Origin of the sequence: Streptomyces sp. NBC_01669, assembly GCF_026339735.1 — a bacterium.
GTDB lineage: Bacteria > Actinomycetota > Actinomycetes > Streptomycetales > Streptomycetaceae > Streptomyces > Streptomyces yanii.
This window is the reverse complement of record NZ_JAPEQG010000003.1, coordinates 229,690-436,663: the sequence shown is the minus strand read 5'-3', so window position 1 is coordinate 436,663 and position 206,974 is coordinate 229,690. Positions and strand designations below refer to the sequence as shown.

The 206,974-nt window shown below is 67.9% G+C and carries 167 protein-coding genes, 1 tRNA gene and 21 pseudogenes; 82 read left to right on the top strand and 107 right to left on the bottom strand.

The window, feature by feature from the left end:
• Positions 1-6,003 precede the first annotated feature (6,003 nt).
• Together OG972_RS48955 and OG972_RS48950 are read left to right on the top strand one after the other, a co-directional pair.
• Positions 6,004-6,696, top strand: coding sequence for a hypothetical protein (locus OG972_RS48955; RefSeq protein WP_266993672.1), 693 nt, complete (start codon positions 6,004-6,006; stop codon positions 6,694-6,696).
• A gap of 37 nt (positions 6,697-6,733) precedes the next feature.
• Positions 6,734-9,400: a DEAD/DEAH box helicase gene (locus OG972_RS48950; protein ID WP_266993670.1), complete on the top strand. Its 2,667-nt coding sequence runs from the start codon at positions 6,734-6,736 to the stop codon at positions 9,398-9,400.
• Between the two features lie 44 nt (positions 9,401-9,444).
• Here OG972_RS48950 and OG972_RS48945 read toward each other — a convergent pair whose 3' ends face one another.
• The 8 genes from OG972_RS48945 to OG972_RS48910 form a co-directional block, all read right to left on the bottom strand.
• Complete coding sequence (locus OG972_RS48945; protein ID WP_266993668.1) at positions 9,445-10,023, bottom strand: DUF6262 family protein; 579 nt, start codon at positions 10,021-10,023, stop codon at positions 9,445-9,447.
• Positions 10,020-12,614 (bottom strand): site-specific integrase, encoded by a 2,595-nt coding sequence (locus OG972_RS48940; RefSeq protein WP_266993666.1) that lies wholly within the window; start codon positions 12,612-12,614, stop codon positions 10,020-10,022. The genes OG972_RS48945 and OG972_RS48940 overlap by 4 nt, the downstream gene beginning before the upstream one ends.
• Entirely contained in the window at positions 12,611-13,786 is a 1,176-nt protein-coding gene (locus tag OG972_RS48935) for a tyrosine-type recombinase/integrase (RefSeq protein WP_266993664.1), read from the bottom strand. Before OG972_RS48935 ends, OG972_RS48940 begins: the two co-directional genes overlap by 4 nt.
• Before the next feature lie 184 nt (positions 13,787-13,970).
• Positions 13,971-14,648, bottom strand: coding sequence for a DUF6308 family protein (locus tag OG972_RS48930; RefSeq protein WP_266993662.1), 678 nt, complete (start codon positions 14,646-14,648; stop codon positions 13,971-13,973).
• A 111-nt stretch (positions 14,649-14,759) separates the two neighbouring features.
• On the bottom strand, positions 14,760-15,953 hold the full coding sequence (locus tag OG972_RS48925) for a HEPN-associated N-terminal domain-containing protein (RefSeq protein WP_266993660.1): 1,194 nt from the start codon (positions 15,951-15,953) through the stop codon (positions 14,760-14,762).
• 61 nt (positions 15,954-16,014) lie between these two features.
• Positions 16,015-16,599, bottom strand: a complete 585-nt coding sequence (locus tag OG972_RS48920; RefSeq protein WP_266993658.1) for a hypothetical protein — start codon at positions 16,597-16,599, stop codon at positions 16,015-16,017.
• Between the two features lie 263 nt (positions 16,600-16,862).
• Positions 16,863-18,359: an SsgA family sporulation/cell division regulator gene (locus OG972_RS48915; RefSeq protein ID WP_266993656.1), complete on the bottom strand. Its 1,497-nt coding sequence runs from the start codon at positions 18,357-18,359 to the stop codon at positions 16,863-16,865.
• A 20-nt stretch (positions 18,360-18,379) separates the two neighbouring features.
• A complete protein-coding gene (locus OG972_RS48910) occupies positions 18,380-19,141 on the bottom strand; it encodes a hypothetical protein (protein WP_266993654.1) in 762 nt (253 codons plus the stop codon).
• A 310-nt stretch (positions 19,142-19,451) separates the two neighbouring features.
• On the opposite strand from OG972_RS48910, the gene OG972_RS48905 reads away from it, so the two are divergent.
• From OG972_RS48905 to OG972_RS48890, 4 genes are all read left to right on the top strand, one after another.
• Positions 19,452-19,652, top strand: coding sequence for a hypothetical protein (locus tag OG972_RS48905; RefSeq protein WP_266993652.1), 201 nt, complete (start codon positions 19,452-19,454; stop codon positions 19,650-19,652).
• Positions 19,653-19,842: 190 nt separating this feature from the next.
• Entirely contained in the window at positions 19,843-21,891 is a 2,049-nt protein-coding gene (locus tag OG972_RS48900) for a GNAT family N-acetyltransferase (RefSeq protein ID WP_266993650.1), read from the top strand.
• On the top strand, positions 21,888-22,475 hold the full coding sequence (locus OG972_RS48895) for an ASCH domain-containing protein (RefSeq protein WP_266993648.1): 588 nt from the start codon (positions 21,888-21,890) through the stop codon (positions 22,473-22,475). Before OG972_RS48900 ends, OG972_RS48895 begins: the two co-directional genes overlap by 4 nt.
• Positions 22,476-22,579: 104 nt before the next feature.
• Entirely contained in the window at positions 22,580-24,766 is a 2,187-nt protein-coding gene (locus OG972_RS48890; RefSeq protein WP_266993646.1) for a helicase associated domain-containing protein, read from the top strand.
• A gap of 141 nt (positions 24,767-24,907) precedes the next feature.
• Here OG972_RS48890 and OG972_RS48885 read toward each other — a convergent pair whose 3' ends face one another.
• From OG972_RS48885 to OG972_RS48865, 5 genes are all read right to left on the bottom strand, one after another.
• A complete protein-coding gene (locus tag OG972_RS48885; RefSeq protein WP_266993644.1) occupies positions 24,908-26,029 on the bottom strand; it encodes a hypothetical protein in 1,122 nt (373 codons plus the stop codon).
• Between the two features lie 437 nt (positions 26,030-26,466).
• Positions 26,467-26,754 carry a helix-turn-helix transcriptional regulator gene (locus tag OG972_RS48880; protein WP_266993642.1) on the bottom strand — a complete coding sequence of 96 codons (288 nt, stop codon included), beginning with the start codon at positions 26,752-26,754 and terminating at the stop codon, positions 26,467-26,469.
• A gap of 90 nt (positions 26,755-26,844) precedes the next feature.
• Positions 26,845-27,903 carry a tyrosine-type recombinase/integrase gene (locus OG972_RS48875; protein ID WP_266993641.1) on the bottom strand — a complete coding sequence of 353 codons (1,059 nt, stop codon included), beginning with the start codon at positions 27,901-27,903 and terminating at the stop codon, positions 26,845-26,847.
• 119 nt (positions 27,904-28,022) lie between these two features.
• Complete coding sequence (locus tag OG972_RS48870) at positions 28,023-28,421, bottom strand: ATP-binding protein (RefSeq protein WP_266993640.1); 399 nt, start codon at positions 28,419-28,421, stop codon at positions 28,023-28,025.
• A complete protein-coding gene (locus tag OG972_RS48865) occupies positions 28,418-30,097 on the bottom strand; it encodes a Mu transposase C-terminal domain-containing protein (protein WP_266993639.1) in 1,680 nt (559 codons plus the stop codon). Before OG972_RS48865 ends, OG972_RS48870 begins: the two co-directional genes overlap by 4 nt.
• A gap of 398 nt (positions 30,098-30,495) precedes the next feature.
• Here OG972_RS48865 and OG972_RS48860 point away from each other — a divergent pair, with 398 nt between their 5' ends.
• Both OG972_RS48860 and OG972_RS48855 read left to right on the top strand, forming a co-directional pair.
• Positions 30,496-31,152 carry a GNAT family N-acetyltransferase gene (locus OG972_RS48860; protein WP_266993637.1) on the top strand — a complete coding sequence of 219 codons (657 nt, stop codon included), beginning with the start codon at positions 30,496-30,498 and terminating at the stop codon, positions 31,150-31,152.
• A gap of 313 nt (positions 31,153-31,465) precedes the next feature.
• Positions 31,466-31,615: a hypothetical protein gene (locus tag OG972_RS48855; RefSeq protein ID WP_266993635.1), complete on the top strand. Its 150-nt coding sequence runs from the start codon at positions 31,466-31,468 to the stop codon at positions 31,613-31,615.
• A 467-nt stretch (positions 31,616-32,082) separates the two neighbouring features.
• Here the strand turns inward: OG972_RS48855 and OG972_RS48850 are convergent, their stop codons facing one another.
• Entirely contained in the window at positions 32,083-32,484 is a 402-nt protein-coding gene (locus OG972_RS48850) for a hypothetical protein (RefSeq protein WP_266993633.1), read from the bottom strand.
• Positions 32,485-33,376: 892 nt separating this feature from the next.
• On the opposite strand from OG972_RS48850, the gene OG972_RS48845 reads away from it, so the two are divergent.
• The gene (locus OG972_RS48845; protein ID WP_323136008.1) at positions 33,377-42,460 is read left to right on the top strand and encodes a DNRLRE domain-containing protein; all 9,084 of its coding nucleotides are present in this window, start codon (positions 33,377-33,379) and stop codon (positions 42,458-42,460) included.
• Between the two features lie 108 nt (positions 42,461-42,568).
• A complete protein-coding gene (locus OG972_RS48840) occupies positions 42,569-43,240 on the top strand; it encodes a hypothetical protein (protein WP_266993631.1) in 672 nt (223 codons plus the stop codon).
• Between the two features lie 421 nt (positions 43,241-43,661).
• On the opposite strand, the gene OG972_RS48835 is transcribed toward OG972_RS48840, so the two are convergent.
• A complete protein-coding gene (locus tag OG972_RS48835) occupies positions 43,662-44,228 on the bottom strand; it encodes a hypothetical protein (protein ID WP_266993629.1) in 567 nt (188 codons plus the stop codon).
• A 458-nt stretch (positions 44,229-44,686) separates the two neighbouring features.
• On the opposite strand from OG972_RS48835, the gene OG972_RS48830 reads away from it, so the two are divergent.
• A complete protein-coding gene (locus OG972_RS48830) occupies positions 44,687-44,851 on the top strand; it encodes a helix-turn-helix domain-containing protein (protein WP_266993627.1) in 165 nt (54 codons plus the stop codon).
• Positions 44,852-44,886: 35 nt separating this feature from the next.
• On the opposite strand, the gene OG972_RS48825 is transcribed toward OG972_RS48830, so the two are convergent.
• Entirely contained in the window at positions 44,887-45,138 is a 252-nt protein-coding gene (locus OG972_RS48825) for a hypothetical protein (RefSeq protein ID WP_266993625.1), read from the bottom strand.
• A gap of 146 nt (positions 45,139-45,284) precedes the next feature.
• Positions 45,285-46,376, bottom strand: a complete 1,092-nt coding sequence (locus tag OG972_RS48820) for an integrase core domain-containing protein (RefSeq protein WP_266993623.1) — start codon at positions 46,374-46,376, stop codon at positions 45,285-45,287.
• Between the two features lie 133 nt (positions 46,377-46,509).
• Here OG972_RS48820 and OG972_RS48815 point away from each other — a divergent pair, with 133 nt between their 5' ends.
• Positions 46,510-47,220 (top strand): hypothetical protein, encoded by a 711-nt coding sequence (locus OG972_RS48815; RefSeq protein WP_266993620.1) that lies wholly within the window; start codon positions 46,510-46,512, stop codon positions 47,218-47,220.
• Here the strand turns inward: OG972_RS48815 and OG972_RS48810 are convergent.
• The 4 genes from OG972_RS48810 to OG972_RS48795 form a co-directional block, all read right to left on the bottom strand.
• Positions 47,204-47,368, bottom strand: a complete 165-nt coding sequence (locus OG972_RS48810) for a hypothetical protein (RefSeq protein ID WP_266993618.1) — start codon at positions 47,366-47,368, stop codon at positions 47,204-47,206. The genes OG972_RS48815 and OG972_RS48810 overlap by 17 nt on opposite strands.
• A gap of 140 nt (positions 47,369-47,508) precedes the next feature.
• Complete coding sequence (locus tag OG972_RS48805) at positions 47,509-48,660, bottom strand: alpha/beta fold hydrolase (protein ID WP_266993616.1); 1,152 nt, start codon at positions 48,658-48,660, stop codon at positions 47,509-47,511.
• Between the two features lie 96 nt (positions 48,661-48,756).
• Positions 48,757-49,923 (bottom strand): ISAs1 family transposase, encoded by a 1,167-nt coding sequence (locus tag OG972_RS48800; protein ID WP_266993614.1) that lies wholly within the window; start codon positions 49,921-49,923, stop codon positions 48,757-48,759.
• Between the two features lie 426 nt (positions 49,924-50,349).
• A complete protein-coding gene (locus OG972_RS48795) occupies positions 50,350-50,799 on the bottom strand; it encodes an SUKH-4 family immunity protein (RefSeq protein ID WP_323136013.1) in 450 nt (149 codons plus the stop codon).
• Between the two features lie 66 nt (positions 50,800-50,865).
• On the opposite strand from OG972_RS48795, the pseudogene OG972_RS48790 reads away from it, so the two are divergent.
• The 3 genes and pseudogenes from OG972_RS48790 to OG972_RS48780 all read left to right on the top strand — a co-directional run.
• Positions 50,866-50,955, top strand: a pseudogene (locus OG972_RS48790) (fic family toxin-antitoxin system, toxin component); the annotation flags it as partial.
• Between the two features lie 97 nt (positions 50,956-51,052).
• A complete protein-coding gene (locus OG972_RS48785; RefSeq protein ID WP_266993610.1) occupies positions 51,053-51,673 on the top strand; it encodes a hypothetical protein in 621 nt (206 codons plus the stop codon).
• A gap of 188 nt (positions 51,674-51,861) precedes the next feature.
• Positions 51,862-52,272 carry a hypothetical protein gene (locus OG972_RS48780; RefSeq protein ID WP_266993608.1) on the top strand — a complete coding sequence of 137 codons (411 nt, stop codon included), beginning with the start codon at positions 51,862-51,864 and terminating at the stop codon, positions 52,270-52,272.
• 73 nt (positions 52,273-52,345) lie between these two features.
• On the opposite strand, the gene OG972_RS48775 is transcribed toward OG972_RS48780, so the two are convergent.
• The 4 genes and pseudogenes from OG972_RS48775 to OG972_RS48760 form a co-directional block, all read right to left on the bottom strand.
• Complete coding sequence (locus OG972_RS48775) at positions 52,346-52,960, bottom strand: hypothetical protein (RefSeq protein WP_266993606.1); 615 nt, start codon at positions 52,958-52,960, stop codon at positions 52,346-52,348.
• Between the two features lie 542 nt (positions 52,961-53,502).
• Positions 53,503-53,778, bottom strand: coding sequence for a helix-turn-helix transcriptional regulator (locus tag OG972_RS48770; RefSeq protein WP_266993604.1), 276 nt, complete (start codon positions 53,776-53,778; stop codon positions 53,503-53,505).
• Between the two features lie 89 nt (positions 53,779-53,867).
• A pseudogene (locus OG972_RS48765) lies at positions 53,868-55,087 on the bottom strand (dihydrofolate reductase family protein).
• 200 nt (positions 55,088-55,287) lie between these two features.
• Complete coding sequence (locus OG972_RS48760; protein ID WP_266993602.1) at positions 55,288-56,037, bottom strand: HNH endonuclease family protein; 750 nt, start codon at positions 56,035-56,037, stop codon at positions 55,288-55,290.
• Positions 56,038-56,388: 351 nt separating this feature from the next.
• On the opposite strand from OG972_RS48760, the gene OG972_RS48755 reads away from it, so the two are divergent.
• Complete coding sequence (locus OG972_RS48755) at positions 56,389-56,787, top strand: peptidase inhibitor family I36 protein (RefSeq protein ID WP_266993600.1); 399 nt, start codon at positions 56,389-56,391, stop codon at positions 56,785-56,787.
• 116 nt (positions 56,788-56,903) lie between these two features.
• Here the strand turns inward: OG972_RS48755 and OG972_RS48750 are convergent, their stop codons facing one another.
• On the bottom strand, positions 56,904-57,224 hold the full coding sequence (locus tag OG972_RS48750) for a hypothetical protein (RefSeq protein ID WP_266993598.1): 321 nt from the start codon (positions 57,222-57,224) through the stop codon (positions 56,904-56,906).
• 433 nt (positions 57,225-57,657) lie between these two features.
• On the opposite strand from OG972_RS48750, the gene OG972_RS48745 reads away from it, so the two are divergent.
• Positions 57,658-59,385, top strand: coding sequence for a hypothetical protein (locus OG972_RS48745; protein WP_266993596.1), 1,728 nt, complete (start codon positions 57,658-57,660; stop codon positions 59,383-59,385).
• A gap of 185 nt (positions 59,386-59,570) precedes the next feature.
• Here OG972_RS48745 and OG972_RS48740 read toward each other — a convergent pair whose 3' ends face one another.
• From OG972_RS48740 to OG972_RS48715, 6 genes are all read right to left on the bottom strand, one after another.
• Positions 59,571-59,945 carry a toxin Doc gene (locus OG972_RS48740; protein ID WP_266993594.1) on the bottom strand — a complete coding sequence of 125 codons (375 nt, stop codon included), beginning with the start codon at positions 59,943-59,945 and terminating at the stop codon, positions 59,571-59,573.
• Positions 59,945-60,184, bottom strand: a complete 240-nt coding sequence (locus tag OG972_RS48735) for a hypothetical protein (protein WP_266993592.1) — start codon at positions 60,182-60,184, stop codon at positions 59,945-59,947. The genes OG972_RS48740 and OG972_RS48735 overlap by 1 nt, the downstream gene beginning before the upstream one ends.
• 13 nt (positions 60,185-60,197) lie before the next feature.
• Positions 60,198-60,923 (bottom strand): hypothetical protein, encoded by a 726-nt coding sequence (locus OG972_RS48730; RefSeq protein ID WP_266993590.1) that lies wholly within the window; start codon positions 60,921-60,923, stop codon positions 60,198-60,200.
• A gap of 90 nt (positions 60,924-61,013) precedes the next feature.
• Positions 61,014-61,451 carry a hypothetical protein gene (locus OG972_RS48725; RefSeq protein WP_266993588.1) on the bottom strand — a complete coding sequence of 146 codons (438 nt, stop codon included), beginning with the start codon at positions 61,449-61,451 and terminating at the stop codon, positions 61,014-61,016.
• Positions 61,452-61,503: 52 nt separating this feature from the next.
• Entirely contained in the window at positions 61,504-61,692 is a 189-nt protein-coding gene (locus OG972_RS48720) for a hypothetical protein (protein ID WP_266993586.1), read from the bottom strand.
• 95 nt (positions 61,693-61,787) lie between these two features.
• The gene (locus tag OG972_RS48715; RefSeq protein WP_266993584.1) at positions 61,788-63,062 is read right to left on the bottom strand and encodes a helix-turn-helix domain-containing protein; all 1,275 of its coding nucleotides are present in this window, start codon (positions 63,060-63,062) and stop codon (positions 61,788-61,790) included.
• Between the two features lie 589 nt (positions 63,063-63,651).
• Between OG972_RS48715 and OG972_RS48710 the strand changes: the two genes are divergently transcribed.
• Positions 63,652-64,620, top strand: coding sequence for a hypothetical protein (locus tag OG972_RS48710; RefSeq protein ID WP_266993582.1), 969 nt, complete (start codon positions 63,652-63,654; stop codon positions 64,618-64,620).
• A gap of 200 nt (positions 64,621-64,820) precedes the next feature.
• Here the strand turns inward: OG972_RS48710 and OG972_RS48705 are convergent, their stop codons facing one another.
• From OG972_RS48705 to OG972_RS48695, 3 genes are all read right to left on the bottom strand, one after another.
• Positions 64,821-66,467: a hypothetical protein gene (locus OG972_RS48705; RefSeq protein ID WP_266993580.1), complete on the bottom strand. Its 1,647-nt coding sequence runs from the start codon at positions 66,465-66,467 to the stop codon at positions 64,821-64,823.
• Positions 66,464-66,862, bottom strand: coding sequence for a hypothetical protein (locus OG972_RS48700; RefSeq protein ID WP_266993578.1), 399 nt, complete (start codon positions 66,860-66,862; stop codon positions 66,464-66,466). The genes OG972_RS48705 and OG972_RS48700 overlap by 4 nt, the downstream gene beginning before the upstream one ends.
• Positions 66,863-67,107: 245 nt before the next feature.
• Positions 67,108-67,776 carry a hypothetical protein gene (locus OG972_RS48695; RefSeq protein ID WP_266993576.1) on the bottom strand — a complete coding sequence of 223 codons (669 nt, stop codon included), beginning with the start codon at positions 67,774-67,776 and terminating at the stop codon, positions 67,108-67,110.
• 410 nt (positions 67,777-68,186) lie between these two features.
• On the opposite strand from OG972_RS48695, the gene OG972_RS48690 reads away from it, so the two are divergent.
• Positions 68,187-68,753, top strand: coding sequence for an SMI1/KNR4 family protein (locus tag OG972_RS48690; RefSeq protein WP_266993574.1), 567 nt, complete (start codon positions 68,187-68,189; stop codon positions 68,751-68,753).
• 33 nt (positions 68,754-68,786) lie between these two features.
• Here OG972_RS48690 and OG972_RS48685 read toward each other — a convergent pair whose 3' ends face one another.
• The 5 genes from OG972_RS48685 to OG972_RS48665 form a co-directional block, all read right to left on the bottom strand.
• Positions 68,787-69,005, bottom strand: a complete 219-nt coding sequence (locus tag OG972_RS48685) for a hypothetical protein (RefSeq protein WP_266993572.1) — start codon at positions 69,003-69,005, stop codon at positions 68,787-68,789.
• Positions 68,980-70,098, bottom strand: coding sequence for a hypothetical protein (locus OG972_RS48680; protein ID WP_266993570.1), 1,119 nt, complete (start codon positions 70,096-70,098; stop codon positions 68,980-68,982). The genes OG972_RS48685 and OG972_RS48680 overlap by 26 nt, the downstream gene beginning before the upstream one ends.
• A gap of 207 nt (positions 70,099-70,305) precedes the next feature.
• Positions 70,306-70,740, bottom strand: coding sequence for a hypothetical protein (locus OG972_RS48675; protein ID WP_266993568.1), 435 nt, complete (start codon positions 70,738-70,740; stop codon positions 70,306-70,308).
• 112 nt (positions 70,741-70,852) lie between these two features.
• Positions 70,853-71,209, bottom strand: coding sequence for a hypothetical protein (locus OG972_RS48670; RefSeq protein ID WP_266993566.1), 357 nt, complete (start codon positions 71,207-71,209; stop codon positions 70,853-70,855).
• Entirely contained in the window at positions 71,206-71,673 is a 468-nt protein-coding gene (locus tag OG972_RS48665; protein WP_266993564.1) for a hypothetical protein, read from the bottom strand. The genes OG972_RS48670 and OG972_RS48665 overlap by 4 nt, the downstream gene beginning before the upstream one ends.
• A 193-nt stretch (positions 71,674-71,866) precedes the next feature.
• On the opposite strand from OG972_RS48665, the gene OG972_RS48660 reads away from it, so the two are divergent.
• Positions 71,867-72,088, top strand: coding sequence for a hypothetical protein (locus OG972_RS48660; RefSeq protein ID WP_266993562.1), 222 nt, complete (start codon positions 71,867-71,869; stop codon positions 72,086-72,088).
• Positions 72,088-72,465 (top strand): fic family toxin-antitoxin system, toxin component, encoded by a 378-nt coding sequence (locus tag OG972_RS48655; protein WP_266993560.1) that lies wholly within the window; start codon positions 72,088-72,090, stop codon positions 72,463-72,465. Before OG972_RS48660 ends, OG972_RS48655 begins: the two co-directional genes overlap by 1 nt.
• Before the next feature lie 232 nt (positions 72,466-72,697).
• Here OG972_RS48655 and OG972_RS48650 read toward each other — a convergent pair whose 3' ends face one another.
• The 4 genes from OG972_RS48650 to OG972_RS48635 form a co-directional block, all read right to left on the bottom strand.
• The gene (locus OG972_RS48650) at positions 72,698-72,865 is read right to left on the bottom strand and encodes a hypothetical protein (RefSeq protein ID WP_266993558.1); all 168 of its coding nucleotides are present in this window, start codon (positions 72,863-72,865) and stop codon (positions 72,698-72,700) included.
• An 18-nt stretch (positions 72,866-72,883) separates the two neighbouring features.
• A complete protein-coding gene (locus tag OG972_RS48645) occupies positions 72,884-73,516 on the bottom strand; it encodes a hypothetical protein (RefSeq protein WP_266993556.1) in 633 nt (210 codons plus the stop codon).
• Positions 73,517-73,792: 276 nt separating this feature from the next.
• Positions 73,793-74,239 carry a hypothetical protein gene (locus tag OG972_RS48640; RefSeq protein ID WP_266993554.1) on the bottom strand — a complete coding sequence of 149 codons (447 nt, stop codon included), beginning with the start codon at positions 74,237-74,239 and terminating at the stop codon, positions 73,793-73,795.
• 253 nt (positions 74,240-74,492) lie between these two features.
• Entirely contained in the window at positions 74,493-74,900 is a 408-nt protein-coding gene (locus tag OG972_RS48635; protein WP_266993552.1) for a hypothetical protein, read from the bottom strand.
• 443 nt (positions 74,901-75,343) lie between these two features.
• Between OG972_RS48635 and OG972_RS48630 the strand changes: the two genes are divergently transcribed.
• Together OG972_RS48630 and OG972_RS48625 are read left to right on the top strand one after the other, a co-directional pair.
• Positions 75,344-75,766, top strand: coding sequence for a hypothetical protein (locus OG972_RS48630; RefSeq protein WP_266993550.1), 423 nt, complete (start codon positions 75,344-75,346; stop codon positions 75,764-75,766).
• Positions 75,756-76,109, top strand: a complete 354-nt coding sequence (locus OG972_RS48625; RefSeq protein ID WP_266993548.1) for a transcriptional regulator — start codon at positions 75,756-75,758, stop codon at positions 76,107-76,109. The genes OG972_RS48630 and OG972_RS48625 overlap by 11 nt, the downstream gene beginning before the upstream one ends.
• A 196-nt stretch (positions 76,110-76,305) precedes the next feature.
• Here OG972_RS48625 and OG972_RS48620 read toward each other — a convergent pair.
• A pseudogene (locus OG972_RS48620) lies at positions 76,306-76,644 on the bottom strand (IS110 family transposase); the annotation flags it as partial.
• Positions 76,645-77,122: 478 nt separating this feature from the next.
• Between OG972_RS48620 and OG972_RS48615 the strand changes: the two are divergent.
• The 3 genes and pseudogenes from OG972_RS48615 to OG972_RS48605 all read left to right on the top strand — a co-directional run.
• Positions 77,123-77,581 (top strand): annotated as a pseudogene (locus OG972_RS48615) (SGNH/GDSL hydrolase family protein); the annotation flags it as partial.
• A 131-nt stretch (positions 77,582-77,712) separates the two neighbouring features.
• Positions 77,713-78,756 (top strand): site-specific integrase, encoded by a 1,044-nt coding sequence (locus OG972_RS48610; protein ID WP_266993546.1) that lies wholly within the window; start codon positions 77,713-77,715, stop codon positions 78,754-78,756.
• The gene (locus OG972_RS48605) at positions 78,753-79,007 is read left to right on the top strand and encodes a hypothetical protein (RefSeq protein ID WP_266993544.1); all 255 of its coding nucleotides are present in this window, start codon (positions 78,753-78,755) and stop codon (positions 79,005-79,007) included. The genes OG972_RS48610 and OG972_RS48605 overlap by 4 nt, the downstream gene beginning before the upstream one ends.
• Here the strand turns inward: OG972_RS48605 and OG972_RS48600 are convergent.
• Together OG972_RS48600 and OG972_RS48595 are read right to left on the bottom strand one after the other, a co-directional pair.
• A pseudogene (locus OG972_RS48600) lies at positions 78,985-79,329 on the bottom strand (SGNH/GDSL hydrolase family protein); the annotation flags it as partial. The gene OG972_RS48605 and the pseudogene OG972_RS48600 overlap by 23 nt on opposite strands.
• The gene (locus OG972_RS48595) at positions 79,316-79,885 is read right to left on the bottom strand and encodes a PadR family transcriptional regulator (RefSeq protein ID WP_266993542.1); all 570 of its coding nucleotides are present in this window, start codon (positions 79,883-79,885) and stop codon (positions 79,316-79,318) included. The pseudogene OG972_RS48600 and the gene OG972_RS48595, both read right to left, overlap by 14 nt.
• Positions 79,886-79,971: 86 nt before the next feature.
• Here OG972_RS48595 and OG972_RS48590 point away from each other — a divergent pair.
• Positions 79,972-80,073: pseudogene (locus OG972_RS48590) on the top strand (nuclear transport factor 2 family protein); the annotation flags it as partial.
• A gap of 37 nt (positions 80,074-80,110) precedes the next feature.
• Here the strand turns inward: OG972_RS48590 and OG972_RS48585 are convergent.
• Positions 80,111-80,854: pseudogene (locus OG972_RS48585) on the bottom strand (IS256 family transposase); the annotation flags it as partial.
• A gap of 73 nt (positions 80,855-80,927) precedes the next feature.
• On the opposite strand from OG972_RS48585, the gene OG972_RS48580 reads away from it, so the two are divergent.
• The gene (locus OG972_RS48580) at positions 80,928-82,061 is read left to right on the top strand and encodes an IS30 family transposase (protein WP_266993540.1); all 1,134 of its coding nucleotides are present in this window, start codon (positions 80,928-80,930) and stop codon (positions 82,059-82,061) included.
• Here the strand turns inward: OG972_RS48580 and OG972_RS48575 are convergent.
• From OG972_RS48575 to OG972_RS49750, 3 genes and pseudogenes are all read right to left on the bottom strand, one after another.
• Positions 81,971-82,627, bottom strand: a complete 657-nt coding sequence (locus OG972_RS48575) for a transposase (protein ID WP_326793439.1) — start codon at positions 82,625-82,627, stop codon at positions 81,971-81,973. The two genes, OG972_RS48580 and OG972_RS48575, sit on opposite strands and share 91 nt — an antisense overlap.
• 327 nt (positions 82,628-82,954) lie before the next feature.
• Positions 82,955-83,067: transfer RNA gene (locus tag OG972_RS48570), tRNA-Lys, on the bottom strand.
• Between the two features lie 4 nt (positions 83,068-83,071).
• Positions 83,072-83,740: pseudogene (locus OG972_RS49750) on the bottom strand (PucR family transcriptional regulator); the annotation flags it as partial.
• 822 nt (positions 83,741-84,562) lie between these two features.
• Here OG972_RS49750 and OG972_RS48560 point away from each other — a divergent pair.
• Genes OG972_RS48560 through OG972_RS48530 form a run of 7 tightly spaced genes read left to right on the top strand, consistent with a single transcriptional unit; the run spans position 84,563 to position 92,698 of the window.
• Positions 84,563-85,636, top strand: a complete 1,074-nt coding sequence (locus tag OG972_RS48560) for a DUF917 domain-containing protein (protein WP_266993536.1) — start codon at positions 84,563-84,565, stop codon at positions 85,634-85,636.
• Positions 85,633-87,231: a hydantoinase/oxoprolinase family protein gene (locus OG972_RS48555; protein WP_266993534.1), complete on the top strand. Its 1,599-nt coding sequence runs from the start codon at positions 85,633-85,635 to the stop codon at positions 87,229-87,231. Before OG972_RS48560 ends, OG972_RS48555 begins: the two co-directional genes overlap by 4 nt.
• A gap of 54 nt (positions 87,232-87,285) precedes the next feature.
• Entirely contained in the window at positions 87,286-88,878 is a 1,593-nt protein-coding gene (locus tag OG972_RS48550) for an ABC transporter substrate-binding protein (RefSeq protein ID WP_266993532.1), read from the top strand.
• A complete protein-coding gene (locus OG972_RS48545) occupies positions 88,875-89,909 on the top strand; it encodes an ABC transporter permease (RefSeq protein ID WP_266993530.1) in 1,035 nt (344 codons plus the stop codon). Before OG972_RS48550 ends, OG972_RS48545 begins: the two co-directional genes overlap by 4 nt.
• Positions 89,906-90,847: an ABC transporter permease gene (locus OG972_RS48540; RefSeq protein ID WP_266993528.1), complete on the top strand. Its 942-nt coding sequence runs from the start codon at positions 89,906-89,908 to the stop codon at positions 90,845-90,847. Before OG972_RS48545 ends, OG972_RS48540 begins: the two co-directional genes overlap by 4 nt.
• Positions 90,844-91,695 (top strand): ABC transporter ATP-binding protein, encoded by an 852-nt coding sequence (locus OG972_RS48535; RefSeq protein WP_266993526.1) that lies wholly within the window; start codon positions 90,844-90,846, stop codon positions 91,693-91,695. The genes OG972_RS48540 and OG972_RS48535 overlap by 4 nt, the downstream gene beginning before the upstream one ends.
• Before the next feature lie 4 nt (positions 91,696-91,699).
• Complete coding sequence (locus OG972_RS48530; RefSeq protein WP_266993524.1) at positions 91,700-92,698, top strand: ABC transporter ATP-binding protein; 999 nt, start codon at positions 91,700-91,702, stop codon at positions 92,696-92,698.
• Positions 92,699-92,989: 291 nt separating this feature from the next.
• Here OG972_RS48530 and OG972_RS48525 read toward each other — a convergent pair whose 3' ends face one another.
• The 5 genes from OG972_RS48525 to hutH form a co-directional block, all read right to left on the bottom strand.
• A complete protein-coding gene (locus tag OG972_RS48525; RefSeq protein WP_266993710.1) occupies positions 92,990-94,270 on the bottom strand; it encodes an ISL3 family transposase in 1,281 nt (426 codons plus the stop codon).
• 407 nt (positions 94,271-94,677) lie between these two features.
• Positions 94,678-96,075, bottom strand: coding sequence for a formimidoylglutamate deiminase (locus tag OG972_RS48520; protein WP_266993522.1), 1,398 nt, complete (start codon positions 96,073-96,075; stop codon positions 94,678-94,680).
• Positions 96,076-96,177: 102 nt separating this feature from the next.
• On the bottom strand, positions 96,178-97,392 hold the full coding sequence (gene hutI, locus OG972_RS48515) for an imidazolonepropionase (RefSeq protein WP_266993520.1): 1,215 nt from the start codon (positions 97,390-97,392) through the stop codon (positions 96,178-96,180).
• Positions 97,385-99,100 carry a urocanate hydratase gene (locus OG972_RS48510; protein ID WP_266993518.1) on the bottom strand — a complete coding sequence of 572 codons (1,716 nt, stop codon included), beginning with the start codon at positions 99,098-99,100 and terminating at the stop codon, positions 97,385-97,387. The genes hutI and OG972_RS48510 overlap by 8 nt, the downstream gene beginning before the upstream one ends.
• 218 nt (positions 99,101-99,318) lie before the next feature.
• Positions 99,319-100,989 carry a histidine ammonia-lyase gene (gene hutH / locus OG972_RS48505; protein WP_266993516.1) on the bottom strand — a complete coding sequence of 557 codons (1,671 nt, stop codon included), beginning with the start codon at positions 100,987-100,989 and terminating at the stop codon, positions 99,319-99,321.
• Positions 100,990-101,070: 81 nt separating this feature from the next.
• Between hutH and OG972_RS48500 the strand changes: the two genes are divergently transcribed.
• Positions 101,071-101,838: an IclR family transcriptional regulator gene (locus tag OG972_RS48500; RefSeq protein ID WP_266993514.1), complete on the top strand. Its 768-nt coding sequence runs from the start codon at positions 101,071-101,073 to the stop codon at positions 101,836-101,838.
• Between the two features lie 150 nt (positions 101,839-101,988).
• Here the strand turns inward: OG972_RS48500 and OG972_RS48495 are convergent, their stop codons facing one another.
• The 3 genes from OG972_RS48495 to ltrA (OG972_RS48485) form a co-directional block, all read right to left on the bottom strand.
• Complete coding sequence (locus tag OG972_RS48495) at positions 101,989-102,585, bottom strand: hypothetical protein (protein WP_266993512.1); 597 nt, start codon at positions 102,583-102,585, stop codon at positions 101,989-101,991.
• 126 nt (positions 102,586-102,711) lie between these two features.
• Positions 102,712-103,965 (bottom strand): IS256 family transposase, encoded by a 1,254-nt coding sequence (locus tag OG972_RS48490; protein ID WP_266993708.1) that lies wholly within the window; start codon positions 103,963-103,965, stop codon positions 102,712-102,714.
• Between the two features lie 56 nt (positions 103,966-104,021).
• Positions 104,022-105,788 carry a group II intron reverse transcriptase/maturase gene (ltrA, locus tag OG972_RS48485; RefSeq protein ID WP_266993510.1) on the bottom strand — a complete coding sequence of 589 codons (1,767 nt, stop codon included), beginning with the start codon at positions 105,786-105,788 and terminating at the stop codon, positions 104,022-104,024.
• Positions 105,789-106,238: 450 nt separating this feature from the next.
• Between ltrA (OG972_RS48485) and OG972_RS48480 the strand changes: the two genes are divergently transcribed.
• Together OG972_RS48480 and OG972_RS48475 are read left to right on the top strand one after the other, a co-directional pair.
• Positions 106,239-107,333 carry an IS630 family transposase gene (locus OG972_RS48480; protein ID WP_266993508.1) on the top strand — a complete coding sequence of 365 codons (1,095 nt, stop codon included), beginning with the start codon at positions 106,239-106,241 and terminating at the stop codon, positions 107,331-107,333.
• Positions 107,334-108,009: 676 nt separating this feature from the next.
• Positions 108,010-108,369 (top strand): annotated as a pseudogene (locus OG972_RS48475) (NUDIX domain-containing protein); the annotation flags it as partial.
• Positions 108,370-109,240: 871 nt separating this feature from the next.
• Here the strand turns inward: OG972_RS48475 and OG972_RS48470 are convergent.
• Both OG972_RS48470 and OG972_RS48465 read right to left on the bottom strand, forming a co-directional pair.
• Positions 109,241-109,438 (bottom strand): hypothetical protein, encoded by a 198-nt coding sequence (locus OG972_RS48470; protein ID WP_266993506.1) that lies wholly within the window; start codon positions 109,436-109,438, stop codon positions 109,241-109,243.
• Between the two features lie 427 nt (positions 109,439-109,865).
• Positions 109,866-110,666 (bottom strand): SAM-dependent methyltransferase, encoded by an 801-nt coding sequence (locus OG972_RS48465; RefSeq protein ID WP_266993504.1) that lies wholly within the window; start codon positions 110,664-110,666, stop codon positions 109,866-109,868.
• Positions 110,667-111,194: 528 nt separating this feature from the next.
• Here OG972_RS48465 and OG972_RS48460 point away from each other — a divergent pair.
• From OG972_RS48460 to OG972_RS48445, 4 genes and pseudogenes are all read left to right on the top strand, one after another.
• Positions 111,195-111,461 (top strand): annotated as a pseudogene (locus tag OG972_RS48460) (DDE-type integrase/transposase/recombinase); the annotation flags it as partial.
• Positions 111,462-111,508: 47 nt separating this feature from the next.
• Positions 111,509-112,387: pseudogene (locus tag OG972_RS48455) on the top strand (transposase); the annotation flags it as partial.
• A 617-nt stretch (positions 112,388-113,004) separates the two neighbouring features.
• Complete coding sequence (gene ltrA / locus OG972_RS48450; protein WP_266993502.1) at positions 113,005-114,423, top strand: group II intron reverse transcriptase/maturase; 1,419 nt, start codon at positions 113,005-113,007, stop codon at positions 114,421-114,423.
• 418 nt (positions 114,424-114,841) lie between these two features.
• Positions 114,842-115,672: an IS5 family transposase gene (locus OG972_RS48445; protein ID WP_266992208.1), complete on the top strand. Its 831-nt coding sequence runs from the start codon at positions 114,842-114,844 to the stop codon at positions 115,670-115,672.
• On the opposite strand, the gene OG972_RS48440 is transcribed toward OG972_RS48445, so the two are convergent.
• Positions 115,590-116,156 (bottom strand): hypothetical protein, encoded by a 567-nt coding sequence (locus OG972_RS48440; protein ID WP_266992207.1) that lies wholly within the window; start codon positions 116,154-116,156, stop codon positions 115,590-115,592. The genes OG972_RS48445 and OG972_RS48440 overlap by 83 nt on opposite strands.
• A 764-nt stretch (positions 116,157-116,920) precedes the next feature.
• Here OG972_RS48440 and ltrA (OG972_RS48435) point away from each other — a divergent pair.
• The gene (gene ltrA, locus OG972_RS48435; protein WP_266993500.1) at positions 116,921-118,723 is read left to right on the top strand and encodes a group II intron reverse transcriptase/maturase; all 1,803 of its coding nucleotides are present in this window, start codon (positions 116,921-116,923) and stop codon (positions 118,721-118,723) included.
• Between the two features lie 88 nt (positions 118,724-118,811).
• Positions 118,812-119,312 (top strand): annotated as a pseudogene (locus OG972_RS48430) (IS30 family transposase); the annotation flags it as partial.
• Between the two features lie 122 nt (positions 119,313-119,434).
• Here OG972_RS48430 and OG972_RS48425 read toward each other — a convergent pair.
• The 6 genes from OG972_RS48425 to OG972_RS48400 all read right to left on the bottom strand — a co-directional run bounded on the left by OG972_RS48425 (position 119,435) and on the right by OG972_RS48400 (position 129,334).
• On the bottom strand, positions 119,435-120,040 hold the full coding sequence (locus OG972_RS48425; protein WP_266993498.1) for a hypothetical protein: 606 nt from the start codon (positions 120,038-120,040) through the stop codon (positions 119,435-119,437).
• A gap of 61 nt (positions 120,041-120,101) precedes the next feature.
• Positions 120,102-125,912 carry a family 78 glycoside hydrolase catalytic domain gene (locus OG972_RS48420; protein ID WP_266993496.1) on the bottom strand — a complete coding sequence of 1,937 codons (5,811 nt, stop codon included), beginning with the start codon at positions 125,910-125,912 and terminating at the stop codon, positions 120,102-120,104.
• Between the two features lie 1,026 nt (positions 125,913-126,938).
• Positions 126,939-127,448 (bottom strand): hypothetical protein, encoded by a 510-nt coding sequence (locus OG972_RS48415; protein WP_266993494.1) that lies wholly within the window; start codon positions 127,446-127,448, stop codon positions 126,939-126,941.
• Between the two features lie 94 nt (positions 127,449-127,542).
• Positions 127,543-128,295, bottom strand: a complete 753-nt coding sequence (locus OG972_RS48410; RefSeq protein WP_266977655.1) for an IS6 family transposase — start codon at positions 128,293-128,295, stop codon at positions 127,543-127,545.
• A complete protein-coding gene (locus OG972_RS48405) occupies positions 128,292-128,813 on the bottom strand; it encodes an AraC family transcriptional regulator (RefSeq protein ID WP_266993492.1) in 522 nt (173 codons plus the stop codon). The genes OG972_RS48410 and OG972_RS48405 overlap by 4 nt, the downstream gene beginning before the upstream one ends.
• Positions 128,814-129,166: 353 nt before the next feature.
• Positions 129,167-129,334 (bottom strand): hypothetical protein, encoded by a 168-nt coding sequence (locus tag OG972_RS48400; RefSeq protein ID WP_266993490.1) that lies wholly within the window; start codon positions 129,332-129,334, stop codon positions 129,167-129,169.
• Positions 129,335-129,924: 590 nt separating this feature from the next.
• Between OG972_RS48400 and OG972_RS48395 the strand changes: the two genes are divergently transcribed.
• The 4 genes and pseudogenes from OG972_RS48395 to OG972_RS48380 all read left to right on the top strand — a co-directional run bounded on the left by OG972_RS48395 (position 129,925) and on the right by OG972_RS48380 (position 132,806).
• On the top strand, positions 129,925-130,131 hold the full coding sequence (locus tag OG972_RS48395; protein WP_266993706.1) for a winged helix-turn-helix domain-containing protein: 207 nt from the start codon (positions 129,925-129,927) through the stop codon (positions 130,129-130,131).
• Positions 130,032-130,421: pseudogene (locus tag OG972_RS48390) on the top strand (M18 family aminopeptidase); the annotation flags it as partial. The gene OG972_RS48395 and the pseudogene OG972_RS48390, both read left to right, overlap by 100 nt.
• A gap of 128 nt (positions 130,422-130,549) precedes the next feature.
• On the top strand, positions 130,550-132,190 hold the full coding sequence (locus OG972_RS48385) for a hypothetical protein (protein WP_266993488.1): 1,641 nt from the start codon (positions 130,550-130,552) through the stop codon (positions 132,188-132,190).
• Between the two features lie 94 nt (positions 132,191-132,284).
• A complete protein-coding gene (locus tag OG972_RS48380; protein ID WP_266993486.1) occupies positions 132,285-132,806 on the top strand; it encodes an NUDIX domain-containing protein in 522 nt (173 codons plus the stop codon).
• Positions 132,807-132,854: 48 nt separating this feature from the next.
• Here OG972_RS48380 and OG972_RS48375 read toward each other — a convergent pair whose 3' ends face one another.
• The gene (locus tag OG972_RS48375) at positions 132,855-133,451 is read right to left on the bottom strand and encodes a nucleotidyltransferase domain-containing protein (protein WP_323136007.1); all 597 of its coding nucleotides are present in this window, start codon (positions 133,449-133,451) and stop codon (positions 132,855-132,857) included.
• 273 nt (positions 133,452-133,724) lie between these two features.
• Here OG972_RS48375 and OG972_RS48370 point away from each other — a divergent pair, with 273 nt between their 5' ends.
• Together OG972_RS48370 and OG972_RS48365 are read left to right on the top strand one after the other, a co-directional pair.
• Positions 133,725-133,919 (top strand): hypothetical protein, encoded by a 195-nt coding sequence (locus OG972_RS48370; protein ID WP_266993484.1) that lies wholly within the window; start codon positions 133,725-133,727, stop codon positions 133,917-133,919.
• Between the two features lie 14 nt (positions 133,920-133,933).
• Positions 133,934-134,566, top strand: coding sequence for a DUF2461 family protein (locus OG972_RS48365; RefSeq protein WP_266993482.1), 633 nt, complete (start codon positions 133,934-133,936; stop codon positions 134,564-134,566).
• Positions 134,567-134,716: 150 nt separating this feature from the next.
• Here the strand turns inward: OG972_RS48365 and OG972_RS48360 are convergent.
• From OG972_RS48360 to OG972_RS48350, 3 genes and pseudogenes are all read right to left on the bottom strand, one after another.
• A pseudogene (locus tag OG972_RS48360) lies at positions 134,717-135,765 on the bottom strand (integrase).
• Between the two features lie 81 nt (positions 135,766-135,846).
• Positions 135,847-136,557: a hypothetical protein gene (locus tag OG972_RS48355; RefSeq protein WP_266993480.1), complete on the bottom strand. Its 711-nt coding sequence runs from the start codon at positions 136,555-136,557 to the stop codon at positions 135,847-135,849.
• A gap of 167 nt (positions 136,558-136,724) precedes the next feature.
• Positions 136,725-138,533: a polymorphic toxin-type HINT domain-containing protein gene (locus OG972_RS48350; RefSeq protein WP_323136006.1), complete on the bottom strand. Its 1,809-nt coding sequence runs from the start codon at positions 138,531-138,533 to the stop codon at positions 136,725-136,727.
• A 125-nt stretch (positions 138,534-138,658) separates the two neighbouring features.
• On the opposite strand from OG972_RS48350, the gene OG972_RS48345 reads away from it, so the two are divergent.
• From OG972_RS48345 to OG972_RS48330, 4 genes and pseudogenes are all read left to right on the top strand, one after another.
• Positions 138,659-139,744 (top strand): integrase core domain-containing protein, encoded by a 1,086-nt coding sequence (locus OG972_RS48345; protein ID WP_266993478.1) that lies wholly within the window; start codon positions 138,659-138,661, stop codon positions 139,742-139,744.
• A gap of 239 nt (positions 139,745-139,983) precedes the next feature.
• Positions 139,984-141,210, top strand: a complete 1,227-nt coding sequence (locus tag OG972_RS48340) for an IS110 family transposase (RefSeq protein ID WP_266992992.1) — start codon at positions 139,984-139,986, stop codon at positions 141,208-141,210.
• Between the two features lie 466 nt (positions 141,211-141,676).
• Complete coding sequence (locus tag OG972_RS48335) at positions 141,677-142,279, top strand: GNAT family N-acetyltransferase (RefSeq protein ID WP_266694094.1); 603 nt, start codon at positions 141,677-141,679, stop codon at positions 142,277-142,279.
• Between the two features lie 586 nt (positions 142,280-142,865).
• Positions 142,866-143,219, top strand: a pseudogene (locus tag OG972_RS48330) (transposase family protein); the annotation flags it as partial.
• 189 nt (positions 143,220-143,408) lie between these two features.
• Here OG972_RS48330 and OG972_RS48325 read toward each other — a convergent pair.
• The 4 genes from OG972_RS48325 to OG972_RS48310 all read right to left on the bottom strand — a co-directional run bounded on the left by OG972_RS48325 (position 143,409) and on the right by OG972_RS48310 (position 147,842).
• Positions 143,409-144,386: a group II intron reverse transcriptase/maturase gene (locus OG972_RS48325; RefSeq protein WP_266993476.1), complete on the bottom strand. Its 978-nt coding sequence runs from the start codon at positions 144,384-144,386 to the stop codon at positions 143,409-143,411.
• A 122-nt stretch (positions 144,387-144,508) separates the two neighbouring features.
• Positions 144,509-145,261 carry an IS6 family transposase gene (locus tag OG972_RS48320; protein WP_266993452.1) on the bottom strand — a complete coding sequence of 251 codons (753 nt, stop codon included), beginning with the start codon at positions 145,259-145,261 and terminating at the stop codon, positions 144,509-144,511.
• Between the two features lie 56 nt (positions 145,262-145,317).
• The gene (locus OG972_RS48315; RefSeq protein WP_266993474.1) at positions 145,318-147,096 is read right to left on the bottom strand and encodes a S8 family serine peptidase; all 1,779 of its coding nucleotides are present in this window, start codon (positions 147,094-147,096) and stop codon (positions 145,318-145,320) included.
• A 194-nt stretch (positions 147,097-147,290) separates the two neighbouring features.
• Complete coding sequence (locus OG972_RS48310) at positions 147,291-147,842, bottom strand: hypothetical protein (RefSeq protein WP_266993472.1); 552 nt, start codon at positions 147,840-147,842, stop codon at positions 147,291-147,293.
• A gap of 227 nt (positions 147,843-148,069) precedes the next feature.
• Here OG972_RS48310 and OG972_RS48305 point away from each other — a divergent pair.
• The 3 genes and pseudogenes from OG972_RS48305 to OG972_RS48295 all read left to right on the top strand — a co-directional run.
• Positions 148,070-148,351 (top strand): annotated as a pseudogene (locus OG972_RS48305) (ATP-binding protein); the annotation flags it as partial.
• 22 nt (positions 148,352-148,373) lie between these two features.
• Positions 148,374-148,670, top strand: coding sequence for an ATP-binding protein (locus tag OG972_RS48300; protein WP_266993470.1), 297 nt, complete (start codon positions 148,374-148,376; stop codon positions 148,668-148,670).
• Between the two features lie 103 nt (positions 148,671-148,773).
• Positions 148,774-149,265, top strand: coding sequence for an NUDIX hydrolase (locus OG972_RS48295; protein WP_266993704.1), 492 nt, complete (start codon positions 148,774-148,776; stop codon positions 149,263-149,265).
• 759 nt (positions 149,266-150,024) lie between these two features.
• On the opposite strand, the gene OG972_RS48290 is transcribed toward OG972_RS48295, so the two are convergent.
• On the bottom strand, positions 150,025-150,651 hold the full coding sequence (locus OG972_RS48290) for a transposase (RefSeq protein ID WP_266993468.1): 627 nt from the start codon (positions 150,649-150,651) through the stop codon (positions 150,025-150,027).
• Between the two features lie 229 nt (positions 150,652-150,880).
• Here OG972_RS48290 and OG972_RS48285 point away from each other — a divergent pair.
• Both OG972_RS48285 and OG972_RS48280 read left to right on the top strand, forming a co-directional pair.
• Positions 150,881-151,144, top strand: a pseudogene (locus tag OG972_RS48285) (helix-turn-helix domain-containing protein); the annotation flags it as partial.
• On the top strand, positions 151,121-151,810 hold the full coding sequence (locus OG972_RS48280) for a Tn3 family transposase (protein ID WP_266993702.1): 690 nt from the start codon (positions 151,121-151,123) through the stop codon (positions 151,808-151,810). The pseudogene OG972_RS48285 and the gene OG972_RS48280, both read left to right, overlap by 24 nt.
• Positions 151,811-152,001: 191 nt before the next feature.
• Here OG972_RS48280 and OG972_RS48275 read toward each other — a convergent pair whose 3' ends face one another.
• Entirely contained in the window at positions 152,002-152,823 is an 822-nt protein-coding gene (locus tag OG972_RS48275; protein WP_266993466.1) for a helix-turn-helix domain-containing protein, read from the bottom strand.
• Positions 152,824-152,950: 127 nt separating this feature from the next.
• Here OG972_RS48275 and OG972_RS48270 point away from each other — a divergent pair, with 127 nt between their 5' ends.
• Complete coding sequence (locus OG972_RS48270) at positions 152,951-153,313, top strand: VOC family protein (RefSeq protein ID WP_266993464.1); 363 nt, start codon at positions 152,951-152,953, stop codon at positions 153,311-153,313.
• Positions 153,314-153,339: 26 nt separating this feature from the next.
• The gene (locus OG972_RS48265) at positions 153,340-153,759 is read left to right on the top strand and encodes an SRPBCC family protein (RefSeq protein WP_266993462.1); all 420 of its coding nucleotides are present in this window, start codon (positions 153,340-153,342) and stop codon (positions 153,757-153,759) included.
• Between the two features lie 87 nt (positions 153,760-153,846).
• Here the strand turns inward: OG972_RS48265 and OG972_RS48260 are convergent, their stop codons facing one another.
• The 3 genes from OG972_RS48260 to OG972_RS48250 form a co-directional block, all read right to left on the bottom strand.
• Positions 153,847-153,969: a hypothetical protein gene (locus OG972_RS48260; RefSeq protein ID WP_266993460.1), complete on the bottom strand. Its 123-nt coding sequence runs from the start codon at positions 153,967-153,969 to the stop codon at positions 153,847-153,849.
• A 90-nt stretch (positions 153,970-154,059) separates the two neighbouring features.
• Entirely contained in the window at positions 154,060-155,226 is a 1,167-nt protein-coding gene (locus tag OG972_RS48255) for a winged helix DNA-binding domain-containing protein (protein WP_266993458.1), read from the bottom strand.
• Positions 155,227-155,308: 82 nt separating this feature from the next.
• Complete coding sequence (locus OG972_RS48250; RefSeq protein ID WP_266993700.1) at positions 155,309-156,457, bottom strand: epoxide hydrolase family protein; 1,149 nt, start codon at positions 156,455-156,457, stop codon at positions 155,309-155,311.
• Between the two features lie 72 nt (positions 156,458-156,529).
• On the opposite strand from OG972_RS48250, the gene OG972_RS48245 reads away from it, so the two are divergent.
• The gene (locus tag OG972_RS48245; protein WP_266993456.1) at positions 156,530-157,483 is read left to right on the top strand and encodes a YafY family protein; all 954 of its coding nucleotides are present in this window, start codon (positions 156,530-156,532) and stop codon (positions 157,481-157,483) included.
• 172 nt (positions 157,484-157,655) lie between these two features.
• On the opposite strand, the gene OG972_RS48240 is transcribed toward OG972_RS48245, so the two are convergent.
• A complete protein-coding gene (locus OG972_RS48240) occupies positions 157,656-158,921 on the bottom strand; it encodes an IS701 family transposase (RefSeq protein ID WP_266979962.1) in 1,266 nt (421 codons plus the stop codon).
• 137 nt (positions 158,922-159,058) lie between these two features.
• Here OG972_RS48240 and OG972_RS48235 point away from each other — a divergent pair, with 137 nt between their 5' ends.
• The gene (locus OG972_RS48235) at positions 159,059-160,639 is read left to right on the top strand and encodes an IS1182 family transposase (protein WP_266993454.1); all 1,581 of its coding nucleotides are present in this window, start codon (positions 159,059-159,061) and stop codon (positions 160,637-160,639) included.
• 232 nt (positions 160,640-160,871) lie between these two features.
• Here OG972_RS48235 and OG972_RS48230 read toward each other — a convergent pair whose 3' ends face one another.
• From OG972_RS48230 to OG972_RS48205, 6 genes are all read right to left on the bottom strand, one after another.
• Entirely contained in the window at positions 160,872-161,624 is a 753-nt protein-coding gene (locus tag OG972_RS48230) for an IS6 family transposase (protein ID WP_266993452.1), read from the bottom strand.
• Positions 161,625-161,683: 59 nt separating this feature from the next.
• Positions 161,684-162,628 carry a replication-relaxation family protein gene (locus tag OG972_RS48225; protein WP_266993450.1) on the bottom strand — a complete coding sequence of 315 codons (945 nt, stop codon included), beginning with the start codon at positions 162,626-162,628 and terminating at the stop codon, positions 161,684-161,686.
• A gap of 14 nt (positions 162,629-162,642) precedes the next feature.
• A complete protein-coding gene (locus OG972_RS48220; protein ID WP_266993448.1) occupies positions 162,643-164,820 on the bottom strand; it encodes an ATP/GTP-binding protein in 2,178 nt (725 codons plus the stop codon).
• Positions 164,817-165,278: a hypothetical protein gene (locus OG972_RS48215; RefSeq protein WP_266993446.1), complete on the bottom strand. Its 462-nt coding sequence runs from the start codon at positions 165,276-165,278 to the stop codon at positions 164,817-164,819. Before OG972_RS48215 ends, OG972_RS48220 begins: the two co-directional genes overlap by 4 nt.
• Positions 165,279-166,590: 1,312 nt before the next feature.
• A complete protein-coding gene (locus tag OG972_RS48210; protein ID WP_266993444.1) occupies positions 166,591-166,839 on the bottom strand; it encodes an integrase core domain-containing protein in 249 nt (82 codons plus the stop codon).
• A gap of 219 nt (positions 166,840-167,058) precedes the next feature.
• Entirely contained in the window at positions 167,059-168,255 is a 1,197-nt protein-coding gene (locus OG972_RS48205; RefSeq protein ID WP_266977707.1) for an RNA-guided endonuclease TnpB family protein, read from the bottom strand.
• 170 nt (positions 168,256-168,425) lie between these two features.
• On the opposite strand from OG972_RS48205, the gene OG972_RS48200 reads away from it, so the two are divergent.
• Complete coding sequence (locus OG972_RS48200; RefSeq protein WP_266993442.1) at positions 168,426-169,436, top strand: metallophosphoesterase; 1,011 nt, start codon at positions 168,426-168,428, stop codon at positions 169,434-169,436.
• Positions 169,437-170,534: 1,098 nt separating this feature from the next.
• Here OG972_RS48200 and OG972_RS48195 read toward each other — a convergent pair.
• The 10 genes from OG972_RS48195 to OG972_RS48150 form a co-directional block, all read right to left on the bottom strand.
• Complete coding sequence (locus OG972_RS48195) at positions 170,535-171,689, bottom strand: C40 family peptidase (RefSeq protein ID WP_266993440.1); 1,155 nt, start codon at positions 171,687-171,689, stop codon at positions 170,535-170,537.
• Positions 171,686-174,004, bottom strand: coding sequence for a hypothetical protein (locus OG972_RS48190; protein WP_266993438.1), 2,319 nt, complete (start codon positions 174,002-174,004; stop codon positions 171,686-171,688). Before OG972_RS48190 ends, OG972_RS48195 begins: the two co-directional genes overlap by 4 nt.
• Positions 174,001-176,544: an ATP-binding protein gene (locus OG972_RS48185; protein ID WP_266993436.1), complete on the bottom strand. Its 2,544-nt coding sequence runs from the start codon at positions 176,542-176,544 to the stop codon at positions 174,001-174,003. Before OG972_RS48185 ends, OG972_RS48190 begins: the two co-directional genes overlap by 4 nt.
• A gap of 1 nt (position 176,545) precedes the next feature.
• Positions 176,546-177,163 (bottom strand): hypothetical protein, encoded by a 618-nt coding sequence (locus OG972_RS48180; RefSeq protein ID WP_266993434.1) that lies wholly within the window; start codon positions 177,161-177,163, stop codon positions 176,546-176,548.
• Positions 177,160-177,447 (bottom strand): hypothetical protein, encoded by a 288-nt coding sequence (locus tag OG972_RS48175; protein ID WP_266993432.1) that lies wholly within the window; start codon positions 177,445-177,447, stop codon positions 177,160-177,162. The genes OG972_RS48180 and OG972_RS48175 overlap by 4 nt, the downstream gene beginning before the upstream one ends.
• 13 nt (positions 177,448-177,460) lie before the next feature.
• Positions 177,461-178,567 carry a conjugal transfer protein gene (locus OG972_RS48170; RefSeq protein WP_266993430.1) on the bottom strand — a complete coding sequence of 369 codons (1,107 nt, stop codon included), beginning with the start codon at positions 178,565-178,567 and terminating at the stop codon, positions 177,461-177,463.
• 38 nt (positions 178,568-178,605) lie between these two features.
• Complete coding sequence (locus OG972_RS48165) at positions 178,606-178,872, bottom strand: hypothetical protein (protein ID WP_266993428.1); 267 nt, start codon at positions 178,870-178,872, stop codon at positions 178,606-178,608.
• 53 nt (positions 178,873-178,925) lie between these two features.
• Positions 178,926-179,825 carry a hypothetical protein gene (locus OG972_RS48160; protein ID WP_266993426.1) on the bottom strand — a complete coding sequence of 300 codons (900 nt, stop codon included), beginning with the start codon at positions 179,823-179,825 and terminating at the stop codon, positions 178,926-178,928.
• A gap of 299 nt (positions 179,826-180,124) precedes the next feature.
• Positions 180,125-180,964: a transposase family protein gene (locus tag OG972_RS48155; protein WP_266993424.1), complete on the bottom strand. Its 840-nt coding sequence runs from the start codon at positions 180,962-180,964 to the stop codon at positions 180,125-180,127.
• 56 nt (positions 180,965-181,020) lie between these two features.
• Positions 181,021-181,476, bottom strand: a complete 456-nt coding sequence (locus OG972_RS48150) for a hypothetical protein (protein WP_266993422.1) — start codon at positions 181,474-181,476, stop codon at positions 181,021-181,023.
• A 255-nt stretch (positions 181,477-181,731) separates the two neighbouring features.
• Between OG972_RS48150 and OG972_RS48145 the strand changes: the two are divergent.
• Positions 181,732-182,145 (top strand): annotated as a pseudogene (locus tag OG972_RS48145) (VWA domain-containing protein); the annotation flags it as partial.
• Between the two features lie 33 nt (positions 182,146-182,178).
• Here OG972_RS48145 and OG972_RS48140 read toward each other — a convergent pair.
• Positions 182,179-183,377 (bottom strand): annotated as a pseudogene (locus tag OG972_RS48140) (RNA-guided endonuclease InsQ/TnpB family protein).
• 51 nt (positions 183,378-183,428) lie between these two features.
• Between OG972_RS48140 and tnpA the strand changes: the two are divergent.
• A complete protein-coding gene (gene tnpA / locus OG972_RS48135) occupies positions 183,429-183,857 on the top strand; it encodes an IS200/IS605 family transposase (RefSeq protein ID WP_266988239.1) in 429 nt (142 codons plus the stop codon).
• 89 nt (positions 183,858-183,946) lie between these two features.
• Here tnpA and OG972_RS48130 read toward each other — a convergent pair whose 3' ends face one another.
• Positions 183,947-185,602, bottom strand: a complete 1,656-nt coding sequence (locus OG972_RS48130; RefSeq protein WP_266993420.1) for an IS1182 family transposase — start codon at positions 185,600-185,602, stop codon at positions 183,947-183,949.
• A 133-nt stretch (positions 185,603-185,735) separates the two neighbouring features.
• Here OG972_RS48130 and OG972_RS48125 point away from each other — a divergent pair, with 133 nt between their 5' ends.
• Positions 185,736-186,947: an IS4 family transposase gene (locus OG972_RS48125; RefSeq protein ID WP_266993418.1), complete on the top strand. Its 1,212-nt coding sequence runs from the start codon at positions 185,736-185,738 to the stop codon at positions 186,945-186,947.
• Positions 186,948-187,953: 1,006 nt separating this feature from the next.
• Positions 187,954-188,709: a reverse transcriptase N-terminal domain-containing protein gene (locus OG972_RS48120; protein WP_323136005.1), complete on the top strand. Its 756-nt coding sequence runs from the start codon at positions 187,954-187,956 to the stop codon at positions 188,707-188,709.
• Positions 188,710-188,899: 190 nt separating this feature from the next.
• Here the strand turns inward: OG972_RS48120 and OG972_RS48115 are convergent, their stop codons facing one another.
• Positions 188,900-190,141 carry an IS4 family transposase gene (locus tag OG972_RS48115; protein ID WP_266992288.1) on the bottom strand — a complete coding sequence of 414 codons (1,242 nt, stop codon included), beginning with the start codon at positions 190,139-190,141 and terminating at the stop codon, positions 188,900-188,902.
• On the opposite strand from OG972_RS48115, the gene OG972_RS48110 reads away from it, so the two are divergent.
• The 3 genes from OG972_RS48110 to OG972_RS48100 all read left to right on the top strand — a co-directional run bounded on the left by OG972_RS48110 (position 190,140) and on the right by OG972_RS48100 (position 194,551).
• Positions 190,140-191,330 carry a group II intron maturase-specific domain-containing protein gene (locus OG972_RS48110; RefSeq protein ID WP_266993416.1) on the top strand — a complete coding sequence of 397 codons (1,191 nt, stop codon included), beginning with the start codon at positions 190,140-190,142 and terminating at the stop codon, positions 191,328-191,330. The two genes, OG972_RS48115 and OG972_RS48110, sit on opposite strands and share 2 nt — an antisense overlap.
• Before the next feature lie 32 nt (positions 191,331-191,362).
• A complete protein-coding gene (locus tag OG972_RS48105; protein ID WP_266993698.1) occupies positions 191,363-192,793 on the top strand; it encodes an IS1380 family transposase in 1,431 nt (476 codons plus the stop codon).
• A 555-nt stretch (positions 192,794-193,348) separates the two neighbouring features.
• Positions 193,349-194,551: an IS110 family transposase gene (locus OG972_RS48100; RefSeq protein ID WP_266993415.1), complete on the top strand. Its 1,203-nt coding sequence runs from the start codon at positions 193,349-193,351 to the stop codon at positions 194,549-194,551.
• Here the strand turns inward: OG972_RS48100 and OG972_RS48095 are convergent.
• The 3 genes from OG972_RS48095 to OG972_RS48085 all read right to left on the bottom strand — a co-directional run bounded on the left by OG972_RS48095 (position 194,543) and on the right by OG972_RS48085 (position 197,565).
• The gene (locus OG972_RS48095) at positions 194,543-195,037 is read right to left on the bottom strand and encodes a recombinase family protein (RefSeq protein ID WP_266993413.1); all 495 of its coding nucleotides are present in this window, start codon (positions 195,035-195,037) and stop codon (positions 194,543-194,545) included. The two genes, OG972_RS48100 and OG972_RS48095, sit on opposite strands and share 9 nt — an antisense overlap.
• 326 nt (positions 195,038-195,363) lie before the next feature.
• Complete coding sequence (locus OG972_RS48090) at positions 195,364-196,323, bottom strand: sigma-70 family RNA polymerase sigma factor (RefSeq protein WP_266993411.1); 960 nt, start codon at positions 196,321-196,323, stop codon at positions 195,364-195,366.
• Between the two features lie 21 nt (positions 196,324-196,344).
• Positions 196,345-197,565: an NAD(P)/FAD-dependent oxidoreductase gene (locus tag OG972_RS48085; RefSeq protein WP_266993409.1), complete on the bottom strand. Its 1,221-nt coding sequence runs from the start codon at positions 197,563-197,565 to the stop codon at positions 196,345-196,347.
• Positions 197,566-197,657: 92 nt separating this feature from the next.
• Here OG972_RS48085 and OG972_RS48080 point away from each other — a divergent pair, with 92 nt between their 5' ends.
• Together OG972_RS48080 and OG972_RS48075 are read left to right on the top strand one after the other, a co-directional pair.
• Positions 197,658-197,783, top strand: a complete 126-nt coding sequence (locus OG972_RS48080; protein WP_266993407.1) for an RICIN domain-containing protein — start codon at positions 197,658-197,660, stop codon at positions 197,781-197,783.
• An 86-nt stretch (positions 197,784-197,869) separates the two neighbouring features.
• Positions 197,870-198,241, top strand: coding sequence for a VOC family protein (locus OG972_RS48075; protein WP_266993405.1), 372 nt, complete (start codon positions 197,870-197,872; stop codon positions 198,239-198,241).
• A gap of 234 nt (positions 198,242-198,475) precedes the next feature.
• Here the strand turns inward: OG972_RS48075 and OG972_RS48070 are convergent, their stop codons facing one another.
• Positions 198,476-199,222 (bottom strand): hypothetical protein, encoded by a 747-nt coding sequence (locus OG972_RS48070; protein ID WP_266993719.1) that lies wholly within the window; start codon positions 199,220-199,222, stop codon positions 198,476-198,478.
• Here OG972_RS48070 and OG972_RS48065 point away from each other — a divergent pair.
• Positions 199,199-199,333 (top strand): annotated as a pseudogene (locus OG972_RS48065) (alpha/beta fold hydrolase); the annotation flags it as partial. The gene OG972_RS48070 and the pseudogene OG972_RS48065 sit on opposite strands and share 24 nt — an antisense overlap.
• A gap of 209 nt (positions 199,334-199,542) precedes the next feature.
• Positions 199,543-199,737: a hypothetical protein gene (locus OG972_RS48060; protein ID WP_266993403.1), complete on the top strand. Its 195-nt coding sequence runs from the start codon at positions 199,543-199,545 to the stop codon at positions 199,735-199,737.
• A 254-nt stretch (positions 199,738-199,991) separates the two neighbouring features.
• On the opposite strand, the gene OG972_RS48055 is transcribed toward OG972_RS48060, so the two are convergent.
• The gene (locus OG972_RS48055) at positions 199,992-200,207 is read right to left on the bottom strand and encodes a GNAT family N-acetyltransferase (protein ID WP_266993696.1); all 216 of its coding nucleotides are present in this window, start codon (positions 200,205-200,207) and stop codon (positions 199,992-199,994) included.
• 232 nt (positions 200,208-200,439) lie between these two features.
• Positions 200,440-200,835, bottom strand: a complete 396-nt coding sequence (locus tag OG972_RS48050; RefSeq protein WP_266993401.1) for a hypothetical protein — start codon at positions 200,833-200,835, stop codon at positions 200,440-200,442.
• A gap of 300 nt (positions 200,836-201,135) precedes the next feature.
• On the opposite strand from OG972_RS48050, the gene OG972_RS48045 reads away from it, so the two are divergent.
• The 7 genes and pseudogenes from OG972_RS48045 to OG972_RS48015 all read left to right on the top strand — a co-directional run bounded on the left by OG972_RS48045 (position 201,136) and on the right by OG972_RS48015 (position 206,877).
• Complete coding sequence (locus OG972_RS48045) at positions 201,136-202,209, top strand: site-specific integrase (protein WP_266993399.1); 1,074 nt, start codon at positions 201,136-201,138, stop codon at positions 202,207-202,209.
• The gene (locus tag OG972_RS48040; protein ID WP_266993397.1) at positions 202,209-202,538 is read left to right on the top strand and encodes a helix-turn-helix transcriptional regulator; all 330 of its coding nucleotides are present in this window, start codon (positions 202,209-202,211) and stop codon (positions 202,536-202,538) included. The genes OG972_RS48045 and OG972_RS48040 overlap by 1 nt, the downstream gene beginning before the upstream one ends.
• A gap of 16 nt (positions 202,539-202,554) precedes the next feature.
• The gene (locus OG972_RS48035; protein ID WP_266993395.1) at positions 202,555-204,141 is read left to right on the top strand and encodes a hypothetical protein; all 1,587 of its coding nucleotides are present in this window, start codon (positions 202,555-202,557) and stop codon (positions 204,139-204,141) included.
• Positions 204,142-204,162: 21 nt separating this feature from the next.
• Positions 204,163-204,567 (top strand): hypothetical protein, encoded by a 405-nt coding sequence (locus OG972_RS48030; protein ID WP_266993394.1) that lies wholly within the window; start codon positions 204,163-204,165, stop codon positions 204,565-204,567.
• A 307-nt stretch (positions 204,568-204,874) separates the two neighbouring features.
• Entirely contained in the window at positions 204,875-205,327 is a 453-nt protein-coding gene (locus tag OG972_RS48025; RefSeq protein WP_266993393.1) for a DUF4158 domain-containing protein, read from the top strand.
• A gap of 163 nt (positions 205,328-205,490) precedes the next feature.
• Positions 205,491-206,430, top strand: a pseudogene (locus OG972_RS48020) (tyrosine-type recombinase/integrase).
• Between the two features lie 258 nt (positions 206,431-206,688).
• On the top strand, positions 206,689-206,877 hold the full coding sequence (locus OG972_RS48015) for a hypothetical protein (protein WP_266993392.1): 189 nt from the start codon (positions 206,689-206,691) through the stop codon (positions 206,875-206,877).
• The last annotated feature ends 97 nt before the right edge of the window (positions 206,878-206,974 follow it).

Here is a 206,974-nt window from a genome sequence, read left to right as displayed (position 1 = left end):
TGCCGAGTAGCACGATGCGCGCACAGCCGGCTACTGCTGGGGTCACAGGAACCTCGTTCTTCCGCGAGGTTCTCGCCCTCAGGCTCCTTGGTGCCGCACACGCCGCCAGACGCTGGGTTTGGCGAGGGAGCAGGGCTGGTGCCCAGACATCGGGCGGTCAGCGCCTCAGGGTCGGCGTGGACACTACTTCGGGTGGCACCCGCGGGCTTGCTATCGCCGCCACGTTTCTTGGCTTCGCCGCTCCATGCCGAAGACCGCCCAGGGCCTACGTCAACGGTAGAAGGTCGGTCGGCTCCGTCGGCCTGACTACCCGACGTCACCGAGAGCGTCAGCAGCACGGCCTGGACATTTCGTCGGTGTATCCGCTTCCTTCCGCACCGTCTGAAACGGGGGTACTAGCGACCCGGGCCGCCACCGACCCTACGTAGGCCACCCACGATCATTCCGGCACCACGGCGTCTGCATTACACCCAGGGCCGGTAATGGCTTCGTTGGCCGACCATACCGAAGGGGGAAGACGATGACCGTCCGAAGGAACCTGGGCTGATGGACGATCACTTCGATGCCGACGCGTCCGCTGGCTCGTGCGGATAAGCGCTAAGCCCGCAGGTCTTTAGCGCCCACAGCATTAATCCAGAACGTCACTACGACCGGCGCAGCAGCGGGTTCGGCATCACAGCGAGGCTTCATCGGGACAGCGATGACGATCCTGAGGCCGCCATGACGGCCGTGACCGCCGCCTGTCAAAGCGCCACAGTTACCATCATCGATGAATCACGTTGCCAGGGCCGAGCAGGGATCGCCCATACGTAATACGCGGTCAGGGCCGCAGACTGCACATTCAGAGACAGGCCACGCTTCATCAGCACAACGCAGCATCTTCTTCACCAGAATGCCAGATGGTAGCCACCGATTGCTGGCTGGCCTGCTCACGGCAGACGACGAGACGATGCAGCGCAGCCAGACCGTGGAGACGACGTCTGGAGTGCGTACGAGCGCGCGATGAATACGAGTTCCACGCCCAGCACGCCGACTGACGTATCGCCTGCGGGTGACGACGATATCGACCGTTGAGAGTTCGGCGGAGGTGTTTAGTACATCGTTTGAGGAACCGCACGACCAAGTCAGTGATTGGTTTGTTGTTCAATCGAAGCGCGATTGTGCTTGCCGCGGCGGCATGAGCACGCCCAGCACCATCGACGCCTGGCACCATTCAGGGAGAATCATAGTGTCCTGCCGAATGACGCCGCATTACCTGAAGCCGACTCTACGGCGCGGTTGCTGCCGGTGTGCTGCTTAATGTTGAAATGGCCAGAGCCCAGGTATAGGCTCTACTGGTGAGACGGGAGGGCCCATATGGTGCCGGCCAATCATGCCCGCCGATGCAGGCGGCCGGCGCGAGGAGCGAGGCTGTGCTGGTGAATTATCGCCTTGCGGCGTACATAATCACGACGGCCAGTACGAATTGAGACCGGTGTTTGAGCGCCCGTCATGCCGGGAGCGTCGAGATTGCCCTGTAAAAGCCAGCATCTGAACGCTGGCATTGCCGGAGTTAACGCACAGTCGCGCAGACGCCGACCTGGATTACGCGCAGGAGCAGCGATCAGGCGACCAGGCCACGCCTGCACGTGCGCACCGGCCAGGGATGACTATTTTTCAGCGTTGAGCCGAGGACACCGCCGTATTTCGCGAACGGTCCAAATGGCCGCCGGCCTGACGAGGGTGCGTCAGTGGACACCGGAAAACGGTTTCGTAAGCCATGCGCGCCACTATCACCGGGGACGGTGATGGATGGGCCTGGCTTCGCTGGCTGGCTGCGGGAGGTCGCTACGGCGGTCGACGACCTGCTCGGTCTGTGCCAGAACTTTGTAGTGTACTGACCACGAAAGCCGTGCTACGCCCCCGAGGCATGATCAGGTCACCGCAGAGTCCGGCACATGTCGAAAGCCTGTCCAGCACATCGCGCAGTGAGGAGTCAAGACTGTTGCCTGTCGTCGACTTCACGATCGCCGCCTGTTGTGCCGTGCCATATTGATGTTCCTGTTGCACCGTACCGCAATATCTGCTGGAGTAGATCGATCATGTCCGCTGTTACCGAGCTGAAAATGGGTTTGCTGCGAGGACGTTGGGCCAGGGCTACCTGGCAATGACTCTGAACGCCGATAGGCGACTTTCACTACCGCATTTCAGTCGTCGCTGCGCTCCGGCGGTACCGGAGTCGGTTCGAAAGACGACCGGCTACAGATCTTTGTCGGTCGCCTGAGCCCCAGACACACGCCGACAGGCTCGCCAGTTTCGTACCAGCCCGCGGTGATCGCGGGACGAGTCCGCGGCCGGCCCAGCGACAGGTGCCGCGCGGCCGCCTGCGCCCGTACATGAGGGCCAGCCAGGTCGCGGGGCGAGGCGCGCACGTAACTGGAGAGCGTTGCCGACGTAGCCCATGCGAGGGTGATCACCACAACGGCCTGGAAATGCACCGAGGTACTGCCGGGGTGGTCGTGCGCACGGCGCGCCACGCGTCGGAGGCGACAACGCAGCGCCGGGTGGATCACCCAAAATTTGCCACGGAAAGCGTGATGGCCAGTTGTACGAGTACGCGTTCGGCCACCTGGAATTCGTCACCAGGCACAGTACACGCGGCGGCTTCGGGCATGTCCTGCATGTCGCGCGGCGACGTGGAATGGGGCGGTGCGCGCCTGAATACGCGGTTACCGACGATCAGGGCTGTTCACCACCACCGTGGGGTGCATGCGGACACTAAATGCGAGGCCAACCGGGCCCGGGCATTGCACCGGACAGGACGGCGTGCGGTGTCCGGCCTACCTCGAGTACATCACCGCCTGCGCGCCTGGTCATCGCACACCACGGCCGCATCAGCGAGGCCAGGCCTGCAGTTGCAACTCGTCTGGCTGGATACCAAGCGTGCGGGACAGCCCTGCGTCAGGTCTACCATGGATACCTCACCGCGGCAAAGGTAAGCCTGACCCTTCGGCCACTACCTGCATCGGGCCGACCAGCCTTCGCTCCCGATGACCCGCTCTCCATCTTCATTCGCCCGTCGTCATCACAACCTGCACGCATTACCTGGAGTACGCGGGATGGGTGAAGCGTACCGTGGACGTGTTGACTATCGGCGCCCACCGCCCGGCGATCACCACCCGGGCCAGATAGCCGGCCGCCGACATGATCCAGCACCGCCCTGGCCTGGCCTGCCGGCGCAGCCGTTCGCCCTACCTCCAACGCGTTATTCCACTTCATCGACAACCGCCCGGGGAGCTGGGTCGCGGTTCCGCACCGACGGCTCGGCATTCGGCTATCGCCACCTGCAGCCATCACGTGATCGAGGGCTCGCAGGTCGACGCCCAGCACCCATGACCAACGGCGGAACTGATGCTCGGCGAGGCGCATCACGTCCGCCGACGAAGGCGTCCGCAAGACAAGATCGTCACCGCGCTGCGCGCCGACGTCTTCGACGGATGCACCACCCGTCACCTTCGCCGATGCGTCGTCGTCGACCGCGTCTTCTCCACGACGAGCGAGGCGCCGGAAGATGTCGGCGAGCGTCAGCGATCATCAGGCCTAATAGACCGTCACTACCTGATGCTCAATTCGGCCTGTCGACACCGCTTCGACCACCACTGGCCAACAGTTCTACCTTCCCGCGACGTGATCGATCGCCGAAGAACTTCCTCGACTGAACGACCGTCACGCGAGGAATGCGTCTGCCAAATGACCAGACCAACGGCAATCCAACGAAGCTCGGTTCATCATCTAACACACTAGCCCGGCCTGCTCTAAGAAGCCGAGCTCAATCCCGCATGTCGCTGCACATACCACCGCCATCTCAGTTTGTTCCATGGCCGGGCACTACGTGAAGATCATCATGGCTGAGCGATGTCTCAGCTGGCCTGCTGAACTGGTTGCAGAATGGCACGTACCGGGCCTGTCGGTCTCGCGCAGATGCCGAATATAGCCTGCGAGTTCACACCGTCTGTTCCACGTCATCATCACTGACATCATACCGCCATGATTAAGGACACAGCGTTTTATCGCGTCACCACACCGACGACCACCGTACGCGGCGACAGGTCGTTGCTCGCAGTGCCTTATCAGGTTATCAGCAGCATCAATGGCGTCGCAGCCTTCGCCTGGTGTGACCAACGCGAAGACGCCCGCATCTGCGGCGATATCGTTCGGGTCACATGCACCAGCGGGACAGTATCGTCGATCTCGCTTGATCATCGTCGCGGGAGTCGATACGTCGGGGGTGAGTTGTTGCCTACCTGGCGTGCCGGTTGCGGCCCGAGTCATCGGCCTGCGCGACGCGATCGCCGTACGTGGTACCGGTTTCGCCCGGCGATAACGCCGTACTGGAATTGCCGCGCCTGCTCGCGCGCTTCACGGACATACGTCAAGGCTGTTCAGGTGCCGGCCGCCGTCGCTGAGCTGTCCCCAAGAGCGTCAGGTTGTCACCAGGTCATAGGTCGCGCAGTCCGCCTGTTGCGCGGCGACGTCTCGCTGTTCACCTGCCCCGTCTGGTCGTTCTTCACGCCGGAGGTTGTACTGATATCATCGCCCTTCAAATTTCAGACTGCGTGTCTTGGCGGCAGGAAAGGGCGGCTGCGCGCAATTCTTCAGGTCTTGTCCGGCGGCGGTCATCTGCGGCATCCTTCGTCAGGAACGGTCGCGGTCGGTGATCTTCGGTAACCGGCGGATCAGGGCCTGGTAGTTCTCCAGTTGACGGGCTGGATGGCGGCGATGTCGCATCGCGAAGCGCGAAGTCCACGACCGAGGCGGTCGACGCCTTTGTCACCTGTGCGGGTACCTTCAGCGGCAGAGCTGACCGATGCGTCAATGCGCGCACACCGCCCAACACATCGACGAAACCGGGCGTGGGACAGCATTTTCCTTTGAGACGGCGGCACAGGTGCAGATGACCCGGTCCACCCAAGGAATCACGTGCGGATATTGAAGGCCGGCGGCGCCTCCGAAAGGTTACAGGCAGGATGGAGCGACAGCCCGCCCGCCCAGCGGGCGTGCGCACGCACCGCTCCGCTCACGCCGCCTTCACCACCACGCCACAGGCACCGCACTTGCACCAGGGCGAACGCTGTTCGCCTTTCGAGCCTGGACCCGCCTGAACGTGAGGGAGTTTTCCAGATGGTGGGCTGCCAACAGTTGGCGACAAACGGATGCACCCACACTGAAATTTAATGAGCGACCCCACCTGCGGTCAGCTGGCCTTGCCGGAGGGCGTGCCGGAATTTCAGGGTGCGCAGCACTCCGTCAACTTCTTCTCTATTCAGTCCCACAGACACCAGCCAGACCAGGCTCCCGCGCCGGCCATCTCGAAGCGCAGCGCTATCAAGGTGAGCGCAGCGAACCGTTCAGGCGCAGCCTTCAGCAACCCGCGGGATACCCGCGCAGCGAAAGCGGTACACGCGCAGCGATGTGGGTACTGCCCGGCGACGTCCAAGGGGTACTAAGCTATCAGCGCGATGTGCAAGCGAACTGCCCCGCTGCGCGGGGCAGTTGCGCAACCCGCTCCGCGGGTTGCGAACCCCAGGGCTGCGCCCTGGGTTGAGGGGCGGTTCGCTGCGCTCACCGCGCCCCGGCAAGCCGGGGCCAACTCCCTCCGCTTCGCTTCGGGAGTTGAGGGGGCTTACCCGCGTTGCGGGCCGGTGGGCCCCGCTGCGCGGGGCCTGGTCTGGCTGAGTGTCAACTGCGGCTAATTGGGACTTGGCATAGAGAAGTTGACGGGTGCTTCGCACCCGTCTGAGGGCGTGTCCGCTGCGCTCCCCCACCCTGGTCCTTCCGGCTGCGCCTCCAGGGCCTGAAGCCCGCTACGCGGGCTCAGCTGACTACGAAGGGGTGGGGTCGCTCATTCGTGTCGGGCTTCAGTGTAGTGGGTGCATCTAGTTTGATGCACATGTACTGTTGGCGGAAACACGGGACACCCCACCATCTGGAAAACTCCCTCACGTTCGAGAGGAACGACCGCTGATGACCAGTCACGGCGAATCTACCGGAAAGGCTCAGGCGCTGAGCAGCGATTCCGTGCGGAAGGTGAAGCAGTACCAGACGGTGGGCAGCAACGCCCGGTTGAAGCTGTTCGCGCTCCTGGTCACCCAGGGCGCACCTGCGGCTGAGGCGGACGATCTGGTGGCGGCACTGGAGGCCTGGGCGGTCGCCGGGGCGCAGTGCGAGGTCGTGGAGCTGGACGGGATGGCGCCGGCCTCTCGGGGTGAAGCGTTCGAGGATGGCTGGGATGAGGGCGTGAGGGCCGTGAGCGAGGCCCTGGTGGGCATCGCGGACCGGGACTGGTCACGGCGTGGCGGCCGGTCGGCCGGGGCCGCTGAACTGGCCGTACATATCGCGGACGTGAGGCAGCGTGAGCGGGCGGACCTGGTGCGCCTGGAGACGTTCGTCCGGGAGACGGTGCTGCCGCGCATGTACCCGCACACCATGGCACGCCGCCGCGTCCTGGAGGCGCTGGGCGAGGCGGACCGGCTGTGCAACGCCCGCACCATCGAATACTCCACCGACGACGTCATCCTCTGCACCTGCGGGGTGGGCCACTACGACCCCGAGGGCTACGACCCGCTGGGCGAGAGGGGCTCGGAGGGCTGGCACAAATGCAACTCGCGTACCTGCATTGATGAACGGCCCTACAACTATCCGCACACGGCTGCCTGAAATTCCGCGAGAGCATCTGAAAAGGGGAGGTACTGGAATGTCTTTGATTCCGCTCAAGGAACACCAGGTGGACCAGAAGTCGAGTTTCCGTAAATGGGTCGGATTCCCTGCAAGATCATCTGTGCCGCCGGAGGGGGCGCGCGCCACGGGTGTGTCTGCGACCGGGTCCGGGAAAACGATCACGGCCGCCGCGAGCGCGCTGGAGTGCTTCCCGGACGGCCGGGTTCTGGTGATGGTGCCCACGCTGGACCTGATCGTGCAGAGTGCCCAGTCCTGGCGGCGGGTCGGGCACCGTGCGCCGATGGTCGCGGTCTGCTCGGTGGACAAGGACGAGGTCCTGGAGCAGCTCGGGGTCCGGGCCACCACCAACCCGATCCAGCTCGCCTTGTGGGCTGGATCCGGGCCCGTCGTGGTGTTCGCGACCTATGCCTCGCTGGTGGAGCGGGAGGACCCCGCCGATATCACCGGGCGGAGGAGGATCCCAGGGCCGCTGGAAGCCGCCCTGGCGGGCGGAGACCGGCTGTATGGGCAACGACTTGCCGGATTCGACCTGGCGGTCCTGGACGAGGGGCACATGACCGCCGGAGACATCGGACGGCCCTGGGCTGCGATCCATGACAACAGCCGGATCCCCATCGACTTCCGGCTCTACCTGACCGCCACCCCGCGGATCCTCGCCTCGCCCCGGCCGCAACGCGGGAGGGACGGCCAGGAACTGGTGATCGCTTCGATGGAGGAGGACTCGAACACCTACGGTCCCAGGATTTTCGATCTTGGGCTGGCGGAGGCGGTGGAGCGGTCGATCCTTGCGGGGTTCGAGATTGACGTGCTGGAGATCCGCGACCCGGACCCGATCCTGGGGCTGTCGGAGGACGCGCTGCGCGGCCGGCGCATGGCCCTGCTCCAGGCGGCGCTGCTGGAGCACACGGCGCAGATGAATCTGCACACCACCATGGTGTTCCACCAGCGGGTGGAGGAGGCGGCCGCGTTCGCCGAGCAGATGCCGCGCACGGCTGCCGAGCTGTACACCGCCGAGGCCTCCCGCGCGGCGCTGGCCGGTGCGGAGGAGCTGCCGGCGTCCTCGATCGACGCCGAGCTGTACGAGCTGGAAGAGGGCCGCCACGTACCCCCGGACCGGGTGTGGGCGGACTGGCTGTGCGGGGACCACCCCATCGCTCACCGGCGTGAGGTGATCCACCGGTTCGCCAACGGCGTCAACGCGCAGAGCCGGCGGGTGCACCGGGCGTTCCTGTCCTCGGTGCGGGCACTCGGGGTCGGGGTGGACATCACCGGACTGCGCGGGGTGGAGGCGGTGTGCATCGTCGGCTCGCGCAGCTCCCAGGTCGACGTCGTCCAGAACATCGGACGCGCCCTGCGCCCCAACCCCGACGGCACGACCAAGACCGCACGGATCATCATCCCCGTCTTCCTCCAGCCCGGCGAGGACCCCAAGGACATGGTCGCCTCCGCCAGCTACCAACCCCTGGTCGACATCCTCCAAGCCCTGCGCTCGCACTCCGAGCGCATGGTCGACCAGCTCGCCTCCCGCGCCCTGACCCGCGGCGAGGAACACCGCCGCATCCACGTCCACCCCGCCCCCGCGACTGGGTCGGAGAACGGGAACGACCAAGAGGCGAGCGACGAGGCGCAGCAGGAGGTCGACCGCGTCACCTCGGTCGTGGTCAACTTCGCCTCCCCCCGCGACGCCGCCGACATCGCCGCCCTAACCCGCTGCCGCGTCATCCGGCCCGAGTCCCTGGTCTGGCTGGAGGGCTACCAGGCCCTGATCCGCTGGCGCGCCGGACACGAGATCACCGGCCTGCACGCGGTGCCGTACGACACCGAGACCGCAGTTGGCGTGACGAAGGACTACCCCCTGGGCAGGTGGGTCCATCAGCAGCGCCGCGCCCACCGCGCAGGTGAGCTCGACCCCCACCGCACCACGCTGCTGAACGAGGCCGGAATGGTGTGGGAACCCGGGGACGAGGCCTGGGAGAACAAGCTCGCCGCGCTGCGCTCCTACCACCGCGCCACCGGACATCTCGCACCCCGCCAAGACGCAGTCTGGGGCGAGGGCGAGGCGATGGCGCCTATCGGGCAGCACCTGGCCAACCTCCGGCGGAAGGGGCAGAAGAACGGCCTGGGCAAGGACCCGGAGCGAGCAGCGGAGCGTGCCGCGCAGCTGACGGCGATCGACCCGGACTGGGACTGCCCCTGGCCGCTGGACTGGCAGCGGCACTACCGCGTCCTCGCCGACCTGGTCGACGCCGACGGCAGCCTGCCCGACATCCAGCCCGGCGTGCTCTTCGACGGGGACGACATCGGCAAGTGGCTCCAGCGGCAGAAGCAGCCCGGCACCTGGGCGCAGCTACTCCCCGAGCAGCAGGAGCGGCTAGCCAGGCTGGGCGTCAAGCCGCTTGAGGAGCCGTCTCCCGCTCCCGCGGCCAAGCGCGCGGCGAAGGGCCCGAGCAAGGCGCAGCAGGCATTCCAACGCGGCCTGGCGGCCCTCGCCCAGTGGGTCGAGAGGGAAGGCGCCAACCGACCGGTACCACGCAGCCACAGCGAAGAGATCGCGGTCGACGGCGAGACGGAGCCGGTGGTCGTGAAGCTCGGAGTCTGGGTCTCCAACACCAAGAGCCGGCGCGACAAACTCACCCCCGAGCAGCGGAACGCACTACGGGAACTGGGCATCGACTGGATCTGACGGCCGTTGGCGAAATCCCCCTTTGACGATGGTCCGAGGCTGGGTCAGGGGCGCGCAGGCGGGGTGGTGAGGTACGGGGCGAGTTGGGCTTCAAGGTCGGCAATGCGTTTGTCCATGAAGCGGTTGTTCTGGCGTGCGCTGGTCAGGCGCTCTTGAACCTGCTGGTTGTCCTGGGTGAGCTGTCGTATGTGGTGCTTCAGCGTGGTGTTCTCCGTGACGATGCGCTGAAGTGAGCCTTCGGGGAGATCGTGTTCGAGGTCGCGGATCTTGCCGAGGAGTTCTGCGATGCGGGTGCGCTGGGTGCGGATTTCGCGCTGGGCTTGGGCGAGTGCGTCTTCGGCGTTGAGTGCACGTTCCTTCCAGGCGGGCTGTACGCGGCTGCCGCTGTTGGAGACTCCGGGGTGGTGTCTGCTTGTGCCGGTGGCCTGCTCGATCAGGGCTCTGGCCTGCTGGTTTTGATAAAGGAAGGTACGTGAGACGCGGGCGGTACGGGCAACGGCTGCGACGGTGACAGGCCTATGGTCGCGCGCCATGGCCGCCAAGGCGGTCCGGAGGCGTTCGAGCATCTCCTGAGTGGTTTGGCGGCGGGCTCGGACGGCGGCGTCGGTGCGGGAAGTACTCATGGCTGCCCTGTGGCGTCGTCGGGGGTCTGTAGTGCTGTGAGGTCTCGGGCGCGGAAGGCGGTGCTCCAGGTGCGGTGGAAGTAGTCCTGGGGGCGCCGCAGGTCGAGGGTGAGGGCTTCGTCGAGGATGCCGAGAGCGGCCAGGGCCTGTTCGAGTCCTTTGATGGCCTTGGCGGTGGGTTCGAAGACGGTGTGGAGGTAGTCGGCGGTGGCGTCGTCGGGGGCGTTTTCCGCGATGGAGCGCCACTGTTCGGCTTTGCGTCGCCAGTAGAGGAGGTCTGCGCCGGAGAGGACGAAGTTGTCGCAGTTCTCGCAGTCGAGTTTCCAGGGGCAGGATCCGCCGTCGACGACGGGTTGGTAGGTGCAGAATCCCCCGTCGGCGGGGGTGCTGCGGCGGGAGAGGTCCAGGGCCAGTCCGAGGGCTGTCTCGCGGTCCATGGGCGTGGTGTCGCCGGAGAGGAGTTCGCCGGGGTTGGGGGCGCCGGGCCCGGCCACCCAGACGGTGTTCAGGACGTCTTCGAGGTCGCTGTTGGTGATCTTCACGTAGTGCTCGGCCATGCGTTCGGAGAGCTGGCCGAGGTAACGGCGGATGTGGGTGAGCGTGGCGCCGGCGCGCAGCAGGTTGGTGGCCAGGGTGTGGCGGGCCTGGTGGGCGACGTACGCGCCGCCGAGGTCGAGGCCGGCGATCCAGGTCCTGAAGCGCTGGTTGAAGTGTCCGTAGGAGATCGGCTGCCGGCCGTTGGGGTTGCGGATGCGGGAGGGGAACAGGGCCAGGCCAGGGCGTTCGGCGACTGATGGGGTGCGGCCGTAGCGCCTTTCGAAGAGCTGGAGTGTCATGGTGCGGCGGGCGTCGAGGCGGTGATAGATGGGCTCGGGGATGCGGATGCCCTCGTTGTAGTTGCCGACCTTGGTCTGGTCGTGCCACAGCATGGCCAGGCCGCGGTAGCGGCCGATGCAGTCCAGGCGCAGTCCCACGACCTCGCTGCAGCGGCGCCCGGTGGCGACGATGGTCTCCCAGATGTCCCGCAGTCCGCGGTCGTTGAGGTCGAGTTCCTCCAGGCGGCGCAGGTTGGTCTCGTCGGTCAGCGCGCGGGCGACGTCGTCGCTGAAGGGGTTGCGGGAGCGCTGTTTGAGGCCGGTCCCCCCGAAGGGGATGGCGGTCAGGAAGCCGGTGTCGATGCCGAGGCGCTCGGCGTGGCCGGCGGTGATGGCGCTGTAGAGCAGCTTGCGAGCCCCGTTGAAGACGAATTGGCAGCTCAGGTCGGTGACGGTGGGAGACCGTCCGTCGACCAGGACCATGCCCAGGGACGGCAGGCCATGGCGGGCGCGGTGGCGCTGGTCGGCGACGAACCGCTCGGCGTGTTCACGGCGCAGCACGGTGGGGTCGTGGCCTGCGTCAGGGGCGTCGGCTTGGAGGAAGACGCCCAGTTCGACGGCGGCGCGGCGCATCTGGTCGAAGGGTCCTCGGGTGCGGGGGCACTGTGGGGAACGGAGCCACTCGGCGAGGTGGTCCCAGAGCAGGTCGCGCAGCCACCGCTGGGGGACGGTGGTGATGTCGTAGTGGCTCTGGGCGTTCTTGAAACGTCGTCCGAAGTGATCGGTCTCCAGGAAGCCGGCGTCCTTGGTGTCGGAGGGGCTGTAGTAGACGCAGCGCAGACCGTTGACGATCTCCCAGATGATCTTGCGGACTTCGGAGTCCATCTGTTTGCGCGTCAGGTCTTTGTAGCCTTCGTCGTGCAGGTCCATCAGGGACGTGATGCCGCCTCGCCAGCAGTATCTGACGAGATTCCTGATGCCGTTGGTGGTCCACTCGGAGTGCTGTGCGGACTGGGCGTGGGCGTGCAGGCCCCACTGGATCTCGGCCCGCAGCAGCGGAGGAAGGCAGTGGAGGTTGACCAGTCCTGGCTGCGTGACCGGCTCCGCAGTGGCACACCAGGTGCGGAATGCCTTCTCGTCGCCATAGGTCACCGGGAGCGGCCGGCCGTCCCTGAGGGGGCCGCGGGAGTTGCGCGACCGGGCCGCTCCCGGGCGGTTGTCGATCTTGTACCGGTTCAGGTGCTGCAGACACAGCCCCAGGGAGGTGCAGGCCAGGAACGGGCACCGCGCCCGGCACAGGCCAAAGCCGGGAAGCGGGTGCTGTGTACGGGCCCAGGACTCGAACCAGTCTTGGTCCATGTCGGCGGCCTCGCCGTACTGCCACCTGGTCTGGTGCTGCTGGCACAGCCGGGTGGTGGGACTGATCGCCGGGCGGTCGGGACAGATCAGGCACCGGCCGTAGTCCACTCCCCGCGCGGCGGGCAGAGCGGTGGCCGCGTCCATGAAGGCGCGCTTGCTCTCGCCCGTCCGCTCGGCCTGCTCCCACTCCAGGTTGTGCGTGTTGCACAGGTTGTGACTGACCCGGCGGATGCGCAGGCAGCCGTCAACGGCACACTGCCAGGCGTAGACCGGATGCTGAGGCGGAATGAAGATCAGGGCGTCGCGGAAGAGCGGGTCGAATGCGGGAGCAGCGATGAGAGCTGTGAGCAGTTCGAGCCGGTCACGGCCGATGCGGGTGGTGTCCGTGCGGCCGGGCAGCAGAGTCAGAGGAATCACGGCCGTGTCCCCCACACCTGCTGAAGCGCCGCGGTGAAGACCGGGTCATGGACGTCCACGTGGCCGTAGACCTGCTCAACGGTCGACGCCGAGGCCCAGCCGCCGGCATCCCGCGCGATCACCGCGTTGCCCCGTGCGGCGTCCAGCACCGCAGTGGCGAAGCTGTGCCGGAAAGCGTGCGGGACCACCCGGCCGATCTCCAGACGGGCTGCGGCCCGGCGCAGCATGCCGCGGGCCGCGGCCGTGGTCCATGGTTGGCCCCGGATGGGGCCGTGCAGGCTGACCAGGAGCATGCCGTGAGCGGTCTGGGCGGGGTACTGGGTGGTGATGTACTCGAAGTAGGTGTGAATCATCGCCGGACTCACCCGGCGCACCGTCCCGCCGCACACAGTGCCGTCCTGCGACGTCCAGGGTGCCTTGGTCTTGACCCGGGCCCGGTTGGCGTTGTCCTCACGGTGACAGATGTGCACATGCGGCCCCCGGCACTGACCACACGCGGCCTGCTCCCGCAGGTGCAGGTCGACCAGACGCAGCCCGCACAACTCACCGATCCGGAAACCGCCGTCGGCCAGCCACGTGACCACCATCCGGTCCCGCGCGCACGACACCGCCCCCGACAACGCCTCCCGGGCGCCTTCCGGCAGCATCTTCGGATGCCGGCGCATCCGCTCCGCCGGAGCCAGGGGGTTCGCGGGCATGCTGTGCAGGACATGCCCGAGCATCGACCGCCGCCGGTCCGCCCGCGTGGGCAGCCGTGTTGCGCGAAGTGCCTCGGCCAGTGACGGGTTCACGCCGTGGGTTCCCAGGTGAAGGTAGAAGCCCTTCAGGCAGGCCGCCGCAGTCTTCAACGCGCTGTGCCCGTACGGGCGTTTCCCCTCCCGCCACGGCAATCCGAACGGCCCCGGATAATCCGCCCCCAAAGCCGCCATGTAGTGCCGCAGATCCTCGAGCGACACTGCTCCTACGTCCAGGCCCGCGAACCGCAGCCACCGCAGATGATCCACCAGCACATACGCGTACGTACGGTCCGTACCCGCCCCGCAGGCACGCAGGAACCCGTCCGCCTCCCCCACCACCGAACAGTCCGTGTCCACAACCGTGTAGCAGACCCGCCCGCCGGCACGAACGATCTCCTGCACCCGCACCTGACCCACCACCAGCCGACCACCCACCCGCGTGCCCCCTCCGAGATCACCGGGCCGTCCCTGGCCGGACGGCACCTGCTATCCCAGTCCACAAGCCCCGCCCGCGACCCCGCAGCACTCCACGCGAACGTCACACACACTCCGGTGACGGTTGGTAAAGTCCGTCACCCTCACACGCCAGAACGCTGGAGGGGCAACTTCGCTGCCGACGTCAGCGAGGACAGGCGTGATCCTCCGCCCGGTGCCCCATCCACACCGCCACGTCGCATACCCGCAGCGCACTCACCGTCTCCGGCACCCCCGCGACCTGGCGCAACTCGAGCAACTGGCGGTGCAGGGCGCGGTCGTCCGCGCGGAGCGCGGCATGCAGCGCAAGCCAGAACGAGGGGCGCGGGCGGCCCAGAGCGCAGCGCACCACCTTGTCGTAGACCGGCAGCAGCCGCGGACGCTTCCTGGCCAGGAGCTTCCCCGCGATCACCCACCCGACATCGGGCTGGTCACGAAGGAGATGCCAGGCCTGGTCCGCCGGCGAGCCGTCGGCCAGGACCGATACATCGGCATCAGTCATGTCGATGTCCCTGGGAATGGCCTGCAGCAGACCAGACAGCCGCGCGCCGAGGCGGCCCTCCAGAATGTCCAGCGCGACAGGCGCCGGAACGGTGACCGACAAGGTCTGCACCGCGATCAGGTCCTCCGCCGTGATCCGGTCAGCAACCTCCGGCCGGTCTCCCCCACCCGCCAAATGCTCGAACCGACTCCCGGTGAACGGCACCCCGCCGGGCGGCAGACCGATCCCGAAGTAGCGCCGCACATCCACGACGGCCTGAGGGTCGGTAATGAAGGCACGCAACTGTGCCGCGAACGGCTGCGGAAGGCCAGCCAAGGACATCGGTGCTCCGTTCTGACGGGGCTGGGCAGGCGGGGAACTGCTCGTCGCCGTTCTATCGAAGTGCCATCCACGCCAGCTCCCAGAGCAGATCATCGACGGCGGCCGGGAAGGTCAGGGATCGCGGCGGACGGGGACTGTACCGCGTGAAGCAGAGTCGAGTACCAGGGCCAGATGGCTATCGCCCTGGCCCAACACTTCCATGCCATGGTCGATGCAGCGTTCGTTAGGCACGTCGATCACTGCTGCCATCTTGCCGGTGAGAGAGGAGGTATACAGCAGGCCCGACACTGGCGCCTCGGGGCGGAAGACATGCAGCAGGTACTCGGTAACCACCTGCGTGGGGACGTAGTCGATCTGCTCGTAAGTGGAACGCGCCGGTGCAGTCAGCTGTGCGGCGAAGTCTCTTAGGAACATCAGCGGGCGGCGGTCCTTGGCACGGCCGCGGTCGAACAGGGACGGCACGGGCGGCAGATCGGTGAAGTCGACGACGCTGCAGGGAGAGGACGTCTCGAAGGCCGCAGCAGTCGCCCAAGGCTCCTCACTGCGCAGTGAGGTCTCTTGGACAGCGGTTTCGGCGTCGATTGCACCGTAGAACATGGGGATGCCAGCAGGGCTCATGCGGTTGGCCTGTCGGGCGTACTGCCGTGGGGCTGTGCCCAGGCGTCGCGCGTTCCAATCGACCTGCGGCTCCTCGTGGGTCAGTGCGCGCCACAAAGGGGTACCAGCGGGCAGTTCCTTAACGAGACCGAGTCTGTCGACGAGGTCGCCGACGTGGTCGAGGATGCGGCTGGCCGACACCTCGCCGTGCCCCAGGTACTCCTCTTCCATCTCCCGCAGCCAGAAGACGTAGCGGGTGCGGTACTGCACTTGCTCGCAAAACCGGGCCCATCCATCACGAAGGGCCTCGTCACGGCGTGGGGCGATGAAATCGGCAGGCACCCACGGTTTGTCGATGATGGCGCCGCATACGGCATCGAAGAGGCCCTCCCCCACGAGGACGTCTGAGCCGCCGCATTCCTCCACTACCTCCCACGTATCCAGGATGGTCCACTGGTAGCCGCCTTCTCTGCCGTCGTAGGACACACCCTCGTCGTCAGCGGAGCCGTACTCGTTGTACACGGCCGCGACGAACGTCTCGAGCAGGACATCGAGCTCTGCAGCCGGGGACCGTTCGCAAAAGCTGCAGACGGTGTCTGCATCCTCGGCGGCGCTCAGCACCGCTACGAGCACGTCGTCATCCACACAGCCGGTGCACACGTGCTGGTCCGTGAAGTACCAGCCCTGGTCGTCCTGGTCTTCAATCATGCGTTTGTAAAGGCCCATAGATGTTCGCTTGCTCTCCTGTGCGCGTGGCTGACGTGAGTGGTCAGGGGTCGGTGCCGGACACAGACACAGGATCCGTGTCCACCCCGAGGTCGAGCCGCATCTGCTGCCGCATCTCGGCCAGGAGCGCCCACGACTGTGCGATGCCCTCTTCGAATGTGCTCAGGTCCTCTTGGCTGCAAGGGGTGTCTGCGGCGATCTGCTTCAGCCGTCCGTAACCAGCGTTCAGATGCCTGCTGGCAGCACCGGACACCGCCATTACCCGCAGGGGCACAATCATCTGTGCCTCGGCGTAGCTTTCCCGAAGCGCCGTACGGCGGGCCTCAAGCTGTTCGAGCACGACCTCGACGCCGGTCTCAATACGCAGCGCGTGCATGAAGTCGACCTGCGCCGTCAGGTACTGACGGGCCGTCGTGTTGAGCGTGATGTAACACGCCCTGCGCAAGGCAATGGATTCCTCAGCACGGTTTCGGGCCCGCTCCGCCTCAAGGAGAGCCTCTGCATGATCGCGCTCCTCACGCCGCTGCTCCGCAGCCGCCTGCATCTCCATCCGCTTGGTGCGGTCCGCCCGGCTCTGCGTCAACAGCGAGGCACCCAGGGTGCCAACCACACCAACCACGGCCACCACCAAAGCCGTCCATCCCGCCCCCACAATCCCTCCATCCCCTAGCGTCCATGGCGATTATCGGCTTGGGACCAGTTCTCCTCGTCATTGCCAGCCTGGATGCACCGGAAAGTCAAGCGATGACACCAAACGACCCATTTCCGGCAATCGCTTCAGCGCACCGGCGACTTAGCCTCACTTCCGCCGGCCGGGCTCCGTAAGTCAACTTACGGAGCCCGGGCAACTCAGGTGAGGTGCGGCGTCGATTGACAGTTCGAGTAGGGGCCTCATTCGCGTCCGCCAGGCCGCGCAAGTTCTCCTATCGTCGTCTCCAAGGCGTCCAGAGCTGGTGCTAGGTACGAGTACTCCGTGCCATACGCAACCAAGCTGTCTGCCGCTTCGGTGAATGCTCGTAGATCAGTATCCGCGGCAGATAGAAGTGCGGTTCCCTCCGGCGAGGTGAGCCGGATATAAACGTGCCCTTCGCTTCCTGCTCCAGTACCAGGCCACACGATGACGTCACCAAGTCCGCTGCTGCGTTCCAGACCGTTTCTCAGCAGGTCACGAGCGAAAGTCCACACCGTCTCGTCTCTGGTGTCTGCCCGGAAGCGCACTTCAACGGCGTAGGGATCAGATACGCGGTACGTCAGTCGGGTATGCAAGCTTGACGTCAGTGCCAGTGACTCATGTTCATCGCTGTGAAAGGACATAGGCAGCTCGGCATGCAGTACACGCACTCCATGGACGGTCGTCTCCCACAGTCTTGCTCTGCCAGCCTGCGCTCGTCGCCTCAGGTCTCGTCTCGTTCTGCCATTCTCTTCGAACGGATGACAGAGGCGAGGTGCACTGGCCGCATTCGGCAGTAGCAATCCGCTGTTGACTGCCGTGTATGCGAAGTCCGCGAAGCGTGCAATGTGCAGTGAGGAATGCTGCGTTGTGCTGATGAGAAGCCCCGTGGGCACAGCGCGGAACACTGTCTCGGCCGGTTGCACTGATGGCTGAATGAGCTGCCGCAGGTCTTGCGGCCGCTGCCTGTGCTGCCCTGGTCCTGCCCAGCCTGAAGCGTGAAGCTTGGGCGCTGTGTGCGTGCCGGTGTAGGGCGAGAGCAGATGCGGTCCCTGCTCATATCCGGCCCTGGCGAAAGCAGCCAGTCTCAGTTCATCGATGATGAGGTGACATGTGGGTGTCAGCCACTGGGGCAGCCGTGGCGTCTGCCAGCGCCCGGGCATGGCCAGCAGGCCGCTGCCAGGTGCGTAGACGCGTGGCGGGCATACCCGGGCGGTCCTCTCGCGCGGCGGGCGTGGCAGCAGCCACACAGCGGCTCGCGTCATGCTCCCTGTCGGCGGCTCACTCCAGGATCGTTGTGCATGCAGCTCGCGTCTGTTGTCCCGACCGATCCCGAAGCCCTCGCTGTGATGCCAGACCCAGAGGGCAGCGAAGATCACACTCTTGCCCGCGCCGGTTGTCATGGAGATGACGTTCTGGCGTTCCGGGTGCGGGGGCAGGCCAGGAGCTGGGGGTTCATCTTGCGGTGTCTGCGCGCTGTGGGCGCGCGCTTCGGGGCAGGTGCCGGGACGTAGTTCGCCGAACTGCCGCGGGCAGGACGTGTCGTCGGGCAGTGCTGCGTCCTCGCGCGAGCTGTGCCGCCGGCGGGCGGCCTGTGCCATGCGGCGTCGGGCGGTGGCTGGGATGGCGCCGGTCTCCGCCACAACGTGGGGGGCTCCCAGGCTGGACGCGTCGAGCAGCGCGTCGAATTCGTCGTCCATCGCAGCGAGGTGGTCCATGGGTTCGTCCTTCCGGACGGTCATCGTGCTCCCCCTTCCCCAAGGTCGGCCTTCTCGGCCAGGTCGGTGAGGATGCGGGCGCGGAGCCGGCCGATACGGCCTTCCAGCGCCTTTTCCGTCAGTCCTACCTCTGCGGCGGCCTGCTGCTGGGTGTAGCCCAGCGCGCGCAGGGCGAGTCCTCTGCGGACCTTGGTATCGGTGATGTGCGGGAGGATGCGCTTGATTTCGTCGTGGGTGGCTGCAGCGTAGAAGGGGTCGGTGGCGCGCTGGTCGGGAATGTCCCGGTCGCTGGACGCACCGTCCGGGTCGCTGGGGGGCAGGTCCAGCTCAGCCTGCCCCATCTGCACGCTGCGGAACCAGCGGATATAGACGGTGCGGAAGGAGCGGATGGACGCACCGACGAAGTAGGTGGTCAGGCTGGCGCCGCCGTTCGGGTTCCACTTTCCGCGGATGAGGCCGTGCTCAAGGAAGAGGTCCAGGCCGGCGACGACGGTCTCGGTGGCGACCTCTGAGCGGGCGTCGGGGTCCCAGTCGGGCGTGGTCATGTTGGCGGGCACAGGCCGACCGGCCCGGCGGGTGTGCGCGAAGATCTCGCCGGTACCCGTCCACTTGTTGATGGTGAGCCACCCGTACTCCATCAGCCGGGTGGTCGTCTTCTCATAGCGCGGGCCCTGGAAGTTGTCGGCGCGCAGGATGTCGACCATGCGGGCCTCGGCGGCACGGCGCGTGGAGCGGCTGGCTTCGTCCGAAGCGGTGCCGGCGAGCGTGTGCTCCAGGCTCAACAAGCCCGCGGAACTGAGCTCCTCAAGCTCTTGGTCCTCCTGCAGGAGGCCATGAGGGGCACGCCCCTGGCACATCTCATCCGGCACACTCGCTCCCTTGCGCTCTGCCGCCCCCGTGGGCCCCGATTCCAGCCTGTCGCGGATGTCATAGGCACCAGCCACCCCTCTCCCCTCGCCAAACCCGAAGGAAAATTATGTGACTCACGTCACGGTGCGCAGGGCGAGGGGAGAAGCGTGGCCAGGGGCTAGAGCATTCACGACTAGGCCCTCGCAAAGGGGCGAAACCTCTTGGAATGAAACGGAGTTCACAGTGACCCCGAACACCCAGCAGCCCAGCAGCCAGCCGCTGCTCGGCCTGCGCAGCACCATCGTGCTGCTGCTCGGCGTCCTCACCGGCATCGGTGCGGGCGTGCTGACCTACCTCAACCAGCGCTCGCTGCCCGCCGCCGCCCTTGCCGCCGGCGCCGGTTTCGGCGCGGGCGTGCTGTTCTTCCACACCATCATCAGCTGACCCCAGCCCTGCCTCGACCGGGGGTTTGGGGGCGGCAGCCGCCTGTGCGGCTGCCGCCCCCAAACCCCCCGTCTTCCTGTCCAGTGGGTCGCCTGCAGCGGGGATTTCGGCGGTACCGCTGACAAAGATGACCAAGGCGACAACACTCTGTGCATAACGGATCGTCAGAGGTGGACCGGGGGGTGCCGCTGTGCGGGTCACAACTGTGGGCGCGGGGGACGGGGCCCTGCTGACGGCAGTCATCAGCTTAGGTAACCGCAACCGCAAGACGCTGGGCTTCCTGCCGCGTGCGGCCTTCCACCAGGCCGCCGAGACCGGCACGCTCCTCGCCGCGACCGAGGGCACCCGGTTGGTCGGCTACGCCCTGTACGGGCTACCCGCCGACCGGGTCCGCCTGGCACACCTGTGCGTCGAGAACGAATACCGCGGCCAGGGAGTGAACCAGCTGCTGGTGAACGCCATCTCCAGCCGGCATGCCGACCGGCTCGGCATCCTGCTCAAGTGCCGCAAGGACTACGGCCTGGAGAAGATGTGGACCCGGCTGGGCTTCGAGCCGCGCACGGAAGTAGACGGCCGCGGCGGAACGCGCGAACCGCTCGTGGTGTGGTGGCGCAGCCACGGCCACCCCGACCTGTTCACCGATCTGGAACCCACCGCCCTGGTCACCGCAGCCATGGACTGCAACGTCTTCGCCGACCTCCACAGCTCCTACCAGCGCACTGGTTCGGACGAAACAAAAGCGTTGTCCGCGGAATGGCTGACCGGCCTGCTGGAGCTGGTCGTCCTGCCCCAGCTGGTCGATGAGATCCACGCCATCGACCATGCCGCCGAGCGCAGGACCCAGCTCAATGCTCTGTCCCTGTACTGGCGGCCCGTACTCGAAGAGGCCAATCACGACCAGTGGGTGCGGGCCCTGATCGAGGCGGCCTGGGAGGATTTGGGCCTGCACCTGCCACGCGCCGACAACGACCTCGGCGACCTTGCATACGTCGTGCAGGCTCGCGCGGCAGGCGTTCGACACCTGGTAACCCGCGATGCTGGGCTGCTGGAACTGAGCCCCGTCACCGAGAAGATTTGCGGTGTGCGCATCCTGCGGCCTGCCGACAGCGTGGTGGCCATCGACGAACTGAGGCGGGCACAGGTGTATCAGCCAGGCAGCGTTCTCGGCACCTCCCTGACCACCACCGCCGTCCCCGCCGGGCAAGAACAGGAACAGCTGGTGTTCCTCAACAAGCCCGGCGGCGAGAAGCAGAACGCGTTCAAAGCGCGACTGCGGGACTTCGCGGCCCGGCCAGACCAGTGGAACCGGCAGCAGATCGTCGACGGGAACGGCCGGCTGCTGGCCACCTACTGCCACGGCATCCACGGCGACGAACTGCACGTGCCGCTGCTGCGCGTGGACGAACAGCATCCTCTGGGCGCAACCCTCGCACGGCAGCTGCTGTTCCTGCTGCGCCAGCGCTGCCGCACCGCAGGTGTGGAGATACTCCGGCTGACCGACCCCCACCCACAGCGCACCCTTCGCGCAGCGGCGCAGGAAGACGCCTTCCAACAGACCGGTACCGGACTCACCGCCCTGGTACTCGACCGGATCGCCGATACCGCCGCGATCGACGCCCATGCCGCCGCACTCGCTCCACGTCTCGGTCTTGATCTGCCACGCCTGCAGGCGCCCCTGCCCGCGGCGGCAGCCTCGGCAATCGAGCACGCCTGGTGGCCAGTAAAGATCGCCGACGCGGAGCTGCCCACCTTCCTCGTCCCCATCCGCCCCAAATGGGCTTATGAGTTGTTCGGGATTCCCGCGGGCATTCTGTCCCGCGACGACCGGTTGGGACTCAGCCGCGAACACGTCTACTACCGTTCCCCGCGCTCCCGGGGCGAGACAGCGCCCGCCCGCATCCTCTGGTACGCCAGCACCGACAAGACGCACAGCCTGTCCGCCGTGATCGGCTGCTCCCGGCTGGATCAGTGCGTGAGCGACAGCGGCAATCAGCTGTACCGGCAGTTCAAACACCTCGGCGTATACCGGCGCAGCGACATCATGGAATCCTGCGACGCGCACGGGCAGGCAATGGCACTGCGGTTCTCCGACACCAGCCTCTTCCCATATGCCGTTACCTACAAGCGACTTGTGCAGCTCGGCGCTCGTTACGGACAGCGCATCAACGTACAGTCGGTCCTCAAGATCTCGCCCGACCTGTTCCACTCCCTGTACGAGGAAGGCCACCAGCCGCGGTGAACGCCCCCCAACGAGCCCTGCTGCTCTCGCTCCACCCGCGGTTCGCCACGGCCATCCTCAACGGTGAGAAGACAGTCGAACTGCGGCGGCAGCGTGTCGCCGTCCCGCCCGGAACCCCCGTGATCATCTACGCCACCTCCCCCGTCATGGCCCTGACGGGAACGGCCCGCCTCACCGGCGTGGATACCGCCACACCCGCCCAGGTATGGCGACGGCACCGCGCAGCCTGTGGCATCAGCCGCGCCGAGTACACCGCCTACATGGACGGCGCCGTCCAGGCCTCCGCCCTCCTCCTAGACACCCCCCGCCCACTGGGGACCAAAGTGCCCCTCGCCCATCTGCGCCGCTCCGGCGCCTTCCACCCCCCACAGAGCTACCGCTATCTCACCCCCGAGGCCCTGCGCAGCCTCGTGGACGGGCACGAGACCGCCAACGAACTCCTCGACCGTCTCGCCGTGCCGCAGACGCCCAGCGATGCTGGTCTCACTGCTCTTCCACGCTCCCCCTGGACGGCCCGCCCTTCGCGTGCGTCCGACGGCATGCGATCCGCCACCGTCCTTCTCACCGCCGCACCTTCACACTGAGGGCCCTTACGGAACAGCGGGCTCACCGCCTTACACAGGTACGGCATGAGAGTCAGGGCGAATAGGCGTCCCCACGTCCCCAACCTCGTGAACATGTACGGCACGTGAAATGCCAGCTCAACAACACTTCTCACACGACCTCGCTCAGTAAAACGGACGAAGCCCACGGCACCGCTGGTGATCTTGGGCGGCCGTGGGCGGCGATCCATGACAATCAGCGGATCCCGGCGGACTTCCGGCTGTACCTGACCGCGACCCCGCGCATCCTGGCCTCTCCGCGGCCGCAGAAGGGCGCGGACGGCCAGGAGCTGGAGCTCGCGTCGATGGGCCAGGACTCCGAGACCTACGGCAAGTGGCTGGCCGAACTCGGGCTGAGCGAAGCGATCGAAAAATCGATCTTGGCGGGCTTCGAGATCGACGTGCTGGAGATCCGCGACCCCTCGCCCGTCCTCGGGCTGTCGGAGGAGGCGCTGCGGGGCCGCCGCCTTGCCCTCCTGCAGACCGCGCTCTTGGAGCACGCCGCCGCGCACAACCTGCGCACCGTGATGACGTTCCACCAGAAGGTGGAGGAAGCCGCCGCGTTCGCGGAGAAGCTGCCGGAGACGGCCGCGGAGCTGTACGTCACCGAGGCGTCCGACGAGGATCTGGCGCAGGCGGACCGGCTGCCGAAGTCGTCGATCGACGCGGAGTTCTACGAGCTGGAGGCCGGCCGCCACGTCCCGCCGGACCGGGTGTGGTCGGCGTGGCTGTGCGGCGACCACCTCGTCAGCGAGCGGCGGGAGGTTCTGCGGCAGTTCGCCAACGGCATCGACGCCAACAGCCGACGCGTACACCGGGCCTTCCTCGCGAGCGTTCGCGTACTCGGGGAAGGCATCGACATCACCGGCGAACGGGGCGTGGAGGCCGTCTGCTTCGCCGACACCCGCGGCTCCCAGGTCGAGATCGTCCAGAACATCGGCCGGGCCCTGCGGCTCAACCGCGACGGCTCCACCAAGGTCGCCAGGATCATCGTGCCGGTCTTCCTGGAGCCCGGCGAGGACCCGACCGACATGGTCGCCTCCGCCAGCTTCCGCCCCCTTGTAGCGGTCCTCCAAGGACTTCGCAGTCATGATGAACGCCTGGTCGAGCAGCTCGCCTCCCGCGCCCTCACCAGCGGGCAGCGCAAGGTCCACGTCCGGCGCGACGAGGAAGGGCGGATCGTCGGGACCGGCGGCGAAGGCGACGGCGAGGACCAGGAGCAGGACGACACGCAGGCCGCCGCCGAAGCGGCGCTGCTCCACTTCTCCTCTCCGAGGGACGCGGCGACCATCGCGGCCTTCCTGCGCACCCGGGTCTACCGGCCCGAGTCGCTGGTGTGGCTGGAGGGCTACCAGGCCCTGCTCCGGTGGCGGGCAGAGAACGAGATCACCGGCCTCTACGCCGTGCCCTACGACGTAGAGGCCGAAGTAGGGGTGACGAAGGATTTTCCGCTTGGGCGATGGGTGCACCAGCAGCGAAAGGCCCTGCGGGCCGGGGAGCTGGAGGAACGGCGCAAGACCCTGCTGGACGCGCCCGAGGCCGGGATGGTCTGGGAGCCGGGCGAAGAGGCATGGGAGAACAAGCTCGCCGCGCTCCGGTCCTACCGGCGGGCCACGGGGCACCTCGCGCCGCGTCAGGACGCGGTGTGGGGCGAGGGCGAGGCGATGGTGCCGGTCGGGCAGCACATGGCCAACCTGCGCCGGAAGGGCGGCCTGGGCAAGGACGCGGAGCGGGCGGCGGAGCGCGCGAAGCAGCTGGCCGCGGTCGATGAAGACTGGAACTGCCCGTGGCCGCTGGACTGGCAGCGGCACTACCGCGTCCTCGCGGACCTGGTCGACGCCGACGGCGTCCTGCCGGCCATCGAACCCGGGGTGCTGTTCGACGGTGACGACCTGGGCAAGTGGCTTCAGCGGCAGAAGCAGCCGGGTACCTGGGCGCATCTCTCCCCGGAGCAGCAGGAGCGGCTGTCGAAGCTGGGCGTGCAGCCCGCTGAGGCGCCGTCTTCGGACCCGGCGGCTGGGCGTGCGGCGAAGGCTTCGGGCAAGGCACAGCAGGCGTTCCAGCGCGGTCTGGCGGCCCTCGCGCAGTGGGTGGAGCGGGAGGGGCAGCGGCCGGTGCCGCGCGGCCACGGTGAGGAGATCGTCGTCGACGGCGAGACGGAGCCGGTGGTCGTCAAGCTGGGCGTATGGGTCTCGAACACCAAATCGAGGCGGGACAAGCTTGCCCAGGAGCAGCGGGACGCACTGCGGGAGCTGGGCGTGGACTGGGCATGAGTTCCGGCGGAGGGTTGCCTGCCGTGTGCCGGGGGGCAGCCCTCTACGGCGTGGGGTGATCCAGAGACCGCTAAGGCACCATGCCTGGGTGGACATAGACATTGCGAGGAGCAGCTCAAGCAGTTCGCCGGGCTCGGACCGTCACATTGGCTTGGTGAGGTTCGGGCTGGGCCGGTAGTGGGCGACTCCTGCATAGGACATCCCCAGTGAGGTGGTGAGGATCTTGGCGTCGAGTTCATCGGCGAGGGTGAGCAGGCGAGTAGAGCGCAGGATGCGGGGCCGGAGGCCGGTAGGGGCGAGGGTGTCGCGGATGTGAGCGGCGCCGGCGGGGCCGTGGTGGGTGCGGGTGAGCCGGGTGACGAGCAGGTGGGGGTTGTCCGAGCCGAGTTGGTGTCGGTGTTCTTGGCAGCGTTGGAGTGCGGTCCAGGTCGCGTCGTCGAGCGGGATGGCCAGGGATCTGCCGGGGAAGTGGACGCTGTGGTGATGGGGGTTGATCCCGGTGTCAGTGAACCGGCGCAGCTCGGTGATGGTTGCTGCGTGGAGCAGGGCGGCGAGGCCGATGAATGCCTCGTGCGGGTGGATGTCGTGGTGGGTGGTCCACCGCTGGTACAGGGTGCGCTGTTGGGTCAGAGTGAGGGTGGGGCCGTGAAACCCCCTGTGCTGTACGGCGGTTATGGGGTCGGTCGGGTTGTGGAGGATGACTTTGGCGTGGTGGGCGTACGCGAAGAACTGACGCAGTCCAGCAAGTCGGGATGCGCGGAGGGCCGGGTTGAGGGCCAGGAAGGATTCCAGGTGGGCGGTGGTGACACTGGCCCAGTTCGTGTGGCCCTCGGTGTGGAGGTGGAGGGCCAGGTCGCGGACGGCTGCGAGTCGGATCTCGATGGTTTTCAGCTGGTTGGGCCGTAGCCCCAGGTGTTCGGCTTGCTCGCGCTGGAGCAGGAGGAAGGCGGCGAACTTCTCGGTCTGGGAGCGCAGAGGGGCGGGTGTGGACTCGATGCGGCGGGATCGGCGCGTTGTTGCTCGTCTGTCGGCGAGGCGTGGGGGCGGGTCGAGGTGGCCGTGGGTGCGGAAGAAGTCGGTGAGCGCTCCGACGAGTTCGGGGGCATCGCTTTTGGCGCGGGCGAGGAGGCTGCGGGGGTCGCAGGACTCGGCGTGGAGGAGCAGGCGCGCGGTGGTGGCGATGAGGTCGGCCGCGTAGATCGGGTGTCGGTGCGCTGCGAGGTGTGCGGCGAGGCCGCTCCACCAGGAGGGCGGGGCAGGCATGCGCTTGGCCCAGCCGGCCGCGCGGGTCAGGACGGTGTGGGGTGAATGCTCGTAGCAGCGCTTGCAGAGGCCTTTGGCCCACTGGCCGCTGGTTCCGCATTGCTCGCAGTGGGCCGGGGGCGGGGCGGCAGCGGGGTCGGTACAGGCTCGGCAGTGCTGGGTCGCCGCGTCGAGGGCACGTCGGCGTCCGCAGTGCTGGCAGGGGCCCCGAGCTCGTTGTCCTGCGGATCGGCGTCGGCATGCCGCGCACAGGTCCTGGGCGGAGCGCCGTGGTGCGCCGCAGAGGGTGCAGGTGCGTGAGCACCAGGGGCAGCGGCCGGTGTCGGGGTGCAGCCAGCGCAGTCGGTGGCAGGCCGGGCAGTTGTCTTTGACACGAGAGGGTGTGGCACGGGTGGTCGTGGGCGGGTCCGTCGCGGGGTGTGCGGGGCGGGGTGCGGTCACAGCGGTGGCAGGGATCGGTGGCTGGGCACGGGCTGCTGTCGAGGTGGTGGGGTGGTGCGTGGTGTAGGTGGTGGGGGTATGGCGGGCTCGCCGACGGTAAGCAGGTCGCCTGGGGTGCAGTCCAGGGCGGCGCACAGGGCGGCCAGGGTGGAGAACTTCACCTGGGAGGGCTGTTTGGTGAACAGGGCGGACACCGATGCCGCAGACAGCTCGAGGCCGGCCCGCTCGGCGAGCAGGCGGCGCAGTTCGGTGCCGGTCCAGATACCGCGCTGTGCCGCGGTCATCCGAAGTCTCCACTCCACCTGCGGTGGCGGGGTCACGGGCTCGACGGCGTGCAGAGGGGGTGGTGTGGTCATGGGTGTCCTGCCCTGGGATCAGCCGGCCAGGCTAGTGACGGCGGTCGACGTGGCGCGGCGCCAGGCGTCTTCGACGAAGGTGAGCGAGGGCCGCACGTAGGCCATCGTCGAGGCGATGTGCCAGTGACCGAGGAGCTGCTGGACGGTGAGCAGGTCCATGCCCTTCTCGTAGTGGTGGGTCGCGCAGGCCCGGCGCAGATCGTGCGGGGTGAACCGGTCGTCTGCGGGGCGGCCTTCCAGGTCCAGGAGGTGGGAGAGGCGGTCGCGTACGGTGTCCGGCTTCAGCGGCTGGCCGTGGGCGTCGCAGAACAGCGGGGCGGTGTCGGGGAAGAAGGGGCGTACGTCTCCCAGGTACCAGGCGAGGATCTGGTCCAGTCCGTCGAGCATGGGTGCCCATCTCGAGCGAGGTCCCGAGGTGTTGGCCGCCTTGCCGAATCGGACGTGGAGCTTGCCTGTCGGGCCGAGTGCGGGATGGACGTCGCATTGGTCGAAGCGAATGGCTTCGCTCACTCTGGGAGCGGAGTGGTAGAGGGTGCGCAGCAGTGCGTAGTCCCCTGCCGCGGCCGGGTAGTCGGACGTAGTGGTCAGGCGCTGGCGGGCGAAGGCGAAGAACGCGGTGAGGCGCTCGGCTGTGGGCGGCAGGGTGCGCGGGGTGTCGTCGAAGACATGGCGCAGCCGGTTGAACCGGTCCAGCGGGTTGGCCACCGGGGTGCCGTACAGGGTGCGGATCTCGGTGGCGTAGCGGGCCTGGACGAAGGTGTGGAACGCGCGGAGCATCTGCAGGTACTGGCGTCTGGTCCCCGCCGCCCGCCCCGCCACCACCAGGGAGTGGAGCATCGCGTCCACGTCGGCCGGCTCGATCTGCCACACCGGCCGGTCATAGTGGTCCAGCACCCGTTCCAGCAGCGACCTGTAGCAGCCGATCGTGGCGGGAGCGAAGCCTCTCGCTGTCCATGTCGAGGCGAATGCCTGCACGCAGCGGGTCTGGAACGCCCACACATCGGGTACCTGCCCGGCCTCGGGAGCAGGGCCGCAGAGCCCACCCTCGACCAGCCGAAGAAACGGCTTCCCCGCCACACTCCACCACCAACCAGCAATGACTCTTGGTTAAGGCGGCACCTGAACAACCCCTGTGCCACCGAATCCATCAACGAGACAGCTACAGAAAAGCAACCCCCACCTCACGAATAACCCAGTCATCCACACGCCTCCCCGTTCAGCCACTGCGCCTCGTCCACGAGGAAAGTACGGGGCCGCTCGGCCAGGGCTGTTTTCAGGAGGCGATCGAACTCACTGGGGTGCCGGGGCGGCTCGCCGGCCAGGTTGAGAGCGTCGAAAAGTTCGTAGCGAACCGCACGGGCGGTAGGACGGGCACGGAAGGTGACCCTGCAGACCTCCTCACCCCGGGAGCCCTCGAGTTCGCGCAGACAGGTATTGACGGCGAGAGTCTTACCGAACCCCGCACCGCCATGGATACACATCATCGCCCGCGCAGCGACCGTGTCCATGATGTTCTCCCGCGCCGTCAACAGCGCCCGGGTCGTCACCACCTGCGCGTCAGGCAGGCCGACGTACTGGTAGGACGGGGCGGTCACCGAGGTTCTCCCTCGCTGGTGGTGTCGGCGGCGGTGTCCGGGCCGGGCGGGCTATGCCTGGAGGGCGGGTTTGGTGGAAGAGCGTGGCGGGTGCGGGCGGCGAGGGACGGCGGGGTGCGCCACTCGGGCGGTGGAGCAGCCGGCGGGATCAGGTCCGGCAATGCCAGCCGTGACAGATCCGCCTGGGCCGAGGAGGCGAGCTCGTCGCGGGCCTCGGTCTCGGTTACCGCTCCCAGGCGCTGGGGCTGCACGGCGGTGGTGACCGCGGCGTAGCGTTCGCGGCGCTTGCGGTCGGCTGCCGCCAGTGCCCGGGCCAGGCGGCGTTTTTCCGCTGTGCGGCTGCGGCGCAGGGCGGCTCGCTGCTCGGCGGTGGCCTCGTCTGCAAGGTGGGCGGGGCCCAGATACGCGTCGGTGCCCGCGTCGAACACTTCGATTTCGTGGTCGTGGTGCGGCAGGTAGCGCACCGTGACTCGCAGACCCGCATCTGCCAGGCCCTGCATCCACTCGCCGATGTAGTAGCGACCTCGCCAGCGCACCCCGCTCGAGGTCAGCGCGCGGGCCCGCCCGCCGCCTTCCAAGGTGAACGCCCACAGCAGGCCAGGGTCGGCATCCTGGATCGGGGTCGCATCAGCCTGCCACGCGGCCAGCGGAGTCAGGCCGCCGAGCTCCGCAGAGGTGTGCTCGGCATTCCACCACGACACCCACTCCAGCAAGATCTCCACGAACGCGATGAACGCCAGCGGCGGCGTGGTGTCCTTGGACCGATCCGCAGGACGCACGGTGGCGGCCGGCTCGTGGGTGTATCGGGGCAGGGAGGCGAACAGCATCCGCTGCGCGCACCGGTTGAGGTTCTCCACCGTGCCCTTCAGATGCGGCGCGTAGGCCTCCACCGAGTGCACGGGAATGGCGAAGGTGCCCAGCGCCGCGCCCACCGTACGCGAGAGAAAGTCCTGGCCCCGGTCGATCCGCACCAAGGACGGCAGACCACCAACCGGCCCGTAGGGTCCACCCGGCTCATCGCGGGACAACGCGATCCGCAACGCCGCCAAAATCGCATCCCTGGACGGCTGATGCGGTGTGACCGCCGCCCCGGTGACCGCGTTCGTCGCACAGTCGATGAACCACGTCACCCACGGGAACACCAGCTCCCCGTCCAGGTCCACCTGAACTGGCACATGCTTGTGATCACCCTCCCAGCAGGCATTGCGCCACTGCCGCGGCCGCCGCAGATGCACATCGTGCCGCCGCCGCGCCCGCTCCCCACCGGCCAGCGCGGCACGCTGTCCAGGGCTCAGGTCCCGGCGGACTGCCCGCTGCAACGTCGCCAACGACGGCACCCCCTCCCCCGTCCCCTCCGCCTCGGCCTGCAGCTCCCGGTGCACCGCCGCCGCGTTCCCGCACCACAGCACCAACCGCGCATGCACCTCGGCAGTGACCGTGAAACGCCCCCGCGGCAGCGCATCCACACGGCCCTCGGCCCGGGCCGCAGCCAGCCACCGCCACACCGTCCGCAGCGACACCCCCGCGCCGTCGGCGACCAGCCGGACATGCGAGGTCGTCAGCGCACCTGTCGCGTCCAACGCCAGCAACCGGTCCACCGCCTGCCTGCGAGCCAACCCCACCGGGACCACCGGCCCAGCCGACTTCCCGCCGATGTCCGCAGCATCCCCAGACACGACACCACCCCCTCCCCCACCTCCGGCTCCGCCACCGACAACCACTCCTCCAGAAGAAAGCAGCAGAACGCACCGAGGTGTCACCACAATCCGCATTCCCCTGACACCACCACCCGACATCCGCTACCAGCCAGGCCGCCGGCAGGACCTGCGACATAGGAAGCTGCACCCGGACGACACTCACCGACCTGCGGAAACACCATCAGCCGTCACCGCAAAAACCGCACCCCACTGTCACCGCCCCACCCCGCCGGACAGGGAAAACCCAGCTCAACACCCCACACCAACCACCACCGCTACCGGTGTCACCACTGCAGAAACCAGTGACACCGAAATACAACTTCGCATACGCTGCCGCCGCCCAGAGGGCCGGAGTGCAGCCGGGGGCCGTCATCCCCGTGAGCGTTCCGGCCCTGCCGGACGGCATCGTGATCCGGGACGCGACCCAATCCGACGCGGCCCCGCTGGCGCCTGTGATCCGGCTGGCCGACCCGGACAACCCCGACGGATCCTGGCGGGCGCTTCCCTCCGTGATCGATCAGAGCCTCGATCCGGAGAGGCTCACGCACGCGCGGGTGGTGGAGGAAACGTCGTCCGGCGCGCTGGTCGGCGGCATGCTCACACTGCCGGCGACGTGGGCTTTCACCCACCCCATGCTCATGGGATCGCCCAACGTGCACATCATTGCCGGTCTGGTCGCCTGCCTGGACTCTCTCGCGGTGGTCGACCAGTGGCGCGGCAAGGATGTCGCGCGTGCCCTGGTCGCCGAAGCGGAGAAGGCGGCAGGCTCGCACCCGGCCGGGAAGCTGGGCGCGGCCGTCCTGTACGTCACGCACGAACCGGAGCTGACGGACTTCTACGCCGGGCTCGGCTTCACGCTCTCCCCCGACGGCATCGGCATCCCCACACCAGCGGGGCTCATCTGCCACGGCCCGATCAAGGGCTTCCGGTTCTCGGTGAAGCCGCTGCGCACCGGCGTCCAGATGCAGCCCATGCCCACCCCCTACGGTCGGCATCTGGTCATCCATGGAGTCCTGCCCCTCCCCCCGCCCTGACCCAGCTTCCGCCCGCGCGAGGGCCTCCAAAACGTTGCCGCGGCGCGGGGCGGGCGCGCCGGTCCTGTGCCTGGCCGGGCGCTGGACGCGGCGCAGACCCGTGCAGCGTCTGTGGCGCGGCGGCCGAGCCCGATCCGGTACTGCAGGGCTTCGGTTAAGGCTCGGACGGTCCTTCGGGGCCGGGGTCGCGTGCCGGGATCTCACTCCGGCAGTCGTTGCACGTGACGGTCTCGGGGAGCGTCGTGAAGCGGATGCCGGAGATGCCATAGGAGCCGTCGATGCGGTAGCTCCCGCAGACCGGGCAAGGTGTGGCGTGGAAGTCCTTTTCGCAGCGCAGACACCGGCCGTGCCCGTCGGCGTGTACCCGGTGGAGCCGTCGAGCGTCGTGTCCCGCGCCGTGCTCGTGTCGTCGCCGTTCGGGACGATGGCCCGCAGGAACTCGACGACCGTGCCGTCCACCTGAGTGTCGCAGAGGACGAGGTATTCGACGTCGTCGACGGGGCCGGGGCAGATCCCGAGCGTCCCGGTCACGGTGTACGGCTGGCCGGCCGGGGTGAGCGTGCGGACGCCGATCAACTGGCCCTGGTCGTCGTACTCGTACTCGACGAGGACGGGGGCGATGGCCTCACCCTCGGCGTCGAGGTCGCACCACTGCCCTACCTCGAACTGGGCGGGCTGCCCGGCGCACGCCTCCGTGCCGACGGGCGGCGGCCCGGCAGTGAACGTGCCCGTGAGGAGGTTGAGCCAGCCGGTCTGTTCCGGAGCGGCGGCCGCGGTGCCGCAGTCGACGCAGGCGGTGACGGCAAGGACCGCGATCGGTGTGCCGTCCGCAAGACACAGGCCGGTGGAGGCGATGCCCGGGGAGCAGCACGAGGGCATCGGAGGCTCGGGCTCGGGCGCTGCACACGGAAGCGGTTCGACGGGCACAGGTCAGTCCTCCACGTGCTTCTGTCGGCGGTGGGTATCCCGTCCGCGCTCGCTGGTGAACTCGCGGTCGCACGAGCCGCACGGGAAGACGCCTTCGGGTACCTCGGCGGCCGGGTCGCTTGGGTCGCTGCCCTCGGACGGGTCCGGCAGGGGAACGCTGTCCGGGGCGTGCACGGCCTCGGGCAGGGGCGGCAGAGGCTCACCAGGGGCAGCCTCCTGCTCCAGGAGTACCGGGCCGGTGCCCTCGTGCTCCTGGTCGTGGGCTGCGCCGGGCTCGGGCCGCCCCTGGGCCGCGTCCTCCTCGGGGGAGACGTACCGGTGGCCGTCGACGAGGGAGCCGATCAGGATGCCCTCGGGCGCCTCAGGGAACAGTGCGGCTGGGACAGCGAACGTGTTCGTGCCCACGGTGCGCAGCTTGGGTGTCTGGGCAACCGCCCACCGGGCAAACGCCCGACGCTGCTCCCGGGTGGGCTGGATGTGGATGAGGTCAGTACGTGCCGGGCGTGGTGAGGTTCTGCCCCGAGGAACGGAAGACAACCGAGTTGATCACTACCCGCAGGGACTTCTCGGTCCTCTCGCCGTTGAACCGATCGAGGATCGGGCCGTCCGGGTTGACGGGGTCCGGTGCGTCGGTGACGAGACTGACGTGGCGGCCGGTGAGCTTGCCTGTGCTTTCTGGTTTCGGATCATCCTTGGGTACACCCCATCCCGTTCATGGCGAGTCTGGTCAACACCCATGGCGAGCCCGAGCGCGTCTGCCGCGACCAACAGGCCACGCCGGTCCGGTGACTTCTTATTGCTCGCGGTCTCGTTCCTCACACCCCCATCGTCCTCATTCTCCGGAGCGGTGCATTCCGAGGGCCAATTGGACGACATGGGGGAGCCAGGCTTTCGGTGAAATTGACCGACGTTGACGTGGGACCGAGCGGTTATACACCATTCCGTCCGTCCGATGGAAGCGAGCGGAAGAAGCGGGCGAAACGCGCCCCATTCGACCGGGCGATTGTCCAGGTATGTCTCTGGGGTTGACGAGGCATCAACAAACTGATTAGAAATCACGCTGCGATGCCCGTGAGCTGATGACTTTCCCGTATCTCGCGGTCACTTCGCACAGCTCCAAGCCGGGTGGAAACCTCTGTTCCGGCTCATTCGGCGTGCCCATTGCGCGTACGGCGGGACGGGGGCGTCGATACCGAAAGGTATTGAGGTGAAAGTTCCGTACAGGAGATATCTCTCCTGTCTGATTGTGTCGGCGGTGGCAGGTACGTTACTGCCACAGATTGCGCATGCGGCCCCGGTGTCGTCGGCCAAGGATGACGACAAGGGTGTCGTGGACACCATCGCCGGGTGGTTCTCCGACGGTGATCACGAAGAGTCCAAGGCGCCTGTCGGCGGCACGTTGGAGATACCCAGCCGTCAGAAGCTTCCCAAGGGCAAGAAGCTTCCGAAGCCGGAGCGGGTGAAGGAGCTGACGGGGCGGCGTACGTCGCAGGCGCGGTTCTGGCAGTTGTCGGACGGGCGGGTGGAGGCCGAGCTGTCGGCGGTTCCTCTGTCGTACCGGTCCGGGAAGTCGTGGAAGCCGATCGACACCTCGGTGCGTGCCACGGAGGACAAGGGTTTCGACTTCGCGAACACGGCCAACACCGGGCGTACGTGGTTCGGTTCGGACGCGAAGAAGCTGGTGCGTTTCAAGGCTCCGGACGGCCGTTCGGTCACCTTGGGCCTGGAGGGTGCGAAGGGCGGGCTGACGCCGCACGCCAAGGGCGACACCGTCACGTACAAGGACGCGGCTGCCGGTGCTGATCTGCAGTATGTGGTGGGCCGGGGGCAGGTCAAGGAGAACATTGTTCTGGACGCCGCGCCGCCGGGGCCGGTGTCGTACACGTTCACGCTGGACACCGAGGGACTGGTCCCGAAGTCCCGCAAGGACGGGTCGGTCGCGCTGTTCGGTGAGCTGCCGAACACTCCGGTGCTGGTGATTCCGGCGCCGTACATGACCGATGCCAAGAAGGATGCACTGTCGCCGACCGGTGGCACGTACTCGACGAAGGTCCGTCAGAAGCTGAGCCGGGACGGCAAGGGCTGGAAGCTGACGGTCACGCCGGACGCGAAGTGGCTTGCTGCCAAGGGCCGTCAGTACCCGGTGGTGATCGACCCGACGATCACAATCGCGCCGTCGCCGGCGGCTTCGCAGGACACCATGGTGCTGTCGGACCAGCCCGCGGTGAACTTCAACAACACCTGGAAGCTCTCGGCGGGCAAGACCGACACGGGCATCGCACGGTCGCTGGTGAAGTTCCCGCTGACGGAGATCCCGTCGGGGGTCAAGGTCGACTACGCGCGGCTGAACATGTACTTCGACCAGTCGCACACGACGAACGCCAACGATGTCACGATCGAGGCGCACCGGGCGACCGGTGCCTGGGACGAGACCACGGCGACGTGGTCCAACACGTCGGCGCTGGTGGGCGAGCTGTCCGGCACCACCGTTTCGATCGACGACGGTGACACCGGCACAGCCGCGGTCGGTGAGTGGTCCAAGGGCACCACGACCGGTGGCGCCGCGACCAACGACGACTTCGCGTACAACAAGAACACCGCGACCGGTGAGTCGTACACCTGGCAGCCCCAGGTGGCCGAGACCGGGACCTACCGGGTGGATGTGCATTACCCGGCGGCTTCGGATGCGGCGACCGCGGCCCCGTACACAGTGACGTACAACGGCGGCACGAAGAACTACACGGTCAACCAGACCGGCACCGTCGGTACGTGGAAGACTCTGGACACCACCCAGTACGACTTCGCCAAGGGCAACACCGGCAAGATCGTCCTCGGTGACACCGGTTCGTCGACGACGCGGACGCTCGCCGACTCGGTCCGTCTAGTCAACCCCAGCCAGATCGTGAAGAACACCGGTGAGTACAACCAGTGGCACAACTTCCCGGTCACCGACACCGTCCAGAAGTGGGTGTCGGGCACCGCGACGAACCACGGCTTCGTGCTGCAGGCCAAGGACGACACGCTGGCGGCGACGCCGACCGGCGGTCCGCGCTACGAGGCCGGTGACGGCAGCGTCTACGGCGGTGAGACCTCGACCATCCCGAAGCTCACGGTGACGTACGGCAAGGTCGGCACCACGCTGAACTCGCCGACGGTGGTGCACTCCACCGGTCCCGAGCTGTCGTGGCCGAAGTACACCAACGCAACCGGCGACACGAACCTGGACATCGTCGAGTACCAGCTGCACCGCTCCACGCAGCAAGTCTTCACCCCGTCCGCGGCCACCCTGGTCGCACCGGTCGACAAGGCCGCGACCACCTACACGGACACCACCGCTGTACCGACCCCGGACACCAGCTCGGCCGAGATCGGGAAGTCGTACTACTACCAGCTCGCGGTCAAGACCAAGGACGGCCAGCTCCTCGGCTCACCGACCAGAACGGTCGGCATCCCGAAGGCCGGCCGCACCATGAAGATCATCCAGGGCGGTCAGGGAGGTGTCACCGACACCACGCTGTCCTCCCAGCAGCCGACCGTCAACCAGGACAAGATCCAGTCCTTCGGCATCGGGCAGACCTGGCTCAGCGTCGGCAACAACTCCACCACCTACGGCAAGACCCGCGCCGCCCTGAAGTTCCCCACCACCGGCATCCCCTCCACCGCCACCGTGCTGGAGAACAAGATGTACATGTGGGGCGCGGAGACCACCACCGGCACCAACGGTGCGATCTACGAACTCCACTCCCTGACCAAGGACTTCGACGAGACCACCGCCACCTGGAACAACGCCAACGCCACCACCGCATGGACCACGGCCGGCGGTGACATGTCGGCCACCGTGTCCGACACCGTCGCCACCGTCAGCGACGTCGGCCGCCACTGGTGGGACGCCACCGCACTCATGCAGTCCTGGGTCAAGACCCCCACCTCCAACAAGGGTGTCGCGGTCAGGCTGAAGGACGAGACCACCACCGGACCCCAGGAACGCACCCTCTTCCTGTCCGGCGAGGCAGCCGACCCCCAGCTGCGGCCGTACATGCAGGTCATCTACGTCGACTCGACCACCGAGGACACGTACTACGCGCCGACCACCCCGGCCCGGATGACCCCGAACTCGCAGTACACCGTCGAGTTCACGGTCACCAACACCACCGCTTCGGCGTGGGCGGCCGGTGAGCGGGTGCTGTCCTACACCTGGAAGCTGCCTGACGGCACGGACGTGACGACCGGCGGCAACCAGCTGTCCACCGCGATCCCGGCGCTGCTGCCGGGAAAGTCGGCCACCATCCAGGCGCAGGTCAAGACCCCCATCAACTCCGATGAGGGCAACAAGCGCCTGAACTACGTGCTGGGCTGGGACGTCAAGAAGGTCGCCGACGGCACCTGGCTGTCCGCCGGGACGGGCGGCATCCCGTCGCTGAAGCAGAACGTCACGGTCGAAGACCCCACCTCCAACACGCTGGGCCTCGAAAAGTTCTACTCCTACACGGGCAAGAACACCGGCGCCGGCTCGACGGTCATGAACAACCTGGCCTCGGGCAACAGCGTCTGGCAATACAACGCCATCAACAACCCGGGCCGCGGGCTCAACACCTTCGCCCGCGTCGCCTACAACAGCCTCGACACGTCGGACACGGTGCTCGGCCACGGCTGGTCGGCGCAGATTTCCGGCCCGACGCGCCTGGGCGCGCCGCTGGACTTCCACCCGAACCCGAACCCGACCGAGGTCAGGCTCCCGGACGGTGACGGCACCACGCACACCTTCCGCTGGGACGCCACCAACAGCGTGTGGAAGGCACCGGCCGGTGTCCACTACAAGCTGACGATGAAGGCCGGCCTGGACTGCAAGCCCACCAAGGATCCGGTCCCGGACGCCTGGACACTGACCCGTCCTGACGGGACACGGTTCGTGTTCGGCTGCGACGGCTACATGACGTCTGCCGTCGACAACGACGGCAACACGCAGACGTACACGTACGAGGAGCGCAAGTCCAACAACAAGCCGACCAAGTTCCTCAAGTACGTCACCGACCCGGCCGGCCGCAAGTCGCTCACGATCGACTACTACGGCAAGGGTGACGCCACCTACGAGTACATCAACGACTCGGGCGTCAAGGTCTCCGGCACCAGCCTGACCAATTCCAAGATCTACGACCACGTGAAGTCCATGACGGACATCTCGGGCCGGAAGATCTCCTTCTACTACACCGACAAGGGCCTGCTCGGGCAGATCGGGGACGGCGAGGCGTCCTCCCAGCCCAAGGTGTTCAAGTTCACCTACGACGCCACGCAGGGGAACAAGAACGTCAAGCTGGTCAAGGCCACCGACCCGCGCGGCAACAACACGCAGTTCGCGTACTACGCCCCGCAGACCGGCGACGACCCGAAGTACCACTGGTGGACCAAGACGATCACCGACCGTCTGGCCTTCACCACCGGCTTCGCGTACAAGGCGAACACGGCGAACACCAAGTTCACCGACACCAAGGTGACGGACGCCGAGAGCCACGCCACGGACTATGTGACGGACGATTTCTTCCGTCCGGTCCAGATCACCGACGCCAAGTCCCAGACCACCAAGATGTCCTGGGACGCGGACAACAACGTCACCTACATGGAGGCGGCGAACGGGGCCAAGGCCGCGTCCTGCTACGACTCCAAGACCGGCTACCCGCTGCGCCAGTGGGACCCGGAGACCACCAAGTCGTGGTCGTCGTTCAACCCGACCGACTACTGCGACCCGGCCAAGTACCCGGCCGGCGCGACCAAGCTCGAGTACCAGACCCGCCTCGACGGCTACTCCGCCGACCTGTGGCGGAAGACCAGCCCGCTGGGCAACGTCTGGGAGTTCGGCTACGACTCCTTCGGTAACCAGACCTCGGTCACGGACCCGGAGGGTGTCGCCTCGGCGACGGCGGGCGACTACCAGTCGACCACCGCGTACGACGCCTACGGCCAGCCGCTGACGGACACCGACGCCAACGGCCACACCACCACCTACGCGGACTACGGCCCGCACGGGTACCCGGCGACGATCAAGGACGCACTGAACAACCCCACGACCTTCGTCTACGACGAGCGCGGCAACACCAAGGAGGTCGTCAACGCCAAGGGCGCCAAGGTCACTCAGGACTACGACTACTTCGGCCGCCCGCAGGAGCAGAAGCAGCCCAAGGACCAGGCCGGCGGTGTCTACATCACCACGCCGGCACCGGTCTACGACGCCAACAACAACACGCTGAAGGCGTTCGGACCGAACGGCGCCGAGACCTCCTCCGTGTACGACGCGGCGGACCAGGTCACCGACTCCCTCGCCCCGAAGGACGAGGCGACCGACCCCGAGCGCAAGACGACGACCACGTACGACAAGGTCGGCAACGTCAAGACGGTCACCGAGCCGAAGGGCAACCTGACGCCGACGGTCGGCGACTACACCACCTCGTACACCTTGGACGAGATCTATCAGCCCGTCTCGGTGGTCAACGCGCGGGGCGACAAGGTCTCCAGCACCTACGACAGTGTCGGCAACGTCATCACGGTCGTCGACCCGAAGAAGAACGCCACCCCCGACACGTCCGACTTCACCACGAAGTACGACTACGACCTGGACAACCGGGTCGTGAAGACGACGGACGCCGCGGGCAAGTTCACAGAAGTCCACTACGACCTCGACAGCCGCACCGACAAGGCGACGGACGCCGAGGGCAACACCTCCGAGACCAGCTTCGACCGGCGTGGCCTGACCAAGGAGGTCAAGGTCCCGTACTCGAAGGACGGCTCGGGCGTCATCACGCACCGGACGACCCGGCTCGAGTACGACGAGGTCGGCAACCAGACGAAGGAGATCAGCCCGCGAGGTGTCGAGACGACGTCGGATGCCACCGACTACACCTCGGAGACCGTGTACGACGAGCTGAACCGGGTCAAGGAGACGCTGTCCCCGTTCAAGCAGGGCGACGCCAACTACGGCAGCCCGGACCGGACGATCTACTCGTACGACTCGGTCGGCCAACTGGCCGAGGTCTCGGCCCCGCCGTCGCAGGGCCAGACGGTCCGCAACACGACCAAGTACGACTACTACGACAACGGCTGGACCAAGTCGGCCACGGACCCCTTCGACATCACCACGGCGTACGACTACAACACGCTGGGTCAGCAGACCAGGAACACGCTGACCTCGGCCGGTGGCTCGTCGCAGCGGACGATGGCATGGGACTTCTACCCGTCCGGCAACCAGAAGGCCCGCTCGGATGACGGTGTTCCGGTCGGCAAGCAGGTCGTGGTCGTCGACTCGACGGACATCCACAACACGGCCACTCAGGGTTCGTGGGACGCCTCCCAGGCCATGGGCCAGTGGGGCTACGACGTCCGTACGAACGCCAAGGGCACCGGCACCGAATCCTTCACCTGGCAGCTGAACATCCCGCAGGACGGTACGTACGAGGTCTTCGCCCGGCACGGTGATGTGACCGGCGCGGCCACGGACGCACCGTTCAAGATCACCCACTCGACCGGGGAGACCACCCGGACCGTCAACCAGTCCACGGGCTCGGGCACGTGGGTCTCGCTGGGCTCCTACTCCTTCACCGAGTCGGGCACCCAGAAGGTCACCCTGACCGACGCGGCCAACGGCACGGTCGTCGCCGACGGCATCAAGCTCGTCCGTGCCAACACGGGCGAAAGTGACAACGAGAAGAAGGACTTCACCTACAAGTACGACGCCAACGGGCTGCTGTCGGAGGTCAAGGACCTCTCGCCGGGCGCGAAGGCGGACGCGTACGCGATGGCCTACGACGAGCTGAATCAGCTGTCGAAGGTCGAGGAGAAGCTGGGCAGCACGGTCAAGAACACGACCTCGCTGACCTACGACGCCAACGGCAACCCGCTGGAGACCACGCACGATGTGACGTGGTCGAAGGCTGAGTACGACGTCCGCGACATGATCAACAAGATCACGAACGCGGACACGCCGACCGCGGGCAACCAGCAGATCACCACTCTCACCTACACCGACCGCGGTCAGCCGCTGAAGCAGACGAAGCCGAACGGGAACACCGTCGACTACGCGTACTGGCTCAACGGTGCGGTCAAGTCGCAGGTGGAGAAGAAGAGCGGCGGCACGGTCGTCGCTTCGCACGACCTGGAGTACGACCCGAACGGGAACCGCTCCAAGGACACGGCGAAGCTGATGAACGCCGACAACACGGCGGACTACCTGGACACCGTCTCGACGTTCGACTACGACCCGCAGGACCGTATCGCCAAGGTCACCAAGACCGGTCATGGTGCGGGCACGGAGGAGTACGTCTACGACGGCAACTCCAACATCGTCGAGCAGAAGTCGGGCGGGGTCACGTCGACGTCGACGTACGACCGCAACCGTCTGCTGAAGACGTCCGCGGGCGGTGTCGCCTCGACGTACAACTACGACCCGCTGGGCCGTCTGGACACCGTCTCGTCGAACGGGTCGGTGCAGGAGAAGTACTCGTACGACGGTTTCGACCGGATCGCCAAGCACACGGCGGGCACCGGGGCTGCGGCGAAGTCGACGTCGTACGTGTATGACGCGTTCGACCGCACGGCGTCGGAGACCACGTCCGGCACGTCGGGGAAGACCACGGCCTTCACCTACCTGGGCATGGAGTCCAAGGTGCTGCGGGAGGAGGTCGCCGGCAAGGCGACCAAGTCCTACCAGTACTCGCCGTGGGGTCAGAAGCTGACCCAGATCAAGCACAAGGACACCGGTCCCCACGAGTACTCGCAGTACCTCTACCACCCCAAGGGTGATGTGGAGGCGGTCACGAAGGAGGACGGCAACACCCGGGCCACCTACGGTTACACGGCCTACGGCTCGGACGACGACGCGCAGTTCACCGGCGCGGACAAGCCCGACGCACAGAATCCGGACAAGGAGCAGTACAACGACTACCGCTACAACGCGCAGCGGTACGACGACGGCTCCGGCACCTACGACATGGGCTTCCGCAACTACAGCCCGGGTCTGAACCGGTTCCTGACAAGGGACATGTACGGCGGCGCCCTGGACGACATGTCCCTGGCCACCGACCCGTACACCGGCAACCGCTACGCCTTCGCCGGCGGCAATCCCATCTCCTTTGTGGAGCTGGACGGCCACCTCTTCGGCATCGACATCTCCCTCTCCGACGTCGGCCACGCAGCCCTCGACGTGGCGGGCATGGTCCCGGTCATCGGCGAGGCCGCAGACGTCGCCAACGGCATCTGGTACATGGCCGAGGGCAACTACGTCGACGGTGCGATGTCCATGGCCGCGGCCATCCCGGGTGCGGGCAACGCGGTCACGGCGGCGAAGTGGGCCAAGAAGGGCGCCAAGGCCGTCGACGCGGTCAAGAGTGCTGCAAAGTCCGGCGGTAAGAAGGTCGCAGGCAAGGCCAAGGCGGGCGTCGACAAGGCCAAGCAGACCGTCAGCAAGGGCACCGGGAAACACCGCGCACCCAAGAGCAAGAAGGGTGGCGCCTGCAAGAAGAAGAACAGTTTCGTCCCCGGCACCAAGGTGCTAATGGCCGACGGGTCCACGAAGAACATCGAGGACCTGAAGGAGGGCGAGTACGTCCTGGCCTCCGACCCGGAGACCGGCGACCTCCAAGCCCGCCAGATCACCAACACCATCGTCGGTGACGGGGTGAAGCACCTGGTCACCCTTACCGTCGATGCCGACGGCAAGAGTGGCAAGGCCAAGCCCAGCACCATCACCGCCACTGATGGGCACCCGTTCTGGCTGCCGGACTTCGGCACGTGGGTCAATGCGGGCGAGCTCGAGCCCGGCATGTGGCTCCAGACCTCAGCCGGCACCTGGGTCCAGATCACCGCCGTCGACAGGAGTGACCGGCCTCAGCGGGTTCACAACCTCACCGTTGAGGGCCAGCACACGTTCTTCGTGCTGGCGGGAGGCTCGTCGGTTCTCGTTCACAATCAGAGTGCCGATGACGCCACCGAATGCAAGATCGAACTCAATGGAAACCGTTCCACGTGGTCACAGCGTGACCGCGTGGAAGGCCCAGCGACGAAGTATGACCGAAAAGGTCAGTACAAGAACATGAAGGCGGCGGATCGTCGGAAGGCTCTCAACGACAATCCGACGTGTGTCTACTGCGGAAACGCGCCGTCGGAGCAGGCCGACCACGTATTCCCCGTGAGGAACTACCACTACGAAGGTGGTTGGTCGCTCGACAAGGCAGGTCGATCAGACGAGATCAATACCCCGGGGAACCTCACTGGAGCCTGCCAGCCGTGCAACGGATCCAAGAACGGCAAGCTTCTCGGTGATGGTCCTGGTGAGTGGTGGCCGAGTGGTTGGACACCCGGTATCTGGTGGCCTTTCGGAGGCGGCCCTCGTCAGTAGTCGTTTGATTTGACTCGATCCTCCGCCCAGGGGCGTATCTACCCAGGGCGGAGGATCGGCCGCAGGGCGAGCCTGGAAGACTTCGTCTGTTTGTGCTTAGATTTGCTTATGTCGGTTCACGAATTGATCAAAAGGCTACCGAGCGCCGAGGAGCTACGCATTCGATCCCAGGCTCTGGCTGTACTGGACGCCATTGCCTGCCCGGATGCGGATCTGCGCGCCTTCACGTTCGAGAACACTCGGGAGAAGGGCGCAAAGGCAGAGATGCGTGATGGAGTGGGCGGAGAGTTCACGATTTACTTCACGCAGGCCGGCGTTTTTGCTCGAGGTTTCGACCATGAGTCTCCCATGAGTCCCTACCGGGAATCACCCCCCGTGGTGTGGCCCGGTCTGACCGAAGAAATTCCTGCGGAGTTTCTGCCGCTCCTGAACCAAAGAGTGGTGGCCGGCTCGAATTCAGTGCCTCTGGCAACCGTACTGTTCTGGCTGCGAGCAGAAGGAACTACGTGGAAGACCAGTGGAGTTGACGTTCCCGACGCGGTGATCGTCGATGCGGACGGTGCTGAGATTCTGTTCGGCCAGTACGTAGATGATCAACCCGTAGCCTATGTGGAGCGTGCGGAAGAGATCTTCGAGATCGCCATGGATGCCGAACTCGTAGAGCGAGTAATGCGGAAGGCGCGCATCGATCGTTCTCTGGTCGGCGCCCTGAATCCGGAGGCCGATTATCAGGAACTTACGGAAGTGTTCAAGCGTGCAGATTTCTCTTTCGAGGAATAATGTGAAGTAGATGTTCCTTGGAAAGTGCGATGGCGTAATCGATGGGATGTTCATCCCGGGGCTGTTGCAACGCCCCCCGATCTTTGATCGGTGCAGGTGAGATGATGCCGAGGAGATCGAGGGCGCGGTATCAAAAGACTGTGCAACAGCCCTGGCTGGACAGGCAGAGGCGCTGCAAAGTCTCTTGATCTTGTGAGTGCGCCGGTCAGGCGATGCCCAAGAGGTCGAGTGGGCGGGTGAACGGTTCGTAGGAAGCGTGGCGGAGACCGGCGGCGATGTTGCTGTGCCCGGCGTCGCGGAGCGTGTTGATCGCCAAGTTCCGCAGGCTCGCCATGTTGTCGGGCCCGTGGCCGGTCCGAACCTTCGAGGCGTCCTCGCGGAAGGTGGTGTCGCGGACGAAGTGCAGCCGGTTCTCGATGCGTCAAGCACTCTGCGCCTGTGCGTTGTCCCCGAGTTCTTCGGCGAAGCGGGGATGGACGCGGGTGTTGCGTCCTCGCGCCTTGGCGAGGTGTTCTTCGAGATGGGTGATTTTGCCGGGTGGGGCGTGGAGGATCCAGCGGTGGGGGTGCTGTGTCTCCTGACGGCCGGTGAGGTGTCCGTCCCTGAGCCATTTGCGGATGGTGCCGGTGGTGCAGCCGAGGCGGGCGGCGAGGTCGGCCAGCCACCATTCGTGCTCCTGGGGAGCTTCGGCCGGATCAATCGGCAGCGGCCTGGGCTGGGCTGGAAGGGGTCGGCCGCTGCGATGCAGGATCTGTACGACGACGCGCCGCCGGATGGGATCGTCGCCGCGTGCCGAGCGGTAGCCGTCCCGGTTGAGCTGATCGGCGATCTTCACGGCGCTCAGGCCCGTGTCGGCGAGTTCCAGGACGCGCCGTTCGAGTTCGGGGTAGTAGCTGAGGTGCTCGACGTACTGGATCGGGCGCCGGATGACGGCTGTGGTGGTGCGCGCCGAATCATTTTGGAATGGCCGTGGGGGGTGATCGACCACTCCTCGAATTTTCGATGGGATGGCACATTCTCCTTCCCGGGTGACAACGCTCACCGGGAATGGGTTCCATATCGGGTGGAACCGGCGCTGTCCGAGCTCCGTGCGGGAGATGTTTGTACGGTATCCATCCCGCCGACGAGGCTCTACGTCGGGCATTACGAGGCGTATGACCCTCCGCGTAATCTTGGCTGGGTCCCCGCGCCCACCGCGGGGATCTACGTGGTCCCACCAGAGAACTCGGATGTGGAGGATGCGGGGTGCATGCTTTATCTGGGTGGTGCTGCACCCATTCGAGTGGAGCCAGTGGAGGACTGACGCCAGGGCGCGCTTCTTCGCTCGGCGTCGGACTATCGCCCTCGAAGTCGACGGCAAGAACGGCAACAAGGCCGCCCAGTAACCGCAACCGACTGCCGCCCGTGAGGCCACCGGCGTTGCCCCCGGAGGAGAAGGTTCGGATCGTGCTCTCGATCCTGGCCGGTGAGCTTACGGTCGCCGAGGCCGCGCGTCGGGCGAAGGTGTCCGAGCAGTCGGTCGGGAACTGGAAGCGCCAGTTCCTGGAGCCGGGCCGGGCCGGCGTCCGGGAAGTCCGGCCCCAGCAGCCGGGATCAGGAACCCAGATGTGAAAGCACATCGAGTACGGGCGGACGTTGCAAACGGCTCAGTCGTGCGACTTCAGCGCATCGGCCAGGTGACGCCCTTCTCGTGTCCCGTTGCGCAGCAGTACGGCAGCCGTGGTGTGCAGCTCGTTCCAGGCATGCGGGCGTCCGACCACATCAGCGTCAGGAACGCTCGCAAGGGAGACCGTCAACGCCTGCTCAGGCTCTCCGGCCCCCGCAAGCGCATGCCCCAGACAGGATCGATACCACGCCTTGTCGCGGCGGTAGTTGTCCGGTAGTGCGGCGAGCCCCACGGTGATGTGGCTCGCCGCCGCCCGCCAGTCGCGAAGGTTGCGGGTGCCGAAAAATCATCAGACCAGGTCACGACCTTGATCATTGATCTATGTGATCTGTTGTGGTGTCCCCGGCCTTGCGGGTGCCGATTAATCATCCGACCTGCTCAGGCGGCATGTTGGTACTCATGCAGGGTTCCGCCGAGCCGGTCTCGTCGGTGGACCTCCAGATGCGCGATCTGTCCTGGTTCGGTGATCGGTTCAGGTAGCGGGCGGAGCGGGGCGGCTTGGCCGAGGGCCCGGTGCGGCCGATGCCCGTTGTAGAACGATTCGAACTCCTGGAGCACGTGCAGGAGGTGGCTTCGGTTCCAGATCAAGGTGCGGTCCAGCAGCTCCCTGCGGCAGGTCTGTATCCAGCGCTCCATGATGGAGTTCATTCGGGGCACCCGGACACCGCTGGCGACGACCTCCAACCCGGCGTCGGCGAGCACGGCATCGAAGGCCTGTGTGAACTTCCGGTCCCGGTCGCGGATCAAGAACTTGGCTGTGCTGCCCGCGTCCTGGAGATCCATGGCGAGATTGCGTCCGACCTGTACCACCCAGTCCGCGGTGGGGTGTGCGGTGGCGCCCAGGATCCGGATCCTGCGGGTGGTGTGCTCGATGACGGCGAAAACGTACAGGCGTGCCCCGGCCAGGGTGCGGGTCTCGAAGAAGTCGCAGGCGAGGAGCGCGTCGGCCTGGCTGTGCAGGAAGTCAGCCCAGGTCGTGCCTTCGCGTTCGGGGGCGGGCGGGATGCCGTGCTCCTTGAGGATCTCCCAGACGGTGGAGGCGGCGATCTTGATACCGAGCGCCGCGAGCTCACCGTGGATGCGCCGGTACCCCCAGGAGCTGTTCTCGCGTGCCAGGCGCAAGACCAGGCTGCGGATCGAGCGGACTGTGGGTGGGCGCCCTCGCCGCCTCGGTGCGCACGTGACGGCATGGCGCTGTTTGAGCAGGTCGCGGTGCCATCGCAAGATCGTGTCGGGACGCACCAGCAGCAGGAGCTGGCGCAGCTTGTTCATCGGGAGACGATGGAGCAGGCCAGCGAGCAGCGCACGGTCGGTGTCGGTGAACGCGGGCTTGCCGACCTGGCGCTGCAGGACCAGCAGCTGGTGCCGCAGCGTGAGGATCTCGATGTCTTTGTCCCGCTCACTCATCGGCAGCAGCCGCAGGAGCGTGAACGTATTGGTGACGGCGAGGTAGGCCAGGCGCAGCAGCACGACAGATCATGATGCCGCCGACGGCCATCCGGGTGAACAGCACGGGCGCGAGTGGCGCGCGAGCAGAAGGCCTGCCAGCGACGATCAAGCTCCTGACCTGGCCGGATGATTTGTCGGCACCCGCAACGACGGCGTGCCCGCCCTGGAACTTGCCGACCAACTTGCACTGGCCGCCCGGCGGCTGGCCGGCGCCCTGGTCGCCGGGCAGCCCGCCGACGACTTCGACCTCGGAGTGGTGGCGCGGATCCCGACAGTCCTCGCCGCCCGCGCCCACCGGGCCGCCCCCGCCGCGCAGGCCCTACACGGCACCCTCGTCCGCCGGGCCGCCGAGACCTCCACGGGCATCGACCTGGCCGCCCGCACCCCCACCGCCCGCCAGAACCAGCCCACCACCGGGCACTCATCCGCCCCCGGCAATGGCACCCAAGCGTCACGTGACGATTCGAAGCGCGACACACCGGCTGCTCAGCCCACGGCACGCACCGCCCAAGCGTCACGTGACGATTCAGGGCTGACGGTCGAACCGAAAGGCATCGAGCCGCGGCCGCAGAAGCTCGCGATGAAGAAGGCACGGGCCATCGCTGGCGCCGCAGAACCGGTCCGCCACCCGGAGCACCGGGACAACCACCGGTGGATCCTGCGCAGTGGTGACACGGTGATCGGCTACGTGGAGCCGTCCTATGGCGGCACCTCCCGCTCCGGGCGCAACGGCTGGACCGGCCGCCTCGGCGGCTCCCTCGGCCCGCGCTGCAAGTCCCGTGACGGGGCTGCGCTGGACCCGGCGGCCCGCTGGATCCGGCTCGTCACCACCGAGCCCAGCCGCACCCTCACCGGCGACCACTGACGCGGGCGCCGAGCAGGTCCCAGCCGGTGTAGAAGACGACGGCGGCAATGAGGACCGCGGCGGTGAAGGCCAGGGCCGGCACGGTGCCGACCGGCCAGAGTCGCAGGCCGCGCCGGTCGCTGCGGCGCCGGGAGAAAGTTCTTCTCACACTCACTCAGAGGCGTGACGGCCCGCCGCCGGTTGCAGCCGCCCCGCCCGCCGCGCCGGGGCGGACGGGACGGGGGACGGGGGTTGAGGAACATCAGCCGTTGACGGCTGGCCCGTACGGCCGTGCAAGCCGACCAGCTCCTACGCGGGGTGGTAGACGCCGTTCTCGTCCAGGAAGTAGCTTCCCTCTTCGAAGCCGTCGACAGTGCGATTCTTCAGCCACTGCCGGGACATCCGGTGCAGGACCTTGTACTGGCTTTCCCAGCCCATTTGGTGCCCCGTGCCGGCGACCCGGATCATCAGTTTCCTTGGGCCGAGGATGGCTGCGTAGAGCGCGGGCACCGAGAAGTAGAGCACGTCGGGCGAGGACTCCGGCGTGTTCACCGTGGTGTCGAGGTCTCCGTACACGATGAACACGGGCACCCTCCGGCCGAGCGTGCCGTGCAGCGGCGCCGTGGTGGAGTTCCAGCCCCACCAGTAGGGGAACCGCCACCGCGAAACGCCCTCCGGCTGTCCGGTTGCTGGGTCCGTGGGGCCCCAGGTACTGCCGAGGTCGTCGCTCTCCATCATGGCTTTCCACGCCACGTCGACCGGGACCTCTCCGCTTGGGAAGCCCTCTTTGACGAAGACGTTCGTCGGGAAGCCGTATGTGCCCGCTGGGCTGGAGACCGGCAGCGTCACACCGGCCGGTACGCCGAAGCCGTCCCCCGTGCCCTTCCTGCCCCTGGGCGGGAAGACCGGCGCGCTGAGGAACAGGCTCGCCACCTTCTCGGGGTGCTGCAGCGCATACGGTCCGAACGCGAACGCGGCCGCGGAATGTCCGATGAGCGCCACATGCCGCTGCCGCCGCAGCCCGATGATGTAGTCGACGACGGTGTCCACCTCGTCCCAGTTGCTCTGCGAGTTGCCCAGCTGATGCGGGTAGCTCGGGGAGCAAGGACCGTTCTCCAGCGGGTTGGGGACCAGGATGCTCTGCAGCTGCTGCTGCTGGAGCGGGCTGATATTGCACGGATCGTCCATCTTCGGGCGCGGTGACTTGCCGGCTCCCTGGAGATCCATGATGAACACGTCGTAGCCCGCACCCGCCAGATCCCTGGCCCAGCTGTAGTCGCCGTACTGGAGGTCGAAGGTCGGGAGGCCCGAGACGGTCCTGCCGTGGAGCATGAGGACGACCTCGGGCTCCTCCGCATCGGTGTCGACGAGCTCCCGTACGAAGAGATTGACGGACTGGCCCGTATTCGCGGGTTCGGTCGAGGTATGCGGGACCGCGTGGTCGGTGGTGAGGATGGCCATTGCTCCTCCGTGCGGTTAGGCCGTGTGGCAACTATCCTGCGGAGCAAGCCACTTGGCGAGCAGGGTCATTGCATGATCGAGATCTGTCTGGGTTCGTCACGTGAGACCGAGGGTTCGTAGGGGCCGGTGGTAGTCGCGGCCGGTGTGGCGGAGGGCGGCGGCGATGTTGGTCTGGCCGTCCTGGCGGAAGACGCTGATGGCGAGGTTGCGCAGGGAGGCCATGGCGCGGGGCAGGGTGCCGGTGCGGACCTTGGAGGCGTCCTCGCGGAACGTGCGGTCCCGCACGTGGTGCAGGAGGTTCTCGATACCCCAGTGGCCTCTGATCCAGGTGGCGAGCTCGGTGCAGGTGGCGTCGAAGACGCTCAGGCTGGTGATCAGGTAGACGCGCTCGATGGTCAGCTTCCCGGTGCTCAAGTCGCGTCGCCACCGTACGACTTGGATCGCCTGGCGGGCGCCGGGGTAGTCGAGGTGGCTGAACGCGGCGACCTTGAGCCGGCGGATCTCGTCGCGGTGGTGGGCGTGGTCGCGAGTGCGGTGCCCGAGCGGGATATCCCGCCAGGGCAGCTTCCTGACCTGGGCGTACAGGCCCGGATGGTTCTTCTTCACGACGGCCACGTAGTGCGCGCCGCGACTGGTCAGATAGGCCCCGTGGTCGTGCTGGGTGTGCAGGGCGTCGGCGGTCACCACCGTGTTCTCCAGCTCGAGACCGTCCAGCAACGGCGCGAAGGAGGGGATCTCGTTGCTCTTGGAAGCGACCTGCCGCTGGGCCAGGACCACGCCGTGGTGGTCCATCGCCGCCAGCAGCTGGATCGCCGCGGCCACCCGGGTTCGCGATCCGCGGACCACCTTGCCGTCGACCGCGATCACCCGTCGCACCGGCCCATTCTCCGCCTCCGGCTCGACCGGGGGCAGCGTTCTGGCCTGCAGATACGCGCTGATCGCCGCGTCCAGCGCGTCACCGTCCACACGCTGCAGCAGGCGGCGCACGGTTGCGGCGTGCGGCACCGGCCGCAGACCGGTAAGTGGATCGGCAGCGAAGCCGAGGACGCCCAGCACATGCTGCGGGGCATCCGTGATCCACTCGCTGATCGCGATGAGCGAGCGAGCCCCGGTCAGCACCGCCGAGACGGCTGCGCACAGCAACGCGAGGGCCGGATACCGCAGTCCTCGCGCATCGCGGGGATCGGCGACCAGGATCAGGAATCGCCGCAGGTCAGCGACATCGCTTGAGGTGAGGGGATCAGTCGGGGAGCCCAGTTGCACCAGTGCGGAAGGGATGGGCGATGATGTTCGGGCAGGCACGGTCTCGCTCGGTTCTCATGGGTCTCGACAACCACATGATCACCAGCACCGTGCCTGCTCTGCTCTCCCGGGCTCCTTGCCGCACCACGGACATGACGCCACGTCACTCACGAGACCGGCGAACCGGATCAATCCCAATCACGCAATGCCCCTATGTGAAGGACGAGAACGGCCTGGATGATCGCGGTGATGCGGTTGGTGCTGCAGCGGACCTTCCGTAGGAGGCGCCAGCCCTTCAGCGCAGCCGCAGCGACACGCGAAGACCCCGCCCGACAACCTGGGGAACAAACGGGGCGAACCGATCACCTCACCGAACAGCAATCACCGCTGACGAATCGAGGCCGACGAGACACCTGGCGAGAAAACGCGAGTTTATTTCTGCGCACTCTAACTAAAATCCCCATTTGCGATATCCCACTTGACTTCGTACCACAGATTCCCGTCGATTACGTATGCCTCCGGATCGGTGTGGCGTAGAAAATCTTCCACGTCTTGCGCGGCGACGTCCCAACTATCCCCACCTTCATCGGCATCAAATGGATAGCGCTCGATAAGACCGCGCACACACAGGGAGAAACGCTCGAGAGTGGTATTAACCATCACCACATGGTCCATTTGTTTACCGGATTGCACCACGTGCCCTGTGTGCGGATCCCACAGGATACTTCCGAACAATCCGGTCGTGCCGAACTTGACCAATTCCCCATACGGCTCAATCGTTACACTTTCCAGGAAGTCTAGAGACTGATATACCGCCCCGATCGCTTCATCTGGAACATTGAGGAATTCCGGCACGGGCGCACCCTTTACGGGTTCACGAAAGTGCAGCTGAACCATCGAAAAGTGAGGGAATTCCTCGTCAACGCTTTCGTTACTCACTGCATTCCTTCTGTAGTGGTGCATGCGGCCGTCGCCCTCGTGCGCGACGCCGCCGCGGGAACGCTGGGCGTCGCTCGCCTCGCCCGTCAGCTGCGCGACTGGACCATCAACTGACCTGCCCACAGTGCCCATACCGGCCGGGATACCCATGGTCCTCCACCGGTCCGCGGCCGCGCGCAGGAGTGTCAGCGGCTTCCCATAGGCTCGTCCCATGGGTTCATCTCTGAGCGTGTACCTGCTCGACGTTGCCGCTACGCGTGCCCTGGTCGGCTCCGGCGATACCCAGCTGCTGGAGGCGATACGCAGCAGCTTCGGGGACGACCTGGCCCGCGACGACGACTATCACAGCCACGTGATCGGGCAGGGAGCCCCCACGGCGTACGAGGCCCTGCACGCGGTCATCCACGGCGGGCCCTTCAGCGAGAACAGTGACCATGCCTTTCAGTACGGCTACGCCTACGACCGGCTGTGCTCGCTCACCGGCGTGTTTTTGCCCAACGGCTGTTTCACACCGCACAGGGGCGGCTGGCTGTCGGTCGTCGACCAGGGGCTGAACGCTCTCGGTATCACCGCCGTGTCCGTGGAAACCTTCAGCCACGGCGACCCGCCCGCTCCACTGCCGTACGCCTTCACACCGGGCTGCGGCGAATGGACGCCCGATCACATCGCCCAGGCGTTGGAGCAGTTCGAGGCCGGCAAGCGCGCGGTCGACGAGTCTGGACAGGCCCCGCCGCTGGAGCCCGAAGTCGTGGAGGCCGTGATGCAGTGCCTCGAATGGATGCGACGCGCGCAGGCACGGCCTGGTTTCGGCGTTATCGGCTTCCGCTCCTGAAGCCATGGACGGGGCAACCGAACAGCCGCCCCGCACCGCAAGGCCCCGGGGCCTTTGCCGCCCGAACTCGTGAGCTGGGCACTTCCCGGCTAATCAGGACGAACGCTCCACACGGTGAGCGGCGGCGCTGCGACGATCGAGGACTGCGGGTCCCGGCCGGGACCCGCACCCCTGCGGGAGGACAGCCGATGATCCCTGATGTGCGCCAGCCCGAGTCGCTGGGCGACTACCTGCTTCAGCACATGAACCTCACCCCCGACTTCGGTGCCAGCTCGCTCAGCGTGGAGCAGATCGCCGACATCGCCCTGATCGCGACAGCGCACTCCGCCGGGTACGCGGCCACCAGTCACCTGGTCTCGCTCCTGGCCGCGCTGCCAGTGCCCTCGGACGAGCCCCACGACTTCTGGTTCCAGCTGTGGCAGGCCTCCGGCACACCAGTCCTCATGCCCGTCAACATCAAGCACCAGGTCCTGCGCGCTCTGGACGGTGACGGAGCGGGACTGGCCGACCAGCTGATGACCGCCGTCGCCGACATGGACCCCAAGCAGCGGACCACCGCAGCGACGGATGTGATCAAGGAACTCGACTTCGTGCATTAGCGGGCGCCCCGAACCGGGCCTCGACTGGTGAGCTGGCGCATTCGGGCGTATCTCCTCTACCCCTCGTCATGAGTCACACCACGTCGGGCCATGGACTGTCCGTTGGCGTGGTACTCCTCGGAGGGCGTCCGTTGACGTGGTACTCCTCGGAGGGCAACGAGTCCCATTCAGTATTCGCGCCGTCGCGCGTCACCATGAACAACGGACGCGATCGGAGGACCTGCCCGACCAATTGCCCGCGCATGACGACCCCGGGATCATCCGGTCCTGCGTAGCCCTCGGGCATGTAGCGAAAGTGCACGTTCATCGCCTCGGCATACGCGATTGCGTCGCTCTCCAGCTCCGCCATGTCTCTCCCGACCAGCGGGAGTCCGTCGTACGCAACCTGGGGACCCTGCACGGCGTCGGCAGCGATGCAAAACAGCCCCACAGCTTGGCTCACATAGGCCGTGACGGCAGGTGGAGAAGGAGCGACCCCGCGACGGTGGACTTCGGCCTTCCAAGTTGGCGAGAAGATCGCGTGGCCCCGTGCACAATCGCTGACCTTCGTCTGGCCGAGTATCTCAGCCGCCTCGACCACTTCGTTGACGGTCATACCGAACCGAAGCGGTCCGACGCCGACAGCCGGCGAATAGGACCACTCGTCCCGTTCGGCGACTCCGAAATCGGCTTCGGTCTCGAACGCCATAGTCGCTCCTCTAGAGACACCTGAGAACTTGCCGTCGCCCATCATGCCAATCGCCGACCAGCAGGCTGCCGGGTGCCGCCGAGCTCGCGCAGATCACTCAGCGCATGCCCCATCTCGGCTCGGCCGCGAATACGCGACACCTGAACATGCGAGCTCACCAGTCCCGGAACCCCTGACCCTCACCTGCGCCGTGTCCTCACCCAACCTTCGATGAGAATCGCTCAACCTTCGAGGCGACAGGTCAGCGGGGGTGGAGCTGGCGGTGCATGTGGGTGGTTCTCCCCTGATAGGGGAGCCGTGACCAGCGGATGACCTGACCGGGGACCCAGGGTGGTGGCGTCCCTGGCGGTCCGCCTATTCTGGGTACAGGTGATCACGCGGACCGGAAGGTCCACGGGCATCACCCCCGGCGAGGTCACCTCACCGGACACGACTTGAAGGCTGTAGTGGGTTGCCGAGTCGATTGCTAAGAAGCCGCTTCGTCCTGGCAGGGATGGGGCGGCTTCGACATTTCTAGGTCGGCTGAGCCATGGACAAGGTCTTCAGCTCGCTTCGGTATCGGTGGGCATGAGGGCGTCCGGGAATTGGGCAGCAAGCCGTTCGAGCAGGCGGCCGTAAGTGCGGCGGTGAGGATTGCGAGGCTCAGCCTGGCCGTTCTCCCAGCGCACCACTTGAATCCGGTGCACGCCGATCGCTGCAGCGACTTCGATCTGTGTCAGCGAGGCGGCCTGACGTAGACGCGCCCGTACCGCAGGTGCGGGGAGTCCTACAGACTGCGCAAGCAAGGCGTCGACCGGGTCAGGCGATGGTTGTGCCACCGTTCATTCCTCTCTGCGGCGTGTGACGATTGAAAGTTACATGGACACTACTGGAAACAGCGGCGTAGCAGTGGGCGAGGACGGCCTCATCAGCTGTCTCCATCGACGTTCTGCTTCAGTAGGTGCTGATTGGGCAGTTTCGCAGCATCTGCATACTCAGGGAGCTCGATGACGGGGACACCTGCCTTCTCAAGGAACTCGGTACCGTCAGCGCCGAGAACGAAGGTGTCCGGCTCCCGCCATGCGGTGACCACTCGATGGATTCCGGCGTCGCGGATGAGCTGGGCGCATGGCCGGGGACGGGAAGCGCGTTTTGCGCAGGGCTCAAGAGAGCTGTAAATGGTGGCGTTGGCGAGGCGCGGGTCATCGTCGGGGATCTTGACGAGGGCGCCTTCCTCGGCGTGGTCGTGGGGGTCATTCTCGCGGGAATAGCTGCGGGCGAGCTCGGTTCCGTCGATGGCGACGATGACCGCACCAACGGAGAAAGCTGTCGTGGACGGCGGACACTGGGCGGCGAGCTCGCAGGCCACGGCCAGCCATGCCCGGTCCGCAGCGGTGGCTTTGTGGCCGCGGCCGGGCTGGCCGCAGGCCCCCGCGGTGCGGTTGATGCTCATCGGTTCTCCGTGCTGATGTCTTTCGGGGCGTACCGCAGGAGTACGACGTCGCCGATCTGCCGAGTCTCCAGGAGCTGGAGCCGGGCGGAGGGCCCACCGAGATAGTTGGCGGGGCCGAACATCCGTACGGCGTCGCTCTGCCCGACAAGGAGTGGGGCGATGACTAGTTGGAGCTCGTCGGCGAGGGCGAGCTCCAGGAGCTGGGTGTGGATGGTGCCTCCGCCCTCGACCATGAGCCGGCCGATGCCGTAAACCTGGCCAAGTACGTCGAGAGCCGTCTGCCAGGTTGCGTCAGTGGGGATGCCTTGGATCGTGGCGAGATCCCCGAGGTTCGCGCGCGCCTTCTCCGACGCCTCGTTGCCAACGGCCAGGACGAGCTTCTCCCCTCCGTGGTGCCAGAATTTCCAGTCGGGGCTGAGATCGCCAGTGCCGGTGATGGTGACCTTGAGCGGGTACTCGGGGAGGCCGTCGGCGATGCGACCGGCGCGGCGCTGCTCGGAGTTCACAAGGAGGCGGGGGTTGTCCGCGCGGAGGGTGCCAGCCCCGACGAGGATCGCATCGACGCTGGCTCGTACAGAGTCGACGCGATCGAAGTCCTCGGCGTTGGAGAGTATGAGCCGTTCCTCGCCCGGTCGGGTGTCGAGGTAGCCGTCAATTGATACAGCGGCGGACAGTAGGACGTACGGGCGGGACACGAGGCAGCTCCTAGAAGCGGGTGGACAGGGACGGGCGGGGTTTCAGGCGGGGTGCAGGACGATCCTGTCGAGGGCCGTGCAGCACCCTTCACGACCGTTGCCCGGTCCAGCAGGGTCGTCGTGGCCGGCGCCATATATCCGGCGCCTCATCAGCTCGTCCATGCAGGCAGGATCGCACCGGCCACTGTCAGCAGGTGCAGCTACTGGGCGACTTCGTACTTCACGACCGTGTCCGAGCAGCCCTCGGACAGCTTCTCCAGGGCGGCCCGCTCCTTGTCGTCCGCGGTCAGCTTCCACCTGAGCTTCGTGGCGGTCCAGTCGGCCAGGTAGGTGCACCGCGCGGACTCCGCCGGCGGCATCCACTCCGACGGGTCCTTGTCCGCTTTGCTCCGGTTGGTCCTCACGGTGACGGCCACGAGCGACCGCTGGGCATCGAGATCATTCGCGTATCGCATGCGCCGGGCCGCGTCCCATGCGAAAGCACCGCTGTCGAAGGCCTCGGCAAGCGGGACCATATGATCGATGTCCAGCCGCTTCGCGTCGGTGACGGTGACGTCGTCGTAGTACGAGAGCCACTCGCCTCCGGTCAGAGTGCATCGCGCCCCCTGCTCCGGGGCCTTGATCGCCTCGGCGATGAGTACTTCGTTGCGGGTCGAGCACGAGTCGCCGTCTTCGTCGATCCAGTGCTTGAAGCTGTCGCGCTCGTACCCGGTGCGCCTCTCGTCCGCGGCCGGGATCTTTGCGATGGCCTCGGCGAGGGACAGGCCATTGCCGCCCGCGGGGGCACCCGGCGCTGCTGAGGGGCTGCCCTCAACCGGGACACTGGCCGAGGAGGCGGGAGCTGACGGCTTCGAATCGGATGAGTCGGTACCCGCCGGGCCGGGGCTGCATGCGGCAAGGGATGCCACGAGAACGGCGGCAGCGATGGGGACGATACGGCGGGCTTTCACAGCGGTACTCCGGGATCGACGACTGATGCGGCCTCATGATCTCAGAGTGCAAGTGGGTGTGACAGATGGTCATATGTGTTGGTCGTCGCCCGCTGTTGCCCGGTAGCAGCATCGGTTTCGAGGTGAGGTCACCACCGGGCCAGCGCGGCTGTGGAGAGTACGACCTGGCCTCGACGATCTCGCCCCAGCCATCAACGCTCAGCGCGGGCTCGGAGTCGGTCACGTCAAAGACGGCATCGACGTCCCCCACCGTGCTCACGCCGGTCGCACCCCTTGTCGCGCTCCTCCGCCGGAGTGAACCCGCAGGCCACGTCGTTCTTCCTGCGGCCAAAAGCCCGTATGTCTAATGTCGTGATCAAAAACGTGATGCGTGCCGCGGCGGTTGCCGCCCTGGCCCTCTCCTCACTGGCCACTCCCGCCTCCGCCTCCGGCAGCACCGGCACCGTACGGGCCGGTATCGACTGCCCGTCCGGCTACGTGTGTATCTACCCGGAGATCAACTTCGGTGGGCAGCCATGGGTACGGCGTGCCGTGGACGGCGGCGTGAAGGACCTGCCGTCCGCGATCCGTGACCGCGGCAGCTCAGTCCGCAACAACTCCGACCGCACCGCGCGCGTCTACGAGAAGCGGAACTACAGCGGCCGCTGGGTCTGCGTGACCCGCAGCGGCGGCTCCATCCACGACCTGCGCGGCTACAACCTCAACGACCAGACCCGCTCCCTAAAGATCAACCGCAACGACTGCGGCTGAACACCCCCAATGTGTTTCTGAGCGGCGAGGGGGCCTGGGTGCTGCCGAAGCCAGAGGTTGATCTATACGCGGGTCGCGGCGTGCACGAGTGACCGGCTGGCCCGACACCGGTCAGGTCAGAGCCACTGGGCCCAACCGAAGGTCGCGATGTATGCACGCTCGATCGCCTTGCAGCTGCGTCCGCCGCGTCGGCGGACGACGGCCAAGGCCAGCGCAAACCAGACCGCGAACGCGCCGCCGATGATCAACGGCCACTTGAGGCCCTCCAAGTACCCGACCGCACCGAGTGCCAAGGCCGTCACCACCAGACCGAAGTGCGCCCCGCCCCGACTGGAGCGCAGTACCTCCCGGAGCACCCGCCGATCCTCTGCGAGGACCCGCTCGTACGCGTTGGGTGCTGCCTCCGCGCTGCGCTCCCGCTCCACGTCTTTCTCCACGAAACCCCCCTCAACAGATCCAGCCCTACGCAGGGCCGACCCACACCCCCACAGACGCACCACCCTTCACGACCGTTGCCCGGTCCAGCAGCGAACGCCTCAACGCACGACCCCATGCTGCCTAGCAGCAGCTGCGTGTCATGGACCGTTGCTCACGCAAGCCTGTCCGACACGCCGGAAGAGTGCTCTCAGGACTCACCAACATTTCGTGCGCCGAGCCACGCGTCGCTGTTCCCAACAATCGGCTACAAGCGTTCCCCGTTCTCGCCTACGCAGCCATCTGCGCCCTCCTCAGCCCAGGCCCAGACGGGACGCGACCCGCTGGTTCGCCGCTGCCCACGTCTGTTCGATATACCTGCCGAGCCGCCCTCCACCGGCGAAGCCGACTGTGCCAGAGTGACCGGGCAAGCTAGCAGGCGTTGGAGGGGCAAGCGTGCGACGTGATCGGGGACTTCCGGTACTGCGGGAGAAGGACCTGGTGCGCGCCAGGGTGGACGTCGGGCCGCTTCGGCAGATCACTGTGGTGCTGGGACGTGCGGGCGGCGGCAAGTGGCACGTGCTTTCGCGGGCGCCGGGGTGGCGGGCGCACTGCCGCTACGCGAAGCATCTGACGGGAAGCCCTCATGTCCTGCTGGACGTGCTGGACCAGGTGTGCCGCCACTGTGCCGGTGCTCTGGATGTGGCGCTGGGCGAGGAGGCGTTGTGGCTTGCGGCGGCCGAGGTGGTCACGGCCGACGCGCGGGTGCGGAAGCTGGAGGAGGCAGGGCCGGGTTCGAGGTCCTGGAGTGGATACGCACAGGTGCTGTGGGAGGCTGCCCGGCACCGTGACCCCAGGGTTCGGGAACGGCTGCAGACGTGGTCGGGAGACCTTGTGCTCGGTGCTGCCGCGCGGCAGATGATGCAGGCGTGGGCGGGGGTGTTGCAGCGGTCGGAGGAGGCGCTGGCCGCGTGGCGGGCGGCGGCTCCCGGAGCGCACGAGGCCACCTCGGTCAGTGCGGCGTGCAACGCGGTGGCCGCCGACGGACAGGTGCACCGGCAGGGCCTGCAGTTGGCGGCCGCGGTGGAACGGTCCCGGTGGGCCCAGCCGTTCGATGCGTGGGCGACGATCCGGCGGGCATGGAGCACCGCCCGCGACCAGGGCGGCGATGCAGCAGACGCGCGTACAGCGGCGATGAAGGCGCTGGAGACGACGTGGGGGCAGGCACGGGTACGTGATGTGACGGCCCTGCCGGAACCGGCGGCCGTGCCCAGCGGGCGCTTCACCTCGCCCGCACAGTGGGCGGATGCGGAATTCCAGCACCTGTGGCGGCAGTACGTATCGGAGTGCTGCGACAAGCTGGAGGAGGCGCTGGACGCGTCCGCCACTGGCGAGGACGCGGGGCAGCAGCAGTTGCTGCTGGTGACCGGCTGGCCGCTGACCCGGGAGCGGGATACGGAGCTGGCCTACCTGGCCCAGTACGAGCAACACGGTCCCGTCATGCCGTTCGGTGCACGCCGGCACCGTTACGGACCCGAGCCCGAGCATGCCGTGGTGCTATCCGTCCCCCGGTTCGCGGCCCAGCATGCCGCCGAGCACACCCGCGACGACGTGGGACGGATCGTTCCCGGTCCCGTCCTTCCCCAGGGGGCCGGTCCGGCCGAGCAGGACGTGCTGGCCCTCCAGCGCGGCGCCTACCCCTACCTGGCCACGGACACCGGACAGGACGGTGCGGGCGCGCAGCCCACTCCCCTGGTAACCAAAGCCCGGGAGACGCGGCGCAGCGCACGGCGTGCGGTGCGGGCCTGGGCCGGCGAACCCGACTCGATCGAGCGGTACAACGCCCTGGTCGTCGGCCAGTACAGCTGGGTGCCCGACGACAGCCAGGGCGGTACCGCTGCTGAGGAGATGGCATCGCTGCCCATCCACTGGCTGAAGGACTGGACACTGTGCCTGGACGTCGAGTGCGGATCCCGGCCCGACACCGTGCTGCACCGCCTGTACGGCACGGTGACCTCTTTCGAGCCGGAGACCGGCCGCTTGGGGTTCTCCCCCACCGGTGGCCACCCGGCCATGTCGGTACCGGTCCACCGAATCGTCGCGCTCACCGGCGACGAGCAGCGGCGCCGTACCGGGGAGGCGCCCGCCCACGAACCGTACGGCGACCACGAGCCGGGAACCTGACCTCTCGGAACCGGGAGTTGCCCCTGGAGGGCACTGATGCACGAGCGTCATGGGCCCCGCCTTGGACGTGACAGCGAACTGGTGACCTGTCCGGCTGGCCGGCCATGTCGGTAAAGGGGGGCGGCCGGGGTGAAACGCCGCCGCGACACGGGACGCCGTCGCGGCGGGTGAGGCAGCCGATGCCGTCAGATGCGCCAGGAGCGGACGTGGTCGCCTGCCTGGTAGACGTTTGCCTTGCCAGCCTGGATGTCGCGGACCAGTTCCACCAGCGCGCCGTATGGGGGGTCGATGCCCTCGCCCGAGGCGTGCATGTAGGCCGCAGCAACCTGGCAGGCGTACAGGGAGTTGCGGTACGGCAGTGGCTGGAGCCGGACCAGGGTGTGCAGGAGAGCGGTGGCGCGCCAGGCTGCGTCGGGTTCGGCGGTGGTGGGGCGCGGGATGCGGGTCTTGTGGCGGGCGACGGCCGCGACGAGAGCGGAGTAGTCGGCGACAGTGACGTCTTCGGGGACGGCCTGCTCCTGGACGTCCAGGAGCCAGGGGACGTCGATGTAGAGGACCATCAGGCGGCTTCGGCTCCCTGCTGGCGATCAGCCGGCGGCATCTCGTCGGGGAAGGCGTCGTCGAACTCGCCCCGGTGCTGCTCGCCCCAGGAGATGGCGTAGCGGACGAACTGAAGGCGCTGCTGTTCGCGCAGCGGGAGGTCGTGGACGAACTGCTTGAGGGACTTGCCCTCGGCGGTCGCGGCTGCGCGGACCGCTTCGAATTCGTCGTCGGTGAAAGTGATGTTCAAGGACGGCATAACCCCATGGTACCTAGTAGGTACCTAATGGGCCAGGGGATGCTTCGGCGGCCCAGGAGGCCGGTGGTCTCAGCCCTTCGCAGAGGTGACGGCGATGAGGGCGGCGCAGGCCGGGGCCCCCGGCTCTGAGGTCGCGCTTCTTCGTCCGATGAGCGGTGATGAACCTGGTGTACCGCGCGGTGAACGCGCTCGTGGTGCCGTCCCTGTCGGCCAGGACTGCCAGACCGCCCAGGAGGCGAACGACCTCTCGGTAGTGGCGGGTCCCCCGCACGGCGAGCAGCTCTCCTACGCGCCTCCAGCCTGCCTCGGGATCTTGCTGCAGGTTGGCCAGGCGCAGGTCCTGGGCCTGGCGTGCCTCCTGAGCCGCGCGTTCCTTCTCCTCGGTCTCCTGCCGTTCCTCGCGGGCGATCCGCATCGCCGTCTGGGCGGGGACTGCGGCACGGAGTTCGGCGACCGTGCGGGGGGCCGGGTCGGGGCCGGTTGCTGGTTGGGCGCCCCAAAAGCGGCGGCGCCGCACGGACAAGGCCTGGGTATCGGATTCGTGGAGCAGCTGAGCGAGGACGGCGTCCTTTTCGGCCGGGTCGAGGGTGGCGATCCAGGCGCTGTGGGCGGAGAGGGAGGGGCGGGGTTCGGGCTGGACTGAGCGTTGGGCCGCGGCCGCGATGAGGCCTGCGTCGATGCGCAGGAACGTGGCCAGGTCGGTCAGTGGCTGGGGCAGGGCGGCCAGGCCGGGCGGCACCGCGGGCTCGAGGTCGTCGTCGTCGAGTTCGCCGTTTTGCAGGCACAGCAGCCACGCGAGATAGAGGAGCCGTAGGTCGCCCCCGGCGACTTAATGGCGGGATCGGGCGATGGAGAGAAGCCACTGCTCGCCCCTGTCCGCGCCTTCCTCGTCAGAGTCGAAGAGATCGTGGAAGTCCTCGACCTCGTCCTCGGGGTCGGACGACAGAGTGATCAGGACGTATCCCCCGCCCTCCCGGCTGAACGCCGAATCTCCGACGCAGTAGGTCTCGGTGACATCGAGGGGCAGGGCGACTGTGGACCAGCTCATGATCACCTGCCGGGTGCCCCAGTTCACGAAGTAGAGATAGGCGTCGTAGTGGGTCTGCACCAGAACCTGCGGGTCGCCCTTGAAGCCACCCCAGCCGTAGGTGTTCACGAAGCTGTGACCGGTGAGGCGAGCGCGCGTGGTCAACGCACGGATCTCCGCGAGCTGCCCGTCGGTCAACGGAGCATCGACCCCGAACTGGTAGTGCTGGAACTCCGACATGCTGCCCTCCCCCTGGACCGTCCGTGCGCGGTAGGAATGCCCGTCTCCGCGCTCATGAACTCAAGTCGTCTGGCCGGAAGGAAGGGCCGGTCTGCGACTGCACAGCCGGGACGGGGCGGCGCCCGGGCGGCATGACCCGCTCCAGGTCGCGTAGTACCCGCTGAGCCTCGCCGCGGACCTGGGCGGGGACATCGCCTTGCTCAGCGACAAGGCGGGTGTAGATCGGGGTCTCCTGGAACACGTGCGAGGTCTGCTTTCTGACAGCGAACGGGAGTCCGCGGCAGCGGTGCGCTGCCGCGTCGGCTGGTGGCCCGACGGACGTTGGTTAAGGGCGGTCTACAGCTGGGGGTCGAGGCCGAACTGAGTCATCAGGTCGGTGAAGAGCTCCTGTGCGGCCTCTCCCAGCGCCTCGTCCTTGCCGACGGGGGTCAGCGTGGCGGCCACCGGCTGAATGCGGTGCGGGCGGCGCGCGTAATCGGGAATGCTCATGAAACCCCCGTACTCGGAGACGACCGCTGCCAGCGAAGCTGCCGGTGCGGCGGCAGCGATGGCAGCGGTCAGATGCAGAGCGCTGTCCACCCGGAGCCGGCGCGCCAGCTCGACGGCGATGGCAGCAAGATCCCGACAGCATTCCCCCACGAAGTCCTGGTGCAGGAGAAGGCCTTCTTCAGGCGCCTCTCCCAGGAGTCCTTCCCGAATGGCCTTCCAGGACAGGTTGACCGCCAGCACGACACTGCCGTCGTGGTGCAGCTCTGCGTAGATCTCCCGCCCGGCGCCCAAGGTGAGCGTGTTCAGCACCCAACGGCGCAGCCCGGGGCGCGGATTACTCGAGACGATCTCCAGGCCTGCCAGGGGGCCGACGACTGGACGGTTCCTGGTCTGGGTGCGGGCCCGGGCGGCGTGCAGGGCGTTGGTGGCGTCCTCGCGGGCGAGGCGGGGTGCTGTGCGCGGCAGCGGGCGGTCCGGGCGGGCGACGGCAAAGAACCAGGCCGCCGGCTCCTTCTGCTGGGCGAAGACCGTCTCCTGGACGTGGCCGAGGAGGCGCTGGACTTCTTCCTCGGCTCGCTGGGCGTGGGTGAATCGGTCGCGGTAGGCGCGTTCGATCTGGTGCTCGGCCATCCAGGCGGTGTGGTCCTTGTCCCGGTAGGGGACGACGGCGGCCTGCTGCTCCTTGTCCTTCTGTGAGGTCCCGTACACGTGGTGCGGGGCCATGGCGCTGGCCGGCACGTCGACGACGAGGACGCTGGCAGTGCCGTCGGGCGCGGTCAGCGTGCTGAAGGTGAGGTCAGGCAGGTAGGGCTGCACGTGATTGCGGATCCACTGGGCGTACTGCTGGACGTTGACCTCGCCGGGATCGATTCCCACCAGCTCGGTGGTCTTGTCCCGCACGCCGAAGATAAGCAGTCCGCCACGGGTGTTGGCCATCGCGGCGACGTCCTTGGCCAGTTCGTTCCACCGGCCGTCCCGGGGCGGCTGCGGCAACTTCTCCTTCCAGTCCAGATCGTCCGACTCCGCAAGGTTGTCGGCAGCGGCCTGCCGGACCATGTCGAAGGAGAGCGGGCCGGGAGCAGCACCGAGGTGCTCGTGCAGTCGAGTCCAGGAACGGGCCATGCCCGGCAGCCTAGGGGGCGGCACCGACATTGCCGGCCGGACACTGAGGTCTCACGCCGAGCCCGAGCAGCCCGGCCAAGGAGCAACAGGCGGTGCTGCGCCGGGCACTGGTGCACATGGCGCGGCACTTCGGCTACGTGTGGGCAAAGAAGACCTGCTGTAGCCCCTCGCGCAGACGCCGATGACGCCCGCGCGTACCTGAGCCCCACCCGAATCCGCGGCGAAAGCAATTTCCCCGTACATTTATCGAACATTGCCCGTACTTTCGACTGGGTTCGTCGGTGCCGGAACCGGGGGCAGCAGGGCGCCGACGAGGGCGAGTCTCGTCCAGAAGGCGAGCAGGATGCGAGACGGACGCCGATCGTGGCGGCCAATTCCACCGCCGAGGCCCACGCGGTGCCACGGGCAAGCGGGGGAACTGCCCCCTGACTTCCCGTACAGCGCTTCGGGCGTTTGCGGGGAGGCTTCGTATCATCACGACCACCAGAGGAAGCTGGTCAGCCGCTCGTCCGGGCGTTCCGGGGCGGCGTAACGCCCCGGCCGGTCCCCTCCCGGCAAGACCGCCACCCGCCAAAGGAAGCAATCAGCCATGAGCAGTCGCAGTGACATGCACTTTCCGGTCATCCTCAACGGCCTGGACTACCTGCACAGCTCTGTCAGCTCGCTCGTCGACGAGCCGGAGGGCCGGGAGCTGAAGTACGCGGTGCTGCATCTTCAGTTCGCGGCGGAGACCCTGTTCAAAGCACGTCTGGAGCTGCACGATCCGGCCCTTGTCTGGGTGAAGACGGCGCAGTTCGATGAGCGGCTGCACCAGCAGGGCATCTTCAAGAGTGTCGGGACAAAGGACGCCTTGGAACGCCTGCGCGACGACGTGAAGATCGCAAACCCGATCGATCCGGAAGACGTCGGCCTCAAGGCCCTGGTCGGTCTCCGCAACCGCCTCACCCACTTCGGTGCGACGGACACCGCCATCGCGGTGGAAGCCCGGGCCATACCCGTCCTCGACCTGCTCCTGACCTTCATCGACGAGGAACTGCTGCCCCACGACACCAGCGACTCGGCTGCGGAAGCCCACGAGCTGATGGAGACCATCCGGCCGCTGATCGGCCGCATCCGCGGCCTGGTCCACCACCGTCTTGGCCCGCTGGGGGAGAAGCTGGAGCCTGCCAGGAGTCACACCCTGCGCTGTCTGTCCTGCGGCCACTTCGCGGCGGTCGTCACCGGTGGCGAGCACCGGCCTGTCGTCTGCCTGCTCTGCGGCAAGGCGTACGACGACATCGAGGGCGCGGTGGACGCGTACGGGGTGGGGAGCTTCTACGAGGCGGTCACCCAGGGCGGTGAACCGCCCGCGTACGAGTGCGCGGAGTGCTCGACGGCGGACGCATGCGTCGTGCCCGCCCAGACGGCAGACGAGCCCGACGGCCGAGTCCTGGTGTGCCTGTGCGGCGGTCACCCGCTTGAGGGGGTCTGCGGATACTGCCAGCGGGCCGCCGACTTCGCCCTCTCCGAGGCACAGATGTGCAGCGACTGCCGAGACATCGAGTTCGCCAAGTTCTGACAGACGCCAGCCTCCGGGCAACACTGCTCGCAAGGCTGCGGCCCTGGTCGCGTACGGCTGACACACCCTGGGCCCTCCCTTTCCCCCGCCGTACCGACGGGACTCGACCAGGGTGCGTCTCGGTCATCTGTGGCACAGCAGTTCAGAGAGCTCTCTCTCCGCTGCAACAAGAATGAGAACGCACCCAGGGCTCCAGTGGCTCACCGGCCGGGGTGGCGGGCGGCTGGCGTGTGGTTGTGCGGGTGGGGTGGATTCTGAGGTTGGTGGACAGCCCGTTGTACTGCGGAGGTGAAATGCTCGGTGCGGCGCTCGATGTCGGCGATGATGCGCTCAAGGATCTTCTCCTGCTGCGCGGAGAGAGCCGGCCTGTCCGGTGGATAGATCTCGGTGATCGCGGCGTCGAGGCGGGCGCGTGCGATGGGCCGACCGGCTGCCTGGGCTTGGTGGAGCAACTTCGTGCAGAGGGTGCCCTCTGCGACGCCGGCCGCGCGGTACTCCTCGTTGATCTGCTCGATCTGACGGTGATGGGCAGGGTAGAAACGCATGGTGGTCGGGAGTTTCGGTGGGCGGTGCTCGATGCTGTCGGTGACCAGGCTGTGTGCGGCTTTTTCGATGAGGGCGGGGATGGCGGCGGCTAGATGACGGCCAGCCATGGACATCCGGTAGAGAGTGTGGAGTACGGGGCCGGCTCCTTCGGTGTCAGCGAGGAGGGAGGCGCGGGGCCGAGGGGGGTGTGTGCGGCTTCCTGCATGCGGTTGCCAGTCCGGCCCGTACAGCAGGCGTCCGGTGCGCAGCGCTTGGGTGGCGGCGATTTCGCAGGCGGGGTGCGGGGTGAGTGGTTGGGGCGGGGGGACTGCTTGGCTGCGTTGGCGTGTGAGGTAGTCGTATCGGGGCAGCAGGGGGCGGGCGCTGGGGTCGTTGAGATCGACGAGGTGGTGCCATGCTTCGGCGACAGTGTTCCAGCGGCGGGCGGAGGTCTGGAGTTCGGCGTGCAGGGCGAGTTGCGTATCGGGGCTGTTGGCGCTGATGTGCTGGAGGAGTTGGGCTGACAGCAGGCGGGTCAGGGCCAGGGAGCGGGCGAGTTGGGGGAGGTCGAAGCCGGTCAGACGTGGTTCGCCGGTGGGGGTGCGGGCTGCTGCGAACGCTATGCGTAGGAGTTGCTCGCTGGCGTTTTCGAGGTGGGTGAGGGTCTTGGCGGGTGGTTCGGCCGGAACGAAGGGGATGGGGCGGGTGTCGGGTGCGGCGGGGAGGGATCCTGTCTCGTGGTACGTGTCGCGTGTAGCTGCGCGGCCCAGCACGGTGGCTTGGTCGAGCTCGCGGCGGGCGGACTGCAGTGCCTCGACTTGGGCCGGATCGCTGCGCTCGGCCATGTCGGTGGCGAGGCGTCCGAGTTCCCAGGTCACGTCAGTTATCCGGAGAGCCAGATATTTCTGGCTGCCGGCCTGTGTGAGCAGCAGTGCGTACGGGGTGAGGAGTTGCCGGTCGGGTCCGCGGTGGGTGTGCAGCAGATCGCGGCTTGCTGCCAGTGCTGCCAGGGCGTCGTGCAGGGGGGTGGTCGCCCCGGCTGTGGCGGGGGGCTTGAGCCGGCTGGCGATGTGCAGGTAATTGGTTGCCTCGATCAGGTGAGAGCGCAGGTGAACGGTGGCTTCTTCCATGGCAGCGGGCGGCTCGCCCTCTTCCCCAGCCCCATCCCAGTTCAGCTCTCTGGAGTAGATGTCGAGTTGTATGAGAATGTCGAGGGTGGACGCCAGTAGTGCCCCTGTGTACCCGTCGTCCGATGCGAGGGGCCGGGCTCTGCGAATGTGCTCTACGGCCGCGTCGAAGAGCTGACCCAGCTCGACGCTCATGGCGTCCGCCACATCGCAGAGAGCGCCTGATGAGCTGTGGTGGCGTGCGCGGCTGCTGACTGCCGCGCCGTGGCGTCCGGCTGGATGCCGACGCCCGAGGGAGACTGCAGAACCCGGGCCACGTGGTCGAGCAGGCGGGCGCAGCTGCCCGTGGCCGCGCGGGATGGTTGCGGTGCTTGAACAGGTCGGCCAGATGCCGGGGACAGGAGGTACCGGCGAGCTTCCCGGCAGGACTGCGCTGCTGCCATGGCCTGGACGGAGTCAACACCGTACTGCCACACCGCGGCATCCGCGAGCCGCTCGCCGAGGTTGAGGATGTCCCAGGCGGCCGCTGCGGCCTCCTGCCCGTACTCATTGCGCAACTGGTCGGCCAGAACATCGAGAGCATCACCCATATCAGCCATGTTCCCTGCCTAAGGTGGATAGTTACGTGCCCCAGCGTGTCATCACGGGCTCTGTGTCGAAGAGCAGCGTTCTATAGCAGTTCAGGAGGCACTTCGGCGTCCGGCACCGAGCTGTTGTTCCCCTCGGCCCCGCCCTGCGCACCGCGGCCGCAGACGCCGTCGGCAGCACCGAGCAGATCACCTGGAAGGCCCTGCAGGATGCGCTGGCCCACAACGCGTAGGGCTGCTGCCGGGGGTCAGCGCCGAACCCGCGAGAGCAGCAGTTCCCGCACCTCCGCGACGCCCTCGCCGTGATCGAACTTGGTGTCGAGGCACTGCGTGTCGTCGGAGAACTGCTCCGCCCACAGCAGCGACCCTGCCGCTGCCAGAAGGTCGGCGCCCGCCTCTTCGGCAGCCGCGCCTGCAGGAAAGACGACCAGGAGGTCGGCGACGGCCACCTGGTCGACGACGAGGGCGACCACGCCGGCGGCAACCGTCGGGTCGTCCCAGGGAGCGGACAGCGAGAGGTGATCGAAGACGAGCACATTGAGCGAGCCGAATTCCCGCAGGCCTACGGCGCCCTCGCTCAGCAGTTGCTCAGCCACCTGAGCGCAGAAGCCTCCCTGGGCGGACAGTCGGGACCGCAGGCTGTCCAGCTGCTTCACGTCCGGGAACCACTCCTCCACGTCCTCGTAGATCAGTTCGCCCCTGGTGCAGTGGCTGTACTCCGAATCCGTCCCGGGCTGCGGGCTGCCGCCGCCCCGGTAGGGGGTGAGAACAGCTCGCAGGCTGCCTACGGGTGCGCCGTCGGCACGTATCTGCACCTGCCAGATCTCCGTCGCGGAAAGGCCGAGAAGCGGCGTGGTGTGCTGGAAGTCAAGCGTCAGGCCGGCCGGGTCGGCCACAGTAGCTGGCTGGGTAGTCATAGGATCGGCTCGCTCTCCACGGTGTGCCCGCCCATCGGGCAGAATGCCGAGCCTAGGGCTGCCTCAGGTCTCTGACGCTTGAACTGTCCGCCGCACCTTGAGCCCTCCCAGCAGGCGGGCAACGAGTTCGTCTGGCGTCCCAGCGGGCGGGCTCCGGCTTGCTTCCCCTGGTGCTCCGCCCCTTCGTACGGATGGCCTCGTCCGTGTCGCCGCTGTCGGCCGGCGGTGCCGCCACGTCGGTACCGCTCGTCTTGAAGTCCTGGTCGCAGGGCGGGGGTTAGGGGGTGTCCGGCGGATCAATCCGGCCGAGGCTCAGGGCTGCCTGAGGGCTCGGAGCGGTGACCTCATAGGGTGGCCATCCGGACGTTGCATGCAGTGCGCTGGGGCACTTAGGACATCAGGAGTGGGCAATGGACGCGATCGAGTCGGTAACGGCACTCTCTCGCCTCGTGCCGACTACGCATGGCCGGGACGAGGAGATCGACTGGAGCGAGGTGGAGGCGGCCTGGCCCTCCCGCTTCCCCTCCGACTATGCCCTCTTCATGCAGACCTACGGCGCGGGAACGTTCAGCGAAAGCGTCGTCGTCTTGCTGCCCACGCTGGGTGTCGATGGGTACCCGGGTGGGTCAGGCCTGGAGGACGAGACGGAAAACGCGCGCTACACGTGGGAGATGGAACGCGATTTTGCCGACTTCGATCTGGACCCCTCATCCATCGTGGCATGGGGCGTGACGTCGGGCGCCGATATCTACTGCTGGGTGACCACGGACGACAATCCAGACCGGTGGCCTGTCCTGGTGTGCGGGAGGCACACCAACCCGACTTTTCAGTTGCACCCCTTTGGGATGGTGGAGTTCCTCCACAGGGTTCTCGGCGATGCCTCGTTCCAGGAGCAGACGATCAGCGTAGTCCTGCCGGAAGAGGCGTCCTTCGTCAACTGGCGTGAGAAGCAAAGGATCCGGTCGCCCCGCTCCTAACGCGGGCGACCTGATGGTCTGCCAGTCGGTGATTCACGGGCGGAGCCAGAGCCGGATCGCGGCGATGGTGACGGTGCCATGGAAGTTCGTGGCCGGGATCCGGGTGGCGATCGCCTCCAGTAGCGCGCCGCACCGACGGCCAGCGGGCCGCTGAACGCCCGGCTGGCCACCGCCCACGAGCCGTACGACTTCCCCCTCGGCCGAGTGGCCAACGACTGCCTGCGGCTCAGCCGCGGTAAGCCTGGTGGACACGCGCGGCAGCGGCTGCCACCGCACGGTAGGCCTGGCGCCGTTCTTCCTGAGCCGCCTGCTGAGCGGTGAAGTCCATGGCCCGGGCCACGGGGTCGAACACGGGCTGGGCCGCGGCCCACCGCCAGCGGGCGTCCGGGTGCAGCACCTTCCACAGCGCATCGGTGTAGGCCGTCAGTCGCTCTGCGGACCGGGCGAAATGGTTGCCGCTCAGTGCCTTGCGTGCCTTGAGGTTCGCACCGGGCCGCAGAAGCTGGAAGGCGCCGAGCAGCACGGCTGGGCCCGGGAGTGGTTCGTGTGCGCCGAGCAGTTCGGTCGCGCAGGCTCGCAGGGGGGTGAGGTCGTCGTTCAGGTTGGCTGCGGACGCCTGGGCGAGGCCGGCGGCTGCCCAGTCGCCTCCGCCGTGGGCGTGGATGGTGCCGGGGCCGAGGCGGCGGCGATGCCACTCGGCGGCACCGAGAGTTTCGCGGCCGGCTATCCGCGTGCAGGCGGTCTCGTCCAGAGACGTGGTCACCGGGGTGGGGGTGAAGCGGCGGGCAGGGGCAGTGAAGGTGGCCCGGGTGCGCAGGTGTTGCCACAGGCGGGCGTGCAGGCGTGCGTCGTCGCGCGGATCGTGATCGCCCCGTCCGCGGATGTCGAAGGGGCCGTTGCCGTGTTTGGCCCGTCGTACCCGCAGGGTGTGCCAGGACAGTTCGCTGAGCCCAAGGCCGGTGGTCCACTGTCCGCCGCGTGCTTCGTGTAACTCAACCAGGGTGTCCACACACCGGTCGACAAGCGCGTCGGGCAGGGGCGTGATCATGGCCACTGCGCGCAGATCGCCCTGCAGCAGCCCGTGGCCCACGACCAGGTCGGCCTGTTCCAGAGCCGTCAGGGTCTGCGGCGCGGCATACGGGCCGTCGATGAGTTCGTCCCTGATCCAGGTCAGTGAGCGGTCATCGGCACGTGCCCAGACGATGCCGATGCGCTCCACCAGCCAGCTCTCCGGGCCCTTCGTGTGCTGATGGCGGGTCACGCGGCCGCCCTTGGCGAAGTCGGCGTCGATGAAGGCCACCAGACGGCGGGCGGGACGGGACCGGTGCTTCTTTCTGCTGGCCATGGTGGCACCGTAGCGAGCACCACTGACAACCTGTGCGTACTCAACGGCGGTTCGCTGGATCTGGCTACCGCCGGATCCGGGCCCGATGGCCCTGGCCGGTCCGTCCACGAACTGCGGGTGCTGTCGTCAGCCTGCTGTCTCCAACCTGGTGGCCGGTTACATCCCACACCGGCGGCTCTCGCCTCGCGGTGCGGCTCCTGGCAGCTGTCAGGCGCTGGTCTTGGCGACGGCGGCGCGGAATTCCTGCGTCATCAGAGCGACCGAGCCGCGCTGTACGGGCACCGGGCCTGGCTCGCCCCACACCTTGTGCAGCACGGCGCGCACCCGGCGGTTCATCGCAGCGTCGACCGCCGCCTTGTGCTCCGCGGGCACGTCACGTGTGTCCTGAACGGCAACCATGGTGCCGTAGCGGGTGCCGATCCATCCGATCGTGGTGACCTTCCAGCCGAGCTGCCGGGCCGCTTTGCGCATCGCAGCCCGGATCAGCTCCACCCCACCCAGTCCGACGGCCTCCTCATCGTCCAGATTGACCTGGTTCGAACCGCCGTACCCGCCGGCGTTCTCAGGGCACGTGCGGGCCAGGAGCGGGGCCAGGGCGTCGGCCATGGCGATACAGCGCGGGTCTTTTGCGTACGAAGGCACCTGCGCATCGTAGGGCCGCGCAGGGCCTACGTGGTTGCCGCGCGGTCGGCAACGGGCCCGCGAACGCGACCGCCTGGACGCGCTACGCGCGTACTGCGCGGGCGCCCGTGGCTTAGCGGTCGGTGGCTTTGGGGTGGCCAGTGGACGCCTGATCGATCCAGACCGTGCGGCGCTCGGCGTCCAGCAGGTACCAGATTCGGCCGCCGGCGGTCACCTCGATCTGCCAGCGCTCTATCGTCCGGCCGCGGTGGGCGCCGTGGCCCAGCTCCCCTTTGAGTCGGTGGTGGTGCTCGGTGCGGGTGGCCGGATCCGGATCGGTCCGCATCACGAGCCAGGCGGCGCGTGTATTGCCCGCGGCCTGCATGGCCATCTGCTCCCACCCCTTGGCGGCCTCCCCGTTGGCGAACCGGACGTCCCACTCCCCCGGCCCCGGCGGCGGGACGGCGCGGTCCCCGCGCCTTGGGCTCACGCGGCGGCCTCAGGTTCGGGCACAGGCCCGTAGTCCTTGCCAGAGTCGGTGGTGAGCGCGGCATACAGCTCAGGGTCGGCGTGCACCTCGGCGGTGTGCCGCCACTCGGTGATGAGCTGGGCGACCGCGGCTGTGCTGTCCAGGTCCGCGGCGGCGCCCAGGGCCCCGACCAGCTCGACGGAGAAGTCCCGGACGTCGTGGGCAGGCAGGTATCGCACCCACGGGAAGGTGGCCGGCAGTACGTCCAGGACGAGCGTGCGGCCCTCGGGCGTGCGCATCATCTCCACGAACATCCGGGTGGTCGCGCCCAGGACCGTGCTGTCCTGTTCGGCGCGTGCGGCCGTGGTCAGCACCAGGTCCTCGTCGTCACGGCGCCGGAGCCTTATCCGCCGGGCACCCCTCAGGGCGGCCAGCGTCACCTTGGGCTTGTTCAGCAGGTCCGAAAGGTTCGCCTCCACGCTCATAAGTTGAAGTTTAGTTGACAAGTCCGAAAAGGGCACTTCCAGAACCGCCCCGGACACGTGATCGAAGACCCGGCCGTACGGGGGCACCGGGATCGAGGCACTCGCCCCGGATGGCGGGCGGCACGCTGCCGCCAGGCCACCGATTCGGGTATCTGGCCTCCCGCAGGCCCGGGCCCCCCGCTACCGTGGGGGCATGGCCAGGGAAATCCGCATCAACGTCGACGACGAGACCTACGAGCAGCTTGAGCGCCTCGCGGCCGACGGTCACGCCGAGCCGGAGCAGTACGCGGCGCAGCTGCTGACCGCTGACATCGCCCGCTCCCGGTTCAACGAGGCCGCGAAGGGGTTCCGTGACGAGCACGCCGCGGGCTTCGCGGCGCGGTTTGGTGGCAGCCAGGGGCAGGCCGCCGCCTGATGGCTCCCGTCGTCCTCATCGACGAAGGGTGGCTCCTGGAGGTCGCCCAGACCTACATTCCCGGGGATCCGGACGTCATCGACTACGGCGCGCTGGCCGCCGCTGTCGCCCGGCACCGTTACGCGGTCATGGGCACGCTGGTGTATCCCGAACCGCATCACCGGGCTGCCGCCCTGCTCCACACGCTCGCCCGCGTCCCTGCCCTCGAGCACAGCAACGAGCTCTTCGCTGCCATGACCGCCTCCGCCTACCTGCAGGCCAGCGGTCAGCAGGTCAAGGTCACTACCGACGACGCGGCCGATCTCGTCGCTGCCGTCACCGGCGGCCGCTTCACCATCCGCGACGCGGCTGCCGCCGTAAAGAAATGGATCAGCTGACCTCGTCCCCGGTCCGCCCGTTGCCCCGGGGCGGGTCACTGGCCCAGACCTGGGCAGGCTGCCGGACCCCGGGGCGAGGCACCCTGCAGGAGCTTCTACCGGCTCGCTGATCGTGGTCGGTGTCGCCGACCGGTTCTGCTGCCAGCGCTCGGGCTCGTCAGACATGGCGAGGCTGCGGCCGCAATTGCGTCCACGGTCGCAGCCAGCCGTGCCCGCTCACCACCTCGGACGGTCACTCGGGGTCAGGCTCTGCCATGTTCACGAGCCTCTCAGCAAGGCGTCGCATCGGGTCCCAGTCACTCCCAAGGGGGACCTCGCCCGCTTCGGCGGCTCGGAGCATCTCCTTGATGCTCCTCTGGACGTGGGGCTTGTTGGCGAGCTCCCCTTGGCGATCGTTCATCGCATCGATGTGGCTCCTCTATCGGACCGGAACCAGCTTCCCGTCGGTTCCGAGCAGGCAGTTCTGCCCGAAGTAGAACTCCACGGAGCATGCACGACCAGCCACGTCGTCGACGGAAGCACCTGAGGGGCCTTGGGTCGGATAGGCATGTGCATAGTCGAGGTCGGGCAGCCTGCAGACCGCGTAATGGTCAGGCAGAGGAGTACTGGCAAGCACCTTTTCAGCTTGCCGACCTGCCGTGTCATCGTCCAAGATCCCGATCACCCGGTTCATGACGCCGGCCGCCGCGAAACTTCTCATATTTTTGACGACCCGATCGACGCCACCAGCGGCCTTCATCGTTTCGATGTCCCAGAATTTGAAGTATCCGGCGATTTCAGGACGGACGAGTCTGAGCGCCCGAGGTATTATCTGTGCGTCAAACTTGCCTTCGGTGATCACGATGATGGGGCCCGTATTCGCCGTGAGTGAGCTCAACTCCCGGATGGCCTGCGCAGACAGGTCTTCAGAACTGTTGCAGTACTCAGCCGCCAGAAGGTCCGACAGATCCATCGTCACTGTGTTCCGCGGATCCTGGCCATGCAGGAGGGCCGCAAGGAGGAACCTCGGATCATCCGAGTCGTCCTTGAAATGGAACGCCAACGCCTCCACACAGTTCAGCTCCACCAGGTCGAGATGCTCGCTGTCGAATCCGTGGCGGGTGCAAGCCTTGATATGGGCTGCGTGGCTTCGTCAATTGCTGAGGACAGCGTTTGTCGACCAGTTTCGGAGTCAGTTGGTGATCAACAGGCCCGTGATTGTCGAGGAGAAATGACGGCCCCGGAGCGACTGCGGACGCCCGACGGCCAGCGGCCCGTAAGGGCAGCTGGCCGTCGAAACACGTGGCGGCAGAAACGAAACTCGGGCCGGCCCCTGGCGAGCATCAACTCAGCAGGCGTTCGGATCCGCTTGAAGGATCTGCGCACTCCAGGTGTCCACCACGGGACTGCGCCGGTAGAAGACGTTCGGCTGCACCGGGTCGCACGTCACCAGGAGAATGTCTCCCTGACCGAGCACAACGTTCTGCTGGACCTGTGTGGAGCGACGTTTGCGATGCCGCGTGACCTCAAGGTGCAGCGGGTGCGGTCCTGGGGGCAAGGGGATGAAACGGACCTTTCTGATGCTGGTCCGATCGACGCTGCAGAGCTGGCGCCCACTTTCGGTGACCGACACCAGGCACCACTTGAGTGACATGCTGCGGGGCGGGTCACGCAGGTCCACCTGCAACAGCAGCCCGGTCCGGCCTCGGCGGCGGGCTCTGTGGATCAGATGGCGAGAGCGCCACTTCAATCGGCCGTCGAAGTCGCTATTCACCTGCACTGCGACGTCCCCCACCCTGCCCCCCATCGGTGCCACCCACCAAGTCCCCCAGACGCCTCAGGCTGGCACGGACAGACGAGATCCAGAAGAGCCACGACCGGCAGAGCGTGAGGGCGGAAGTCTGCCGGAGATCAACGGTGACACGGCCCCCACACTCACGGGAAGTCAGCTGGCCTTGGCTGCCCCTTCCGTTCGTGCGCGGGTGCTGGCGAGGCGGTAGACACCTCAGGGCTCTATCGCGTCAAGTCAGGCGGCTTAAAGCGTTGGGTCAGGCGCTCTCGTCATCGAACAGGGTCTCTTCGATCTTGATGAGTTCAGCAGTGGTCAGCGGGGGTGCAGCCCAGTTCTGGTCTTGCGCATGCTGAACGAACTGCTGGTCCAAGGCGACGTGGTACTGCTCGACGTAGTGGGCGAGGTCTGAGTACCAGAACCACTGCCCGTCGGTCAGCAGATGCAGCCCGTCGATCAGCTCGCGGCCGGGACTCAGGATGTCGTGAACGCGAGATCCGGTGGCGGCGAGGACTGCTCCCGAGCGCAGATACTCCACGAGGCGGGGCTCGTCCGGGCCTGCGTGGTCACGCACGGCAGCACGGAGCGAAGGGCCGTCAGGCCGGCCGTGCTCGAGCTCCTGGAACTCGCCGAGGAACCGGTCGGCGTGAGGGTTCTCGCTGTTCATGCGCGGGAGCCTAACGCGCGGGGGACGCCCTTTGTGACGTCCTCGGGGCACGTCCTATGCGGCTTGAAGCGCGGCCTCAGTCTCTGCCGGGAAGGCGGCAGCTTCGTCGTAGTGATGCCCCTGTTGGAGGCAGTGGTAGAGCTGGCCGATCACGCGGTTGAAGAGGTTGCGCTGGGCTGATGGCGCTCGTTGAAAACGGACACCCCTTGCTCAGGGATAACCCCACAGTTGCTCGGTGGATCTCCCCATCGACGTCACGTGCGGGCAGCTGTTCCCCGTGAGCTGAGGATGACTTTCTGGCTAGGAAAGTGTGTGTCATGATGGCAACCCTCATCGTTCTGCTGCCGGGAAGGTCGTTCGGTCTCGTGTCTCTTGGTGCTCATGGCGGCGGTTCACAGGGCGCGGCGGTGTCCCCGGCGCAGGCGGCGGACACGCTGGCTCACGTGGAGTCGGTTCGGGCGGGGGTGCGGGGGCGGCGGGCTCCGGGTTGGTTCCCGATGGTGGCGGGTCTGCTCATCGGCCTGGACGTGGCGGCGTTTGCCGCCACGCAAGAGGTACCGCTGGCTGCGCTGCCGGGAGCGATGCTCACCTGGTGCATCGCATGGTTGCTCCGCCGGATGAGCGTCCAGGTCACAGGGGTGAAGGACGCGCTCTCCAAACGCCTCCGCAACATACGGCTCATGGGTGAGGCGGTGGGGCTCTTCGCGCTGAGCTTTGCCGCCTGTGCAGTGTGCCGGCTCGGCGGCAGCGGTCACGCCACGTGCATCGTGGTCCCCGCCGTCGTTGGCTCCGCAGCGGCCTGGGGCCTCTTCGCGCGGCGCAACCGGTCACTGCCTCCCGGCGCTGGGGGAGCCCATGCCCACTGATCGGGGCCTGGCCGAGCCGGGCTTCAACGAACTCATGCACCATCCGAGCCGGCTGGCTGTGTTGGCATTCCTCTCCGGCTGTATCGAGGCGGACTTCGCGCTCGTACGCGACCGATGCGAACTGTCCGACTCGGCACTGAGCAAGATCGCCAGGACGCTCGAAGAAGCTGGCTACATTGACGTCCGCAAGGGGCGTATCGGCCGCAGGGCCCGAACCTGGCTTGCCCTGACTCCTGAGGGCGGCGACGCGCTCGCTGCCCACCTCGACGCGCTCCAGGCAGTCGCAACGGCGGCCCGCTCCGCCGCCGAGCATGAGGCCGACGCGAGCCGCCACGCCAGCTGACCCAGCCGATTCACGCTCGTCGCCAAGAGCCGTTCGACTCGTTCGGCCACGCGGCACGTGAAGACTCGTTACTGCCCTCCGCACGGAGGCTGATGTCCTGCTGCCCGGCAGGCGTCGCCGCCGGCGCGCGGTCTGTTGAACGACGGACCAAGTGGGGCAACGAGTATGCCCGGCCATTTTCGAGGAGCGCCATCAGGGCGGCGGCGTGCCAGTCCGCGTGGTCGTCGCGCCGTCGCCGGTAGTGGGCCTTGGCACCGGGTGAGGCGGTGATGGCGGAGAACGCCCAGAGGTAGCCGGCGTGGTTGAGGCGGTCGTTCTTGACCCAGCGGCGGGTGATGCTCGACTTCTTGCCGGAGGCGCGGGTGATGGGCGACGCGCCAGCGTATGCCTTCAGGCCGCGGGCGTCGGCGAACCGTTGCTGGTCGTCCCCGATCTCGGCGAACACCCGGGCGCCGAGCTGGGTGCCGAGGCCAGGGAAGCTGAGGATGATCTCAGCGTCCTGGTGCTGAGGGAACGCCTCTTCGACCGCCTATCTGCGGCATGACCAGGACCTTTCACCAGGAGCATCCCGATGCTGCCCTGGCAAGAACCCCAGCGCCTCCCGAACTCATCAACATCACCCGACCGTGGTTCTGGGCGCCTCCCAAACCCATCGACAAGTGACGTCACTACTGCTCGATAAAGCCACACGGTGGAGTCGCCGACCGTGCTCGCCGACCGCAGGGCTCGGAGGCGGGCGATGGCCTCGCCGTCGCGGACCCGCTCCATCTCGTTCGCGATCCGCAGTGGCGAGCTGGTTGCCATCAGCCAGCCCAGGTCCGGTCGCAGGACGTCGCCTCCGATCAGCTGGACCAGGCCCATGCCGAGAATGCAGAAGATCCGCTCTCCCCGGGGCCCGAGGTTGTCGACGCTCTTCAGGTCGCTGATGAGCCGGAGCCGCCAGTCCATGTGACCGTCGACGCCGGCGCCGCTGGCCTCCCACCGCTCTTGCCAGGTGCCGCCGGGCTGCATCCCCCGACGTAGGGAAGATCGTGCCCCTTGCCCGGCCGATCAGGTCCCGCGTGTTCGACCTCAATACCCGCATCCGCGCTGCGGCCGCCCGTCACGGGGTCGCGGTCGCCGAAACCGGCCGACAGGCCGTCGCCACCGATCCACGGCTGTGGAGCGCGGACCGACTCCACGCCAGCCCCCTCGGCCACGAGCGGATCGCCGCAGCCGTCGCCCACGCCATCCACCTGCCCGGAAGCAACGACGCCTGGACGCTCCCCCTGCCGCCACAGAGGGTCCCCACGGGCTGGCAAGCCGCAGGAGCCGAACTGCGCTGGGCGGCCGCATTCCTCGGCCCCTGGCTCGGACGCCGTTTGCGCGGTCAGTCCTCCGGCGACGGCCGCACCGCGAAACGCCCCCAGCTCCTGCCCCTGAGTGCCACGCCCGACTCCGCGGCGGACACCGGTCAACGGGAATCTTCGTAGGGACAGCATCGGCCCCGGGCGGTCTCCTCTCGAACGGCCCGGCGCTGTGCAGTACGCCGGAGTGGGCACATTCACGCGTACCCGGCTGGGCATTTCCGCGAGTACGCGGACAGCTGGTCCCGCTTGACACGGTGCAGAGAAGGTTTCTGTGGGCGGCCGAGGTGCCATGGAACGAGGCGTCCCGGATCGAGGCTCGCGACTTCTCCCGGTGGATCCAGATCACGGCCAAGCCTGCCCGCCAGCGTCGGGTTTCGGGGTCAAGCGTGTCGGCGCCGGTGAAGCTGCCGACTGCCCGCGGCGCGAATCCGGTCACCGGCAAGCGGCCAGTCGGACCGACGTACGCCCCCTCCACGGTCGCGCACAGCGAGACCGTGCTCCGCAGCTTCTATGCCCATCACTTGGAGGCCGGGACTGGCCCGCTGGTGAACCCGTTCCCGCTGGCCAGGGCGCCTCGGGCGAACGCGCACCATAACCCGATGGAGCCGTGGCGCCCTCAGCGGGCGGGGCTGTTCCGGCCACGGCAGCCCCAGCGGATCCCGCGACAGATCCCCGACGCGGTCTTCAACGAGCTGTTCGCCCGGCTGTCCTCGGACCGCGACCGGGCTCTGGTCGCCTTCTGGATCTCCACCGGGGCCAGGGCCGCAGAACTGCTCGGCGTGCTGTGCTCCGGTACGGATCCGAGGCGACAGCTGGTTACGGTCGTCCGAAAGGGCTCGCGCGCCCTGCAGCAGCTGCCGGCATCGCCGGACGCCTTCGTCTGGCTGCGGCTCTACCAGCAGCAGGTGCACGGGTCGGTGCCCAACGGCCCGGACGACCCGCTGTGGTGGACACTGCGGCGGCCGTTCCGGACGCTCAACTACCATGCCGCACGGGCAATGTTCGTCCGAGCGAACTCCGCGCTCGGATCCAACTGGTCGCTGCACGATCTTCGCCACACGGCGGCCTATCGGCTGGTCCGCGACCCGCTCATGCCGATCACGGATGTCCAGTGGGTCCTCGGACATGCCCGTTTGTCCACGACACAACGGTATGTCACACCAACAGCCGAGGACGTCATCGAGGGTGTCCTGGCCCACCACCGCCGCCAAGCCGAGAAGCAACCGGAGCCTCCGGCACCATCGCTGCACTACCGTCCGGAGAGCCTGGATGTCTTGTTCGGCAGTCGGCAGCCGTGACCACCAGCGCAATCACCGCCGCGGTGGCCGCACGGCCCTGGCAGCTCAGCGCGGAAGCCGTCGCATTGTGGCAAAGGTTCCCGCCCCGCGCCAACCCGAAGAGCTGGTCGGCGACCCGGCAGACCCGGGCCGCGGTGGTCGCCCGAATGCTCAGGCCACCGTTCCTCGCCGAGGACTCCAAGACGCGCTGCAACCGGAAGCTGACTCTGCTCAAGGTGCTCGACTGGCCACGTGGGCCCCGGCTGCCGTGAGCGCGGCGAACATCTCTTCCAGGTGCCCGGCCACCTCTGCGGCGTCGAACCGGGGCCGGAGCAGGTCGTTGACCCCGGTGACAACGGTGGCCAGGTCGGGCCGCAGGGCCAGGGCGGGCCCCAGTTGTTCAGTGCGGACCTGGCCGGCGACACGGCCTCGTACGGCAAGGTTGGCGTACCGAAGCCCCGGGCTAACGGCCGCGAGGTGCTCGGCGAGCCGGTCGGCAAAGCCCCGTAGGCCGACGGCGTCGTCCCCGTCGCCGAGCCCTTCGGTCTGGCTGTCGCCCAGGGCGACGTAGCGCAGGTATTCACCGTTCGGCATGAGTCGACTGCCTTTCCTTGAGGACGGCTGCGATCCGCAGGCACCAGTCCCGGTGCTCCTGCTCAAAGGCCAGGCCGCGCAGGCAGGTCAGGTACGGCCCGATCCGCTCGCCCCGGCGGAGGAACTCCTCCTCGTCCGCATCGCCGCGCATCCGCCGCAGCAGCTCGCCGAGAAGCTCAATCTTGGCCTCGGCCGCGGACGCTCGCTCTTCGAGCTGTTCGATCACCGGCGCCGTGCCGATGCGGTCGGCGACCTGGACCTTGACGAGCAGTTCGTCGCGGATGAACGAGGGCTTCGGTACGGCTGCGGCGAACTTCTCCAGCTCGGCGCGACCGGCGTCGGTGACCCGGAACAGACGTTTGTTGGGCCGGGTCTCCTGGACCACCTGCCGACCCGCGACCAGCCCTTCCTTCTCCAGCTTGGTCAGCTCGGCGTACAGCTGCTGCGGCAGGGCGTGCCAGAAGTTCGCGACGCCGACGTCGAACGCCTTCGCCAGCTGATATCCGCTGTACTCGCCGTCCAGCAGCGCCGCCAGCACCGCATGCCGCAAGGCCATCGAAGCAGCCCCTTCCCTTTCCTCGCCCGCCACTGCATTATACTCAAGAAAATGACTAGTCATATCCTTGAGTATCGGGAGGGGTCATGGAGACTGCTGAACGCTTCCGCGCTGCCGTGGAGAAGGGCGAACTCGCCGCACTGGACGACCTGTTCACCGAGGACATCCGCCTTTACAGCCCCGTGAGGGTCTGTACAGCGAACGGTGGGACTCGGTTGATTGTTTCTACCGGCGTCCGGCGGTGAGCCGGCCGTCGAAGGTGATGTCGAAGGCTTGGAGTGCGGCTTTCCAGCGCATGGTCCAGCGCTTGCTTCCGGTGCCCTTGGGGTCCAGGCTCATCACCGCGAGGTAGACGCACTTGAGCGCGGCCTGTTCAGTGGGGAAGTGTCCGCGGGCCCTCACCTTGCGGATACGGGCGTTGACGGACTCGATCGCGTTGGTGGTGCACACGATTTTCCGGATCTCAATATCGAACTGGAGGAAGGGGACGAACTCCGCCCAGGCGCTTTCCCACAGCCGCACGATCGCCGGGTATTTCCTTCCCCAGGCCTCACTGAACTCCATGAAGCGTTCCAGGGCGGCGTCCTCGGTCGGCGCGGTGTAGACGGGCTTGAGCGCCTTCGCGATCTTCTCCCAGTCCTGCCTGGCCGCGTAACGGAAGCTGTTCCGCAGGAGGTGAACCACGCACGTTTGCACGATCGTCGCAGGCCAGACCGTGTTGACCGCGTCCGGAAGACCGGTCAGGCCGTCGCAGACCAGCATCAGCACATCACGGGCGCCCCGGTTCTTGATCTCGGTGAGGACCTGCAGCCAGTACTTGGCGCCCTCGCCGCCGTCGCCGACCCACAGGCCCAGGATGTCCCGATGCCCCTCCGCCGTCACGGCCAAGGCCATGTAGACGGGCCGGTTGGCGACCTGCCCATCCCTGACCTTCACGTTCACGCAGTCTATGAAGACGACCCGATAAACGCCTTGAATTCCATCGGTGGTTGCGAACGTCCGAGGGGAGATGGTTCGCATGCCTCGTGGAGGAGCCAATCGCATGCCGTCGTCGGCCAGACGGCGGTACTTCGAGCTGCGGCGCAAGGGCCTGAAGGGGGCAGCGGCCGCCCGCCAAGTGGGCGTATCGGTGAGCTGCGGGTCCAACTGGTTCATCGATGCTGGAAGCATGATCATTCCTGACCCTCCCATCTCGCCACGCTTCCTGACCCAGGACGACCGGATCGCCATCGCCGACGGCCTGCGCGCCGGGCGGAGCCCGGTCGTCATCGCCGCCGAGATCGGCAAGAGCGTTTCGACGGTCTACCGGGAGATCGGACGCGGCCGGAAGGAGAACGGGGAGTACGAACCCTGGTGGGCACACAACCAGGCGCTCCTGCGTCGCCAACGCCCCAAAGAAGAGAAACTCCGCGACCACGGACCCCTGCGCGCGGCAGTGCGCGAGAAGCTCGACGAGAAGTGGTCCCCGCAGCAGATTGCTCGACACCTCGCACGCGAGCACCCGGACAACCCTCGCATGCGGGCCTGTCCGGAGACGATCTACCGTGGCCTGTTCGCTGGCCTTCTGGGCAAGGGTGAGGGCCGACTGCGCACCGGACGCACCCGCCGCAAGCGGCAACGCCGTGGCGTCGTCTCACCCAACAAGATCAAGAACATGACGCTCGTCCATGACCGACCCGCCACGGTCAACGATCGTGAAACGCCCGGCGATTGGGAGGGAGACCTCATCATCGGACGCGCTCAGCGGTCCGCTATAGGCACCCTCGTCGACCGCACGACCCGCTTCGTTCGCCTGATCCACCTGCCGCACGGCTGGAAGGCCCAGCCGATGCGCGACGCCCTGGTCTCGCAGACCGCCGATCTGCCGCCAGCGTTGCGGCGGACCCTGACCTGGGACCAGGGGCGCGAGCTCGTCCTCCATGAAGAGATAGAGGCCCTGTCCGGCTTCCGGATCTATTTCTGCGATCCTCATTCTCCCTGGCAGCGCGGCACCAACGAGAACATCAACGGGCTGCTGCGGCAGTACTTCCCCAAGGGCACCGACCTTACGGTCCACTCCCTGCGCAACCTGACGGCCGTGGCCCGTCAGCTCAACGACCGCCCCCGAATGGTCCTGGGAGACCGTACTCCGTCCGAGGTCATGCAAGACGGGGGCATAGCATCACGATTTCCGTGATTCGCAATCACCGCTAGAAACCGCCCGCTGTCCAGGGGACGGTTCTGCCATTCGGCCATGCCGGCCATCACGCTGTCGGTGATCGTGGAGACGGTGGTCTTGGAGACCTCCGTGCCGTAAACCTCGGCCAGGTGGGCGGAGATCTCGCCGTGGGTAAGGCCCTTCGCGGACAGGGACAGGACCATCTCGTCCACGCCGCCCAGGCGCCGCTGGCGCTTCTTGACCAGCTGCGGTTCGAACGTGCCCGCCCGGTCCCGCGGCACCGTGATCTCCACCGGGCCGACCTCGGTGGTCACGGTCTTGGACCGGTGGCCGTTGCGGTAATTCTCCCGGCCGCCCTCGACCCGTTCACCGGGCTCGTGTCCGAGGTGGTCGGTCAGCTCACCCTCCAGCGCGGACTCCAGCACCTTGCGCGTCAGCTCCGCCAGAAGGCCGCCCTCGCCGGTCAGCTTCACTCCGCCGGCCTGGGCCCGGGCCACCAGTTCGGCAACCAGACCGTCATCCACAGCATCCAGCGCACCCACGGCGGCCTCCCCGGCCTTGATGTCACTCATCACGTCAGTCATCAACTGTCGCTTCCAGCTCGGGAGTTACACCGGTTACCGTACAGACCCGGTCGTGTGAGTGCAGGACTCGCCCGTTCAGGACAGTGTGACGCAGAGCGTAGTAGGCGCTCTAGCTCCGCGATGACGGTGACGCCGCAGGACTCGTCCAGCAGGCGGTCCAGGACGTCAGCGACGTTCCGGCCCTCCTTGGTGCCGCCGGCGCGGTACTGGCGGGCGAAGGCGGCCGCGCGCCCGGGGGCATTGCCGTCGGCGTTCTGCTTGGCCAGGGCACGCACCATCAGCTGCAGGACACTCGTGACGCCGGCGGAGCTTGCAATTTGAGCAATGTGCGCCGCCAGGGACTCGAACCCCGGACCCGCTGATTAAGAGTCAGTCCTGCAGGCGGACTCGGCAGGCGAGTTGAAGGGCGAAGGCGGTGTCGGGGTCGTCCAGGTCGGCGCCGAGCCGGGCGGTGATGCGGCGGACGCGGTAGCCGACGGTGTTGGGATGCAGGCGGAGCCGGGCGGCTGCGGCCTTGAGGGAGCCCCGGGCGGCGAGGTAGGCGCCGAGGGTGGTGATGGCCTCGACGGCTTCGTCCTGGCCCAGGACGTCGAGGGGGGCGAGCAGGTCGTCGACCGCGCGGCGGGAGAGTGGCGAGCCCGACACGGCGGCCAGGATGCGGCTGAGCCCTGTGGCGTCGAAGGCGTGAACGGCGATGTGCTTGCGTGCGGCCACGTCCGCCGCGGCCCGCGCTTCGAGCGCGGACTGCCGCAGGCCGTCGATGCCGCGGTGCGCGGTGCCGATTCCGAAGTGCAGGTCTGCAGCGGGATGTTCGACGGCGAGTGCGGCCCGCACCGAGGTGAGAGCCTCCCGGATCCGGTGCTCCGGCACTTCGGCGCGACCGGTCGCGATCAGCAGGAGGTCATCGGCCAGGCGGGCGGCGTTCCACCTCTCGTGCGTGGGGTGCCGGGTCTGGTGGACGAGCAGGGCGAACGTCTCGGCGAGACGCCGGTCCTCGGCCAGGTCCGCATGGGCGGTTCCGCCGCCGTCCGAGGTGCCGGCCGTGACACCCGTCGCCGCTCCGGTCCGGACTCGGACGACCGTGTGCACCTCGTCCACGGGAAAGCCCAGCATCCGGGCCCGCTCGGCGAGTTGGCCGGCCTGGGCGCGCTCGGAGAGGATCAGTTCGGCAACGACCTCGGAGCGGGCCGCTCCGGGCGCCGTCTCGCGTTCGAGCGCGTGGGTGCGCTGCAGGGACACCGCCGCGGCGACGGCGGGGAGCACGAGGCGGACCGCGTCGTCCTTCGGTCCCGCCACACTGCCTCGGCAGCGACCCGCGACCCACACCGGCTCACCCTGGTCCGGCTCGTCGGTCAGGGTGAGCGGGCAGCCCAGTGCCTCGCTCACCCGGGCCAGCAACTCGGTGGGTGACTCGCCCGGGGTGCGGAGCGCGTCGAGTGCGGCGTCGGCGCGGGCGAGTGTGTCGGCGGCGTCGCCGCGGATGACCTGCCCGAGTTGGAGCACCACCTTGGCCACGTCCACGTCCTCGGGGACGGAGAGCACGGCGATGCCCGCGCGCGTGGCGAGGTGCGCGGCGGTGCGCGGCAGATCCGCGACGCCGATCAGCAGGAGGGCCGGGACGCCGCGCTCGGCGGCGGTGCGGATGGCGACGTCGACCTGGTAGCCGGCCGCCCGCGCGGTGGAGCGACCGGTGACGACGGCCAGCGCGCCGGGCGGCACGTGCTCGAGCGAGCGGAGCGACTCCACGGCGGCGACGGAGGTCAGCTCGGTCTCCGCCGCGGGTCCCGCGAGGAGCGCGAAGGGGATGGGCGACCCGCGTCCGAGCAGGTCGGCGACGTACGGCATGCCTGGAGTGTGCCAGTGTCACAACGGTCTGGAAAGACTTGTGTTGCTGCCACTATCCGGTCGGTTCACCTGTCGGCCACCCTGATCGGCATGCAACCGATTGATCGGATCACACCCGACGACCTTCCCGCGTTCGCACGTGGCTGTGGCGTGCTGGGGACCGGTGGCGGCGGGAGCGTCGACAGCGGTCTGCTGGCCGCTTGGCACGCCCTGAGCCGGTACGGCGACGTCCCAATCGTCCCGCTGGCCAAGGTTCCGGACGACGGGCTGGTGCTGCCCCTCTCGGGGATCGGCGCGCCCACCGTCTCGCACGAGATGCCGATGAGCGGCGAGGAGCCCGTGCTGATCGCGGCCGAGGTGGAGCGCATCTTCGGCCGCCCCGTCTCGGCGGTGATGGCGAGCGAGATCGGCGGCAGCAACGGCGTCGGCGCGGTGGCGTGGGCCGCCCGGCTGGGCGTGCCGCTGGTGGACGCTGACAGCGTGGGCCGCGCCTTCCCGGAGGTCCAGATGGTCTCGCAGAACATCGCGGGCCTGCCGGTCAACCTGATCGTGCTGGCCGACGTGCAGGGCAACCTCTCCACGATCCGCCCGGTGGACGGACCGTGGTCCGAGGCCATCGCGCGGGCGGTGGCCGTCGCCTGCGGCGGATCGGCGCTGATGGCGGACTACGTGATGACCGGCCGACAACTGCACGGCGCGGTCGTCGAGGGCTCGGTCAGCTCGGCGGTGTGGATCGGCCGGACCGTCGCCGACAGCGGGGAACCGGTCAAGGCTCTCGCGGAGCTGCTGCGGGCCACGACGCTGATCACCGGCAAGGTCGTGGACGTGGAGCGCCGCACCGGCGGCGGCTTCGTCCGCGGCAGTCTCATCGTGGACGGCACCGGCAGCGACCGCGGCCGGATGCTGCGCGTGGAGATCCAGAACGAGAACCTGGTCGCGTTCGAGGACGGCCGCGTCCGCGCCTGCGTCCCGGACCTGATCACCGTGGTGGACGCGGAGACCGCCGACGCGGTCTCGACCGAGTCACTGCGCTACGGCCAGCGCATCACCGTCCTGTCCTGGCCCTGTCACCCGCTGTGGCGCACCCCACGCGGACTGGAGATCGCCGGGCCCAGGGCGTTCGGCTACGACCTCGATTACACCCCGGTGGAGGACCTGCGATGACCACGACCACGCTCCGCGCCACTGTCCCGGCGCGCACCACGCCCGGCGCCCGCGACCTGCGCGTGGGCATCGACGTCGGCGGCACCAACACCGACGCCGTCGTGCTGACCGCCGACGGCACGGTCATCGCCCGCACCAAGCAGGCCACCAGCGCCGACGTCACCACCGGACTGCGCAGCGCGCTGACCGCCGTGCTGGACGCGGTCGGCGAGGACGCCGGCCGCGTCGGCCGGGTGATGCTCGGCACCACGCACGCCACCAACGCGATCCTGGAGCGGCGCGGCCTCGGCCGGGTCGCCGCGGTCCGCCTCGGCGGTCCGGCCACCACCTCCGTCCCGCCGTTGCAGTCATGGCCGGGGGACCTGGCGTCTGCGATCGCCGCAGGGTCGGCCGTGCTGCCGGGCGGCCACTACGTCGACGGGCGGCCGATCAGCGGGCTCGACGAGGACCGGCTGCGGGCCTTCCTCGACACGGTGGCCGGGCGGGTCGACGCGGTCGCGCTCACCGGTGTGTTCAGTCCGGCCTTCACCGACCACGAGCTGGCCGCCGCCGAGCTGGTCCGCAAGCACCTGGGCGACGGCGTGCAGGTCTCGATGAGCCACGAGGTCGGCTCGCTCGGCCTGCTGGAGCGGGAGAACGCCACGGTCCTCAACGCCGCGCTCTACCAGGTGATCGCCACGGTCCGCGACGGACTGCACCAGACCCTGGCCGCGCGCGACCTGGACGCGGCGACGTACTTCGCCCAGAACGACGGCACCTTGATGACGATGGACTACGCCGCGGACTACCCGGTCCTGACCATCGGCTCCGGTCCGTCGAACTCCATCCGCGGCGCGGCCTGTCTGTCCGGGCTGGACGACGCGATCGTGGCCGACGTGGGCGGCACCTCCACCGACTTCGGCGCGCTGGTGGCCGGGTTCCCGCGCGAGTCCGCGGCCGGCGTCGAGATCGGCGGGGTCGGCACCAACTTCCGCATGCCCGACATCCTCGCCCTCGCCCTCGGCGGCGGAACCGTCATCGGTCCCGACGGCCAAATCGGCCCGGAGTCCGTCGGCTACCGGATCAGCCGCGAGGCGTTCGTCTTCGGCGGCGGCACCGCGACGCTGACCGACGCCGGCGTACTGGCCGGGCGCGGCGCGGGCCTGTCGGCCGGCCGGATCCCGGGCGCCGCCCACGCCCGGCTGCGCCAGGCCCTGGCCGACGCCGACGCCAGGCTCGCGGACGCGGTGGACCGGATCACCTTCGGCAAGGCCGACCGGCCGCTGGTCGTCGTCGGCGGCGGAGCCTTCCTGATCCCCGACGACCTGCCCGGCGTCAGCGAGGTGGTCCGCCCCGACCACGGCGATGTGGCCAACGCCGTCGGCGCCGCGATCGCCATGGTCAGCGGCACCGTCGAAACGATCATCCCGGCGGGTCAGGGGCGCGCCGAGGCGATCGCCGCCGCCGAGGAGGCTGCCCGTCACCGCGCCATCCAGGCCGGCGGCGCGCCCTCCGCCGTCGAGGTCGTCGAGATCAACGAAGTCCCGCTCAGCTACCTCAACGAACCCGCCCTGCGCCTGCGTGTCAAGGCCGCAGGCCCGCTCGGCGACCTGTAACCGCCCAGCCCCGGCACCCCCCGGCCCTCTCCCCAACCACAGCAGGAGGCCCCCATGGCACGGCGACTTCGCCTGCCGACGCTCGCCGCGGCCGTCGCCCTGTGCGTCGCGGGCTGCGCCGGCGGCACACCCCAGGCCGCCACCGCGTTCTCCCCCACCTTCACCTACTCCTACCACCGGGACGTCGTCACCGACTGGGACCCGGCGACCTCGTACTCCAACGAACTCATCGTCCTGCAGAACGTCTACGAGTCCCTCACCCGGTACGACCCGGCCACCCGGACCGTCAAGCCGCAGCTCGCCACCTCCTGGGCCTCCTCGGCGGACGGCCGCACCTGGACCTTCCACCTGCGCCGGGGCGTGCGGTTCCACGACGGCGCCCCGGTGACCGCGCAGGCCGCCAAGGCCGCCATCGAACGGACCGTCGCCGCGCAGGGCGGTGCCGCCTACATCTGGGACGCCGTCAGCTCCATCGACACCCCGGACCCCGCCACGCTGGCGTTCCACCTCTCCTACGCGGCGCCGATGGACGTCATCGCCTCCTCCGACTACGGCGCCTACATCTACGACACCACCCCGCCCGGGGTGAAACCCGGCGCGCTCAAGAACTGGCTGGAGGCCGGCCACGACACCGGTACCGGCCCGTACACCGTCGCCGCCTGGAACCAGGGGCAGGAGGCCGAAGTCACCCTCAACGCCTCCACCGGGTACTGGGCCGGCTGGAGCGGGCGGCACTACCGCCAGATCGTCTTCAACCACACCCCCGACGTCACCACCGCCTGGCAGACCATGGAGACCGGCGAAGTGAACTTCGTCGCCCAGCTCAACCCGGAGCTGTTCAAGGAGGCGACGCACTTCCGATCGCTCGCCACCCAGGCCACCCCGTCACTGCAGAACATGATCGCGTTCTTCAACACCGCCGCCGGACCGCTCAAGGACGTGCGACTGCGGCAGGCCGTGCAGAACGCCATCAACTACGACGGCCTGCTCGCCGCCCTGCACGGCTCCGTCGGCCCGGCCCAGGGGCTCATCCCCAGCGGCCTTCCGGGCAACGATCCCTCGCTGACACGGCACCAGAACCTCTCCCTGGCCCGGAAACAGCTGGCCGAGGCCGGCTACGGCCCGGGCGGGAAGCACCTGACGCTCAACCTCACCTACGCGCAAGGGGACGACGCCCAGCAGCTCCTCGTCACCCTGCTCTCCTCCGACCTGCAGGGCCTGAACATCACCCTCGACGCCAGGCCCATGCAGTGGAACGCGCAGTGGGCGCAGGCCAAGTCCGCCGACCCTGCGCACCGCCAGGACATCCTGCTCATGTACTGGTACGCGGACTACGCCAGCGCCTACGGCTGGTTCATCAACCTGTTCCACTCCGCGCAGCCGGTCTCCTTCAACCTCAGCTACCTCGACGACCCGGTCGTCGACCGTGAGATCGACGCGATCCCGCAGCTGACCGCGACCGACCCGGCCGCCGCACGGGCCAACTACGCCCTGCTGCAGCGGCAACTGCTGGAGCAGCACGCCGCGGCGGCGCCGCTGTTCGTCAACACCTACCAGCGGGTCTACGCGAGCGGCATCACCGGCTACCGGGACAACCCCGCCTACCCGGACGTCGTCTTCGTCTACGACCTGGAGCCGTCGCCATGAGTTACCTGACCCAACGCCTCGCCCAATCCGCCCTGGTCGTCGCGGGTGTCGTCGCCCTGACCTTCGCCATCACCCGTCTCGTTCCAGGCGACCCGGCCGTCACCTACGCCGGCCCGCGCGCCACGGCCAGACAGCTGGCCGCCGTCCGCAAGCAGCTCGGTCTCGGCGCACCGCTGCCCGAGCAGCTGTGGCGCTACGTCACGGGCCTGATCCGCGGCGACTGGGGGACCAGTCTGCACACCCGGCGCACCGTCCTGGCCGACATCTCGACCGCCCTCCCCGCCACGCTCGAACTGGTCGGCTGCGCCCTGGTGCTGGCGGTCGCGGTCGGGTTGCCGCTGGGCCTGCTCGGCGCGCACCTGCGTCGTGGCAAGGGCCGATGGGGTCGCGCGGTCGGCGACGGCTCGGTGCGGATGACCTCCATGCTGGCGGTGTCGGTGCCGGCCTTCCTGCTGGCCCTGGCCGTCCAGAACCTGTTCGCCGCGCAGTTGGGGTGGTTCCCCGTCGCCGGGGAGTACACGCCGAGCCTGAACCAGACCAGCCCGCTCCAGCACCTCACCCACCTGACGCTGCTCGATTCACTGCTGACCGGCAACTGGCCCGTCCTCGGCAGCGCCCTCGCCCATCTGGTGCTTCCGGCCTTGGTCATGGCCGCCTACCCGGTCGGCGTGGTCGCACAGATGACCCGCGCCGCGCTGCTGGAGGAGGTCGCCGCCCCGCACGCCCGACTCGAACGCGCCTACGGCTTCTCCCGATGGCAGGTGCTGACCCGGTTCTCGCTGCGACCGGCCTCCGGTCCGCTGCTGGCGTTGCTCGCCCTGGTCTTCGCGTTCTCCCTGGTGAACGCGTTCCTGGTGGAGCAGGTCTTCAACTGGCCGGGTCTGGGGCGCTACGCCTCGTCGGCCATCACCTCCGCCGACGCCCCCGCCGTCGCCGGCGTCACCGTCGTCGTCGCGCTGACGTACGTGCTGACCAACCTGCTGGTGGACCTGACCCAGGCGGTCATCGACCCGAGAGTGAGACTGTCATGACCGACGGCTCCCCCACGCAGGCTCCCCCGCTCCCCGTCACGGCAACCGGCAACGTCCCCGTCCCCCACAGCGCCTCGGGGCCCGCGTCCGCGCCACGGCGCGGACGCGTCCGACGGCTCCTGGGCTGGTCCCGGCACGTCGGAGCGGTGGTGCTGATCCTGATCGTGCTCGGCGCGGTCCTCGCCCCGTGGCTGGCCCCCTATCCCGCCGACGGCACGCACGCGACCCACCCCCTCGACACGCTGGCAGGCCCCGGTGCACAGCACTGGTTCGGCACCGATGCCGTCGGCCGCGACCTGCTCACCCGCGTCCTGTACGGCGCCCGCACCTCCCTCACCGTCGCGGCCGCCGTGCTGACCCTCTCCGCTCTGGTCGGCGTACCGCTCGGCGTGGTCGCCGGGTACGCGGGTGGCGTGGTCAGGGACGTGATCATGCGGATCACGGACATCTTCCTGGCCTTCCCCGCACTGCTGCTGTCCGTCGCGTTGGCCGCCGTACTCCAGGCCGGAACCGGGAGCGCGATCATCGCCATCTCGGTGGGCTGGTGGCCCTGGTACGCGCGCATGACCTGCGTCGCGGCGACCACCATCCGCACCCGCGGCTTCGTTGACTCGGCCCGCTGCCTCGGCGTCACCCGGACCCGGATCGTGCTGCGCCACGTGCTCCCGAACGCCGTCACGCCCGTCCTGGTCCAGCTCTCGCTCGACGCGGGCGGCGTGATCCTCACCTCCGCCGCCCTGTCCTACCTGGGCCTGGGCCCGCAGGAGCCCACCGCCGAGTGGGGCCTGATGGTCCAGCAGGGCCAGGACCTGTTCATCACCGACTGGTGGGTCGTGGCCTTCCCGGGCCTGGCCATCCTGCTCACCGCCTTCTGTTTCAACGTGCTCGGCGAGGGCCTGCGCTCCGCCCTGGACCCGCACCGGGAGCTGACCAGATGAGACCTCACCGCGACAGCGACGGAGACGAGGACAGCGGGACCGCGGGCATCGTCTCCGGCCGTCCCCGCCCTGACCGGTCCGCCCTCACCGTGACCGACCTCCAGGTCCGCGTCGGCGACGGTGACGACGCCCGGCTGCTCGCCTCCCTGCCGCACCTCGACGTCCGCGCCGGGGCCTGCGTGGCCATCGTCGGCGAGTCCGGCTCCGGCAAGAGCACGACCCTGCACGCCATGCTCGGCCTGACCGACGGGCTGAGGGTCTCCGGCCGCATCATGCTCGGCGACACCGATGTCGTCAGCGCTCCGGAGAAGACTCTCAACACTCTGCGCGGCGCCCGCATCGCCCTCATCAGCCAGAGCCCGCAGTCCTCCCTCAACCCCACGATGCGGCTCGGCACGCTGATCCGGCGGGTCCTCGCCCGCCACGGCATCCGCGGCACCGAGGTCCGGCAACGCACCGACGACGCGCTGCGCGACGTCATGCTCGACCCGGACCTGCTGCGCCGCTACCCGCACCAGATCTCCGGCGGCCAGGCCCAGCGCTTCGCCATCGCCATGGCGGTCGCGCTACGCGCGGACGTCGTCCTCGCCGACGAACCGACCAGCGCGCTCGACGTCACCGTCCAGGCGGCGGTACTGCAGTTGCTGGACCGGCTGCGGGCCGAGCATGGCATCGCCCTCGTCCTCGTCTCGCACGACCTGGCGGTGGTCTCCCGGATCGCCGACCACATCGTCGTCATGCGACACGGACACGTCGTCGAGTCCGGCCCGGCCACCGACGTGCTCGCCGCCCCGTCGGCCGACTACACCGGGGAACTGCTCGCCGCCGTTCCCACCCTTGGAGAGTGAGCGCATGCTGACCGCCGACAACCTGACCGTCGCCTACGGGCGCAACACCGTGGTCCACGGCGTCTCGCTCTCCCTCAGCGCCGGGACGGCTCCGGACTCCGCCGCTGAGTCCGCCGGAGCCGGCGCGAGGGGCGGCGTCGCACTCATCGGCGAGAGCGGGTCGGGCAAGACCACCATCGCCCGCGCCCTCCTCGGCCTGGTCAAGCCGAGCGCCGGCACAGTGCGGTTCGCGGAGCAGGACATCCACAAGCTGCACCGCGCCGCCAGGAGGGACTACCGCTCCCGCGTCCAGCCCGTCTTCCAGGACGGCTCGGAGGCCCTCAACCCACGGATGACCATCGGCACTTCGCTGCGAGAGGCCCTGCGCCTGCGCAAGGACGAGGGCCCCTCGATCGAGGTGCTGCTGGAGTCCGTCGGCCTCGACTCGCAGCTCGCCGGGCGCCTCCCGCACCAACTCTCCGGCGGCCAGCGGCAGCGCGTCGTCATCGCCAGGGCGCTGGCCGTCGACCCCGCGCTGCTGATCCTCGACGAGCCCACCAGCGCCCTCGACGTCACCGTCCAGGCCCGTGTCCTCGACCTGCTCGAAGACCTGCGCACCACGGCGGGCCTTCGCTACCTGCTGATCACCCACAACCTCGCGGTCGTCCCGCGGCTCTGCGAGACCGTCCACGTCCTTTTCGCTGGCCGCGTCATCGAGTCCGGACCCGCCTCCGAGGTCCTCGCCTCCCCGGCACACCCCTACACCGTCGCCCTGCGCGACGCCGTACCTCGCCTCGGCACAACGAACAGCGAGGGCCGAAGCAGCGCCACTCCTCCCCGGACAGAGCGCACCGACACCCAAGCCGCCACTTCCGGTTGCCCCTTCCGCCACCGCTGCCCCGCGGCCTTCGACCGGTGCGCCACCTCAACCCCCGCCCTGCGCCCACTGACCAGCGTCCGCAGCGTGGCCTGCCACGCGGCGGACGGAGAAACCGGTCCACACCCTGACGCTCCGACCGTGTGAGTGCTGCCGAGTCCCTCCTGGGTTCTGGAGCGCATGCGCAAGAACGGCGTCCCGCCGAACTCATCCGCGACGCAGGCCGCCTCGTCCCCGGTACCCCCCGGCCGCGGCGCAGCGAGCACCCCCGGCCGCCGGAACCAGCACCCGCAGGATTCCCCGAAGCTGCGGAAAACCGCAGCTCGGCACACAGGTCACGGCGCCCCGTCGCCGTGCGGTGCCCCACCATGCCCCCTCAACCCCGCACCAGGCCCGACCAAGCGAAATGCGGCTCTCCTGTCGCTTCCGTGGGTAGGTTCATGCAGCTTGACGCCCTGGTAGGTGGGGTCGGTGGCCGCCGAGGCTGAGCATGGCCAGTGCGATGAGCGCTGCGGGGTCCTTGAAGCCGAAGGCCATGCGGGTGATCAGGCGGATCTTGGTGTTGATGCTCTCCACGATCCCGTTGCTCATGGAGTGCTCGGCTGCCGCCGTGATGGCGTCCCAGTGCTTGACGATGGCCCGTTGCAGCTTGACGAAGGGCTCCAGTCGGGAGCGGCGGGCCCAAGACACCCAGTCGAGGAGGGCCTCGGGGGTGTCGGGGCCGGACTTCAACGCCAGGCGAAGGCCCTCCTTGAGCAGGTATGCGCGGTGCAGGACGGGGTGGGCTTTCGCGATGAACTCCAGTTGCGCGCGCTGGTGTTCGGTAAGGTCCTCAGGGCGTTTCCACAGGGCCCAGCGGGCCTTCTTCAGTGACTTCGAGCCCGGGGTGGCGCGGCCCTTGCCGCCGCGCTCGGCGTTCCAGACCTCGCGGCGCACGGTGTCCAGGGCGTCGGTGGCCCACTGCACGACGTGGAACGGGTCCATCACCCGCACCGCCTGCGGGCAGCGCTCGGCGACTACCTTCGCGATCCAGTCGGCGGCATCCGCGGACACGTGGGTGATCTTCGCGGAGCGTTCAGGTCCGAGCAGGTCGAAGAAGGACCGCAGTGTCTCCTTGTCCCGGCCGGCCGCCGCCCACACGAGCCGGCCGCTGTCGTGGTCGACCACCACGGTCAGGTACTTGTGGTGCCGCTTGTAGGAGATCTCGTCGATGCCGACCCGGGTAAGGCCCGCGAGCAGGTCCACGCGCTGTTCGACGTCCGACCACACGCGGGCGCAGATGCCGCCGACCGTGCGCCAGCCGATCCTCAGCAGTTGGACCACCGTGGTCTTCGAGCAGTGCGTGGCCAGCCAGGTCACCGTGTCGTCGAAGGCCAGGGTGTGCCCGGCACCGTGGCGGGCCCAGGGCACGTGGGCGACGACCACACCGTGCTCGGGACAGGACACCCGCGGCGCGTCGGCCTCGATGAACGCCCGGACCACCCCCAGGTCCAGGGCACGCCAGCGCCGGCGGCCCTCGCCGTTGTCGAACCGGGCGCACCGGCGACCGCAGACCCCGCACCGCTGCCGCCGCCTCTTCGCCGGGCGGGCATGGGCCACGATCACCACATCCCAGGGGCCCGCCTCCGCGCCGTTGCCCTCCTCGGCCTCGACCGACGCGACCACCGTGTGTTCGACTCCGAGCAGCCGAGTCCATATGCTTGCGATCGCACGCCGTATCCAGGTTCTTCCGTTTCGTACTGTCGCAAGTCGAAACGTAGCCGGGCTACGGCGTGTTCTGCGTATCAGCCCTGGTCAGCGACCCACGGAAGCGACAGGAGAGCCCGAAATGCGGCCCACCCACGAGGGGTGAACCGCCTTGAAAAGCCTCCCAATTAGGCGATATACGCCGCCTTGTGATGCAGTGTCAGATACGTAGGCCCAGCGGTGTGGACCGGGTGGATCCGGGTGTCCGCCGACACTACGAACTCCAGCCGCCGCCCTCACCGATGGCGGTCCGGCAGCCCTCGCACAGCTCGGGCCGTCGCGGACCAGCCGCTGCCGGATCAACTCGGAGCGCAGCTGCACCGCTTCGTCCGTCCGGACGGCGGGCGGACCTCCGCTCCGAAGCCCCCGCGCGGGCATGATCACCACGCCTCCCGCCCCTCGGCCGGCTGTCCTCCGACCGGCCGTGCTGGACGGCGCGCGCCGAGCGCCACGCCGATCGCCCGGTCGAGCGCGGCGCCGACGTCCGCGACGTGCCGGTGCCGGCCGTGGTCCACGACGACATCGCCTGCGACGACGACCGTGTCGACGTCCGCCCCGGTCGCCGCGAAGAGCACATGTGCCAGCGGGTCGCCATGGCGGGCGCCGGCGGTGCGTGGCGAGTCGAGGCGCACGCTCACCAGGTCGGCGAGTGCTCCTGCGGCGAGGCGCCCGGAGTCCCAGCCCAACGACGCGGCCCCGTCCGCGGTCAGCGCGGCGGCCAGAGCGCCCGCGCTCAGATGTCCGCGCCGACCGCTGACCAGCCGCTCGTCGAGCTCGATGGCACGGGCCTCCTCCCACAGGTCGATCATCATGTGGGCGTCGCTGCCGACACACAACGGCGAGCCCGCACGGGCCAGGCGCACGGCCGGTCCCACCCCGTCGGCGAGGTCGCGCTCGGTGGTGCAGCACATGCTGACCGTCGTGCCGGACCGGCCCAGCAGGTCGATGTCACGGTCGGTCAGATGAGTGGCGTGCACCACCGTGGTGCGCGGGCCGAGCGCCTTCTCCGTGTCGAGCAACTCCGTGGGCGTCATCCGGTACACCTGTTCACACGCGGCGTTCTCGGCCGGCTGCTCGGACAGGTGCACGTGCAGTGGCAGGCCGCGTTCCCTGGCGTAGTCGGCGATGGGCCCCATCGCCGCGCGCGGCACCGCGCGGACGCTGTGGATCGCTGCTCCGACGCGTGACCGGGGCGTGTCGGTGAGCCCGTCCATCCGGCGCGCCCACGCCTGCCAGGAACCGTCGTCGAACCGGCGCTGCACGCCTCGGGTGGGTGCGCCACCGGCATCGGCCTGCAGGTAGCAGGCGTCGAGCAGGGTGATCCGCAGGCCGGCGTCGTTCGCGGCGCGGACGACGGCCCGTCCCATGGCGTTGTGGTCACGGTAGCGCCGCCCGTCCGGTCCGTGGTGCACGTAGTGGAACTCGCCCACGCTGGTGATCCCGCTGAGCGCCATCTCGGCGTAGGTCGCCAGCGCCAGCTCGTACAGCAGGTCGGGGTCGAGCCGCTCGGCCACCCCGTACATCAGGTCACGCCAGCGCCAGAAGTCCGCGACCCCGCTCTGACTGTGGCCGCGGATGGCGCGGTGGAACACGTGCGAGTGGGTGTTGGCCAGCCCCGGCATGGTCAGGCCGGGCAGCCTCCGGGCGCCGGGCGGCGCCGGAACCCCGGGCGTCACGGCGGTGATGCGGTCACCGTCGGTCTCGATCAGAACGTCGGCCTCGGCGGCGGTACCGCCGAGCCAGGCGAACTCGGCGTGGAAGCGGATCGGTGGCGTCATGAAAGCACCTTCGACAGGAAAGAGCGCGTGCGCTCGTGTTGCGGATCGTAGGAATTTCCAGGAACGGCAGTGGACCGGCGGCGAACCGGCAGGTGACCGGCCTCAGCCGACGACGACGGTCCCCGCCGACACGACGGTGGTCACGGAATTGCGGCCGATCCGGTAGGCGATGTCCTCGTGCCGTGCGACGTCGAGGATGATCAGGTCCGCGCGCTTGCCGGGTTCCAGCGACCCGGTGACGGTGTCGCAGCCGAGCGCCCGGGCCGCACCGTACGTCGCGGCCCGCAGCGCCTGCGGGACGCTGAGGCCGCCGTGGCGGCAGGCCATGACGACGGCCAGCTGCATGCTTGTGGTCCAGCAGCCGGGGCAGATGTCGGTGGCCAGAGCGAGTTCCATGCCCGCGTCGAGGATGCGGCGGGGGTCGAGCGGGGCCGGGTGGGCGACCGCGAAGTCCAGGCAGGGCAAATAGACCCCGACGACTCCCGCCGCCCCCAGTGCTTCCAACTCGCCCATGGTGGTGAGGTTCAGGTGGTCGACGCTGGTCGCACCGAGTTCGGCAGCGAGCCGCGCCGCTCCGGTGTGGCTGTAGGCGTCAAGGTGCAGCTTGGGTTTCAGGCCGTGGGCGATGCCGGCTTCGAGGATGCGCCGCGTCCGGGCGAGGTCGAAGTACCCCTCGTCGCAGTAGACGTCGCAGAACCGGGCGAGCCCTGTTTCAGCGATCGCGGGGATCAGGTCGACGACGCGGTCCACGTAGGCGGCGTGTTCGACGCCAGGGGGGAAGGCGTGCGCCCCGAGGTACGTGGACATGATGTCCACCGGCAGGTCGGCGGCGAGGGTACGTCCGGCCTCCAGGATGCGCAGCTCGGTCGCGGTGTCGAGGCCGTAGCCGCTCTTGCTCTCCAGTGTCGTGGTCCCATGCGCGAGCATCTCCAGGATCCGGGGGCCGGCCTGCTCGACCAGTTCCGGGGTGGCGCAGGCCCGTGTGGCCAGCGTGGTGCCGAGGATCCCGGCGGGGGCGCCCGGAGGAGGCTCCAGGCCCGCGACGCGAGCGGCGTACTCCTGGACCCGCGTGCCGCCGAACACGACGTGGGTGTGCGCGTCGACGAACCCGGGCATCACCACGCGATCCGCGGCGTCGAGTACCCGCCGCCCGGCGTACCGGGACACGTCGCCGACGGCGACGATCCGGCCGCCGTCCACCGCGACCCCGCCGCCGGCGACGCGCCCGATCAGGTCGGGCGCGTCGCCGGCGCAGGTGAGGACCTCGGCCGCACCGGTGACGAGCAGGTCCACGAGCCGGAGGGGCTCGTCACTCATCGTCGGGTCCGAACGTGGCCGTGGGCGTCCACCACAGCGGGACCGACATGCCCTCGTCCGGACCGACCGTCTCGGCCACCTCCTTCGCGCGCGCGTAGCCGGCCTGCGCATGGCGCACGACGCCGATGCCGCTGTCCACGGTGAGACATGCCTTGAGCCGGAAGGCCGCCTCGTCGGTACCGTCGGCGATCATCGTCACGCCCGTGTGGACCGAGTCGCCCATGGCGTAGTTGGCCTGGATGGCGATGAGGTCGCACATGCCCGAGGCGTTGAGCAGCCCGTTGAGGTAGGGCCAGTCCGAGATGCAGTCGGACCCGTCGGGCATGTTCTCGGACTCGAACGTCGGGTTGATGATCGAGCCGGAGTCGAGGTTGTCGCGCGAGAACGCGACCGTGCCCTTCACCTCTCCGCGCTTGATCAACTCGTTGACCGCGAGGCCGAACTTCTTGCGCTGCCCGAAGCCCAGGTAGCACACCCGGGCGGGCAGGCCCTCGATCGGCACGTGCACGCGGGCCAGGTTGATCCAGCGGGTGACGAGCTCGTCGTCGGCGAACAACTCCAGCACGAGGTCGTCGAGCCGGGCCAGGTCGGCGGGGTCGCCGGAGGTGCACGTCCAGCGGAACGGACCGCGTCCCTCGAGGAAGAGCGGGCGCAGGTAGGCCGCGACGAAGCCGGGGATCTTCAGCGCGTCCTCGAAGCCGTGCTCCTCGCACTGGCGGCGGATCTGGTTGCCGTACTCGAAGGTGGGCACGCCGTTGTCGTAGAAGGTGTTCATGGCCTTGAGCTGACGCACCATCGCGTTGCGGGCGATCCGGAAGTATCCGTCGCGGTCGCTCCTGCGCAGTTTCTCGGCCTCGTGGACGGTGAGGCCGACGGGGACGTAGGCCACCGGGTCGTGCGCCGGGGTCATCTCGGTCACCACGTCGGGGCGGAAGTCGTGCTCCAGACAGTATTCGAACAGCTCCGTCGCGTTGGCGACGACGGCGATGCCGAGGGGACGCTTCTCATCGGCGGCCTGACGGGCGAGTTCGAGCGCGTGCGGTATGGAGTCCGCGAGAACGTCGCAGTAGCCGACCTCGATCCGACGCTTGATGATCCGCTCGTCGACGTCCGCGCAGACCGAGACGCCGCCGAGCATCGTCATCGCGCGGGGCTGGTTCCCGCCCATGCCGCCCATCCCGGCGCAGATGAGGATCTTGCCGGCCCAGTCTCCGTCGAGGTGGATGGCGGCGACCGAGCGCAGCGTCTCGAACGTGCCCTGGATGACGCCCTGCGTGCCGATGTACTCCCACGGCGCGGCGGTGTACTGGGCGAAGATGGTGAGGTTCTTGTCCTGCAGTTCGTAGAAGCGCTGCCAGGAGGGGCGGACGAAGTTCGTCGTCGCCATGACCACACGCGGCGCCAGGTCATGCGTCTCGAAGACCGCGACGGGCATGCCGGACTGGACGACGAGGGTCTCGTCGTTCGCGAGATTCTTCAGCGCGTCGACGATCGCGTGGTAGGACTCCCAGTTGCGGGCGGCCTTGCCGATGCCTCCGTAGACCACGAGCTTCTCGGGGTGTTCGGCGACCTCCATGTTGTTCTCGAGCATCCGCAGGATCGTCTCCTGCTTCCAGCCTTTGCAGCGCAGGGTGTCCCCGCGCTCCGCCCTGACCTGGTAGAGGATCTCGGGCTTGGACGGGTCGGCGGGTCGGACCACTGCTGTCATCAGTACTCCCTGCGTGGAATGTCCCGGGCTTCGGCCGGGAGGGAAACGCATCCGGAATCCCGGATGCGTAGCGGATCGGTCACGCCACGTATCGCCCGGTGGCGACGGTTCGGCAGGGCGGGGTCCATGGCGACGGTCATGTCGCCGGACCCGCCGCCGAACTGATGCGACGTCAAACTTGTGGAGCCGGCACGGGACGGTTGGGCATCACAGCGCCCTCAGTACCCTTCTCCCCCGGTGATCGGCGCCACGGCGTCGAGGACGGCGCCCGCATGGACGAGTTCTGTGGCCGCACGGACACGCGGGTACATCACGACGTCGCGGGTGAGGTGCGTGATGCCGCGCCCGTCGCTGGTCGGGGTGGAGCGGACGAGCTCGATGACGGCCCGCGAGGCGGGCGACAGGGCCTCCGGGCCCTTGCCGCTGACCTCCAGCCGCAGTTCGAGGGCCTGGGCGGCCATGACGAGCTCGATGCCGATCACGTTCTCGATGTTGGCGACGACCTGCCGGGCGTGCCGGCCGGCGTTGTTCGCCATCGAGACGTGGTCCTCCTGGTTCGCGCAGGTGGGGATCGAGTCGACGCTGTCCGGGTGGGCCAGCGTCTTGCAGTCGGAGACCAGCGCGGCGGCGAGGTACTGCGGGAGCATGTAGCCGCAGTCCATGCCGATGTCCTCGGACCGGACCAGCATGTCGGGCAGGCCGCGGTTCAGCGTCCCGTCGTCGAGGCGGAACAGCCGCCGCTCCGCGATACTGCCGATCTCGGTCACCGCGATCGCGGTGAAGTCGGAGGCGAAGGCGAGGTATTCGGCATGGAAGTTGCCGCCGGAGACCGCCTTGAGCCGGCGGCTCGCCGGGAGCTCCGGAAAGATGAGCGGATTGTCGGTGGCGGCGTTGATCTCCCGCTCGACGACGGAACCGACGAACTCCAGGCTCTCCCGGACGGCGCCGAGCACCTGGGGCACGCAGCGCAGGGAGTAGGCATCCTGCGGGGGCTGCCGCCGCGGGTCCTCCTCCTCGCTGCCGTCGATGAAGGCGCTGCCTTTCAGCAGCGCCCGCAGGTGGGCCGCGGAGGCGATCTGGCCGGGGTGCCCGCGGGCCTCGTGGATCTGCGGCAGGAACGCGTCCCCGAAGCCGGTCAGCGCCTCGATCGTCATGGCTGCCGTGACCTCGGAGGTCAGGGCGAGCTGACGGGCGTCGTGGACGGCCAGGGCGGCCATGGCGGTGGAGAAGGAGGTGCCGTTCGTGAGCGCGAGGCCCTCCTTGGGGCCGAGCTTGAGCCGTTCCAGGCCTGCGGCCTTCATCGCGGCCAGGCCGGAGACGACCTGTCCGTTCAGGAGCGCCTGGCCGCTCTCCTCGTCCAGGTCCTCGCCCTCGGGCGCCCGGGACAGCACGATCGCGAGGTGGGCGAGCGGGATGAGGTCGCCGCTGGCTCCCAGGCTGCCGTACTCCGGAACCGCCGGCAGCACGTCGTGGTTGAGCATGTCCAGGATGGCCTGGGCCACCTCGACCCGAACGCCGGAGTGACCGCGGGCCAGGCTGACGGCACGGATCAGCATGGCGGCGCGAATGAGGTCCGGTTCGAGCAGGCGTCCCACGCCGCAGGCGTTGGAGATGATCAGGCGACGCGACAGGTCGCTCGCCTGCTCCGGACGCTCGAACGCCTTGCGGCCGGCCAGTGAACCGAATCCGGTGTTGATGCTGTAGATCGGCTCCACCGGCGCCCCGGGATCGTCGCGCAGCCGCCCCGCGACGGCGTCGCTGACCCAGTCCAGACTCGCCCGCATCCGGTCGGCCGACCCGGGCGCCAGCTCCACGCGCTTCCCACGGCGTGCGACGTCAATCAGATCCCGCATGGTCAGCGGGATCGCCCCGATCTGAAGGGCATTCATGAATTCCTCCCTCGTATACCGCGGCTTCGACAGAAGCTTCCCCGGTTGATTCCAGATACTGCAAATAACTATTCTCACCACATGGAAACATCTGATGATGGGTCGGTCCCGCCCGGACGCGACTCCTCTTTCGGCAAGGGCCTGTCGGTGCTCGCCCGGGTCCTCACCGAGGACGGCATCCGCGCCGACGCCCTCGCCGCCGCCCTGGACCTACCCCTGAGCAGCACCTACCGCTACCTGCGGACGCTGAGGGAGTACGGCTTCGTCAGCGAGGCCGAGGGTGCCTTCCGGGCGGGGCCCCGACTCCCGGGAAGGACCTCCGGACCGCCGGCCGACCGCATCGCCGAGCTGGCCGAGCCCTTCCTGCAGCAACTGGCCGACGCCACCGGGGAGACGGTGACGCTGATCATGCGCCTGGGCCACCACGGGATCTGCGCCCGGCAGGTGGAGTCGACGCACCAGATCCGGCTGGCCTTCCAGGTCGGACAGCTGCTGCCGCTGTACGCCGGCGCCGGCGAGCGTGTGCTGCTGGCTTTCGCCCCGGAGCCGGTCGTGCGCGGCGTCCTGCAGACCGGGCTGCGCGCGTTCACCCCCGACACACCCGACCGCGAGGAAGTCCTCCGGCTCCTCAAGACCGTTCGCGCCCAGCGTTTCGCGATCTCCCGGGGGGAGTTGACACCAGGTGCCGTGTCGCTGGCGGTGCCCGTGCTGGTCGGTCACGAGGCCGTGGCGGCCCTGTGCGTGGCAGGTCCGCGGAACCGTTGTCCGAGCACGTGGCAGCTGAACGCCCGGCGGGAACTGGACAGCGCCGCACAGTCGTTGGCCCAGGTCGTCATCGACGGACGGTGAGCGGCCGGCGGGCTGGAGTAATAGTCAAGACCTGTGGATCAACCCAGTTGGGTTGGTCCTTGTGTCAGGGTCGACGTCTCATAATGCTTCGAACGCGGCGGCTTCCTCCGCGTTCGGCCAGTAGCCCATGGGCCTGTGGTGAGATGCTCCTCACTGGTCGTGGCCGGGCCACACTGCAACAAGATCACGGTAGTCGGCGAAGCGGGCGCCGGGAACCGTGTCTTGGATCGGCTGACCGTTCAGCCAGCATATTTGGAAGGTGTCGCTCTCGGTGTCGAGTAGACAGCACACTCCGCCGCTGGCGGCGGTGAGGCTGGTGAACACGGCTCTGATGCTTGCGGATCGCTCAAACAGCCGGCTCATCCCCGACGTGGCTGCGGTAAACGCTAGCGACGCGAAGCGAGGGTGCGGCGCAGGCGCGAACTGCACCGTGAGGTAGACGTACCCAATCGCAACCCTCCCGAACTCGTCGGGTTCGGAGTCACGGTCCCCGCAGAACTCGCGCACTGCGTCGTCTACGCCGAACATGATTGAGGTGTCGAGTTCAAGCCTGCCGCTTATGGAGCAATCCACCGGCTCGCTCTTGAAGTTGGATGTGAAGGGCACAACAACCTGGTCACCGCCGGGCATGGTGACGGTGAGTGGCATCATTCGACGGGTTGGCGGCGCCAGCTCGGTGAGCTCGACCAGCGCCCTGGCGACGTTCTGGGCAGGCACGATGATTTCGTAGCTGTAGTCGAGCCCCATACCGTCCACCCCTTGTCCGTCGAACTGGATCTTCCCATGTCGTGCCCCGTGGTCGGGGCCTGGGCATTGTCTGGGAGGTATGCCGGGTCCTGCGAACAATTTTCGTTCCTGTCGTCCAGCCGAGGTTCACGCTGCGTTGGTTTCGGGGCGTTCGACGAGGTGTCCGAGTTCGAAGCGGGCGCCAGCGCGGACCAAGGCGACGAGGTGGGGTGCAGTGATCGCGCGCCAGCGGGCCTGAGCGGACTCGACGAGCTTGAACACCATCGTCAGCGCCGCGGCCGGGCTGCCGGCCCCGCGGGTGACTTTGGTCCTCAATTTCACGGTGCTGAAAGTACTCTCGATGGAATTTGTCGTGCGCAGGTGCACCCAGTGCTCGGCGGGGAAGTCGTAGAACGCGAGGAGCTCGTCGGCCTCGTCGGTGACCTTCTTGGCCGCTTTCGGCCACTTCGCTCCGTAGGCGCGCTCGAAGTCATTGATCGCCTTCTCGGCGTGGTCGCGGTCCTCGGCGTTGTAGATCTCCTGCAGAGCCTTCTTCGCGCCCGGCTGAGCCGACTTCGGTAGCGCGTTCATGACATTGCGGACCTTGTGAACCCAGCACCTCTGGTGCCTGGCCTGCGGAAACACCTCTGCGAGGGCCCTCCACAGTCCCATCGCGCCGTCACCGACCACGAGTTCGGGATCGCGCATGCCGCGTCGGCGGCAGTCACGCAGCAGATCCGCCCACGACTCGGTCGATTCGCGCAGCCCCTCGGCCAGTGCGATGAGTTCCTTGCGGCCGTCGGGGCGCACGCCCATGAGGACCAGAACACAGGAGTGGGCCTGGCCGAGGCGGACCTTGGGGTGGACGCCGTCGGCCCACACGTAGACGTAGTCGGAGTCCGACAGGTCGCGGGCCTGGAAGGCGGCGTGGTCGTCGGTCCACTGCTTCGTCAGCCGGGTCACCGTCGCCGGCGAGAGGCCAGCCGAGGAGCCCAGGAACTGCTCCATCGCGGGCACGAAATCCCCGGAGGACAGTCCATGGAGGTAGAGCAGGGGCAGGACCTCGCTGACCTTCGGGGACTTGCGGCACCACGGCGCGAGGATCTTCGACGAGAACCGCTTGCGCTCACCGGTCTCCACGTCGACGCGCTTGTCGTTCACGCGGGGCGCCTTCACCGCGACCGGCCCGGCGGCGGTGGTCACCGTCCGTTCGCGATGATGGCCGTTGCGAACCACCAGACGTCGGCCGACCTTGTCCCGCTCGCCGGCCAACTCGGCTATGTACTGATTGACTTCGGCCTCCAGGGCCGCGGCGAGCATCCGCCGGGCGCCCTCGCGGACGATGTCGTCCATCAGCGATCCGGTCTCGGTGGTTCCGTCGTTGTTGACTACGCTGAGCAGTCGGGTAGCTCCGGGGCATTGCTGCACCGGAGCCCCCTCAGAACCGGACGTGCGAGTCATCCCCGCATCCGGCTCAAGCTGGCCTGTGGCTGCCGGTGGGTGTCGTGCTTCCGGTCGCCAGCGTGTGCCTGGCGATGACAGGTCGTGTGGATCAGCTCCAGGTTGCTCGGGTGGTCGCTGCCGCCCTTGCTGCGGTAGGTCAGATGATGCACGTGGATCGCCCGGAGGCTCCCCGTGAACCAATTGGCCCAGTCCTGAACGTCGTCCGGGTCGAACCCGGCTCCGTCGATCAGATCCAGTCCGCACCTGGGGCAGAGCCCCCGCTGACGGTAGGCGAGGGAGAGGATCTTCTTGGGCTCCCCCACGGCCTGTATCCGCTTGCGTCGACGGTTCCCCCAGTACTCTTCCAGCTCCGGATCATCGGGCGACGCGTCGTCCTTGACCAGGGTGTGTCGCTGGATCGGCATCCAGGAGGCTTGCGGCAAGTAGTGCTCGGGGGTGCCGAACACCCACTTGCTGGACCTGCCTGGCTGGAACGTGCCCCAGTACCTCCGTTTGATCCATCCCCAGGGTTTGCGGCGATGCCGTCGCATGGCCCAGCGTTTCAGGACCTCGAAGGTGTGGGCGTCCAGTAGGTTGAAGGTCTCCTTCGAACAGACAGTCCGGTAGTACGTGGACCAGCCACGCACGAACGGTGACAGTGCCCCGACCAGGCTTTCAGTGGGCGAGCCGCTGTTCTCCCTGGCCGTGGTACTGATCCTCTTCCGGGCTCTCTGCAGGGCATCCCGGCTCGGCTTGATGATCAGTTTCTCGCGGAATCTGCCGACGTTGAACCCGAGGAAGTCCACCCCGCTGGAGAGGTGAACCACCCTGGTCTTCTCCTCGTTGAAGGAGAGACCACGGGGTTCGAGCCATGCGGCAAGATCCTGCTTGGCCTTGATCGCCTCGTTCTCCGTGGTGCAGAACACCGCGAAGTCGTCGGCGTACCGAACCAGAGCCGGCGAGGTCGTCTTGGCGTTCCAAGGGCGGTTCGCCCCGATGACCTCACCCATCCCATGGAGTGCGATGTTCATCAGCAGCGGGCTGATGACGCCGCCTTGCGGAGTGCCTTCAGGCGTTGAGACGAACCGCCCGTCCTCCATGACCCCAGCCCTCAGCCATCCCTGGATCTGCCGTCGTCCCGGAAACAGGCCGACGGAGTCCATGAGGTGCTGATGACTGATGTGGTCGAAGGCGGCTGACAGGTCGGCGTCGAGGACCCATAGCCGCTTGGCGGTCCTCCGCCCAGCGACATTGAAGATCATCTCTATGGCGTCCCAAGCTCCCCGGCCTGGTCTGAAGCCGTAGCTCCTGGCCTCGAACCTGGCCTCCCACTCCGGTTCAAGAGCGTTCTTGAACCTGGCCTGGTCGACCCGGTCCCGGATCACCGGGATACCCAGAGGGCGCCTCTTGCCGTTCGCCTTCGGGATGTACACACGACGCACGGGCCGGGGGTGGGACATGGGGTCAGCAAGTATCTGCCGCGCCATCTTCCCCCGCTTCTCCGGAGACAAAGCCTTCTGCCCATCGATTCCCGCCGTCTTCTTGCCGGTGCTGACCTGGCAGACCCGCCTGACACTCGTCAACGTGTTGGCCCTGGACCGCAGCATCAGCTTTTGCAGGTTGCGCACCTGCTTCATGTCACCCTCGCGGGCAGCCCTGAAAATCCTCTGACGCAGCCGCTTTACAGACGTCTCTTCTCGGCTCCAGTCAATGCTGTGCCAGAACTCGGCGTCGCCCTCGGGTCCGTTCATCCGGGGTTCAGAGATGGCCAGTTCGGTCACCGCAGCCTCCCTTCAGTCCAACTTGCGCCTCGGTACAAGTGCTTGCCCATCGTCTCTTCATGGCCTACCTGGTCCACGTCAGCCGCCTTTCGGCTCCAGCCACAGGCTGGTGTCCACCGGGTTATGAGCCGCCAGGTGGGGACTCCTGGTCGGCGGCCGTTTCCCCTGGGCTTTCGCCCTGGTGGCGTTCGCTTCTTGGACCATCCTGTTCCCGCACGGGGGTTCGACCTCCGTTACCTTCGGCTTACCGGCTGACGAGGCCGGACCCGTACGGGGTTTCCGTGTTCCACATCGTGCAGTTGCGCCCGGGTGGGGTGCTCCCTTTCCGCCGTCCTCCGCGGTGACCTACAGGTCCCTTCCCGATGGGGACCTGCCGCGCCGGGCTTCCCAGCCCTAGTGTTTCGTGATTCCGTCAGCGTTACTTGATCTTGTGTGACAGGGTCTCTTGGTGTGGAGATCTCCGTGGAACAGGCCGCCGAGTTGCGGGAGTTGTTGAACAGCCGGGACGTTCCTGCGGACATTGCTACGCGGGGCCGGATCGTGCTGTGGTCGAGTGAGGGGCGCCGGCGCAAGGACATTGCCGAGCTGCTCGCGGTGTCGCTGCCGACCGTGGACCGGTGGAAGACCCGCTATGCCGAGCACGGACTGGCCGGGCTGGAAGGGGAGCGTCCCGGTGGCGCACGGGAACAGGTACCGGCGCGGGTGCGGTCCCGAGTGATCGCGCTGACGCGCATGACGCCGCCGGACGGCACGGGGCTTTCGCACTGGTCCACACGGGAGTTGGCGAAGTACCTGGAGCGAACCGAGAACATCACCGTGTCCTGGCACTACATCGCGCGCATCTGGCGCGAGGAAAGCCTGAAGCCGCACCGGTCCGGCACCTTCAAGATTTCCAAAGATCCCGCGTTCGCGGAGAAGGTGGCCGACGTGATCGGCCTGTATCTGGCCCCGCCGGGCGGCGCGGTGGTCCTCTCGATCGACGAGAAGACGCAGATCCAGGCGCTGGACCGGACCCAGCCGGTGCTGCCGGTCGCCTTCGCGGCGAGCGAGAAGCGCACCGCCGACTACGTCCGGCACGGCACCACGAACCTGTTCGCCGCCCTGAACGTCACCACTGGTGAAGTGCTCGGCGAGTGCAGGCCGACCCGGAACGGCAAGGATTTCCTGGCCTTCTTGAAGAAGGCGGTGAAACCGCACGCCGGGAAGGACATCCATGTCGTCCTGGACAACCTCTCGACGCACACCACCCCGGAGGTCAAGGAGTGGCTGGTCAAGAACCCGCACGTCCACTTCCATTTCACTCCCGTCGGCTCCTCGTGGCTGAACCAGATCGAGATCTGGTTCGGAATCCTGACCCGGCAGTCCATCCGCCGCGGCACGTTCTCCAGCGTCAACGTCCTGATCAAACAGATCCGCGACTACATCAACTCCTGGAACACGACAGCGAAACCGTTCACTTGGACCGCGACCGCCGGCGAGGTCCTCGCGAAGGTGCGACTCGTCGCGACCAACGTGAAGAAACTCGTTAATAACAACTCGAACTGACATGAACAGGATCACGAGACACTAGAGGATTCCACCGCCGAGTGCTGACCATTGAGCGGTGTAAGTCTGACGACGAGTCGACGAGAGTTCGCTTTCGCTCACCCGTCCGGACTTCCCCTTCGCCTGTAGCCTGCGAATGGCCCGCGAGCCCTTGGGCTTGACCACCTCCGCTCAGCACCCCGGGATTACTCCCGGCGCACCGGAGGCTGGGGACTGACCGTTGATCACTGGTCAGGTCCGCATGACACGTCTCCTCCCCTGCGGACTCTGCGTGCGATGTGACTTCACGTCGCACCGGGCGTGCCTTCCCAACCCGCGGTGCAACGCGGGTCTACTCGGTGACCATCAATCGATCACTCGGGAAGGTACGCCCTCCGCTTTTCGCGAAGCACCCCTCCCGAGGCCGATCCACAGGTCTTGAGCATTGCTCTCCTGGCCCATTCCGGTCCCGGGTGGCTGGGGGTGCTCGCGCTCACCGGCACCGTGCAGATGGCGGCCGCGACTTGTGCGGGCACGACGCAGCGCTCGGTGCGCCAGCAGTTGACGCCGCCCGAGCTGCAGGGGCGGGCTCAGCAGACCTCGACGTGGCTGGTCTCCGGGGCCCGGCCGTTCGCCTCGGCCGGCGCCGGAGTCCTGGCCGGCGCCCGGCGGCGCCGCCGACCCCGGGGAGAGCCCTACTCAGGCCTGCCGGCGCGAGGTCGGCGAGGAGCTCGGCCTGACGCGCGAACCTGGACGTCTTCTCGCCGTGCACTGGCTGCCCCCGGACCACCCCGACATCGACCCGGGCATGCGGATGCCCGGCGAGGTCCGCTACATCCTCGACGGCGGCACCCTCACCGACGGGGAGATCGGGGCGGTGTGCACCCCCGCGGGCGAGCTGGCCGGCTTCGAGTTCGTCGACTCCACACAGGTGGAGCAGCGGATGAAACCGGTCGACGCGCAGATCCTTCTCGCCGCCCTGCGGGCGCGGCTGTCCGGCACGACCGCACACTTGGAGGGCGGCCAGCACGTGGGTGAGGCGCCGCCGCCCCGGTAGGCGCGCGCGGTTGTCGTCGGTGACCGGAGCGCGGAAGCGGTCCGCCCAGCGGGGGCTGTACCGGTCGTCGCTGTGCGGGCTGGCTGCCGCGGCCTGGTACCTCCAGTCCTCCGCCGCCATGAACGCCGTGGTGAATGCCGCTTCCCGGGCATGGATGTCGCGCGCAGCGCGGAGCGCGGTGGTCAGGGCCTGGTGAAGGGATCGCGCTGCCTCGGCCTGCTGGTGGGCGAACGTGCGGACGGTGTGCTGGGCGGCTGGGTCGTTGGTACGGAGCAGCAGGTCCGGTACCGGGAAGCAGTCGGCGGTGATCACCGGAGCAGGGAGAGCACCCGGAGTCTCAGGCGGGGTGCGACGGCTGCTCATCGGCCCGCTCTGTCCGAGCTGACGGGGGCTTGGAGTGGATTGGCGTCCGTGTGCGGCTCTACGGCGACGCGGATCTGCTGCGACAGCGCATCGGCCCGCTCGTTCACGGCCTGGGCGTCTGGGCCGGTGACGACGAAGGAGCCCAGCCGGTGGCTATTGACGGGGCTCTGTCCACGCGCGCGCCGACAGACCTGCGCAGGCGGACGAAGGGAACGCCCGGTCCGACCGGGGGAAGTTCGGTCACCGATGCCAGCCGCCCGGACCGAGGACTGCTCAGGAACCGTACGGTGGCGTAACCGTGGCGCGTGGGAGCGAGGTTGGCTGGCCGGCCCAGGGAGGTGTCGAGCAGAGCCGTCCACGGGTCGATGCCCAGCACGTGCTGGAGGAGGAAGCCGATCTGGCCGGCGCCGAGGCGGGCACCGATCTCGATGACCGTGCAGATGCCGTCCGGGCCGACGATGACCTCGGTATGGGATGCCCCGTTGCGGATGCCAACCGCGACGATCGCCTAGTCCACCTCGGCGAACACGGCCCGCTCAACCGCTGGGGGCAGAACGGCGGGCAGGCTGTGGCCGATCTCTACCCGGTGCGTGCCTTGGGTCACGGCCTTCGCGGTGGCGCACAGATGCGCCGTGCTGCCGTCCTGGGTGAACGATTCGACGCTGTACTCGGCGCCCGGGGCACAGCCCTGAATCAGGACGCGCACATCGGTCGGCATGCCGTACGTGCCGCGCGGGGCGCGGGCCGCCGACCTGATCCCCCGCCACGAGGGGGGCTGACCGCCGGGGCTGCTGACCGCGACCGGTCGGGCGCTGACGAGGCGACCGCCGCCCCGTCACCGCCAGGACCCTGCCCGTGCCCTCGCGGACGGGCGGCAAGTTTCGCGCACCGAGCCCCGGTTTACGCCCGTGGCCCGGGGAGCAGCACTCGTACTCCAAGGGCCCGTTCACCGGTCCGATGTACGGCGTGTGGCGCACCTACCGCCCAGGCGGGACCGGGGCGGCGGCCGGTACCGCGTCGGCCTTCTTGCCGGGCAACGTCAGCACGGGGAGGCTGACGTCCGGGAGGCCGCCGCGGCGACGGGGCAGGGGCCCTTGCTGGCTGCGCCCACGGCCTCGGCGGAACGGAGGCAGCTACCGCTTGGCGGCCACGAATCCCCACTGGTCGACCGGTTCGCCGACGACAGGCTCTTCGGGGCGCCACAGGCTGATCGAGCCGAAGCCCGGCTCCACCAGCTCGAGTCCGTCCGCAAAGGTCCCCATGACCTCCCTGGGACGCGAGATGTACGGCATGGCGCCGCCACTGGCGTACTCGTCGGACCCGGCCTGCGTCTCCGGAGTCTCGATGGTGTCGCACAGCATCAAGTAGCTGCCCGCGGGCAGCGCGTCCAAGTAGCTGCGGAGCAGCGCCGCGGCCTCGCCCGAGTCGGCAACGTGTCCCAGCGTCGAGAGCACCATTACGGCCACCGGCCGGTCGAGGTCCAGCGTCCGGGCGGCCTCGCGCAACACAGTCTTCGCGTCCGTCAGGTCCGCGTGCACATAGTCCGTCGCCCCTTCAGGCCGGCTGGTCAGCAGGGCACGCGCGTGAGCCAGGACGATCGGGTCGTTGTCCACATACACGATGCGTGCTGTCGGCTCGACGTCCTGGGCGACCTCGTGCGTCGCGTTCGCGGTCGGCAGACCTGTGCCGAGATCCAGGAACTGGCGCACCCCGGCCTCACCGGCCAGAAAGCGCACCGCTCGCGCCTGGAACGCCCGCGAGGCGCGCGCTATCTCGATGATCTGCGGGTACAGCTCCTCCATCGTAGCCCCGAGCCGACGGTCCACCTCGTAGTTGTCCTTGCCACCCAGCCAGTAATTCCACACCCGCGCCGAATGCGGCGTGCCCGTTTCGATTCCGTCCACCGGCGTCCGGATGCCTTGCTCGTCAGTCATCGGCCCTCTTCGTGTCACACATCGGTTGCGCGGACGGCACTCGTACCGCGCACGCCCATGCTTCCTCACCAGCATCGTCCGCACCAGCCCGACAAGGGAGTAACTCCCTTGTCGGGCACGGACGCAGAACGGGGCGCACCCCGTCCGGGAAGAGCGCGCGGTGCACTCGTGCCGACCGTGCATCAGGCTGTCGAGGATCACCGGGGTGAGACCGGCGCCCGGAAGAGCTCGGCAGTTTGTTCGGGCGTCACCAGGCACTCGGACCGGCCTTGGCTTGAGCCGCCCGCCGAGTGATAGGCCCTTGTGCCGGCCATCCCCTGTCAAGTTCAGCGTGTTGAAACTTGAGGTCGTGTCTGAGGGCCGACAGCTGGCGGCTGTCGGCCCTCAGGGATGAAGAGGTCAGCGGGGGTCCAACTCTCGCCGCGCGTCCCGTCGCGCGTCCAGGGACGTCTTGAGAACAGCGGACCGCGGCCTGCCAGTCAGCAGGATCTGCGTCCCTGCCGCGATCAGGCCGCCGAGCGGGCCCCGGACCTCCTCGACCGCGACTTCGTCGCCAGTGCCCCCAACCGCTGCTGGGTCGCCGACTTCACGCACGTCGCCACCTGGAACGGGGTCGTCTACGTCGCCTTCGTCGTGGACACTTTCTCCCGTCGCATCGTCGGCTGGTCCGCCTCCACCACCAAGGAGACCAGGCTCGTCCTGGGCGCCCTGGAGATGGCGCTGTGGCAGCGCGACCGGGACGGATTCCCGCACGCACAGGGCGAGTTGATACATCACTCGGACGCGGGGTCGCAGGGTGGATTCAACCGGTCGTCGCAACACCTCGATCATGGAGGTGTCCGATGGGGCGACCGGCAGGGTGGACGACGGCGGTGACGGGGCGCCCGGCGATGCGGTCTCCGGGCAGGCCACCGGTCCGCCGGGATGTGGAGCGTGCCTTCTGGAAGAAGATCGCTGACGGGCTGACCAGCGAGGACGCGGCGATCGCGTGCGGCGTGTCGGGGCCGGTCGGCTCGCGATGGTTCCGGGAACGTGGCGGTATGCCGTCGATCGAGCTGGGCCCGGTGTCGGGCAGGTATCTCTCCTTTGCAGAGCGCGAGGAGATCGCTGTGCTGAAGGCTCAGAACAGCGGGGTCCGAGAGATCGCCCGTCGGCTGGGCAGGCACCCGTCCACTGTTTCGCGGGAACTGCGGCGCAATGCGGCCACCCGCAGCGGACAACTCGCCTACCGGGCGTCGATCGCGCAGTGGAAGGCCGAGCTGGCCGCGCGGCGGCCGAAGCCGTCCAAACTTGCCTGCAGCGAGCGGCTGCACGAGTACGTCCAGGACCGCCTGGCCGGAGAGATCCACCGCCCGGACGGCATGCCGGCGCCGGGACCTGCGGCACCGCCGTGGAAGGGACGGAACAAGCCGAGGCGCCAGGACCGCCGTTGGGTCAACTCGTGGAGTCCGCAGCAGATCTCCCACCGGCTCAAGGTCGACTTCCCCGATGATGAGTCCATGCGCATCTCTCACGAGGCGATCTACCAGGCCCTCTACATCCAGGGCCGCGGAGCACTCAAGCGCGAGCTGGTCGCCTGCCTGCGCACCGGCCGTGCGCTGCGGGTGCCCCGGGCTCGCACCTCCGGCCGGGGAAAGAAGTTCGTCACCGAGGACGTGCTGATCAGTCAGCGGCCGGCCGAGGCGGAGGACCGGGCGGTCCCCGGCCACTGGGAGGGCGACCGTGCGACACGAAGTCGCAGTGCGCCGTGAGGCGCTGAAAACCGTAGGAGGTGCAAGACCTCCTCGCTGGGCTGTCGCAGCAGTCCAGCAGGAGCTGAGCGCAGTCCAAACCAGGAAACGCTGGGGCGGGCGGAAAGCAGCGCTGACAAAGCCGAGACAGTCTGGAACTGCCAGATGGGCTGGGTTCGGCAAGCGAGATCGGACGGTATACGAGAGGAACCAGTGGTAAAGCTCCGTAAGCGTGTCACCGGCTCAAATCTGGCGGATATGGGCCGGGATGCAGCGCACAGCCGCTCGAATAGAGCGGCCGACTCCGTAGCTGGTATGCGATGTCAGTGGGGAGGCCACGGTGAAGGTCTGCGGCGTAACCGTGGCGATGCTGCCGGAGCAGAGCTGGATGCCAAGCCGATCAACCGGTTTTCAGTGAACACGGGAACTATCCCGCGTCGTTCCTACAGCCCGGAATCCATCCGGGGCGGGGGGATAGATGCGTTGTCCGTCGAAGGAGCGGGATGGGGCGGAGGCCCCGTAGTAGTCAGAGCGAGCGAAAGGCTCGTACACGGCCAAGGGGGCCAGCAAGTCTGCAGTACGGATACCGGAATGCCAGGAGGACGTTGGTGAATACCGATGAGCTGGAGTACGCCTTACTCAAGGCGGAACGCCGGGTACTGGAGATCCAGACCAAGCTGCACCGTTGGGCCAGTGATGACCCTCATCGCAGGTTCGATGATCTGTACAATCTCGCCGCCGATCCAGGCTTCCTGCTGGTCGCCTGGTATCGGGTGCGGAACAACAGGGGCGCGCGCACGGCTGGAGTGGACGGCCAGACCGCCCACTACATCGAGTCCGTGCGTGGGGTGGAAGGGTTCCTCTCGGAACTTCGGGAAGATCTCAAGGCCCGTACCTTCCAGCCTCTCCCGGCGCGACGGCGCGCTATCCCCAAATCCAACGGCAAGGTCCGTTATCTGGGGATCGCGACCATCCGTGACCGGGTTGTCCAGGCGTCTCTGAAACTGGTGTTGGAGCCGATTTTCGAGGCGGAGTTCCTCCCATGTTCTTATGGGTTCCGTCCGAACCGCCGTGCTCATGACGCGGTGGCCGAGGTGCACCACTTCGCTTCCCGCTCTTATGAGTGGGTCGTGGAAGGTGACATCAAAGCCTGCTTCGATGAGATCTCGCATTCCGCCCTTATGGACCGGGTGCGGAATCGAGTCGGTGACAAACGTGTCCTGGCCCTGGTGAAGGCATTCCTGAAGGCGGGCGTCCTCGATGAGGACGGCACGCTTGCGGGTGTCAACGCTGGAACTCCGCAAGGGTCAATTCTCTCCCCGTTGTTGAGTAACGTGGCTCTCTCGGTCCTGGACGAGTACGTCGCCCAAGGGCCGGGCGGTCCCGGTGCCAGCCCGTATGGAAGGGCCAAGCGACGTCGTCAAGGTCTGCCCAACTACCGTCTTGTACGGTACGCGGACGACTGGTGCCTGCTCGTGGCGGGCACCGCGGCGGACGCGGAGGCTCTGCGGGAAGAGATCGCAGGGGTCTTGTCCACGACGGGCCTACGCCTGTCGCCGGAAAAGACCCTGATTACCCATATCGACGAGGGGCTGGACTTCCTCGGCTGGCGCATCCAGCGCCACCGGAAGCGAGGCACCGGCAAGCAGTACGTCTATGTCTATCCGGCCAAGAAGGCACTGGCTGCCGTCATGGCCAAGGTGAAGACGATTTGTCGGCGGAACACGAATCTGACGCTCGCAGACCTGCTGCATCAGCTCAACCGGGTGCTGCGGGGATGGACCGCGTATTTCAAGCACGGATGCTCGAAGGCGACCTTCAACTACCTGCGGTCCTACCTGTGGAAGGAGGTCATCAGGTGGGAAAGGCGCAAGCATCGACGTACGCCGTGGAAGCAGCTACGCCGACGCTACGGTATCTGGCCGGCTGACGGTGATACTGGGATGTTTGACCCCGCCAAAGTGCGCACCAAGCGCTACTACTACCGGGGCAACCGCATCCCAATGCCGTGGCCGAGCGCGGCATGAGGTCCCATCACGAACCTATTGGGGCTTGTGGAGAGCCCGTTGCCTAGTAATAGGCACGGCGGGTTCGGGAGGCGGCTCGGAGAAACCCACCAGCGGTGACGCTGGCAGGGCGCTCCGGGCCGACCTCACCGAATTTGAGTGGACTGAGTGCGTTGTGGCAAACCGGATCTTGTTCGAGGTGTGCGGCGCGGGTGGTCATCCGGACGGAGGTTCGGGTGCGGCTGCGGGCATGAAAGAACGGGCCCCTTGGTAGTGACGCGGTTACGACACCCAGCACGACCAAGGAAGCCCGTTGCCCGGTCAGTTCAGCAGTAACTCGGTGCCTGCGTCCACCACGGTCACCCCTGGGTGTGACTGCTACGTGCACCGGTTCGGTTCGATCGCTCCAGGGCGGCGGGCAGGCTGCTATCCCAGTGACATGACGGATGCGGAGTGGGCCGAGGTCCGCGCCGCGATGCCGGTGCCGGCCTGGCTCCTCAAGCGGGGCGGGCGCCCGGAGGCGTACTGCCACCGCGAGATGCTCGACGCGGTGCGCTACCTCGTCGACAACGGCGTGAAGTGGATGGCCCTGCCGGTCGACTTCCCGTACTGGCGGGCGGTCTACGACTTCTTCCGCCGCTGGCGTGCCTGCGACTACGTGCGTGAGCTGTACGAACGCCTGCGCCGATCGGCGCGGGAACGCAAAGGACGCAACGCCGAGCCCAGCGCGGGGATCATCGACAGCCAGTCGGTCGATGCCTCCGAGACCGTGGGTGAGGACAGTCGCGGGTACGACGGCGGGAAATCACGCGACGGGCGCAAACGCCACGTCCTGACCGACACCGAGGGCCTGCTCCTGGAGGTCACCGTGACCACAGCGGACGTCCACGACTCCAAGGCTGCCCCCGCGCTGCTGGAGGCGTTCATGGACGAGCCGGGCCGGCTGCTGAAACTGGTGTGGGTCGACAGCGCCTATCAGGGTCCGGCGCTGGCGGCGGCGTTCTCCCGCCACGGAGTCCGGGTCGAGGTTGTGCGCCGGTCCGACGGGCAACGCGGATTTGTCGTACTGGCCCGCCGGTGGGTGGTCGAGCGCACGCTGAGCTGGCTGTCCCGTTCACGCCGCCTCAACCGCGACCACGAACGCCGCCCCGACCACCACCAGCAGATGGTGTGGTGGGCAGCCGTGATCAGGCTGTCCCGGCGCCTGGCCGGGGACGCTCCACGCTGGCCGGACAAGCGGCCCGAGCGACAGCCCCAGGCGCCGGCGTGAACCGTCCGTCGTCCGCCCGCACCAGCCAGCCCCGCTTCTCCAGCACATAGGCACGGTGACGGATCTTCTCCACCTCGTTTTTGACCTCCGCCTCCCGGCCCACCGCCCGTGTCAACTCCACCCCGTTCACCGGCCCCGGAGCGGCCACGACAGCGGCGAACACCTCCCGATACACACCGCTGAGCACCTCCTCGCCCATGCCCGACCGCCACGCCGGCGGCCGCTCGCCGTGCCCCGCGCCGGAACCGCTCGACCCCGCAGCTGTCGCCACCCCACCACCGGACGGCACGGACACCGGCGTATCCACAGTGCTCTCCTCGGCCAGCACCGACACGAGCTCCTCACGCCCCACCCGGGCCCGCTCGACCCGCTCCCGCGCGGCATCCACCTCCACCTGAGCCTGCTCCAGGACCTCCGTCCAGGACTCCAGATCCTGCCTCGCCCGCGCCTCACGCCGTTCCATCAGCCCCAGCACCGACGGCATCGCAACCTCCTCGATCAACAACAAGCCGTCCGCCGCCTGCCCCTACCGCTCCACGAGCATGCCCCGCACACGAAGAAGCCCCTGCTCATCGAACAGGGACTCCCTTTGCCACAACGCACTGACCGATTGGAGAGGCAGTTGATGAAGCTGTAGGTGCAGTCACGGGTCCGTGTCCGTATGACCTGTCCCCGCCCTTGACGTGCGATGCCGGTAACGGCGTGGTGCGAAGCTCAGGGGAAAGCCCAAGGACTTCCGTTCCATCCGGGAGTTACCGGCAAGGGGAAGACCGGACGGGTGAAGTACATGAACTCCCGATGATGCCTCGTGATCCCAAGCCCCGCCGATGGAATGCGTGAGTGGGGTGCATGGCTAGCCGTTGAGAAGCGGCAGGCGCTGGCCGGTAGAGGTCACTCCGGCCAGGTGGACACCGCCGCCTCGGGGTAAAGGGAGCACCCACCCCGGTCGTATCTCATTCGTGTGGAACGTGGAAACCCCGTTGGGGTCCGGGCCGCTTTGGCTTGGTCAGCCGACCGTAAGGAAGGCTCAACTCCCCAGCGGGAACAGGACGGCCCAACAAGCCAATGCCGGAAGCCGAAAGGAATCGGGAACCCGGGGCAGACGATCGGACTCTCCGCCGGTCGCCCCGCATAACCGTCCGGATACGGGTGAACTGCCCGGATCCGAAAGGGTGCTGACGTGGGCCGGGTGAGCCTGTGCAGAATCACTGAACGACGACGACGGAACCGAGGGGCAAGTTGGATGCCATGCAGATAGCGGACGGACCGGCCTCGTCCCTTCCGACTGCTTCTGTGCCGGTGAACGGACCCGAGGGCGAAGACTTGGACTGGGCGTCGATTGACTGGCGGCGGGTCGAGGAGGACGTACGGCGTCTGCGGCAGAGAATCTTCACGGCATCGCAGGCAGGGGACCTGAAGAAGGTCCGCAATTTGCAGAAGCTGATGCTCCGGTCCCGCTCGAACACGCTCCTGAGCGTGCGGCGGGTCACTGAGGTCAATGCTGGACGCGCGACGGCGGGAGTCGACGGAAAGGTGGTGCTGCTTTCCCAGTCCAAGGCCGCTTTGGCCCACTGGGTTCAGCACCGTGCCCGGCCGTGGATTCCCAAGCCCGTCAAGCGGGTGTTTATCCCCAAGCCGGGGACCATGAAGAAGCGCGGACTCGGGATTCCCGTGATTGTTGACCGGTGCCTGCAAGCTGTGGCATTGGGAGCATTGGAGCCCGAGTGGGAAGCGCGGTTCGAGCCGAAGTCGTACGGCTTCCGGCCCGGCCGCGGCTGTCACGACGCGATCGGGGCCATCTACTCCACGCTCAACGGGAAGAACCCGCAGCGTGCGTGGGTGCTCGACGCGGACCTGACGGCGGCGTTCGACCGCATCGATCATGATCGGCTCATGGCTACTCTCGGCACCTTCCCCGCCCGGGGACTGGTCCGTCAGTGGCTGAAGGCCGGGGTCGTGGATCGCGGTCGGTTCGCCCCGACCGAGAAGGGAACTCCGCAAGGCGGGGTGATCAGCCCATTGCTCTTCAACGTGGCCTTGCACGGAATGGAGGAAGCCGCAGGGGTCCGCTATTACACCACCGGCAGAGATGCCGGGAGTGCACAAAGCGGCAGCCCGGTGCTGGTGCGGTACGCAGATGATTTTGTCGCGATGTGCACCAGCCGTGAACAGGCCGAGCAGGTCAAGGAACGGCTGGCTGCATGGCTGACGCCCAGGGGACTCGCTTTCCACGAGGACAAGACACGAATCGTCCACGCGGAGAACGGATTCGACTTCCTGGGATTCAACGTCCGCCGCTATCACGACAAACTGCTGATCAAGCCGAGCAAAGCGGCTCAGAGACGGCTACGGGAACGGCTCAGCATCGAAATGGTGGCCCTGCGAGGGGCCAACGCCGGTGCGGTACTCAAGAAGATCAATCCGATCGTGCGGGGTTGGTCGGCCTACTACCGGACGGTGGTGTCCAGCGAGATCTTCACAGCGTTGGACAATCACATGTGGAAGCTCGCTTACAAGTGGGCCAAGCACAGCCACCCGAACAAGCCGAAGCACTGGATATCCGACAAGTACTTCGGCCGGTTCAACAGGTCCAGGAAGGACCGGTGGGTGTTCGGTGACCGCGACAGCGGTGCCTACCTGCTCAAGTTCTCCTGGACGAAGATAGTCCGGCAGCAGTTGGTCAAGGGGAAGGCGTCCCCGGACGATCCTGCCCTGGAATCCTATTGGGCTCAGCGGCGACGCAAGGGAACCCCTCTGCCAGTCGACGCCATGACCGTGCGCCTCCTACAGGCACAACACGGCCGTTGTTCGATCTGCGGAGGGCTCCTGCTGCACGCCGACCACCCGCCACAAAGCCCGCAGGAATGGGAAGCGTGGCGGGTCATCATTCGGAAAGCGATCTCCAAGCAATACATCGCTTTCCCGGACGAGAGCACGCCGGACGGTCAACGACTCCGTCTCCTCCACACCCATTGCCAACGGCGAAATGGGGCCGCCGCGATGACGAGTCCAGCACTTTTGCCTGCCGGCGAGCCTCTGGGGCTTGCTTGAGCCGTGTGCGGTGAATAGCTGCTTGCACGGTTCTGAGGGGGCGGGGACGCAGTAATGCGTCCCCGCTACCCGACTCTTCATCGGCCTCAACAGCTCCGCGATCGGCACCCTGGTCGAACGCACCAGCAGGTTCACGATGCTGCTGCACCTACCGCCCATGCCCGGCCACGACGGCACACGGGCCAAGAACGGCCCCCCACTGGCCGGCCACGGAGCCGCAGCCGTACGCGACGCCCTGACGGAAGCGATCACCCGCCTACCCGCCCAACTACGCAAGTCCCTTACCTGGGACCAGGGTTCGGAAATGGCGCAGCACGCCGAACTCCGCATCGACACCGGCCTGGAGATCTACTTCGCCGACCCGCACAGCCCCTGGCAGCGCGGCACGAACGAGAACACCAACGGGCTGCTACGGCAGTACTTCCCGAAGGGCACCGACCTCAGCAGACACACCCGCGAGGATCTCGCTGCCGTCGCAGCTGCCCTCAACGGCCGCCCCCGCAAAACCCTGGGCTGGAGGACACCCTCCGAGACTCTCAACAGTCATCTACTATCAACACAAAACGGAAGTGTTGCGACGACTCCTTGAACCCGGGCAGTACACATCGTTCGCGCTGGCCGAGCATCTGGACCGAAATGGGATCGCGGCATCGATCGGCTCGGTCGGCGACGCTTGGATTCCAGTGGTCGTCGCAACACGTGGTCGGTTGGTCAGGCTGCGATCGAGTCTGGATCCGCGCCGACGCTGTGCACCTGGAAGCTGCCGTAGAAGCCCGGCGAGGGCACGTCATCGGCGTCATACGCCGCGGAGGAGGCGCCGGCGATCTGGTCGCTGACGGTCTTCTCGTACGAGTTGGGCCACATCTCTAGGTACCCGGGCATCCCGGTGCCGGTCCTGACGTCGGGGACGTTGGAGGCGACGTCGAGGTCGTCGACCCGCTGGCGCGTGATCTGCCCCGGCCGGGTGGGCAGTCCCAGACGTCCGGGATCGTCCGTGAACGCTTCCATGTCGGCCCACACCCATTGGGTGCCCGAGCCCGAAGTCGTCTCCAGGCAGTACCCGACGCGGTCGAAACCGCCGGACACCGAAGCGGTGTCGTCGAATGAGTACGGCACGTTCTGGTTGCTCCAGTCGGCGCCCGTCGGAACGTCGAGTTGGAGCACGGGTTGGAAGCCCGCCGAGCCGGCGTTGTCCCCACAGGACGTCGGCTCGGCGGACGCGGCTTGCGCCACTTGCGTCACGCCGGGAAGCATCGCCACGACGAAGGCCGCTGCCAGAGTGAAGGTGACAAGCCGGGCGCGCAGGGCGATCTTCACGGGGACTCCTCGGCTCGGCTGTCGGTTGGCGGTTGGCGGTGGATCGGGCGGGGCTCGTGGATCAGAGCACGCGAACGTGCACCTGGGAGGAGGATCCCTCGACCGACGCGTCGCCGGCGTAGACCACCTTCAGGGTGCGCAGGCCCCGTTGATTCATCGTCAGCGCAGTCGAGGCCGTGCCGCCGGCCGAGAGTGTGAGGGTCTTGACCCGGTGCCCGTTCTCGTAGACCAGCACGCTCCCGCCCGGTGTGCCCGCCGTGGTCGAGACCGTGACCGTGAGCGTCACCGACTGCTTCTTCTTCACCGACGTCGCGGAGAGGCCGACGACGACCTGAGACTTCGCCGCGGTCACCCTGGCGGTCTCGGCCGAGGTCGACGACGCCGGAGCCTTTCCGGCCTTGGACGCGGTCACCGTCACCGACAGCCGATGCCCCATGTCGGCCCGGACCAGCCGGTAGGTCGAGGCGTTCGCGGCGCCGATCGGATGCCCGTCGCGGCGCCACTGGTAGGCGAACGACAGGCCCTTGGTGTTCCACGAACCCGTGGTCGCGGTCAGCACCGAGCCGTACTTCGGTGTCCCGGCGATCTGGGGAGCGACCAGGGCCTTGATGGTGTCCACGTCCGCCAGGTCGACGGCCACCGAGTGCACCGGCTCCGGGTTTCCGGCCACGTCGGTGGAGAAGAAGTCGACCGTGTGCCGGCCGAAGCCCTCGACCGCAGGAGTCTCGCCGGCCAGCACCTTCCAGGCGCTCCCGTCGATCCGGTAGGTCGTCGTCGCGACGCCGCTGAGCGTGTCCTGGGCGGTGAAGCCGACCATGGCCCGGTCTGCCTCCGCCGTCCCGGGCCCGCGGGTGACCGCGAGCTGGGTGACGGGAGCGGTCCCGTCGATCCATATTTGCGCGGTCCGCTGACCGGTGGAGTTGCCGGCCGTGTCCTTCGCCCGGTAGTAGACCGAGTGCTTGCCGTCACCGCTGACCATGACCGGAGCGACGTACGCCTGCCAACCGGCGGACTGGCCGACCTCGACCGAGGGAGCGGTGTCCCGGTTGTCGACGGCGGTGACGGCCACGGAGGCGTCACCCCGGTACCAGCCGTTGTCGCCAGGCGCGGCGGCACTGGTTACCGTCGCGGAGGCCAGCGGAGCCAGGCTGTCGTCGGACACCGGCAGCACCCAGCTGTCAGCGATCGACGGGTCGAAGTAGCCCGAGGCATCGAGCGGGAACTCGTACTTGATCCGTACGGTGCCGTCGTTGTCGATCGCGGCGGGATCATCGATGACCGTCTGATAGGTCTTCGTGCCCATACCGGTCTCGGTGCGCTTCAGCATGTACGTCTTCACCAGGGTGTCGTCGACGTAGATGTTGTACTTCTTCGTCCTGGCGCCGTCGAACGTCTCCCGGTTGCGGAGCATGAAAGGCTTACCCGGCGTCACATGCACCACGGCCGAGTACCACGAGCCCGGGTTGGCCGAGTTCGCATAGCGTCGGTCGAGGCCGGCTTCGATGTTCGTCCCGCTGGCCGGTGCGGCCATGATTGCGTGGGCATTCTCCGAAGCCGCGTTGCCGAAGTCGACGTAGTCGAGGACATCCTGCGTCGGCGGTACCGCGAGGTTGACCCTGATCGTCGCGTTCTTGCTGGCGAGCATCGCACCCTCATCGACGAAGTCGACCTCGGCGTCCTGGTCACCCGCGACGGTCTCGAGTCCGGGGAACAGCGGGAGTACGACGACCTTGGTCGCCCCGGGCTCGATCGTGACCCGGTCGGAGGCGGGCGGGGTCTTCCACCCTTCCGGCAGGACCGCCGTGACCTGGCCCGACACGGCGGAGCGGCTGTTGTTCTTGACAGTCGCGGTCAGAGTGGCCTTCTCGTCGGAGCCGTCGACCGGGTTGGCCGACGTCACGGTGGTGATGTCAACGCCCGACGTCACCGAGACCCACGGCGTCGAGTCGTTCAGGGTGAACGTCCCGTACTGGCTGGTGAAGGTCAGCTTGACCGAGGCGTCATACGTGCCGGGCTTCTGGTGTTTCGGCACACTGACCGTGAACGGCAGTTGTGCGCTGTCGCCCGCTCCGACCGTGTCCTTGGTCGAGCTGGTCGGGTCGACATTCCAGTCGTCGACCGTCACGACGGCCTTCAGATCGCTGATCCCGACATCACCGGCATTCGCGATCCCGATCGTTCCGGGGACGCTCGCTCCGGGCAGCCCCGGATCGGCGACGGGCGGGACAACCACCGAGATTCCGAGACTCGCGGCGACCGCCTTGCCGAACAGCGCCTCGATCGACTCCAGACGGGTCGTCAGGTCGTTCTTGACCGGTCCGTCGACCGACGAGTCGGCCAGCCAGGTCTTGAGGGTACGGATTGTCGCCACGCCGTCGCTCAGCCGCTGCGATGCCTGACCCGAATCGCCTGCGACGTCCGCCGCGAGGGCATCCTCGACCTTGCCGCTCGCGGTGTCGAGTGCCCCACCGATGTGGGTGCGGCTCGCCGCACCGAGGTCACCCGCTGTTGCCAGGTCGCCGGCATGGTCGTCGGTCTTGTGGATTTCAGAGACGATGTCGCCGAACAGGGCGCGCTTAGTGTCGGAGTGGATCGAGTACGAACCCGAGCCGACGGTGAACGTCACGACGCCCTTGCCGACCGATACATCGCTGACACCATCGGCCTTCGTGATCGGCGTGCCGCCCTCGGTCACGGCCTCGATGTTTCGGGCCGGGATGCTGACTCTCGAGGTCGTGTTGACCGGGACCGTGATGTCCAGGGACATTCCCTGATCGGTCTTCTTCCAGTTCGAGCCGATCGTCCCGTACACGGATTCGTAGGTTCCATGGCCGCTGGTCAGGTCGCCGCCCATGGCCGGGGCGATCTTCGACTCCTTGTAGCCGGCCTTGATCGCCGAGATGCCGCCGATGTTCTGATACATCCAGTCACCGACCGCGCCATAGGCGTAGTGGTTGAAGGAGTTCATGCTGACATCGCCGAAACTGCCATCGGGGTTGATCGAGTTCCAGCGTTCCCACATCGTGGTGGCACCGTGCTCGATCTCGTAGCCCCACGACGGGTAGTCCTTCTTGAGGATCATCGTGTAGGCCAGGTCGGACCGCCCGATGCTGCTGAGCGCCGGCAGAAGCCACGGTGTTCCGAGGAACCCGGTCGTGAGGTGGTAGTCGCTGGTCTTGAGCTTGGCGACGAACTTCTCGCCGACCTTCTCGCGCAGCGCCGGATCAGTCACGAGGTTCATGCCGAGCGCCATGGCGTATGCCGTCTGGCTCCCGCCTTGGACCGTGCCGTCGGCCGCCACGAGCTTCGACGTGAAGGCATCGCGCACATCGGCTGAGAGCTTCGCATAGGTCGCCGAGTCGGCGTCCTCACCGATCGCCTTCGCCATCTCCGAAAGCATGCGCGCGTCTTCGGCGTAGTACGCGGTGCCGAGGACATCGGTGCCGGTGTTGTCGTCGAGGTTGAGCCAGTCGTTCCAGTTGCCACGCGCCGAGTCGATGAGGTCGTCGCCCGCGCCGTTCTTCACGAAGCCGAGGAACTTCTTCATCGACGCGTAGTTGGCCCGCACGATGGCGTTGTCACCCTGCGCGTGCCACACCGCGTACGGCACCGTGACCGCCGAGTCGGACCAACCGAGGCCACTGCCCATGTCGATCGTCGGCACCGATGGAGCGATGCCCGGGTAGTTGCCATTGCTATAGGCGGAGTCACGCAGGTCGGTCGTCCACTTGCCGAGGAACGCGCGGGTGTCGCGCAGGTAACTCGCGGTCGGCGAGAAGACGTTGATGTCGCCGGTCCAGCCGAGGCGCTCGTCACGGGCCGGGGTGTCGGTCGGGATCGACAGGAAGTTGCCGCGCTGTCCCCACGAGATGTTGCTCTGGAGCTGGTTGAGCATCGCGTTGGAGGTCGTCAGCGTTCCGGTCGCCTTGAGATCGGAACCCCAGACGACGCCGGTGACATCGCCGAGTTCGGGTGCGCTCGTGACATTCGAGATCTCGAGGTAGCGGTAGCCGTGCTGCGTGAACTTCGGTTCGTAGACGACCGTGCCGCTCGTGCTGAACGTGTAGTAGTCGGTGACCTTGGCCGCGCGGAGGTTGGCGGTGTAGAGGCTCCCGTCCTTGTTGAGGACCTCGCCGTAGCGGATCTTGACGGTCTGTCCCGTGACGCCCTGCAGGCGCATCCGGGCGACGCCGACCATGTTCTGGCCGAGGTCGTAGACGTAAGTACCGGCGGAAGGACTGGTCCTGGTGAGTGCCGGAAGCTCGCCGGTCGCGCGCACGGGCTCATCGGGCTGCGGCACCAGCTTGGCGGTGTCGGAGGCGCCGACTGTGGCAGGGTTCCACGCCGCGTCGTCGTAGGCGGGGCGGTCCCAGCCGGGCTGTTCGGCCCCCGCGTCATACGTCTCACCGTCGATGTTGTCGGCAGCCACGTATGGACCCGAGTGGCTCTTCCACGTGCCGTCGGTCTTGATGACCTGATGGGTGCCGTCGGTGTAGTCGATGCGCACCTGCGCGATCAGGCCGACCGAGTTGCCGAACACGCCGGGGCCCCACATGCCGACCTTGCCGGCCCACCAGCCGTCACCGAGCTCCGCGCCGATCGCGTTCCGGCCGTTGGCAAGCTGATCGGTGACGTCATAGGTCTGGTACTGGATGCGCTTCCTGTAGTCGGTGTCGCCAGGGGCCAGGAACTGGTCGCCGACCTTCTTGCCGTTGAGCTCCAGCTCGTAGGTGCCGTGCGCGGAGGCGTACACCCTGGCCCGGGCGACCGTCTTGTCGGGGTCGGTGGTGAACTCCTTGCGCAGAAGCGGCAGATTGCTGTCGCTGGTCCGCAGGATCGCGTCGAGCTTCTTCTCCACGAGCAGGCCGTCCGGCGTCAGGGTGCCGCCGGTGAACGGGTCGGTGGGCCCGGAGAAGTCGGTCCGGAACAGCACGTCGCCGGCCTTCGAGGTGACCTTGACCGCGTGGATGTGCGCTGTCTCGGGTCCCTCGTTGGCGAGGTCCTGGCGGAAACCGATGAAGCCCTTGGCGAACGTGGCATCGGTGCGGCTGTCGATCTCGGCGCCATCGAGCCTCGTGGTGATCGTGGGGCCGTCGACGGTGATCGACAGGCGGTGTGTGCCGGTGAGCAGTTGGGCGGATGTCAGGGTCGTGATCGGGATGTTCCCGAGCAGGGAGTAGCCGCCGTTGACCTTCTTGTGCGGCCGGAACTTCGGGACTGCGGTCCCGTCGGCGGTGCTGACCTGCCACATGTACGCGTTCCCGGTGTCCGACGCGCGCAGGTAGACGCCCAACGCCAGGTTGTCGAGGGTGAAGTCGACGTCTGTGGTGTAGTCGGTCCACTTGTCCATCTCGCCGCCGGCGGACTTGCCGATCCAGTCGCCGGTCCACTCGGCGGCGTCCAGGATGCCGGTCTCGAACCAGCTCGGAGCGCTCCAGTCGCCGGCCTGGTCGTCGCCGTCCCAGACCCTGGCCTGCCAGTAGTAGCGGGTCTGCGAGGCCAAGTCCGGCCCGGCGTACCGCACGTCGAGCTGGTCGCTCGACTCGACCTTCCCCGAGGACCACACGTCGTCGGCGGCTGCGCTCGTGCCGACCCGGACCTCGTACGCGCTCTGCACCACGCCACGGGCGCCCGACGTCGACTTCCAACTGAACGTCGGGGCGTTGCCCGCGATGCCGAGCGGGTCGGTCCGGGCGTTCGTCTGGAGAGCGCCGACCGCGAGGCCGTTCCCCTTCGTTGCACCGGCCGCCGGGTCCGCGACCAGGAAGGCGACGGTCACCATGACGAGGGCCGCAAGCAGCGCGAAGAACCGGCGCCCCACTGGGGTGGCGGGTGGGACAGGGAGTGCGGCAACTGGTCTGGCAGGCGTCATGCCGACGGGCCTTTCGTGGCAAGAGGGGGCCCTCGCGGTTCCCACTGCGAGGTGAAACGTTCCAAAAATGATGTGGCAGCCGTCACATGTCAAGGGTTTGGACAACATCGGCCACCGCACTTGATTGCGCCCAGGTGCGCAACCACGCCACCGAGCCCACGCTTACCGTTGATTGAAACGACACATTGTCAAGCCGTGGCGGCGATCTCAGCTGAGCTCACCGCGAACCGCCCAGACGACCGCCTCGATCGGCGTCCCACGTCGAGGAGGTCGCACAGGGCCCGCAACCTGCGGCGCAGGGCCCGCTCGCTGGTGTCGAGTTCGCGTGCCGGCGCCTCGGGCGCGCGCCCAGCCGCGCGCCGGACGACGCGGGTCGAAGTTGATCCCCAGGGCGGCGAAACGGGCGGCGGCTCGGCGTACATGGCCCTGCGGTCGATCCGCCGGCCGGAGCCAAGGATCAGGCGACCGCGCCCCCGGCGGCCTCGGTACCCGGCGGTGGGCCCGAAGTCCACGTCCTCGCCGCCGAGCCGCAGGCGCACAGCCTTTCAGACACTGCTGTCCGAGCCCAGGTGCGGCACGTCTGCGGGTCGGGTCAACGCCGTGGTCGGGAGCGACCATGCGGTCTGTCCGGCCGCCTCGCCGAGAACTGACACGCTCCGTCGTTTCGGCCTCGGTGGCCGCGGCCTGGCGGCGGCACTGGGCGCGGGCCGCCTCGATTGGACGCGGCCCGGTCTTTCGTCGGCAAGCCGCTCGAGCGCGAAGGCCCGGCTGGCGCGTCGGCCGACGACGCCTTGTGATTGCTCCAGAGCGTTCAAGCCGCGGCCGCCCAACATGCCTCACCCACGGTCCGTGCTCCCGGAACTGGTGGGGTCAGTACGGGTCGGTGGCCAGCACGGCCTGGCGCCCTCTTCGCGATTCGCGGACAACCCGGGCGGGCCGGAGCAGGTCGGGCGCGGCGGCACGCACGGTCAGCCTTTGGCTGGTCGAGGCAGATAAGAGAGACCGCACGGAGCTGAGTGCCAGCTCTCAATCTTCATGCGACACACCCAGGTCGTGACGCATAGCGGTTCTCATAGTTCGGAGCATGCCCCAGACCTCGTACTGGGCCTGAGCCGCGGTCTCCGTCGTTTCGCCCGGTCCGGGGGCACCGCGTTCGAGGCGCTTGACCTGGCCGTAGACCTTGTTCAGAGCTTGGTTGACGGCACTCGCTCGCATGAGTACTTCTTCGGGGGCGATCATCTGTGCTTCGGAGTATCGATCACGGTGCGCGTTCTTTGCTTCATCGAGCGCGACGCTGTCGGCATCCTCCGCGCCGCGCTCCCTCATGACGTGCAGGTGGCGGTTGAGTGCGGTATTGAACTGCGGGGCATCTCGGTTGAGTTCCGCATAGCAGGTACGTCGCAGTGAACGGCTCTCGCGGATCTCTTCATGTTCACGAACGAGCTCTATTTCCCGGAGCTTCGCTCGTTCGGAGCCGCGCTGGGTGAGCAGCGATCCTCCCAGAGTTCCTGCGACGCCTGCCACCGCGATGATCACTGAGCTGAGCTCCACCGACGGCTTTGTCAGGTTGAGCGAGTGCTCGAGGGTGTGAGCCGGTTCGACGCGTTTCGGCTTCGGTGGTGACAGCGGCTCAGGCTACGGCGGGCAGGCTGGCGACGCCGGTGATCTGGTCCCAGATCGCGAAGCGGATGATCATCTCGGCGCGGTAGTTCGGGGCGGTGAGGAGGTGACGGCGGGGTCGGAAGTGGGGTGAGATGCCGCTGAACGCGGCCAGGAACCGTTGTGCGGCACCCACCGATCGGAAGCCTTTCATCGCGCGCTCGCGTTGCCTCGTCGGCTGGTGGGAGTTCTCGGCCCGGTTGTTCAGGCCCTTGTGCGAGCGGTGTTCGACCGACGGCATCTCGTGGCGGTGGGCGGCGCCGTAGGAGCGGAGCTTGTCGGTGACGATCACCCGGGGCACCGACCGGGTCTTCTTCATCAGCTTCCGGAAGAAACGCCTGGCCGCGGCCTCGTCCCGCCGGTTCTGCAGCAGGATGTCGAGCACGTTCCCGTGCTGGTCCACGGCCCGCCACAGGTACCGCTGCACGCCGTTGATTTTGACGAACACCTCGTCCAAGTGCCACTTGTCACCAGGCCCCGGACGGCGCCGACGTAGAGCAGCGGCATAAGCCGGGCCGAACCGGCGCGTCCACTGGTGGACTGTCTCGTGGCTGACCTCGATGCCGCGCTCGAGCATCAGCTCCTCGATGTCGCGCAGGCTCAGGTTGAAGCGGTGGTACAGCCACACGCAGTGGGAGATGACCTCCGGAGGGAAGCGGAAACCCCGGTACGACGGCGTCACCACGGACAGCCCCTCCAGCGATTCGACCAGACGGATGATCATGCCGCCTGAGAAGGCCACCACTCAACCTGACAACGCCCTTCGACGTACCGGGTCGGCGTGAGCCCGGTGAACGCCCGGAACTCGTGGCCGAAGTGGGCCTGGTCGAAGTAGCCTGCGCCACCGGCGAGGTCGCCCCAGTCGACCGGTCCGGCGGGGTTGATCGCGAACACGGTGGCGGCGAAGCGGTAGGTGCGGGTCAGCCGCTTCGGCGTGACGCCGATGAGCCCCTTGAACCGCTGTGCCAGATGAGGGCTGCTGACACCGGCTGCCACGCTCAGGTCGCCGATCGCCACCGCCCCGCTGGTCGCCGCGATGACGCTGCTCGTATGGCGGACCAGCCCCAGGCCGACGGTCTCGCACAGCCGTCGCATTAGCTCCTCCTCCAGCAGCGTCAGCATCTCGTGCGGTTCGTTCGAGCAACGCCCGGCGGGCGGTCGGGACCCGCACCGCCCTGCCTTGCGCAGCGCCTGCCGGGCGTTCAGCAGCTTGGCCGTTGTCCTCCGAGCGCCAGCGCCCACCAGGTGGGACTTTCAGAGAAGTGACCAGCCCGAACGAGATCGCCCCGCTCCAGATCGTCGACGGCATGCTTACCTCCCAGGACCCCTTGGGCTGCCGGGAGGCGTCCGGTTGGGAAGAACCCTGCGGGGCCAGGGACGCCCGGGCCACCGCCATTACTCCGATCCTCACGCCACCGCTCTTGACCCGCATCCGGACCTCGGCCGCCGGCACCAACCACCTCATCCTCATTGACGCCCGGCCGTGGGCAACAGAAGGTGAGCAGGCACGACGATCAGGGGGCGGTATGACGACAACCTGCTACCAGTCCGGTGACGCGGACACGGCCGGCGCTGCGGGGGCCGAAGGCGGGCCCTCACCTGCGACCTCGCACGGCGAGGATCACCTCGGCGACGGCCCTCAGGACCGTGGCACGGTCCCGCGAGGCGGTGCCTTTCAGCGCGACGACGACGACCAGCACGGCCGCGGTGGCCGCGACCAGCATGCTGGCCACGGGCACCAGGGCCCAGGCGGTGACGTCCATGGCAGTCCCTCGAACGGCACGAGGGCCATCCCACAAGAACGGCCCGGAACGACGAAGATGTGCCGGACCGAGCGGACGACATCGACATAGGGTCAGGTCAGGCACGTACCCAGTCCGGACCTGAGCGGATCCGCCGGATCCGGGGCGCGCGGGAAGGACTGCGGTGGGCAAGAGGACGAACCTCAGCGCGGGACGGCAGGCGCTGCACGAAGCACTGCGGGAACTGGAGGAGACGGCGCTTCAGGGCAGAAACCGCACGGAGGCGATCGACGAGGCAAACCGCCGGCTGGAGCAGGCCGGGCTGACGAAGCTCGGGCCCACCACGGTCGGCGGCTGGTTCGAAGAGGGCAGCCCGGCAAAGGACTTCAGGTCCCTGTGGGCCCTGGTCCAGGTACTGCTGGAGTGGTCCGGACAGCCGTCACCAGACACCCTCAGCGGCCCCTCCCGCGGCCAGGCAACAGCACGGTGGATGGCCACCGAGGAACTGTGGAAGAACCGCTGGGAGCAGGCCACGGGGGCCGCTGGTGCACGGCTGGGGCGGGGAGGACCAGCGGTGGACGCTGAAGCGGATCAAGACGCTGATCGGCCGGATGTTCCACGTCGGGTACACGGTGCAGGGGGTGTGGAAGCTGCTGCGCCGGCACGGCTGGTCCGCGCAGATGCCGGCCCGGCGGGCGCTGGAGCGGGACGACGGCGCGATCGAGGTGTGGAAGCGCGAGGTGTGGCCGCAGATAAAGCCACCGCGGCGGCCCGGCACGGCTGGATATGCTTCGAGGACGAGACAGACCAGGGGCTGAGGCCGCCCAAGGGACGGACGTGGGCGCCGCGCGGCGAGCGCCCGGTGGTGCACGTGCGCGGCAGCAGCCGCGGCCGGGTGAACGTGGCCGGCGTGCCCTTCCAGACCTTCGTCTCCAACAACTCCATGCCCTGCGGCACCACCATCGGCCCCATCACCGCAGCCCGGCACGGCATCAAGACCGTCGACATCGGCGTCGCGATCCTGTCCATGCACAGCGTCCGCGAACTGCGCGGCGCCGACGACCCGTTCCTCCTGGCGAACGCGCTGGTGGCGTTTCTGGAGGACTGAGTTCCGCCGCTCCGGCGCCCCCTCGCGAACCACTGTTTTGAACCTGTTTAAATTGGGGTACCGCGACGTACAATGCGCTTCGCTCCCGAGCGATCCGCGCTCTTCACAGTCTCGTGGGGGGACTTCACGTGAGAAAACGATCCCTGGCACTCGCCTGCGCCTTTGTGGCGGCAGGCGTCCTGCTGGGCCCGGTGCCGGCCGCGCACGCCGCGGTGGCACCCGTGCTGTACGGCGCGGGCAGTGACGGCACGCCGGCCTCCGGCCTGGTCTCGGTGTACGCCTCATCCGACAGCGCCATCACCTCCATCACGGCACACCTGTACGCGCCGGACTCCGCCGCCGGCGACCCGGAGGTCGCCGAGGTCAGCGACTTCACCCGCGCCTCGGGCACCGACCAGCAGGGCTCATGGCGGACCAGCACCCCGCTGCGACTCGCCGACCTCGGCGTCTACCGCGTCATGGTCGACCTGACCGACGCCGACGGGGACACCACCACGGCCCAGGGCACCTACGAGTACGAACTCGAGGCGAACCTGACCGACCTTCAGGCCACACCGCAGAACCCTGACTACAAGCACCAGGACGTCACCGTCACGGGCGGCTTCACGGTCACCGACCCGCGCACCGGCGAGACGACACCGGCAGCGGGCAAGCAGGTGGACCTCGAGATTTCCAACGAGGCCGACAAGACGACCACGACCGGCGCCGACGGCCGTTTCACCGCCACCTACACCGTGGACGACCCGTCCATCGCCAACGTCAACGCCTGGCTGCGGCTGGACGAGCCCTGGTACCAGTCCAGGGCCAACCAGAGCGTCGAGGTCAGGGCCGTGCAGTCGCAGACGCGCATGACCCTGGACGCCACCGACGTGTACGTGAAGGCCGGTCAGCCGGCCACGGTCTCCGGCACGGCCGAGGTGTACGTCGGCGGGGCGTGGAAGCCACTGGCCGGAGCCGTCGTCGACGAGGTGTGGGACGGCGGCGACGGAGGACCCGGCGTCGCCTCACGGCCCGTCACGGGCGCCGACGGCCGCTTCACCGGAAACCTGACCGTACCGAGGTCGGGACGGGTCGAGGTGCAGGTGCGCACCGGGACGTACCTGGGGTACAGCGGCTTCCAGACAGTCCACGTGTACGTCGCGAACAAGACGTCCATCACCGGCTTCACGGCGACCTTGAACAAATACTCCGAACTCACCGCCAAGGGCCTGCTGAACACCGGAAAGCAGATGCCCTCGAACGCGGTCAACAAGGTCGAACTCCAGTACTCGGCCGACGGCAGGACCGGCTGGAAGACCGTGAAGACGGTCACGCCGGGCAGCGGCGACCCCGAAACCGGCGCACCGTTCAAGGGCACATTCGACGCGCCCTACAAGGGCTACTACCGGGCGCACTTCAAGGGCAGCCGCGACTTCCAGGAGTCGTACAGCGCGGTCGTGTACGCCAAGCGCACCCCGACCCGGATCACCGACGGCAATGCCTCGCCCGAGCCGGTCCACAAGGGCCGCACGATCACCTACAAGGGCAAGCTCCAGCAGTACACCTCGAGCGCCTGGAAAGCCTACGCCAACCAGAAGGTGAAGATCCTCTTCCGCCCCAAGGGCTCCAGCACCTGGTACGACATGGGCAACACCTACACCCGCTCGGACGGCACCTTCAGCAAGGGCTTCACGGCCTCGAAGGACGGCACGTGGGTCGCGGTTCTCCTGTACCCGAACAGCACCCACCTGGTGAGCTCGGGGCGCGAGGACTACGTCGACGTCATCTGAGCACGAGCACATGCGGAAGGCCGCCCCGGACAAAGCCGGGGCGGCCTTCGCCACACGTACTGCGGAGAGAGCCCCGTCGCCCTATGTTGTCTCAGTGATTCGTGATGTGTTTGACCACCGGGTGATACAGGCCGCAGCCGCCGATGTCCAGCTGGCGAAAATGGAGTTCGACGGCGCTGGCCAGTGGCTGACTTCCGTCGGCGAGGGGCCTTCGGAGCCTCTTGCCGCAGAGGTGTGGGTGTTCGACAAGGCGCTCGCTCGAGTGCTGCTGGTTCATCACCGGTGGCGCGGTTGGGTCCCGCCAGGCGGGCGCGTTGAGCCGGGAGAAACACCTCGGGAGGGAGGGCGGCGCGAGCTTTTCGAGGAGACCGGCATCGAGGTGGAGCTGCTGCCGGAACCTGCCGCAGCCACTGTGCGGTCCTATCACCCGGAGTGGCCGGCCACCCTTGGGTTGTCATTCGTCGCAATCGTGGAGGCTGCGAAGCCTTTGGCCCCAGAGAGCGGACAGCCAGCGGCCTGGACACCCCTGGACGAGGACTGGGCCAGCTACTTCCCCGAGGACGCATCGCGCGTCCGTCGACATGCGCGACGGCTGCGTGAAGACTCAGCCCGCTGAATCGAAATTCTTGAGCGTCCGCCCAGAGCGCGAAATGTGGCTCGCGGATCAGGTACGCCAGGGGAGTGCGTATCCTTCGCGCAGCGGTCCGCCGAGCAGATCGAGAACTTGCTCGGCTGCAGTCGCCAACGGCGCGGGGTCGGCGCGATCGGCCACGGCTTGATGGCCATCCAGCAGAGCCTTGCCACGCACCGGGTCCGCACTCAGTAGTCGGCGGGGCAGCCACTTGCCAATGCCCGTCCAAGCACCGTTGTGGGCGGTGAGCAGGTGTGCCGCCTCGCGCAGGGTGAAGTCGGCGAGGGAAAGCTGTTCATACCGATTGGCCGGCGGGGTGTCGACCAGGTCGTCCATGTAGCAGGTAAGGCCGTAGCGACTTCGTTCCCTTTCCGTCAGCGTGAGGGGAGGGGGACCGCCCGCGAGCACCGCGCGGGCCTGTTCGCACGTTCGAGACAGATGGCCATGCGGGTCCATCAAGGGCAGGCCCTGGTCATAGATGAAAAGGACCGTGCCTCGGCGGCGTGCCCTGTCCCACTCGAAGAATTCCGGTACGTCCGCAAGGGTGTTCAGGAACAGCTCGGCCAGACGGCCCTCATGACGTATCACCTCACGGCGGCTGGTGTCCGAGTCCGGCAGAAGGACCGCCACGTCGAGATCACTGGTCGAAGTAGCGCGACCCTGGCAACCGAGCCTCCTAGCACGGCACCCAGAGCGTGCGGGAAGCGAGTAGTGACCAACCGCAGAGCCTGGGCAGCAAAAGTGTCTTGATCATCCATGGGCGCTCATCGTGCCATCCCCAGAGGATGCCGACCAGGGCTCGATGCGCCACGTAGTTCAGAGAAGTGACCAGCCCGAACGAGATGGCCCCGCTCCAGATAGTCGACGGCATGCATACCTCCAGAACCCCGCTGCGGGCCGGTTGTGGGATCTCAAGTTCGGCTGCACAATCTCACCGCCCGCTTCATATCGACTGCACTCTCCGTGTTCCTCGACGAACTCGCCCACCGCGCACGGCACATCGAACTGGCCGGCGAGCCCCGCCGCAACACCTCCCACCGTGTCTGGGGCTACGCCTCCCTGCCCGTCTCACTCTCCGCGCGCGCGGATCATGGGTGAGCTATCCTGCGCGCATGCGCGGACAGTTCACAGGCTGGCCGGAGCAGGCCATGGACGTGTTGTGGCAGCTCCAGGGCGAACCGACCCACGCGACTCGCGAGCGCTACCGCGCGGACCGCGAACGCCTGGTCCGGCAGCCGATGATCGCCCTGCTCAACGAGGTCGCGGACACCGACCCCCGGTACGAGGACTTCTCCGTCTGGCACTACCGCACCGACTCCTGGTGGTGGCAGCACCAGGGCGCGGTGATCCGGCTCGGCCGCAAGATCGAGATCAGTCTCCGGTTCTCCCTGGACGGCCTGCAGATCCAGGGCGCCTGGTGGTACCCCGATCCCGGCCAGGTGGACATGTTCCGCAAAGCCGTGGCCTCCGAGGGGAGCGGCCGCGAACTGTCCGCCATCGTCGAGGACGTGCGGAAGAAGGGCTACGACATCTCCGGGGACGTGATGAAACGCCCCCCGCGCGGCTATCCGACAGACCACTCCCGTACGAACCTGCTGCGCCACCGTTCTCTGATCGCCGCCCGTCCCCTCGGCTGCGAGGAGTGGCTGCACACCCCCGAGGCGGTCGACCGAGTCCTCTCGGCCGCCGCTGACCTGGACGCCCTGCTGATGTGGCTGGTCCGCCACGTGAAGCGCGCCGCCTGACATCACGAGGGCCCCGCGCGGCACGGGAGGAACCAAACCCGTGCCGTCGGCCCCCGCGCTCAGAAGGTGACGCGCACCTTCAGCGCCGACCGGTGGTCCATCGCCCGATGGCCGTCTGGCTGCGGGTGCCGATTATTACGTCCCGGCAAGTCAAGCGGCGTGTGCGTACTCGTGGAGGACCCCGCCGAGTCGGTCACGTCGATGGACGTCCAGCCGGTGGAGTCGGTCGGGTTCGGTGATCGGCTCGGGGTCTGGCCGCAGGGGTGCTGCGCTGTGCAGGGTGCGGTGGGGCCGATGCTGAGAAGGCTTCGAACTCGCCGAGTGCGTGGAGCAGGTGGGCCTGGTTTCAGATCAAGGTCCGGTCGAGGAGCTCGTGCCTGCAGGTCTGCACCCAGCGTTCCATGATCGAGTTCATGCGGGGAACACGGATGCCAGTGGTGACGATCTCGATGTCCTCGGCCTCGAAGACGGCGTCGAACGCACGGGTGAACTTGCTGTCACGGTCCCTGATCAGGTGCGTCACGGTGGCGCTGGCGTCCTGGAGGTCCATCACGACTTTCCGCGCGGCCTGGGTGACCCAGTCCGCGGTGGGGTGTGCGGTGGCGCCGAGGATGCGGATGCGGCGGTTGGCTTGCTCGATGGCGGCGAAGACATACAGCGTTACGCCGTTCACGGTGGTGGCGGTGAAGAAGTCGCAGGCCAGGATCGCGTGGGCCTGGCCGCGCAGGAACGCGGCCCAGGTCTGGCGGTCACGTTCGGGAGCAGGCTCGATGCCGTGTTGCTTCAGAATCTCCCACACCGTGGAAGGTGCAACCTTGATACCGAGGGCAGCGAGTTCCCCGTGGATCCTTCTGTAGCCCCATCCACCGTTCTCGCGGGCCAGACGCAGGACAAGAACCTGGATGCTGCGACGGGTCGGCGGCCTGCCGGACCGCTTGCGACGGGAGGCGTCCGCATGACGACGGCGCATGAGGTCACGATGCCACCTCAAGATCGTGTCTGGGGAGACGATCAGGTGCAGCTGCCTCAGCCTGGGCCTCGGGAACCGGTGGAGAAGCGCTGCCAGGAGAGCACGGTCCGCCGGAGTGACGCGCGGCCTGTCGATCTGCCGCTGCAGGACGGCCAGCTGGTGGCGCAGCGTCAATATCTATGAAGGCGAACACGCTCGACACAGCGAGGTAGGGCAGTCGCAACAGCACGATCAACCAGCCTGACACGCCCGCACAGCGATCACCGGCCGTTCGCGAAAACCTGCACGTCACAGGCACCCGGTCCCGACACTACGCGTCGTGCCACCCGAGCGCCGCAGCGATGATCGGCAGCGCGTCGTCTCCGGCGCGCGCCGTCCACACGCTGAACCCGCTCTCCGGAAAGACGAGTTCGGCCTCGCGCTCCACGACGGTGACGCCCTGTCTGCGTGCCGCCGCCACGACTTCGGCGTACGGGTGCCCGATCAGCTCCATGCCCCGGTGCACCACTTGCGCGGGCCGGGCCATGACGACCCGTGTCACGCGGCCTTCGGAGTCGTATCCGACAGCCGCACCCGCTGACAGGAAATGGTCCTGCGAGGCAGGCCCGAATTCGGGTTCGGACTCCATTCCGCTGCCGAGCAGTTCACGCACCTCTTCTCTCGGGGATCCCAGCCGCACGGCTCCGAAGCCGCGGTGGGGATCCACCTCGAAGTGCCCCGGCGCGATTCGTCCTTCCCCTTCGAAGAAGGAGAATTCATAAATCACTCGGGTGCGTGAGGAGATCAGAACGCTGCGGAAGTCCCCCGGGGCGTCCGCATGCGGATTGCCGAGCACGATGCCCAGCCCCGGGACAACCCAATCAGAGCCCTTCTGCTCCACGGGAACACCGGCGGAGCGCAGCTCCGCCAGTACCTCCGTGTGGGAACGGTCGAGCAGTCCCACGCCTCGCAGGCTCAGCTCCGCCGGGGCGGCCACCTCGATTGAACACAGCGAGTCCCTGCCGTCGTATCCCAGGATCATCCCCAACCCGTGATAGGCGTCCGAGAGAACCGGAGCGTATGCCGAGCGGCGAAATACGGACGGCTCCCCCAGAGTCTCTCTGACGGACTGCCTGGACATCCCGAAGCGCACCTCGGGAAAGCCCTCCAACGGCAAAATCTCCATGTCGATCAAGGCGGCCTCCGGGATTAGACGATCGGCCGGTTGAACCCGGCCTTGTTTGCGGCTTCGATGAAGTTGGGCAGCTTCGTGAGCATCTCATCGATTGCGGCATCGTACTTGCCTGGGAACCTCAACTTCACGTTGTCGATGTCCATCTGGAGAGCTTCCGTGAGGCGCCCCTGCTTGAGGAGGTACGACTGGTGGGCGCGGTGCATCTGCCCGTCGTAACTGCTGCCCCAGCTCTCCGTGGCGTGATGATCGGCCTTGTCCATTTGGATGGTCAGGCCCTGCCCCTCCGGCATGCCGAAGGCGTCCTTGATGGACTGGCTCGCCGGCATGTGATTGCGCTCGATCACGCCCTTCTTCGCGTGCTGGTCCTTGTACTGGCCGCCCCGGTAGGGCCCACCGGTGACGGCGCAGGCGCCCTGGACCGGCGGGTTGGCGTTGTGGACCAGCGCCGGAGTGCCGCCGACGTACACGAAGTAGGTGTGGACTCCGTCGACCGTGAGGTTGTGAACCCGCTGGGTCCGCTCGGTCTCGTCGACGCCCGTGACCTGGGACCAGGCCCCGGTCGCGGTCTGCAGCCACATTCCGGGCTTCAGTTCCCCGGCCGTGACCCACCGGCCGAAGTCGGGGAGCCAGAAGAGGTGACCGGTCGTTGCCGTGATCGTGCCGGGCTCGGCCGGGCCCTTCGCGCCGTCGGGGTCGACGGTCACCCGGACCAGGCGCTTGCGTCCTTCGCCGACGATGGTGTCGGTGATCTGACGGGCCTGCAGGTCGCCGGTCTCCGGGTCGGAGGCCAGGACGTACTCGCCGGCCTTGAGGTCCTCGATGTTCTTCTTGGACCCGTCGGCCATGACGACCTTGGTGCCGGGGACGAAGCTGTTCTTCTTCGCCCCCTTCGTGCAGGCTTTCTTGCCGCCCTTGACCTTGTCCGTTGCCTTCTTGACCCCGGCCTTGGCCTTACCAGCGACCTTCTCTACTCCGCCTGCGACCTTCTTACCGCCGGCCTTGGCGGCACCCTTGACCGCGTCGACGGCCTTGGCGCCCTTCTTGGCCCACTTCGCCGCCGTGACCGCGTTGCCCGCGCCCGGGATGGCCGCGGCCATGGACATCGCGCTGTCGACGTAGTTGCCCTCGGCCATGTACCAGATGCCGTTGGCGACGTCTGCGGCCTCGCCGATGACCGGGACCATGCCCGCTACGTCGAGGGCTGCGTGGCCGACGTCGGAGAGGGAGATGTCGATGCCGAAGAGGTGGCCGTCCAGCTCCACGAAGGTGATGGGGTTGCCGCCGGCGAAGGCGTAGCGGTTGCCGGTGTACGGGTCGGTGGCCAGGGACATGTCGTCCAGGGCGCCGCCGTACATGTCCCTTGTCAGGAAGCGGTTCAGACCCGGGCTGTAGTTGCGGAAGCCCATGTCGTACGTGCCGGAGCCGTCGTCGTACCGCTGCGCGTTGTAGCGGTAGTCGTTGTACTGCTCCTTGTCCGGATTCTGTGCGTCGGGCTTGTCCGCGCCGGTGAACTGCGCGTCGTCGTCCGAGCCGTAGGCCGTGTAACCGTAGGTGGCCCGGGTGTTGCCGTCCTCCTTCGTGACCGCCTCCACATCACCCTTGGGGTGGTAGAGGTACTGCGAGTACTCGTGGGGACCGGTGTCCTTGTGCTTGATCTGGGTCAGCTTCTGACCCCACGGGCTGTACTGGTAGGACTTGGTCGCCTTGCCGGCGACCTCCTCCCGCAGCACCTTCGACTCCATGCCCAGGTACGTGAAGAGCGTCGTCTTCCCCGACGTGCCGGACGTGGTCTCCGACGCCGTGCGGTCAAACGCGTCATACACGTACGACGTCGACTTCGCCGACGCACCCGTACCCTGTCCCGCTCGAAAATACGATTTAGCGGCTGTGGCCTGCACGTTTGCTGATCCTGGCGACAAGGCCTCGACTGGCCTGCGACGATCTGCGGATGTCGCTGTCGGTCGTCGCCACGCTCGTCCGGAATCTGATCACCGTGCCCGCTGCCGTACTGCGCAGCCGTATGGCCAAAGATGCGGAAGTTCTCGCGCTCCGGCATGAGAACGCGGTGCTGCGCCGGCAGATCGCCCGGGTCTGCTACGAGCCCGCCGACCGGATCTGGCTCGCCGCACTCTCCCGGCTGATCCCGCGCGAACGCCGGCGCCAGGTCTTCGCGGTCACCCCCACCACACTGCTGGCCTGGCACCGTCAACTCCTCGCCCGCAAGTGGGCGTTCACCCAACGCCGCCGCCCCGGCCGACCCTCCACCGCGCCCGCCGTCAAGCAGCTCATTCTGCGCCTGGCCCGCGAGAACAGCACCTGGGGCCACCGCCGGATTCAGGGCGAACTCGCCCGCCTGGGCTACGCAATCGCCCCGTCCACAGTCTGGGAGATCCTGCATGCCGCCGGCATCGACCCCGCCCCGCAGCGCTCCGGGCCGACCTGGCGCCAGTTCCTCACCGCCCAGGCCCACGGCATCATCGCCGCCGACTTCCTCCACCTCGACACCGTGTCACTCAAGCGCCTCTACGCCCTGGTCGTCATCGAGCACGGCACCCGGCGCCTCCACCTCGCCGGCGTCACCGCCCATCCCACCGCGCAATGGACCGTCCAGCAGGCCAGGAACCCCGCCGTGATCCTGGACCGCCGCATCGACTCGCTGCGTTTCCTCCTCCGGGACCGGGACAGCAAGTACACCCGTGCCTTCGACGCCGTCTTCGAGGCCGACGGCGTGGAGATTCTGCTCAGCCCACCACGGGCACCCAAAGCGAACGCGATCTGCGAGCGAGTCGTGGGAACCCTCCGCCGCGAGCTCCTCGACCGCATGCTGATCTACAACGAGGCCCACGCCGTGAAAGCGCTGACCGAGTACATCCAGCACTACAACGGACACCGTCCCCACCAATCCCGCCAGCAGCTACCCCCGGACAGCGACCAACCGTCCAACCCTGCCGCCATCACCGACCTCCAGGCCCACCGGATCCGGCGACAACCCATCCTCGGAGGATTGATCAACCAGTATCACCGCGCCGCCTAATGGGAGCTACGGAACTGGGGAATGCTCGGTTCCGTAGCCGCCAGCAGGTGAGCACTAACGCCGCCGGAAGCATCGACTTCTGAGGTCAGACCGTGCCCCTGCTGGTCGGCCGGGAGGCCAGACCGCTGATGGGGTGGCGTGCCCGCCCGTCAGGGTGTGAGCACTGGATCCATTAGGCCGCGTGCCGTGCCTTCCGCAGGCTGCACCGCTGTGTCAAGTACGTGACTGGGGAGGGTCTGTTGCTGCTGATCGGTGATGACTGGGCCGAGGACCACCACGATGTCGAGATCCAGGACGAGACCGGCCGGAAGCTGGCCGCCGCGAACCTGCCCGAGGGAGTGGCGGGCATCGCCAAACTGCACGAACTCCTCGCCCGCCACGGCGGCGAGGACCTGGATCCGGGCGAGGTGGTGGTCGGGATCGAAACCGACCGCGGCTCCTGGGTGCAGGCCCTGATCGCCTCCGACTACCAGGTCTATGCGATCAACCCCCGGCAGGTCGCCCGTTTCAAGGAACGGTATGCCTCCTCCGGCGCCAAGAGCGACAAGGGCGACGCGCACGCGCTCGCCGACATGGTCCGCATCGACCGGGCCCAGCTGCGGCCGGTGGCCGGGGACAGCGAGCAGGCCCAGGCCGTCAAGGTCGTCGCCCGCGCCCACCAGACCCTGATCTGGGAACGCACCCGCACCTTCCAGCGGCTGCGCACCACCCTGCGCGAGTACTTCCCCGCCGCCCTGAACGCCTACGCGGACCTGACCCTGACCAGCACAGACGCGCTGGAACTGCTGATCAAGGCGCCTGCCCCGGCCGCGGCGGCGAAGCTGACCCGCACCCAGATCACCGCCGTCCTGACCCGGCACCGCCGCCACAACCGTGCCGCGAAAGCGGCCACGATCCAGACCGCGCTGCGTGAGCGGCAGCTCGGCCTGCCCGAGCCGGTCACGGCCGCCTACGCGGCCACCGCCACCGCTCACGCCCGTCTGATCATCGCGTTGAACGAGCAGATCGCCGCGATGGAAGAGCAGGTGAAGACGCATTTTCTGGCGCACCCGGACGCTGAGATCTACCTCTCGATGCCCGGCATCGCGGAGATCACCGGCGCCCGGGTGCTTGCCGAGTTCGGAGACGACCCCACCCGATACACCAGCGCGAAAGCCCGCAAGAACTACGCCGGCACCAGCCCCATCACCCGGGCCTCCGGCAAGAGCCACACCGTCCAGGCCCGCTACGTCCGCAACAACCGCCTCGCCGACGCCCTCCAGACCCAGGCGTTCTCCGCCCTGCGCGCCTCACCCGGCGCCCGCCACTACTACGACAAACAACGAGCCCGCGAAGTCGGCTACAACCCCGCCCTCCGCCAACTCGGCAACCGACTCGTCGGCATCCTCCACGGCTGCCTCAAAACCCGCACCCGCTACGACGAAGCAACCGCCTGGTCCCACCACGCCCACCCCCAAGCCGCTTGACACCAAACGACATGGGGTGTCTGACCAAACGACACCACCGCAGCTCACAGCGCCGAATCGTATTTTCGAGCGGGACAGGCTCGGCTCTCCCTGTCCCCACCCTCACGGGCGGGCCTCTAACGACGCCGCAGACTTCGCGTGATGCTACGGACCGCTTCTTCGCTCCCCCTTCACAGGGCTTTCGACGCTGGACTTCGACGCCGGGCGTTTCCCCCCGACGCCGCCAGCCTGCTACCGGGCCTCCTGGCAGCTACCCGGACCGGACTCACACCGGCAGGCGACAACGAGCTTACGAACCACGATCAACCACCTACATGGCCAACCTCCAGATTCTGCTGGGCGTACGAAAGCGCGAGGCTAGACATCTGCCAAGCCGGTCGACTTTGTTCTCCCAAAGCTGTCGCGATGTGATGAACAGCGTAAATGCTCCCGGGAACTCGCCTGCTGGCAAGGTCGTTCAACAGGCATGCCGCACATTCAGGACGCCCCTGTCGTACGCCCCATCACCGACGTCGACATCCCCGCCGCCGTCGAGACCCTGACCCGGGCCTTCGCCGACTACCCCTACACCCGGCACGTGGTCGCCGCAGACGACCACGAGGACCGGATCCGGCGCTTCCAAGAGCTCTGCTTGACCCGCGTCGGGATGGTGTACGGGCGCGTGTGGGTTGCGGACGAGGGCCGCGCTGTCGCTGTCTGGGCCGCTCCTGACCAGGACCCTTCGCCCGCTTTCGCTGAGGTCGGCCCGTTGCTCGGCGACCTTGCCGGTGACCGGGCGGCTGCATATGAGTCTGCGGAGCAGGCTGTCGCACCGTACCGGCCGCAAGAGCCGGCGTGGTTCCTCAACACGGTGGGAGTCGCCCCTGAAGCCCAGGGGCAGGGCCTTGGCAGTGCGGTGCTCGTCCCCGGTATCCAGGCGGCTGCACACGCCGGGTACCCGGCGTTCCTGGAGACTTCCAGCGAGCGGAACGTGAAATTCTACGAGCGTCTCGGCTTCGAGGTCACAGCCGAGATCTTGCTCCCCGACAACGGCCCTCGCACGTGGTGCATGCGCAAGGACCCCCGCTAGTGGTGGTTTGTTAAGCCGGGGAGTAGAGGTCAAGCGGGTGGCCTGCGCCGACGGCGTTGATCAGGGCTTGGAGTTCCGGTGGTGGGGGTGCATTCGTCCAGGCTCGCCAGCATCGTTGGAGGCTGGTCCAGGGGTCGAGCCAGGCCCTGACGGCGCGTATTGCCTTGGGCCATCTGGCCGTGTGGGGCTGGTGGGGTCTGGTTGGTCCCCCTCTCGGGCCGGCCCGGTTCTTCGGGCGGCTCCGGTGGTGCTGTGCCGGGCGAAACCTCGGGTGGCGGACTGAACCAGGCGTCCCAGCAGAACGAGAACGCGCAGGTGACCAGCGTCTGGTGGCGGCGGATGGCGGTGTCGGAGCGGACCTGGAAGTCGGCCCACCCGAGTTCGTCCTTGACCTGCTTGGGCGCGGGTGGCCGTCGCCGGGCCGGGGCGGTCAAGACTGTGACGGTGCCTGTCGCGAAGGCCCCTGTCGGGTGAGCCTTTTCCGACCTGACGGTGCCGGCTGCGTGTTGGACGGATCTGCGGAACGACGAAGCTCCTGGTAGACGGGTTCACGACCAAGATCGCCCGCAACCACCAGGAGCTTCGCGTGCTTGTCTACCCGTCGTCGATCGACCTGTCCAGTCGCACCCTGCGGTGCCTGACCGGACGGCTCGCTGTGCCGCGAGGGGAGATCGGGACCCGATGGCGGCGTCTGACCGCCGGTCGTCAGGCTCTCCTCGCCCTGGCCCATCTGCGGTGCGGTGACACCTACGCCCAGCTCGCCGCGGGGTTCGGTATCGGCATCGCGACCGTATACCGCTACATACGCGAGGCCGTCGAGGTACTGGCCGGCCTCGCGCCCACCCTGGCCGAGGTGATGCACATCGCGCGGACCAAGGCGTTCGTGATCCTGGACGGCACCCTGCTGCCGATCGACCGGATCGCCGCCGACCGGCCCTTCTGTTGAGTCGGCACGGAGCGCGGTGCCGGTGTCGCCACCGGTCCGTTTCTCCGTGCCGCTCGCCGAACCCGGCGTGCGGTTGGGTAGGCCGCCAGCGAGGTACCTGTGACCAGGCCCTTTTCTAACGGCCCCCCACCGAACCGGACGTGCGACGTTAATCGCATCCGGCTCTCCAGTCCCTTTTCTTTCTCATGAGTTCTGCCGCGAGGGACGTCCGCTGTAGTGGATTCCTTCGTGGCAGACACGGCAGACGACCAGGGTTTTCCGACGACGCGCGGCCATCATCTGAGCCCAGGCAGGCTTGGCGGCCCGCCCCCGGACGTTCAGGTCCTTGAGGTGTCGAATGTGGTGCACTTCGATACCGTCATGAGGCCCGCACATCTCGCAAGTGTCAGCAAGCAGGCGCTTCACAATCTCGTTGCGTCCACTGTTCCACACCTGCGCCGGTTGATCGTCGAGACTTCCAATCCTGATCTTTCGCTTCAGTGAGATTCCGCCCCATTGCGCGACCAGCGGACGCTTTCCCTTACCGCGTTCGACGGTGACCTGAAGCCCCCGGCGGAGGCCTTGGTCGGTCTTCAGTACGGTCCGGTAGCGCCGGTAGCGCCGGTAGACCTTGGAGACATGAACTCGATACTTCCGCGCCAGTGCCTTGGTCAAGGAGCGTTCCATTACATACTTCAGCCGTCCGAGACGGTGGAGGTTGAAAGCCAGCTGGTAGTAACCGGCGATCCCACGGGACTCGGCCTGGTACTGAGCGACGATAGAAAAGTCGCTGTCGACCGTGCGTTCGGTCCGCCGGATCGGTCGGCCGTGGTGCATATAGGGGCGGCACTTGGCGCGGATGACGTCAGCAGGCACTTTCAGCCCGATCTGCGCGTTGATGCTGCGCTGACCGCGATGGTCGTGCTTGGTGTCGTTATCCAAGACCACGGTCTCGTAGCCGAGGAACCGGGCGGACTGTGTCCGCCCATGCGTAATCAAGGTCTTTTCCTCGGACAGTTCCAGCCTGAGCTCGTCACGCAGGAACCGGCCGATTTTGTCCTTGATCTCCTCGGCCTCCCGCTTGGGGCCAGTGAAGCCCAGCAGCCAATCGTCCGCATAGCGGCAGTAGTTCAGCCGCCTGTAGCCTGGATCATGGGGGTCACGGGAGGGCATGGTCTTCATCTGCTTGCGCAGTGCACGACCTGCTTCCAGGTTCCCTTGCTGTTCCAGGCTTTGTCAGGTTGAGCGAGTGCTCGAGGGTGTGAGCCGGTTCGACGCGTTTCGGCTTCGGTGGTGACAGCGGCTCAGGCTACGGCGGGCAGGCTGGCGACGCCGGTGATCTGGTCCCAGATCGCGAAGCGGATGATCATCTCGGCGCGGTAGTTCGGGGCGGTGAGGAGGTGACGGCGGGGTCGGAAGTGGGGTGAGATGCCGCTGAACGCGGCCAGGAACCGTTGTGCGGCACCCACCGATCGGAAGCCTTTCATCGCGCGCTCGCGTTGCCTCGTCGGCTGGTGGGAGTTCTCGGCCCGGTTGTTCAGGCCCTTGTGCGAGCGGTGTTCGACCGACGGCATCTCGTGGCGGTGGGCGGCGCCGTAGGAGCGGAGCTTGTCGGTGACGATCACCCGGGGCACCGACCGGGTCTTCTTCATCAGCTTCCGGAAGAAACGCCTGGCCGCGGCCTCGTCCCGCCGGTTCTGCAGCAGGATGTCGAGCACGTTCCCGTGCTGGTCCACGGCCCGCCACAGGTACCGCTGCACGCCGCTGATTTTGACGAACACCTCGTCCAAGTGCCACTTGTCACCAGGCCCCGGACGGCGCCGACGTAGAGCAGCGGCATAAGCCGGGCCGAACCGGCGCGTCCACTGGTGGACTGTCTCGTGGCTGACCTCGATGCCGCGCTCGAGCATCAGCTCCTCGATGTCGCGCAGGCTCAGGTTGAAGCGGTGGTACAGCCACACGCAGTGGGAGATGACCTCCGGAGGGAAGCGGAAACCCCGGTACGACGGCGTCACCACGGACAGCCCCTCCAGCGATTCGACCAGACGGATGATCATGCCGCCTGAGAAGGCCACCACTCAACCTGACAACGCCCTGTGAATGTGTCGTGCCGTCAGCCCCGCTGGTGCGGACCGGCCGGCGTGTATTGCTCGGCCTGCTGCCAGCTCGCGGGGATGCCGAGCGCGGTGGGGGCGTCCGCGATCCCCGCGCCCAGGCGGGGGTCGGCGCCGGGCAGGGGCCGGCAGGCGGTGCGCACCAGCAGGTACAGCGGGTCGGCGCGGGCCGCGGTCCGCGGCACCGCCTGGGTGCGCAGATGGTCGTGGTGGGCGAGCAGCAGCGCCGCCAGCCCGGTGACGTGGGCGGCGGCGATCGCCGTGCCGTCCACCGCGGCATAGCCGTCACCCAGGCTGGTGGTGATGACCGCCGCGCCGGGCGCGACCAGGTCCACTCCCGGACCGGTGGGGGTGAACGTGGCCGGGTAGGGGCCGGGCCACGGCGGCTGCACCCAGGTGAGCGGGCTGCTCACGGGATAGGTGCCGGTGTGCGCGATCGCCCCCACCGCCAGCACCCCCGGCAGGGTAGCCAGCTGAGTGAGGGGGCCGGCGGTGTCTCCCGCCGGGGCGATGACCGTGGTGCCGGCGGCGTGCGCATCGGCGAGTTTCCAGGCGGCCAGCTGGGACTGTACGGGATAGGCGAGGCTGATCTGGGCGATGTCGATGTCGTGGGTGATGCAGTAGTCGACCGCCTCGAGCAGGTCGCTGAGGTGCCCGCCGGGGAACAGCTTCAGGGCATGCACCTCGGCCTCCGCCGCGATCCCGGCGATGCCGGCGTTGTTGTCCGCCGCGGCGATGATGCCGGCGCACCACGTGCCGTGCCCGGTCACATCGAGGCCCCAGGTGCCGTTGCCGGCGCCGGTGAAGTCGTGCCCGTGCTGGACGGTGTCCTTCAAATCGGGGTGGGCGGTGTTCACCCCCGAATCGAGCAGCGCGATCTTGATGCCGTGGCCGCGGTAGGTCGGCGGGATCTGGTTGAGCCGCATTGCCTGTGTACCCCAGCCGGTGAGCGCCTTGCCGGGGAAGCCCTCGAAGGTGTCCGACAGGGCCTGCACCGTGACTACCGCCTCGCCGTTGTCGGCGGGTTGGGGGGTGCCGGTGCGGGTCGGCCAGTAGTCGGCCACCGGGCGGACGTAGAGCGCCTGGAGCGTTTCGGGGGTGTCTGTGGCCAGGGTCATGGTGACGCGTCCGTCCGGGCCGGTGACTCCGTGGACCGGGCCGCCGGTGCCGATGGCCCACACGTGCGCGCCGGCCACCGCGTCCCCGTCACTGCCCACCACCCGCAGGGTGAGATGTTCGGGCTCCTCCAGGGTGACCGCCAGCATCGGGTCCAGTACCGGCACCGGGCCGGCACCCACCGGCGGGGTGGGGGTGTAGGACAGCGGCTGGTCGATCTCCACGACCACCTGCGGGTTCCCGGCCAGGGCGCGGGCCCGCTCCTGGGGCATCTTCACGACCGCGACCGGGGGGCAGGCCGGATGCGGCTCCGCGATCGCCCCCAACCCGCGGGAACGGGACGGCCGCACCTGCGCCACGGGTTCCACATCGGGGTCCTCCTCCAGCAGCTTGAACAGCGCCGAGGCCTCAATCGGCGGCACCCCACCGGCAAGCAGCCCCAACGGCCGGGGCGCCACCAGATAGCGGCCCCACCCCGCCCGCACACCCCGACCCTGGTACCCCAGCGCCTGCGCCTCCCCGCTCATCCGTCCGGCCGCCTCACCTGCCCCGCCCGCAGCCGCCGCCGGCTGCCCGGCCTCACCCGCCGCGCCCTGCGCACGCGAGCTCTTCCCGCCCTTGCCGTTGCCCGGCTTCACACCGTTGCCGCCCTGCTCACGCATTCAGCCAACCGCCATCTCAACGTAAAGCATCGTCGTACGCCCCGGATCTTCAGTGGCCGGCCGGGAAGCGGGCGTCCATGAGCTCCCCGGCCAGCGGCCCGCCGCGCCTTTGCCTCGCCCCGCCGCGGCATCCGGCCAGGCAGGCCCGCCTCCCCCACACGGGAGGGAGAACGAGCGCTACCCGACCGGGGTGCTCACATGCCCAGAGGCGACAGCTGCCCGTACTGCGGCTGCTGCCCGAACATCCCCTGGCCCGGGAACTGCCCCTGGCCAGGGAACTGGCCGAACTGGCCCTGCGGCTGCATGCCCGGGAACTGGCCGAACTGCTGCTGGCCCTGCTGGCCCTGCTGGCCCTGCTGGCCCTGCTGGCCCTGCTGCACCAGCGTCAGGATCGCGATAGGCAGCGCCTGCTGCACGGACTGCTCCACAGCGCTGCGCACGCCCTGCTGCAGAGTGTGGTGCAGCGCGACAGCCAGGTACGGGTGCGCGTGGTGCTGGGGAATGCCCTGCTGCTGCAGCTGCTGCTGGACCTGCTGCAGCTGCTGCAGCGTCTGCTGCAGGCGCTGCGCCACCTGCTGGCTCGCCTGCTGGCAAGCCTGCTGGATCGACTGCTGGACCACCTGCGCGATCTGCTGCTGCGGCTGGCCGATCTGGCCCCAGGGCTGCTGCTGGCCGAACAGCTGCTGCTGGTTGTACGGCTGCTGGGTCTGCGGCTGGCTGATCTGCTGGGGGGTGTAGACGGACATGCGGAACTCCTCCTTGAGCCTGGCGGATGCACACGATGAACGGCGCGCCGAGAAGCCCGGCCGCCGCCACCGAGCAGCAAACCACCAACCGACCAAGAACACATTCCGGGACATACCGCCAAGCGGGGAGCCACGTCCCGGTCGCGTTGACGATCGCCGCAGTCACGGCATCCGCTCTGCTCACAGACGTGGCGACCAGACAGGAGGAGTGAGCGGCCGACCGGGACGTCAGGCGCCAGCAGCGGCTGGTCCGCTCCGCGAAGTTCCCCCGCCCCGAGCGGCTGGAGGACTTCGATTACGAGCGCAACCCCAACGTGCTGCCCGAAACGGTGGGGGACCTCAAGAGCCCGTCCTGGGTCCGCGACGGACGGCCACTGGTGCTGATCGGTGACTCGGGAACCGGCAAGTCGCACCTGCTGATCGGGGTGGGCACCGCGATCGCCGAGGCCGGCCTGACCGTCCGCTACACGACCACCTCCGCTCTGGCTCAACGAACTCGCCGAAGCTGACGCCGCCCGTCGGTTGTCCTCGGTGATCGCCCGCTACAGCAAGGTCGATCTTCTCTGCCTGGACGAGTTCGGCTACCTCAATCTGGACAAGAAGGGCGCTCGGCTGCTGTTCCAGATCTTCACCGAACGTGAGGAGTGCAAGGCCACCGCGGTGGCCACGAACTCACCTTTCGCCGAGTGGGACAAGATCTTCGCCGACCCCAGGCTCTGCGCGGCCATCGCCGACCGCATCACCTTCCGCTGCACGCTGATCCAGACCGGTACCGAGTCCTACCGCTTCCAGTCCACCGAAGCCGACCGCCAGTCCACCGCACGGTGATGAGGCTCTCTGAATCCGGCTCTGACCGGAATTGCGTGAAAGCTCAGCCCGGTGACCAACTCCGTTGGTCGCCCAGGGCCAGCGGTTCTAATCTGACGAGGTGATGAAACCGGAGGGGAGCCTGGTGCCGCGCCCGAGCGCGCGCGTGGTGTTGCTGGACGACGCCAGTCGGCTACTGCTGTTCTCCGCCCTGAACAAGGGGGACGGTTCCGTCCGGTGGTTCACCCCTGGAGGCGGGCTCAAGCCAGGCGAAAGCCACGAGCAGGCAGCCCTGCGGGAGTTGCAGGAGGAAACCGGGCTGACGAACCTCTCACTGGGTCCGGAGATTTGGCGAGGGCGTCCGTGGACAGCGGTCCGGGGCAGCGTCGCTTATGAGGTTCGCCAGCGCTACTACATGGCCCGGGTGCCTGCGTTCCAGGTCGATACCTCGGCTTTCGAGGAGATCGAGAGGGCCGCGATCACCGGGCACCGCTGGTGGACTGTAGCGGAACTGGCCGCGACCTCGGATGTGTTGCGGCCGGCTGAGCTGCCGAAACTGTTGGCGTCCTTGCTGACCGACGGCCCACCGGACCGACCGATCCCCGTAGACGGCTGAGCGCACGTCCTTAAGCACACCGCCGACCAATAGCCGGCCGAACGCGGGGCCGGGCCCTGCCGAACCGCGCCTGTCAGGGACACGGACCAGCAGGACCCGGGACAACCAAACTATCGGCTCACGCTGCATCGCGACCCCGGACACTCCCGGCCATCCCGACACCGCCACATGTCACCCGATAGGGGTGGCTCCCGAGTTCGTTGCCGATCATGGACCTGCGCTAAGGTCCATCCCCTCCACGGACGGACCAACGTGGCTCCCAATCCCGTTGCCCCAGTGGCTCCCGTTCACCGGTTCAGGCACGGATTCCGTGAAGTGGATCAGGTCGCCTGAGGGTCCGTCACGGTCTGTGGTCGGCCCGATTCTTCCCCGGACGCCGAGACCGGGCGACTCGCGGTGAGAGAGAATGCTCGGCATGACGACTTGAAGAGCACCGGCCGGGCGACAGCATTGGCGAAAGGTCGGGGGCTGGGACACGATTCCCGACGGCGATCGACTGGTCTGCGCCGCCTGCCGAACGTCCGCCTGCTCGTACCAGTATCGCTTCCATCCGCCCGAGTCCTCCATGTTCGAGCGCTGCATCGGACTCGCCTGGTGTGCAGGTTGCAGGATCTACTCCGGCAACATGGTGTACGTCCCGCGGAAGCGAGTCCTGGTCGACCTCCTCGCCTCTCTTCCTCCTGAGCAGCGAGAGCGGCTTCTACGTTCGGAAACGCGAGTGATCGAGTTCCTGGACCGCCAGGCCCGAGGCGGCAGAGGTTAGGGTCGGCGGCTGGCCGCGATCAGGAGGAGCCGCTTGCGCAGCAGCGGTGGTTTCGCTCTGCCGAACATGCTGCGCTTGAGGGCTTTCAGGTCGTTGACGCGGCCCTCGACGGGCCCGGAGGACCAGTCGGTGCTCATGCCGTAGACGACGGCGTCGAGGTCGGGGATCAGTCCGGCGGCGAAGCCGGCCAGGCCGCACTGCTCGTCCGCGCAGACGTCGGCGATCCAGTGCCGCAGCCGGTCTCCTTCGCGGTTGGTCATGATGGTCGCGAAGGTGCGGACGTGGCCTGCGGCGGCCGTGAGCTCGGGTGAGCGGGCCAGCAGGTTCTTGAGCTGCTGCTGGTCGTCTTGGCGTAGGTGGTCCGGGTGGCGCATGATCCGGCCGGTGGCCTCGCGGGGTGAGGGCGGCCGCGCGATCGGTGGTGGGCTCCCGGCAGCCCGACGGTCGGAACGTAGCGGCCGGACGTAGTCGCGCAGGGTGCTGTAACTGCAGCGTGCCCCGCGTTCTTGCAGCTCGCGATGGAGCCGGGACACGTTCGTGCAGCCCTCGGCGATGCGCTGATCGAGGTAGGGCTTGAAGGCGTCGAGCTTGCTGGTCCGGTTCTGCCACTGGCCGTGCAGCATCGCCTCTGGACTGGCCGCGCGGGCGTACTTGCGGACGGTGTTGCGCCCGAGACCGAGGCGTCTGGCGATCTCGCGCAGACTCAGGCCCTGCTCTACCTGGGCCCGGACGGCGGCGTGGGTGTCGCGGAGCCGGTCGAGGAACTTCCCCTGCGGGTAGGGCTCGGACGGTTCCTCGGTGCTGGAGCGTCAACTCGGCAAGGCGAAGGTGCGGTTCAACCCGAGCGATCGAGTGTTTCTGGCGGCGCTGCTGCATCGGCTCCCGCTGGACGTACTGCGCCGACTACGGCTGCTCGTTCAGCCGGACACCGTGCTGCGCTGGCACCGCGACCTGGTCGCACACCGCCACGCTGCCACGTCACACCCGAAACGACCGGGACGGCCGCGTACCGTGCAGTCCATCCGCGTTCTTATCCTGCGCCTGGCACGGGAGAACCCCAGCTGGGGCTACCGCCGCATCCACGGCGAACTGATGGTCCTCGGCGTGAAAGTGGCCTGTCCCGCTCGAAAATACGAATTCGCGGCTGTGGCCCGCACGTTTGCTGATCCACGGCTGACCCCGGCGCTGACCCGCCCGATCCGCTGGGAACTCATAGCCCAGCAGTACGACCAGATGATCAAGTACGCCACCGCGATCCGAACCCGCACCGCGTCCACCGAGGCGATCTTGCGGCGCTTCACCCGCAACGCCTCCCACCCCACCTACGCGGCGATGCTGGAGGTCGGACGCGCGCAGAAGACCATTTTCGTAGCCCGCTACCTGCGGCTGCGCGACCTTCAGCGGGAGATCGAGGAGGGCCTGAACGTCATGGAATCCTCCAACGGCGCCAACAGCGTGATTGCCTACGGCAAGGGCGGGGAGATCGCGTCGAACCGGCGCGACGAACAGGAAATGTTCGTCCTGTGCCTGCGCATCCTCCAGTCCGCCCTGGTCTACGTGAACACCCTCATGCTCCAGGACATCCTCGGCGAACCGGAGTGGGCCGACCTCCTTACGCCCGCCGACCGGCGCGGTCTGACCCCGCTGTTCTGGTCGCACGTGCGCCCCTACGGCGAGGTCAATCTCGACATGGAACGCCGCCTGGACCTCACCGTCGGCGCCACCGTGCCCGGGCCGCGCGCCCCCGCGGAGGGGCAGCAGGCCCGGTCGGGTAGGCCGTAGAGTCGGCGGCGGATCTGCTGGGGTAGATCAAATGCCTTGAACACGCGCGGATCTGCGAACACGACGTTGTGCGCGACCTGGCCGCCGGTGACCGTGAGGCACCGGTGGCATCTCCAGAACCGCCTCGTGATCCTGACCCTAACGGCCGGACGGGCGCCGGTAAGACGTATCGGGCGCGCTCCTCCGGCTCCTCAAAGCGATTCTGGGGCGAGGAGCCGCCGCAGTGCCGTTGGTGTGTGGCCGAGGTATTGGCGCATGGTCCGGCAGAGGTGGGCCTGGTCGGAGAAGCCCAGGTCGGCGGCGAGGGTGGCGAGGCTGTCCTCGCCCGCGTCCAGACGGTCGAGGGCCCGGCCGACACGAACCCGGTTGCGATAGCGGGTCAGGGAGACTCCCAGCTCGCGGGTGAAGGAGCGGCTCAGACGGTACGGCGAGACGCCGAGGAGCTCCGCGAGCGGCAGCAGCCCCTCGGAGGCGGGGTGGGCCTCGCCGATCGCGTGCCGGGCCGCGGCGACGAGCGTCGCCTCGTCCCTGCCGGGACGGACGCCGGACGGTATGGCACCGTCGACGGCCTGGCCGACGCCGGCGGAGAGCAGTCCGAGGAGCTCCTCGGTCACCGCATGGTCCACGTCGCCGGTGTGGGCGGACGCGAGGACGCGGCGGTGGGCCAGGTCGAGGCGGGCGTCCACGTACACGCTCTGCCGAGCCGGGCGAGCGTCCTCACCCGCCACAACCCTCCACAGAGCGGGCGTCAGGCTGATCGAGGTGCACTCGTCGCCCCCGGCGGCCGGGTGCGCGAATCGCTCCTCCTCGCCCGGCACGCCGAGATAGGCCACGGTCGGGTCGACCTCGGCCGGGGCGCCGGCCGCCTGCCTGCGGAACCGGCCGCGCCGCACGAGCACCACCCGGTAGTCCTCGCGCACCGCCACCTCCGACCAGCGGGTGTGGTCGTCCCGGCAGCTGACCGTGGTGATGCGGAAGTCGGGCCGGGTGGAGAGGACGGTGGAGGTGAGCACTCTTGAACGGTACGTCGGGGGTCTGACAGTCGCCCCGCGCAAGGATCTTCAAGACCGGGATGGGGCGTGGCAAGCAAGCTCAGCGGCGTCGTACTTAACCCCGTACCGCGCTCAAGGAGTCGCCGTCATGTCCGCTCTCGCGAAGATCAGCACCGTCGTCATCGATTGTGGTGACCCGGTCAGGCTCGCCGAGTTCTACAGCAAGGTCACCGGTTGGGAGATCACCCACAGCGGCGAGGACTTTGCCTCCCTGGGCAGCGGGGAGCACCCCGGCCTGGCTTTCGTACGCATCGAGGGCTACCGGGCCCCCGGCTGGCCCGACGACGCCAAGCACGCCCACCTCGACCTCACGGTCTCCGACCTGGAGGAGGCGGCCAGCCGGATCCTCGCCCTCGGAGCGTCGAGGCCCGAGTTCCAGCCCGGCAAGGACCAGTGGGTCGTCCTCACTGACCCAGAGGGACACCCGTTCTGCCTCACCACCGGTGCCTGACAAGTCACCCGACAGGAGAAGATCACATGGCTCACATCCACAAGGACTTCCTGATCAACAACAGCCCGGAGAACGTCTGGGAGGCCCTGCGCGAAGTCGGAGCCGTGCACCAGCGCCTGGTGCCGGGCTTCGTCACGGACACCCGCATGGAGACGGACACCAGGATCGTGACCTTCGCGAACGGTGTCGTCGTGCACGAGCTGATCGTCGACATCGACGATGCGGCCCGCCGGGTGGCCTACGCGGTGGTCGGCGGCTCGATGGCACCGAAGCACCATCACGCCTCGATGCAGGTCCTCGCCGACACCGAGGGGCGCAGCCGGTTCGTCTGGACGATCGACGTGACGCCCGACGAACTCGCCGGGCCCATCAGCGAGATGGCCGAGCAGGGCGCGCGCATCATGCAGGAGACGCTGAAGGCCACCCCGGTCCCGACGGACAGGTAGGGCCCTCGCACCGGGGGCCGGACAGGTAGGGCCCTCGCACCGGGGGCCGGACCGAGGGGGTTCTCGGTCCGGCCCCCGGCGTTCCGATCACAGGTCGAGCTGGTACTGGACCGTCTCGTGCGTGGGTACGTAGCCCAGGCTCTCGTTGACCTCAGCCGGCGTCGACGCGTGGCGGGCGCGGGCGTCGAAGGTACCCGGCGTGCGTCTCATCCCCGAGGCGTACGAGACGGAGCCGGACGTGGGTTCGGCCCCGCTGCGCGACCAGGACTGACTGCCGTCGGCTTCGGACAGGCCGCCTAACTAGGCGTGGCCGCCCACGGTGACCGGGGCGAAGGTGAGTTGCGGCTTGGCCTGAAGGATCTCGCCGATCCGGGCCACCCGGTGCTCAAGCTCGTCGCGTTGCGCGGCGGTGAGGCGCACCAGGGACTCCACGGTGACGTCGAGCTTGTGGCCGGAGCGCCGCTGGTGCCAGAGTCCGCCGACCACGCCGTCAACGATCAGCAGCTGGAAGTTGCCCGGCAGCACCCGCTCACCGACGCGGCCCGGGTAGAGGAGTTCCGGTGGCTGGTTGCCAACCCGGTAGGCATAGCCGTCAAAGTAGGGGAGCAGGTGCAGGCCGCGGGGCGGAGTGTCGGGCATGGTGGTGTCGTCGGCCAGCACCCAGGCTGGGGTCCCTTCGACCTCCACCGGCTGAAGCTCGTCCGCCAGCGACGCGAAGAGCTCGCTGGCCCAGCGGACCGGGGCGTTCAGCCAGTGCGCGAACCGCTGGGGAGTGGACGGGCCGTAGGCGTGCAGGTAGCTGGTCACCACATGGGTCAGGGCAGCCCGGGGATCGGCCGGTGGGAGGCTGGGCAGCCAGCGGGCCGGGTTGGTGTAGGTGACCTTGCGGCCCCGGTTGGGACCGAAGCACAGCGTTCCTCGCAGCCCGGCCACGTGCAGCACCTGACGCCAGCGTGGCCACAGACCCTGGAAGCCGGGGATGACCAGGTCGCCGGCCCAGGGTCCGGTCCTGCGGATCACCTCCTCGCTGAGCTCGTCGATGGTGAGCTCCGCGTCGCGCAGGGCGTCCCCGATGGCGGCGACCACCTCGGCGGCCTGTTCCTCGGTGACCCGGACGTGCGCGGGGAGGGAGGACTTCGGCTCTGGGACGGCACGGAAGGCCGCGACCCACAGCGGTAGGTCGCGGGTCGGGAACAGGTGCACGGTCCCCCGTTGGCCGAACGTCTTGACCAGGCTCTGCTCCGACCAGAGCGCTTCGCGCACGTCGACCCGGGTGGCGCCGGATATGCGGAGCCCGATGGCGAGTTCGGCGGCCGACAGGACCTGGGCGTGGGTACCGGCCATGGCACCGACGATGTCGGCGGGCCGGGCAGTTGCCGAAGGGGCGCTCAGCGCGTGGCGTTCCAATCGGCGGGCGCACACCTGGGACCAGGTGAAACGTGGAACCTTGGGCAGACGTTCGGACATGCGGGCAGGACTCCTGGGGGCGAGCGGTTCACGGGGGGCCGGCGGCACAGCCCCGGTTCCTCGGGCACTGGGCGGTGACGGTTCAGCGGACCAGCCGGAAGAACGCCCGGATGTCATCGACGAGCAGGTCGGGGGCCTCCATCGCGGGGAAGTGGCCGCCGCGGTCGAACTCCGACCAGTGCACCACGTTGTGCTCGCGTTCGGCGATGCGACGCACTCCCGGGTCACCGGGGAAGACGGCGACGCCGTGCGGCACCGCGGACGCGGTGACGGCCGAGCCCCAGGACTTCGCGCTCTCCTTGTACAGCCGGGCCGAGGAGGCGGCGGTGCCGGTCAGCCAGTAGATGCTCACGTCGGTGAGCAACTGGTCCCGGTCGACGGCGTCCTCGGGGAGCTCGTGGGAGGGGTCCGTCCACTCCTTGAACTTCTCCGCGATCCACGCCAGCTGTGCGGCCGGCGAGTCGGTCAGGCCGAACGCGACGGTCTGCGGCCGGGTAGCCTGGATGATCGCATAGCCGCTGCGGTCCTGGTCCTGGTACTGCCCGAGCCGCTCCAGTTCGACCGCCGACAATCCGTCGAACTCTGCCGGGTCGCCGGTCGGGAAGCCCAGTCCGCCGTTGACGTGCACCCCGGCGACGTGCCCGGGGGCGACACGGCCGAGTTCGGGCGAGATCACGGCGCCGCTGTCGCCGCCCTGGGCGCCATAGCGCTCGTAGCCCAGACGCCGCATCAGCTCCGCCCAGACTCGCGCGACCCGGTGCAGGTCCCAGCCTGGCTGAGTGGTCGGCCCGGAGAACCCGAACCCCGGGATGGAGGGAGCGACGACATGGAACGCGTCGGCGGGGTCGCCGCCGTGGGCCCGCGGGTCGGTGAGCGGGCCGATGATCTTCATGAACTCGGCGACCGAGCCCGGCCAGCCGTGCGTGATGATCAACGGGAGTGCGTCGGGCTCGGAGGACCGCACGTGCAGGAAGTGGATGTTCTGCCCGTCGATCTCGGTGGTGAACTGGTCGAACCGGTTGAGCGCGGCCTCCTGCGCGCGCCAGCCGAAGCCGGAGCGCCAGTACTCGGCGAGTTCCCTCGCGTACGTGACCGGGACGCCGTAGGACCAGCCGACGCCGGACAGTTCGTCGGGCCAGCGCGTGCGCGCCAACCGCTCGCACAGGTCATCCAGATCGGCCTGCGGGATGTCGATGCGGAAGGGGCGGATGGCGGGGCCGGTGCTCGTCATGCTGTTCATGGGAAGAACGCTACGGGTGAGCCAGGACAGATACGGTCCTAGGTGTGAGGGAGACTTTCCGTTATGCGGGAAACCTCAGCGCGCCTTCTGAAACTGCTGTCCCTCCTCCAGAGCCACCGCGACTGGTCCGGCACGGAACTCGCCGAACGGCTCGGCGTGACCCCACGCACGGTGCGCCGGGACGTGGACCGGCTCCGCGCACTGGGCTACCCCGTGCACGCCAGTGCCGGGGTAGCCGGTTACCGGCTCGGCGCCGGGACGCAACTGCCGCCGCTGCTGCTCGACGACGAAGAGGCGGTGGCGGTCGCCGTGGGCCTGCGCACGGCCGCGGGCGGAACCGTGGCCGGGATCGCCGAGACCTCCGTACGCGCGCTCGTCAAGCTCGAAGGCGTCCTGCCGTCCCGCCTCCGGCACCGCGTCCAAGCGCTCCAGTCGGTGACGGTGCCGCTGGCGCAGGGCGGACCGATGGTCGCGCCGGACACCCTGACGGCGATCGCGGCGGCCTGCCGGGACCACGAGACCCTGCGCTTCCACTACCGCTCCCATGACTCCACCAAAACCCGCCGCGAAGCCGAGCCGCACCGCCTGGTGTTCTCCGGGCGCCGCTGGTACCTCCTCGCCTACGACACCGCGCGCGCCGACTGGCGCACCTTCCGCGTCGACCGCCTGACCCTGCGTACCCCCAACGGCCCCCGCTTCACGCCTCGCCAGGCTCCCGCCCTCGACCTCGCCGACTACACCTCCCGCGCCTTGTCCACCGCCCCCTACCGCCACCAGGCCCGCTTCACCGTCCACGCCCCGGCAGCCCAGGTACAAGAGCGCATGCCCGCCACAGCGGCGACCATCGAGCCACGCGACGCGCAGTCCTGCACGGTGACGGCCGGCGCGCACTCCCTGGACGAACTGGCCCTGTGGATGGGCCTGCTGGCAGCCCCGTTCACCGTGCACGAGCCACCCGAACTGGTGGAACACGTACGGGAACTCGCGGCCCGACTCGCAGCGGCGACACGCGACTGACCCCGCCCGCACTGCCCCGCCCTGACCGCATCGTCCCCGCGGGCCCTGGGCCGCGGACTAGTAGGGCCTGGTCAGGTTCGTATTGGGATGGGTATGTCGCGGTGGCAGGTCGGGCAGGCGCCGGTCCAGACCGCGAGTAGGGTCTGTAGCTCGCGGATGACCTGGTAGAGGCTCAGGCCGACGCCGCGTCTTTTGGGGCTTGGGCCAGTCGTTGCAGGGTGCAGAAGGCATGCGCGACAGAGACAAGGGTGACGTGGTGGTGCCAGCCGCCCCAGGTTCGGCCCTCGAAGTGGGCCAGGCCCAGGGCCTGCTTCATCTCCCGGTAGTCGTGCTCGATGCGCCAGCGGAGCTTGGCGAGCCGGACCAGCGTGGTCACAGGCATGCCGGAGGGCAGGTCGGACAGCCAGAACTGCACTGGCTCGGGCTCGCCGGCAGGCCATTCGGCCAGCAGCCAGCACGCGGGCAGCTCCGGGCCGTCGGTGGCCTGCCGGACCTCGCGTCCGGCAGGCCGGACCCGCAAGGCCACGAAGCGGGAGTACATCCGCTTGCGGCCGGTGCGGCCGGTGCCGGGCCGGGAGCCTTCCCGCCACTGCACCCCTCGTGCGGCCTTCCGCCCCGCCGCGATGACCAGCTCCTTGACCGACCGCGGCTTGTCGGGATACTTGGCCACCGGTGGGCGTCCGGTCCCGGAGTACGGCTCGGTCACCGGCACCGCGTCGCCGGGCTGGGCCGACAGCGTGCTGGAGATTCCCACCACGTAGTTCAGGCCGCGGGCCTGCACCCCGTGCCGGAACGCGGCGGCGTCGCCGTATCCGGCGTCCGCGATGGCCAGCGGCACCTCGATGCCCCACGAGCGGGTCTCATCGAGCATGTCCAGGGCCAGCTGCCACTTCTCCACATGCCCGACGTCGTCCGGGATCTGGCAGGCGGCACGTCGGGCGACCTTGCCCGCATCGGCCTTCGCAGAGGCGGGATCCCATGTCTGGGGCAGGAACAGTCGCCAGTTGATGGCCGCGGAAGCGTGGTCGGAGGCGAGGTGGAGCGAGACGCCGACCTGGCAATTGGTGACCTTGCCAGCGGTGCCGGTGTACTGCCGCGACACACACGCCGAGGCGGTCCCGTCCTTCAGGAACCCGGTGTCGTCGAAGACCAGAGCCTCCGGCCCGATCACCTCCTCCATCCGCCAGGCCAGTTTCGCCCGGATGTGAGCCGGATCCCACGGGCTGGTGGTGATGAAATGGGCCAGTGCCTGCCGGTTCCCGTCTTCACCGAGCCGCGCGGCCATCGGCTCGACCGACTTACGCTGCCCGTCGGTAAGCAGCCCTCGCAGGTAGACCTGCCCCCAGCGGCGCTGGTCATTGCGCGCGAACGGCTCGAACACTTCCGCCGCGAACGCCTCCAACTCACCACGCACCACAGCAATCTCGTCCGGAGTCACACACTCCCAACGCCACACCGGGCCAAGAGGACACGCACCACCACAGCCGACCTGACCAGGCCCTACTAGAAGACTCATGAAGATCTTGGGTTCTGGCCCTGCCGCGCACACGGCAGGGCCAGACTCGTCTTGTGGCGATGGGCGAGTGGATCGGCGAGAGCGTCGGGCCGGACGTGTGGGAGACGTGTCGGGGTCTGATTCCGGCTGGGAGCGTGTTCGCGTTCTTGGCCGAGCATCGGGGTCGGCTGTTTCCGGCTGAGATGTTCGCGGACATGTATCCGTCGGCGAACGGGCGGCCCAGTATGCCGCCACAGATCCTGGCCGCCGTAATCACGCTGCAGGCCCTGCACGGGCTGTCGGACTTTGAGACGGTCCAGGAACTGCGGTGCGACCTGCGGTGGAAGGCCGCGTGCGGTCTGGGCCTGCACGACATGGCGTTCGATCCGTCGCTGCTGGCCTACTTCCGCCGCCGACTGGCCCGTTCCGCCCGGCCGAACCGGGTGTTCGAGGCCGTGCGTGAGGTGGTGAAGGCAACCGGGGTCCTGAAGGGCAAGCACCGCCGGGCGCTGGACTCCACCGTGCTGGACGACGCGGTCGCCACCCAGGACACGGTCACCCAGCTCATCGCCGCCGTCCGGGCGGTGATCCGCGAGGTTCCCGGTGCCGAAACGGTCGCGGCCGCCCAGTGCACCGCCCACGACTACACCGACCCGGGCAAACCGAAGATTGCCTGGAACGATGAACAGGCCCGCGCCGATCTGGTCGACGCGCTGGTCACGGACGCGCTGCGGCTACTGGGCCACCTGCCCGACCAACAACTCGGCGAGAAAGCCGCGAACGCGGTGGGCATCCTGGCCCTGGTCGCCGGCCAGGATGTCGAGCCCGCCGATGAATCCGACGGCCGCGACGGCCGCTGGCGCATTACGCGGGGCACCGCCCCAGGCCGGATGGTCTCCACCGTCGATCCGGAAGCCCGGCACGTCCACAAGACCCGCAGCCACCAGCAGGACGGCTTCAAGGCCCACTTGGCCATCGAGCCCGAGACCGGCTTATACACCGCCGTTGCCCTGCGGCCCGGCGCCGGGCCCGAGCACCACGAGGCGGCCGTCGGCCTGGACCTGCTCGCCGACGAGGACACCCCGGTGGACGCCTTCGGCGACACCGCCTACTCCACCGGCGACGCCCGCCAGGCCCTCCACGAGGCCGGGCACCAACTCTTCCTCAAACCCGCCCCGCTGCGGCCGGCCGTCCCCGGCGGCTTCACCCTCGACGACTTCACCATCGACACCACCGCCGCTACCGTGACCTGCCCCGCCGGACACACCGTCAGCCTGTCCGAGCCCGGTGGCCGACACCACCAGCGCAAGGCCACCTTCAAGGATCTGTGCACCGGATGCCCCTTACGCCAGCGGTGCACCAAAGCCAAGGCCGGACGCATCTTGACCATCCGCCCGCACCACGACCTCCAAGCAGCCGCCCGCCACCAGGCTGCCACCGACCCCGCCTGGCAGGCCGACTACCGCCGCTGGAGACCCCCGGTCGAACGCACCGTCGCCTGGCTCGTCCACCACGGCAACCGCAAACTCCGCTACCGCGGCACCCTCAAGAACGACGCCTGGCTCCACACCCGAGCCGCCGCCCTCAACCTCCGCCGACTGATCAACCTCGGACTCACCCACACCAGCGGCACCTGGCACCTCGCCCCGGCCAGCGCATGACCAAAGGGGCCGCCCGGCCTGACGGCCGGACAGCCCTCACCAAGATCTTCATGAGTCTTCTAGGGCGTGTTCCAGGTTCAGATCACTGTTGGGTCAAATCGCTCCGCCGGAGTGGCTCGGGGCGGTAGACATCCGGGGTGACGCGAGGCGATCTGACGGCTTTGTCAGGTTGAGCGAGTGCTCGAGGGTGTGAGCCGGTTCGACGCGTTTCGGCTTCGGTGGTGACAGCGGCTCAGGCTACGGCGGGCAGGCTGGCGACGCCGGTGATCTGGTCCCAGATCGCGAAGCGGATGATCATCTCGGCGCGGTAGTTCGGGGCGGTGAGGAGGTGACGGCGGGGTCGGAAGTGGGGTGAGATGCCGCTGAACGCGGCCAGGAACCGTTGTGCGGCACCCACCGATCGGAAGCCTTTCATCGCGCGCTCGCGTTGCCTCGTCGGCTGGTGGGAGTTCTCGGCCCGGTTGTTCAGGCCCTTGTGCGAGCGGTGTTCGACCGACGGCATCTCGTGGCGGTGGGCGGCGCCGTAGGAGCGGAGCTTGTCGGTGACGATCACCCGGGGCACCGACCGGGTCTTCTTCATCAGCTTCCGGAAGAAACGCCTGGCCGCGGCCTCGTCCCGCCGGTTCTGCAGCAGGATGTCGAGCACGTTCCCGTGCTGGTCCACGGCCCGCCACAGGTACCGCTGCACGCCGCTGATTTTGACGAACACCTCGTCCAAGTGCCACTTGTCACCAGGCCCCGGACGGCGCCGACGTAGAGCAGCGGCATAAGCCGGGCCGAACCGGCGCGTCCACTGGTGGACTGTCTCGTGGCTGACCTCGATGCCGCGCTCGAGCATCAGCTCCTCGATGTCGCGCAGGCTCAGGTTGAAGCGGTGGTACAGCCACACGCAGTGGGAGATGACCTCCGGAGGGAAGCGGAAACCCCGGTACGACGGCGTCACCACGGACAGCCCCTCCAGCGATTCGACCAGACGGATGATCATGCCGCCTGAGAAGGCCACCACTCAACCTGACAACGCCCTTCCTTCTGTTGAGGGGTTGGTCAGGCAGCGATGGCGTGCGGGCGTAGCCAGGCGTCGGTGTGGTCGGCGGGGCCGAGTACCGGGGTGAAGATCGGTTCGAAGGGGCCCCGGTCGCGGAGTTCTTCGAGCGTGGTGACACCGGCCCGTAGCCCGGTGGTGGTGAGTGCCGGGTCGCTGGCGGCGAGGCTTCGCAGGTCGGCGACACGCCGGGTCAGTCGGGTTTCGGAGGCGCCGGTGAGGATCAGGAGCAGGCGTGGGAAGGCCGGGTAGCGGTAGCGCCAGGCCGGTGTTGTTCCGGCGCGCCGGGTCGTCTTGGCGCCGCGGCCGGAGGTCTGCTGCGGGGTGAAGTCGTAGTAGGCGGCGTAGGCGTGGAGTTTCTGGGCGAGGCGGGCGATGGTCATCTGGGTGCGGTCGACCTCGATGAAGAAGGTGAGCAGGGCGCGCTGTTTGGCTTTGGGGTCGGTGTGGACGTAGTTGAGGACTGCGTCCGGGATGAGGCTGAGTTCCTCGCCCGGGCGGGAGTCGTCGCGGTAGTAGTGCGCAGTTTCGGGGGTCCAGTCGAGCGGGCCGCATTCGTGGTCGAGGCGGCGGGCCCAGTTGACGAACGCCAGGCCTGTCTCCACGGTGGCGAGGGTGTGTTCCTGAAGTGGGCCGAGGGCCGCTTCGGGGCTCATGCGGTAGGGGCGCTGGGGAAGCATGCCGACCGATTCGACAGCGTTGGCTCCCTTCTCGGTGAGCCACCACAGCAGTTCGGTCTGGCCGGAGACGCGGCGGCCAACGGTCTCGGCCAGGCCCGTCTCTCGCATGGTGTGGAGTTGGCGCCGAAGGTACTCAGCGCGGGTGTGGTGTGGGGTGATGAGCTGGTGCAGCTGCGTTGTCGAGATCAGGCGGTGCTGGTAGATGACCTGGGCTGCTTGCTGGGCGATCGGGCCCAGGCCCGTGGGGCCGGCGTGCGGGTATGGCATCGGGGTGCTCCGTTTCAGTCGATGACGGTGATGGGGTCGCCTCCAGCGCTCGGGCCGACGCGGCGGCCGGTGTGGTGGGCGAGGACGACGGCATCCAGGTCCTCGAGGTCGGCGAGGATCTCGGCGACAGGCCGGCGCTGGAGGTTGGTGTCGATCGCCTGGTCCAGCTCGGGGACGCCGGCGGGGTTGTCGTAGTGGGCGAAGATCTCTTCGACCGGCAGGCCGCGGACTCGGAAGGGTCTGGTTGGCTTGCCGTTGAGGCTGATCGACATGACGTAGTGGTATTTCGGGAGCTCGGTGATGGTCTCCGGCGTGACGTGTCCGTTCCAGCGCCGGGCGACGAAGGCGGCTTCGTCGAAGTCGGCCGCGCAGGTGCTGAGCAGGGATTGGTTCTGAAGCAGGGACTGCCGGGTGATCGCGGACAGGCGCAGGGCCATCTGTGTCATGCCGATGAACCTGACCTCGTACTTCCTCAATTGTTCGGCGATGGCGGCCAAGAAGCCTTTGCTGGGGGCGTCCAGGGCGGTCAGCTCGTCCCCCCAGGCCCAGAAGGTGGTGCGGTCCTCGCGCGGGGTGTCCTGCCGGGACAGGCCGGCACGGTGCAGATCGTGAATCAGCAAGCAGGACACCAGCGCGTCGCTCTCACTGCCGGAGGGGCAGACGAAGACCACACGGCTGGTGTCCATCGCCTTGCGGACGTCGTACGCCGAGCGCGGGTTGCCGAAGAACGCCTGCAGGCTCTGGCTCGTATCGAGCCGGTCCAGGACGTACGTGACGGTCGGCACCGCGTCCGAAGCGAGTTTCGGAAATGTCATTTCCCAGTAGGCACGCACCCGCTGGGGCAGCTGGGGGAGCAGGGCCTCGCGCCAGTCCTCATCAGTCAGCCAGGTCCGCAGCTGGAACAGGGTGCACTGTGCTTCCGGCTCGCCGGCCTGGACGGCCTGGAGGTTGAGCAGGGCCAGGGCCTGGGCTGAGCGGGCGAGGATCGTACGGGCACGCGGGGCCCTGTCGCCCCACTCCTGGGCGGCGGCAATTCCTTCGGTCACCGAGCGGACGACGTCCTGGACGTCGCTGAGGGTGCGGCCCTCCATGGACAGCGGATTCCAGGAGACGACTAACTGGTCCGGTGCCGCTTTGGCCAGGTTGATCTCCCACACGCGGGACGCGATCTCGGGGTGGGCCAGGTACGGCTTCGCGCGGGCCCACCCCTCGCCGTGAGGGTCCAGGAACCACGTGCCGTACCCGGAGTGGGCCATCGCGATGCACTGCACCAGCGCGGCCTCGGTCTTGCCGTGGCCCGACTTGCCCAGCTGCAGGCCGAAGAGGAGATCGTTGACGCGGGCGGCGCCAATGCGCTCGCGTCCGTCGGAGTAGATGACAGCGCCGAGCGGCACCAGGTCCCGCTGCCCGGTGTAGACAGGCAGGTCGGACGGTGCCGGTGGGACCAGGCCGCCGGAGCGCACGACGCTGGGGGCACGGCACTTGATGGTGGGCGGCTTGAGGAAGCCGGCCAGCTCGGGCACGGTCAGCCACTGCCGCTTGCGGGGCGCGAACTCGCCGGTGGTGAACCGTTTCTCGAAGGACGCGATGCCCCATCGAGTACGCGGCCGGCGGGGCTTGAGGTAGTTCTCGCCGGACGTGGCGGAGAAGGCGGCGATCAGCTGATTCATGCGGGCGAGAGCGGCCTGCGGGTGGCCGGCCTCGGTCCGCAGCAGCAGCTGCACAGCGAACACGGCACCGGCACCCGGATCGAACTTGCCGACGCCGTCACGCAGGTCGGTCATGCGAGGCAGCCGCTCGCCACGGCCACCGGCGGTCTTGCCACCGGACCAGCCAGCGAGGACCGATTCCCACGCCCCTCCCCCACCGAGGCCACCAGTCAGCCGCTCGCCGTACGCCGAGGGGCCGCGGCGCTTGGACTGTGCAAGCAGCCGACGCCGGCGCCGGGCGAGCCGGCGTTCCCGGACGGGGACCAGGTCCAGGACGACGTCGGCCCGCTCGTTGGCCTCGGTGCGCACCGACGCCATGGCAGCCGCCAGCTGCTGGAGCGGATCAGGGCTCAGGCCGAGGGAAGCGAGCGGCTTCTGGTCGGGTAGTGCCAGCGTCAGCTCGACGCGCTGCACATAGCGGTAGGAAGGACGGCGGCGGTCGTCACCGGTGGCGACCTTGGTGAAGTCGATGGTGGAGGTCACTTCGCCCCCTGGGTCTGCTGGGGGAATCGGACCGGCTGGATGTCCTTGCGGGCCCGGTGGGCTCGGACTTCGACCTCGGCGAAGCCGGGCATAGCCAGCACGGCATCCGCGGTGGCCGGTCCCTCGAGAAAGCACCGCATTTTGCCGTCCTCGGCGCTGTAGCGCAGCCGAGCAGCCGAGCCGCGGGCCGGTACCCCGTCGGCGGCGTGGTGAACCCGGCCGAGCTGGCGCGCCCAGCGGCCGACCTCGCCTTCGCTCGGGTCGAACGTGCTGGTGGGAACGACTTCCACAGTAACGCGGACGGCGAGGGCGTCCCGCACGAGACGGGCGCGCCGCACGGCCACGCCGATCCAGATGGCCAGGGCGACCGGAGTGAGCGCGGCCAGGTACGGGGTGGCGGCGGTGGCCCAGTCGACGGCATCGAAGAAGACGTCGGCTCTTGGCAGGTCGATCCTCATACCGGCCGCCGGGCGGTCTCACGGAGCGCTGCGTACATGGTGGCCTCCTGGTCGGTGCGGGAAGAACTCCCCTTCACCTGGACCAAGTCAGGCCGGAAGACCGATTCAGACACCAACCACAGGACTTTGCTTCTCCTTTACCTCTGACTGTCTGGCTCTCGAGGCTGCTTGTCCGTTCTCACCCAAGCCAGCCGCCGTCTCATCCAATCCAGTCGGCTGACTTGGGGGGCAGGCATGATGGCACCTCGGAGAGGTGCTGAAGGGGGAGCTGTGGGGTCTCGTCGACGAATGGTGCGGGCTGGCGTAGTTGTCTTACTGCTAGCTGCAGTCGTTGTAGTTGTCGCCGTACCGGGGATTGGCAAATGGATCGTGGCAGCGGTCCTCGCGGGGCTCGCCTCAGCTCTAGGCGGGCTCGTGGCGCGCAGTGCCGACAAGGTCATCACACGTGGCCGTGACGCCGTGCTGGCCCCCACACCCTCGGCCCCACTCATCGTGATGGCCTACCAGACCCCCGGCCTCAGTGGGCACATTGGCCCTGTGCCCGAGGACCTCGAGGCCCGGCGAAACTCCACCGGCTGGGTAGATCTGGGGAGCAGCGTCGTGCACCTGACTGTCGAAGCCACCGTTGAGCGTGCAGTGATCCTCAGCAAGCTGGACATACGCGTGGAATCACGATGTGCCCCTCCCCGCATTGACGAAGTCGAGCCACCTCCGATGGCTGAACCTATGTCACCGGAGCAATTGCGCACTTTCCATGTGGACCTCAGCGTGGACCTCAGCGACCAGACGCCCGTGCCGAGGCCAGCCCACGGCGTACCGGACTTCCCGTACACGGTCTCGCACCTTGACCCCGAGCATTTCTTCCTCAGAGTGACCTCCGGCACGCCAGGAGATGTCACGTGGCGTGTCGGAGTGCACTGGCTCTGCAATGGACAGTCAGGGGTCGTGATTGCTGACCGGGAAGGACAGCCCTTCCGGCTCGTAAAGACTCAAAACGCACATTGATGTCCGGTCGCGCCGAGGACGCCTATCTCAACCAACTTGGTCCGCCCTGGTCAGCGGTCCGCGATCGACTGACTTCGGTGAGAACGGTCACTGCTTGTCCTTTGCCAACGAATCCAGGCGCCCTGTCATGGAACTCAGCCGTCGAGGGCTCCCTGCTGGTTCTACTCTCGCTGGAGCGACGCCTTGCAGAGCTAACATGCCGACGCATCAGCCCCGCGAGATCACCCATGTGTGCAAACCGCCCAGACGGTCCCCACGACCGTACAGTGAGCTGTTCCGAGTTTCGTAGCAGCCGGTTTGTATGGTTTCAGGCGGCGTTCGTAGTCGCCTGGGATCGGTAGTGCTGAGCCTCGAATTCCTCGGGCGGGAGGCAGTCGAGGGCTGAGTGCAGGCGCTCGGTGTCGTACCAGGCGACCCACTGGACGACGGCACGTTCTACCTGGTCAGCGTCCCGCCAGGGTCCTTGGTGCTCGATCAGCTCAGCCTTGAACGAGCCGTTGGTGGCGCCGAGGCACGCGAGGAGGCAATCGGCGCCGCCGGTGGTCTTCGAAGTCATGCCCGTGATCCGGCCAGTGACTTTCCGCTTGTGCCCACGACAGACGCCGACGACAGGGTGCACGGTTGCGGCCGGTAGGCGGGGGCGTCAAACCGGCTTGGTCACCGCGACAGTGGCGAATGTTCATCCACTCTCTGCCTGACCATCGCACGTCAGTTCATGCGCTCACACTCGGATGGGTCCACCCTTGACGCTCTCCCTCCTGAAGGAGGGAGATTCTTACGGCTCGCGCCGTGAGACTTCCTGTTTCATCGCCGACTGCCCGCCCGGAGTTCTCCGTTGAGGTCTTACACCAGCTCCACAGGCCGACACCGCCCGTCCGGCGGCCAGCAGGTTGCGTGCGGCGTTCACGTCCCGGTCGTGGGTCGTGCCGCAGGCGCACGTCCAGGTGCGGACGTGCAGCGGCATCTTGTCCTGCAAGGTGCCGCAGACGGAGCACAGCTTGGAGGAGGGGAAGAAGCGGTCGACCGCGATCACTTCCCGCCCGTGCCACTGGGCTTTGTACTCCAGCAGGCTGCGGAACTCGGCCCATGCCGCGTCGCTGATGGCGCGGGCCACGCTCCGGTTCCTGACCATGTTTCGCACGGTCAGGTCCTCGATCACGATCGTTTGGTTTTCACGAACGAGCCGAGTGGTCAGCTTGTGCAGGCCGTCACGGCGCCGGTCGGCGATCCGGGCGTGGATCTTCGCGACCTTCAGCCGGGCCTTCCTGCGGTTGGCGCCGTCACCCCTGGCCTTGCGCGCAAGGGTGCGTTGGGCCTTCGCGAGCCGGGCACGGTCCGTGCGCTCATGCCTCGGGTTGGCGATCTTCTCACCGGTGGAGAGCGTCAGGAGGTGGTTCAGACCGACATCGACACCGACCGCCGCATCCGTGGCGGGGAGCGGCTTGACGGTGGGGTCGTCGCACAGCATGGAGACGAACCAGCGACCGGCGCTGTCCTGGGAGACCGTCACAGTGGACGGCTTCGCCCCCTTTGGGAGCGGGCGCGACCACACGATGGCCAGCGGCTCGGCCATCTTCGCCAGAGTCAGCCTGCGCTCCCGGAAGCGGAAACCGCTGGTGGTGTACTCGGCGGACTTGCGGGACTTCTTGCGGGACTTGAAGCGCGGGTACTTGGCCCGCTTGCTGAAGAAGTTGGTGAACGCGCTCTGCAAGTGCCGCAGCGTCTGCTGCAACGGCACCGACGACACGTCGTTGAGGAAGGCCAGTTCCTCAGTTTTCTTCCACGCCGTCAGCAGGGCCGAGGTCTGGCTGTAGTTGACCCGCTGCTGCCGCGTCCACGCCTCCGTGCGGGCCGCAAGCGCCAGGTTGTAGACCTTCCGCACGCATCCGAACGTGCGCGACAGCTCAGCTGCCTGCGCATCCGTCGGATAGAAGCGGTACTTGAACGCCCGCTTCACGTGGTTCGTGGTCACGCTCACAAATTAATGCGACCGCATGTAAAGATCAAACCTGCGGGTCAGAGCACTGTGATCCGCCCTGGCGGCGAATCGCAGCCCTTGCCCTGCTCCGCAGGAGTCCGTTTCCTCTCCGCCCCGAAGGGCGGAGTATCCACGGAGGAATCAGATGACCAGGAGGATTCACGATGACATCGTGGCGCCGCGCCGCATCCGCCGTACTGTCCGTCAGTGCGCTGGCAATCACTCTCTCGACCGGGCCGGCAGCTGCCAAGGACGACCCCTTCGCCTTTGCCGTGATCGGTGACGTCCCCTACGGCGACGCCCAGATCACCGACTTCCCGAGCGTCATCAACCAGATCAATGCCGACCCCGACGTGAAGTTCGTCGATCACCTCGGTGATATCAAGAACGGTTCGACGGTCTGTAGTGACGCCTACTTCCAGCAGATCAAGTCGGACTTCGACCAGTTCAAGGATCCGCTCGTCTACACCGTCGGCGACAACGAGTGGACCGACTGCCACCGGCCCAACAACGGTGGGTACAACCCGCTCGAGCGCCTGGCCGCGATCCGGCAGGTCTTCTTCCCTCGGCCCGGGCGAACGCTCGGGCGGCACAGTGTGCACGTGGCCTCGCAGGCTGACCAGGGCTACCCGGAAAACGTCCGGTACACCCGGTCCGACGTGGCATTCGCCGCTCTGCACATCGTCGGCAGCAACAACAGCCTGGCCCCGTGGACCGGCAACACCGCGCCCACAAAGGAGCAGGCCGCCGAGGTTGCCGGACGCGTCGACGCCGTGCTGCAGGAGATCCACAAGACCTTCGACGCGGCCAAGGACGACCGCAACAAGGCCGTTGTCCTGCTCACTCAGGCCGATATGTTCGACCCGACGGTGACCAACCCGGCCTTCGCCGACTACTCCGCCTTCAAGCCGATCGTCGAGGCGATTGCCAAGGAGTCGGCCACGTTCCGCGGCCCGGTCTACCTCTTCAACGGAGACAGCCACGTCCACAACAGCGACAAGCCGCTGGACGCTGGCTCCAAGTGGCTCTCCTTCTACGGGGTCACCACCGCCGCGCCGAATCTGACCCGGGTCACTATCGACGGGTCGACCGACGTCGACAACTGGCTGAAGGTGACCATCAACGCCCGGTCCAAGAATGTCCTGAGCTGGACCCGGGTGCCTTTTACCTCCTGACCGACCAGCAGGCGCGGTCCGCGCAGGAGCAGCTGGACCAATGCGTGGCCCCCGGCGGTGGTGAGCCGGACGCCGAGGGTGCGCAGCATGGTGGTCTGCGGGGCGCGGCGACGGGGTCCTGTTACGGCCCTCATCGGCACGGCTCAGCGGCACGAGATCCTGGTGACTCCTGCCCGCCCTGAAGGGCGGGCAGGAGTCACCTATTTCGGTCAGTCCAACTGCATACATACCTGCGGCTTGAGGCCGGACCTTGCGACCCAGCCCGTGGTGCTGGATTTCAGGCCGGACTTGGAGCGGTCTTGCAGGCTCACCCAATACCACGCTCCCTTTGCCCCGTTGGCGCTGATCGAGTCCGCTGGGTAGAGGATCCCGAGCGTCGTGTGCTTCGTGCTCGGGCCGCTCCGCAGCCGCAGCGCAGACCTTGGCTGGTGGCCGCACGAGTTGAAGTCCCGGGCCACGACGGCCGTTGAGGCCGTGGCCGGCAGGGCATGGGCCGCGGGGGCGGGCAGCATCGTGCACAGTGGCGCGGATATGGCCAGGGCATACGGGAGGAGCTTTCGCATGCTCGGCTCAACCGATCGTCGCCAGGCTCTCGTCACGGGCCGCCCCAATTGATCACCGCATGTGCGACAGTCGCGAAACATCTCGTCAGACATGCAGTCTGAGCGCGACGAGCGCGTGGCGCCGCCCGATGGGCAGAGTCGCGGCCAGTCCGGCGAGCGCGGCCTCGACGTCGTCCTCGGCGAACGCCTCGCGGCTGGTGCCGGCGGGCGGTCAGTGCTGGTTGCCCGTACGGTCGGTATGGGTGCCCTGACAGGACGGTACTCATGTGGCCCCGCGGGTCCGTCGCACGTACCGCGGGGCCCCTTCGCGCGCTACGTGCGACGCATCAAGCAAACGACCGGCCTGCCCCGGACGGCTGCGGCAAGGCGGCCTAGCCGCCCGTTCGGGGCGCATGACACGTTTCCTACCGGCAACCCAAGATCCCCGTCAGTTCGCGAAATCTGAAGGCTCCTCAGCGGGAACCCGCGGCCGCGTTTCGCTGAGCGGCGCGAAGCTGGGTGATGCCCGCCCCCGCAGACCGTGACCGCCTGAGATTCAGGGTGCGATGCGACGGGCCACCAGGATCGTTCCGTGGGTCGCGAGCTCAGCCACTTCTACGACTCGGCCTGGTCGGGGGGCGTGCACGACCAACCCGTCGCCGATGAACATGGCGACATGTTCGGGTCGGGATGCCGTGCCGTTAGTGAAAACCAGGTCACCCGGCTGTAGAGCCTTGGTCGACACCGCCCGCCCGTCCTTGATCTGCGTGTAGGTGGTCCGGGTGATTTCGATGCCGGCCACTCCGTAGGCGCGTTGCATCAGGGAGGAGCAGTCGCACCGGTCGCGGGCGTTGTTGCCGTGGGGGTTGGTGCAGGTGCCGCCCCACTGGTACGGGGTGCCGAGCTGGCCGAGGGCCCAACGGATCGCGTTGCGTGCCTGGATGGGGGCGGTGACGGGGATCTGGTATCCCTCGGGCAGTGTGCCCGCGGGGATGCCGCCGTTGTCGGTGCCGGCCTGGGTGGCGCAACCGGCCCCGAAGCCTGCTGCCGCCGGGATGATGCCGGGGATGGCGGCCGCTGTGCCCAGCGTTGGCGCGATGGCCTGCTGCAGGGCGGTGGCGAGCGCTTCGTGCCTGGCGTACGCGTCGGGTAGGCCGGACTTCTGGACCTTCTGGGCGGCGACGGTGATCGGCATGCTCTCCCAGTCCTTGAGGAACTTCAGTGCCTTGTAGAACCTCGTGGCCGCGTACACCGGGTCCATGATCTGCTCGCGGGTGCCCCAGCCCTGGGAGGGGCGCTGCTGGAACAGGCCGAGGCTGTCGCGGTCGCCATGGTCGACGTTGCGCAGCCCCGACTCCTGCAGGGCCGTGGCGAGCGCGATAACCTGACCGCGTGCCGGGATGCTCATCTGTGCTCCGGTCGCCACGATGGCTTTCGCGTTGGGGATCTGTTCCTTCGGTGAGGGCAACCCAGCTACCTTGACGTTGCTGCGGCTGCCAGCGAGCACCGCTTTGACCTGCTGGGCGACCTGGCCTGTGTCGACGTCCATGCCGCCGGACCCGTTGGCGGCGCACTGGGCCCGTGCGGCCGCGGCTTCGGCTTCGCTCTGCCCGATGCCGGCGACGTGCGCGGCGATCGCCGCCACGAGGACGATCGCCAGCACGATCAGGCCGGTGCCGCCAGCCAGCCACTTCTTGTTCTTCTGCGTCACGACGATCCTTGCGGAGGCCTACGCCGACGGGCCAGTTCCCGCTCCTCCCGGTCGGCGAGCCAGGCATCGAATCCGCCCGGCCCGCTCACGGACCGGCTCGGCGGCGTGGCCGCCTGCTGGATACGGCGCGAGACGACACGGTGGGCCTGGACGTGCCGACGGGGACGCCTCGGCTGGCCTGCAGCGGACGCGCCGGTCGTGAATGTGGTCGAGGAGGCCGCGGCGGAAGCGGTCCGCGGTCGAGGCGTTCGGGCAGCCGGTCCTGTCCGGCGCGGGCCGGCCGGACGAGTGGAACCTGCGGGGCGCGGCGGATGCGTAGGCCTGGGCGGGCCGCACTGGGGGCCGTTCGGCTGCGGCCCCTGTGGCGGGGTGCCCGGACCGCCGGGTGCACCCGGCTGGTTGCCCGGGCGCCGTGTGGGGCGGCTGGCGGTGCGGGCGCGGTGCGGCCGGCCGCGGCGGCGGCGGCCAGTCTGCAAGCGGGTCACCAGGGCGGTGGCGCCGACGGTCCGCGGCATGGAGTAGGCGATGGCAGCGAGCGGGTTGCCCTGGGCGAGAGAGACGCCGACCAGTGCACCGCGGACCAGGCCGCGGGCGGTCTTCCTGACGATGTGGCGGTTCTTGGGGACTGCCGAGGTGGAGGGACCGCTGAAGACGGAGCCGTGGGTGCCGCCGATCCGGGCGGCGGACATCTTGGCCCGGAAGTTCGCGGCGGTCTGCTTGGAGCGGGCGGACAGCTGCTTACGCTTCTTGACCGCGCCGATGCACACGAGGTCGACAACCAGGAAGCGCAGGGGTAGTTCTCTGCCCCAGTCCTCCTGCACGGGGTCGAGGACGGCCTGGACGATGAGGATGAACACCGCCAGCGCGATGACGGCAGTGAGCATCTGGCCCAGGGACCGGAGCACGGAGGCGGCCCAGTCCCACAGAAAGGCGCGGCCGGCGCCGGGGATGGTGCCGACGATGAGGGCGGGCTCGCCGCGGATCGCGTCCCAGGCGATGCGGCACTGGGCGACCAGGAAGCTGCCGGCGAGGCCGGAGATGAGGACGCAGACGATGATGGCGGCGATGAGGAGGAAGAGTCCGCCGCCGAGCTTGTCGAGGCTGGCCTTCTTCGCAGCGTCGGCGTCACCGGGCACGCAGTGTACTTCGAAGCGCTCCATGGGCGGGTCGCCGAAGTGGTCGACGGCCCACCGGGTGCTCATGCCGATCTGCATGTCGTACCAGGAGGAGACGGGCAGGCCGACGGGGCTGAGGTAGTCGGTGAGGCCGGTGAGCTTCTTGAGCTTGTTGGTGCGGGAGTGGACTTGCCGGTCGAAGGCGAGCTGCGCGAGCCGGGTGTCTGCGTACTCGGTGGCGCACTCGCCTTCGAAGACGCGGCCGTACTGCAGCAGCATGGCGGGTTTGACGATGAACGCGTCCGTGAGCGCGTCGGTCAGGGGCCGCGACAGGGTGCTGCTGGTGGCCGGGGTGGTCACGCCGTCGCTGGCGTTCGGCGTTGCCGGGTTGGCGTCCAGGATGACGTCGGCGACTTCCAGGGCCAGGCCGCGGGTCACCGCGATCGCCCCGTCCTGTTCCCCGAGGAGTGTGTGCGGGGCGGAGGACAGCAGCGTGGTCGTCAGCGCCGCCAGCAGCAGGGACAGGGCGGCGTCACCCCAGCCCCTGGCCTTGTCCCCGAAGAAGATCCGGGCGACGCAGATGACCGCGCACACCGACAGGAACAGCGCGGGCAGGCCCATTTCCACGATGACGCGGGTGTGCAGGGAGTCGGCGACCGACAGCACCGGGACGAGCAGCAGTTTGGCCAGGCCGAAGGACAGGGACCAGGCGATGAGCCAGCAGCAGAACGCGATCAGCCACTTGGTGACCATGAAGCACAGCTCGGTGAGCAGGTTCTCGATATCCAGGTCCCAGTCCGTCAGGCCGCCGGTATCGGACTTGACGGTGTAGACGCTGATCGGCAGGCCGTTGGCGTCGGTGACGTCGAAGACACCGAGGACACCGCCCTCGTCGGGGAGCAGCTTGCGCAGCCGGTCCTTCTCCGTGTCGAGCATCGCTTCCTGTGCCGCCTTGGAGAACTTCTCGCTCTGCTCGCGCATGACCTCCTCGATCGCCTCGATCTCTTCCGGCGTCGGGGTGCGCTGGGCGCCGGCGGCCGGCGAGGTCGGGGACGGGGTAGGGGTGGGTTCCGCGTGAGCGGGCAGCGACGTGAGCAGGGTGAAGGTGGTGGCGGCGAGCACGGCGAACAGGAGCGCCAGGCGCAGCCGCGCGGCCCCCAGCGCCCGCAGCCGCATCCGCCAGGTCACAAGCGTGGTCATGTTGCGGTCCGGTAGTCGCTGGGGGTGGTGTGGATGACGCGCATGACGGCCGGGTCCATCGGGATGAGGACCTTCATCAGTCCGATGCGGCCGGCCAGGTCCCGGTACAGGCACTCCCCCGCCCGGGCGAGCTTCTCCTCCTCCGGCAGGTCCAGCGGCGACAGGCCTGCGGTGACCAGGTCAAGCAGTTCGGGATCGGTCGCATCAACGCCGAGGAACTCCAGACCACGCTCGGCAAGCGAGCGAGCCGTCTGGCGGAAGAGGAGCCGGTGAGGGATCAGGCCGCGGATGATGGCGCCCTTCTCGCTCTCGGCCGGCCCGATGTCATCCGGGTCATGGGAGCCGACATAGGCGGCGGCGTTGTGCTTACGGCCGTCACGCATGAGCTCGAGCAGCAGCTCCAGGCCCTCGTCCGAGCTCGTGAGCCACCAGCATTCGTCGAAGACTGCGACGCCGAACTCGTCCTTGTGCCGCATGACGGTCTCGCGCGCCACGGCGGCGATCAGGTACATCAGCGAGCGGCCCAGAACCTTCTCGAACTCCAGGCGCTCGATGCGATGGTCGGAGGCCAGCTCGCTCTTCTTCGGTAGCGCCAGGGAGCTGACGAGAAAGACGACGGAGTCGGCCCGCGCGGTATCCACCACCGGCAGCGACTCGTCGAACACGACAGCAGCGAGGTCCTTGCGCGCTACCGCCTTGAGCTTGCGGGCCAGGTTCCGGGCAGGGGTGTCCTCTCTCCCGCGCAAAGCGAGCTCATCCATCAGGGCGCGCATGGAGGGCTCGGACCGCTCGAGGACGGCCTGCACCGCTTCGGACAGTGCAACGCCTTCCAGGTCCATCGGCTTCACACCGAGCAGAAGCGTCAGGAAGGACTCACAAAAGCGGGCCGCGACCTTGGGGCTGTCCTTCACGTACAGGCGCAGCGGGTCGAGAGACACTTCGGCGCTCTGGCCGATACGGATGACCTGGGTGGTGCCGGGGCAAGCCTGCGCGAACCTCGCCCATTCCTCTTCCCTGGTGCGGTCGACGATGACGGCGCGCCCGCGGCTGTTCGGCTTCCCGGGCTGGTGGCCACGGGCCAGGACGTTGTAGACCGCCGACTTCAGGCCGACGGACTTGCCGGCGCCGAGCTCGCCGATGAACGCCATCGACGCGGACGCGTTCTCCCGGGGCCCACGGGCCGGGTCAACCATGACCGGGCGGGCACCGCCGGAAGCGAGCTGCAGCCCGAACAGGCCGCCCCTTTCGTCACCGAGCTGGGAGCCGCACCAGGGCATGGCCATCGCGAAGTCCCGGGCGAGCAGGTACTGGGCGTACCCGGTCATCACCCGCGGGGTACGGCAGCCGGGCAGCATCGCGTGCCACAGGCTGGTCTGCTCCCCCACCGGCCGGGAGAACGTGTAATCGGTGGCGCCGAAGTCACTGGACAGGGCGGCCGCACGGTCCTGAGCTTCGTCCGCAGTGGCACCCCAGACCACAAGGGTGACCATGGCGCGGATCTCGACCTCGCGGGCCGAGGCAGTGAGCCGGCCACGGAACTCGTCGTTGTCCGCCTCGTTCTTCGCGAGCGCTGCCGGCGGGCCGGCCGGGTCGCCCTGATACTCCGCGGCCTGCGCCTTCAGGTGCCGGGCGCGCTTGCGGGTCTTCGCCTCCGCTTTGGTGCCTGGGGTGATGACCAGCCGGGCGGTCCAGTCCACGGGGTAGGCCAGATCGTCCAGCTGCTGCAGGTACGCCGCCCCAGGCAGCGCGAAGGCCTCCGGCATCTCGGACAGGGCCAGCACTGCCTGGTAGGAGTCGCCCCACTCGGAGGAGACCTGAACGAAGCGCCGCTCAAACGGATTGCCCGGTGCTGTGCGGCGCTCGGTGAAGTCGGCGCCGCCCTCGGCGACCAGCACCTCCCCCAGGGCCGCAACCGTCCGGCCGCGGCCGCGCACGGGTTGCTCGGTGCCGTCGGGCAGGAACGGCTCCGCCAGCCCGCGGCGCGCGCTGTGGCCGTAGATCCACAAGATTTCCGCCTCGGTGGCCGGCCTCATCGACACCCCGGTAGGCCACTGGGCATGCATCCGCTTGGACTGCTCGGTGCGCCGCTCGACTTCGCCGGCGGTGATAGGTGCGGGCATGAGGCCGAGCTGCAGCGCGACTTCGGCCTTGGCCGCGGCGAACGCGGACAGGGCGGCGTCCTTGCGGGACAGCGGCGGCAGCGGGATAGCGAGCCAGTCGGTGCGGCCGGTCAGCTCCATCTCCTCGAGCTGGTCCAGCACGGCGTGACCGAGCCGTTCGTAGCGCGGTGACTTCTTCAGGTCGACGTCGGCGACCATGGCGCGCACCACGGCGATCGGGTCGACCTGCGGGCACAGCGACATCAGCATCGGCTCGCCCGTCAGCGACTTGAACAGCGACTCAAGCGACTTCAGCCGCCGCTTCTTCTCGGTCGCCCGCGCGTGGGAGTAGTTAGCCGCAGCCACCCGCCAGATCGCCCACGTGGTGCCGTGCGTGGTGAAGACGAGGTTGTTGGCAACGTGCCGGATCGGCAGGCGCATCTCACTCCTCTGGGTCGGTTCGTGCGGACGTGGCGCGGCGGGCGAGCAGGGCCTGCACACCGGACGCCACAGGGGCGCCGGCAGTCGCATCGGGGGCGGGTGTGGCCGGCGCCAGCCGGGCAGGGTCGGTGACGGCGACGGCGGAGGCCGGCCGTGCCGCTGCGGAGGCGCTGTCGGCCACAGGACCCTCGGCGGCGACGGTGATGAGCGTGTCGCCGCTCACCGGTCGGGCCGGGCGGAAAGGCCGGCCATGCAGCCGCCCCCACCTGGGGCCGGTCACCATCACGGCGACGCTGACCAGAGCGGCGAGAGGGTTGCGGCCGTCGATGTGCAGATGCCGCAGAACAAACGCGGCCGCGAACGGCAGGCCGAGCAGCACCACCACGTCCATCAGCCCGTGCCCGCCCCAGACCGCACGGGTCAGGATCAGCGCCACGAACGTGCCGACGATCGCCGCGAGCTGAGTGAGCGTGTACGGGCCGCCCGGAAGTCGGATTCCGCGGCCGCCGTGGACGTCGCGGATGACACCGTGAACCAGGGGGGCACGACGGGCCTTGGTGTAGCAGCGGCCGATCAGCTCGTCGCTGGTCTCGGACGCGTCGACAAGGTGGGTGGTCACTGGTCACCAGGCCCGGTGAGCGTGCGGCCTCCGCCGTCGTACTGCGTGATGTCCTCGGTTGTCTTGTCCTTGAGGGTGTCCATGTTCGCGGCGCCGCCCCAGACGATGGCCGAGAAGATCACGGCCATGATCGTCGGGCCGGGCGCCTTCGTCTTCCAGCCGACGATGACCACGAAGGCGCCGCACAGCACCGGGATGGCGACGTTGAAGATGAGGTTCTTGATGTCGTTGCCGAGGCCGGTACCGGTCTGGATCCAACCGGCGGCGAGCGTGATGCCGTGCATGGTGTCTTCTCCTTCAGGAGGTGGCGGTGAGGGTGGGAGCGGTGCTGGGCGCCCTCGAGGAGGTCGTGCCGGCGTTAGGGGCAGCCGGCGCGACGGACGCGGTGGGAGTGGTGGCGGGCGTGGGGGCGCCGTCGAGGCTGGCGATCTCCCAGCGGCCCGCCCGCGCCTTGAGGATCAGCGCGTAGGTGAGCGGCACGCGGACCTCGTCGTGGCCCGTGGCGCGCAGCGCGACCAGCAGCCGCAGCGTGGTGCCGTCGTCAGGCACCGTGGTCACCGGCTCGGTGCCCTTCTCGCCCTCGATGGCGAGGGTGTCGACCGCGATGCCCGTGTACGGCGCGGGAGTGACGGGGGCGAGGTGCGTTCCCGGCGCGAGGTAGCGGTCGAGTTCACCGGCGCCGGTCAGGTAGGCGGTCAGGAACTCGGTGACGGCCTGGGTGCGCGGATCGGCCGGAAGCGCGGGCCGCATCGGCCCGTAGACGAGTCCGGGAGCCTTGATCCGCTCGGGTGCGGCGACCTCGGCCGGCATGGCCAGCGCCGTGTACCCGCTCGCCCCGCCGGCCGTGGTCGCGGTGGCGACCGGGACCTGGAAGTACCGCACGGCCCGGGCAGCCACGGCCTTCGCTTCGTCCTTGCCGTCAGCCTGGGGTCCGTCGGCCGGCTTCGCGGCCGGTTTCGTGTTGGTGATGCGGGCAGCCACCGTGACGGACCAGATACCGGAGTCGGTCTGGCGCAGTCGTACGACGGTGAGCTGCTCGCCGCGCCGCCGGTCCGAAGCCCCCTCCAGGCGCAGGCTCGTGGCGTCCGGGTAGTAGGCGGCGAGCTTGTCCTGGTCGCCCTCCCCCGCCGAGATGAAGGCGGCGAGGAAGAGCTGGGCGAAGCCGGCCGCGCCCTGGGCGCCGGTCGCAGCCGGAGCGGTGGGCGCCGGCTTCTTCTGTGCGGGTCCGGCCTGTGCCGGTGCCGACAGATACGCGAACGCGCCGAGCAGCGGGCCGAGGACGAGCAGGCCCCAGGCCGTCCAGCGGATGGCCGCGGCGGTGTTTGCCTGGGCGCCGGTCGACCAGCCAGCCACATCCTGCGGCCCCTCGTCGATGTCCCAGTCCTGCGGCTCGGTATCCGGCACAGCCGCCTCATTCGCCGGGCGACGGTTCCACATGGACTTCATGCCGAGCCTCCGAAGGACCGCAGGGTGTGGCCGGACAGTTCGGCGATCCGCTGGCGCAGTTCAGTCTCCGGTCGCTGCTGCAGCGCCTCCAGGGAGGCGAGGACCCCGTCGGCGTCGTCGGCGAGGAAGGCACGCAGCCGGTCGTGGGTCTGGGTGTCGAAGGGATGGGAGACCAGCGCGGCGCCGAGCTGGATGAGCAGATGCTGGGCGCGGGTGATGCGCTCTTCGTCTGCGTCCAGGGGCACCTTGGTGGTCTGGGTCATGTGGGTCTCCTTCTCTGGGGGCGGGCGGACGGTGGAGGGATGACGAGTCGGCGTCATGCCGCAGGACTCAGTTGGAGCGATGCCGTCAGGCGGGCCACTGCACGGGAGCGGCGGCGCTGCCACGCCGTGGCGGTCGTGGCGGTGCGGGTGGCGGCGACGGTGTCGGGGACCGGGTCGGTGGTGTAGTGCCAGGCGATGGCGCGGCCGTCGGCTGGCGACAAGGTGCCGCTGGCCATCGCGTCCAGGACCAGCTCGAGCAGCTCCAGGCGGGCGCGGCTGGCTTCCCCTTCGCTGAGGGCCCCGGTGGGCTGAAGGCCGGCGGCGGCCGCGGCCGAGCCGATGCTCCGGGCTTCGGCGATCTCGGCCGGCCCGGGTGTCCTGTCGGCCAGGTCCTGTGCGGCGGCCAGGTCTTCTCCGTGCTCTTCGCGGTCGGCGGCGAGCTCCCGGCAGACGTGACGCAGCGTGTCCAGAGCGAGGTTGGCGGCGGGCCGGCCAGGCCGGGTGTGGATGCGACCGGAGCGGGCGACGACGTAGAGGGCGGCGATGGTCATGTGACCGATGTCGTCGAAGGTGCGGCCACCGAAGGGGCGGACCTGACCGCGGGTCATGCGGACGGCGGCGGGGATCATGGCCTGGACGATGATGCGAGCGGCGAGCGTGGCCGATCGGTCACGACTGGCCGCCCGACGCAGCAAGGCGCGGAGCACGGCATCGATCAGCGCATCGGTCACGGCCCCGTTGGGCGGCTGCAGGGCGGCGAGCAGCTGGGCGGGTCCGAGACCGCGCACCCAGGAATCGGTCACGGCCGCGACGTCGTCGGCCAGGCGATCGGCCATCAGCCAGTCGGTCACGGCGGCCTGAACGGAGGTGTCCGCGCACAGGACTTCCCACTCCACGTCCAGGCGGTCAAAGATTCCGCGGGCAGTTGGGGCGGTCGGCGACAGGTTCGGCACGGCACTTCTCCTTTCGGATGTCGTGCCGTGAACTCTCCTCAGACCGGCTTGCCCAACGGCTTGCCCAACTCCCCGAAGCAGCAGGTGGGAGGCTTGCCCATGGAGCGGGCAAGCCTCCGGTGGGCGATTGGGCAAGCCTCCTAAGGGGGTGGGCAAGCCTCGGTGACCGGTCGATGCAACTCCGGGCAAGCCCCAATGAGCGGTGTACATAGTGAAGTTGCAGGTCACGGGTCTGGTGTGCGTGGGGTTCGGGATGCTCGTGCTGGTCGCGGGCGGATGACTTCGGCGAAGATCGTCGGTCACCGGGCGACTTCGCGGTTCGTCAGGACAAGCAGGGCCCTCACCAGGGCGGTCGCCCACTTCGGGTCGGTGCGTACCTTGCCGAGCACGCGCCAGTTCTTCAGGTGGGCGAAGCCGTGCTCGACCGGTGCCCGGACCGCGGCCAGCGCCTTGTTGGACAGTTTCTGCCCCCGGGTCAGGGGCCGGTTGCGGGCGGCCTTGTATCCGGTGATCACCGCCGGGTCGGCGTCCGGGCCGCTGTCGTCGAGGCCGACGAAGCCCAGGTCGGCGATTGCGCCGAGCCCGGCCGCGCGGAGATGGGCGGTGAGTTTGTCGTGCCGGCAGGCGGTGATCTCCGAGGTGCGTCCGGGCCGCACCGCGGAGACCCATGCCAGACGGCCCTTGTCGTCGGTGAGTGCGATCACGAGCATGCCGTGGCATTTGTGCTCGCCGGAGTAGTTTTTCCGGTTCGCTGTTCCGGTGCGGCGCCGGGTGCGGATCAGCGAGCCGTCCAGAAGCACCACCCCACCACCCTTTCGAGCGATCTTCTTCAGCGCGCGGTCCAGGCGCGGGGCGCGGGCGGCCAACAGACCGACGACCTCCCGCACCCAGCGGATGACGGTGGTGCGGTGCACCCCGTTTCCGCCGGCCAGATCGCCGGGCCGCTGGTCACAGCGCAGCACCGCCAGCACGATCCCCGCGATCTTTCCCGCGGGCAGCGCCCGCCACCGCGAGCCGATCTTCTTGCAGTGGCCGCGTATCAGGGTGGCGAGATAGTTCAGGGTGGCGCTCGACAGCGGCAGGCGGACGGTGTAGACAAGGCCGTCAGGGCCCTCGACGGTGTCGTTGTTTTTCTTCACACCAAACTCAACTGCCGCCGGGGGCCCTCCGGTTACGCCCGGCCGTCCCCCTGCGGCTACCGGCGTGCGGCGAACCGTCCGTCGGGCCGTTTGTGCAGCCAGCCACGATCGGCGAGCTTGGTCATCTTCGCCTGCAGCGGCTCCAGCTTCCCGCGCACCGCCACCTCCAGGCCCAGTTCCTCGCCGACTCCCCTCACCTGGACCGGGCCGTCGGCGGCCCGCACGATCGCCAGAATCCTGCGGTAGTCACCGGGCAGCGCAGCCTCGTCAGGATCTTCGCCGCGGTACGGGATCAACAGCACCGCCCGCCCCGCCACCCGGGCCGGAACCGGGGCCGCGGCCTCAGCGGCCTCCTCCACGGCGCGGTCCTGCTCAGCCAGCAGGTTCAGGACCCGCTCGGCGATCACCAGCTCCTCCCGCTCGACCTGGACCTCCTGCAGCTGCTTGGCCAACTCCGCGGCAAGCGCATCCAGTTCACTGCGGCGAGCCGTGATCCGCTCCCGCTCCTGCACAACCGCACCCTCCCCGCTTCCCGGCGTACCGGCCCGGTGACGGATCGTATGGGCAGCCCGGCGATCGGCGCAGCAGAACCTCACAACGCCTTCAGCTGGCGAGCCGGACGATCTACACCGTGGACACCCGCCGACGACCAGCGCGAGTACCCCGTTCGCCCTTCACACCAGACCCGTGACCTGCAACTTCACGATGCACACCGCTCATTGGGTAAACGCTGCTTTTGGTCAGCAGCGAGGCGTCACCATGAGGGGATGACCGCGACGAACGGCATGCAGCGAGCACCAGCCATCAGCCTGTCCAAGGTGCAAGAACGTGCGCCCGACCTGGTCAGCCTGTACAAGGTCGCGGGCGACAGTATCCGCGGGCATGGGCTGGAGGGCGTGCGGGCCGCGGTGTACCTCGTGCTGGACCGGTCCGGGTCGATGCGGCCCTACTACCGGGACGGGACCATGCAGCATCTGGCCGAGCAGGTCCTGTCGCTGTCGGCTCATCTCGACGACGACGGGGTCGTGCCGGTGGTGTTCTTCTCCACCGATGTCGACGGGTCCACTGACCTGACGCTCGGCGGGCACCGCGGCCGCATCAACAAGCTGCACGAGAACCTCGGTCATATGGGGCGCACGAACTACCACTGGGCCATGGACCAAGTCATCGACCACTACGTGACTCCTCCCCCTCGTGAACGAGGGGGCTTCTCGCTATGCCGGTGCGGCTTCGCGACGGACCAGCCCGGCCCGTAGAACGTTCAGGGCGCCCACCGTGTCCGCGTGCGCGCTGTGGTCGCACGAGACGCAGTGGAACTTCTCCTGTGTGGGCCGGTTCTCCGCTGCGACGTGCCCGCATTCGGGGCAGGTCCGGGAGGTGTTGCGGGGGTCCACAGCGATCACGTCTCGTCCGGCACTTTCAGCCTTGGCGTGCAGGATCGTCAGGAACACCCCCCATCCGGCATCCGAGATCGAGTGGTTGAGTCCGGCCTTTGCGGCGGCCCTGTTGGGCAGGAAGCTGCCCGGCCGGTCGGGGTCGGGCCTCGGTGCGGGGGCCTTGACCATGTTGCGGATCTTAAGGTCTTCGTGCGCGATGAAGTCGTGTTCGCGGACCAGGCCCCACGCGGTCTTGTGTGCATGATCGAGGCGCTGACGGCGAACCTTTCGGTGCAGGTCCGCAACCTTCTGGACGGCCTTCTTACGCCGGTTGCTGCGGCGCTTGCACCGAGCGACAGCCTGCTGTGCCGCTTCGAGCTTCGCGGCGGCCTTCCGCCCGTGCCGGGGTTCTCGATGAACTCGCCGCCCGAGTCGGCAAGGAAGTTGGCTATGCCCATGTCGATGCCGACCACAGAGCCGGTCGCGGGAAGCGGCTTAGGCGCGGTCTGCTCGGCGGTCAGGATCACGTACCAGCGCTTGCCCTCACGCTTGAGGGACACGGTCTTGACCTTGCCGACCACCGGCCGGTGCTGGTTGACCTTGACGTGCCCGACACCTTGGAAGCGGACGCGGGTGACCGGGTCGTGCGGAGTGGAGTCCCAGCGGCAGCCGTCCCCGTTTTTGGGGAAGTCGACCGTGTCGAACCAGTTCACGCCACGGAAGCGCGGGTAGCCCGGCGTTTCCCCCGCCTTGACGCGGCGGAAGAACGCGGCGAATGCCTTGCCGAGACGGCGAAGCGTCGCCTGCTGGGAGGAGAAGGACCACCGGCCCTGACGCTCCGGGTCGTGCACCCGGATCTCCTTGAGCTGCGCGGACTGCATCCCGTACTTGATGCTCGTCTTCGATACGTGCCGGTACGCGTCACGGCGTTCCTGCAAGGCACCGTTGTAGAGGGAGCAGTGATCGCGCAGCATCTCGCCCAGTGCGATCGTCTGGCCCACGGTGGGCCGCATAAGGAACTTGTACGCACGCATCATCCGACCCACCCCCTTCCACGTTGGCTCGCTTGATCATACTACGCTTGGCGTATGTCACCACGCTGGAAGCCAAACCCCGATATCCGCACCGGACGGCACGTCACCTACACCCTCCACGCACACTTGGTGTTCGTCACCAAGTACCGGCGTGACATCTTCGATGACGCCATGCTCAAACGGTGCGAGGAGATCATGCGAGAGGTCTGCGCCAGCTTCGAGACAGAGCTACGCGAGTTCAACGGCGAGGCGGATCACGTGCACCTGTTGGTGCACTACCCGCCGAAAGTCGCCCTGTCTAAACTGATCAACTCCCTCAAGGGCGTAAGCTCCCGGTACCTGCGGGCCGAGTACACCGGCCGCATCAACCGGATCGGCATGGGGTCAGTGTTCTGGTCCCGCTCCTACTTCGCAGGATCATGCGGCGGTGCACCGCTGACCGTAATCCGCCAGTACATCGAAGGCCAGAAGCGGCCTATCTGACCGCAACGACAGAGGCGGAGCGAACTCCGGCGCTTCGCGCCTCCGGGCTTAGCCTCAATACCGTGACTCTGTTGGTGATCTTGTGGGGGTCAGGTGACGGCGGTGCAGAGGGCGTGGAAGTGGCTGGGTGCTCGCCGGGGGTGCGCAGGGTCGGCGATCCAGTCGGTGATGCGGGTGACGTTGCAGGCCAGGCCGGTCAGTACGTGCTGGACGTGCGTCTTTGGCAGGCCTCGGTAGCGGGTCCGGCGCAGGCCGCAGGTGCGGACGTTCTGGGAGAGGGTGGCTTCGATGCCGGCGCGGATCGCGTATCGGCGCTGCCAGTCTTCGGTGTGCTGGTCGAGGCGGTTGCGCTGCTGGATCTCGTGCAGTTCGCGGGTGGGCAGCAGCGCGAGCGAGCGCGGACCACTGACCGCCTTGGTGCACTGGGGGCGGACGGGGCAGGCCAGGCAGGTGGCCTTGTCGAACTTGACCTGGATGTAGTTGTGGCCGCTGATGTGCAGGGGACGCCACTCGCGGCTGACGGTGCCCTGGGGGCAGGTGGCCTGGCAGCGGTCCCAGTCGATGGCGAAGGCGGCCTTGTCGAAGCCGGCCCCGCTTTTGGCCTGGTGGCTGTGGTCGGGCACGACCGGGCCGAGCAGGGTGATGCTGTGCACCCGGTGAGCGCGTTCAATCTGCGCGGGGCTGATGTAGGCGGCGTCGACCGCGTGCTCGGCCGGGATGAGGCCGACCTGGGCCAGATCGTCGTGGATCTGGGCGGTGAGTTCGCCGTCCTGGACCGGGGCGATCGTGGTGGCCACGTGCACGACCACCTCCGGCAGGTCTGACGTGCACGTCTCGGTGAAGTGAGTGCGGTAGCCGGACCAGGCGGTGTCACGTTTGACGCAGTAGTGCGCGTCGGTGTCGTACGGGGAGTCGAACCGCAGCGATGCCGGAGGCAGCGCGTGGCCGTCGCGCCAGCGCAGCCGCCCGCGGGTATCCCAGAAGTAGTGGTGCACCCAGACCTGGCGCAGGATTTCCACCTGTGCCAACGCCCGGAGCCGGGGAGGGGCGTCGGCCGCCCACGCGGCGGCCAGGACCTTGTGTCCGTCCCGGCCGAAGGTCTCGGCCAGGGCGGTGACCCCGGCCTTCCCGCCGGGCACCTTGCCGATCTCGATCTTGCGCCCGTAGCGCTTGTCCCACTCCGGCTCGACCAGCGGCAGCAGCCAGTCCGGGTCCGCCTGGGCGAGCTGCTCGAGGGCGGCCCGCAGGCTCTCGCCGACCAGCTCCAGCCGGCTGAGCGTGCGCACCGCCGCGAGCACATGGGTCGCATCCGTGCGTTGCCGACCGCCGGATTTAAGCAGTCCGGCCTCGGTCAGCCGATGCAGCATCACCTGCAGCAGCCGGTCGGCCGCGTCGTCCTGGGCCAGCCTGGCCCGGAACTCGCACAGCACCGAGTGGTCGAAGCCGGGATCGTCCAACTCCAGGCCCAGGGCGTACTTCCAGTCGATCCTGGTGCGGACCGCGTTCGCGGCCGCGCGGTCCGACAGGTTCTCCGCGAACTGCAGCACCGACACCAGCGCCAACTGCCCCGGCGACAAGCCCGGCCGCCCGTCCTTCGGATACAGGTCCGCGAACTCATTATCCTCGAACACCACATCCAACCGGTCCCGCATCAGCATCGCCGGCGTGCCCTTCGGACACGCCGCCCACGCCGTCAACACCGTCCGCGTCGGAATCCGCTGGTAACTCCTGGCCCGTATGGACATCTCCGGCCCTCTCCCTGGAACCACCCCGCCCAACTCCAGCGAACCGCCGAACAGACGACCTGTCAGCATCCCTCACAAGATCACCAACAGAGTCATACCGTTCAGTTAAGGGCTTCTGGGTTATTGTGGGTGGATGCCGCGTTCTGGTTGGGTGAAGCCGTCTTCTGATGTCCGCTTGTCGGATTTGGTGTCTGTGGGGTTGCTGACGCGGGTGTTTCCCGCGGATGTGGTTGACGCGGTGATCGAGGAGGCGGGGCGTACTGAGCGGCGTCACCGGTCCTTGCCCGCGCGGGTGATGGCGTACTTCTCGATGGGGATGGCGCTGTATTCGGATGGCTCCTACGAGGATGTGTTCGCGCAGCTCACGGATGGGCTGTCGTGGGCGTCGGGGTGGTCGGAGTCGTTCACGCCGCCCTCGAAGTCGGCGATCTTCCAGGCCAGGGCTCGTCTGGGGTTCGAGCCGGTGCGGGATCTCTTCGCGCGGGTTGCGCGTCCGCTGGCGGGGCCGGACACGCCGGGGTCGTGGCTGGCCGGGCGTCGTCTGGTGGCGATCGACGGGACGTGCCTGGACGTGGCAGACACGGCAGCCAACGCAGAATTCTTCGGGCGGCCGGCTTCCAGCCGGGGGGAGCAGTCCGCGTTTCCGCAGGCCCGCCTGGTGGCATTGGCGGAATGCGGCACTCATGCCATCTTCGACGCTGCCACCGGCCCGTGCAGCGTGTCGGAGATCGAGTTGTCCCGGCAGCTCGTCGATCGGCTGGAGCTGGGCCAACTGGTCCTGGCCGACCGGGGCTTCTACGGGTTCCGTCTGTGGCAGCAGGCCGCCGCCACGGGCGCGGATCTGCTCTGGCGAGTGAAAACGAACCTGCGGCCCCGGCATCTGGAAACACTGGCCGATGGGTCCTGGCTGGCCCGGATCGTCCCGACGTCGGGCACGAACCGGGCCACGACGCAGCCGCTCACAGTCAGAGTGATCGACTACACGGTCGATGACGGCCGGGACAACCCCGAGGAATACCGGCTGCTGACCACGATCCTCGACCCGGCCGACGTCGGCGCCGAGGACCTCGCAGCCGTCTATGCCCAACGATGGGAGATCGAGACAACCTTCGACGAACTGAAGACCCATCAACGCGGGCCCCGCGCGGTACTGCGCTCGAAAGCCCCCGACCTTGTCCAGCAAGAAATCTGGGGACACCTGTGCTGCCACTACGCCATCCGCACCCTGATGGCCGACACCGCCGCGCACACCGGCCAGGACCCCGACAGAGTCTCCTTCGTCAAAGCCCTCCGCATCGCCCGCCGTTCAGTCGCGCAGGGCGCATTTTCCCCCTCCGAGCGCTGACACGGCCGACGCAGCATGGCGTCACGCCATCCGATGGCTCACCCAACACCTCAACCCACCCCGCCGAAAACGCTCACACCCGCGAGTCGTCAAACGCAAGGTCCTGAAATGGGCCGCGAAACGCTCCCACCACGCACACTGGCCCCAGCCCAAACACAGCCCCCACATCACCATCCGAAACCACTAACTGAACGGTATTGGGCTTAGCCTCGATCCACCGAGTGACTCGCGTGCTGTGGATGAGCAATCAAGAAGAGGTGCCTGCTGACCTGCGATGATGGGAGTTCTGACGCTTCCAGCACGCACAATCAGCAAGGCACCTCGTAGATGGTGCGACACGAAGTCGCTGGTGGCAAGTGGGTTCGTCCATGGGAGGGGCGATGAAGTTGACGACGTAGCCCCAGGTCAGTGTTCAAGACCTGTCCCCGCCCTGACGTGCGCTGCTGGTAACGGCAGGGTGCGAAGCTCAGGGCTCAAGCCCAAGGACATCCGTTCCATCCGGATGTCACAGGTGAGGGGAAAGCCGGACGGGCGAACGCGAGTGAATCCTCGATGACCCCTCGTCAAAGTGAGCTTCGGGTGATGGATGCTGGACCGGGGTGTAGAGGCTGGCCGTTGAGAAGTGGCAGACGGCGGCTGGGGGCATCTCACCAGCCGTGTGAACACCGTCGCCTCTGGGGGAGAGAGGGCGCCCTACCCGGCTGTGTCTTGGACCAGCGGAACGTGGAAACCCCGTCGGGGTCCTGCCGTGTGGGAACGGCAGGTGGACCGACCGTGAGGGACGTTGATCTCCCCGGCGGGAACAGGATGGTCCAAGAAGCGAACGCCGGCAGGCCGAAAGGCAGCAGGAAAACGGGGCATCGCGGCCGAGCTCTCCCGAAGCCGTCCCGGATAACTGGCCGGATACGGGCCGATGCCCGGACCCGAAAGGGTGCTGACGTGGATCAGGTGAGCTTTTGAAGACGACCGGTCACAGGAGTCGGAACCGAAGGGCAAGTTAGACACGATGACGGGACACGCGTTCGCGCTTGCGATGGCGGCTCTCGGAGTGAACGGACCGGAGGACGGACGCCTCAACTGGGACACCGTGAACTGGCGGGCCCAGGAGGACAACGTACGACGACTGCGGCAGCGAATCTTCAAGGCGACGCAGGACGGGGACTGGGCCAAGGTCAGGTCCCTGCAAAAGTTGATGTTGCGAAGCCGTGCCAACACGCTGACCAGCGTGCGCAGGGTGGCACAGATCAACGCTGGCCGCATGACCGCAGGGGTGGACGGGGAGGTTGCTCTGACCTCCACGGCCCGGGCCAGGCTCGCCGAGCAGACGGATCGGACCCGCAAGTCCTGGACACCACTGTCGGTCAAGCGTGTGTACATCCCCAAGCCCGATGGACGGCAGCGTCCGCTCGGGATTCCCGTGATTTTGGATCGCGTCCACCAGATGCGGACCAAGAATGCACTGGAACCCGAGTGGGAAGCCCGCTTCGAGCCCAGATCGTACGGGTTCCGGCCGGGCCGCAGCTGCCAGGACGCAATCGAGGCCATCTACTGGACGCTGAACGGAAAACACGCAAAGCGCCAGTGGGTTTTGGATGCGGATCTCAAAGCGGCATTCGACAGGATTGATCACGCTCACCTGCTCAGCCAGCTCGACGGATTCCCCGCCAAGGACCTCGTCAGGCAATGGCTCAAGGCAGGTGTGATCGACAAGAATGGGCTGCACCCGACCGAAGAGGGGACCCCTCAGGGCAATGCCACTTAGTTAGGAAACGGCGAGGATTTTGATGTGGGGTGGGTCGGGGTGGTGGATGATGGTTTCGGTGGGCTGCTTCTTTCTGTAGGCGTGGACGTGGACACGCTTTACGGCTCGTGGGCTGGTGCGGTGTCTCCGACGGGGATTGGGCCTTTCTATTATTTCCGTGCGGGCGACTTCAAGGGCCTTCGCGAGGCGGTCAGGGGGAAAAACCCGCCTGGCCTGTGATCTGGCGGCGGATGATACGAAGTGACCGCATGAACGATAGGCGGTCCGGGTCGATGTCGGCCTGTTCGGCTGCCTCACACATCAGGTGCCGGACCGCGTAATGGGTCAGGAGCAGTGCCCAGATCTCCTGCTCGACCATGTCCGGTGTTTTCGAGCGCAATACACCGCCGCGGCCGCGTTGGTGGGTCTTGATCTCGTCAAGGCTGGACTCGAACTCCCACCGTTCGGCATAGGCAGCGGCGAGTTCAGCGGCACCAGCCTCGTCCGGGTCCATAACGGTGGTGATCAGGCAGAAGATCTCTCCTCTACCTTCGCGGTTCGTCACTTCGTATTCGACAACACGGACCGGAATCCCGGACGGCTCCTCTATGTTGTCCGACCCGCGGTGACGCTGGACTGCGCGCCGCCGACGGACCTTCGGGTCAAGCAGGAACGACTCATAGGATCCGTCCTTCAGCGGCCGGACTACCGGCAGATGAGGGCCGTCGGGCATGCGCCACAGCAAATCAGCACCGGTTGCCGCGGCCGCTTCCCACAGACGATATGCGTAAAATCCCCGGTCGGCGGTAACCAGCATGCCTGGTTCGAAATCGGCGACGAGTTCCCCGGCGAGAACGCCTTCGTCCACGCGCCAGGGACCCAGCCGGGCCGCCACCACAGCATGAGTCCCGCATTCACCCAGCCCCACGATCTTCACCTGGGGGAAAGGCGCGGGATTTCGTGTGCCCCCGGACCGGCCGAACTCCCCATCATTTGCTGGGGTGTCAGGAATATCCAGGACGAACCCGTCAATGGCCATCAGACGCCACCGACCCATCCACGCTCCCTGCGTGCCCCGCTGCGCGCAGGGCAATGCCACCCGCTCGAACAGCACCCGCAGCGGCTCCGAACCCAGACGCCGGCGCGCCTGGGAAATCGCACCCGTCGTGGGAATCGTCCAGTCCTTCCGCCATGTCCCCAGAAAACGTAGGCCGTTGACGAGAAGACGCATCACTTCCTCGTACGACTCGCCGAAGAACAGACACAGAGCCATCACGTAATAGACGACGACACGCGCCGGCAGCAAACGTGACCGTTTCTCTGTACGGCCCGTCTCCGCGAGTACCTCATCGACCAGGTCCCGATGAACCAGACGTGTCAGAACCCCGACACCCACCCGGTCGGTCAAGCGCACACCAGAAACCGGCACCACGTTATCCCGCACCCCGCCCATGAGCGAGGAACATAACCGGTTCACCGGCAGGAAGGAAGTGCGGCAACCGGATCAGTTGACCATCCACAAACACCCCGGGCGTGTCCCTGTGCATATGTGGACGACCGATTACCAGACCGCTTATCTAAGTGGCATTGCCCCTCAGGGTGGGGTGATCAGTCCCGTGCTGATGAATGTCGCCCTCCACGGGCTGGAGGAAGCCGCCGGAGTCAGATACTCGACGCTCGGCAGTAATGCTGCGCGGACAGTCCCGGGCTCCGTGGTGCTGGTGAGGTACGCCGACGATCTTGTCGCTCTGTGTCACACGCGTGACCAGGCCGAACAGGTCAAGGCACGGCTGGCCGACTGGCTCGGACCCCGAGGTCTTGCCTTCAACGAGGACAAGACCCGGATCACGCATATCGATGCTGGATTCGACTTCCTGGGGTTCAACATTCGCCGGTATCCCAACGGCAAGCTCCTCATCAAACCCAGCGCCACGGCGGTCAAACGGATCCGGGACCGGCTCACCACCGAGATGAGCGCCCTGCACGGGACGAACGCCATCGCGGTGCTCCGCAAAATTAACCCGATTGTGCGGGGCTGGGCCGCTTATTACCGGAGCGTGGTGTCCAAAGAGGTGTTCGCCCTGGTGGATCATCATCTGTGGCGGGTCACCTACAAGTGGGCACTTCGCGCGCACCCGAACAAGTCGAAGAGCTGGGTGATCAACCAATACTTCGACCGGTTCAACCCGTCCAGAAACGATCGATGGGTCTTTGGGGACCGCAACAGCGGTGCTTACATGGTCCGTTTCGTCTGGACGCAAATCGTCCGGCACCAGTTGGTCGCAGGGGCGGCGTCTCCCGACGATGCTGCCCTCTCCGAGTACTGGGCCAAGCGTCGCAGCAGAAAACCGCTTCCGCTGGACAAGGAGACCCTCCGCCTTGCCCGGGAACAGCGCGGACTCTGTCCGCTCTGCAAGGAACGGCTCCTGCACGCCGACGACCAGCCACGCAGCCCGCAGGAATGGGAAGCATGGCAGGCGTCAACTCGCAGGTCAGTCAGGAAAGTCCGGGCTACCGGCGAGGGGCGACTCGACGCGAAGGATGAAGCGCTCCAACTTGTGCACACCCACTGCCGTCAACGGCTCACAGGCCGTCGTGGCAGGGGAAACAGTGCTACTGCGAAGCCCGTGGGGCTTGCTTGAGCCGTGGTGCGGGGAAACTCGCTCGCCCGGTTCTGAGGGGGCGGGGATGCAGCAATGCATCCCCGCTACCCGACCAAGTTTCCCATACTCCGGCAGCGGTCTCCGCTGCGTTCGATGACCCGAACCTGATCGCGTATGCCGGGCTGCTGCCGGTGCTACGGCTGGCCGAGCGGTGCGGGCTGTCGCGGCTGGTGGCCGAGAAGGTGAAGCTGACCGGCGCGAAGAACGGGGCGGGGGCTGCGGCGGACGCCAAGGTCACCAGCATTGTGGGCGGCATGGCCGCGGGTGCGGACAGCATCGACGACCTTCACGTCCTGCGGCACGGGGCGATGCCGGCCGTGTTCGCAGGTGCCCGTGCCCCGTCCACGCTGGGCACCTTCCTTCGCGCGTTCACCCACGGTCATGCCCTTCAACTCCACGCTGTCCACCGCCGGTTCCTGGCCGCACTGGCCGCGCACGCCCCCTTGCTGCCGGACTCGGACGAGCTGGCGTTCATCGATGTCGACTCCACCCACAAGCGGGTCTACGGCCGGGCGAAACAGGGCGCCGAGTACGGCCGGTTCAAGGGCATCCGCACCCTGCACCCACTGCTCGCCACGGTCTGCACCCCACACGCGCGGCCGGTGATCGCCGGCGTACGGATGCGACGCGGCAAGGCAGCAGACTCCAGAGGCGCCCCGAAATTCGTGAGCGAGGCCCTGGCCACCGCCCGCGAGGCCGGCTGCACCGGGACCCGTATCCTGCGGGCCGACTCGCAGTTCTACAACGCCGGGGTGATCGCCGCATGCCGCCGGACCGGCGCCCACTTTTCGATCACCACCGGGATGAACCCCTCCATCAAGCGGGCCGTCCTCGGCATCCCCAACGATGCCTGGCAGCAGATCAGTTACCCGACCGCGGTGCCCGACCCCGCCACCGGTGAGCTCATCTCGGACGCCGAAGTCGCCGAGATACCCGAATACACCGCGTTCGCGAGCCGCAAAAAGAGTGACCAGGTCACTGCCCGACTGATCGTGCGCCGGGTCCGTGACCTGGCCAAACCCGCCGTTGTGGGTGAGCAGGGCGAGCTGTTTCCCGTCTGGCGCTACCACCCCTTCTTCACCGACCAGCCTGCCGCAACGCTGCAGGCCGAGCGGGAACACCGCCACCACGCCGTGGTCGAGCAGGTCATCGCGGACAGCAAAGCCGGCGCCCTGGCCCACCTGCCCTCCGGACACTTCCACGCCAACGCGGCCTGGCTCACCCTGTGGGCGATGACCTACAACCTGCTGCGGGCCACCGGCTCCCTGACCTCCGCCTTCCACGCCAAAGCCACCACCGCCACTCTCCGCACCCACCTGGTCCAGGTCCCGGCCCGGATCGCCCGCTCCGCACGACGCATCACCCTGCACCTGCCGCACAACTGGCCCTGGCAGCACGCCTGGACACACCTCTTCGACACCGTCCACGGCCCACCCGGCTGACACGAACAGCCCCTACCCGACCCGCCCGCCGCCAGGGCCCAACCGGAACCGAACCCTGTGGAAAAGCTGGGCAGACCAGCGGCTCCAACCTGCCCATGCCCAACCGCCGACCTGAAACCGGCTCGAAACCGGTCACAAGATCACTCCCCAAACCACGTCGGTGGATCAAGGCTTAGGATGCGTTTCCCTCCCCGGCTGAAGCCGGGGATACCCACGCAAGAACAGGGATGGACGCTCTCGAACTGGACGAGGGCGAGCGTCGGCGCCTTGTGCAGGCGTCCACGTTGCGGGCGCAGCAGGTTCCACGGCAACTGCCCCCCCCATTACCGTTTTGGTGGCCCCGCAATGGGGCGCCCGGCCTCCGGAGTTGGCATGACTTTCTCCCCCTGTCGATCGCATGTCTTGGGGGGTGGTGTCACCGGCTCCGGAGGCATCGACAGACCGCTGATTAGGGGCATGACCACCGGCCTTTTCGCAGGTCGGGAGGCTCTTCGTAATGTGGATGTGGCGATCGGTGCCGTGGGACGGCCGGGTGAGGACGACCGGAGGAAGCGCGTGATCGACATCAGCGACATCGGTGCCTTCCTCGGTCTGGACGTGGGCAAAGGCGAACACCACGCCACCGCCGTCACGCCGGCCGGGAAGAAAGCCTTCGACAAGCGGCTGCCCAACAGCGAGCCGAAGCTCCGCGAGGTGTTCGGCAAGCTGAAGGCCAAGCACGGGACCGTGCTGGTGGTCGTCGATCAGCCGGCCTCGATCGGCGCTTTGCCGCTGGCGGTGGCCCGGGACATGGACTGCCCGGTCGCCTATCTGCCCGGCCTGACGATGCGGCGGATCGCGGACCTCTATCCGGGCGAGGCAAAGACCGACGCCCGCGACGCGTTCGTCATCGCGGACGCGGCCCGCGTCATGCCTCACACACTTCGCTCGGTCGATCTCGAGGACGAGACCATCGCCGAGCTGGAAATGGTCGTGGGCTTCGACGACGACCTGGCCGGCGAGGCAACAAGAGTCTCCAACCGTCTGCGGGGGCTGATGACGCAGATCCACCCGCATCTGGAGCGGGTTCTCGGTCCGCGGATCCAGCACCCGGCCGTCCTGATGCTGCTGGAACGGTTCGGATCCCCGGCCCAGATCCGCAAGGCCGGCAGACGACGGCTCGTGACCTTGATACGTCCGAAGGCCCCGAGAATGGCCGAGCGACTGGTCGAGGAGATCTTCGCCGCCCTGGACGAACAGACCGTCGTCGTCCCGGGCACGGACGCGGCCACGTTGATTGTCCCGAGCCTCGCCGGCTCGCTGACCGCAGTGCTTGACCAGCGAAAGCTCCTGGCCGCCCGGATCGAGGAACTGCTGGAGTCCCACCCTCTTTCCAAAGTCCTGACGTCCATGCCGGGGATCGGCGTCAGGACCGGAGCCAGGATCCTCATCGACGTCGGCGACGGCAGTTCGTTCCCGTCCGCCGCCCACCTCGCCGCTTACGCCGGCCTCGCCCCGACAACCCGTAGTTCGGGGTCGTCGATCCGCGGAGAACAACCTTCCCGAAGAGGAAACAAGCAGCTCAAACGAGCCTTCTTCCTCTCCGCGTTCGCCGCCCTCGCCGACCCACGATCGAGGGCCTACTACGACAAGAAGATCAGCCAGGGCAAACACCACACCCAAGCACTCCTCTGCCTCGCCCGCCGACGAGCGGACGTCCTCTTCGCGATGCTCCGCGACGGCACCTTCTACGAACCCCAACCTGCCCCATCACCTTGACCAAACCCATAGGGGCACCCCCCCGATCTTGGGGTGTTCCGTGGGCATGAGAAGGCGCTGAAGGCCGTGCACGGAATCATGGATCAAGTTGCCGGGGACAGCAGGCATGTCGTGATCGCCGCGGTGGGCGGTATGGCTGGGGTGGGCAAGACCACACTGCATGGCGAGTTCGATGCCGCGGCCGAGGCGTTTGTGCTCGTGGACGACAAAGGTGACGGCGACGCCGGAGGAGCGGATCTCCCCGGCGAGCTTCACGGTGGCCTCCAGCTCGGGGCGCCTGGTGGCGCGGGTGGAGATCTTCTCCGAGAAGACGCGGGTGACCCCGGCTTCGGCGAGGGAGTCGAGCTGTGCGTCGAATGACTTCCGGGCGGTCGAGGCGCGTGCGTAGCCGAGGCGGACGTGCCCGACCGGTTTGGCGCCGGCGCTCACCGGCCGGGGCAGCTCGGTCCACACCGCCCCCGGCTTGCGTACGGCGGGGGTCGGCACTCTGAGCACCTTGGCGAGTTGGGGCACAAGGCGGAAGCGGGCGGTGTGGTAATGGATCGCCCCCTTGCCCTTGCCGGTCCGGCACGGCGAGCCGGGCGGGGCGGGGCGGGGCGGCGCAGGTGGACATCGGGCAGTCGTGCGATTCCACGCGCTTGAAGTCGTCGCTCAGGACCCAGGACTGTTCCATGAGTGTGTTTCAGATGTCGAGCAGTTTGCAACAACCCATGAATCGCGAAAAACCCTGGATGATCGTCGGGCGGCGCAGTGTTTCACGAGCAACCACCTATGAAACGCAGGCGCTGCGCCTGGCCGCGGTCGGCGTCGGGTCACCACTGGGTGATGAGCGGCGTGTCCGGTTCGCGTTGCCGCCAGGCTTCGGTGAGGCGGGCGAGGCGGGTGGGGGCGGCGATGCCGCGCACGGTTGCGATCCGGCCGCCTGCGATGTCGAATGTCACGGCGCCGATGACCTGGTCGCCGATCACGAAGAGGATGGCGGGGGCGCCGTTGACGAGCGCGAAGTGGATGGCGGGCGTGCCACCGGCAAGCCGCCGTTTCGCGGGTGTGGGCTTGAAGCCGGCCCGTGCGATGGCGGCGATGCGCTGCGGAGTGTCGTACCGCAGCAGCGTCTCGGCCAGGCCGGCGCCATTGGAGTCGGAGATCGCGGTCGCGTCGTCGGTGAGCAGCGCCACCAGGCGTTCGGTGCGGCCCGAGGAGGCAGCGTCGAGGAATTCCTCGACGATCCTGCGGGCGGATGCCGAATCGACTTCGCCGCCGCCGCGGCGCGCGGCGGTGATGCGGTGGCGGGCGCGGTGGAGGCGCTGCTGGCTTGCGGTCTCGGTGATGTCGAGGATCTTGGCTATCTCGGTGTGGCTGTAGGAGAACGCTTCGCGCAGGATGTAGACGGCCCGCTCGAGGGGTGACAGGCGCTCCATGAGCGTCAGCACGGCCAGGGAGACCGATTCGCGCTGCTCGAAAGTGTCGGCCGGGCCGAGCATCGGGTCGCCGTCGAGGAGCGGTTCGGGCAGCCAGGCGCCGGCGGTGCGTTCGCGGCGGGCCTGTGCCGAGCGGAGCCGGTCGAGGCACAGGTTGGTGACGACCTTGGTCAGCCATGCTTCCGGCACCTTGATCCGCTGCCGGTCGGCGGCCTGCCAGTGCAGGAACGCATCCTGCACGGCATCTTCGGCGTCGACGGCGGAGCCCAGCAGTCGGTACGCCAGCGAGGCCAGCCGGTTTCGGCTGGCCTCGAACCGGCTGGTGTCGAAGCGATCCATGGCGGTGTCGTCCACGCGGAACACCCTACGAGGCGGCTACTCGACCGCCTTCTCGGCGTACGCGGCCGTGTTCTCGGCGGTCGCGTCCGGCGCGGCGGCCAGGCGGTGCTTGCGCTTGGGCATGCCGAAGGTCGGGTGCGAGGCGGCCCACAGCGACATCTTGAGGATGCCCGCCTTGATCCGCGCGGGCTTCCGGCCGCCCATGTACTTCGGCTTTGCCTGCCCTTCGTCGTCCACCATCTGCAGGATCCCGTCCCGCCGCCCGAGACTGATGTGGTTGTACGTGTAGACCAGCTTGGTGTTCGCGACCTTGCGGCCGGTCAGGCGTCCCACGATCGCGGCCGTGGCCTGCATGCCGGTGTAGCCGGCCGAAGCGCAGGACATCGGCAGCGGCCGGCCGTTGTCGCCGATGGCGTAGGCGCCGTCGCCGGCGGCGTAGACGCTCGGGTGCGAGACCGACCGCATGGTGCGATCGACGACGATCCGACCGTTTTCGGTGACCTCCAGCCCGCCGGCGGCGGCGAAGGGGTTGACCGCGAATCCGGCCGTCCACACGGTTGCGTCGGATGCCAGGGCGGTGCCGTCGGCACACAGCACCTGCGCCGCTTCCACGGCCTCGACGACGGTGTGCTCCAGGACGGTGATGCCCAGCCGGTCGCAGGCCTGGCGCAGGTGGCTGCGGGCTCCGGCGGAGAGCCGGGCGCCCAGCTCTCCGCGGGCGACCAGCGTCACCGACAGGCCGGGCCGGGATTCGGCGATCTCGGTGGCGGTCTCGATGCCGGTCAACCCGTCGCCGACGACCACCACATTCCGGCTTTCGCCCCGCCCGCCCAGGCTGTCCAGGCGCTCGCGCAGGCGCAGCGCCGAGGGCCGGGCGGCGACGTCGAAGGCGTACTCGGCCGCGCCGGCCACGCCGTGGTCGTCGCCGCGGCTGCCGAGCGCGTAGAGAAGCGTGTCGTAGCCGAGCTCGCCGCCGCCGTCGGCGTCGACCACGGCGACGACCTGGCGCTCGGGGTCGACGGCGGTGACACGGGCCAGGCGCAGCCGTATCCCCGTGCCCACGAAGACGTCGGCGAGCTTCGGAGCCGCGATGTCCCGGCCGGCCGCCAACTGGTGCAGCCGCATTCGCTGGACGAAGTCAGGCACAGCGTTGACCACGGTGATCTCGGTGTCCTCCGGGGACAGCCGGCGGGCCAGGGTCCCGGCCACGTAGGCCCCGGCATAGCCGGCGCCGAGGACGACGATGCGGTGCTTCATGCGATGCTCCTGTCGGTTCGCTTGCTCCCGGTGACTTGAGCGGAACAGCGCCCCGATTGCTGACAGGAACTTCATGTGATGTGGGTCACAGAGTGGCAGGAGCGCCGCCCGACGATGCTCGCGACGCCGAGGCGGCGCAGATGCAGGCCGCGAACGGCACCCGGCTCCAGCTGTGGTCCTGCGCCGGTAGCCCCAACCAGAAGTGGTCCACGGACTGAGCACCTGATGACCGAGGGCAGGGCGAGGTTCTGATACGTCTCCAGGGTGTTCATCCCGGAAGTCCATCGACCGGCCTGGAGATGCCATGCCCCTGCAGATGCAGTTGGTTGCGATAACGCTTGATTGCCCCGATCCACTGGCTTTGGCGGCGTTCTATCAGCAGGCCACCGGCCTTGAACTGCACCCGAAGTCGGACGCCGACTTCGCGGGCCTCAACGGCGAGCACGGACTCTTGATCGGTTTTCAACGGGTTGACCACTACCGGGCTCCGAGTTGGCCCGACCACATCGTTCCGCAGCAGCTGCACATCTGCTTCAAGATCGAGGGGGGCTTGGGCGAAGCCGAGGCCCGGCTGCTGGAGTTGGGTGCGGGCAAGCCGGATCATCAGCCTCACGGGGACAAGGCGCGGGTCCTCACCGATCCGGCCGGGCATCCCTTCTGCATCAGCAGACTCTGATTGCCGGAAGAGGACTGCTGGGGACGACGTGGTTGTCGAGGAAGTTCCGGCAGACACCCCCCGCCCCGACCGGTGGCACACCGGGCGACCAGCCGGAGGTGCGGTCAGCCGCCGACGCTGCGCGCACCCGGGGTTGTCGAGGTGTTGTCGAGGGACAGCGGACGGCCGGGGCGAGAGCTCAGTCTCGCCCCGGCCTATGACCTTTCGGTCGGTTCACCGTTGCAGCGGCACCCGTCAGCGCAACTTGTACGCCGTGGGGAGGGTCTGCTTGACAGTGTTGCCCTGGCTGTCGGTCGCGCTGATCCGCAGCCCGACGCCCTCGGGCGCCTGCTTCCGGCTCGGGTTCTTGATCTTCGCGGTGAAGGTGTCCGTCCCGGCTTCCTCGGTGCACACCGGACGCCAGGTCTTGCCCCCGTCGTAGCTGGCCTCGACGTGCAGGGAAGTCAGCTTGGGCGAGGCGGTGAGGCCCTCCTGGTGGTAGCCGACGATCGTGATCTGATGGGTGGCCCCGGCCTTGGCGGTGTTGTCCAGGGCCAGACCGAGGTCGTACCGCAGGAAGGTCAGCGGCTCCGGACGGCAGGCCGCCCGGTTGTCGCCGACCACCTTGCCCACACAGGGGTGGAGCTGCGGAGCGTCATCCTTGGCCGGCTTGTCGGAGCTGTACGTCCATTCCGTCCTGACCCCGTTGGTCCTGGCCTCGAACGTGTACCGGGCCGATTCCGCCGGCAGGTCGTAGCCGGCGAGTTTGCCAGTGATGGTGAGGAGCCCCCAGTAGTCGAACTGCAGTGGCGTCAGACGCCGTTCGACTTCGCCACCGGACTGGTTGCGCAACGTGAAGTCGCAGGTGTAGTCGAGGGTCGGCTCGGTGGGCGGGGCCGTCGGACCACAGGCATAGGCGCCGAAGAGGATCGTGGACGCCACGTGGGTGCCGTACCCGTGCCCGTCCCGGGCTCCGTTGACGGGAGCGGCTACGCCGCTCACTTCTCAGGTCCCTGGAGGCACCACGTCGTTCCGGGCGCCGGTCACAACCTTCCCCAGGAGCGACCCGACGCGTTCGCCACCGCGATCCTCGAAGTCGATGCCATGGGGTGACCGCAGAACGGAAACATGTGCCCGGCGCCGGCCCGCGGACCGGCGCCGGCATGTGCGTGTACAGGCGCGCCCCCGCAGGTGTCCTCCATGACTCCCACCACGACTCTCGTCACCGGCTTGACAGGTGACGAATGAGAGTGCACGCTGATGACAGTCGTCCAAGGCGACAGGCAGGACGCAATCCACGATCAACGAAGTGGAGCATGGTCATGAACAAGGAACTCACCACGGATGCCGACACGGCGGCACGGCACGCACGCTTCGGCAAGCTTCCCGAGCGGATCCGCTTCGAGGACATGACCGAAGAGACGGAGGCCGCGCCGAGCAGCGGGGGCAATGCCTCCTACAGCGACGAGAACTCGTGGAAGTACTACTCGTGCCTGGCCCTCGACCTGGGCCTGTAGACCGTCCGGGCCGAGCGGCCCCTGGGCAGGCGCCCCTCCGGCGCCGACAGCGAACCCTGCGATCCCATCGGCACCGGAGGTGAGCATGCGGGGACCGCTCCACAATCCCGGATGCCGGTCCCTTCGGTCCCTCTCCGTGGGATCAGACGCACAAGCGGCTCTTGGCTCACCTCCCGCTCACCGACAGGCTCTGAAGCGCGTCCGGACCGGGACGGGTGAGGAGAACGGGCGGTCGGCGGTCGCGGGGTCGTACGTCAGCCCGTGAAGGAGGTCCACGACTCCTCGGTACGGAAGCCGACCTGCTCGACGAGCGGTACCGCCTCGTCGCTGGAGTGCAGGTAGGCCGTACGAGCGCCGGCGGCCCGCCCGTCCCGCAGAACCGTCTCGGTGACCGCCCGGCCGAGACCGCGCCGCCAGTACTCGGGCAGGGTCCCGATGGCGGCGAGCCCGACATGCCGCTCGGTGACGATCGCCCGCCGTACTTGCGCACCCCGCCTCCTTTCCGCAGGTCACGCACGGGAAGGAGCGGCCGGATGATCTCCCACATCTCATCGGTCAGGCTGGACGGATAGCATGGGCCGCTGACGGCCTCGGAGTTGTCGCACTGGCACACACCACGTGATCATTCCGGGGCCGTCGCCATGCCCGGAGGGCAGACCGCGACCGTCACGCTTCGCGCATGATCAGCCACCCGACAAGCTCTTAGAGCTTCTCCAGCTCGTATCCGTCGTACAGGTTCCACGGGGCCAGGCCGACGGAGTTCGAGAGGATGCCGACCTTCACTCCGGCCCGGCGCGCGGCAGCCGCCGCGGCGATCACCGAGGTCTCGGGGCGCAGGTCGGCGAAGACGCGGCCCATCAGGTTCTCCGGCCGGACACCGAGGAGCCGGCCGGCCGCCTCGTTCCAATGTGTCTGGGTGAGCGTGCCGCGTTCCAGCCTCTCGGTGAGCCGGATTCCCTCGGGGTCCAGGTAGAGGCCGGTGAGCAGAGTCCCCGCGGCCAGTCCCTCGCGCTTCTCGAAAGCGAGTGCGGCAGGCAGCAGAGGGGTCGTCAGCACACCACCGAAATCGAGGACGAGGCCCTTGCGGTACTGAGTCATGTTCACACCTTAGAAGGCGTGCGACACCTGCCTCGCACCAGGTCGCCATGTTTCCTGCCATGGGGACACATGCAGGACGGGCGCGTGCGGTCGCATGTGAACCCTTCGGCCGGTCGGTCATGTCCGGCTGTGCGACATCCCGTGAGTTCTCCTGAGCCCCACTCGGTGTCTACCGCTGTGGCCAGGAGGTTCTCCCTCTTCTAGGTGTCTTGTCGCCGAGTGACGTAACTTCGGGATTCTTGAAGCGTTCTCACCGTGTCCGACCGATTCGCATTCGGTTTGAAGGTGAGGGGGCATGGGTTGTCGCTCGCTGTCGTACGTGACCTGCGTGAGTTCCGCGATCCGGTCTCGGCGGAAGAGCTGGAGCAGTTCGAGACCGACGTGCTGGCGGGGTTCGTGCTCGCGCGTGCCTCGGCGGGCCTGGCGGACGGCACCATCCGCGGGGACGTCGGGCACCTCGATCAGATGCGGGCCTGGTTCGGCCGACCGCTGTGGGACATGGAGCCTGCCGACGCCGACGTGTACTTCGGGAAGGTACTGCGGGGCTCGCCGAGCGGCACTCGGCTCGCCCGCTCGCAGGCGCTGACCACGTACTTCCTGTTCCTGGAAGTACGGCACAAGGTCGAGATCCACCGGCTGACCGGGCGCGTGGTCGAGTGCCCGATCGACGAGATGAACCGGCCTCGCGGGTCCAAGGACGCGGCACTGCGAATCCCACCGACCGAGCCGGAGATCAAGACGCTGTTCACCGGCTGGGGCGGTGAACTGGCGACCTGCCGGAAGTTCGCCCCGACCGCGCGGAACTACACCGCTGCGAAGCTGATGTCCCAGGTCGGCCTGCGGGTCAGCGAGGCGTGCAAGCTCGACTTGGCCGACATCAAGTGGGACTTTGGCCGCTTCGGCAAGCTTCACGTCCGTCATGGCAAGGGCGCCCGCGGCTCGGGCCCGCGCGAGCGGATGGTGCCGCTGATCAACGGCGCCGACCGCATGCTGCGGTGGTTCATCGAGGACGTCTGGGGCCAGTTCGACGACGAGCACACCCACCCCGGGGCCCCACTGTTCCCGTCGGAGCGGAAGAACGCCGACGGCTCCTCACGCCGCATCGGCGACGACGCACTGCGAAACGGCCTGGCAGCTGCGGCGAAAGCCCATCTGCCGGGCTGGGGCGACAAGCTCACGCCGCACGTGCTGCGGCACTTTTGCGCATCCGAGCTCTACCTCGGCGGCCTTGACCTGCTCGCGATCCAGGAGGTTCTTGGGCATTCCTGGATCGCCACGACGATGCGGTACATCCACGTCCAGCAGACCCGGGTCGAGGACGCCTGGGTGGCCGGGCAGCAGCGGGCCGCGAAGCGGCTGGAAGGACTCCTGTGATGCAGTGGAACCTGCGGCTGACCGCCGCGAACAAAGGGATCTGGAAGGCATCCGAGCTCCAGCGGAGCCTGGCCGAACACGGCTTGGTGATCTCGGCCGGGAAGATGTCCGGCCTGTGGTCCGGCCAGCCGGTCTCCCTCAAGCTGGAGGACCTGGATGTCATCTGCGTCGTGCTCGACTGCGGGATCGGCGATCTTCTGATCCCCGAACCCGAGAAGGTCACACGTCCTGGCCAGCAGACTGGCGTTCGTGAAGCCACGGCCAGCTCGACCGTGGTCCCGGCCGTCGTTCCCAAGCGCCGCGACGGCCGCTCCCTGCCGCCGATGTGACACCGGCACTACCGCGATGGGAAAGATCAGCGACACCAAGCCGGCGGCTTCCTGCACTGGTTGTTTCGCCTGGGGACAACTGCCCGGCCGGTTCTGCCGCGGTTGCTACACCTACGGCCAGCAACACGCCGTCGGACGATGCGCCGGCTGCCGTCGGCAGGTCCCCGTCGATGACAAGTACGGCTACTGCCGCCTCTGCCGGGCCCAAGCCAGCTGGGCGATCAAGGCCAGCGGAAAGGCATCCGTGCTGGAACCGTACCTACGGCAGGTGACCTGCCAGCAGTTGTTCTTCGCGAACCTGCAGCGGCCCCGCAACCGCGGATCGCAGGTCGGCAAACAGGGGCGGCGGGCCCTGAAGCGGTCACCAGCCCCCGATCCGCCCCCCGTGATCACGGGCTGGATGCAGCTGCCGCTGTTCACCGCCGCCCGGGACTTCCGCGGGTTCGACCGGAAACGGCACGCTGACCTGGCCAACCCCTGGCTCGCCCGGGCCCGGCAGACAGCCCACGCGCTGGGCGAGGCCCGCGGCTGGAGCCGCTGGATCACCAGCGACGTGGACCGGGCCCTGATCATCGTGCTGTCCAGCTACCGCGAGGGCGAGTCAATCCGGTACTCCGAACTCTTCCCGGCCCTGCGCGGCCGCGGGCTTCCGGTCGTGCGGACCGCCGAAGTCCTGGACCGTCTCGGCCTGTTCACCGACGATCGTGCCCCTGCGATCGATCGGTGGATGGAACGCAAACTCCACGCAGTGGCCCACGGCATTCGGCGCGACGTCGAGGCCTGGGCTCGCACCCTGCTCGACGGTGGCCCGCGGTCGGAGCCTCGGGCACGGCACACGGCATGGGCCTACATGGGCGAGATCCAGCCGGTGCTGCTGGAGTGGTCCAGCCACTACGACCACCTGCGGGAAGTCACTCGGGGGGACGTCATCGCGGCCCGGGACGCCGTCACCGGCAAGCAACGCGAGAGCCGGATCGTCGCTCTGCGGTCGCTGTTCCGACACGCGAAGAGGAACGGCCGGATCTTCCGCAACCCCACGATCCGGATCCGTGTCCCCCGGCAGGCCGGCAGTGTCATCCAGTCCCTCGAACCGGCGGACATCGACGAGGCGATCGCCACCGCCACCACCCCGGACATCCGGCTCATCATCGCCCTGGCCGCCGTCCACGCGGCACGACCGAAAACGATTCGCACGATGCAGTTGGAGGACGTGGACCTCGGCAACCGGCGCATCACCGTCGGTGGTCACGTCCGCCCGCTCGATGACCTCACCCGCCGTGCTGTCCTGGACTGGCTCGACTACCGCCGCAGCCGCTGGCCGAACACGGCCAACCCCCACCTGCTGATCACCCAGAAGACGGCTGTTGAACTCGGACCGGCGGGAAAGCTCTGGACCACCCGGGCCACCCGCAACCTCACCGCCACCCTGGAAAGGCTCCGCGTCGACCGCCAGCTCGAAGAAGCCCTTACCCACGGCGCCGACCCACTCCACCTGTCCCTCGTCTTCGGCATCGACGAGAAGACCGCCATCCGTTATGCGGCCTCCGCCCGCCAACTTCTGGAAACCGCCGCCGAACAGGACGCCCATGAGGACAGTCACTGATCCTCTGCCATTCTTCCTTCCATGTCCGCACGAAATCGAAGACTGCCCCGGCACCGTGCCTGGCCACTGACCACCACCGACATCAACGAGTGTCTCGGCGCCCACCTGGACCGCGTCACGGACCTTCGGTTCCTGACCGGGCACGACAGCGGGACGATCGTCCTGGGAGTCGAGTGGGTTGCTCCAGAACCCTTCAACTACGGCCACGGCATCCACCCGGACGCGGTCGGCTTCCGAATCGATGTCCCCGCCGTCGACGCCACTGAGCGTGCTGCCACCCGAGCCCTTCTAAAGGCGCATGCCCTCCCGCAACTGCACGAATGGGTCACACAGGCCATCGCCGCCGACGAGACCTGGCGACAGACCCCTCACCTCCACTACTGGCGACTCACCGGCGGTCACCTCACCCACCGCGACGAAGCGTGAAGCGAATCTGGATGACGCCCCACGACTCCACACTCAGCGTTGTCACGCACACGGGTTCACCACAAACCCAACGGTCCCTACCCGGGAATCAGGGCAACGGACCCCCGGGTTCCCGCTGAGAACCCTTCAGTTATTGCGAACCCACGGGGATCACGGCCCTGCACTCCCGAAGCTGCCGCGAAGTGACAAGTAGCTCTCTGTAACCGATCTGACGGCCTGTTGTCCCGGCTTCCGGCGTTCTGGCCCTGACTCTGCTGTGCTCGCATCACCTTGGTCGCGTTGCGGTGATCAAGGAAAGGAGCCGAGGGTGCGTCGGGAGTGGGAGCCGGAGGACTTGATCGAGGTCTGGACGCTGCTGGAGGAGGACCAGCAGCGGCTCCGGAACAAGTCGGGGGCGAACCGGCTGGGCTTCGCGCTGCTGCTGAAGTTCTTCGAGGTGGAGGCGCGCTTCCCGGAGGACGAGGCGGAGGTTCCCGCGGCCGCGGTGTCGTACGTGGCCCAGCAGGTGAAGGTGCCAGCCGAGGAGTGGGGCGCCTATGACTGGTCCGGGCGGGCGATCAAGAGGCACCGGATGGAGGTCCGGGCGGCGTTCGGACTCCGCGAGTGCACGCAGGAGGACCAGGTCCATCACTCGAAGCCATCCGCCTCGACCACCTCGCCGAAACCCACCACCGCCCCACACGAACCCGCTAACCCCACCCACCGAGCACGCAGAACAGCCCTGACCAGCACAAATGCACCCCGGGCCTTTTGGCGCTGACGCTACCTTCAACGAGCCCGACCCCTCTCAGCGCAGAAGACACAACCCCAGGTCACACACCCTGGCCTCCCCGCTCAAACACCCCACCCAGCCTCTCAACCAATCAGCAACACACCAGGCCAGCCGCCACCCCGTACACCAACAAGCCCCCCTCCGAGCGTCACTGACCCTCCGCGGCGCGGCTGACGCCTTCCTCGACGCGCTCGGCAACCCGCACACCGTCCGCAACTACGGCATCGGGGTGGGCAAGATCGCCGCGCGGCTCGGTGAGGGCCGGCCGCTGGCCGCGGTCGCCAATGACGAGATCGGCGAAGCCTTGGAGGCGCTGTGGGGCTCCTCGGCGGTCAATACCTTGGAACGCCCGCCGCGGCGCGGTGGGCTCGTGGCTGTCGTGGTGCACCGAGCGCGGCTACGGAGGCCCGGCGGTGCCGGCTTGGGCGAAGCGGCTGGCGGTGCCGGACTTTGAGACCCCGGCCCGCTCGAAGATGGCGATCGACCGGCTGATTGCCCGGCGCGAGGTGCCGGTTCGGGAGAAGGCGCTGTGGCGGATGCTGTACGAGACCTCCGCCCGCGCGGAGGAGATTCTCGGGATGAACATCGAGGAGCTGGACTTCGTCGGCCGCCGTGGCCCGGTCTAGGCCAAGGGCGCGCGGGCCAAGTCGCGGCGCCGGGGCACCGCGCGGGAGGACTTCGTGCTGGAGACGGTGTACTGGGACGCGGGCACCGCCCGGCTGCTGCCCAGGCTACTCAAGGGCCGCACCCGCGGCCCGGTATTCACCACCCACCGCCGCCCCGGCCCGGGCAAGGTGGTCAGTGCCCGGAACGTGTGCCCGGACACCCGCCTGGCCCGGCTGTCGTACGGGCAGGCCCGGGCGCTGCTGGACGACCACACCGCCCACCAGGGTCCGGGCACCGGCTGGGGCCTGCGTGAGTTCCGCCACTCCTCGCTGACGCACCTGGGCGAACAGGGCGCCTCCTTGTTGATGCTGATGGCCAAGTCACGGCACAAGAAGCCGGAGAACGTCCGCCGCTACTTCAAGCCCTCCGCGGAGGCCATCGCCGAGGTCACCAGCCTGCTTGCGCCCGGCGACAGCAGGCGTTGAGCCAGCCCCGGCGGGACTGGATCAATCAGTTGGGCTCGACGCCGAGCCATCGGGTCCGACTCGATGGCGGCTGCCTGGGGTCCTAGTAGTAATCGCCGAGAAAGCAACGGATATCGCTGACCTGGTCTGATGCGACGGACTGTCCGTGGCGGTGCTCCGTACTGGCACCGTTTTCCTGACCGTGCACTGCCAAGGGCTCTACGGTATGGCGCACGGTGCCCACGTGAGGTGGGCGATGCGCTGCGTGGAGGTCTGCCGGTGGCGACCCGTGTGTTCTCGGATGACGAGCTGGAGCAGCTGCGGGGCTATCCGGAGATCAACAAGGAAGAGTTGATCCGGTTCTTCACCCTCACCCCGGCGGATGTGGGGTTCATCGATCCGGGCGGCGGGCGCAGTGCCAAGGACCGGCCATCCGGCATCTGGCCGCGATTCCGACGTTGCTGGTAGGCGCACGGTCAGTGCGTTCTCCGGGGCGGTCGACGACGCCGGTGCGGCCGGTGCCCCAGCTTCCCAAGCTGATGCCACCGTCCGCCTGCCGGAGCTT

What these genes read in the sequence shown, in the direction of transcription:
- OG972_RS48625 (WP_266993548.1), top strand. Translation starts at nt 75,756, where the DNA reads ATGCCCACTGATCGGGGCCTGGCCGAGCCGGGCTTCAACGAACTCATG.
- OG972_RS48210 (WP_266993444.1), bottom strand. Translation starts at nt 166,839, where the DNA reads ATGACTTCGAAGACCACCGGCGGCGCCGATTGCCTCCTCGCGTGCCTC.
- OG972_RS48655 (WP_266993560.1), top strand. Translation starts at nt 72,088, where the DNA reads ATGGCTCCCGTCGTCCTCATCGACGAAGGGTGGCTCCTGGAGGTCGCC.
- OG972_RS48035 (WP_266993395.1), top strand. Translation starts at nt 202,555, where the DNA reads ATGGGAAAGATCAGCGACACCAAGCCGGCGGCTTCCTGCACTGGTTGT.
- OG972_RS48270 (WP_266993464.1), top strand. Translation starts at nt 152,951, where the DNA reads ATGTCCGCTCTCGCGAAGATCAGCACCGTCGTCATCGATTGTGGTGAC.
- OG972_RS48310 (WP_266993472.1), bottom strand. Translation starts at nt 147,842, where the DNA reads ATGTCCGTCTACACCCCCCAGCAGATCAGCCAGCCGCAGACCCAGCAG.
- OG972_RS48735 (WP_266993592.1), bottom strand. Translation starts at nt 60,184, where the DNA reads ATGCCGTCCTTGAACATCACTTTCACCGACGACGAATTCGAAGCGGTC.
- OG972_RS48060 (WP_266993403.1), top strand. Translation starts at nt 199,543, where the DNA reads ATGAACAAGGAACTCACCACGGATGCCGACACGGCGGCACGGCACGCA.
- OG972_RS48785 (WP_266993610.1), top strand. Translation starts at nt 51,053, where the DNA reads ATGGGTTCATCTCTGAGCGTGTACCTGCTCGACGTTGCCGCTACGCGT.
- OG972_RS48925 (WP_266993660.1), bottom strand. Translation starts at nt 15,953, where the DNA reads ATGATTGAAGACCAGGACGACCAGGGCTGGTACTTCACGGACCAGCAC.
- OG972_RS48445 (WP_266992208.1), top strand. Translation starts at nt 114,842, where the DNA reads ATGACGGATGCGGAGTGGGCCGAGGTCCGCGCCGCGATGCCGGTGCCG.
- OG972_RS48465 (WP_266993504.1), bottom strand. Translation starts at nt 110,666, where the DNA reads ATGACTGACGAGCAAGGCATCCGGACGCCGGTGGACGGAATCGAAACG.
- OG972_RS48680 (WP_266993570.1), bottom strand. Translation starts at nt 70,098, where the DNA reads ATGGCCAGCAGAAAGAAGCACCGGTCCCGTCCCGCCCGCCGTCTGGTG.
- OG972_RS48795 (WP_323136013.1), bottom strand. Translation starts at nt 50,799, where the DNA reads ATGGTTCAGCTGCACTTTCGTGAACCCGTAAAGGGTGCGCCCGTGCCG.
- OG972_RS48225 (WP_266993450.1), bottom strand. Translation starts at nt 162,628, where the DNA reads ATGCCATACCCGCACGCCGGCCCCACGGGCCTGGGCCCGATCGCCCAG.
- OG972_RS48660 (WP_266993562.1), top strand. Translation starts at nt 71,867, where the DNA reads ATGGCCAGGGAAATCCGCATCAACGTCGACGACGAGACCTACGAGCAG.
- OG972_RS48945 (WP_266993668.1), bottom strand. Translation starts at nt 10,023, where the DNA reads ATGAGTACTTCCCGCACCGACGCCGCCGTCCGAGCCCGCCGCCAAACC.
- OG972_RS48700 (WP_266993578.1), bottom strand. Translation starts at nt 66,862, where the DNA reads ATGGGTGATGCTCTCGATGTTCTGGCCGACCAGTTGCGCAATGAGTAC.
- OG972_RS48690 (WP_266993574.1), top strand. Translation starts at nt 68,187, where the DNA reads ATGGACGCGATCGAGTCGGTAACGGCACTCTCTCGCCTCGTGCCGACT.
- OG972_RS48115 (WP_266992288.1), bottom strand. Translation starts at nt 190,141, where the DNA reads ATGGGCGGGGTGCGGGATAACGTGGTGCCGGTTTCTGGTGTGCGCTTG.
- OG972_RS48110 (WP_266993416.1), top strand. Translation starts at nt 190,140, where the DNA reads ATGAGCGAGGAACATAACCGGTTCACCGGCAGGAAGGAAGTGCGGCAA.
- OG972_RS48550 (WP_266993532.1), top strand. Translation starts at nt 87,286, where the DNA reads ATGGCACGGCGACTTCGCCTGCCGACGCTCGCCGCGGCCGTCGCCCTG.
- OG972_RS48545 (WP_266993530.1), top strand. Translation starts at nt 88,875, where the DNA reads ATGAGTTACCTGACCCAACGCCTCGCCCAATCCGCCCTGGTCGTCGCG.
- OG972_RS48420 (WP_266993496.1), bottom strand. Translation starts at nt 125,912, where the DNA reads ATGACGCCTGCCAGACCAGTTGCCGCACTCCCTGTCCCACCCGCCACC.
- OG972_RS48365 (WP_266993482.1), top strand. Translation starts at nt 133,934, where the DNA reads ATGCGCGGACAGTTCACAGGCTGGCCGGAGCAGGCCATGGACGTGTTG.
- OG972_RS48725 (WP_266993588.1), bottom strand. Translation starts at nt 61,451, where the DNA reads ATGTCGGAGTTCCAGCACTACCAGTTCGGGGTCGATGCTCCGTTGACC.
- OG972_RS48520 (WP_266993522.1), bottom strand. Translation starts at nt 96,075, where the DNA reads ATGACGCCACCGATCCGCTTCCACGCCGAGTTCGCCTGGCTCGGCGGT.
- OG972_RS48290 (WP_266993468.1), bottom strand. Translation starts at nt 150,651, where the DNA reads ATGCTGCACGGCCAGTGGCAGAACCGGACCAGCAAGCTCGACGCCTTC.
- OG972_RS48040 (WP_266993397.1), top strand. Translation starts at nt 202,209, where the DNA reads ATGCAGTGGAACCTGCGGCTGACCGCCGCGAACAAAGGGATCTGGAAG.
- OG972_RS48245 (WP_266993456.1), top strand. Translation starts at nt 156,530, where the DNA reads ATGCGGGAAACCTCAGCGCGCCTTCTGAAACTGCTGTCCCTCCTCCAG.
- OG972_RS48400 (WP_266993490.1), bottom strand. Translation starts at nt 129,334, where the DNA reads ATGGACGTCACCGCCTGGGCCCTGGTGCCCGTGGCCAGCATGCTGGTC.
- OG972_RS48175 (WP_266993432.1), bottom strand. Translation starts at nt 177,447, where the DNA reads ATGCACGGCATCACGCTCGCCGCCGGTTGGATCCAGACCGGTACCGGC.
- OG972_RS48710 (WP_266993582.1), top strand. Translation starts at nt 63,652, where the DNA reads ATGAGCAGTCGCAGTGACATGCACTTTCCGGTCATCCTCAACGGCCTG.
- OG972_RS48595 (WP_266993542.1), bottom strand. Translation starts at nt 79,885, where the DNA reads ATGGCCTTGCGGCATGCGGTGCTGGCGGCGCTGCTGGACGGCGAGTAC.
- OG972_RS48230 (WP_266993452.1), bottom strand. Translation starts at nt 161,624, where the DNA reads ATGATCATCCGTCTGGTCGAATCGCTGGAGGGGCTGTCCGTGGTGACG.
- OG972_RS48930 (WP_266993662.1), bottom strand. Translation starts at nt 14,648, where the DNA reads ATGTCCTTGGCTGGCCTTCCGCAGCCGTTCGCGGCACAGTTGCGTGCC.
- OG972_RS48130 (WP_266993420.1), bottom strand. Translation starts at nt 185,602, where the DNA reads ATGTCCATACGGGCCAGGAGTTACCAGCGGATTCCGACGCGGACGGTG.
- OG972_RS48410 (WP_266977655.1), bottom strand. Translation starts at nt 128,295, where the DNA reads ATGATCATCCGTCTGGTCGAATCGCTGGAGGGGCTGTCCGTGGTGACG.
- OG972_RS48165 (WP_266993428.1), bottom strand. Translation starts at nt 178,872, where the DNA reads ATGACCCAGACCACCAAGGTGCCCCTGGACGCAGACGAAGAGCGCATC.
- OG972_RS48955 (WP_266993672.1), top strand. Translation starts at nt 6,004, where the DNA reads ATGACCAGTCACGGCGAATCTACCGGAAAGGCTCAGGCGCTGAGCAGC.
- OG972_RS48050 (WP_266993401.1), bottom strand. Translation starts at nt 200,835, where the DNA reads ATGACTCAGTACCGCAAGGGCCTCGTCCTCGATTTCGGTGGTGTGCTG.
- OG972_RS48695 (WP_266993576.1), bottom strand. Translation starts at nt 67,776, where the DNA reads ATGACTACCCAGCCAGCTACTGTGGCCGACCCGGCCGGCCTGACGCTT.
- OG972_RS48950 (WP_266993670.1), top strand. Translation starts at nt 6,734, where the DNA reads ATGTCTTTGATTCCGCTCAAGGAACACCAGGTGGACCAGAAGTCGAGT.
- OG972_RS48575 (WP_326793439.1), bottom strand. Translation starts at nt 82,627, where the DNA reads ATGACTGACGTGATGAGTGACATCAAGGCCGGGGAGGCCGCCGTGGGT.
- OG972_RS48125 (WP_266993418.1), top strand. Translation starts at nt 185,736, where the DNA reads ATGCCGCGTTCTGGTTGGGTGAAGCCGTCTTCTGATGTCCGCTTGTCG.
- OG972_RS48510 (WP_266993518.1), bottom strand. Translation starts at nt 99,100, where the DNA reads ATGACAGCAGTGGTCCGACCCGCCGACCCGTCCAAGCCCGAGATCCTC.
- OG972_RS48885 (WP_266993644.1), bottom strand. Translation starts at nt 26,029, where the DNA reads ATGCCTGCCCCGCCCTCCTGGTGGAGCGGCCTCGCCGCACACCTCGCA.
- OG972_RS48355 (WP_266993480.1), bottom strand. Translation starts at nt 136,557, where the DNA reads ATGATCCTGGGATACGACGGCAGGGACTCGCTGTGTTCAATCGAGGTG.
- OG972_RS48185 (WP_266993436.1), bottom strand. Translation starts at nt 176,544, where the DNA reads ATGCGCCTGCCGATCCGGCACGTTGCCAACAACCTCGTCTTCACCACG.
- OG972_RS48840 (WP_266993631.1), top strand. Translation starts at nt 42,569, where the DNA reads ATGTCGGTTCACGAATTGATCAAAAGGCTACCGAGCGCCGAGGAGCTA.
- OG972_RS48345 (WP_266993478.1), top strand. Translation starts at nt 138,659, where the DNA reads ATGTCGCTGTCGGTCGTCGCCACGCTCGTCCGGAATCTGATCACCGTG.
- OG972_RS48775 (WP_266993606.1), bottom strand. Translation starts at nt 52,960, where the DNA reads ATGGCGTTCGAGACCGAAGCCGATTTCGGAGTCGCCGAACGGGACGAG.
- OG972_RS48075 (WP_266993405.1), top strand. Translation starts at nt 197,870, where the DNA reads ATGCCCCTGCAGATGCAGTTGGTTGCGATAACGCTTGATTGCCCCGAT.
- OG972_RS48705 (WP_266993580.1), bottom strand. Translation starts at nt 66,467, where the DNA reads ATGAGCGTCGAGCTGGGTCAGCTCTTCGACGCGGCCGTAGAGCACATT.
- OG972_RS48880 (WP_266993642.1), bottom strand. Translation starts at nt 26,754, where the DNA reads ATGACCGCGGCACAGCGCGGTATCTGGACCGGCACCGAACTGCGCCGC.
- OG972_RS48740 (WP_266993594.1), bottom strand. Translation starts at nt 59,945, where the DNA reads ATGGTCCTCTACATCGACGTCCCCTGGCTCCTGGACGTCCAGGAGCAG.
- OG972_RS48320 (WP_266993452.1), bottom strand. Translation starts at nt 145,261, where the DNA reads ATGATCATCCGTCTGGTCGAATCGCTGGAGGGGCTGTCCGTGGTGACG.
- OG972_RS48325 (WP_266993476.1), bottom strand. Translation starts at nt 144,386, where the DNA reads ATGAAGACCATGCCCTCCCGTGACCCCCATGATCCAGGCTACAGGCGG.
- OG972_RS48260 (WP_266993460.1), bottom strand. Translation starts at nt 153,969, where the DNA reads ATGAGACGCACGCCGGGTACCTTCGACGCCCGCGCCCGCCACGCGTCG.
- OG972_RS48500 (WP_266993514.1), top strand. Translation starts at nt 101,071, where the DNA reads ATGGAAACATCTGATGATGGGTCGGTCCCGCCCGGACGCGACTCCTCT.
- OG972_RS48580 (WP_266993540.1), top strand. Translation starts at nt 80,928, where the DNA reads ATGCCGTCGTCGGCCAGACGGCGGTACTTCGAGCTGCGGCGCAAGGGC.
- hutH (WP_266993516.1), bottom strand. Translation starts at nt 100,989, where the DNA reads ATGAATGCCCTTCAGATCGGGGCGATCCCGCTGACCATGCGGGATCTG.
- OG972_RS48395 (WP_266993706.1), top strand. Translation starts at nt 129,925, where the DNA reads ATGTTCCACGTCGGGTACACGGTGCAGGGGGTGTGGAAGCTGCTGCGC.
- OG972_RS48440 (WP_266992207.1), bottom strand. Translation starts at nt 116,156, where the DNA reads ATGCCGTCGGTGCTGGGGCTGATGGAACGGCGTGAGGCGCGGGCGAGG.
- hutI (WP_266993520.1), bottom strand. Translation starts at nt 97,392, where the DNA reads ATGAGTGACGAGCCCCTCCGGCTCGTGGACCTGCTCGTCACCGGTGCG.
- OG972_RS48530 (WP_266993524.1), top strand. Translation starts at nt 91,700, where the DNA reads ATGCTGACCGCCGACAACCTGACCGTCGCCTACGGGCGCAACACCGTG.
- OG972_RS48215 (WP_266993446.1), bottom strand. Translation starts at nt 165,278, where the DNA reads ATGAGGATCGACCTGCCAAGAGCCGACGTCTTCTTCGATGCCGTCGAC.
- OG972_RS48335 (WP_266694094.1), top strand. Translation starts at nt 141,677, where the DNA reads ATGCCGCACATTCAGGACGCCCCTGTCGTACGCCCCATCACCGACGTC.
- OG972_RS48265 (WP_266993462.1), top strand. Translation starts at nt 153,340, where the DNA reads ATGGCTCACATCCACAAGGACTTCCTGATCAACAACAGCCCGGAGAAC.
- OG972_RS48495 (WP_266993512.1), bottom strand. Translation starts at nt 102,585, where the DNA reads ATGGGGCTCGACTACAGCTACGAAATCATCGTGCCTGCCCAGAACGTC.
- OG972_RS48295 (WP_266993704.1), top strand. Translation starts at nt 148,774, where the DNA reads ATGAAACCGGAGGGGAGCCTGGTGCCGCGCCCGAGCGCGCGCGTGGTG.
- OG972_RS48200 (WP_266993442.1), top strand. Translation starts at nt 168,426, where the DNA reads ATGACATCGTGGCGCCGCGCCGCATCCGCCGTACTGTCCGTCAGTGCG.
- OG972_RS48555 (WP_266993534.1), top strand. Translation starts at nt 85,633, where the DNA reads ATGACCACGACCACGCTCCGCGCCACTGTCCCGGCGCGCACCACGCCC.
- OG972_RS48635 (WP_266993552.1), bottom strand. Translation starts at nt 74,900, where the DNA reads ATGAACAGCGAGAACCCTCACGCCGACCGGTTCCTCGGCGAGTTCCAG.
- OG972_RS48255 (WP_266993458.1), bottom strand. Translation starts at nt 155,226, where the DNA reads ATGTCCGAACGTCTGCCCAAGGTTCCACGTTTCACCTGGTCCCAGGTG.
- OG972_RS48030 (WP_266993394.1), top strand. Translation starts at nt 204,163, where the DNA reads ATGTCCGCACGAAATCGAAGACTGCCCCGGCACCGTGCCTGGCCACTG.
- OG972_RS48780 (WP_266993608.1), top strand. Translation starts at nt 51,862, where the DNA reads ATGATCCCTGATGTGCGCCAGCCCGAGTCGCTGGGCGACTACCTGCTT.
- OG972_RS48085 (WP_266993409.1), bottom strand. Translation starts at nt 197,565, where the DNA reads ATGAAGCACCGCATCGTCGTCCTCGGCGCCGGCTATGCCGGGGCCTAC.
- OG972_RS48235 (WP_266993454.1), top strand. Translation starts at nt 159,059, where the DNA reads ATGGGCGAGTGGATCGGCGAGAGCGTCGGGCCGGACGTGTGGGAGACG.
- OG972_RS48315 (WP_266993474.1), bottom strand. Translation starts at nt 147,096, where the DNA reads ATGCGTGAGCAGGGCGGCAACGGTGTGAAGCCGGGCAACGGCAAGGGC.
- OG972_RS48560 (WP_266993536.1), top strand. Translation starts at nt 84,563, where the DNA reads ATGCAACCGATTGATCGGATCACACCCGACGACCTTCCCGCGTTCGCA.
- OG972_RS48250 (WP_266993700.1), bottom strand. Translation starts at nt 156,457, where the DNA reads ATGACGAGCACCGGCCCCGCCATCCGCCCCTTCCGCATCGACATCCCG.
- OG972_RS48915 (WP_266993656.1), bottom strand. Translation starts at nt 18,359, where the DNA reads ATGGACCACCTCGCTGCGATGGACGACGAATTCGACGCGCTGCTCGAC.
- OG972_RS48535 (WP_266993526.1), top strand. Translation starts at nt 90,844, where the DNA reads ATGAGACCTCACCGCGACAGCGACGGAGACGAGGACAGCGGGACCGCG.
- OG972_RS48665 (WP_266993564.1), bottom strand. Translation starts at nt 71,673, where the DNA reads ATGAGCGTGGAGGCGAACCTTTCGGACCTGCTGAACAAGCCCAAGGTG.
- OG972_RS48715 (WP_266993584.1), bottom strand. Translation starts at nt 63,062, where the DNA reads ATGGCCCGTTCCTGGACTCGACTGCACGAGCACCTCGGTGCTGCTCCC.
- tnpA (WP_266988239.1), top strand. Translation starts at nt 183,429, where the DNA reads ATGTCACCACGCTGGAAGCCAAACCCCGATATCCGCACCGGACGGCAC.
- OG972_RS48540 (WP_266993528.1), top strand. Translation starts at nt 89,906, where the DNA reads ATGACCGACGGCTCCCCCACGCAGGCTCCCCCGCTCCCCGTCACGGCA.
- ltrA (WP_266993500.1), top strand. Translation starts at nt 116,921, where the DNA reads ATGCAGATAGCGGACGGACCGGCCTCGTCCCTTCCGACTGCTTCTGTG.
- OG972_RS48190 (WP_266993438.1), bottom strand. Translation starts at nt 174,004, where the DNA reads ATGACCACGCTTGTGACCTGGCGGATGCGGCTGCGGGCGCTGGGGGCC.
- OG972_RS48120 (WP_323136005.1), top strand. Translation starts at nt 187,954, where the DNA reads ATGACGGGACACGCGTTCGCGCTTGCGATGGCGGCTCTCGGAGTGAAC.
- OG972_RS48650 (WP_266993558.1), bottom strand. Translation starts at nt 72,865, where the DNA reads ATGAACGATCGCCAAGGGGAGCTCGCCAACAAGCCCCACGTCCAGAGG.
- OG972_RS48280 (WP_266993702.1), top strand. Translation starts at nt 151,121, where the DNA reads ATGGTCCTCGGCGTGAAAGTGGCCTGTCCCGCTCGAAAATACGAATTC.
- OG972_RS48805 (WP_266993616.1), bottom strand. Translation starts at nt 48,660, where the DNA reads ATGGCCATCCTCACCACCGACCACGCGGTCCCGCATACCTCGACCGAA.